Genomic DNA, 230,686 nt, shown 5'->3' on the forward strand with positions numbered 1-230,686 from the left:
TTCTACCGGCGCCTCGGCCATGTATCTGGGGCTTGAGTCGGAAGAGAAATTCAAAGGCCAGGGCGTGTCAGCCTGTGCAACCTGTGACGGCTTTTTTTATCGCAACCAGAAGGTAGCGGTTATCGGCGGCGGCAACACCGCCGTGGAAGAAGCCCTGTACCTGTCCAACATTGCGGCCGAAGTGACGCTGGTGCACCGCCGCGACAGCCTGCGTGCAGAGAAAATTCTGCAGGACAAATTGTTTGAAAAAGCCGCCAACGGCAATGTGCGAATCATTTGGGATCACACCCTGGACGAAGTGCTGGGTGACGGCACCGGCGTAACCGGTATGCGCATCCGCAGCATGAAAGACGACTCCAAGCAGGACATGGAGCTTTCCGGTGTGTTTATCGCCATTGGCCATAAACCCAACACCAGCCTGTTCGAAGGCCAGCTTGAAATGACAAACGGCTACCTGCACATCCGCTCCGGATTGGACGGAATGGCAACCCAAACAACCGTGCCAGGCGTGTTTGCCGCCGGTGATGTTGCTGATCACGTGTATCGCCAAGCAGTGACGTCGTCCGGTTTTGGTTGTATGGCGGCGCTGGACGCCGAGCGCTATCTGGACCAACAAAGCTAAACTGAAGCCACAACGTTGAGCTGAAAAGCGAACACACTATGACGTCTTTGCCCTGGTTACCTGAACATGCGCTGTGGTTCCCCTCGCCCGAGAGCGCGCTGGCGGAACCCGACGGCCTGTTGGCTGCCGGCGGCGATTTGAGCAGCAAGCGCCTGGTGCTGGCCTATGAAAACGGTATTTTTCCCTGGTACAGCGACGACCAGCCAATACTTTGGTGGTCACCCGATCCGCGCTGCGTCATTTTTCCGGAAAATATCCACATTTCCCGCAGCCTGCGCCGCAGCCTCAACAAAGACTATTTCTCGGTAACCGCAGACCAAGCCTTCAGCCGGATTATGCACCTGTGTGGATCTACCCGTGCTGAGGGAACCTGGATTACCGAAAACATGCTTCAGGCCTACATCAAGCTGCACAGGGAGGGCATTGCCCACTCTATTGAAGCCTGGAACCCGCACGGCGAATTGGCGGGCGGCATGTACGGCGTAGCGCTGGGCAGCTGTTTTTTTGGCGAGTCTATGTTCTCGCTGGAAACCAACGCGTCCAAGGTATTAATGGTGCACCTTGCTAACCAGCTGCGGCAGTGGGGATACCGGATTATTGACTGTCAGGTAGCCAGCGATCATCTGTTGAGCATGGGCGCACAAACCATACCGCGAACGGAGTTTCTGGCCATGCTCGGCCGCTATACAAAACAATCACCGGCAGTGGCGGACTGGCAGTTTCAATGGCGCTGGCCAAGCCCGGAGGGTGAATGAGCAATTTGAGAGCACTGGTGTTCTTCGCAACACCCGCTCACGACTGCAGCTATCTGCCAGGTCGCCAGTCCACCACCATGTTTGTAGATCCTAAAACAGAAATTAATCGCACGCTTTACAGCGAGCTGACAGCGCTTGGCTTTCGCCGCAGCGGCTCGCATTATTATCGCCCCCACTGTGAAAACTGCCAGGCCTGCATTCCAGTCAGGGTACCCGTCGCAGAGTTTAGCCCCGACCGTAACCAGCGCCGGGTGTGGAAGAAGAATGCTGATCTGGCCTGCGCGCTGGTGCCGGCTGCCTATTCGGAACAATGGTACCGACTTTACGCCCGCTACATTGAACTGCGCCACAAAGACGGCGACATGTACCCGCCATCACGAGAGCAGTTCATGGCGTTTCTGGTGGAGGGCCAGACTGATTCCTGGTTTCTGGAAATGACCCTGCACGGTGAGCTTATCGGGTTGGCGGTGGTTGACCGTCTGGACGACGGCCTGTCGGCCATCTATACCGTGTTCGAACCAGACCTGGTTCATCGCAGCCTGGGCACCTTCGCGGTACTCTGGCAAATTGAAGAGGCCCGGCGCGAGCAGCTCAGCCATGTGTATCTGGGGTACTGGATTCTAAAATGTCGCAAAATGAATTACAAAAGCAACTTTAAACCCATCGAGCAGTTCACGGATAACCGCTGGCAAGCACTCGATAGCAACTGACTTTTGCTAAACGGCTCAAAATCAGGCAGAATTGCGCAATTTAAAATTACGGAAAGTATTCCAAAACGAGGTTTTTACTGAATGGCGAAGACAGATGTCATTGAAATGGAAGGCGTTATTATTGATACGCTACCAAACACCATGTTCCGTGTAGAGCTTAGCAACGGCCACGTTGTGACCGCACACATCTCCGGAAAGATGCGCAAGAACTACATTCGCATCCTGACCGGCGATAAAGTCAAAGTGGAACTGACGCCATACGACCTAAGCAAAGGCCGGATCGTTTACCGCGCGCGTTAATGTCTAGCGAACAAGCTGCCAGCTTTTTGTAAATAGTATCGTCGTAACCCGCGTATCTTTAAACGTTATAAAAGAAGAGTTCGCCTTAGCGAGCTCTTCTTTTTACACTTTTCGAAGATAGCGTATAGCCATGTTCTATTATTCTACCAAGGACCATCTCCTTGGGTGGGTCTTATATGTCTGCTGTTCTGTTTCATAGACACAGCGTGTCTCTGCATACTATGTCTATAATTCAGTTTGTTCTGGAAATTCGCTGATTGTCGTAGCCGGCTAGCGCCGTTTGTAGCCTGTAAGCATTGAGCGGATAAGGTTTTCCTGGTGGTGAAAGCTCTCATAAATCGCCGCACTCACGTGCAGTGCAATTGCGATAAGAGTCATGTTTACCGATATCTCGTGCACTTCTTCGAGCACCCCGCTGCCCCAACCCCAATCGGTGGTAAGCAGCAAGCCGCTAATGCCAATCACACCGTTCGCCAACAACAAAAACAGGATCATTATCGCCGCTGCCGGATTATGACCGAGGTGACTCGGCTCCTGCCCCTTTAGCGCAAGACGTACATAATCGGTCAGACGCCCAGGCCTCGGTACAAAATCACTAAAGCGCGCATAACGACTGCCGATCACGCCCCAAACCAAACGGCAAGCTATCAACCCCACCACCACACAGCCCGACCACTCGTGGATATTCCGGTAGTCGTCGGCGGTGAAATAAGCCACACAAAACGCTGCCACCAGACCCCAATGAAAGATTCGCACCGCCGGGTCCCATACCTTGACGCGGCCACCCTGGCTCACAGTGCTTGCTTTCAGAGTATCAGTCATCGCGTTCTTCCTTGATAACATCACCGCTAACCGGGTTGAAATAGATCTCGACCTTAACGCCGCCCTTATCCATGCCGTAGATCTCGTAGCAGTTACCACTGGTCACCTTGAACTTTTTGATCGTGTAACCTTGATCGTCGAGGTTCTGCTTCAGGGTGTCCTGAGACATCCATTCGGACTGCGGGGCGTCGGTGCATTGCGGGCCGGCGACAGCGGCCCCGGTGAACAACAGAGCGGCGGTTGCGACGGCAATATAACGAATCTTCATGCAGATTTCCTTGTCGTGTTCAGGTGCTATGCCGGCTTGGCATAACATGCATCAAAACACGCCAACCTGACAGGAACCTTAACGCTCGAAATCGAAGACCAATTAATGCAGTAAGAAAGGGAAGAGGGGAATTATCAAAATGACTTCTGCTCAGCCTGATCCAACCGGACCAGGCTGAGCAGACAGGTTAAACCGCTTCTGCGGGTTCCGATTCGTATTCGAACACCAGTTCGTCGTTTTCGAGACGCACAAACACTTCACCACCCTTCTCGGCCAATCGACCAAACAGAATCTGCTCAGCCAGTGGCCGCTTGATCTTGTCCTGAATCAGCCTCGACATCGGCCTTGCACCCATGGACACGTCGTAGCCTTTGTCGGCTAACCACAGCTTTGAAGGCTCGTCTACGTGCAATACCACGTGCTTGTCGTCCAACTGCGCCTGCAGTTCGGTGAGGAACTTATCCACCACGTGAGTAATAGTCTGGCGCTCCAGATCCGCGAACTGAATGATGCCATCCAAACGGTTGCGGAATTCTGGCGTGAAAGTCTTGCTGATAATTTCCATGCCATCGCTGCGGTGGTTTTGCTCACTGAAGCCCATGGAACGTCGGGCCATACTTTCGGCACCGGCGTTGGTAGTCATCACTAGGATTACATGGCGGAAGTCGGCTTTACGACCGTTGTTGTCCGTCAGCGTGCCGTGGTCCATTACCTGCAGCAGCAGGTTAAACACCTCTGGATGAGCCTTCTCAATCTCATCCAGCAGCAGAACGCAGTGGGGATGCTTGTTCACCGATTCGGTTAGCAGACCACCTTGGTCAAAACCGACATAGCCCGGCGGTGCACCAATCAGACGCGACACAGTATGCCGCTCCATGTACTCAGACATATCAAAGCGCACCAGCTCGATACCCAACACCTTGGCCAACTGCTTGGTGACTTCGGTTTTACCCACACCGGTGGGGCCGGCAAACAGGAATGCACCTTCCGGTTTTTCCGGTGATTTCAGCCCGGCGCGGGCCAGCTTAATAGCCGTAGACAGGGATTCGATGGCCGGGTCTTGCCCGAACACCACCATTTTAAGATCCCGCTCCATCGTCCGCAGCAGGTCTTTGTCACTGGTGGACACGCTCTTGGGTGGAATACGTGCAATATTGGCCACGACTTCCTCAATTTCTGCGACATCGATCACTTTCTTGCGTTTGTCTTCACTCATCAAGCGCTGATGGGCACCCGCTTCGTCGATCACGTCTATGGCCTTGTCAGGCAGATGCCTGTCATTGATGTAGCGTTCAGACAGTTCAGCCGCCACCCGCAGGGCCTGATCGGTGTAGGTTAAATCGTGATGTTTCTCAAAATTCGGCTTCAGACCTTTCAGGATCAGATACGTGTCTTCGACACTGGGTTCGTTGACATCAATTTTCTGGAACCTGCGAGCCAGAGCCGCATCTTTCTCGAATATACCGCGAAATTCTTGATAGGTGGTCGAGCCAATGCAACGCAGCTCACCCGAGCCGAGCATCGGTTTGAGTAGATTCGACGCGTCCATCACGCCACCGGATGCCGAACCGGCGCCAATAATGGTGTGAATTTCATCGATAAATAAAATAGCGTGTTCCTGCTTTTTCAGATCCGACAGCAAACCTTTCAGACGCTTTTCAAAATCACCGCGGTACTTGGTACCCGCCAGCAGCGCTCCCAAGTCGAGCGAATAGACCACTGCGTTGGCGATCACTTGCGGCACTTGAGAATCGACAATGCGCTTGGCCAGACCTTCAGCGATGGCGGTTTTACCAACGCCGGCTTCACCGACCAACAATGGATTGTTTTTGCGGCGACGCACCAGAATCTGCACCACACGCTCCACTTCGTGCTCACGCCCGATCAGCGGGTCAATACGGCCTTGGCGCGCTTGCTCGTTCAAGTTGGTGGTGTAATTGTCCAACGGTGTCGATTGCGCGGCTTCTTCGCCGTTCTCTTCCTGAGCAGCCTCGCGGCCTTCTTGATCCTCGGCACCCTGCACTCGAGAAATGCCGTGAGACACAAAATTGACCACATCAATACGCGCGACATTCTGCTTTTTCAACAGATAAACCGCTTGGCTTTCCTGCTCACTAAAGATCGCCACTAGCACGTTAGCGCCAGTTACTTCTTTTTTGCCGGAAGACTGTACATGGAAAACCGCACGCTGCAGCACGCGCTGAAAGCCCAGGGTTGGCTGGGTTTCGCGATCGCCGTCAGAATCCGGAATGAGTGGCGTTGTGGAATCAACAAATTCACGCAGTTCCTGTTCCAGCGGGCCCAACTCTGCGCCACACGCTTTCAGAACTCCCACCGCCGAATCGTTGTCCAAAAGGGCCAACAGTAAATGCTCAACTGTCATGAATTCGTGACGCTTGTCACGGGCATTCTTGAAGGCCGAATTCAATGTAAGTTCAAGATCTTTGCTCAGCATGGGCTACTCCAACAGCTATCAATCTGCACGTTCAATTTCGCACAACAGCGGGTGATCACATTCTGACGAATGGTGATTCACCTGGGCCGCTTTGGTTTCTGCGATATCCCGGGAATACACACCACATACGGCTTTGCCTTGCGTATGGACGAGAAGCATTACCTGTGTTGCCCTTTCTTCATTCATTCCGAAGAAAGTCGTTAACACTTCCACCACAAAATCCATAGGAGTGTAGTCGTCGTTTAAAAGAATCACCCTGAACTGCGCAGGCCGCTCCAGGGCTGGCTTTTCCGGCGCAACGCTGACCTGATCATGACGACCTGGTTCACGTTCGTCTCCCTGATTCCATATTAGTCGAGAATTTTCAATCATTCGCATCATTCTTTACCGAAGTTACCGGTGCCTTACTAGTAATGTGGGTGTGGGTCACCGCTTTTTCAAGCAGGCCTTCTTTAGTATGAATACGCACATGATACCGGTTCCGGACTGCCCTCAACCACTCAAAACCTCTACGACGAGCAGTTGACTGCAACACAGTATTGAACCAGAGTTCATAACGATGTAAAAAAATGTTGCTCAGCTCCAGAATTCAACAATAATAATTACTGACAGCAAAGGTACAGGGGAGTTCAACATGCCCAGCGGCAAAGTAAAATGGTTCAACAACGCTAAGGGTTACGGTTTTATCATTGAAGACGGCTACAATGACGACCTTTTTGCTCATTTTTCAGCCATTCAAATGGATGGCTATAAAACTCTGAAAGCCGGACAGGCAGTCAGTTTCGAGAAAAAACCGGTGGATGACGGTGTTCACGCCATCAACATCATGCCGCTGCTGCAACCAAATCACAGTGTCCCGTCTGGCTGAACGATAAACCAGCCAAATTTCTATACATCCACGGCTACTGGCGGTTGCGAAATCCTGTATCTGGGGTAGTCTCTGCGGCTAGCCCTAACAGCAACACAGACTACCTATGGCCGAATTAATCCTGTTCAACAAGCCGTTTCAGGTACTCAGCCAGTTTACGGATGAACGGCAACCTGGCGACAAGCCCCGGAGAGCGACCCTGGCCGACTGGATCAACCAGCCCGGCATATACCCTGCCGGCCGCCTTGATTACGATTCCGAAGGCCTGCTATTACTGACCTCAGACGGCCCGCTACAGCATCGCATAGCCTCGCCCCAGGGTAAGATGGAAAAAACCTATTGGGTTCAGGTTGAAGGCACAATGAACCCTCAATCTCTGCGCCAGCTGGAGCAAGGTGTACCGCTAAAAGACGGACTGACGCGCCCAGCCCTTGCTCGGGCAATGGAAGAACCTGTCATTTGGCTACGCAACCCCCCTGTGCGCTTCCGCCAGAACATTCCCACTAGCTGGCTGGAGCTAACCATCTGTGAAGGCCGTAATCGCCAGGTAAGGCGGATGACCGCGGCGCTGGGCTTTCCAACACTTCGGCTGATCCGCTATCGCATTGGTGACTGGAGCCTTGGCTTACTTGAACCCGGTCAGTATAGCTCAACAACCCTGAACATGACCGCGACCCCAGCGCCGCGTCGCAAACCCACTGGCAGCCGTCAATCACCAAAAGCAAACCGCGGCCACCGCCCTCACCGGAGTCAAACATTGTCATGACTTGGACGCCCCACGCAACCGTCGCCGCCATTGTTGAAGATGACCAAGGCCGTCTGTTAATGGTTGAAGAGTCCAGCGACGGCAAAATTGTGTTCAACCAGCCGGCCGGGCACATTGAAGAAAACGAAACCTTACTCGATGCGGTGCGCCGGGAGACCCTGGAAGAAACTGGCTGGGAGGTAGAACCAGAGCATCTACTGGGCATTTACGTTTACAAAGCGCCGACCAACGGCGTTACCTACTACCGCTTCTGCTACAGCGCCCGCGCAGTGCGCAAAGTGTCAGAGCAACTTGATAGCGACATTATTGCCGCTCACTGGCTCACACCGGAACACATAGCCGGCCTGGGTGACAAGCTGCGCAGCCCGCTGGTACTTCAGTGTATAGAAGATTTTCAAAGTGGCCGGCGTCTGCCGCTGGATCTGATTCACGACCCACAGACGTGACGACCGCAAGCTGATAAGATGCTCCGCTTTTACTGACACAGAGCCGTTATGACCGAGTTCCATACAGCCGCAAATACCATCCCAGGTACCGTCCCTGGCACTAGCTCAAACATGAGCCGCGTTATCGTCGGCATGTCCGGCGGTGTCGATTCCTCCGTTGCCGCCTGGCTGCTAAAAGAACAGGGTTATCAGGTAGAAGGCCTGTTCATGAAGAACTGGGATGAAGACGACGGCACCGAATATTGCACCGCCATGACCGACCTGGCCGACGCCCAGGCGGTGGCCGACCACATCGGTATAAAGCTGCATACCGCCAGCTTTGCGGCGGAATACTGGGACCGGGTATTCGAGCATTTTCTCAGCGAATACAAAGCTGGTCGCACCCCAAATCCAGACATTCTGTGCAACAAGGAAGTAAAATTCCGCGCTTTTCTGGATTACGCGATAACACTGGGCGCCGATTACATTGCCACCGGGCACTACACTCGCCAATGCCCGCTTGATGACGGTTCCGGCAAGGCTCAGCTACTCAAAGGTCTCGACGGCAACAAAGATCAAAGCTATTTCCTGCACGCGGTATCCGGCGATCGCATCGCCCGCACTCTGTTCCCGGTTGGCGAACTTGAGAAGCCAGAGGTACGCCGCATTGCCGAAGCGCAAGGGTTCGTTACCCACGATAAAAAAGATTCTACCGGCATCTGCTTTATTGGCGAGCGCAAGTTCACTGACTTCCTGAAGCAGTACCTGCCGGCTCAGCCCGGCACCATTGAAACGCCGGAAGGCGACATTGTTGGCCGCCATCAGGGCCTGATGTACCACACCATTGGCCAGCGCCAAGGCCTTGGTATTGGCGGATTGAACGGTTACAGCGATGAACCCTGGTACGTAGCGGAAAAAGACCTGGCACGTAACGTGTTGATTGCAGCTCAGGGTAAAAGCCACCCACTGCTGTTTTCCCGCGGCCTGGTCTCTGGCCCTGTCGATTGGGTTGCCGCTGAGGCTCCGAGCGCAAAGTTCCGCTGCATGGCCAAAACCCGCTATCGCCAGCCTGATCAACTGTGCGAGGTAACAGCCATCGACGGTGGCGTAAAAGTGGTGTTCGATGACCCCCAGCGCGCAGTGACGCCTGGTCAATCAGTGGTATTTTACGACGGCGAGATTTGCTTGGGCGGCGGCGTCATTGAACACACTTGGCGCGATGGCGAACCACTGCCAGTGCGCCTGACAGCTGAACCAACTGACGGAGTGCCGTCATGAGCCGCACACTTCACGACCAAACCCTGGCCCTGGCCGGCGTTTTTCAGGCTGCGAATCTGGTTACCCAGATTGCCCATGACGGTGTTTGCGACGCAACCGACCTGGAAACCTGCCTACGTTCACTGTTCGCCACTGACCCGGCCACCACGCTGGACGTATACGGCGGAGAACTGCGCGACTTGAGCCTGGGGCTAAATACGATGGTTCGCGTGCTCGGCGAGCAACGCAAGCTTACCGACATCGAAACACTGCGCTACGTGCTCAACCTGCTCCAATTGGAGTCCAAACTCAATAGCAACAAAGACATGATGTCGGTGCTGGGCAGCCGAATTGAGCAGGCACGGCACACTGCCAGTCATTTCGGTTATATACACAGCAATCTGATTGGCAATCTGTCGTCAGTGTATGCCGACACCATCAGCACCTACCGCCAGCGCATTCAAGTCAGCGGCACGCCGGCTATTCTGCAGCAGGAAGAAAACGCCGCTAAAATACGGGCGTTGCTGTTGGCCGGCATTCGCTCGGCAGTGCTCTGGAGGCAGACCGGCGGGCGCCGCTGGCAACTTATCTTTACCCGCAAAAACGTGATTGCCCACGCCCGCGAATTGCTGAAAAACGGATAGTGCCCGGTTTGCCTAATTCGCCAGCCGGCTGAGCTGATTCCGACCAGCCGCTGGTGTATTATATCGTCCGGACTTTTACCGCCCCCCGCTACAAACATTTTTGAGAGGTTTTCGATGGAACTCACCGCCCTGACCGCCATTTCCCCGGTGGACGGACGCTACGGCAGCAAAGTTAGCGTTTTCCGCAATATTTTCAGTGAATATGGCCTGATCAGAAACCGCGTAACCGTCGAAATCCGCTGGTTGCAAAAACTGGCTGCTCATCCGCAAGTTTTGGAAGTTCCGGTATTTTCTACTGAAGCAGACGCTGCCCTGAACACCTTGGTTAGTGAATTCAGTGTGGCCGATGCCCAGCGCATAAAAGATATTGAACGCACCACCAATCACGATGTAAAAGCGGTGGAATACTTTATTAAAGAAAAAATCGCTGACAACGCCGAACTTCACGCGGTCACCGAATTTGTTCACTTTGCCTGCACCTCGGAAGACATCAACAACCTTTCCCACGCGTTGATGCTGCGCGAAGGCCTCGACATCGGCATGCTGCCGGTGATGACAAAAGTCATAGACCAGATCGCCAAGCTGGCACACGACCACGCTTCCCAGCCCATGCTGTCGCGCACACACGGCCAAACCGCGTCGCCCACTACCGTTGGTAAAGAGCTGGCCAACGCGGTACACCGCCTGCGGCGCCAGCTGGCGCAGATCCAAAACGTGGAGTTGCTGGGTAAAATCAACGGCGCCGTGGGCAATTATAACGCTCACCTATCCGCTTATCCGGACATCGACTGGGCCGCAACCGCCGAAACGTTTATTGAAGGCCTGGGGCTGAATTTCAACCCCTACACCACCCAGATTGAACCTCACGATTACATCGCCGAACTGTACGACGCGGTTGCCCGCTTCAACACCATTTTGATCGATTTGGACCGCGATATCTGGGGTTATATTTCGCTGGGCTATTTCACGCAGAAAACAGTCGAAGGCGAAGTCGGTTCTTCCACCATGCCGCACAAAGTTAACCCCATTGACTTCGAAAACTCCGAAGGCAACCTGGGCATTGCCAACGCCTTGCTAAACCATTTGTCAGCCAAGCTGCCAATCTCGCGCTGGCAGCGTGATCTGACCGACTCTACCGTGCTGCGCAACCTGGGAGTGGGGTTTGCCCACAGCCTTATCGCCTATGAATCTACCCTCAAAGGCCTGAGCAAGTTGGAACTGAACGCAGCGCGCCTAGACGCCGACCTAAACCAGGCCTGGGAAGTTTTAGCGGAACCGATTCAGACCGTGATGCGCCGTTACAATATTGAAAAGCCTTACGAAAAGCTAAAAGCCTTAACCCGCGGCAAAGCCATGAGCGCCGAGGTTATCCAAAGCTTTGTCAGCAGCCTGGACATTCCCGATCAGGCTAAGGCCGAACTCATGGCGATGACACCCGGCAGCTACATTGGCAACGCCATAAACCAAGCCCGCAACATCTAAACACCGGAGTAACACCATGGACATGCTTGGCGGAATAACCTCTGCAGAGTTTTTACGAGACTACTGGCAGAAAAAGCCTCTGGTTATCCGCCAGGCGCTTCCCGGCTTTGAAAGCCCCGTAACGGCCGACGAGCTGGCAGGATTGGCCTGCGAAGAAACAGTAGAGTCGCGCATCGTGATTGAAGATGATGCAGGGAAACCCTGGCAAGTACATAACGGCCCGTTCACCGAAGAGCGTTTCAGCAAGCTTCCAGAGCAAAACTGGACCTTGCTAGTTCAGGGCCTTGACCACTGGGTGCCGGAAGTCGCCGATTTACTGGAGCACTTCCGCTTTGTACCCAACTGGCGGTTGGACGACATTATGGCCAGCTACGCGCCTAAAGGCGGCAGCGTAGGTCCCCATTACGATCAGTATGACGTGTTCCTGCTGCAGGCCCGGGGCAACCGGCGCTGGACGTTTGGCGGTGAATGCAGCTCTAAGTCGCCGCGTTTGGAAGGCACACCTCTGCGTATTCTAAGTGACTGGCAGGGCGAGGAAACCGTGGTTTTAGAGCCGGGCGACATGCTGTACCTGCCGCCTGCCATCGGCCATCACGGAGTAGCCGAAGGCGACTGTATTACTCTGTCAGTGGGCTTTCGCGCGCCCACAGTCGACGATTTGCTCACCGGCTTTACCGACTTCCTGTGCAACCAGCCCAATGCGGCTGAACACATGAACGACCCGGATCTGGCGGTGCAGGACAATCCCGGCACCATCGCACCGGTGGTCATTGACCGCCTGGAAGCTCTGATACAGGAAAAAATAGGCGACCGGCGCAATCTCTCACTGTGGTTTGGCCAATTTGCCACCGCTCCAAAGAGCGCTGAAACGGTGGTACCCGCCGATGAGCCTGCCGCCAGCGAAGACCTTCAAGCCGCAATACAGGCCGGTGAACAGGTTCGCTGGAACGAAGGGTCTCGCTTTGCCTTTCATGAACTGGACAACGAAACCGCACTGTTTGTAGACGGCGAGCAATACCTGTTGCGCGGCGATGCTCGCCCGTTTGCGCCGCTGTTGTGCGCTGGCGTGCGAGTTGACACAAAGGCTTTGGCAGAATTTGCCGAAGACGACGCGATACTTGGGCTGCTCACCAATCTGTACAATCAGGGCTCGGTCTATTTCGAATAAACGGCCGCACGGGGCTTTGATGAATTTGCGCATTCGGAAATACAACTGGAACAGCGCGCCGCCGCAAATCCGAGGCATACGCCAGCGGGTATTTGTTGAGGAGCAGAACGTGCCACCGGAGCTGGAGTGGGACGCCACCGACCAAAGCGGCGAACACTTTCTGGTGGTGGTGGATGGCAATAAAGCCGCAGCCACGGCGCGCCTGTATGGCATTCCGGGTGCCACTGGCTTCATCGGACGTATGGCGGTGCTGCCGCCATACCGCGGCAAACGGATTGGCCAGGCACTGTTGCATCATCTGATCTGCCAAGGCGCGGCACACTACTCTCAGCTGCAACTGTCGGCGCAGCTGCACGCTGTCGAATTTTATCGGCGTGCCGGTTTTCACCTCTGTTCAGACCAATATGACGATGCCGGCATAGCGCATTTTGATATGCGCTGCCTGGCGCCTTCGGTGCTGGCCGAAGACCTGGCGGCGGAACCGGCCGAGAAACGGCCTGGAATTCGCAAATACCCAATGAACCTTGGCGACGATTCGCGCAGCTGGCTGTTCGAGCAGCCGCGGCAACTGGTAGAGCTGATGCACAGCTTAGCGGGACAGGCGCGGCAGCGATTATGGCTGTACGACAACTCGTTGGACTTTGACCTTTACGGCCAGCCGCGCTTTTGCGAGTTGGTGTCGCAAATAGCCAGGCGCCATAGGCTTAGCGATGTGCGCCTACTGATTGAAGATGACAAAGCCCTGACTCAACGCCAGCACGGGCTGGTTGAGTTAATGCGACGGTTGCCCAGCCACATCGAACTTCGGCTGGTAAGCGATGCAAACCCATCCGAAAAAGAACCCTTTTTGCTGGCCGACCGCCAAGGTGTGCTTTATCGACATGGAGTTGGCGGCAGCCAGGGTTTCGCCAACTTTTCCGACCGCGGGCGGGTAAAACGCCTGGAAGAGCGCTTCTTACAAATGTGGAACACCAGCCAGCAGTCGACGGAATTACGGGTGCTTTCTCTCTAGCATTTAACGCAACCGCCGGCGCTCTAGCATTTAACGTGACCGCAGGTGCGCCATCTTTTGAATCAGCCGCGTTCGAAGGGTGTGCCGAACTCGGCAAACTCTGCGTCTACTTCTTCGGCAACCTCGGCGATCAGCCGGCGCAACCATTGGTGGTCAGCGTTGTGTTGCAGCAGCGGGCTCCAGGCCATTTTCAAATCGAACGGCGGAATATCGAAGGGCGGCACTTTGAACACCAGTTGCGGGTTGTCGCGCTGGAGCCAGGCCGCCCGTGATGGCAGCGTGGCAATCAGATCGTGTTGCTCGGCCAAGAGCATGGCCACTTGATAGTGGCGGGTGAACACTGAAATCTGCCGTTTATGGCCAATCTTGGCCAGGGCTTCATCAACCCAGCCCAGGCGCTGCACGTCTTTGGGGTTCACCCCCACCCCCACGCCAAACCCGGTCTTACTGACCCAGATGTGACTGGCCTGAAGATAACTTTCCAGGACAAACGATTGTTTCAAAATCGGGTTTTCAGCATTCATCAAACAAGCAAAATATTCGCTCCACAGGGTTTTCTGGTGAAACGACTGGGGAATCTTGTCGAAGCGGTTGATGGCCATATCTAGCCGGCCCTGCTCCACATCCAGAAAACTGACGTCGCTGGGGGTTAGTACATCCAGAGTTACCTGCGGAGCTTCCTGACGTATCCGCCGCAGTACTCGCGGCATCAGGCAGGACTCAGCGTAGTCACTGGCCATAATACGAAACACACGCTGGCTGTTAATCGCGGAAAACGGGGTTTTATCCTGCATCACCTGCTCGATGCTGGACACAATCGAACGCACCACTGGCTGCAACTCCCGGGCTCTTTCAGTGGCGGTCATGCCTTCGCTGGTGCGCACCAGCAGTGGGTCACCAAACAACTGGCGCAACCGTCTCAAGCCGTTACTCATGGCGGGCTGGGTAATGCCCAGATGATTGGCTGCCTTGGTTACATTGCACTCTCGCAGCAGCACGTCCAGGTATACCAGCAGATTCAGGTCTACGCGGGAAATATCCAAGGCCTGCTCTCCTTCACATTTAAAAACATTCTTAGGACGCTATTTCTGATACCCTTTTTTTACTATTAAACCTGCGCTAGCTTGCCTACGGAGTCGCGTCGTACGTCATGAAACCTTCAACACTTGTTCTGCTATTAATAGCCGTGGTTGCCATTGCGATTACGGTGGTTACCATCAGCCACCTGCGTGAAAAAGCCCGCATTCAGCGCGTTCGCCACATTGCCATGCTGGAAAAGAACTACAAGCTCGCCAATCAGCTGCTATCGGAACTGCCAGGCCAGTATCTGACCAGTGATTTGAAGCTGATCCTTATCAAACAAATGGAACACAGTTGCAATAGCCTGGCAACCCTGAACACCGCCCTACCCATTGATCAACGGCGCGATGAGCTGGTCCTGCTGAAGCAGCAAATACGCGACGGTGCAGACAAAACAGTGCAGATACTTATAGATTTACCGCAAAAAGCGACCGCCGTCAAAGACCTACTGCAAGGCCTGTTCGCCCTGTTAGAGGCGATGCACAAGGCCGGCCGGCTAGACGCCGCCACAGCGCAGAAGAACCTGAAATACGTGCTGTTCTTGGTACACAAAACCCAGACTGATCTGCTTGTTTTTCAGGCTCGGGATTGTATGCGCCAGAACGAAATACGTAAAGCCATTCACGCATACCATCTGGCCAGCACCGAAATGGGCAAATCTGCGGATAATCCCGTGGCCATAGAAGCCGTGAAAAACTTCCGCACCCGCATCAAAGAACTGGAAGCGCTGACCGGCACAGAGACCGACAGCGCAAGCCTTGAGGCGCACCGCAAGAAGGATGAAGAGTGGGATACCCTTTTGGAAAACGACAACTGGAAGAAAAAAACCAACTACGACGATTAACAGGGGCTAACCCAGCGCCTTTACGATGTCAGCACGAATATCGGCAGGCTTAGTGGTGGGAGGGTAGCGCTTGAGCACCGTGCCGTCGCGATTCACCAGAAACTTGGTAAAATTCCACTTTACTTGCTCAGACCCCAGCAGCCCTGAGGCCTCATGCTTCAGATAGCGGTAGAGCGGATGTGTGTTATCGCCGTTTACCTCAACTTTCGCAAACATCGGAAAGCTGACTCCGTAGTTCAGTGAACAAAACTGTCCGATGCTGTCGTTGCTGCCCGGATCCTGATTCATGAACTGATTGCAGGGAAAACCCAGCACTTCCAGGCCCCGATCAGCCAGGTCGCTGTAAAGCGTCTGCAGACCCTCGAACTGTGGCGTGAAACCGCATTTGCTGGCGGTGTTCACAATCAGCAAGACTTTGCCCTGGTAAACCGCCATGCTCTGGGCGTTATCGCGAATGTCTGCTACTTCAAAATCGTATATGCCGGCCATCGCGTTGTTCCTTCTAACTGAAATACGGTGAAACACTGGGACACCGAGTTTAACACTCGTTGCCAGCCTACGGGCAGATTACTATTTCACAAGCAACCGCGGAATCTACCGTAACCCAGCGTCCCGTCTGGCGAATAGCCAGACGGGACGCTGGCACTATTCATCATAATTCAACTGTTGTTCAGGACTCCCGCTCCATTAGAATAGACCGCAACTTCCTAATTTTTTATTCGCCGTAACACACGCTAAAGAAAGGATAGACTGGGCATGCAGAATTATCACAAATCCGCCAAACTGAACAATGTGTGCTACGACATACGCGGCGTGGTTCTGCGTGAAGCGCGGCGCCTGGAAGAAGAAGGCCATCGCGTACTTAAGCTGAATATCGGCAACCCAGCCAGCTTTGAGCTTGATGTACCTGAAGAAATTCAGCAAGACGTCATCTACAACATGCACCTGGCCCAAGGCTATGTGGAATCCAAAGGCCTGTTTTCCGCACGCAAAGCGGTCATGCACTATTGCCAGCAGCGCGGCATCGACAAAGTCGACATTGATGACATTTACCTGGGTAACGGAGTCAGCGAACTGATCGTGATGTCTATGCAGGCCATGCTCAATACCGGCGACGAAGTGTTGATTCCGGCCCCTGACTACCCCCTGTGGACCGCCGCGGTAGCGCTTTCCAGCGGCAAGCCAGTGCACTATCACTGCGATGAGCAGCAAGGCTGGTTTCCAGACATTGATGACATCCGCCGCAAAATCACCAAACGCACCCGGGCGATTGTGCTGATTAACCCCAACAACCCTACCGGCGCAGTCTATTCCACCGAGCTGTTACACCAGGTGATTGAACTGGCGCGGGCCCACAACCTAATCGTTTTGTCTGACGAGATTTACGACAAAATTCTCTACGATGACGTGAAGCACGTTTCTACCGCGTCCCTCGCCGATGACGTGCTATTTTTCACCTACAACGGCCTGTCGAAAAATTATCGTGCTGCAGGCTATCGATCCGGCTGGATGATCATCAGCGGCGCCAAACACAAAGCCACCGACCTTGTTGAAGGCATCGAAATGCTCTCGAACATGCGCCTGTGCGCCAACGTGCCAGCCCAGCTGGCCATCCAGACGGCTTTGGGTGGCTACCAATCCATCAACGATCTGGTGATTCCCGGCGGCCGCCTGTTCGAGCAGCGCCAGGCGGCGTGGGAATTGCTAAACGACATTCCTGGCGTCAGTTGCGTAAAGCCCCAGGGTGCACTCTACTTGTTCCCCAGACTGGATCCCAAGCGCTACCCCATCGTCAACGATGAGAAACTGGTATTGGACTTGCTGATTCAGGAAAAGATACTGCTGGTGCAGGGTTCTGCTTTTAACGTAAAAGACAGACAGCATCTGCGTGTTGTTTTCCTTCCTCGCAAAGACACTCTGGCCGATGCCGTGGGCCGCCTGGGGCGATTCCTGGAACAATACAAGCAATAAGGCTGTCACCTCTTTTGGCCGGCCTGATTTACAGGCTTTTTTATAGGCACATTCGCAGGCGCGGGTTCATTTACAAGAGAAGGAAGCTATGAGAATACTGCTGTTTCTGGCCACCAACCTAGCGGTAATCCTGGTAGCCAGTTTCACTTTGAGATTACTGGGAGTAGACAACTATCTGGCCCAGAACGGTATTGATTACGGCTCTCTGCTGGTGTTTGCAGCCATATTTGGCTTTGCCGGCTCTCTTATATCGCTATTGATTTCAAAACCCATGGCGAAATGGAGCACCAAAGCCCGGGTGATCGACACACCGCGCACACCGGTGGAGCGATGGTTACTCGAAACCGTGGCGGAGCTGGCTAAAAACGCCGGTATTGGCATGCCTGAGGTGGCCATTTTTCCCGCCAGTCAATCTAACGCTTTTGCCACCGGCTGGAACAAAAACAAAGCGTTGGTGGCGGTCAGTGAGGGCCTGCTCAGCCGGTTCAGCAAAGACGAGGTTCGCGCTGTGATGGGCCATGAAATCGGCCACGTAGCCAATGGCGACATGGTGACCCTGGCGTTGATTCAAGGCGTGGTAAACACCTTTGTTATTTTCGCAGCGCGGGTTATTGGTTCCTTTGTCGACCGAGTGGTGTTCAAGAATCAAAGCGGCCACGGTATGGGCTTCTTTATTGTCAGCATGGTGGCAGAACTTGTTTTAGGCATTCTGGCCAGCACCATTGTGTTCTGGTTCTCTCGCCGCCGGGAATTTCGCGCCGACATCGCCGGCGCCCAACTGGCCGGCCGCGCAGCCATGATCAGTGCTCTGGGACGACTAAAACAAGAAAGCCAAGTACCAGACCAGATGCCCGATACGCTGCAAGCGTTTGCCATCAACCGGGGCCATCGGAGTGGCCTGAGTGCTTTGTTCATGACACACCCGCCACTAGAACGGCGCATCGAGGCGTTACAGCAGGCCAAGCTTTAAAAAAGTATTGTGTACTGGCAATGCTGATAGACGTGGAAGACATTCTCAGGCGTTTGGTGCGTACCAAAACCTGACCCTTACCGCGGAGGCAACTCTGAACAATCTGAATCTGCGCCATCTGCATTATTTTTGGGTGATTTCCCGCCTGGGCTCTGTGGTAGCCGCAGCCGATCATCTTGAGCTGACACCGCAAACGCTCAGCGGCCAACTGGCAAGCCTGGAGGCCCAGCTAGGCGGTGCTCTGTTCCACCGCGCCAACCGGGCTTTGCAACTCACCGATTTTGGACATACCGTGTTCAGCTACGCCGACGAAATGTTCAAGACTGCACAGGCGCTGTCTGATCTGGTGATCAAGCCTGCCGAGGGTCGCCCGCTGCGGCTGGCCGTGGGTATCTGCGCCTCGATTCATAAGTTGATCGCCTACCGTTTGCTGAAACCGGCGCTGGAATTGCCGCGTACTGTAAAGCTGCGTTGCCAGACCGGTGACCTCTCACAACTTTTGAAATGTCTGCACCAGCGCTCTCTTAACGTCATACTCAGCGACCGCCCGCCTGCGGATAAAGACGCGCCCCAGGTACGCTGCTACGCATTAGGCCGCTCCTCCATGTCGCTGTTTGCGGTACCCGAGCTGGCCCAACGTCTGGCCAGTGATTTCCCCCAAAGCCTGAATCATCAGCCATTTTTGGCCACCGCTCTGGATGCACCTTACATCACTGAGCTGAAAAACTGGTTTGCCAGTCGCAACATCGCGGTCAATGTCGTAGCAGAAGTTGACGACAGCGCCCTGATCAAAGTCTTCGGCCACCAGGGTGTAGGCTATTTCGCTGCACCTACGGTGATCTGCGACGAAGTATGCCGGCAATATCGGGTTGCCCACATTGCCATCATTAACGAGGTTCAAGACACGCTGTTCGCCATCACCCGCGATCACGGCAGCCACGATGCTGCGGTGCAGGCTATTATTGAAGGACCTATGGCCATCGTGAAAAGCATCGAAAATTCCGATGTATAAGGCCGAAGAAACTTTATTTTTTTCGAGCCGTAATTAATGGATGATCAAGTCTTACACCATGCAACGTGCACCACACCAGGAGTGGCGATCATGAAAACGATCCATAAGTTTCGGCTTGAAGGCGGTAAGGTTATCAACACCCTGAAATTGCGAGAGGGCTACAGAGCGGTGCGCTGCGAATACGTAGTGCCCGACAAGTGCGTATACCTGTGGGTTGAACAGCCGTTGAGTGTTGACATTGCAACGGTGGTGCGGCAATTCGTTGTGACGTTTTCAGGAGAACCGGTACCCATTCACTACAACTATGTAGACACCGCCATCGACACGCTGGGCGCCGAGGCTTATCACGTGTTCGAAGTGTCAGGGGCGGCTACCGGCGAGATGCTGGCCAAGGGAGAAGTGCACGCCGAACCTTTGGTTGCTGCGCGCTAAGGCGCCGTTTTTAAACAGCGGCCGTCGGGATTGGCCTGCAGGATTCGACTTTCACAAAACCATAACAGGCCTTAATGGGCCTGTTTTGGTTGTGAGCGGTAAAGCGGACATCAGATATTGACTTTGAATCCCAGCGAGCGGAACTGCTCTCCCATAGATTTACTGCTGCCTTTAAGCTGGATTTTCAGACTGGAACATTCACGGCGCACCGGATATTCCTTACGAAGCCGATCAAAGGCTTGAGCGCGCTGCTGCTCGTCGCCCGCCATGCTCAGCCGTAAACGGGCGTCGTCACGGCGCGGATCGTAGCAGTTATGCAAAGCCTGCTGTATCGCATCATCGCCGGCGTTGCTGGTGAATGCCAGCTTACTTAAGGGAGGCTGGGGCAGATACTGGCCTGCCTGTTTGCGCACGGGCAGGCCGAGAAAGCGAGACAGCGCCCGGTATATGGTTTCGGTGCCATGCACTTTGCCTTCAAGGCTGTAACCGGCAATATGCGGCGTGCCCAACCAAACCTGCTGCAGCAGCTGCGGGTCTATGTTGGGTTCATTTTCCCACACATCCAGCACCACCGTGGGCGCATCGGGTTGCTGCAGCCGTGCAAGCAAATCGGCGTTGTTGATCACTTCACCACGCCCGCTGTTGATCAATAGCTGATCGGGCCTGAGTGTCGCAAGCTCTTGCGCCCCCAACAGGTGATAGGTTCGGTGCTCTCCCTCGCGGGTTAGCGGAGTGTGCAGCGTTACCAGGTCACACTCAAGCGCCTGTTCAAGGCTGGAAAATTCGGTCGCGCTTGGCTCGTCCAGCCCGTCGAACTGGGCCTGCTGCCTGGGCGGATCGCACAGAACAACGGTAAAGCCCAAGCGTTCCAGCCTTTGCGCCAGTAACCCGCCAACGTTGCCAGCCCCCACAATACCAACACTCTGGCGCGCCCAGTTGCTGAGCCCGCGCCTAGAGGCGTGCAACGAAGCCACAGCCAGAACGTACTCCACCACGCTGTTGGCATTGCAGCCGGGGGCGGCGCAAAAATGGATACCCTGAGATTCTAACCAGAACTGGTCAACATGGTCGGTACCAATGGTGGTGGTACCCACAAAACGCACCCGGCTGCCTTCCAGCAAGCCGCGATTTACCTGGGTAACCGAACGCACCAGCAACACATCGGCGTCGCGCACTTGGTCTGGGCTGAGCTCTCGGCCGCTGACCCGGCGGATGTCACCAAAATCGGAAAAAAACGAGTCCAGTAACGGAATGTTTTCGTCTGCAACAATCAACATGCCGGTCGTCCGCCTTTTTATCTAAACTGGTATGGGTCTAAACCGCTGTATCTCAAACCTTGTGCCTTAAACGTTATCTCTGAGCTTTTGTACCCAGTGTCTCTATCAGAGCTGTAGTCAGGTCTTTCTAGAAGTGCACCTGAATCAGCTTCTGCGCGGCCGGCTATTGCCACTGCGGTTACCACTGCTTCGGTTGCCGGTCGGGCGCGTGCCCTGTGGCCGACGACCGCGTTTACGGGCGATCGGAGCGTTGTCCATCGGCACCATCAACGCTTCGCCTGGAACCTCGTTAGCAAGCTTCTGGCCGATGTACTTTTCAATCGCCGGCAGGGCGAAAGAGTCGTCTTCGCCGGCAAAGCTGATAGACACGCCGGTGCTGCCGGCACGACCGGTGCGGCCGATACGGTGTACGTAATCTTCGGCGTTGTCTGGCAGATTATAGTTAAACACATGGGTTACACCATTAACGTGGATACCACGGCCTGCGACGTCTGTAGCCACCAGCACCTGAATGCTGCCGGCCTTGAACTGCTCAAGGGTTTTCAGGCGTTTGGCTTGGGCAATCTCGCCAGACATCAGCGAAACAGAGACCCCCTGATTGCGCAGGTCTTCTTCTAAATCACGGCACTGGTCACGGCGATTGGCGAACACCAGCGCCTTGTCCACTTCCGGGCGCTTCAGATAATTCACCAGCACCCTCAGTTTTTCATCATCGCCGACCAGGTACACGGTCTGTTCAACCCGCTCGGCGGTTTTCTGTTCCGGCTCAATTTCCACAAACTCGGCGCTTTGAGTCCACATAGAGGCAAGGTTCAGCACATCTTGGTTAAACGTCGCGCTAAACAGCAGCGTTTGACGATCTTCCTTTGGCGTACACTTGCGAATGATGCGCTTAACATCCGGGATAAAGCCCATATCGAGCATACGGTCGGCTTCGTCAAGAATCAGAATATCGATTTGGTCGAGAAACACGTCCTGAGACCCCAGAAAATCGATCAGCCGGCCCGGCGTTGCTACCAGAATATCCACGACTTCGTTCTGTAACTGATCACGCTGCTTGTCGTAGTGCATACCACCCACCACAGTCACGACTTTATGGCCGGTATGGGCACACAACTGCTCGGCGTCTTTGGCGATTTGCATCGCCAACTCGCGGGTGGGCGCCAGCGCCAGAACTCGCGGCTCCGAGGCAAAACGCTTACTATCTTCAATCGGGGTTTCCAGCATGGTCTGGATCGCGGTAATCAGAAACGCGGCGGTTTTGCCGGTGCCGGTCTGAGCCTGGCCGATCAGGTCTTGGCAGGCCAGGGTCCAAGGCAGGGTTTCGGCTTGTATCGGAGTGCAGTATTCAAAGCCTATGGCGGCAATGGCCTGCTGCAGGCGATGATCCAGATTCAGATCGCTAAAACGCAAATCAGAGGTGTGGCTGCGATCAACAGTAGGACTGTCAATAACGGGACTGTCACTAGCACTGGAGATGTTGTTGTCAGCAGCAGACGTCGGGTTGCTGTCAATAGAATTATTATCAATGGTCATACGGTTTCGGTGTCCTTGGTATTCCGGGAGTCAGAACCGACAGCCGCCCATAATGGCGCAACTCGCCGTGCATCTTTTTGCAAGGCCTCTGTAAGCGTGCCCTCGGTTCCATAAAAACGCATTAGCGCGTGTAAAAAATTCGCTGCACGGCAGGGTATGCTGCTGTTAAAGCCGCTCAGGGGTCTATTCTCAAATCCGCTTGCACCGGCATTAACAGCGTCCGGTGCAAGATACGCTATCGCTTGGCAAGCAACCCGACTGGCAAACAGTTGCGGGTCAGCCGCGCCCTGCCCCGCCAGATTGTCAACGCTGATATGAAAGCGCCCGTCACAGGCCAAAGCAAACAGCCATTCCAAAGCTTGGGGTTTTACCTCAACCTGTTCGAAAGCGAACTGCTGCTCACGGCTACGACCGTCAGGGCAATACCAGTAGCCGTAATCTTGCAGTGTACGGCGGTATTCACCGGCAATGCACCAATGACTGATTTCGTGCAAGGCGCTGGAAAAATAGCCATGGGCAAAAATCACCTGTGCCGGGCCTGGGCCAGCAGGCAAATATTCCGGTTCGTTGTCGCCACGCACCAGAACGGTCTGGCAAGGTTGATCGAACAAACCATTAAATAGCATGATAATATCGTTTGCACAGTGCATCATTAGGCCACTATTGTGCGGCTTTAACAGCCCCAATGCCAGCGTGATCTTGAGCCTGCGTCAAGGTACAAAATGCTGCACCGGCAAACACCCGGGGAACTTGGCCCAACATTTACCCTCTACACCGCTGTTGGTTTTCACTCATTCGTTTGCAATAAAGGCTCAACATGATTGTTACTGCCACAGCCCGGCAACGCCCTCGGGATTTCTGCCAGCTAAGCGCACTTGTTGCATTGATGATTTTTTTGCTGGCGCACAACACCGCGTCCGCGCAACAGGATGCCACCTTCTCAAGCTTTTTTGGCGGCAGTTCCGCTGGCCAAGGTGACTTTCTTCCTGTCGATCAGGCGTTGCCTTTTAATTACCGCACCGACGGTGACGCGCTCATACTAGAATGGGACATTGCCCCGGAACACTATCTATATAAGAGCCGAATTGCCGTAACCCCGGTCAGCGCGGGCATTAACCTCGGCGAGCTTGAGTTTGAACGCCCGGGCGTTATCACCAACGACGAGTTTTTTGGTGAAATGGCGGTGTTTTACGACCCTATCCAGGCTCGGCAACCCATTCGGCTGCCCGCCGGGGTCACCGAAGCCGAGCTTCAGGTCAGCTATCAAGGTTGCGCCAGTGCCGGCTTGTGCTACCCGCCGCAAACCCGCGACCTGCTGTTTTACGCCAACAGTAATGGCTTAAGCACTGCTGCGCCCGGTGAAGCAATCAATTCCAATGCCACCCCTGACGCCAGCAACAGCCGCCCCAACCCGGCGGACGCTGTGTCTGACACTCGCAGTGCCAGTGGGCTTGCCGGCTTCATGAGCCAGCAGCCAAGCTGGCTGATCGTTGGCGTATTTTTCCTGTTGGGCCTGGGGCTGACGTTTACTCCCTGCGTGCTGCCCATGATACCCATTATTGCCTCACTGGTGTCTGGCCAGAATACCCGCTCCAGCGCCCATGCTCTGGTGCTTGCCTCTAGTTACGTGTTGGGCATGGCGCTGACCTACGCCGCAGCCGGCGTGCTGACCGGTTTACTGGGGGCCAGCTTTAACCTGCAAGCACAACTCCAGTCGCCCGTGGTGCTAAGCGTTTTTGCCGCGCTGTTTATTGTGTTTGCGCTGGCCATGTTTGACGTTTTTGAATTACAGCTACCTGCGTTTATTCGCAATCCGCTCAGCAATGCCAGCCAAAACCTGTCCGGCGGGCGCATTGCCAGCCTGTTTGGCATAGGCGCACTGTCGGCGCTGGTGGTATCGCCTTGCGTGTCGGCTCCGCTGGCGGGCGGCCTTTTGTACATTTCTGCAACCCAAGACGCGGTCATCGGCGGCCTGGCGCTGCTGGCCTTGGGCCTGGGCATGGGCGTGCCGTTGATCGCTGTGGCGGTGGGTGGGCGCAAAATTCTGCCGACATCGGGCGTATGGATGAAAACGGTCAAACACGGTTACGGCATTATGCTGCTAGCCGTTGCTATCTGGCTGCTGGAACGGATGCTTGCGCCCTGGCTTACTCTGACTCTGTGGGGCTTGCTGATTGCCTTGGTGGGCGTTCAACTGGGCGCCTTCGACGCCGCCAAAGCAGGCTGGCAGCGCACCCGAAAAGGGCTTGGGCTGGTTGCCTTTGCCTGGGGTATGGCTCTGTTGGCAGGTGCGCTGGCAGGTGCCAACGATCCGCTGCAGCCGCTGGCGCCGTTCACGGCAGGCAACTCCGGCAGCGGTGCCGGCAGTGCGGACAGCCACGCCAACTTTCAGCGCACCAGCGAACCGCAACAGATACGCCAGCTTTTGCAACAAGCACAAGCCGCTGGCAAACCCGCACTGCTGGATTTCTACGCCGACTGGTGCATTGCCTGCAAGGTGATGGAACGCAACGTGTTCAGCGACGCCGAGGTTGTTCAAGCTCTGGTGCCTTACAGTCTAATACAGCTTGATATGACGGCTAACACTTCGCAACAGCAGGCTCTACTGGACGAGCTAGGCCTGTTCGGACCGCCGGGCATCCTGTTTTACAACATCGGTGGTCAGGAAATCGGTCACCAACGTATTTTAGGTGAGATGAACCGTGGCGAATTTCTGCAACACCTAAACGGCGTTGATACTCGCGGCTAACCGTCTTAAACCTCAGCCGCCGCGGCGAATCATAAAATGGAACTCACCATCAGGTTGGTCCTGAGCCAGAAGTTCGTGGCCGAGAAACTGACAAAACCGGGGAATATCCCGCACAGTGGACGGGTCGGTTGCCGTTACCCGAAGAATGCCGCCAGCCGGCACGTCTAAAATACGACTGTGCAGCATCATGACCGGTTCCGGGCAGTACAGGCCCCGAGCATCGAGTTCTGCGTCAAATTCTGGGTTTTCCACGGTTTAGCTCCTGAGAATGGGTCGATTCAACCTTTAAATCTGTTAACTTACGGGGTATTGGACACCAGAATTCGAACCACAACAACCGAGGCTCGCCATGATCCGAGTATTAATTGAACGGCACATTGCCGAATCCCTGGAAGTCGCTTACGAAACACGCTCGCGCAAGGTTTTGCAAAATGCGGTTGCTGCCCCGGGCTTTATATCTGGTGAAGCCCTAAGCAATCGAAACGATCCAAACAACCGCTTTATACTTTCGAATTGGCGCTCGGTCAGTCACTGGGACCGGTGGTACCGATCTAAAGAGCGCAAAGAACTGATGGCAGAACTGATACCGATGATGGATCGAGAGGAGATAATCACCATACTCGAACAGAGCGGATCCTGATTACCCGATAAGAGTCAGCGATCAGCGATGATTCTGTCTACGAATTGCCGAGTCAGTTGCGCCGCCTGGCGAATTAAATCGTTCTGGATTTCTGGCTGGCGCGCCAAGGGTTGAAAGTCGTGATTGCCACCCTCCAGCCAACGCAATTCCCCGTTAGCCAAAGCGGCGCTTTGAGCCTCAAGCTCTGCCGGTTTGCCAAACGGGTCACGGGTGCCCTGAATAATCAGCAGCGGGCAGCTGATGTGCGCCAAGTGCTCAGTGCGCCAGCGATCAAGCTTACCCGGCGGATGAAACGGGTAGCCGTAACAGACCACCGCGTCTATTGGACTGTTTTTTAGCAGGTTGCTATTAAAACTCGGGGCAGAACCTTTCCTTATATTGGCCGGTTGAGCCAGTAAGCTGGCCATACGCCCGCCCATGGATTTTCCGCCAGCCATCACAAAGCAATCCGGCGGCAACTCCTCTTTTGCTCGCTCAAGAGCCAAAGCGAAGCTGTCCAGTAAGCCTGGTTGCCGGTCGGGCAGGCGTTTGCGTCCGTCAAAGCGGCGTTGTTGCATGTAGGGGAACTCGAACCTGACGCTAGAAATACCTACGTCATTCAACGCCATTACCAATTGTTCCATATAGTCAGAATCCGCTGGTGCCCCAGCACCGTGAGCAATCACCATAGCGATCTTGGGACCACCATAGAAACCAACGCTGGGCAACCATGTATTTTTGTTCATATTTATCTCCGAAGAGTCACGTTAAGTGGTGTAGGTACAATGGGAAAATAGTCAATCCAGATTACCACTCAATTACTTAACTCCTTGCCGCACATCTATTTCCGCCACTTTTAAAGCGTGCCAGGAGTTGACCTGAATCATTGCAAAGGCCTAATGCTTTCCTCATAATTGCGTCCGCATAAACCCCTTTCAAACCCAATGGTAAGGCTATGAGCACATTGAATCCGAACCTGACATACAACTACAAGGTGGTACGACAGTTCGCCATCATGACGGTCGTGTGGGGAATTGTTGGCATGGCTCTGGGTGTGCTAATTGCAGCACAGCTGGTTTGGCCGGCCCTCAATTTCGATCTACCGTTTACCCACTTCGGCCGTCTGCGGCCGCTGCATACCAACTCCGTTATTTTCGGCTTTGGTGGAAGTGCGTTGTTTGCAACGTCGTATTACGTTGTGCAGCGTACCTGTCAGGCGCGCTTAATTTCCGACAAGCTTGCGGCTTTTACCTTTTGGGGTTGGACTGCCATTATCGTCTCAGCGGCTATCACTCTGCCAATGGGCTTTACGTCCTCTAAAGAGTACGCCGAACTGGAATGGCCGATCGACATCGCTATTGCAGTGGTATGGATCACGTATGCCGTCGTCTTTTTTGGCACCATTACCAAGCGCAGCATGTCGCACATTTATGTGGCTAACTGGTTTTACGGTGCTTTCATTATCACCGTCGCGGTTCTGCATATTGGCAATAACCTGGCGTTGCCGGTGAGTGCGTTCAAGTCTTACTCTGCCTATGCCGGTGTTACCGACGCGATGATGCAGTGGTGGTATGGCCACAACGCCGTAGGTTTCTTCCTGACTGCAGGCTTCCTGGGCATGATGTACTACTTCGTTCCCAAACAGGCTGGTCGTCCGGTTTATTCCTATCGCTTGTCAATCGTTCACTTCTGGGCGCTGATTGGTACCTACGTATGGGCCGGTGGCCACCACCTGCACTACTCTGCTCTGCCAGACTGGGCCCAAACCGCCAGTATGGTTATGTCTCTGATTCTGCTTGCGCCGTCCTGGGGAGGCATGATTAACGGCATGATGACGCTGTCCGGCGCATGGCACAAGCTGCGTACTGACCCTATCCTGCGCTTTTTGGTGGTATCCCTGTCGTTCTACGGCATGTCCACTTTTGAAGGCCCGATGATGTCCATCAAGACCGTTAACGCTCTGTCGCATAACACTGATTGGACCATTGGCCATGTTCACTCCGGTGCTCTGGGTTGGGTTGCTATGATAAGTTTTGGTGCTATTTACCACCTGATTCCGAAACTTTGGGGCTTGAAGGAAATGCACAGCACTAATCTGATCAATGTGCACTTTTGGCTGGCAACCGCGGGCACCGTGCTGTACATCGTTTCAATGTGGGTTAACGGCATCACGCAGGGCTTGATGTGGCGTGCCGTTAACGAAGACGGAAGCCTGACCTACAGCTTTGTAGAGGCTCTGGAAGCTTCTCACGGGGGTTATCTCGTGCGCTTCCTGGGCGGTGTGCTTTTCCTGAGCGGTATGCTGGTTATGGCCTACAACGTCTTCAGGACTGTTCGTCAGAAAGCCGCTGTGGCCGAAAATAGCGCCGCAGTCCCGGCATTGTAACGGAGAGAACTCAGATGAATCATGAAACAGTAGAAAAGAACCTTGGCTTGATGATCGTACTGATCATCCTGACCATCAGTGGCGGTTTTTTGGTAGAGGTTGTTCCGTTATTCTTTCTGAAGAGCGTCAACGAACCCATCGAAGGCCTTGAACCTTTGGCAGCGTTGGAATTGGAAGGGCGTGATATCTACATTCGCGAAGGTTGCCATGTATGTCACACGCAACAGATCCGCCCGTTCCGTTCGGAAACAGAGCGTTATGGCCATTACTCCGTTGCGGGCGAGTTCGTTTACGACCGTCCTTTCCTGTGGGGCTCCAAGCGTACCGGCCCGGACCTGGCCCGCGTTGGCGGTCGCTATTCCGACGCCTGGCAGCGCCAGCACCTGTATGACCCTCGCAGCCTGGTTCCAGAATCTATCATGCCGGCATTTCCATGGCTGTTTGAAGATCTCGTCAATCATAACGGTACCGCAGCCAAGCTGGAGGGATTGCAAACCCTCGGTGTTCCTTACACCGACGAGCAAATCGCAAACGCCGCCACCTCAGTAGAGGGCAAGTTTGAGATCGAAGCTCTTGTTGCATACCTGCAGCAGCTGGGCACTATCATTCCGAACAAACGGTGATTTAATGGATGTTAACGACTTACGCGGCGTTCATACCCTTATCATAATGGCAATGTTTATCGGCATTATCTGGTGGGCGTTCAGTGCCCACCGTAAGAAGGCGAACGAAGAAGCATCGCACCTGCCGTTTGACGACGAAGAGGTCGCACAGCGTACCCTAGAACGAGAAAAAACAGGGAAAAAACAATGACTACTTTTTGGAGCATCTGGGTCACTGTGATCGTGCTCGGTACGATTTTCGGGTGCGCCTGGTTGCTGATTTCGACTCGCAAAAGCCAGACCTCCGATGTAGAAACCGACCGTACTATGGGTCATTCCTTCGATGGCATCGAAGAATATGACAATCCGCTGCCGAAGTGGTGGTTCTATCTGTTCCTGTCCACCATTGTGTTCGCGCTGGGCTATCTGGCGCTCTATCCGGGCCTTGGTAACTACAAGGGCCTGCTGGGCTGGACTTCTGTCAACCAGTGGGAAGCAGAAGTTGCCGAAGCAGACGCGCTTTACGGCCCGATTTACGCACAGTATGGCCAAACAGCGGTACCCGAGCTGGCCAAAGTAGACGACGCCATGAAGCTCGGCCAACGTCTGTTCGCCAACAACTGCGCAGTGTGCCACGGTTCTGCGGCGCGCGGCCAAGTAGGCTTCCCTAACCTGACCGACACTGATTGGTTGTACGGTGGTTCACCGGAAGCCATTCTGCATACTCTGAACAACGGTCGCATGGGCGCTATGCCGGCCAAAGGCGTGATGCCCAACATGACTGACACTCAAGTCGATCAGGTGGTCAACTACGTGTTGAGCTTTAGTGGCCGAGCCAAAGATCCAGCATCTGTTGAAGCTGGTAAGGCCGTGTTCATGCAAGCCTGTACAGCGTGTCACGGTGTCGACGGTAAGGGTATGCACGCCCTGGGCTCGCCCAACCTGACTGACAACGTGTGGTTGTACGGCTCTACCTTCGACTGGATCCGTCAAACGGTGGTCTATGGTCGGCAAAACCAAATGCCCTCGCAGAGTGGTCGTTTATCACAAGATCAGATTCAGATACTCGCCGCCTACGTTTACAGCATGTCCGACTGAAAAGATCAGGCCGGAGCTCGCTCCGGCCTGATCTTTTCAACTCTGTGTCTGCCGCTGTCGGACACAGACTTGAAATGATCAAACAGGTAATCCACCTGAGACAAATCAAACATCCACTTCCAGGACCCGCCGCGCCCTGCCCCCCGCTTACCTTCATCGGAGAAATCGATGAGCACCAAGATTCCGGTACAACAAATTGACCCGGCGAACGAGTCTTCCAGCAAGAAGGGGTCTGAATCTGTTGACCTTTACGCAAGCCGCAACAAAATTTATGTCAAAGAAATAAAGGGCTTCTTCCAGCGTATCCGCACATTCAGCCTTCTAGCGTTGATGGGTATGTATTTTTTGTTCGCCTGGCTAACGCTGAACGGCGATCCGTTGATTCACTTTGATCTGCCAGCCCGCGAATTCCACCTGTACGGTGCTACCTTCTTCCCAAAAGACTTCTTTTTACTGTCAGGCATGCTGATCATCAGTGCTTTTGGTCTATTTTTTATCACCACCCTTTTAGGTCGCGTATGGTGTGGTTACACCTGCCCGCAAACGGTATGGACCTTTATCTTCATGTGGGTGGAAGAACGCATCGAAGGTGGGCGCAACAAGCGTATGAAGCTCGACAAAGCGCCCAACTCCCCCTCAAAAGTCGCAAAGAAAACCGCCAAACACGTCATTTGGCTGCTCATTGCGCTGGCAACGGGTTTGACCTTCGTTGGCTATTTTTATCCAATTCGTGAGCTGGTTGTCGATCTTTTTACCCTGCAAGCCAATGGCTGGGCTTACTTTTGGGTGGCGTTTTTCACCATCGCCACTTACTTGAATGCCGGCTGGATGCGCGAGCAGGTGTGCCTGTATATGTGCCCGTACGCCCGCTTCCAATCGGTTATGTTTGACCCGAATACCCGTATTGTGTCTTACGACCCCAGTCGTGGCGAACCTCGCGGCGGCCGCCGGAAAGAAGTCAAACCTGATGAAGTCGGCTTGGGTGACTGCATCGACTGCGGCCAGTGCGTGGAGGTATGTCCGACCGGTATCGACATTCGTGACGGCCTGCAGTACGAGTGTATCGGCTGTGCCCTGTGCATCGATGCCTGCGACGACATCATGGACAAGATGAACTATCCGCGAGGTTTAATTCGCTACACCACCGAAAACGAGCTGGAGGGAAAACCCTCCAAGCTACTACGCCCGCGCACCTTCGGTTACGGTTTTATGCTAGCGCTAATGATTTTCGCTGTAGGATACACAGTAGCCACCCGGGTTCCAGCGCAATTAGACGTGCTGCGCGATCGCGGCGCACTGTTCAAATTTAACGGCGAGGGTCGGATCGAAAATTCCTACACCCTGAAGCTGGCTAATATGTCAGAAGCAACGCAAATCTACACACTCAGCGTAAGCGGCATGGACGACATCCAGATTCTGACACCGACCCAGTTCACCGTTACAAGCGGCGAAAAATACGCATTGCCGACCGTAGTGGATGTTCCGCCAGAATCCATTACCCAGAGCAACAACGATATTGTCTTTAAGGCCGTTTCTGATGACAAAATTGCTCTGACGCTTGAAACTGAAAGCCGATTTGTCGGTCCAACGCGCTAGCGGCGGTTGAGCCGCAACGCACCGCGTTTGAATTTAACACCGAGACATAACTATATGACCGCTGAAACACCCGTTGCACCCTGGTACCGCCAGCCCTGGTTCTGGTTTTTGACCATCGCTCCACTGGCCGCCATTACGTGGAGTATGACCATGCTGGTCGTTGCCGTTAACATGGAAGACAGCATGGTGTCAGACGACTATTCGAAGGAAGGTCGGGGTATCAACCTTGAATTAGCCCGTGACGACAAAGCCACCGAACTGAAACTGGCCGCCGACATCCAGTTTAATGGTCGCCAATTGTCCCTGGACCTGACCTCCACCGAGGATTTTCCGTATCTGGTTTTAAACCTGTTCCACCCTACCCTGGACAAGTACGATCGGGTGCTACAGTTCCGCCGCGAGAGCTTGGGACACTATACGGCGCAGATGAATGAAAACATCGAAGGGCGCTGGTACTACGATTTGCGCGGGCCTACCAACGAATGGCGACTGAAAGGCGAAGCTTGGCTGCCAGCAGAGAAGGGACTCAGGCTGAAAGCGGGCCTGATCAAAGAGTGACTCCCTTGAATTGCTTCCACTGCGGCGAGCCGGCAAACGGTGAGCCGCCTATTACCCTGCTATTGGATGACCAACAAAGGCTCTTTTGCTGCCAGGGCTGTAAAGCCGTTTGTGAAACCATCCATCGGGAAGGCCTGACCGGGTTCTACGATTTTCGTACAGAACCCGCTATTACTCCGCGACAACTGACCAACGCCGAACTTGGGCGCCTGCGCGAACTTGACCATCCTTTAGTTCAACAATCGTTTGTCAGCCCGGTAAAAGCCGGTCAGGAAGCCCAGATCTTAATTGGCGGCATTACGTGCGCAGCCTGCATCTGGCTGCTTGAAAACCACCTGCAGAGACAGGCCGGAGTGCTGTCGTTTACCGTCAACTACACCACCCAGCGCGCGCGACTGGTATGGGCCTCAGATCAGGTTCAGCTCAGCGACCTGTTGGTAGCGGTGCACCAGTTGGGCTATACCGCCCGGCCCTACCACGCAGACGAAGTAGAAAGTGCACTAAAAGTAGAACATCGCTCTATGCTGATCCGCCTGGCCGTGGCGGGCATTGGCTCGTTCCAGAGCATGATGCTGGCGTTTCCCATGTATTTTGAGATGGTCAGCGGCTTATCGTCGGATTTTATCAGCTTCTTCCGCTGGTTCAGCATGCTGGTCGCCACCCCGGTGGTGTTTTACAGTGCCAAACCGTTTTTCCAGAACGCCAGCCGCGACCTTCGGAGCCGCCACCTGACCATGGACGTGCCGGTCGCTATTGCCATTGGCCTGGCCTACGGCGCCAGCGCCTGGGTAACGGTAATGGGCGGCGACGAAGTCTATTTTGAATCGGTATGCATGTTCACCTTTTTCCTGTTGCTGGGCCGTTATATTGAAGTTCAGGCGCGTTATCGTGCCGGCCTGTCCGGTAACGCTCTGGTAGGCTTTCAGCCCAGAGTAGCTACGCTTGTTAGCAGTCAAGACAGTGAAACCAGCATTGTTGCCACCCATAGCCTGAAAGCCGGCGACGTGGTGCGCATTCGCCCGGGCGAAACGCTACCCGTCGATGGCGAAATACTTCGCGGCCAGTCTACCCTCAACGAAGCCGCGTTAACCGGTGAGTATCTTCCGGAAACCCGAATACCCGGGGATACCGTGCACGCAGGCAGCGTTAATGGCGAAAACCCGCTGGATATCAAAGTGGTGAGTGCCGGCGCGCAAACCCGCCTGTCGAGTATTCTGCGGGTGCTTGACAGAGTGCAGTCGGAAAAACCCAAGGCAGTCCGCATGGCCGACCAGATGGCTGGCAAATTTGTCGGCCGAGTGCTGATTCTGGCGCCGCTAGTGTGGCTGGGCTGGTGGTGGTACGGCGCCGATAACGCGTTTGATATTACTCTGTCAGTGCTGGTGGTTACCTGCCCCTGCGCGTTGTCGTTGGCAACGCCCACGGCCATTACAGCGGCCACCGTAAAGCTACGCAAACTGGGCCTGCTGCCCACCCGCGGCCATACCCTTGAATCCATGAACGATGTCGATACTGTGGTGTTTGATAAAACCGGCACTCTGACCCGTGGTGAGCTCAGTCTGTTGAGCCAGCACAACGCTGGCACTCTGAATGCTGACCAGTGCCTACGCCTGGCCGCCGGCCTGGAAGCGTTTTCTGAGCACCCCATTGCCAGGGTTTTTCACGATTTGCCAAAAGCCCAGGTCAGCAACGTCAAAAATTACCTGGGCGGCGGTTTGTCTGGCCACTGGGGCGACCAAACTTTGTACATCGGCCATCCACAATTTGTTGCCGAGCACAGCGGCCTGGCCTTGCCAGAAGCGCCTGAATGCACAGGTATCGCCATTTGGCTGGCCTCAGACCAGCAATGGCTGGCCCGCTTCCAACTTGACGACCAACCCCGTGCCGATGCGGCCAACGCCATTGCGGCCCTGCACGAGCTCGGCATTCGCACCCTGTTGCTCAGCGGTGATCGCTCCGGACACGTGCAGCAGATTGCGCGGCAGCTGGGTATTGGTGAAGCCATTGGCCAGGCCTCACCAGAAGACAAACTGGCGGTGTTACAAAAACTCAATGCCGAAGGCTGCAAGATTATGATGGTGGGCGACGGCCTGAACGATTTGCCGTCTATGGCCGGTGCCAGGGTATCTGTGGCCATGGGCTCGGCGGCAGATCTGACCCAGCTTAAAGCCGACGCCGTTCTGCTCAATGGCCAACTGATGCAACTGGTGGAAGGTCTGGCCACAAGTCGCCAGACCCGCAAGGTTATTCGCCAGAACTTGTGGTGGGCACTGATTTACAATCTTGCCGCGCTGCCTTTGGCGGCGGCAGGCTTAGTGCCACCTTGGTTGGCGGCCATCGGTATGTCCGCCAGCTCTCTGGTGGTGGTATTAAACGCGCTGCGACTGGGCAAAATGCCAACGCCCGCGCGCGCGTCACGGCCATTAGTGAGTAGCATGGCGTTACCCTGACAGCCTGATTTTTTAACCCCAAACTCCGGGAGTGCATTGTGGAAATTGTTGTGGTGCTTGTGCCAATAATGTTGATGCTGGTCACTGGTGGCATTGTTTTGTTCAACTGGGCGGTCAAAAACGGCCAGTATGACGACCTCGAAGGGCCCGCCCACCGCATTCTGTATGACGACGACAAAGACCTGATTCCGGACGACGCCATCACCGGGCTGGAAAAAACCCGGCGCAGCGCCAGTGATGCGCAAGACAAGCCGAAAACCAACACCGAAACTGACGCAGACGCAGATCCATCGAAAGCCGATGAAGCGGCCAGCAATCGCGGCAATAGCAGCACCTGATGGCGGGCGAACTTTACCTTAGCTATCCCAGCGCGTTTCTGATTGGCATTCTCGGCAGCACTCATTGCCTGGCCATGTGTGGTGGAATAAGTGCGTCGCTGTCCATGGCCATGCCAGTAGGCCAGGGGTTTCGCCTGCGCCAGACACTAACGCTGCTGGCGTTCAACGGCGGGCGCATTGGCAGCTATGCGCTAATTGCCGCCTTGGTGGCATTATTGAGCACCTCGGCGGCAAGCCAATGGGCGTCTATGGGGTTAGTATTACGCACTCTGGCAGGGCTGCTACTGATTTTTATGGGGCTGTCCATGGCGCAGTGGTGGCAGGGCATTCGCTACGTGGAAAAACTGGGGGCGCCGGTGTGGAAAAAACTGTCGCCGCTAACCCACAAACTGCTGCCGGTGCATAACCCCTTGCAGGCACTGGCGTTGGGCGCGCTTTGGGGCTGGCTGCCCTGCGGCCTGGTGTACAGCACTCTTGGCTGGGCAGCACTGCAGCCAACCGTGCACTCAGCGGCACTGACCATGTTTTTCTTTGGCCTTGGCACTTTGCCCTCTATGCTGGCCACCGGTTATGCCGCGCGCTGGGTGCGCGGACTGCAAAGCCACCGGTTGTTCCGTAAGTTCAGCGGCGTGATGCTGATTGTGTTCGGGTTCTGGACCCTGCCGCTGATGGCATTGCTGGGCACCGGTGGCGGACACTAGCCAGAACCTGCAGCGTCACAGATTCAGGACGTCAAGGCGCCCGAACTCTTCCGCAGCCTTGCCTGAAACCGACGTAACGCCCTTCTTTGCGGCGCCATTCGGAGCAACAGAGCGCGGCGCCGCCTTTCTAGAATTGTCAGCAAAATTGTATAACTGCGGGTCTGCCAGATGTGACGGTTCTACGTTACACAAAGCGCTGAACATGGTTTCCAGACGCCCCGGGTGCTCTTCATCCCAAACCTTGAACATGTCTTTTATCACTTGGCGTTGCAGATTTTTCTGAGAGCCGCACAAGTTGCAGGGAATGACGGGATAGTCTCGCAGCTCGGCGAACCGCTCGAGGTCCTTCTCGCGGCAGTAAGCCAGCGGTCGGATAACCGTATTTCGGCCGTCGTCACTGCGTAGCAGCGGCGCCATCGACTTGAGTTTGCCACCGTAGAACATATTTAGAAACAAGGTTTCCAGCAGATCGTCACGGTGATGGCCAAGAGCAATTTTGGTGACCCCATTGGCCTCGGCAAACGCATATAAAATTCCCCGCCGCAGGCGTGAGCACAAACCACAAGTGGTTTTTCCGGCGGGAATTTTGTCTTTAACGACGCTATACGTATCGCGCTCGATAATATGGCATTCGATGCCCAGGTCCTGCAGGTATTGCGGTAGAACATGCTGCGGGAAACCTGGCTGTTTCTGGTCCAGATTGACCGCAATCACTTCAAAGCGCACCGGTGCCTTTTTCTGCAGGCTCAGCAGAATGTCCAGCATCGCATAGGAATCCTTCCCGCCGCTGAGGCAACACATAATTTTGTCGCCGGCCTCGATCATCGCGAAATCCGCAATCGCTTGCCCGGCTTCCCGTTGCAGACGCTTCTGCAGTTTTTGTCGCTCGTGCCGCGCGTCGGGCTTTTGCGCATCGGTTACTGGGTGCATAGCAGCTTCAACGTTGGAAAATGATAAGCCGGATTATACCCCTCACCTTCCGCTGTTAACACTGACACAGGCCCACATAGGTGCCATCAGACTGGCAGGCGGACCCTTGTTTGCTCTACCATAAAGTCATGACCAACACCTCAACACCCAAACAGCCCGGCGCCATTACCCACCCTGGTGATCCTCGGCCTCATGAGGCTCTGCAAAGCCACATAGCTCACCTGCAAGTTGCTCTGGAGCATGAGCTGCGCCAAGCATCTGGCGGGCTGAGTGAATATACCCTGATCAAAAAACTGCAGCAGCCACCCTGGCAACTTCTGGGTGAGGTGCGCTTCGATCAACCCGAGCCGTTATACCAGGTTCACTTCTTGCTGTTCCACACCCTCTATAAGCTGCGCGATCAATTGGCAGAAGACGGCGAAACCCTGGCGATATCACCCATGCTGACCCGCCTTGAAAACCGCCCCGAAGAGCCTCGGCACGAGCTGTCTGACCAGAGCCCGCTAGCTCAGGTAGATTCTTTGCGGGCATTCTATCTGGATCTGAATCAATACCGGCTATCCACAGAGCAGATTCACGCCATACTTGACAACTTCTACGCCGGTCATCGGGGTGCAAATCATTATCACGACACATCGGAGGTTGCCGCAGCCGCGAACTGTCTGGGCTATGGCGACAGGCCTATGCCAGACTGTTTTCACGAGGTAAAACAGCGTTTTCGCCGTGCTGTCATGCAGGCGCACCCCGACAGAGGCGGCAGCACCGAGCAAATCCAGAAACTTAACGCAGCCTTTGCCGTTATCAGACAGCACTATCGCGGGCGCGACTAAGTCGCTGCGGTAAGCAGCGTAAGGGCCACCCTTTAAAATGAAGGTATTTAACATGCGCCGACAGGATTTTGTAGCCACCACGCTGGCTATCGCACTGGCATTGCCTGCGGGCGCCAGCGCAGATCTGGCCATATTGCAGTACCACCACATCAGCAATAACACGCCGGGCGCCACCAGTACGTCGCCGGCACTGTTTCAAGCCCAACTGCAAATGATCGAACAACTCGGGCTGGCGGTTGAACCACTGTTCGAGGCAACACAAAAAGCCTTGGCGGGTGATGGCGGCGACGCCGTTGCCCTGAGCTTTGATGACGCCTACAGTTCTGTATATTCCAACGCAGTACCCATATTGACGCGACTGAACTATCCCTACACCCTGTTTGTGAACACCGACACCATCGGCAACAACGGTTTTATGACGTTACAGCAGCTTCAGGAGCTGGCGTCTACGGGCCTGGCGACCATTGCCAACCACAGCGCTGGCCACGGGCACCTGGCCAGAGCACCTAACGAGAAAGTGGAGCAGTGGCGAGAGCGTGTTCGTCAAAGCCTTGATGGTGCACAAACGTTGCTTGAAAGAGAATTTGGCAGTGCCCCGCCAATGTTTGCCTACCCCTATGGCGAATTTGATGCAGCACTGGAACAGCAAGTGAACCAGCGCGGCTGGCTGGCCTTCGGGCAGCAATCCGGCCCCGTCGGCGCAACCTCAAGCCGCACCCGACTGCCACGATTCCCCATGGCCAACGCCTATGGGCAGCTACAAGGCCTGGAGAACAAGTTGCTGAGTAAGGCTTTACCCGTGTCGGCCAAGGATCTACCAGACGGTATTGTCAGCGCTAACCCGCCGCACCTTCGGATGACTCTGCCGAGTGGATTCACGCCAGATAAACTGACCTGCTTTGGCTCCGGCCAGGGCCGAATCAAGGTTACCGCCGACGCACAGCGGGCGAAGGTTCAGGCGCCCGCTGCATTCAGCAGCCGCCGCTTTCGCTATAACTGCACCTACCCCGCAGGCGACGGACGCTTTTATTGGCTGTCCCAACCCTGGCTGGATTTATCCCGGCCAGAAGATTGAACGCCTGAGCGCCCAGCAAAGGCAAAAAAGGCAGCAGCGGTGGCCGTGTTGCTGGTGACTTCGGTCAGGAAAATAATCACCAGGGTTACCAACGCGACCATCAACAACGCCGGCAACAGGGTTGCTGCACCCACGGCTTCGGCTATCCAACTCGTCAAGCCAGAGCTGCTAATAGCGCCAGCCATGGCCAGGCCACCACCAAACTAGCAATAGCATCACCACAGCAACCGGCAGCCCCAGCAGCATCCATTGTGCAAAACCCACTTCAATACCGTGGGTATCTAACAAATAAGCCGCCAACAAGGCGTTGGGAGGCGTACCAATCAAGGTGGCAATACCGCCAATACTGGCGGAGTAGGCAATCGCCAGCAGTAACGCTGTGCCGAAGCGGCGCAGGCCGCCTTCATTATCGCTCTGAGTCATGGCGATGATAGACAAGCCGATGGGCAACATCATTACCGACGTTGCCGTGTTGCTCACCCACATGCTCAGAAACGCAGTAGCCATCATGAAACCGGCAATCTGATTTTTTGGTTTAGCACCCATGGGCCGCAGCGTTAGCAACGCAATACGCCGGTGCAAATTCCAGCGCTGCATCGCCAAGCCCAGGGTAAAGCCGCCCAAAAACAAATAGATGATGGGATTGCGTAAGGTGCTGTAGCCTTGCCAATACTGCTCAGGCCCAATGCCGACACCGATGTAAAACCAAACACTGTATACACTACACAAAAGCGACAAGTGCTATTGGTAGATCAACCCGTTTAAGGCATAGTTAATTAAGTTTATCTGTGAAATTTTGCCTTCACCATGGCACCGCAAACAGGGTTTTATTCGTATGGTACCGCAACTTCTTGTCTCCCGACTGATGCACAGCGGTGCCCTTCTGCATTGCGATCCTGATACTACTATAGCCACGGCCGCCGCAATGATGGCGGAGCGAAGTGTCAGTTCCATTCTGGTTATTCGCAATGACGACGTGTTGGGCATCTGGACAGAGCGCGATGCCCTGGCCATTGATTTTACATCATCTTCTATCTTTGCCCAGCCGGTCAGTTCGGTAATGAGCTCGCCGGTTATCTCCGTGCCCACCTACATGCCCATGCAGGAGGCCGCGATTAAATTCCGCGAAACCGGTAAACGTCACTTTCTGGTGGTCGACCCCGACGGCAAAGCGGCCGGTATTCTCTCGCAAACCGACATGGCGACAAACCAAGGTATTGAACCCTATCTGCGTTTGCGTGATGTGCGCTCCGCCACCGCCACAATGCCGCTCTCTATAGAAGGTGATAAGACCCTGGCGGAAGCAGCGGCTAGCATGTATAAAAACCGCGCTCATGCGGCAATTATTGATTGTGAAAAACTGGGATTTGGGATTCTTACCGAGCGCGACATAGTCCGTCTTATCAGCCGCAATACCGGTAATAAAGTGGTCGGCCCCCTAGCTAGCCGCCCATTGATAACCGTGCACGAGGACGAGCCACTTATTCACGCCCGTGATCGCCTTATGAACCTGCGCATCCGTAACTTGGCGGTGGTCAATGACGATAACCAAATAATCGGCCTGGTGGGCTACGGTCAGATGCTTGCCGGTGTAGACCAACTGTATACGCAGGATTTGCGCGCCGCACTGGAGCAGCGTGACTCGGCCTTGGCCCAGTCACGGCAAACCCTGCAACTGGCGGAGCGGGTGATTGCCTCGTCACTGGAAGGCATCATGATTACCGATGCTAAGTCGCGCATAGAATTCACCAACCCCATGTTTACCCAACTGACCGGTTACAGTGCGGACGATGTAATCGGTAAAACGCCGGCGCTGCTTTCATCTGGTCGCCACGACAAAGCCTTTTACGACCAGATGTGGCAAGCCCTAGCACGTGAAGGCGTATGGCGCGGCGAAATCTGGAACCGTCGCAAAACCGGCGAGCTGTACCTGGAATTACTAACTATTACTGCAGTAACCGATGATGATGACATCATTACCCACTACGCTGCCCTGTTTACCGACATCACCCAGAACCGCCACAACGAGGAGCGCATCCGCCATTTGGCCTATTACGATGCACTCACCGGCATTCCCAACCGCCGGCTGATGGAAGACCGTCTGGAACACGCCATTCGCCAGACCCATCGCAACCGAATGGTGCTAGCCGTGCTGTTCATTGACCTGGATCATTTCAAACAGATTAACGACACTCTCGGGCATCACGTAGGCGATTCTTTGCTGCTCCAGTTCACTGAAAGAGCGCAGACCTGCCTTCGAGAGGGCGACACATTAGCTCGCCTTGGCGGCGATGAATTTGTGGTGATACTGCCAGAATTGAACGGTCCTGAAGCGGCAAAAACGGTTGCGCAGCGCTTGCTGGACAAGCACCGCGAAGACTATCAAATTGATGGCCATACCCTGAGCGCCAGCGCCAGCGTAGGCATAAGCCTGTATTCAAGCGAAGTCGACACCGCCCGGCGGCTGCTGAAGCAGGCCGATGCGGCCATGTACACGGCCAAACGCGCCGGCCGTAACGCCATTTGCATATTTACAGACGCCGAAAACGAAAAACCGAAATTAGCGGGCAGATAGCGTCTGCTCATGTGCCAGCAGCGCTTTTTTGATGGCAACACCACCGTTATAGCCGCCCAAGTCGCCATTGCTGCGCAATACCCGATGGCAAGGCACCAGCACGGCCACCGGGTTAGCTCCGCAAGCGCTGGCGGCGGCGCGCACAGCTTTTGGGCACCCTGCCCGCCGCGCCAGCTCGGCGTAGCTGATGACTTCACCACTGGGAATACTTTGTAGCGCTTGCCAGACTTGCTGCTGAAACTTCGTACCGCGCAAATCCAGAGCCAGGGGTTCCGCGCTGCGGCCGTCTGTCAGCTGGGCTTTCACTTTGCCCAGCCAACTCGGGCAAGCACTCTCGGCCTGGCATAATTGAGCGCGGGGGAAGCGACTGCGCAATCGTTCCATTAGCGGTGGCAGTGTCTGCCCGGTCAGCAAAGCGCACACACCCGTGTCACTGCAGGCCACAAGCACCTGGCCGAGATAGCATTGCGCTGATTGCCAGGTGATGTGCTCTGCGTCTTGAGATGATGACATAGCGACCTCCTCTTTTTTACGCCAGCGTAAGGACGCATTATGGCGCAAATTTCGGCCTCCGCGTAATCAGAACCGAGCCAGCCAAATTAATTAACGCGGAATCGCCCCGCCAATGCTTCGATATTGCCAACAGATACCTCAAGGCGCTCGCAGGTTGCAACGAGTTCATCAATTTCATCAAGGCTGGCGTTAGCGGAGCTGCTGATTTCGTTTACCTGACGGGCAACCGACTTACTGACGCTTTCCTGTTCATCCATCCCCAAACGGGTTTGATCGGCTCCCTGATGAATTCGCGCCATGGCACTGCGGATCTTTTCTGCGCCTTCGGAGACACTGGCCATCAGCGTTCTGACCGCCGCCAATTGCGAAAAGTTATGGTTCATTGAACGCACGGATTCCGATGCCTCATCCTGAAGACGCTTTACCAACGTGCGGATGGTCTCAGTGCTTTCTGTGGTTTTCTTGGCCAGGCCCCTAACCTCGTCTGCGACGACCGCAAAGCCGCGCCCGGCTTCTCCAGCCCGGGCAGATTCAATCGCGGCATTCAATGCCAGTAGGTTCGTTTGATTGGCGATACCATTGATCACTTCGGTAATTCGCCCTATGTCCTGAGACGCCTTTTCAAGTTCATGGAGCTTGGCCGCAGTGTGCTCGGATTGGGTCTCGAGCTCTGCCACACAGAGGCTTCCACGTTCTGCATCGGACAGGGTCTCTGCAACCTGCTGATTTACCTCACCCACCAGATCGTGAGTTCCCCGGACTGAACCCGCCACCTCGCGAGCAGATGCCTCCATTTGGGTCATAGCCGCCGCTATTGCAACGAGTTCTTCAGACTGTCCGCGTACCCGTTCATTGAAGTCCCGGGCAAAACGGGCATTGCCTGTTGCAATAACGCCAATGTCGCCACCCGCCTGCTGCAGGCTTCCCAAAACAGTCGCCATAGCGTCTGACAACTGGTTCACGGAAGCTTTAAGATCAATAAACTCACCCTTGGCGTTGAACTCCAGTCGGCGCGAATAATCACCCTTTGCCATGCTGGCCAAGTGCGAAAGTGTGGCCCTAAGGGGCAGGCTGATCATTCTGGCAAGCCACACCGAGGTGCCCAAAGCGAACAAAACAACCAGCGATAACAACCCGTAAACCAGCTGTTCCGACCGTCGGGCAGACTCGTCAAGCGCCACGACCGTTTGGGTAATCCGGTCTGAAACCGCCACTCTCATCCCGTCGAGATTTTCCGCAAGATCGCCCAGGTGCCGATCCACTTCCTGCCCGGCCTGCGCCAGATTCAGGCGATTCTGACGATACCCCAAGTATTGGTTAATAATGCCATCATCTTGATTCACTGCCGCCACAAAATGACTGATCAAAACGGGAAGCCCTTCCAATCGCGGAACTTCTGACACTAACGCATTGATATCCGGCTCAATGATCTGAGTGTTCATCCGCAGATTCTCGATGACACTTGCGAGTTTATCTGCATCGTCGGTACTGACCATTTGCATAATGAGCAGTTCAATGTTCGCCAGGTTTTCCATAATCGTAGTAAACAAGTCCCGGATATAAATATCGTCACCGGCGGGTTCCGTGCCCTCTCTCACTAAGAGCCGTTTCATTTCTGCGTTATTAGCCAGAAATGCCGACAAACCTTCGTTAACTATTTCGGAAACTTCCAACACCGAACGATTGTATTCGTCCAGCTGTTCAACGGACAATTTCAACGCGATAACATTCTGTGCGACACGTTGGTTTCGAGTTTGCACCACAGGAAATTTTTCTATGTTGTCTAACGAAGAAATACCATTCGCTAACAGGTTTAATGTACTAATGGTTGTTTCAAGCGCAGACAGCCTGACAGACAACATATCGGGGTCGTCTGCCGCCATCATAGAAAGCGCCTGCTTTCCGGCTTCAGCCCGGTGAGTGTCAACTTGCTGAATTTGCGCGGCGAGGGGAAAATAGTCTGATGTCAGCTCATGGGTGGTGTCCGAAAAGGAAGACATAATGCGACTGTTAAACGCACCCCAACAGACAATGATCAAACAGAGCATCGCAAAACCAGCGTAGAGCCGGTGAATGACCGAGATTTTATTCATGTTTTTTACTCTCACCACTAGCCCAAAATGAACTGAGCAAAAGAGCAGAAAAGGCCGACAAAAAACACGTGGGCCAGGACAGATAATGTGACTTAATATAATCGGGGGGGAAATGAGAAATTCACCAGACCCACCATGGTAACGGTGAATTGCAGGTCGCAATCGAGAGTTTCGATTGCGACCTGCATCGGTCTTCGGGAGTTAGCTCTTGCGAGCGTCTGCCCAACTTTTCAAAAGTTCATTATAAGGTACGGTTACGCCTTGTACCTTTTCGTTGGCCAGCTTGGGCTTGGGTGCGCCCGGCTGATCCAACCAGTACTGCGGGTCACGCGGCTCGTTCAGCTTAGGACCGCAGGTTTCCAGTACGTTGGCACGTTCCAGACGCTCCATTACGCGATCTTGAGCATCTGCCAAACCATCCAAAGCTTCCTGAGGAGTCGCTTCGCCACTGGCAGCCTGGGCAATGTACTGCCACCACAGCTGGGCCAACTTCGGGTAATCAGGAACGTTGGTGCCAGTCGGCGTCCATTGAACCCGTGCCGGACTGCGATAGAACTCAACCAGACCACCGAGCTTCGGCGCCATTTCTGACATCACGTCAGAGTTGAGGTCAGATTCGCGAATCGGCGTCAGGCCAGCGACGGTTTTTTCCAGAGACACAGTCTTGGAAACCGTAAACTGGGCATACAACCAAGCCGCCAGGCGACGCTTCTCAGGAGTTGATTCCAGGAAGGTCCAGGAACCTACGTCCTGATAGCCCAGCTTCATGCCTTCTTCCCAGTAAGGGCCACGGGGCGAAGGCGCCATACGCCATTTCGGAGTACCGTCTTCATTTACAACCGGCAGCCCTTCTTCGATCATGCTGGCGGTAAAGGCCGTGTACCAGAAAATCTGCTGGGCGATGGCACCCTGGGCAGGTACTGGGCCAGACTCAGAGAAGGTCATACCCGTTGCTTCGGGCGGCGCATACTTTTGCATCCATTCCACGTACTTGGCGGTCGCGTAAACCGCTGCCGGGCCGTTGGTGGCACCGCCACGGGACACGTTGGAACCGACCGGACGACAATCTTCAACCCGAATACCCCACTCGTCTACCGGCAAGCCGTTAGGCAGGCCTTTGTCGCCGGCACCCGCCATAGAAAACCAGGCATCGGTGAACCGCCAGCCAAGAGACGGGTCTTTCTTGCCATAGTCCATGTGGCCGTATACTTTCTTGCCATCAATTTCTTTCACGTGAACCGAGAAGAACTCGGCAATATCTTCGTAGGCAGACCAGTTTACCGGAACGCCCAAGTCATAACCGTAGATGTCTGAAAACTGCTTTTTCAAGTCTTCACGTTCAAACCAGTCAGCTCGAAACCAGTACAGATTGGCGAATTGCTGAGTAGGCAACTGATACAGTTTGCCATCAGGCCCAGTGGTAAACTCCAACCCGATAAAATCTTCAAGATCCAGCGTTGGCAGAGTTAGATCTTTGCCAGAGCCAGCCATGATGTCGTCAATTGCTACAACCTTACCGTACCGGAAGTGAGTACCGATCAGGTCGGAGTCATTCACATAGCCGTCGTAAATGTTTCGGCCTGACTGCATTTGAGTCTGCAGCTTTTCGATAACGTCGCCTTCCTGGATCAGGTTATGGGTCAGTTTGATGCCGGTAATTTCGGAGAATGCTTTAGCCAGAACGTTGGATTCATACTCGTGAGTGGCAATGGTTTCTGAAACCACGTTAATTTCCATTCCACGGAACTCTTCCGCAGCCTGAGTAAACCACGCCATCTCCGCCAGCTGTTGTTCCTTGCTGAGAGTCGACTTTTTAAATGACTCACTCACCCACTTTTCAGCCGCGTCCGAGTACTGATCGGCGTAAGCTTGCAGGCTCAGGCTCATACTGGCAGCGGCAATCGCGGCACTGAGTATAAGAGTTTTAGGATGTTTGTTATTTTTGAACATACCCGACCTCATTTACTTTTTATGGATGGAGCGGGACCAGACCGCACTCCGTTTTTACATCTACATCACTTATAGCACTAGAGTCCTTAAAACGTGGTACACATTGCACTTTATACGCACTAAACGTTGTGCTCGAGAATTGGTTAATGATCGCTTTCGATCATAGATTTAAAAATAGTTCGATTCCGAATCCTTTACAACCACTTTTAACCGAATATTGTCCATTGTTTCAAGACACGCTGTGCTTTTCAATGCACCGCTTTGGTTTAACCCCAGCGCAGCAACACGCCCATCCAGGCTACAGAGACCGCCAGCGCTACCCACAAGCTCACATCGCTGACTGCAAGAAAGGTCAGATGAATGTAAGCGGTCGACAGCAAGCCAATAAACAGCCGGTCGCCACGGGTGGTTTCGATAGGCAAAAATCCTTTGCGTTCGCGACAAGGCGAAACAACTTCGTAGACAGTCATAACCGCAAGAATCGAAGCGATCACCACAAAAAAGATTACGACCGTGGGGGTCCAGTTCATCCAGTCAATCATCAGTATTCTCCTTATACGCGCCCGAGAGCGAAGCCTTTGGCCACATGGTTACGAACGAACCAAATCACCAATATGCCGGGAATAATCGTCAGAACGCCGGCTGCAGACAGCACTCCCCAATCAATACCGCTTGCCCCTATGGTCCGCGTCATGATGGCGCCAATCGGCTGGGCGTCTACAGATGTCAGAGTGCGGGCAAGCAACAGTTCTACCCATGAAAACATAAAGGTAAAAAACGCGGTTACGCCAATGCCAGAGCGGATCATTGGCAGGAATACTTTGATAAAGAACCTTGGAAAGCTGTAACCGTCAATAAAGGCCATCTCGTCGTACTCACGGGGTACACCTTTCATAAAACCTTCCAGAATCCACACTGCCAGAGGTACGGTGAACAAACAGTGCGCAAGTGCAACGGCAATGTGTGTATCAAACAGACCAATCGACGAGTACAGCTGAAAGAATGGCAACAGGAATACCGCCGGCGGCGCCATTCGGTTGCTCAGCAGCCAGAAAAACAGATGCTTGTCGCCCAGGAATTTGTAGCGGCTGAATGCGTAAGCCGCCGGCAACGCCACCAGAAGCGTGATAACCACGTTCATGGACACATACGTCATCGAGTTTAAGTAGCCATTGTACCAACTGGGATCACTAAAAATGACCGCATAGTTATCAAGGGTGAAGATTTTTGGAAAAAACGTAAGGCCCCCCAGGATTTCCTGGTTTGTTTTGAACGACATGTTCAATAACCAGTAAACCGGGGTTAGCAAAAGCGCTATAAAAAGGGTGATCGCGACGCTTTTTAAACGGGTTTGTTTCATCACACTCTCCTTATTTTTCTTTGTCATCTTGAGTGATGGCGGTAAAGAACAGCCACGAAATCAACAGCACAATCATGAAGTAGATCAGCGAGAAGGCAGCTGCACGACCCAGGTCAAACTGTCCGATGGCCATGGTGGTTAATGTTTGGCTCAAAAAGGTGGTCGAACTGCCAGGCCCACCGCCGGTCAATACAAACGGCTCGGTATAAATCATAAAGCTGTCCATAAAGCGCAACAGCACCGCAATGATCAACACGCTTTTCAGCCGTGGGAGCTGGATATAACGGAACACTGCCCATTTAGAGGCGCGGTCAATTTCAGCTGCTTGATAAAAGGCTTCCGGGATGGCGCGCAGGCCCGAGTAGCAAAGCAGCGCTACCAGCGGAGTCCAGTGCCATACGTCCATTAGCAAAACCGTTAACCACGCGTCGACGGTGTCGCCGGTGTAGTTGTAGTCAAAGCCAAGCTCGTTAAGGCCCCAGCCAAACAGGCCAATGTCGCCCCTAGCGAAAACCTGCCAGATGGTGCCTACCACGTTCCAGGGAATCAGCAGCGGAATAGCGATCAGAATCAGACACACAGACCCTTTAATGCCAGACTTCGGCATCATCAGCGCAACACTGATGCCCAACGGGATCTGAATAAGCAGCACAGCGCCAGAGAACATGAACTGGCGAATCAGGGAATCCTGCAAACGCTCGTCACCCAGGACCTCTTTGAACCACTCGGTACCGACGAAAAACGCCTGCCCCGGGCCAAAAATATCCTGTACCGAATAGTTCACAACGGTCATCAGCGGGATCAACGCTGAAAAAGCAACCAGCAAAAATACCGGCAACACCAGCCACCACGCGCGGTTATTCTGGATTTTTTGCATCACTGCGGCTCCTGTACCAGGAATTCATCGACATACAGCTTCAGCCACTGTTGCGGGAACGAAAGGTTCGTGCGGCTGCCAATGGCACCCTCAAACTCTTCGTTCATCCGCACTTTCATCTCCTGCTGATCCAGCTGCACGGTGATAATTTTGTAGGTACCGAGGTCTTCCATATCCAGAATCTCGGCCTCGTAGGTGTCGTCCGAAGCAGTCGGAGACAGCTGGATAAACTCCGGACGGATCCCGATTTTGATGTTTTTGGATGTGAGGCGTTTCAACAGTTCGACCTGCCACGGCGCCAAGTCTACCTGAGTAGACCTGAAACGAACCCCTGCGGCGCTGCGCTCTACTTCAACCAGGTTCATACCTGGGCTGCCAATAAAGTAGCCAACAAAGGTATGGTTAGGCTGCTCGAACAACTCGGTGGGCGTGCCGAACTGAACGATCTGGCCGCCATACATCACCGCAATCTTGTCAGCAAATGTAGACGCTTCCAGCTGATCGTGGGTCACGTACACCATGGTGATATCAAACTGCTCGTGAATCTGCTTCAGTTTGCGCCGCAGTTTCCACTTCAACTGGGGGTCAATCACCGTAAGCGGTTCATCAAACAGAATGGCCGACACGTCTTCCCGCACCAAACCGCGCCCCATGGACACTTTCTGCTTTTCGTCGGCGGTCAGATTTTTAGCCTTTTTGTAGAGCTTGTCTTCAATTTCCAGCACTTCGGCAATTTCTTGCACCCGCGCCTTGATGCGTGACTTCGGTATTTTGTTGTTCTTTAACGGAAATGCCAGGTTATCAAACACGGTCATGGAGTCGTAAACGACCGGAAACTGGAACACTTGGGCGATGTTACGATCCCGCGGCGACAGCTCGTTGACCCGCTTACCGTCAAACAGCACTTCACCTTCAGAGGGCTGAACCAGGCCGGAAATAATATTCAGCATGGTGCTTTTGCCACAACCAGATGGCCCTAGCAGAGCGTAGGCGCCGCCTTCATGCCAAACGTGGTCGAGCTGGCGAATCGCATAGTCTTCTGGTCCGCCAGGCTTATCGCTGTAGCTGTGAGCCAGTGATTTCAATTGAATTTCAGCCATTAGACAGCCCCTCCTAGTATCCGCGATGGTGTTTGCACCAACTTTTCGGCGCTGTCGAAAACAAACAGCTTGTTGATGGGCAGGTAGACCTTAACCGGGGCACCGGTGTGGTATTGGTGAACACCCATCAGCTGCATCACCATTTCAAAATGGCTGTTTTCGATGTGTATAAACGTTTCCGAACCGCTGATTTCGCTCAGCGCGACTTCCATCGAAATTTCAAGATCGTCGTCGTTGGCCGGCACCAGAGCAATGTGGCTCGGGCGAACCCCGAACCAGTAATCTCCTGGCATCAGTTTGGACAATTCTTGAGTCAAAGCATGATGGGAGTATTCATCAAACGTTACTTCGGTGTCTGTCACGCGTCCGCGGATCATATTCATCGGCGGTTCACTGAACAGCTGCGCAGCCAGGGTATTTACCGGTGACCGGTACACATCCATAACCGGACCGTTCTGAATCACACTCCCTTCATGCAACAGCGTGGTTGTGCCGCCCAACGCCAAGGCTTCGTTGGCTTCCGTGGTGGCGTATACCGCAATACACTGGCGTTCACGGAACAAGTCGCGCAGTTCGGCCCGCAGTTCTTCCCGCAATTTATAATCAAGGTTGACCAAGGGTTCATCGAACAGCACCAATGTGGCATCTTTAACCAATGCTCGCGCCATCGCCGTACGCTGTTGCTGGCCACCGGAAAGTTCAAGAGGATAGCGCTTCAGGAGGGGGCTAATCTGCAGCATGGCCGCGGTTTCTTTCACCCGGCGGTCAATCTCAGACTCAGTCATTTTCGCCAGGCGCAAAGGCGACGCAATGTTTTCATACACCGTTATGCCTGGGTAATTGATGAATTGCTGGTAGATCATCGAGACGTTCCGGGCTTGTACGCTCTGTCCGGTTACATCCTGGCCGTTGAAGATCAAGCGACCTTCGTTGGGTTTATCAAGCCCGGCCATCAAGCGCATCATCGAGGTCTTGCCCGAGAGCGTTCGACCTAGCAGCACATTGAAAGAGCCAGCCTGAAAGGTGAGATTGGCATTCCGGATATAGTCGACACCGTCGACCCTGTGGGAGAGGTTCTCCAGAGTTAAGGACATATCTGTTCCTTGTTGTTCTTGTGGAAACACATCTGAGCAAATGATCGCGCCCGATCTTTTGATCGCGAGTCAGGCAACGCAAAGGCCATACCAGCTTTTCACAATTCTACGTAAAAATACTTATATTTATGATTTATATAGACTTTTTTATTTCCGTTCTTTCTAAATAGAAATTAAAGATGTTCGCTTAACACTACTTTGTTCAACTTGAACATTGACCTCAACACAAATTACACAGATTATTGAACAGTATTTAGCGCAATAATGACCAACCCGCTTCGCAAATCGGCACCGAATAACTCGAAAACGAACACAGAGATGCGGCTTAATGAAAAACACCAAATACGAAATTGAACGCAGTCTGGTCGAACAATCCTGGGATCGCTGCATCGCCTGGGGCCTTGATCACGACTTCGAACCCACTCCACCGGCACCCGGCGCGGCACAGGTAGAAGAGCTGGAACGCCAATATCACGAGCTACTGGCCAGTACCGAAGCCGAAGTGCTGCCGTACTATCGCAACGTGCTTTCCAGTAGCCGCTGCCTGATTCTGCTAGCAAACCGGCACGCAACGGTGCTTAAAAGCTGGGGGGACGAGCGCGTTACTGAGGCACAGTTGAAACCCTGGTTTCAGCAAGGCGCAAACTGGCAGGAGGAGCGCTGTGGTACAAACGCCATAGGCACTGCGATTGCCACCAACAAAGCGGTGCAGATTCAGCGCAACGAACACTTTCTAAAACTCAATCGCAGCATGATTGGCTCAGCCGCGCCTATTTTTGACGCACACAAGCAGTTGGTCGGCGTACTCAGCGTATTCAGTGACGCCTACCTACCCCAGGCTCACACTCTGGGTGTGGTTCGGTTGCTAGCGCAGTCGGTAGACAATCGCCTGCTAAGGCGGCAATTTGAGCGCGACCATTTTATGCTGACACTCAGTACCACCGCAGACAACTTCGACAGCCCCTGGTCTGGCATACTGATTTGCGATGATTTGGGGCGTGTCGTGGCCAGCAATCAACGGGCCGACCAACTGTTAAGTAAAACGACCGTTGGGGTTCGGCTGGACGACCTGTTTACGACCCATCGCAATCACATTCTTGGGCACCCAGCGCAATCTGCATTACAGCTCAGCACTAAAAATCGGGTGCGCCTGAGTGCGAAAGTCCAACGACCCACGATTGCTCAGGTACGGCCGCCCGCCCGAGCCCCTTCAGCAGTAGCACCTCAAAGCAAGGCGACAAATACGAACAGCGCCGACTTTTCAACACTCGAATACGGCGACGCAACCGTTCGCCGCTGCGCCGAGCAAAGCCTGAAAGTGTTGGAGCGCGGCGTGCCAGTGCTGATTACCGGGGAAACCGGGGTTGGCAAAGAAGTGCTGGTTAAAGCACTGCATCAGGCCACACAGCGCAAAGAGCAGGCGTTGGTTGCGGTTAATTGCGCGGCTATTCCGCTGGAACTGGTGGAGTCGGAACTGTTTGGCTACGAAGCCGGCGCCTTTACCGGAGCACGGGCGCAAGGTTCATTGGGGTTCATTCGTAAAGCTCACAAAGGCATTTTGTTTCTGGATGAAATTGGCGAAATGCCTTTATCGGCACAGTCAAGGTTATTGCGGGTACTTCAGGAACGGGTGGTAACACCGGTTGGGGCCACCGACAGTATTGCGGTAGATATTCTACTGATAACAGCCACGAACCGTGCACCGGCCTTACACGTTGAATCGGGACAATTACGCGCAGACCTTTACTATCGCATCAACGGGCTGTGTGTCGAGCTGCCAGCACTTCGTGATCGCACTGACAAACACAACCTGGTGCAACATATTTACAGCCAATACCGCGATCCAGAGCAAAGCGAGGCACTGTCGCCGCGAATTCTGGCAGCCCTGACCCATCACCCGTGGCCCGGAAATATTCGCCAACTGGTCAATGTGATCAGGGTAGCTGTTGCCATTGCCGACGGCGAAGATCTCCAGATATGGCATCTGCCCACCGATTTTTTGGCCCAGCTTGAGACTACCGCTGCCGGAAACCTGTTAGACGCCGTTACCTCCAGTACTGGCGAAAGCGGCTCGGAGACCGCGCTTGGCGAACTGAAAAAAGCCGCGCCCGAACCCCTTGTTCACACCTTGCAGGTCTATCAAAAATGCATGGGCAACATTTCCAGCGCAGCGCGAGAGCTATCAATCAGCCGTAACACACTCTACAAACGCCTGCGGGAACTGGGGGTGCGTTAGCGCGCGCAACCGACGTTTATAATTCCCGCTTCGCTTAAAGTTTGTGTACCGCCTGAATCCAGCCTGCGTACAATCGATCGCGATCTGATTTCGACATCATCGGTTCAAAGCGGCGTTCGCAGCGCCATAACTCGGCGAGCTCTTCCAGCGATCCGTATACACCGGCTTTTAAACCCGCCAAATAAGCGACGCCCAGAGCCGTGGTCTCTACCAACGAAGGCCGATCAACGGTTGCGCCCAGAATGTCTGCCAAGAACTGCATGACCCAATTGTTTTTGACCATGCCGCCATCTACCCGCAAGGTGATTGGACGAATACCGTCTTTCTCCATGGCTTTCTGCAGATCTTTGGTCTGATAACACACCGACTGCAATCCAGCGGTTACAATTTCCTTGATACCAGTATCACGGGTCAGGCCAAAAATTGCACCGCGGGCATTAGGGTCCCAGTAAGGTGCACCCAGCCCGGTGAACGCCGGCACTAAATAAACGCCGTGATCTACCGGCGTGCCTTCCGCCAGCGGCTCGGCCTCGGATGCATTACTGATCAGTTGCAAACCATCGCGCAGCCACTGAATCGTTGCCCCGGCAATAAAGATACTGCCCTCTATTGCATAGGTCGGTTTTCCATTCAGGCGGTAGGCGACCGTTGTCAGCAATCGATGCTCGGACTGCAGCGCTTTATCACCGGTATTGAGCATAAGAAAACAACCGGTGCCGTAGGTGCTCTTTGCCATACCAACCTCGAAACAGGTCTGGCCGAACAACGCCGCCTGCTGATCGCCGGCAACCCCTAAAACAGACACACCGTTCAGGGCACCACCTTCCGTGATTTTGCCAAAATCGTCTGACGAATCCATCACCTCGGGCAGCAAGGACGCGGGAATATCGAATAATTCCAGTAGCTCTTCATCCCACTGCTGGGTATGAATATTAAACAGCAACGTGCGGCTGGCGTTGGTCGCGTCGGTGCGGTGCACCTGCCCCCCTGTGAGCTTCCATAACAGGAAACTGTCAACGGTTCCAAAAACCAATTCCCCACGTTCCGCCCGTTCCCGCGTGCCTGGAACATTTTCCAGAATCCAACGAATTTTTGTGGCGGAAAAATAAGGGTCAATTAACAGTCCGGTTTTACTATGCACTAAGGGTTCATGGTTGGACGACTTCATTGTTTTGCAGTAAGCGGCGGTTCGCCGATCTTGCCAGACAATCGCGTTATAAACCGGCTCGCCGGTTTTCCGATCCCATATTATGGTGGTCTCACGCTGATTGGTAATACCCACCGCGACCACTTCGTCATTAACACCAAACTCTTCTGCCATCACCTCGTCGCAGGTACTTTTCACCGTTGACCAGATGTCTGCCGGCTTATGCTCGACCCAGCCACTGTCAGGAAAATGCTGGGGAAACTCCTGCTGCCGTACCGCATGAATATTACCGTGCAAGTCAAAAAGAATGGCACGGGAACTGGTAGTTCCCTGATCTATGGCAAGTATATATTGACTCATTTTTTGTAGACCTCGCTTTCTTATTTGTTCGTATTTTTACTTTTTTGAACATGAATGCCAAGAAGTTTTACCTATGTCCGCACTCAACTCCCCTCTGTTGGACCCGAACGGCTGCATACAGCATAGAAAACGATTAAGCTTTTGTAGTATTTCCAATCAAACAGACAATCGTATAATAAGAACCCCAAGTGGAGGATGTTGAATGGCTCAGCGGCGCCGACAGGATTTGATTATGGAACTGATCCAGCACAACGGGTTTGTCACCACCGAGCAGCTGGTAGAACAGTTCAAAGTAACGCCGCAAACCATTCGCCGAGACTTGAACGAGCTAGCAAAACATAAAAAGCTAAGGCGCCATCACGGTGGTGCGGGCATAGACTCAAGCACCGTCAACACCGACTATCAAGCCCGCAAGATTATGGACCTGGAGGCCAAAGAACGCATTGCCGAAGCCATGATCAAGCTGATCCCCGACAACTCCTCGATGTTCATCAACATTGGCACCACCACTGAGACCATTGCTAAAGCGTTGCTTGAAAAGAAAAACTTACAGATTGTAACCAACAATTTGCACGTAGCCTCTATTCTATCCGCTAAAGACGACTTTCACGTTATTATCGCTGGTGGCGAAGTTCGCAGTCGCGATGGAGGCATTGTAGGCGAAGCCACCCGAGATTTTATCAATCAATTCAAAATGGATTTTGGCATTATCGGCATCAGCGGCATTCACAACGACGGCTCGCTACTTGATTTTGACTACCGCGAAGTACGGGTAGCCCAGTCAATCATTGCCAATTCCGGTCAGGTTCTGCTGGCGGCGGACCATTCAAAGTTTGGCCGCAACGCCATGGTTCGGTTAGGCAACATCACCCAAGCTGATCACGTCTTCACTGACCAGCTACCCCCCCCGGAAATCTCGCAACTGCTCATCGAGCACGATGTTACTCTTCATTTAGTCTGATTTTTGTGCAACTAATTGGCTTGGTGTTTTATATGTTCTTTTATTTTCGCTTTTTTTCTATTTTTTCCTTTACGAATATATCCAGCTTCCGCATAATGGATTTTTAGCTCATATGAACTCTGAAAAGCGCGCATAACCAGAAAGCGTCCTTTCGAATGGCATCAGGAGATGACCGACTATGACTGCAGATCACCAACGTTATGACGTCGTTATCGTTGGCGGCGGCGTAAATGGTACCGGCATCGCAATGGACGCTGCAGGCCGAGGCTTAAAAGTACTGCTTTGTGAAATGAATGATTTGGCTTCGGCGACGTCATCCAGCAGCAGCAAGCTTATTCACGGCGGACTGCGTTACCTGGAACACTATGAATTTCGCCTAGTGCAAAAAGCACTGGCAGAGCGCGAGTCGCTTTTGCGCAATTCTCCTCACATCATGTGGCCCATGCGCTTTCGTTTGCCACACCGGTCGCACTTGCGCCCGGCGTGGATGATTCGTGCAGGTTTATTTCTATATGATCATTTGGCCAAGCGGGAAATTTTGCCCGGTTCCAAATCCATTCGTTTTGATGGGTCCGGTCCGTTAAAACCGGATATCACCCGCGGCTTTGAATATTCCGATGGTTGGGTAGACGACGCACGACTGGTGGTACTGACCGCTAAAAAAGCCCAGCAATCTGGCGCCACCATTTTAACCCGCACCAAGTGCGTAGATGCGGTACGCGGTCGCGACGAATGGCAAATTACCCTTCGTGACACCGACACAAACGCAGATCAAATGATTTCTGCCAAGTGCATTGTGAACGCTTCGGGCCCTTGGGTAAGTTCATTGTTTGGTGAGAGCCTGTCGATGCCGGCGCCGAAAATGATCCGCATGGTAAAAGGCAGCCACATTGTGGTGCCCCGCCTGAACCAAGAAGAAGAGGCCTATATTCTTCAAAACGAAGACGACCGCATTGTGTTCGTCATTCCTTACGAAGATAACTTCTCGCTGATTGGCACCACCGACGTTGAATACGAAGGCAACCCGAAAGATGCCAAAATCTCGCCGGAAGAAACCACCTATTTGCTGAAAATTGTGAACTCGCACTTTAAGCGACAGCTGCAACCGTCTGACGTGGTCTGGTCTTATTCGGGCGTGCGCCCGCTGATGGACGGTGAAGAAGAGAACGCACAGAAAGCCTCCCGCGACTACACCTTTGAAGTAAGCGAAGAGAAAGACAAAGCGCCTTTGGTTTCGGTGTTTGGTGGCAAAATCACTACGTATCGCAAACTGGCGGAAGCGGCTACCGATAAAGTGTGCCACTTCTTCAAAAACACCCAGGGCCATTGGACCAAAACGGCCGTGCTTCCGGGTGGCGACTTTGACAACCAGATTAATCTGGCCGCTTCACTCAATCAGGCCTATCCCTGGTTGCCGGAAAAACTGGTCAGCCGCTACGTGCGCACCTACGGCACAACGTCACGGGATATTCTGAACAATTGCGCTAGCGTAGACGATCTTGGCAAGCACTTCGTGGGCACGCTGTATGAGAGAGAAGTAGAGCACTTGGTCAGAAACGAATGGGCCATGACCACTGAAGACATCCTTTGGCGCCGCACCAAGCAAGGACTTTACGCCTCAGACATCGACGTTGCGGCATTGGACAGCTACCTGGCAGACAAGGAAGCAGCGTAACGCGACAAATCCTGTCCACGCTCTATTTTCTTTTCTCCATTCTCCAGCGCAGCGCCTGATACTTTCTCAGACACTTTTCTCCGGCCGGACTGTTCCGTCCGGAGATTTTTTCCCTGATATTAAGGAGAAAGTCAGACCTGACGTTGTTTTGTACAAACGCAAAATTGCAGTCCTATATGTCAGTTTCATTGTCGTAATTCCAGAACACACTGGCGCCCTGTTCCGGACTGCTGGTGCTGCGGCGCATCCAACCAAACAGTTCACGGCCATGGCCGTGATGGGATGCCGCCAAGTTAGGTTTTACCGGTTCGCGACTAGCAAGAACCTGTTCGTCTAACAAAAGCTCCAGCGAACCGGTACCTGCATTCAGGGATATAACGTCACCATCGCGCACTTTGGCTAGGGCACCACCGGTAAGTGCTTCCGGATAAACGTGTATGGCCGCTGGCACTTTGCCCGAGGCGCCAGACATACGCCCATCGGTCACCAGCGCCACCTGAAAACCGCGATCCTGCAGAACACCCAGGTAGGGCGTCAGCTTATGCAGCTCCGGCATACCGTTGGCTTTTGGCCCCTGAAAACGCACAACCACTACGCAATCCCGATTCAGCTCACCGGCATCAAACGCGGCTTTCAGTTCGTTCTGGTCGTTGAATACCACTGCTGGCGCCTGCACTTTGTGATGCTGAGGTGCTACCGCCGACACTTTTATAACTCCACGGCCAAGGTTGCCGTTAAGCACCTTCAGGCCTCCGCCTTCGGAAAACGGTTTGGCAGCACTGCTCAGCACGCTCGGGTCAAGGCTCTTTGCCGGTGCCGGCTGCCAGGTCAGTTCGCCGTTTTTCAGCGCAGGCCCCCGGGTATAACGCTCAAGACCAAAACCCATCACGGTTTGTACATCGTTGTGCAAATAGCCGTGGCTGAGCAGTTCGCGAATCAAAAAAGGTGTGCCACCGGCGTCGTGGAAGGCATTGATATCCGCTTCGCCATTGGGATAAATGCGGGTCATGGAAGGCACCACCGACGACAGCTCAGCGTAGTCGTTCCAGTCAATAATAACGCCGGCAGCGCGAGCAATGGCCACCCAGTGCAAAGTGTGGTTGGTGGACCCACCAGTGACCAGCAATGCTACCAGCGCATTTACAATGGACTTTTCATCCACCATGTCACCCAACCCTAGAGTGCCGCCCTGGGGTTTCGAAAGGCGAATAACCTGCTCTGTAGAGACACGAGTCAGCTGCTCACGCAAGGGCGTGCCAGGATTCACAAACGCACTGCCCGGCAGGTGCAGACCCATCACCTCAACCAACAACTGGTTGCTGTTGGCAGTACCGTAAAAGGTGCAGGTGCCAGGACTGTGGTAGGACTTACTTTCGGCTTCCAGCAGTTCTTCTTTACCAATTTTGCCCTCGGCGTGCAGTTGCCGAATGCGCTGCTTCTCTTTGTTAGGAAGCCCGGACGGCATGGGGCCGGCCGGCACCAGAATGGTTGGCAAGTAGCCGAAGCTGAGTGCGCCTATCAACAGTCCCGGAACAATCTTGTCGCAAATGCCCAGCAGCAGTGTTGCATCGAACATGTTGTGGCTGAGCGAAACCGCCGTACTCATGGCGATGGTGTCTCGCGAAAACAGGCTAAGCTCCATACCCGGCTGGCCCTGGGTAACGCCATCACACATGGCCGGTGTACCACCCGCGAACTGGGCCATAGACCCCATGCCACGGGCAGCCTTACGAATAACATCGGGAAACGACGCGTAAGGCTGGTGCGCCGACAACATATCGTTGTACGCAGACACAATCGCCACATTGGCCCGGTTCATCAGCTTAAGAGTGTCTTTATCGCCCTGCTCGCAAGCGGCAAAACCGTGGGCCAGATTACCGCAAGACAAGGTGCCGCGCTGGGGCGAACTGTTCTTCAACGCCTGCATACGCGTCAGATAATCCAGACGCCATGCTCGGCTGCGCTCAATAATTCTTTGGGTTACGCGATCAACGGTCGGGTTCATGGCAAGCTCCACTGGCAGCAGGTTTGTTTGATTATTTTGACTAACAACGTATTTTTACGTTTTATTTCTTACATTTTACCGGTTTTAGTGTTCATTTGTTTGCGTTTTGTTGATACATTTACTACATCAATCGTATTTCCGAAAAAAGATCATCCGTCTAGGAGTAACATCATGACCATCCGAATCGCAATTAACGGGTTTGGCCGCATTGGCCGCAACACGCTTCGCGCTCTTTACGAGAACAATTATCGTGAGCAGATGCAGGTGGTCGCTATTAATGACCTGGGCGATGCCGAAACCAACGCTCACCTGCTCAAGTATGACAGTGTTCACGGGCGTTTTACTGCCGACGTAAGCCACGATGCCGACTCCCTCAGCGTGAACGGCGACCGCATTGCCATCAGCGCGATCCGCAACCCCGTCGACCTGCCGTGGAAAGATCTGGGCGTAGACGTGGTTCTGGAGTGCACGGGTTTGTTCACAACACGTGAAAAAGCCGCGGGCCATTTACAGGCGGGGGCCCGCAAAGTGATTATTTCTGCACCCAGCCCGGACGCAGACGCCATGGTGGTTTTCGGTGTAAACGACCAGATTCTGAGCGCCGACCATCACATTATTTCCAACGCCTCCTGCACCACTAACTGCCTGGCGCCGATTGCAGAAGCGTTGAACAATGCGGTCGGAATTGAAAGCGGATTAATGACCACCATTCACTCCTATACCAACGACCAGAATTTAAGCGATGTTTACCATTCAGACCTTTACCGCGCGCGCTCAGCCACCCAGTCGATGATCCCCACCAAAACCGGTGCCGCCGCCGCGATTGGTAAAATCATTCCGGCACTGAACGGCAAGTTGGACGGCCTGGCGATTCGTGTACCGACCATTAATGTGTCGCTGGTCGACTTTGGCTTTATTGCGAACCGCGACACCTCCGTAGAGGAAGTTAACGCGGCGGTGAAAGCCGCGGCTGAAAAAAGCAGCGTACTGGGATACAACCAGGAAAAACTGGTAAGCGTTGACTTTAACCATGACGCTCGTTCGAGTATTTTTGATGCCAACCACACGCGCGTGATCGGGCGTCATGTAAAAGTCATGGCTTGGTATGATAATGAATGGGGGTTCTCGAACCGAATGCTGGATAATGCTGCTGCACTTATAAAAGCCAGCCAATGAAGGCAAAAGCCGACAGCCAGCCAAACCGCATAAGCGAAACACCTTCCCATTCTGAAAGGACACCCACCATGCTCCGGCGTACGAAGATTGTTGCCACCCTTGGTCCCGCTACTGATAGCCCCGAATCTCTGGGCGCTATTATTGCTGCGGGTGTCGACGTTACCCGTCTGAATTTTTCCCACGGCACTGCGGAAGATCACGAAAAGCGCGCGCGCCTGGTCCGCGACACCGCCAAGGCACAGGGCCGTTTTGTCGCTATTATGGCCGACCTGCAAGGACCAAAATTGCGCATTGCCCGCTTTTGCGACAATAAAGTCACCCTTACCGCCGGCCAAACCTTTGTGCTGGACGCCACCATGGACAAAGAAAGTGGCACCTCCGATTGCGTAGGCATCGATTACGAACAGCTTATCCGTGATGTAAAACCCGGTGACATTCTGGTGCTGGACGACGGCCGTATCGAAATGCAGATAGACGCAGTAGACGATCACAGCATCACCTCTACGGTTTTGATCGGTGGGCCCTTGTCTAACAACAAAGGCCTGAACAAGCGCGGCGGTGGCCTGTCAGCTGAGGCGCTGACCGAGAAAGACAAGCAAGACATTGTTACTGCCGCCAGATTGGGCGCAGATTATGTTGCCGTTTCTTTCGTTCGCAACGCCGAAGACATGCACACCGCCCGTCGTTTGCTGAAAGAGGCCGGCTCTGAAGCAGGGCTGGTCGCAAAAATTGAACGCGCCGAGCTGGCCCACGATGACGCCGCACTGGATGCGGTTATCGAAGCGTCTGACGTGGTCATGGTTGCCCGCGGCGATCTGGCAGTGGAGATCGGCGATGCCGAACTGGTCGGTGTGCAGAAGCACATTATTCAGCGCGCTCGGATTCTCAATCGCGCGGTAATTACGGCCACCCAGATGATGGAATCGATGATCACCAACCCCATGCCCACCCGCGCCGAAGTGTCGGATGTGGCTAACGCGGTGATGGATTACACTGACGCCGTGATGCTGTCGGCAGAAACTGCTGTGGGGGATTATCCGGTGGAAGCGGTAGCCGCCATGGTGCGAATTTGCATTGGTGCGGAGAAACACCCCTCCATGCACCAGTCCAAACATCGGATGCACGAATCCATGGGACAAGTAGACGAAGCCATTGCTCTGTCTGCCATGTACGCGGCCAATCACTTGAACGGCATAGCCGCTATCATCTGCCTGACCGAAACCGGTGCAACCCCGCGGCTAATGTCTCGTATCAAGTCCAGCCTGCCGATTTATGCGTTTTCACGCCATCACACCACCCAGCACCGAGTCGTGATGTACCGTGGTGTACAAACCGTACCCTTTGATGCTGCAAACTTTGCAGCCGAAGAGACCAATACCCAGGCGGTTGAGCAACTGGTAAAACAAGGCGTGGTGAAAGACGGCGACTTGGTTGTTGTTACCAAAGGCAACTTTACCAATGCCCAAGGCGGCACGAACTCCATGCAGATTCTACGTGTTGGTGAACATCTGCACTAAACCGCGGGTTATTCAGACACAAAAAACGCCGGCTTGCTGGCGTTTTTTTGTGTCTGTTCACGGCCTATTCGTGTGAACTTTACGTCTCAGTTACGCTGCTCCACGCGCCTAGTTCGGCCAGGCTTGCCCTGGCCAGTTCGCGGACTCTCGCCCAATCGCCGGTGGCCACTGCGTCTTCCGGCGCCAGCCAGGTTCCGCCCACGGTCATCACGTTGTCCAAAGCCAGGTAATCCGCTGCGGTGTTTTGGCGAATACCGCCGGTAGGGCAAAACCGAACTCCGGCAAACGGTCCACTCAGCGCTCGCAAGCCCGCCGTACCACCGGCCACTTCTGCTGGGAAGAATTTGAAACGGCGGTATCCCAACTGGTAACCACTCATTAATTCTGACGCCGTAGCAATGCCTGGCAGCAGCGGCACCTGAGCTTGCAACCCGTATTCCAGCAACGGCAGTGTGATTCCCGGTGTTACGACAAAATGCGCACCCGCCGCCTCTGCCTGCTTATATTGCTCTACCGTTAACACCGTACCGGCGCCTACAAAGGCGTCAGGAAGCGCCTTACGCAGAGCACGAATGGCATCCAGACCGTATTCAGTGCGCAAAGTGATCTCGAACACTTTAAGCCCGCCCTGCATCAACGCCTCGCACAGAGGCACTGCGGTGTCTGGGTGATTAATAGTGATCACCGGCAGCAGCGGCGACAGGCTGACGATGTCGTCTAACCGCTGGCATTGGGCTTGCGCTTGAACATTCATCGATAAGGTCACTTTGCGGGGCTCCAAAAAATGTGCAAACCCGACCGCAGAAACGCGCGGATTGGCATTTGCGCCCAGTTATCAGGTTCAGTCAATGCCTTGCTCAAAGTGGCCAGTTTGTCGTCGCCCTGAATGTGCAGAATACAATTACGGGCGCCGGCAATGGCGCTGCGGGTCAGAGTGATTCGCGCCTGGGCGTGTTGTGGTGGGGTTATCACCGCCAATTTACGGCCGTTGTGTTCCGCCATGGCCGTGACCAGTTCCGGCGCATCCGGAAATAACGATGCGGTATGACCGTCGTTGCCCATACCCAACACCACCACGTCCAGCGGCCAGTTCAGAGATTCAAGCCGCTGGCCAACCGCACCTAGGCCAGCTGAAGGACTTGCGACGTTTTCGTACAGTGGATGAAAACGTGCCACTGCAGCCCCTCCCTGCAACAGATGCGCGCGTATCTGGGCGCTGTTGCTGTCTGGGTGCGACGGATCTACCCAGCGTTCGTCTACCTGCACAACGTCTATCCGCTGCCAGTCCAGAACTTGCTGGGTCAAAGCCTTAAACAGCAAAATCGGTGTACTGCCGCCAGACAACGCAACGCTAGCCCGCGGCGCTACTTCAAGACGTTGGCGCAGAATCAACGCAATTTGCTCTGCCAATTTCCGGGCAAGGTCGGCCGGTGTTGCAGCCCGATACCAAAATACGCCATCAGGCAATAAGGGCTTAAACATCTTCATACCAGTTTCGTCCGTCACGGGTTATTAAAGCCACCGATGCCACCGGCCCCCAACCACCTGCGGCGTAACGTTTTGGTGGCTCGCCGCTGTCTTGCCAATTGGTGATGATCTGGTCTATCCAGCGCCAGGCATGTTCAACTTCGTCGCGGCGCACAAACAGGTATTGTTGGCCTTTCATGACTTCCCACAGCAGCCGTTCATAAGCTTCGGGGATACGAACCTTGGCAAAAGTTTCGGCGAAGCTCAGTTCCAACGGCCCCTGGCGCAGGCGCATGCCTTTATCCAGGCCTTGGTCTTTGGTGAGTATTTTCAGCGCCATACCTTCGTCTGGCTGCAGGCGGATAATCAATTTATTGTTGGCCAGATGTTTCTGGTCCGGGTCAAAGATATAGTGCGGTGCCGGTTTGAAATGAATGACGATTTGGGAAAACTTTTCAGGCAGCCGTTTGCCTGTGCGGATGTAAAATGGCACACCGGACCAGCGCCAGTTATCGATTTCTACTTTCAGGGCGACAAAGGTTTCGGTATCACTGGATTTATCAGCACCTTTTTCATCAAGGTATCCGGGCACCGCCTTGCCCTCGCTGGAACCTGCAGTGTACTGCCCGCGCACCGCGTAATGTTCCATCATGGCGGGCGTAATTTTGCGCAGAGCCTTCAGCACTTTCACTTTTTCATCGCGAATGCTGTCTGCCGACAAATCAGATGGTGGATCCATGGCAATCAGGCACAGCAGTTGCAACAGGTGATTCTGAATCATGTCACGCAATTGCCCGGCCTTGTCGAAATAGCCCCAACGCCCTTCAATACCCAAACTTTCTGCCACAGTGATTTCCACGTGGGAAATGTGGTTCTGATCCCACTGGGAGGCAAAAAGATTGTTGGCGAAACGCAGGGCAATCAGATTTTGTACGGTCTCTTTGCCCAGATAATGGTCAATACGGAACAGCTCACTTTCAGCGTATACCTCACCCAGTGCATCATTGATGACCCGCGACGATTGCAGATCATGGCCGATGGGTTTCTCAACCACCACCCGAATGTTCTCGCTGCAACAGTCGGAATCTCGTAGATTGCGCGCAATCACCCCGTACAACGACGGTGGTGTAGCCATGTACACAATCAGATTATTATTGACGCTGTCGCGCCAACCGTTCAATTCCGGGTAACTCTCGCAGCAGCTGAAATCAAGGCTGCGGTATTCCACCCGCTGCACCAGACGCTCTACAACCGATTGGTCAAATTCTTCAGCCGGAACCCGCTGGCGCAAATTATCGACAATCTGCTGGCGCACATCGTCAGTACTGTGCTCGTGCCGGGCCAGTGCCAGAACACGGCTTCCTTCAGCAAGCAATTCCGCGCGTTCAAGCTGGTAAAGCGCCGGAAACAGTTTGCGGTTGGCCAGGTCGCCCAAGGCGCCAAAAATCATCAAGTCGCAGCGAGTATGGTCTGATTTGGTCATTGTAGTAATTTTATCCAATAATCGTCGCTAAAATGTGAGAACCTCATCATTTAACCCCACTTCCGACACTTTTACTACACCCCAAACTAGTCAAACAGGGTATAATTTTTAAAGTTTCGCATCAAACATTTCGTATCAACCAAAGTAATCAGGGAACTTCAGGCATGGCTGCAATTACCCTCACCCATTCCCGCCGGGATGACAATCTGCTTGAGGATATTCAGCAGAGGCTGGAGCAGCTCAACAAATCCGAGCGCAAGGTGGCAGAGGCCATCATGCGCGACCCCAGCGCCGCAACGCGTTACAGTATTGCTGCGTTGGCGCGGGCGTCTGACGTTAGCGAGCCGACGGTTAACCGTTTTTGCCGCGGGTTCTCCGCCACCGGTTTTCCCGACTTCAAGATTCGCCTGGCACAAAGCATTGCCACCGGCACTCCCTATGTCGGTCAGAACGTTGAGCCCGACGACACGGTGGCAGAGTTTTCCGACAAAATCATACTCAGCACCATGGCGAGCCTGGATAAGGCGCGCCAGACGCTGGATGCCAAAGCACTGACGCAGGCCATCGATTCGCTGATTCAAGCCAAGCAGATCAGCTTCTTTGGCATGGGTGCCTCGGCGTCGGTAGCGATGGACGCCCAACACAAATTTTTCCGCTTCAACATACCCGTTACGACTTACGACGACGCCTTGATTCAGCGAATGGTGGCTGCGGGCTCCCACGTGGGCGATGTGATTGTGGCTATCTCTTACACCGGCCGCACCAGAGAAACCGTGGAAATAGCACAAATTGCCCGCGATAACGGCGCCACAGTCATTGGCATTACCAACCCGCAATCGCCCCTGGCTGCAGTGTCCAGCGTGGTGTTACCGGTGATTTCGCCGGAAGATACCGAAGTTTATATGCCCATGTCGTCGCGTATTATCCAGCTTACCGTCATCGACATTCTGGCTACTGGGGTGACGTTAAAACGCGGTCCGGATTTTCTCAGCCACTTAAAAAAGATTAAAGAAAGCCTGCGCCCTACCCGCCTGCCACTGACGCAACCCTGACAGCACATGCGCTAAAAGAACGTTGACGTTAGAAACAAAAAAACCCGAACCGGATAGCCGGTTCGGGTTTTTTTTACTCGCCTTGGGCGTCATCCTGCCCTGGCGTCTCCCTAGCTTGATTCTAGCTGCGTACTAAAACTGTACTACGGACGCTCCACCTCGGCGTTATTCCGCAGCCACTGCTGGTAAGCCGTGTATTCGCGCTGGCCGTCCAGTGAAGCCAGAAACTCCTGCAACTGTACGTATTCGGTGCTGTCAGTGTTGACCTCGCCTTCATTAACCTTATCCAGAGCGATTACAACGGCACCGTTGCCAGTAACAGTGTGGCCATAGCTGACGCCACCTGCTTGTGGGCGCGGCAACGCGTAAACCGTCTGCATGACCCCACCGCCTAATTCCGGCGCACTGCGCGGCTGTTCGATGTACGTCGTCCAGCTGTCGTCGGTAATATCCTGCAACGATTCGCCGGCCTGTAACTGCGCGGCCATTTCGCTGGCACGGGCCACCAGAGCGGTACGGGTTTTTTCGGCCTCCAAATTGCTGCGAATAGCGTCCTCTACGCCGGCTAGCGGCAACATCTCGGCCCCGCGATAAACCCGCACGCGGGCGACCACAGCGCGATTGTCGGCAACGTCAATCAACTCGGTGTTATAGCCACCGTTCAATACGTCTTCCGAAAACAGCTGGCGCACCAGTCCGGCATGGTCAAACGGCTCACCGCCGCCGTTACGGGTAATACTGTCAGCCTGGCGAAGTTCAAGATTCAGGTCTTTCGCTGGCCCTTCCAGATTGTCGGCCGCGTAAGCCGAGTCCGCCAGTGTTGTACGTGCCTGGGCATAAGCTTCACGCGCTTGCTCGCGGGCCAGATCGTCACGCAACTGCGCAGCAACGTCAGCCAGGGCGGGCACATCTGAACGGCGAACGTCGTTCACTTTAATCAAGTGTACGCCAAAGCTGGTGCGTACCGGGTCTGAAACAACGCCGGGTTCAAGGCTGAACAAAGCCTCATCGAAGGCCGGGTCGTAAACGCCACGGCCGGCAAAGCCCAGATCGCCGCCCTGCTCGCCAGAAACCGTATCAATCGACAGTTCCTGCGCCAGCGCTGCGAAGTCTTCACCGTCAGCCAGGCGCTGTTGGATACTCTCAACCAAGGCGTCTGCATCGGCGGTGTCTTCAATCAGGATATGCGCCGCTCGGCGCTCTTCGCGAGCCAGGTCGGCCTCGCGGCTTTGGTAATAAGTCAGCAACTCTTCGTCGCTGATGACGATGGCGTCAGCCAGCGCTGTTAGCGATAGCACAACATAGCTGACATCGACTTGTTCGGGCTGCTGGAACAAGTTTGGGTTGCTGTCGTAAAACGCTTGTATGTCATCGACGCTGACGTTCACCTGATCAGCCACGGCATTGGCCGAAATACTCAGCAGGCGGAAGTCGCGGGTTTGATTTTGAATCTTCATCAACCGCGTAATGCTATCGCTGGTGACAACGCCGCTGGCGACGATACCGGCGCGAATCTGGTTGACAACGGTTTGCTTGCGCATGGCACTGCGGAATTCGCCAACACCCATACCCGCATTGCGGACGACAGCAACAAATTGATCGCGATTGAACTGGCCGTTTACCTGAAACTGCGGCATCTGGGTGATCAGCGCATCAACATCGGCTTCCGACAACGCCAGACCCTGCTCGTCTGCATCCTGCGCCAACACCTGCTCTTCAATCAGTGCCTGCAGTACGTCAACTCGAATCTGATCTTCATTCAACAGAGAAGGATCCGGCCGTTCCATACGGGACAGGCGATTCTGGCTTTCCAGCTGCACCACCCGCAAAAATTCGCGCTCGGTAATGTCTTGGCCATTCACCGTAGCCACTTCCGGTTCGCCACCGAAGCCGCCAATAATGGCGTCCATTCCCCAAACGGAAAGCGATAAAATCAGCAAGCCGATAATAACCTTGGCAATGGTGCCCTGGGCGTTTTCCCGCATATCTTGAAGCATGTGTCTCCCGAATCCCTGTTCAAGGTCGTGCTGTGCCAGCGAATGCCGGCGGATTTTTCGTCTTCATCAACGCCATTCTGGCGTTGATGACGTAAATCTGTCGCTTTTAACGTGAAAAGGCGCATTCAGTGTGGAATGCGCCTTTAATATCTCTGGCGCAGCTCCAAAACTCGGAGCTGCCGTCAAAAAACCCGTTACTTAACGGCGTCTTTCAGGGCTTTACCTGCTTTAAAACCAGGCACTTTAGAAGCTTTAATCTGAATCTCGGCGCCTGTCTGCGGGTTACGGCCAGTACGGGCAGCTCGTTCTTTCACGGAGAAAGTACCAAAACCAATCAACGTTACCTGGTCATCCTTTTTCAAGGCGCTGGTAATGGAGGTGGTCATGGCATCCAGAGCGCGGCCAGCGGCGGCTTTGGAAATATCAGCAGACTCTGCAATTGAATCAATAAGTTCGGACTTGTTCACACTAAACCCCTTCGATTTCAGGTTGAAGATGTTATAGGTCGGTGGATCTCAAACGCAGAGACTATTGCACATGCGTTTACAGAATTCCATTCGGCAATTACTTTTATTCCTTGCGGCAACAATCCGGTAGTCGGAGCGGTAAACCGTTAGTCGGAATAACATTATGAAACGCGGGAGCCCTTGGTACAGGCTGCTTCACGGCGAAACAGTTATACCAATGGGCTCTTCCGTGTGTCAACAAGTCATGTCGGGTTTAATGCGTATTTGGGCGTTCGTTCGATTCTGCGTCGTCACCACAACCTGCCTTGGCGGCTGATTTTGCAGCGATTTCGCCTGCCATTACCTCCGGCGAATACACCAACGCAATGTCCAACACTTCGTCAATCCACTTAACCGGACGAATCTCCAGAGACTCTTTTATATTCTCAGGTATCTCTTTGAGATCTCTGACATTTTCATCAGGAATTATAATCGTTTTGATGCCTCCCCGGTGCGCTGCCAACAGCTTTTCCTTAAGCCCGCCAATGGGCAGAACGCGACCCCGCAGGGTTATTTCACCGGTCATGGCGACGTCGCTGCGCACCGGGTTGCGGGTTAACGCCGACACCAGTGCTGTACACATACCGATACCAGCGCTGGGGCCGTCTTTTGGCGTCGCGCCCTCGGGCACATGCACGTGCAAATCGTGTTTTTCATGGAAATCATCCGCAATACCCAGCGCTTTAGCGCGACTGCGCACAACGGTTAATGCCGTCTGGATAGACTCCTGCATAACGTCGCCTAGCGAACCGGTTTTCACCACCCGACCTTTGCCCGGCGTAAGCGCACACTCAATGGTCAGCAATTCGCCGCCCACCTGGGTCCAGGCCAGACCAGTCACTTGGCCAATTTCGTTATTTTCTTCTGCTAGACCGTATTTGAATTTCTGCACGCCAGAATAGTCTTCCAGCATCGCCGGCGTTATCACTACCTGGCTCTTATCGCCGCTTGAGACGTGCTCACGCACCACCTTACGGCAGATCTTGGCAATCTCGCGTTCCAGTCCACGCACTCCAGCCTCGCGGGTGTAGTAACGCACCAGGTCGCGCAGGGTTTCTTCCGGAAGATCCAGTTCTTTGTCGCGCAGACCGTTGGCTTTTGTCTGCTTAGGCACCAAATAACGCAAAGCAATATTCACTTTTTCATCTTCGGTATAACCTGGAATGCGGATAATTTCCATCCGGTCCAGCAGCGCCGACGGAATATTCATCGAGTTCGAGGTGCACACGAACATCACATCCGACAGATCGTAATCCACTTCCAGATAGTGATCGTTGAAGGTGTGATTCTGTTCCGGGTCTAGCACTTCCAGCAGGGCAGAGCCGGGGTCTCCGCGCTGATCCATGCCCATCTTGTCAATTTCATCAAACAGGAAAAGCGGATTTTTCACCCCAACTTTGGCCAGTTTCTGCAGCAGCTTGCCAGGCAAGGCGCCGATGTACGTTTTACGATGGCCGCGAATTTCAGCTTCGTCACGCACGCCACCCAAGGCCATACGGGTGTACTTGCGATTAGTGGCGCGGGCAATAGACTGCCCCAAAGAGGTTTTACCCACTCCAGGAGGCCCTACCAGGCACAACACCGGCCCTTTGATCTTCTTCACCCGGGTTTGTACTGCCAGGTATTCCAGAATCCGGGTTTTTACCTCGTCCAGACCATAATGATCTTCATCGAGTATTTCACGGGCCCTATCGATATCGTGGCGCACGCGGCTGCGCTTTTTCCAGGGCACCGCCAACATCCAGTCGATATAGCCACGAACCACCGTGGCTTCCGCCGACATCGGCGACATCATTTTCAGCTTGTTCAGCTCACTTTCCGTTTTTTTACGGGCTTCTTCCGGCAGACCGGCGTCTTCCAGTTTCTGTTCCAGTTCCTCAAAATCGTTATTACCGTCGCCCATCTGGCCTATTTCTTTCTGGATGGCCTTCATCTGCTCATTCAGGTAATACTCGCGCTGGCTGCGCTCCATCTGTTTTTTGACCCGGCCACGGATGCGTTTTTCTACTTCAATCAGGTCAATTTCACCGTCCAGCTTGCCCAACAGCAGTTCAATTCGCTCACGGGTATCCAGCGCTTCGAGCAGTTCCTGCTTTTGCGGGATCTGCAGGTCCAGATGGGCAGCAATGGTATCCACCAGGCGCTCTACGCCGGTAATCCCGTTGAGCGCACCAGAGACCTCGGCCGGCACCTTTTTGGAAAGCTTCACAAACTTCTCGAACTCTTCCATCAAGGTCTTACTGAGCACTTCTTCTTCGCGCTCCGGCAAGGGTTCTTCGTGCAGAATTCGGGCGTGTGCTATCAGGTAGTCGCCATCTTCGATCTGTTCTAGCGCGGTACGTTCGTTACCCTCTACCAGAACTTTCACGGTGCCGTCTGGCAATCGCAGCATCTGCAGAATAGTGGCCAAGGTGCCAATGTTGAAAACGTCGCTTACACCGGGGTCGTCTGTGGCCGCATCACGCTGGGCAACCAGCAGAATTTCCTTACCGCGCTCCATCGCCGCTTCCAGCGCTTGAATAGACTTCTCTCGGCCCACAAACAGGGGCACAACCATGTGCGGGAACACCACCACGTCGCGTAGCGGGAGCAGTGGGTATACTTTCACAGTTTCTTCGGGTGTCCGGGTCATAGGGGATCCTCTGACGGGATATCAATAGAGAGTTTTAATAAGCATTACATCAATCATTGGGGCATCTGCGGCATAAAAAAAGGGGCTAATCAGCCCCTTTTTCAGTCATTACGCGGATTTAGCAAATCAATCGTCCGGCGCAACTTTGGCCAAGTCGTTGTTGGCGTAAATCTTGAACGGTTCAGAATCACCGCTGATCACGCTTTCATCAACCACTACCTTGCACACATCCTGTTCCGACGGGATCTGATACATGGTGTCTAGCAGCGTTGCTTCCATAATCGAGCGCAAACCACGAGCACCCGTATTGCGTTCTTTCGCTTTACGAGCCACCGCGCGCAAGGCTTCCTCACGGAAATCCAGTTCTACACCTTCCATTTCGAACAGCTTCTGGTACTGCTTGGTCAAAGCGTTCTTGGGCTCGGTCAGAATCTGAATCAGGGCGTCTTCGTCCAGCTCGGTCAGGGTCGCCACAACCGGCAAGCGGCCGACAAACTCCGGAATCAAGCCAAACTTCACCAGATCTTCGGTTTGAACATCTTTGATGATCTCACCGGGGGATTTGATGTTGTCCTTACTCGCCACTTCTGCTGAAAAACCGATGGATGAACGCGCAGAACGTTGCTGTATCACCTTATCCAAACCGGCAAACGCACCACCGCAAATAAACAGAATATTGCTTGTGTTCACCTGCAGAAATTCCTGCTGCGGATGCTTGCGGCCACCTTGGGGTGGTACCGAAGCCACGGTGCCTTCAATTAGCTTCAACAGCGCCTGCTGCACACCTTCACCAGACACATCCCGGGTGATGGAGGGGTTGTCAGACTTGCGGGAAATCTTATCAATTTCGTCAATGTAGACAATGCCACGCTGGGCTTTCTCGACATCATAATCGCATTTCTGCAACAGTTTCTGAATGATGTTTTCAACGTCTTCCCCCACATAACCGGCTTCGGTCAGGGTGGTAGCGTCGGCGATGGTAAAGGGTACATTCAGCACCCGCGCCAAAGTTTCAGCCAGCAGAGTCTTGCCGCTGCCAGTAGGGCCAATCAGCAGGATATTGCTTTTACCCAGCTCGACTTCGGCTTTACCCTCACCGTAGCGCAAACGCTTGTAGTGATTGTATACAGCAACTGCCAGAACCACTTTAGCCCGATCCTGGCCGATCACATACTCGTTCAGTGTTTCACGAATTTCGGCCGGTGTCGGCAGACGATCGCTAGCCTCTTCCTGAGCATTTTCCTGAATTTCTTCACGGATAATGTCGTTGCAAAGGTCAACGCACTCGTCGCAGACGAACACCGAAGGCCCTGCTATGAGCTTCCGGACTTCGTGCTGGCTTTTTCCACAAAACGAGCAGTACAGCAACTTGCTGCTATCGTCACCTCTGCCGTTTCTTTCGTCTGCCATTGAAATACCTCTGATCTCTGTTTGCCGGCGGCGATTAAGAACTGAACGCCACGCCGGCCACGGATGGAGCGTGTTACCCAAGTATTATTTATTCGGTACGCGCTTATCAAGTACTGAATCGATCAGGCCATAGGCCTTAGCCTGGGTCGGATCCATAAAATTGTCGCGATCGGTATCGCGTGAAATGGTTTCCAGATCTTGGCCGGTATGGTGCGCCAAAATGGAATTCAGGGTGTGGCGAATCTTGAGAATCTCACGGGTGTGAATCTCGATATCCGTTGCCTGGCCCTGATAGCCACCCAGCGGCTGATGAATCATCACCCGCGAGTTGGGCAGGCAAGCACGTTTGCCCGCAGCGCCGCCAGCCAACAAGAATGCACCCATGCTGGCCGCCTGGCCCACGCATAAAGTCGCAACGTCGGGTTTGATAAACTGCATGGTGTCGTAAATCGACATACCCGCACTGACCGAACCACCCGGGCTATTGATATAAAGATGGATGTCTTTGTCCGGATTTTCTGATTCCAGAAACAGCAACTGTGCCACCACCAGGTTGGCCATTTGATCTTCCACCGGGCCTACCATAAATATAACCCGCTCTTTCAACAGGCGGGAAAAAATGTCAAACGAACGCTCGCCGCGCGCCGTTTGTTCAATAACCATAGGCACCAGAGCGGCACTGGTAGACATTGCGGGACCGCCAATCGGTTTTTGCATCATGATGCGCCTGAACTCCTTATGAACAATGGGCGTGGACCGTTGTCACCACTTCACGCGGCCTGTAGCCACAACAGCCTATGGGCCTTTATAAAGCGGGCAACGACCACTTGGGCCAACCTAAAAAAGTCAGCCGGACATGCCGACTGCTTGCAATGATCGTTTGCGCCGGCTGCTAACATTCGCAACCGGCCAACCATCAACGCTGGGTTTGACCCGCCTGAATGGCCTCTTCGTACTTCATGGCCTTTTCAGTTACTTGGGCCTGACCCAGCACATATTCAACCACTGCGTCTTCCAGAACGGTAGATTCTATCTGGGACTTCTGCTCCGGGCTGCTGTTGAAGTGTGCAATTACTTCCTCAGGTTGTTCATACGTAGACGCAATTTCCTGGATCTTTTCTTCTACTTTTTCCGCGTCGGCGGTCAATTCGTTCTTTTTGACCACTTCCTGAAATAACAACCCGGTCTTCACACGACGCGTGGCCTGCTCTTCAAAGATTTCCTTGGGCAACTGCTTGAAGTCCATCTGGCCGCCGAAACGCTGAACCGCGTCCTGACGCAGACGATCAATTTCCTGATCAACCAAGGACGCCGGAACGTCAAACTCTGTGCTGCTCAACAGCGCGTCAACCACGTCATTTTTGACCTTGTTGGAAACCGCCTGTTTGAGCTCACGCTCCATGTTCTTTTTCACTTCGACGCGGAACGCAGCTTCGTCTTCGGCTTCAATACCGAACTTCTTAAAGAACTCGGCATTCAGCTCTGGCAACTGCGGCTCTTCCACTTCGTGGATCGTGATCTGGAATTTGACCGGCTTACCTTTCAACTCTTCGTTGTGGTAATCCTCGGGGAACGTCAAGTCAATTTCCAATTCCTCGCCGGCCTTACTGCCCACGATGGCTTTCTCGAAGCCTGGGATCATCTGATCAGAGCCCAGAGTCAAACGGTGTTTTTCAGCCGTGCCGCCTTCGAATTCTTCACCGTCGATTGTGCCTTTAAAATCAATAACGGCGATGTCTTTGTTCTTGCACTTGCGTTTGACAGACTTCATGGTGGCCTGCTGGGTGCGCAGGTTGTCAATCATAGTGTCGATGTCTGCGTCGGCTACATCAGCCTGGGGCTTCTCGATGGTAACTGCAGACAGGTCTCCCAGCTCGATTTCCGGCAGCACTTCGAAGATGGCCACAAACTCAAGGTCTTTGCCTTCTTCCATGGTCTTGGGTTCGAAGCGTGGCCAGCCAGCGGGATTAAGATCCTGCTCCTTCAACGCCTTTACGTAATTGTCGCGCATGATTTCGCCAACAATTTCCTGACGCACGCTCTCACCAAAACGACGCTTTACCACGCTCATAGGCACTTTGCCCGGGCGGAAACCATTCAGGCGTACGGTGCGCGCAGTTTCCTGCAGGCGCTTCTGAACCGCCTGGTCAATTTCTTGGGCGGGCACACCAATCGTCATATGACGTTCGATGTTGGAAGTCGTTTCAACAGACACTTGCATGGAGAATCCTCAAAATCAGGTTCGGACAATGGATGAATTTAACGCTTAAAAGCTCTCGGCGACACGCAGCCGCAGAAGCACTGAAAAATTAAAGCCGGCAGTTTATCACGGTTTGCTGTGCCGAGAGAATCACCTGTTTGCAACAAGCAACTGTTGACCGCACAAACGCCCATCAGACGTCACCGGGAATACCGAGGTCTGCAATCATTTTTCGGGCCTGAGCCCGCAGTTTGTCGGCCTGCACACGCACAAACACGGAGTCGCCACGGCAGGTCATAATGTCACCGGCCCAGACTTCACAAATCACCCGCGACTTGCGAGCGACTTCACCTTCTACCCAGGCCTTTAGAATCAGTTCAACGCCCATAGGTGTAGGTTTTTTATAGCTAATACCCAGATGCCCGGTGACGCATTCAATGGGCTCTTCGCCGTCGCCGGCGGTACGGCCATCCTGGCGGTAATGATAGGCGATCGCGGTGTGGTTGGAGTGACAATCAACCAGCATCGCAATCAGGCCACCGTAAACCAGCCCAGGCCAACCGATATAGCGCGTGTCGGGTGTAAACCGGCAGATGACCGATTCGCTATCGTCGCTCCAGTGGCTTTTAATCTGCAAGCCCTCTGGGTGAAGCGGCCCACAACCGAAGCACTGACCGTTTGGCGTGGATGAATCTTGTAATGCAACGCTAGAATTCGTCATAAAAGGCTACTTATATAGTATATTCAGCAATGAGCCGAGAATTACGCCGGCTATTTCAAGAATGCTTACTATACGAAAAAACCGGTTCTTTTATATCCGATGCGTTTGTCTATATAACCTTTTTTTCAGAAATGACAAAAAAAACCCCGCAGGCACAAACCTGCAGGGCTTTCAAATAATGGTGCGGGTGGAGGGACTTGAACCCCCACATCTCTCGATACCAGAACCTAAATCTGGCGTGTCTACCAATTCCACCACACCCGCGTAATTCTTTCGCACCCGCCTGATTTTGGCTGCTGCTGATCCAACACTTCTACTAAAACAAAAAACCGGAAACCCGCTGTTGCAAGGTCCGGATCTGGCTCAAAGCGGTAAAATGGGGTGGACGAAGGGGATCGAACCCTCGACCGCAGGAGTCACAATCCTGAGCTCTACCAACTGAGCTACGCCCACCATATACACACGCGAAAGCGTGAAACACCATCAAAACCACTTGGAAGACTTTGCTGCCCCTGACCGAAGCTAAATGGTGCGCCCGGCAGGACTCGAACCTGCGACCACCGGCTTAGAAGGCTGGTGCTCTATCCAGCTGAGCTACAGGCGCATTAACCGCTTGCCCACCTGAACAGTCAGAAAAGTGGTCGGGGTAGAGAGATTCGAACTCCCGACATCCTGCTCCCAAAGCAGGCGCGCTACCAGGCTGCGCTATACCCCGTCTGAACTGCACAACAACGTGTGTCAGCAAAGTTGGCGCAGATATTAGCGACGACGAGGGCCTTCGTCAACCATCATTTGAAAAGTTTGTTAAAAAAACACCCAGTGAACGCGCCCAAGCCTTTAGAATCCGGACGTTAATTGGCCTGAACCCGGAAGCATGCGACAATAAGAGGCCTTTTTAATCAACCAATTCATGCCCAACCCACAAAGACGAACCATGAGCGCCGAACTGATAAATGGAAAAAAGATTGCCACCCAGGTTCGCCATCAGGTGGCTGAAGGTGTACAAGCCCGCCTCGACAAAGGTCTTAGGGCGCCTGGCCTAGCGGTGGTTCTGGTGGGCAGCGATTCTGCATCACAGGTTTACGTGGGCAACAAGCGCAAAGCCTGCGAAGCGGCAGGCATTGTGTCGCTGTCTTACGATTTAGCGACAGACACCTCGCAACAAGCTCTGGAAAGCCTGATCGACGAGTTGAACGACAACCCGCTGGTAGACGGAATATTAGTGCAACTGCCCTTGCCCACACAGTTGGACGCCGACCCCATCTTGCTGAAGATTCGACCGGATAAAGACGTTGACGGTTTTCATCCGTTCAACGTCGGCCGCCTAAGCCAGCGCAGACCCGTCATACGCCCGTGTACACCGGCCGGTATCATCACCCTGCTAGACAGCATAGGCACTCCCTACAAAGGCCAGCACGCGGTCATTGTGGGCGCTTCTAACATCGTTGGCCGCCCGATGAGCATGGAACTGCTACTGAAAGGCGCAACCATTACCGTATGCCACCGTTTTACAGCGGATCTGGAGCGTTTTGTGCGTGACGCCGATATATTGATTGCCGCGGTGGGCAAACCCGGGCTGATCAAAGGCGAATGGGTAAAACAGGGTGCGACAGTGATTGATGTGGGCATTAACCGGATGGAAGACGGCACTCTGCAGGGCGACGTGGATTTCGCCGCTGCATCGGAGCGCGCCGCCTACATTACTCCGGTACCAGGTGGTGTCGGCCCTATGACCATTGCCACTTTGCTGCAGAACACATTGCACGCGGCCAATGCCCTAGACCCCAAGCCAAAGATGGGACAGACTTCAAGCCTGTCCCCGGAATCTAAAAACGAGGCGGATTTTATGTCTTCCTCCAGAAGCAAAAAGGGGGACAGACCTTAGGCCTGCCCCCTCCCCTCTTCTGACAAAAAAAGAGGACAGACTTCAAGTCTGTCCTCTCTGGCAACACAGCAGCGAATTATTGCCCGTATTTCGCTTTTGCTTTCAACCGGTATGCGTGCAGTAACGGTTCTGTGTAGCCATTAGGCTGCTCGGCACCTTTCAGAACCAAATCCATAGCCGCCTGAAACGCAATGCTGTCGGCAAAGTTATCAGCCATTGGGCGATAACTTGCGTCACCGGCGTTCTGCTTGTCCACGATCAGTGCCATGCGCTTCATGGTTTCTTCAATCTGGTGATTGTTGCAGATACCGTGATACAGCCAGTTCGCCAGCAACTGCGACGAAATTCGCAGGGTAGCGCGGTCTTCCATCAGGCCCACGTTATTGATGTCAGGCACTTTAGAGCAACCTACGCCGCTGTCGATCCAGCGCACTACGTAGCCCAAAATACTTTGGGCGTTGTTATCCAATTCCTCTTGAATTTCCGCAGCGGTCAGATCTTTTGAATTCAAATTGATGGGCACCGTGAGAATATCATCCACACTTGCACGCTTGCGGCTTTCCAGCTTCTGCTGGATATCAGCCACATTTACCTGATGATAATGCGTGGCGTGCAGGGTGGCAGCAGTCGGTGATGGAACCCAAGCTGTGTTGGCACCGGCTTTTAGATGCCCGATTTTCTGTTCCAGCATATCAGCCATCAAATCCGGCATGGCCCACATGCCCTTGCCAATTTGCGCCACACCGCGAAACCCGGTTTCCAGACCGATGTCTACGTTCGACTGTTCGTAAGCGCCAATCCACGTGGCCTGCTTCATTTTCCCTTTGCGAATAAATGGCGCAAGCTTCATGGAGGTGTGAATCTCGTCACCGGTACGATCCAAAAAGCCGGTGTTAATAAACGCCACGCGATCTTTAGCGGCGTGAATGCAGGCCTTCAAGTTCACCGTTGTGCGGCGTTCTTCATCCATAATGCCCACTTTCAAAGTAAAGCGCGGCAAGCCCAAAACATCTTCCACCCGACCGAAAAACTCGTTGGTAAACGCAACTTCTTCCGGGCCGTGCATCTTCGGCTTAACAATATACATCGAGCCTTGAGCGCTGTTCTGAAACCGGCTGTTGCCTTTCAGGTCGTGCATGGCCATCAGCGATGTCATCACTCCATCCAGCAGGCCTTCCGGCACTTCGCTGCCATCTGCCAGCAGAATCGCCGGGTTGGTCATCAGGTGGCCCACGTTACGGATGAACATCACGCTGCGGCCCTTCAGTTGCAGCTCGCTACCGTCGGCGGCGGTGTAAACGCGATCCGCGTTCATCTTGCGGGTTAACGGCTTACCACCTTTATCAAAGGTCTCTTCCAAGCTGCCATTCATCAGGCCCAGCCAGTTGCGGTAAGCTAGGACTTTGTCGTCTGCATCTACTGCGGCTACCGAGTCTTCGCAATCCATAATGGTGGTCAGCGCCGATTCCATCAACACGTCTTTAACGTGAGCACCATCGGTTTTGCCAATGGAATGAGTAGCGTCAATCTGGATTTCAAAGTGCATGCCGTTCTTAACCAGCAGAATGCCCGTAGGAGCGTCTGCCGAACCGGTGTAACCCACAAAACCGGTTTCATCTTTCAAACCGATGCTGTCACCGTTTTGCAGGTCCACAACCAGTTTGCCACCGGCAACATGATAGAGCGCTGCGTCTTTGTGACTGCCAGAGGCTAAAGGTGCTGAACTGTCCAGAAGGTCACGGGCAAACTCGATCACGAGCTCGCCGCGCTTCGGGTTGTAGCCTGCAGTCTTTTCGGCGCCGCCTGTTTCAGGGATCGCGTCGGTGCCGTAAAGCGCATCGTACAAACTGCCCCAACGGCTGTTGACTGCGTTCAGGGCAAAGCGCGCGTTCATGATTGGCACAACAAGCTGCGGCCCCGCCATGATGGCTACTTCAGGGTCTACGTTAACAGTGGAAATGCTGAAATTAGCGGGCTCGTCGACCAAATAGCCGATTTCTTTCAAAAAATCTTTATAGACGTGCATATCCGGAGTCTGGTGCTGGTGATTATGGTTCCAGGCGTCCAGTTTTTCCTGCAGGGAATCGCGTTTGGCTAGCAGCTCACGATTGCGAGGCGCAAGATCGTTGACGATTTTGGCGAAATCTGCCCAGAATTTGTCTGCATCCAGACCCGTTCCAGGAATCGCTTCGCTGTTGATGAAGTCGTATAAATTCCCGGCAACCTGAAGACCGTCAAGCTGTACGCGTGATGTCATCGCATTTCCCTCACTAAGTTAAAAAATTCCCGAACGCAGCATTCTACGTGATATCGCGTATCGGATCATCCCCCAAATGAATCCGTCGCTCGGGGTACGATCTTAATAAAGCAAGGCTTATACAGCGTTTTAGGCGGCTTAACCGCGCCGCCAGCTGGTACCCTCGCGAGAATCGTCCAGAATAACTCCCCGTGTTAACAGCTCGTCACGAATCTGATCTGCGCCGGCGAAGTCGCGGGCTTTGCGGGCATCTGCACGGGCCTGAATCATCGTTTCGATTTGCTCGGCACTCAACTCATTGCCCTGCCCGCTGCCGCTGTCACTCTGAAAAAACAGCTCCGGGTCTTGCTGTAACAAACCCAGCACCGAGCCCAGGCGTACCAGCACCGATGCGCTGGCAGCGGCGGCTTGTTCATCACCGTCACGGCGTTGCTGATTTATTTCGCCGGCGATGGCGTGCAAAATTGCCATAGCGCCCGCACAGTTGAAATCGTCATCCATGCGTTTGGCGAACAGAGTGTCGTGTGCAGTCTGCGCCACCGCATCGCTGGCTAGCGGAGTGATACCGCGCAGCGCATTGTAAAGTTTGGTCAGGCTACGACCGGATTCAATCAGATTGTCTTCTGAGTAATCCACTTGGCTGCGGTAATGGCTGGACACTAAAAAGTAGCGCACCACTTCCGCCGGATAGGTTTCCATAATCTCGCGAATGGTAAAAAAATTGCCCAGTGATTTCGACATCTTTTCTTTGTTCACCCGAATGGCGCCGGCGTGCATCCAGGTATTCGCAAACGTGTGGCCGGTAGCACATTCTGACTGGGCAATTTCGTTTTCGTGGTGGGGAAACAGCAGGTCTGGCCCACCACCGTGAATATCAAAGGTGTCACCCAGGCAGTGATTGGCCATGGCCGAGCATTCAATGTGCCAACCCGGGCGACCGTTGCCCCATGGCGATGGCCAGAATACTTCGTCAGGCTTTGCTGCTTTCCACAAGGCAAAATCCGCCGAGCTGCGTTTTGCCTGTTCTACGTCTACCCGCGCGCCCGCCAGAAGGTCTTCCAGCTTTTTCCTGCTGAGTTTGCCGTAATCCGCGAACGACGATACCGAAAAATACACATCGCCGTTGTCTGCCGCGTAGGCGTGGTCGCCGGCAATCAGAGTTTTAATCATCGCGATCATGTCACTAATGAATGCGGTAGCACGGGGTTCAGCGTTAGGCAACAGCACACCCAGACGGGCTTCGTCTTCGTGCATGGCGGCAATCATGCGCTCAGTCAGGTCGGTGTACACCTCGCCGTTTTCAGCGGCGCGGCGCAGAATTTTGTCGTCTATGTCGGTAATGTTGCGCACGTAGTTCACATCAAAACCACTGTGACGCAAATATCGGGTGATAACATCAAACGCTACCAATATCCGAGCGTGGCCCAGATGACAGTAGTCGTACACGGTCATGCCGCACACGTACAGGCCTACTTTACCCGGCTCGATGGGTTTGAACTGTTCTTTTTTCTGGCTCAGGGTGTTATAGATTCTAATCACAAAATACTCTCGTTTACTGTTCTATTGCAGGCCTGAACGCAACGAGCCGACCTTTCAAAAGGCCAGCTCGTTGTCGATTATTTACCCCAGGAATCGCGGAGGGTGACGGTGCGATTGAACACCGGCTTGCCAGCATTTTCCGTCAGCTTCTGGTCGAAGAAAAAATACCCTTCGCGCTCGAACTGATACGGTAGATCGCTTGCCGGCAACGCCAGATTGCGTTCGACGCGGGCGCCTTTCAAAACCACCAAAGATTGCGAGTTCAGGTGATCCAGCATATCGCCTTCTTTATCGCTGTCTGGCGTTTCCGCGTTGAACAGGCGGTCGTACATGTTGATGTCGCACTCCACGCTGTCCGTTGCAGATACCCAGTGAATTACACCATTGGGCTTGTAGCCTTCAGGGTTCACACCCAGAGTGTTTTCGTCGTATTCGCACTTCAGCTCGACAATCTCGCCACTCTGGTCGCGGATAATTTCGCGGCAAGTCATCACATAACCACCGCGCATGCGCACAGCCTGATCCGGGGCCAGTCGCTTCCATTTGCGTGGTGCTTCCAGGACGAAATCTTCGCGATCAATAAACAGGGTTTGGCTCCAAGTCACTTCGCGACTGCCCATGTCCGGATTTTGCGGATGCACCGGCAGCACCAGGGTTTCGGTTTTGTCAGCTGGGTAGTTGGTCAGAGTTACCTTTAACGGACGCATCACGCACATAGCGCGGGGCGAACGTATGTTCAAATCTTCGCGAATGGCGAACTCCAGCATGCCCACGTCTACGGTACCGCCAGCTTTGTTCACGCCGATCATGTCGCAGAAGGTGCGCAAAGACTCAGGCGTGTAACCGCGGCGGCGCAACCCTGAAATGGTGGGCATTCGCGGGTCGTCCCAACCGTCAACGATGTGCTCGTCCACTAAACGTTTGAGTTTGCGTTTGCTGGTAATAGTGTAGTTCAGGTTCAACCGCGCAAATTCAATCTGGCGCGGGTGACAAGGTACGCTAATGTTATCCAGCACCCAGTCATACAGTGGACGATGGTCTTCGAATTCCAGCGTGCACAGGGAATGGGTAATGCCTTCCAGCGCGTCTGAAATCGGATGGGTGAAGTCGTACATCGGGTAGATGCACCATTTATTGCCGGTCTGGTGGTGCTCAGCGTAGCGGATACGATACAGAATCGGGTCACGCATGTTGATGTTGGGCGACGCCATATCAATCTTTGCCCGCAGCACCATCTCGCCGTTTTGGAAATCGCCGTCGCGCATCTGGCCGAACAGTTTCAGGTTTTCTTCCACCGCGCGTTCGCGATATGGGCTGTTGCGGCCAGGCTCTTTAAGGCTGCCGCGGAAGTCCGCCATCTCGTCGGCGCTGAGAGCACACACGTAAGCATGGCCGCGCTCAATCAGCTCTTCCGCAAAGTTGTACAGGGCATCAAAGTAGTCAGAGGCAAAGTGCACTTTTCCTTGCCATTGATAACCAAGCCACTCCACATCCGCTTTTATCGCGTTGATGTATTCCTGGCTTTCTTTTTCCGGGTTGGTGTCGTCAAAGCGCAGATTGCATTCGCCGCCAAAGGTATTGGCAATGCCAAAATTCAGGCAAATGGCTTTGGCGTGCCCAACGTGCAGATAACCGTTGGGCTCCGGCGGGAAACGGGTCACTACCGTGCCTGTGTGCGCGCCTTTGACGACAGCGTCTTCGATCAGGCTTTGAATAAAGTTATGGGCTTTCTTGGGCTCGGCGCTCATACAATCTCTGCAAAAAGGAGGTGGATCTGAGCGGGCTATTATACGCATAAAAACACAGCAGACTCATGCGCCATACCAAAGTCTTGCGTACAATGGCAGACAACGCGCGCAGTGCGCGCAAACTTACCCCAAAAAACAGGAAAACCCGATGATTCTACTGACAACCAACCACGGCCCTATCAAGCTGGAACTGGATTATGACAAAGCACCGGAAACCGCTAAAAACTTCGAAAAGTATGTGCGCGAGGGCTTTTTTGACGGCCTGATATTTCACCGGATAATCAGCAACTTCATGGTTCAGGGCGGCGGCTTCGAGCCGGACATGAGCCCGCGCAAAACCCACGCGCCTATCCAGAACGAAGCGGATAACGGCTTAAACAACATGGCCGGCACCGTTGCAATGGCCCGCACCATGGACCCGCACTCCGCAACCGCGCAGTTTTTCATCAACGTTGAAAATAACGGTTTTCTGGACCATTCCGCCAAAACTGCGGAAGGCTGGGGCTATTGCGTTTTTGCTAAGGTGGCCGAAGGCATGGACGTAGTCGACAAAATTCGCGCAGTGCGGACCACGATGAAAGCCGGCCACCAGGATGTTCCTGCTGACGACGTGATCATCGAAAAAGCCGAAGTGCTTGAGGACGGAGACGCAGCGTGACCACGCTGTTCATTTCCGATCTGCATTTGGAAGAGTCACGCCCGGACATTACCCGGGCGTTTCTTGCCTTCTTACACGATCGCGCGGTGAGTGCTCACACGCTGTACATTCTGGGCGATTTCTTTGAAGCCTGGATTGGCGACGATGAGCACACGCCGTTGCAGGAAGAGATTGCTGCCGCATTGAAGCAGGTCAGCGACGGCGGCACCGCTGTGTATGTGATGCACGGCAACCGAGACTTTTTGCTGGGCCAGGATTATTGCCAGCGGCTTGGGGCAACCCTGCTGGACGACCCGACCGTGATTGATCTTTACGGCACCCCCACGCTGCTGATGCACGGCGACAGCCTGTGCACCGCCGATGTGGAATATCAGAAATTCCGCGCCAACATGCGTAACCCGAAAACCCAGAAAATGCTGCTGGCTCGCCCGCTGAAAGACCGCCAGCTGATGGCTCGCCAACTGCGCGAACTGAGTATGGCCAAGAACAAGGGCAAGACCCAAGCCATTATGGATGTGACACCAGAAGAAGCGGTGCGGGTGATGGAACAGCATCATGTGCCGCAGTTGATTCACGGCCACACCCATCGCCCGGCCCGGCATCCGTTGCAGGTGAATGATCACCCCGCTGAGCGGATTGTCCTAGGGGATTGGGATAGCCACGTTTGGTGGCTGGAAGCCGCAACGGACCAGCCGCTGCAACTGAACAAACAGGCACTTTAACTCAGACCGGGCGGCTATCGACCATATTGGTGGCGTAACCCTCGGCAACCACTTTGCCATCGACCGTACACACTGTTTTTAGCTTGACCCGGCGCCGTCTCAAATCAATTTCCTGTACTTCCGCACTCGCCACAACGGCGTCACCAATAAACACCGGCGCCTTAAAGCGCAGCCGCTGGTCAATGTAGATCGCACCCGGCCCAGGTAACCTCGTGCCAAGCACCGCCGAGATCAGCGCTGCGCTGAACATACCGTGAACAACGCGGGCTTTGAACGGAGTGGTTTTGGCGTAATCGTCGTTCAGGTGAACCGGGTTGTTATCGCCGCTTAACTCGGCAAACTGCACAACGTCTGCGTCGGTGATAATTTTGGTTACGCTGGCTGTCATGCCTACTTCCAAATCTTCCAGATAATAACCGTGTAACTCGTCCATCGTGATCTCTTTTTTGGTCAGAAAAATCCGGGGAAACCGCACACCGGCGCAAACACACACGTAAAGCGTTCCAACAACAGAACAGGTATGCAACTAAAGCCCAACAGCACTTTTATATTGCCCTGCTACACTGAAAATGTAACCTGATTTTCATCGCTGAAACAGACTACTAAAAAATACCAACCGGCAGACACACAAATTATTGCTAGGCTGAATTAACGGAATATGAAATAAAACCCAAGGGAGAGTTATATGCCAAATCGTGTCGCCATTGTGACGGGTGCAATCGGAGCCCTGGGCACTGCAATGTGCAAACAGCTAACCGATCAGGATCGTACCGTGATCGCCACTCACCGCCCAGGCGACGAGCCACGCAAAAAAGCTGAACAGTGGCAAAAAATTATGGCCGAAGCAGGCTACACCGTTAACATTATGCCGGTGGACGTTGCCGACTATGACAGCTGCAAAGTCTTTATGGAAAGCGTGGAAAAAGAGTTTGGCCCGGTCGATGTACTGGTCAATAATGCCGGCATCACCAACGATGCACCGCTAAAAAGAATGGGGGCAGATCAGTGGACCCAAGTCATCAACGTTAACCTGAACTCCATGTTTAACATGTGCCGCCACGCGTTCGAGGGCATGTGCAACCGTGGCTTTGGCCGCATTGTCAACATCTCCTCTATCAACGGTGGCAAAGGCCAGTTTGGGCAGAGCAACTACGCTGCTGCCAAGGCCGGCGTTTACGGCTTCACCAAATCGATCGCACTGGAAGGCGCACGTAAAGGCGTGACCGTAAACTCGATTTCACCGGGCTATATCGATTCCCCGATGGTGCGCGCAGTGCCTGACAAAGTGCTGGAAAGTATTGTTGCGGACATTCCGGTAGGCCGCCTTGGGCAGCCAGACGACATCGCCCGCGCAGTGGCCTTTTTGACCGCCGACGACGCTGGCTTTGTCACTGGCGCAGACCTGGTGGTCAACGGCGGCCAGTTCATGGGCTAACGCCAAACCCTGAAAAACCTAAAGTGAAAAAAAGCCGGAGTGAATGAACTCCGGCTTTTTTAATGACTAGATTATAAAAGTGCATCCAGCTGGCGGTCGATCATGATTCCGGCAATGCCATTACGTCCGGCTCGCGATAGGTGTTCAGTCGCTTGCGCCAGCCGGGCAACCACTGCTCACGTTCGCGCGCCTGAGTTGCCAGCTCAGCGCGGCGGGTTAACACTTTATCGGCCGCTTCGCGGAACTGTTGCAACACCGAATCGGCAGATTGCTCCGGCATAGTTTGAAGAACTTGCAGCAAGCCCCAGCCCTCACCTTGATAACGCTCAGACACTGCTAACCCTTCGCCCTTAAAGTTCACATAATCCACCAACGCATAAACTCCGCCCGGTGTTTGGCTCAGCTGCGCCAGGTTATTGCTTACCGCAAGCTGCCGGGCCAATGGTGCCGCCTCAACAACGGTCTTCATGGATGCTTGCGCACGGCGAAATATAAACTCGGTCTGAACACCCTGAGTGCCCGCCAAAAACTCTCGCAGTTCTGCGACCTGGGGTGAATTCTCCACCGCATCAAAGGCAGCCTGGTCTGCCCAAGGTGCATCAAACGGCTTTAGGCCCCGCAGCCAGTCCGGAATGGACCGCTGGCGCTGGGCCATGTAATCGATCAGTGTGGGAAAACTCTCGACAAATCCAGCTTCAACGTCTTTTGGGTACCAGATAAAATGGCCGATACCAAGTGACGGAAACGCCTCGCCGTCGTTCCAGTGCACCAGGCAGGGGAACTGTCCTGCACATTCGTTTTGGAAAATCTGCTGACCAATCCAATCAAGCTGCGCGGGCTTCAACACCAGAGAAATGTCGCTAACGCCCCCGCCGTCTGTCTGCGGCTGATTCGCACTCAGGGTCTCGGGCGCTGGATTTGCGCTCTGCCCGACCAGCCCGATATCAGTGTATTTTCCGCAGCCATAGAGCAGTGCCGCCAGAGCACCCACCAGCATCAAGGCTAAAGGTGCAGACGCTCGACTGCGAACCGTGTACCACCTGCGAAGACTATTTTGGCCCAACGTTCAGGCGCCCCCGCCAGGGTTTGTTTTGTCTTCTGTGCGCAGTTCGAAATCGCTGGCGTGGTGGCGCTCGCGGAGCTGTTTGTGAGGCTCGCCGGTGACTTTATTCACCATACGGCCACGCTGTACCGCCGGGCGCTTTGCCACTTCTGCGGCCCAGCGCAGCACGTGGATATAGCTTTGCGCGTCCAGAAATTCTGCTGCTTCGTAAACCAGATTGTTTACCAGTGCTCCGTACCAGGGCCAAATCGCAATGTCTGCGATGGTGTAGGTGTCACCCGCGATGTAGCGATTGTGCGCCAGCTGCTTATCCAGCACATCCAGTTGGCGCTTTACTTCCATCGCGTAGCGGTCAATCGGGTACTCGTATTTTTCGGGTGCGTAGGCGTAGAAGTGGCCGAAACCTCCGCCCAACATCGGCGTACTGGCCATCTGCCAAAATAGCCAGTTCAGGGTTTCGGTGCGGCCAGCGGCGTCTTCAGGCAACAGTGCGCCAAATTTTTCGGCCAAGTACAACAGCATGGAGCCTGACTCAAACAGCCGCTGCGGCGGTTGCGCAGAGTGGTCCAGCAGCGCCGGAATTTTGGAGTTTGGATTTATCTCGACAAAACCACTGCCAAACTGATCACCCTCGCCAATGTTGATCAGCCAGGCGTCGTATTCGGCATCCACAAAACCCAGTTCCAGCAGTTCCTCCAGCATCACGGTTACTTTTACGCCGTTGGGCGTCGCCAGTGAATACAGTTGGAACGGATGTTTGCCTATCGGCAGCGTCTTATCGTGGGTAGCACCGGCAACCGGCCTGTTAATGTTGGCGAAAGCACCGCCGTTGGCTTTATCCCAAGTCCATACCTTTGGCGGTGTGTAAATGTTGTCTGACATTATTTACCCTCCGAATTGCAAAGTGAATGTGTGGAGCTGGCCGACGCAATCGGCAGCCATAAAACCTTAAGAGAACCTTACTGCTCCACAAACGCCCGCTCGACAACGTAATGCCCCATATCTCCCCCACGAGCTTCTTTGAAGCCCATACTGTTGAGTATGGCGCAGGTGTCTTTGAGCATACTGGGGCTGCCGCAAATCATGAAGCGATCATTCTCGACATTAAGCTCTGACAAGCCCAAATCCTGGGTGATTTTGCCGCTTTCCATAGCGTGTGTCAGCCGCCCGGTGTGGCGAAAAGGTTCGCGGGTTACCGTCGGGTAATACATCAGTTTGCCTTCCACCATTTCACCAAAGAACTCGTTCTGTGGCAGGGCTTCGATTTCATGCTGGTATGCCAATTCGGTAACGTAGCGAACACCGTGAGTTACAATCACTTTATCAAAAGCTTCGTACACGTCCGGATCTTTTACGATGCTCATAAAGGGTGCAAGACCGGTGCCGGTGGCAATCAACCACAGATTTTTTCCTGGCAGCAGGTTATCTAGAATTAGCGTACCGGTAGGCTTACGACTAATAAGAATTTCATCGCCTACTTTTATTTTCTGTAGTCTGGACGTTAGCGGGCCGTCTTGCACTTTGATGGAGAAAAACTCGAGCTCTTCTTCATAATTTGCGCTGGCGATACTGTAGGCGCGCATCAGCGGTTTTCCTTCCGTTTCCAGCCCAATCATCACAAAATGGCCGTTCTTAAAACGGAAGCTGGGATCGCGACTGGTTTTGAAGCTGAACAGAGTATCGTTCCAATGATGCACACTGGTGACGGTTTCTTTAATCAAATTGCTCATTTCACCCTCTTGTGTCAATTCGAGTTAGATAGGAATAGCGTGTTTGTTAGCGAGCGGCTACCTCAGCGGACCGCTGTGAAAACGAAACTCAGAATCTGGCTGTTCAATCAACTCTTGTTCGATGGCCAAAAATACCGCAACTCTGTCGTCAACCGCGCCGCCATTGGCCTGTTCGGCCAAAGCCAGGTAATCGCGATAGTGGCGGGCTTCAGATTTCAGAAGTCCGTTATAAAAATTTGAAAGCTCGATATCAAGATACGGTGCAAGGGTCGCAAAGCGCTCACAGGAACGTGCTTCAATGATGGCGCCTATCACCAGCAAATCGACCAGACGCCCAGGGTCACTGGTGCGCACTGCGGTTCGCAGACCTGCGGCATAACGCGCAGGGGTTAAATGACGATAGCTAACTCCGCGCGCCGTCATCAGAGCCAGAACCTGCTCAAAGTGCCTTAACTCTTCCCGTGCCAATCGCGACATTTTGTGCAGCAGATCGGCGTTATCCACATAACGGTACATCAGGCTGAGCGCTGTGGAAGCTGCTTTTTTCTCGCAGTGGGCGTGGTCAATCAGCAACAAGTCCTGATTCGCCAAAGCATTATCAATCCAGGCCTGAGGCGTCCGACACAACAAAAAGTCGTTAATACTATCATGAGCACCCCTGTGGATACGTTCGTTAGTGCTGTCGATATTAGTCTCGATAGTACTATCGATATTGCTGTCCATAGTGCTGTAAATAGTGCTCTGCAGGGCGTCGTTCATGGCATCCCGAATATTGGATTAAAATTGATGCATCAGTATAGCGCAGCTGACAATTCTCTCCGACCTCTGTTCAATTTAACTTTATAAGGGCTTTCCTATACACTGCAACGCCAGTTTAAAGCCTTTTTACCATAACATTTCCGCCAGGCGCCTTGCGCCAACCAAGCGGAATACTTCAACCGATGAGGGTCAAACCGTGTTAGAAGCCTACCGTGAACACGTTGCCGAGCGTGCAGCTCTGGGTATTCCACCCAAGCCTCTGAACGCCGAACAAACCGCCGCACTGGTGGAACTGCTGAAAAAGCCGTCCGCCCCTGAAAACGAAGACGAAAACGTACTGATTGACCTGTTGGAAAACCGTGTTCCGCCCGGGGTGGATGAAGCCGCCTATGTAAAAGCCGCGTTCCTGACCGCCCTTGTGAAAGGCGAAGCCAATTCCCCAGCGATTAACAACGGCAAAGCAATTCAGTTGCTTGGAATGATGCAGGGCGGCTATAACATTACCACCCTGGTAGACCTGTTAGACGATCCCGAACTGGCCGAACCCGCCGGCATTCAGCTCAAACACACTCTGTTGATGTTCGACGCTTTCAACGACGTGAAAGTAAAAATGGACGCTGGCAACGCCGTCGCCAAAGACGTGATTGAATCGTGGGCTAACGCTGAATGGTTCACCAAGCGTAACAAAGTTGCCGACAGCATCAAAATGGTGGTGTTTAAAGTCACCGGCGAGACCAACACCGACGACCTGTCACCAGCACCCGATGCCTGGTCACGTCCTGACATTCCGTTGCATTCCCGCGCTGCTTATAAAATGACCCGCGATGGCCTGAGCCCCGAAGAACACGGTGTTACCGGCCCCATGAGCCAGATTGCCGACATCAGCGCCAAAGGCCTGCCCGTTGCTTTCGTAGGCGACGTTGTAGGTACCGGCTCTTCCCGTAAATCCGCCACCAACTCGGTGCTGTGGTTCTTCGGTGACGACATCCCAGGCGTGCCGAACAAGCGCGGCGGCGGTGTGTGTATCGGCAACAAAGTTGCCCCTATCTTCTTCAACACCATGGAAGACGCTGGCGCGCTGGTATTCGAAGCGCCGGTTGACGACATGAACATGGGCGACGTAATTGATATCCGCCCGTACGAAGGCAAAATTCTGAACGAAAACGGCGATGTAATCGCTGAATTCGGTTTCAAGTCTGACGTGATTCTGGACGAAGTTCAGGCTGGCGGCCGTATTCCGCTGATCATCGGCCGCGGCCTGACCACCAAGGCCCGTGAAACACTGGGCCTGGGCGCTACCGACATCTTCCGCCTGCCAGACGACCCTGAAGTTGGCACCAAGGGTTTCACCCTCGCGCAAAAAATGGTCGGCAAAGCCTGCGGACTGGAAGAAGGCCAAGGCGTTCGCCCCGGCACCTACTGCGAGCCGAAAATGACCACCGTGGGTTCCCAAGACACCACCGGCCCGATGACCCGTGACGAATTGAAAGATCTGGCGTGCCTGGGCTTCCAGGCCGACCTGGTCATGCAGTCATTCTGCCACACAGCCGCTTACCCCAAGCCGATTGACGTGGAAATGCAGCACACCATGCCAGACTTCATGCGTACCCGCGGCGGTGTTTCTCTGCGCCCGGGCGACGGCATCATCCACTCGTGGCTGAACCGCATGCTGCTGCCCGACACTGTAGGCACCGGTGGTGATTCCCACACCCGTTTTCCTATGGGCATTTCCTTCCCGGCCGGTTCTGGCTTGGTCGCGTTTGCCGCTGCCACCGGCGTTATGCCGCTGGACATGCCGGAATCAATACTGGTGCGTTTCAAAGGCGAACTGCAGCCCGGCATTACCCTGCGTGACCTGGTGCACGCCATTCCCCTTTATGGCATCAAGCAAGGCATGCTGACCGTAGAGAAGAAAGGCAAGATCAACGAATTCTCTGGCCGCGTGCTGGAAATCGAGGGTCTAGAGCACCTGACTGCAGAGCAGGCGTTCGAGCTGTCTGACGCGTCTGCCGAGCGCTCCGCTGCTGGCTGCACCATCAACTTGTCAGAAGAGTCGGTGGCCGAGTATCTGCGTTCCAACATCACCATGCTGCGCTGGATGATTGCCGAAGGTTATGGCGACGCGCGAACTCTGGAGCGTCGTGCCCAGGGTATGGAAGCCTGGCTGGCCAAGCCTGGCCTGATGCGCGCCGATTCCGACGCCGAGTACGCTCACATCATCGAAATTGATCTGGCCGATATCAAAGAGCCGATCGTGTGCTGCCCGAACGATCCGGACGACGCCCGCATTCTGTCCGATGTCGCCGGCGACAAGGTCGACGAAGTGTTCATCGGTTCGTGCATGACCAACATCGGTCACTTCCGCGCCGCCGGCAAACTGCTGGAGCAGAACAAAGAACCCCTGAAAGTCCGCCTCTGGATGTCTCCGCCCACCAAGATGGACGAGTCCCAGCTGATGGAAGAAGGCTACTTCAAAATCTACGGCGACGCCGGTGTGCGTACCGAGATGCCGGGCTGTTCGCTGTGCATGGGTAACCAGGCGCGGGTAGGCGCTGGCACCACCGTATTGTCTACTTCCACCCGTAACTTCCCCAACCGTTTGGGCGATGGTGCAAACGTGTACCTGACTTCAGCGGAACTGGCGTCAGTAGGTGCGATTCTGGGCAAACTGCCAACACCGGCAGAGTACATGGAGTACGCCAAAAACCTGAACAGTATGTCGAAAGAGATCTACAACTACCTGAGCTTTGACAAGATGGACAACTACACCAGCAAAGCTGCAGAAGCCGATATCGCTTAAGCCTTTGTAAGGAACAAACCGGGTATCAAGCCGGAGACCAAGCCAAACAGGGGACAGATTTGAAATCTGTCCCCTATTCTGGGAACGCCAGCCTGAGAGCTGGCGTTTTTTATGCCCAAACACAAAAAAAAGAGGCTCCCGAAGGAGCCCCTTTTATCACCAATCGGGGACAGATTTGAAATCAGCCCCTGATCCTCTTCGTTTACCGCTCGATGTGCTGATATTCACCGGTATCAGCCGTCATGCTACTAACAGCCATGATCGCAATCCAGGAAGCGACAAAGCCAGGAATGATCGCGTAAACACCCGGACCACCCATGAACTCACCGCCCCAGCCCAGTGAAATCCAGACCATAACAGTAACCGCACCCACAACCAGACCAGCAATGGCACCGGTACCGTTAGTGCGCGGCCACATCAGCGACAGCAGAATCAGCGGGCCGAACGCTGCACCAAAGCCTGCCCAGGCGTTACTGACCAGTCCCAAAACCTGAGAGTCGGGATCAGATGCAATAAACGCAGCAATCAGTCCAACCAGAACCACACAAACACGACCAATGTTCACACACTCGCGATCAGTTGCTTCTTTGCGCAGGAACAGGCGATAGAAGTCTTCAGTCAAAGAAGACGAGGACACCAGAAGCTGGCTGGAAATGGTGCTCATAACCGCAGCCAACAGCGCAGCATAAAGGAAACCCGTAATCAGCGGGTGGAACAGCAGGTCAGACAAGATGATAAAGAGCGTTTCCGGATCATCGATCTCTATACCATTGCGCACGGCATAAGCCCGGCCAAAGACACCCAGAGAAATGGCACCAATCAGCGAAATAGCCATCCAGCCCATACCAATGTTACGGGCAATCGGAACATCTTTAAGGGTACGAATAGCCATAAAGCGCACGATGATATGAGGCTGACCAAAATAACCCAAGCCCCAGGTAACCGCAGAAAGCCATCCAACAAAGGTCAGCCCTTCTGTCCAGGACAAGAGCGTGGGGTCGATTTCATTCAAGGTCTGAGCCGCTTGCGTATAACCGCCACCGCCTTCACCAAAGAGCACAACCGCCGGCATAAGAACCAGCGCCAGCATCATGATGACGCCCTGAACAAAGTCAGTCATGCTCACTGCCAGGAATCCACCGATAACCGTGTACACCAGCACCACGCCCAGTGTAATGATAATACCCACGGCGTAGTCGTTCAGGCCACCGAAGTTGAAAATGCCGGAAAACGCACTTTCGAACAGCTTACCGCCAGCAACCAGGCCAGACGCGGTGTAAACGGCGAAGAAGATAACGATGACGATTGCCGACACCGTGCGCAATGACAGCGCCTGAGTCGGGAACCGATTTGCCAGAAAGGATGGAATGGTAATGGCATTACCATAATGAACCGTTTGTTCGCGCAATCGGGGCGCAACAAGCGTCCAGTTTACGAACGCGCCCACAAACAGGCCAATACCGATCCAGGCTGAGGCCAAACCAGATACGTACAACGCACCCGGAAGACCCAGAAGTAACCATCCGCTCATGTCCGAAGCGCCAGCCGAAAGGGCCGCCACCTTTGGACTGAGCGATCGCCCGCCCAACATGTAATCTTCGGATGAGGACGTAGATGTGCGCATCGCATAAATGCCGATAGCAATCATGAGCGCAAAATAACCAATTAGACTGATCCAAACGCCAATAGCCATGAAACTCCTCCAGTTCAAATAGGACGGAATTAACTCCGACCGTTCGGCGCACTCACCCGGTAAATTCAGATGGTCGCACCGTTTGTTTTTTTACTTTCTTTGTTTTCGCCTGATAAAGCTCGACTACCTACAACGTATGCCTCGACATCACAACACTTACTGCCTCCCTAGGGTTTTTTTTCATTTTTCCGTTTCGTGCTGTTTCCATTCCCTATTGATTTAAGAGCATCTCACCCCTCAAACCTGTTCAATACCCAGCGACAACAACGATGCGTTACCGCCTACCGCTGTGGTGTTAATCGTGCGAGTACGTTCGATAGCGAAACGTAACACGTAGTGTGGGCCACCCGCTTTCGGGCCAGTGCCAGACAACCCGCGCCCACCAAATGGTTGCACCCCAACCACCGCACCAATTTGGTTACGGTTGACGTAGCAATTGCCCACTTTTACCCGGCGTTCGATGTAGGCGGCGGTGGATTCGCTACGGCTGTGAATGCCCAGGGTAAGGCCGTAACCGGTGGCGTTGATTTCGTCAATAACGTTGTCGAGCTGTTCTGCCTCGTAACGTACTACGTGCAAAATGGGACCGAAATGCTCGCCGTTCAGATCGTTAATGCTGTTAATACCGTAGGCAGACGGAACTACAAAATAGCCAGCGGAACAATCACTTGGCAACTCTTTGCGCCCAATCAACCGAGCGTTGGCGTCAAGATTGACCAAGTGTTTCTCAAGATTCTCTTTGGCTTTCTGGTCGATCACCGGGCCCACGTCAGTGCTGTGGCTTTGCGGATTACCGACCACCAGCTCACTCATAGCGCCCGCCAAAAGGGTTTCCATGCGATCGGCTACGTCTTGCTGAACGTAAAGAACCCGCAGTGCTGAACAGCGTTGACCTGCACTAGCGAACGCAGACTGCACTACGTCGCGAACAACCTGTTCGGGTAAGGCGCTGCTGTCAACAATCATCGCGTTCTGGCCGCCGGTTTCGGCAATCAGAGGCACAATAGCACCGCTGCGCTGCGCCAGCGTGCAGTTCAAAAAATGTGCAACCTGGGTCGAACCGGTAAAGCAGACGCCGGCAATGCGTGAATCTGGCGTCAGCACCTTACCGAGTTTGGCGCCGTCGCCCGGCAAGAACTGCAGCACATTGGCCGGGAAACCGGCTTCCAGCATCAGCTCCATTCCACGCATGGCCACTAGACTGGTCCGCTCTGCGGGTTTTGCAATCACGGTATTGCCCGCTACCAGAGCCGCCATAATTTGGCCCGTGTAAATAGCCAGCGGAAAGTTCCAGGGACTGATGCACAGGAAAACGCCGCGGCCTTCCATGTACAGCTCGTTACTTTCCCCGGTGGGCCCTGGCAGTGCGATGGCCTTGGCAAAGCGGGCACGGCCATCGCTGGCGTAGTAGCGGCAGAAATCGACGGCTTCACGCACTTCGTCAATACCGTCCTGCATGGTTTTTCCAGCTTCTTGGCAGCACAGAGCCATCAGCTCTTCCATGTGCTTTTCCATCAGGTTCGCGAACGTTTCAAGACACAGGGCGCGCTCTTCAACCGGGCGTTCATTCCATTTTCGGAAGCCGGCAAAGGCCACTTTTAGTGCGTCTTCCGCGTGTTTTTCATTAGCCCAAACGACGTCGCCTACCCGTTTGCTTCGGTCATAAGGCGCGCGCACTTCGGTTTTATCGCCGTCGCTGCGGCGCTCGCCGTTAATGACCGGGCAAGCATGCCAACGGGTGCTGTTCCACTTCTGCAGATTGTTTATTAACGGCTCTAGCTGGGATGCCACGTGAATATTAATGCCGCGCGAATTACGGCGCTGCTCGCCAAAAATATCCATAGGCCGAGGAATGCGACTGTTCGCCAGCGAGTCGTATTTCTGCAGTTCCTGCACCGGGTTTTGCACCAGGTGTTCAATCGGTGTACTGGCATCTACCAAGCGATGTACAAATGAGGAGTTGGCGCCATTTTCCAGCAACCGGCGAACCAGATACGGCAGTAGATCTTTATGGGCACCCACCGGGGCATAGATACGAACCGGAATGTCGTGTTCTTGGAGAATGCTGTTGTACAGAGCGTCACCCATACCGTGCAGGCGCTGGAACTCAATTTTGCGATTGCGCTTCTTGGCCATAGCCAGAACCGCCGCAACGGTGTGTGCGTTATGACTCGCAAGCTGCGGGTACAGAGCACCCTGAGTGTAATCACTCAACAAAAACCGCAGGCACGCCAGATAGGACGTGTCGGTGGCTTCTTTGCGAGTGAATACCGGATAGCTTTCAATGCCCATTTGCTGGCACATCTTGATTTCAGTGTCCCAGTAGGCGCCTTTCACCAAGCGAATGGGAATTTCGTCACCGGTTTCCTTCGCCAGCTTGGTCAGCCAACACAGCGCCGGCAGAGCGCGCTTTGAGTAGGCCTGAATAACCAAGCCGAAACCGCCCCAGCCGGATGCAGCCGGTGACGTCAGGATTTTCTCAAACAGCTTCAGTGACAACTCCAGCCGGTCCATTTCTTCGGCGTCTATGGTGATAGACACGTCTTTGTCACGGGCAAACTGCACAAGGTCGCACACGGTACGGTATAGCTCGGTGAGCACCCGGTGTTCCTGGGAAACTTCATAACGTGGATGCAGGGCTGACAGCTTGATGGAAATCGACGGCCGCGGAGCGTTATCTTGCGGATCAGGATCGTTGCCCACCGCCTCAATCGCCTGTAAGTACTCTTTAAGGTAGAGATTAGCATCGTCTTGCGCCATCGCGGCTTCGCCGAGCATGTCGAAGGAATAGCTGTAACCCAGCTTGCGGTCATCACGGGCCTGTTTCAGAGCTTCGTTGATGTCACGGCCCAATACAAACTGCTTGCCCATAATGGCCATGGCTTGGTTCATAGCGCCGCGAATCACTGGCTCGCCGCTGCGTTTAACCAAGCGGTTCCAGACGTTCGACGGTGAACCATCAAGGCGCTTGTCCATCTTGACCACACGACCGGTCAGCATCAAACCCCAAGTGGAGGCGTTAACCAGCGTCGATTCACTGCGCCCAACGTGTTTTTTCCAGTCAGCGCTCAACATTTTGTCTTTGATCAGCGCATCGGCCGTGTGCTTGTCCGGAATACGCATCAATGCTTCCGCCAAACACATCAACAGGATACCTTCCTCGGTATCTAGGCTGTATTCCTGAAGCAGCGCGTCAATCATGTGAACGGCGCCGTCTTGCGCGCGCACTTTCTCAATCAGCGACCTGGCTGTATCGGTTATCGCCTTGTGCTCGGAGGCGTCACTCTGTGCAAGCGGTATCAGCTCTTTCAGATAGGCGGCTTCGTCTACCTGATAGTTTTCCGTTAATCCCTGCCAGAAGAAGGAACGCGGCTGCTCTTGAAACGCCGGCTCCAGAACCTTACTCGCACGAAACATAAAGACACCTCTGCCAAAAATGGATACCCCGGGAGCAAGTTTGTCTCCAATTCAGGCACACCAAAAAAATCGATAGGCTGTTTATCAATACCAATAGTCATACATTAGTATTACTACGGATCTCGATCTTGCAAATTTCTACTGTTTATTTACAAAATCCTGCGGAAATAGACTTCGCTCACTAAAAACCCGAAAAATAAGACGCCATTGGGGGAAATTAAAGGAAAACGGAAGGAAAACAGAAGGGAATCGGAGCTTAACGCCGCGCACGCAGAGCACTCGCGGTCGTTCCGCGGTACTTTTTCAACGCGTTAGCCAATGCGCTTTGAGAAGAAAATCCGGTGCGGTGGCTAATTTCAGACACAGACAGTGGCGTTCTCTCAAGCAGTTTCGAGGCTTGATCGAGTCGGATTTGCAACAGAAATTGGTGCGGTGTGGTGCCGGTACTCTGACGGAACAGATCGTGAAAGCGGCTGGCACTCAGGCAAGAAACAGCAGCCATGTCTCGAACGCCGATGTCACGATGCAGATTTTCAAGCAAAAAACGGCGCACCATGTCTGGGTTCACAGCGTTGCGCAGCGGCGCAGGTTGGCGCGGCGTTTCTGCCAGGCGCTGAGCCAGGCAATGCAGAATCGTCCCCGCGAAGTGCTGGTGCAGTGAGCTGTTTTCCGGAGCCCGGTCAAGCTCGTCTGCGGCAAACTGCACCAGGCCCTGAAGGCGGTTGTCCAAGCTCAGAGTGCTGGGTTGCCGGAACAGAGGCTTCAGGCGTTGATAGTGGCGGTGAGCATTACTGCCAACGCTTGGCATATAAGGATCAACATCGATCACCAGTACATGATTACGCTGGTCGCCGCTGTAATCATGGCGCACATCCGTGGGAACCAGGCACGCTCGCCAGGCATCAATGTGGGACGCATTGCCGTCAACGAACAGATCAGCTTCCCCCTGCACACCCACAACCACCTGATGATGTTCGTGGCGATGCTGGTGCGAAGCGGTAGGCAGTTTCAACAGCGTTGCGTTCAGCATAAGTTCCGCTCTTAGACGCGGATTAGCGCCTTTCGGGATTCACTCGTGTGCACGGAGTATTCGCGTACCCCTAAAGTAAAGCAGTCATCGCGCCAATATTCAAAGAATGGCTATGTCTTGACACAAGCGTTTCACATCGGCACTGACCCGCGCCAGCGGTTGGCCGGCGTCAACAATGTGATAACGCTGAGGTTCGCGACGGGCACGCTGCAAATAGGTCGCACGAATGCGGTCGAAGAATTCAACGGTTTCCTGTTCAAACCGGTCCAATTCTCCACGCTTGCGGGCGCGAGCCATACCAGTTTCCACTGGCGCATCGAGCAGCACAATATGGTCAGGGCGAAGCTCGCCCTGCACTAGGGTTTCCAGCAATCCGATACGCTCGGCAGGCGTGCCGCGGCCACCGCCCTGGTAAGCGAAGGTTGCATCGGTAAAACGGTCACACAGCACCCACTGTCCGGCGGTGAGCGCCGGCAGTATACGTGTATGCAGGTGCTGGGCACGAGCGGCGAACATCAGTAGCAGCTCGGTCAGCTCATGCACCGGTTCATCCCGCGGCGCCAGAAGCAGCTCACGAATCGCCTCGGCCATCGGTGTACCGCCGGGCTCGCGAGTGACCAGGACATTTATACCCGCAGCGCGCAAGCTGGCCGCAGCAATGGCCAACTGGGTGGACTTCCCCATCCCTTCAGTGCCTTCAAAAGTTATAAAACGGCCCCGCTGACTCATGGCTGTTTTTCCTGTACTTCCTGATGTGCGGAACTGCTCTCGGTGGCGTCCTCCTCGGGCGCAACGGGCGCCGGAGACGACCGGTAATCACTACGCCGGTTCAGCTGGAACTGCCGAACTGCACGCTGGTGTTGAGCCAGAGTATGGGAAAACGTGTGCGTGCCATCACCGCGAGCCACGAAAAACAGCGCTTTACCATCAGCGGGATGCAGAGCTGCGTGAATAGCTTCGCGACCGGCCAGGGCAATGGGCGTGGGCGGCAGGCCGTCAATTCGGTAAGTGTTGTAAGGCGTGTGCGTCTGCAGATCTTTACGAGTAATACGGCCTTTATACTGGTCACCCATGCCATAAATTACCGTTGGGTCGGTTTGCAGGCGCATGCCCTTATGCATGCGCCGCACAAACACGCCAGCTACCTGCTTACGCTCGTGCGCTGCGCCGGTTTCACGCTCGACAATAGACGCCATAATCAGAGCTTCATAAGGCGTTTTGTAGGGCAAATCCGCGGCCCGCGCAGCCCACTCCTCCGCCAGCACGCTCTGCATACGGTCGAACGAGCGCTGCAGCACATCAAGGTCAGAGTTGCTGCTGATAAACAAATAGGTATCGGGGAAAAACCAACCTTCGGGATGCTCGCCTTCGGCACCTACAGCCGTCATGATTTCAGCGTTGCTCCAGTCTGCTGTTTTTTGTTGCAGGCGCGGAGCCGCGGCCAGCGCCTTGCGCGCATCGGCAAAGGTCCAACCTTCGATAAATTGCAGCGCCCAGTGCTTGGTGTCGCCGTCAATCATCATTTGCAGCATGTTTTTCGGGCTTTGGCCGTCTATAAATTCATACTCACCGGCCTTAACCAAGGTTTGCTGCGGATGCAACTTGCCGTATACCCGCAACCACAGGCTATCGGGCACCAGGTTCTGTTGCTCCAATTGCCGCGCCACCTGACTAAAAGCGGTACCTTGGGGTACGGCGAACAATTGCGGCTGTTCCAGCTGGCTTGGCAGATCCAGAGTTTCCAGGCCTTGGGACACCCACAGCGCCGTCCCGGAAGCTGTCAGCATCGCCGCTCCCAGCATCATTAGAATTAATTTATTCAACAAGGACAGTTTTTTAAACAAGGAATCTATTCCAAAGTGGTCAGCAGGTCACAGATTGTCGCAAGTCCGCCGGTGACAGGCAAATGAGCATCAGCCAATTGATAAACCGGCACCACACCCAGCACGCTACTGAGCAAATACAGACCTTCGCAGGCGGGCACCCTAAGGTCAGCCAGCCCGAGCGAACGCTCCAATACCGGTTCACCGCGGCGGCGCAGGCAATCCAGCACCCACTGGCGCATCACACCGTCTACCGCCAGAGCCGTTGCCGGCGGCGTTATCCATCCGGCAGTGGTCTTTGCCAGTAGATTGGTTCTTGTGCCCTCTACCAAACAATCGTTGTGATCACGCATGATCAACTCGAAAACCCCATCGGTCAGTTCACGAGCCGCCATCACCTGCTCCAGGCGATTCAGGGTTTTCATACCAGCCAACTGTGGATTAACCGTTAATCTTTGCCGTGCAATATCCGCGACCACGCCCGTTGCGGGCGGCAGTGGTGGCAACAGCCCGGCGCTGATCAGTAACTGCGGGCGGCTGTTACTGTCTGGGCGATAGCCGCGCCCGCCCGGGCCACGGCTAAGAATCAACTTCAGCACCCAGCCACCTTGCCCGGGCCAACCGTCTTCCCCAGAATGGGCGTCAGATTTTTCACCAAAACCCGGAGCATAGCGTTCCGCCGCCAATTGGCAGGCGCGGCTCAGGGCATCGTGGGTAACCGTAATACCCAGGCGTTCGGCATCTGCTAGCAGTCGGCGCTGATGGCGGCCCAGCAGTGCACCACGCTGGCCCTGCATGCGAATGGTTTCGAACAGTCCATCACCGTAGGTCAGCCCGCGGTCATTTGCCGCCAGCCCGCCCTCTTCCGCCCAAACAACATTCACCACCTGCCAGCTCCCACTTTCGATTCTTTCTCTTTTTCCGCTTCCGCCTACGAGCCGATTTTGGCTAATAAAAAAGCCGCACCTCGAATTACCAAGAGCGGCTTTTTTACTGCCTATCGAACGTCAGCGTATCAGGTGTGCGATACGATGTAGTCGATGGCATTCTGAACGCTGGCCAGCTTTTCGGCTTCTTCGTCAGGAATTTCAGTTTCGAATTCCTCTTCCAACGCCATAACCAGCTCAACGGTGTCCAGTGAGTCAGCGCCCAGATCTTCAACAAAAGAAGATGAGTTTTGAACTTCGGACTCTTTAACGCCCAACTGCTCACAAACAATCTTCTTAACGCGCTCTTCAACTGTACTCATAATGTCCTCACTTTGTGTGTCAACCAAGCAACCAATTGCTGCCAGTTTAGTGTAAAGCCTAACTGCAAACAAGCAGCGGCTGTTGGTAACCAATTGTGCGCCAAGGGTTTACCGCACATGCCCGACTGCGGGCTTAACCCATGTACATACCGCCATTTACGTGAATGGTTTCACCCGTCACATAGGCAGCTGCATTTGATGCCAGAAACGCGACGACTGCCGCGACTTCTTCCGGCTCACCCAAACGACCCGCAGGAATAACGTTCAGCATAGCGTCACGCTGACTGTCGTCCAGTTTACGGGTCATATCAGTATCAATAAACCCGGGAGCCACACAGTTGGCCGTAATTCCACGGGCAGACATTTCTTTTGCCAGGCTTCTGGTAAACCCCTCAACACCGGCCTTGGCCGCGCAGTAGTTACCTTGACCCGCATTGCCCATACTGGCAACGACCGAGCTGATATTAATCACTCGGCCCCAGCGCGCTTTTGCCATGCCACGCAGTACCGCTTTACTGGTGCGGTATACGCTGGTCAAGTTGGTTTCCAGCACATCGGCCCAGTCATCATCTTTTAAACGTAATAAAAGATTATCACGGGTAATACCGGCGTTATTGACCAGAATCAGCGGAGTGCCAGATTTTTCGGCGATTATTTTCAAACCGTCTTCAATACTCTTCAAGTCGGCAACGTTCATCACCAAACCGTAGCCTTTGAAGCCCCCGGCCTGCAATTCAGCGCTGATCGATTCAGCACCTGCGGTGGTTGTGGCGGTACCGATTACTTCGGCACCCTGCTCTGCCAAAGCCCGGGCCACGGCCTTACCAATTCCCCGGGTAGCACCGGTAACCAGTGCAACTTTGCCTTCCAGAGACATGCAATGCTTCCTTATTCAGAACGAATTTAGAGTTGAATAATCAACAGATTCAGCCTGCTATCCGGCTTTAGGAAACGCCGCCAGTGCTTTTTTCAAGTTGGCTTCGTCTTCAATATGATATACCGCCAAATCACGATCTATGCGTTTGATCAGCCCTGCCAGTACTTTTCCGCTACCGCATTCAACGGCCACTTCTACACCATTATCAACCAGAGTGCGCACCGAATCGGTCCAGAGTACTGGCGAATAGAGCTGTTGCAAAAGGTTTGACTTAAGCTTGGCGGAATCAGTCTCGGCCGCGGCGTTAACATTTTGTATAACAGGTACACGGGCGTCACTGAACCTTACGGCGTCTAAGGCTTCTGCCAGTTCTTCAGCCGCGCCTTTCATAAGCGCGCAATGTGATGGCACACTGACCGGAAGTACCATCGCCTTACGCGCACCTTTTTCTTTACAGGCTTCAATCGCGCGATCGACAGCGGCGGTATTACCGGCAATAACCACTTGGCCCGGAGCGTTAAAATTCACCGCCGATACCACATGCCCTTGAGCCGCACTGGCACAAGCCGCAATTACGTCGGCGGGTTCCAGGCCAAGAATAGCCGCCATTTTACCTTCACCGGCGGGCACCGCTTCTTGCATAAGTTCGCCGCGCAGCCGCACCAGCTTAACGGCCTCCACAAAATCCAGGCTCTCGGCTGCGACCAATGCGCTGTATTCACCCAGGCTGTGACCGGCGAAAAAATCCGGCACAACACCACCTTCAACACACCACTGACGCCACAGAGCCACGCTCGCGGTTAGTAATGCAGGCTGCGTAATCATGGTCTGATTCAGCTCTTCAACCGGACCTTTCTGGCACAGCTGCCATAAGTCATAACCCAACACGTTCGACGCATCGTCAAAGGTTTTGTTAATAATGGGCCAAGTCTCGGCGACTGCAGACAACATGCCGATAGACTGAGAACCCTGGCCGGGGAAAATAAAGGCTGATTTCATAGGGCGAATCTTATCGTCTTTAGAGGTTTGCGGAAGTTAGCCATTAGTGCAAGCCAAGTCGTACATGCCGGAGTGGCTATGAGTGCTTGGCCAGTACCGGGCAAAATCAATTTAGCCGCAGTTTAGCCTATGCGCCAGGCCAACGCAGATTCTGCGACTTGATTATAACAGGATTTCATCAAGCCGTTCGTTAATGCGCCGGGGTACCTCGCACTCAACCTCACGCACTGCCAGGCGAACCGCTGCCAGCACAGCACGCTCATTGGCATTACCGTGGCTTTTAACCACTACCCCCTGCAAGCCAAGCAAACTGGCTCCGTTGTGACGCGACGGATCAATTAGCCGCAACAGTTTCCGCAGCAGCGGCTTAGCCAGCAAGCCCACGAAACGCCCATACAACGAGCGCGTGAACGCCTGCTCTAACAGCTCAATTAACAGCCCGGCCACACCTTCGCCGGTTTTCAGGGCGATATTACCGACAAAACCGTCGCACACCACGACATCGGCAACATCACGGAACAGGTCGCTGCCCTCCACGTAGCCAATGTAGTTAATGGTATCGCTCTGGGCCAGTAAGTGGGATGCAAGGCGCACCTGTTCATTGCCTTTGATCTCTTCTTCACCCACGTTCAAAAGTGCCACACGGGGTTCAGACTTGCCGGCTACAGCGGAGGCCAACAAAGACCCCATAAGCGCGTGCTGGTAAAGATTTTCAGCGCTGGCGTCTACGTTGGCGCCGAGGTCTAGCACGTAGCAGCGACCCCTTAACGACGGTATCAGTTTCGCGATCGCGGGGCGCTCGATACCCGGATACATGCCAATGATACTGCGCCCAAAACCCATCAGAGCTCCGGTGTTGCCGGCACTAACGCAACCGCCGGCTTTACCCTCGGCAACCAGGCGCACAGCCACTGCCATCGATGAGTTTCGCCTGTGGCGCAGGGCGAACGATGGGCGGTCATTCATTCGCACTACGTCAGCCGCTTCCTCAACACGGATGCGACTGTGACCCTGTGGCGCACTCTTTAACAACAAAGCCTCGAGCTCGCTCTGGATTCCCACCAGAATGATGCTCAAGGCTTTATTTTCGTGCACTGCCTGAACCGCCGCCGAAACAGTCACCGCAGGCCCGCGATCACCGCTCATGGCGTCAATCGCAATTGTGACAGGCTTTACCGTGTGTGTTTCAAGCATAGATCAAAGCCATTCCGTAACGGAATTACTCGTCGCGCGCTTCAATTACCTGCTTACCACGGTAGAAGCCGTCAGGCGACACGTGGTGGCGGCGATGTACTTCACCAGTAGTAACGTCGGTAGACAGCGCAGTGGCGCTCAACGCGTCGTGTGAACGACGCATGCCACGCCTGGAACGGGTTTTACGACTCTTCTGTACAGCCATGATTCAACTCCTGACCTGTAAACGCAATCCTGAGCTAAAACGCTGCAAGTCATGCGTATGGTTAATAATGAAAATGAAATGCACTGAAAACCGATTTTAAAACAATGATTCAGAAATATCGTTCAAAAAAAGTTTTCAATGCTTCGTGTTCTTCAGACCCGCCAGCACACTGAACGGATTCTCGGCGGATTTTCTGGCCGGCTTTTCTGCATTGCCGCCAGGCTCCAAGGCTTCAAGATCTTCCCGCGCCGGGCACTCTTCGCGCTCATGGAGCGGGAACGGCGGCAGCACCAACAACAGTTCGTCTTCAACCATCAACCAGAGGTTCGCGTTGAAGTCGTTTGTCAAAAACGGTTCGAGGCTCTGCGGTAGCCGTTGCGCCTGCTCGTCGCTGGTTACTAGCCCCAACTCAAAGTGTGAACGCAACGTTACCTGCATTGGCCCCATGCAACGCTGACACTGCAGCTGTACCGGAGCCGCCAGCTCTCCACTTACGACACGGCGACGTTCAGGGTCCATCCGAAAGGACAGACGAACGCTGCAAACAGCGTTGTCATCCAGGCCCATAACGGCCTCGCGGAAACGCAATAGGGCCCCGGTAGGCACTTCGCCTTCCAGAACCGTATGCTGTTCCGCCAACTTGTATGGATCGACGGATTTGGGTAGCTTGGGATTTATCGCATTTGACATAGGCGCGCAATTCTAGGGGCGACATGGCCCCGTGTCAAAGACTTCGTCGGCTTTTGGCCGGGTTTTACAGATAGCCCAACAAGGATACACCATGGTAAACGCATCTTCACCCCGCAGCGACCACGCCAAGCAAACCGACAATGACGCTATGCCCACCCTGATACTGGCGTCGTCTTCGCCTTGGCGGCGGGAGCTGCTTCAGCGCCTGGGCCTGAATTTCGACTGTGAAAGCCCGAATATTGATGAAAGCCCGGCCAACGGCGAAGTACCGCAAGAACTGGCTTTACGCCTGGCCCGGCAAAAGGCCGAAGCCCTGGCTGAACGCTACCCGCACCACTGGATTATCGGCTCGGACCAGGTCGCCTGTCTGGCCAATGGCGAACTGCTCGACAAACCCGGAACACACAGCAACGCTGTGAGCCAGCTCATCCGCAGCAGCGGGCAACAGGTCTCTTTTTATACCAGCCTGTATTTATTAGACAGCTCTAACGGCGCCAGCCAGCAGCATTGCGAGCCATTCAGCGTGCAGTTCCGCTCCCTGAGCCTGGCGGAAATAGAAGCCTACTTGCGCCGCGAGCAACCCTACCAGTGCGCTGGCGCCTTTATGATGGAAGGCCTCGGAATCACTTTGTTCGATAGTCTGAAGGGGCAAGACCCAAACGCGCTGATTGGCTTGCCCCTGATTGCTCTCAACCGAATGCTCATTAACTGGCACTGCAACCCGCTGCTGCAAAACGCCCGCTAACGCGTGAGTGCCAGCGTATTAACGCAGGCTTTCAAACTCAACATTTATTAACGCAACTCTTTACCGCAACTCTTTACCGCAACTCTTACCGCAACTCTTACCGCAACTCCAGGCGCTGCTCGCTAACGTATTGCGCCACACCATGGCCCACCGACACGCCAAGCTGATCCACCAGATTCCGAAGCGGCGAGCGCGTACGACTGTAATCAACGAGACTCTCATGGCCGACAATCTGCCGTGCCACATAGGAGGCACTGCCAAGGCCATCAATCAAACCAAGTTCCAACGCCTGCTCACCACTCCAGATCAGGCCACTGAACACTCTTGGGTCGTCTGCCAGGCGATCACCTCGGCCTTCCTGCACGGCCGCAATAAACTGCCCGTGCGTGTTTTCCAGAACGCTTTGCCAGAACGCCACCTCTTCTGGCTTCTCGGCAGAAAACGGATCTAGAAAACCCTTACTCTCGCCGGCGGTGTACAGCCTGCGCTCTACCCCCAGTTTCCCCATCACTTCGGTAAAACCAAACCCGCCAGCAACCACGCCAATGGAACCTACCAAACTGGCGCGATTGGCGTAAATTTCATCGGCCGCGGACGCAATGTAGTAAGCACCCGAGGCACCGATGTCGGAAATGACCGCGTACACTTTTTTATCGGGATGCTCAGCCCGCAAGCGCTTGATTTCGTCATACACGTACCCGGATTGCACCGGGCTGCCACCTGGGCTATTGATGCGCAAAATCACCGCAGCGGCGTCAGGCTCTTTAAACGCCGCGCGCAACGAACTGACAATATTATCGGCGCTGGCCAACTCATCGGCAGCAATGGGCCCATCTACGCCTATCACTGCGGTGTGCATGCCACCGGTCGCACTTTCGAGCCCTTGCCCCAGCGGAAACTTGAACAGCAATACGATTCCGAACAAATACGCAAAAGTCAAAAACTTGAAGAAGATTCCCCAACGCCGGCTTCGGCGCTGCTCCACCTGCATCGACATGACCAGTTTATCAATCAGTTTGCGGTCCTGACGGCTCTGCTTTCCTTCGCTTGCGTCGGCTACTGCCGCTGGCTGATCATTCCAGCCTGGTTTGCCGTCGTTTTTGCCTGAATCCCATTCGCTCATTACATACCCTCTATGATGACTGCCTTATTTTCACAAACCCAAAACCTGACGCAAATCCGTGACCGTTTCAACAATGGCGTAAGGCGAATACTGGCCCAGCACATCACGCTTGTGCACTCCCCACTCCACGCCGATGGATGGCATACCAATGCGTTGCGCCATGTCCAGATCGTAGCGAGTATCGCCGATCATCACCGCCTGTTCAGGCTTGACACCATAAAACTCCAAAATTCGTGCCAACATCGCTGGATCTGGCTTTGAGCGGGTTTCATCGGCGCACTGGGTGATGCCAAAATGTGGGCCCAAACCGCTGGTGCTAAGCGCGGAATCCAGCCCACTCCGATTTTTACCGGTGGCTACGGCACAATGACGCCCGGCACCGCGCAAATCCGTCAGGGTATCGGCAATACCGGCAAACACATTTTGCGGAGTTGTGGTTTTTTTGAAAAAATATTCACGATAGCTCTCACGCATACCCGCGATGCTTGTAGCGCTAATGCCGGGGTATAACTTCTGCAGTGCTTCTTCAATGCCAAGCCCGATAATGTCCCGGTAAGCCTCGCGCTCCAGCGCCGGAAAGCCCAAGGCGGTCGAGGCCAAGTGCAAACTCTCGGCAATGTGCTCTACCGAGTCCACTAAGGTCCCGTCCCAATCGAAAATAACCACTTTCACGTTCATGAATTGCGTCCTGTACGGGCTGCAAGTTTCTTTAAGGCCGCCGCGAAGGCGTTGTCATAAGGCGCCTCCAACTTCAGCGCAGGGCTTTTGCCTTCGCTGTCGGGTGGCAAGCTCAACTCCAACGCCCGTGCGTGCAGCATCAGACGCGCCCCCCCAAATGCGCGAAATGCCTTCAAACTGGCATCGTCCATATATTTGTCGTCACCAGCAATAGGATGGCCGGCAAAGGCGGCGTGCACACGAATCTGATGAGTACGGCCGGTGACCGGTGACGCCTCCACCAGGCTGTAACCGGAATAACGCTCGATGCAGCGAAACAACGTCAGCGATTCTTTGCCGGAACTATCCACTTTTACCCGGCGTTCGCCGTTAGGCATCTCATAACGCAGCAACGGTTGAGCCACTTTGCCAACCCCTGCTGGCCAATCGCCAGAGACAAGGGCGTGGTAGTGCTTACGAATGTGCCTGTGCCGCAGTTCATCTTGCAGGTAACGCAGCGCCGAGCGTTTCTTCGCCACCATCACCAATCCCGAGGTATCCCGGTCAAGCCTGTGCACCAATTCCAGAAATCGCGCCTGTGGTCGCCCGGCCCTCAGCACCTCTATCAGCCCGAAGCTCAAGCCACTGCCGCCATGAACCGCAATGCCCGACGGTTTATTCACCACCAGCAGCTGTTCATTCTCAAACACGACAGCCGCTTCTATCACCGCCTGTACCCTATCGCCGGGCGCGACCTGAGGCACCTTTTCTTTGCGTACCACCGGAGGAATGCGCACTTGATCGCCAGTTTTTACCCGAGTATCAGGCTTTACGCGGCCCTTGTTAATTCGAACTTCGCCCTTGCGAACGATGCGGTAGATGATACTTTTAGGAACACCCCGCAGTTGCGCCATCAGGAAATTATCCAGACGCTGGCCGTCATTGTCTTCATCTACGGTTACCCACAACACAGCTGGGCGTGGAGTCTCCAGAGACGGATTTTTCTGCGACATGAAATTCCTTTAAAATGAAGCGGGCAGCGTTGCTTAGCCCGGGAAATACTGCTATATTCCGATGTGCTACGCCGTTTGTTTACGGCCTGACAGGTTTTAGTCAGAAGCCGGAGCGGTTGTAGTATACCGACACTACTTGCGAGTTTGAATTGCAGTGGCTTGCAAGTTTGAGATGAAGTAGCTCTTTAGATTGAAGTGCGATAGCAATGCCGGGCTCTCAAATCGTTACAGCCCAGGCAACGAAAGACTCCCCACACCCCGGTGCAGATCCAACATTGGCTGCCAACTGGCACGGGAGCCGAAACAAACCTTGCGGAACACCGCCGGGAACGACATCACGAAGATTCATTGCCATGCAAGGCCGGGCCGTCCAATTTACGAATACGACGTAAGACCAAGCACTTGTGTGAACCTGAAAACGGATAACATGCGCCTACAGACAATCACCTTAACCGATCCTTTCCTGCCTGCGGGCACCGGAGTCATCGGTGGTGATCTAGAACCAACAGAGTTGAGCCCCGTAAGGGCTTGATTCGTCTGGCAGCCTCCACTTCGTTAATGCCTTTCTCGATGGTTTTCTGTTTAAATCAAACGACAGGAATTCATCCTTTCCATGAAAAGAATGCTTATAAATGCAACTCATCCCGAAGAGTTGCGCGTCGCCCTGGTTGACGGCCAGCGTCTGTTTGACCTCGATATCGAATCCAGCTCGCGCGAGCAAAAAAAGGCGAATATCTACAAGGGTAAAATTACCCGCGTAGAGCCCAGCCTGGAAGCCGCATTTGTGGATTTTGGTGCTGATCGTCACGGTTTTCTACCATTAAAAGAAATTTCCAAGGAATACTTCAAAAAGTCTCCCGGCCAGATCGAAGGCAAGGTCAACATCAAAGAGGTGATCGCCGAAGGCCAGGAAGTGATTGTTCAAGTAGATAAAGAAGAACGCGGCAACAAAGGCGCAGCGCTGACCACCTATATTTCGCTGGCTGGCCGTTACCTGGTGCTGATGCCCAACAACGCCCGTGCCGGTGGCATTTCCCGCCGAATTGAAGGCGAAGAACGGGCCCAGCTCAAAGAAGCCATGAACCAGGTTCAGGTACCCAAGGCTATGGGTATCATTGTTCGCACCGCGGGCATTGGCCGCAACAGCGAAGAGCTGCAATGGGACTTGGATTACCTGGTTCAGTTTTGGGAAGCCATCACACAGGCCGCAGGCGAGCGTAAAGCACCTTTTCTGATTCATCAGGAAAGCAACGTAATTATCCGCGCCGTGCGGGATTACCTGCGCCAAGACATCGGCGAAGTGCTGATTGACGCCCCCGCCGTGCACGAAGACGTGTTGAATTTTGTGCGCGCTGTTATGCCTACCTTTGAAAACAAAATCAAACTGTACAGCGACGAAATCCCGCTGTTCAGCCGCTACCAGATCGAAGGCCAAATCGAAACCGCCTTCCAGCGTGAAGTAAAACTGCCGTCTGGCGGCTCTATCGTGATTGACCCGACTGAAGCGCTGGTGTCTATCGACATTAACTCCTCGCGGGCCACAAAAGGTCACGACATCGAAGAAACGGCGCTGCAAACCAACCTGGAAGCCGCTGAAGAAATTGGCCGCCAGCTACGTCTGCGGGATATGGGCGGCTTGATTGTTATCGACTTCATCGATATGACGCCGGCCCGTAACCAGCGCGAAGTAGAAAACAAAATGCGCGAAGCCCTGGAAATCGACCGCGCCCGTGTTCAAGTCGGCAAGATTTCCCGCTTTGGCTTGCTGGAAATGTCGCGCCAGCGTCTGCGCCCGTCACTGGGTGAAACCCGCAGCGAGGTTTGCCCGCGCTGTGAAGGCCAGGGCACCATTCGTGGTATCGAATCCTTGGCGCTGAGCATCATGCGCCTGATTTACGAAGAGTCTTCCAAAGACAAAACCGGCGAAGTACGTGCCGTTGTGCCGGTATCCGTGGCTACCTTCCTGCTGAACGAAAAGCGCAAGCAGCTGGCGACAATTGAAGCCAATCAGGAAGTATCGATTGTTATCGTGCCGGTTCCGCAAATGGAAACCCCGCACTTTGAAATCATCCGCATGCGCGACGACGAAGCCGGCTCCGAGCACGTATCCAGCCACCAAGTGGCTCATGAATACAGCGAGCGCGAAGAGGAAGTCGCTGACGTGACCGTGCAAGAAAAACCCGTGCGCGAACAGGCCGCCGTAAAATCTGTGCGCCCGGCCTCGCCAGCGCCTGCGACAACACCGGCAGCAAAACCCGTTAAAGCAGCCGCAGAGAAAACCCGTGACGAAGGCATGTTCAGCCGTTTAGGGCGTAAAATTGCGATCTTCTTCAACGGTGAAGAAGAAATCCAGCCTGCTGTTGCTAGCAGCAGTAACCGCAATGCCAAACAGGCAGGCGGCGACGACCGCTCCAGGCAGCGCCCCGCGTCAAGCCGCAATGATCGCCCGGAACGTCGCAAAACACGCGTCGCCCGTGACGACCAGCAAGACAACCGAAGCCGTGGCGAACGCAGCAGTAGCTCCGGGTCCAGCAATCTTGGCGACGATAACCGAAGCAATCGCACCGACGACAGCCGCAGCCGCAACAACCGCGGACGAACTCGCAGTGAAGGTCGCAGCGAAGACAAAACCAACGCTGGCAGCCAGAACAGCAATGCTCAAAGCAGCAGCGGCCAGAGCAGCAACTCACAGAACGGCAGCGCCCAGAACAATAATGCACAGAACGGCAACACCCAAAGCAGCGGCAACGACACCCGCCGCGATGGTCGCCGCGACAACCAGAATCGTAGCCGCTCCAATCGCGATTCAAGTCGTGACACAAGTCGCGATGGCAATAAGCCAAATGCTGAACAGGCAGATCAGAAGCCGGCTATAGAGCAGAAATCTGCAGAACTCCGCAGTGCAAGCCCGAGCCCGAGCCCAAGCCCAAGCTATAACGACCAGAACGATACGCAAAGCCCCGCAGTCGCAGGCAAAGCCGGCGGTGACGAAAAACGCCGCAGCAAGCCTCGCCGCAGCCGTGGCCGTGATGGTTCACCGGCGGAGGAACCGGTATCAAACCCGGCTGAGCGTAAGGCAGCTCGCAGTGAGATTCATCAGCAAGACACGCAGCCGGAAACCCGTGACGCAGAAGACCGCGCCAAAGCGAAGGCCAAGACCGCTGAGAAGCCCGCAGATACGCAAGTACAGCCTTCAGTCATGGCAGTACCTGCCGAGCAAGCAGCGCCGCAGGATGCACAAGCCCCGGCCGATGCATCGCCTGAAACAACCAGCGAGCAGCCCGTTTCAGTCAAGCCAGTAGAACAATCGCCAGAACCAGAGGTAAGCAAACCCGCTGCGCCTGCATCCGAAGTGCCTGTTGAGGCAGCCGAGGAAAGCGCAGATGTTTCTGCTGCCGAAGAAGCCGCACCTTCCCGGATAGATGCCTACAATGGTGGCACCCGAAAGGCTGCAGAAAAGGCCGAAAAAGCCGACGCACCTGAAGTAGACAGCTCGGACACAGATAGCGCACCTGTCGACGCTGTCGAGGCTGAAGCCCCCAACGCCGAGACTCATACCTCTGAGGCTGCGCCAGCCGACGCAGAGGACGAAAGCGCGGATAGGCCAACCAAGCCAACCCGCAAGCGCACCCCGGCTCGCAAAGCCAAAACGGCGAAAACAGAACCCGCTGACGAGCAACAGGTGCAGCCCGCAAACACTGGCGTCAGCGACAACGATGCAACTGCAGCCGACGTTGCCGTAGCGCCGCCAGCAGCAGCACCGGTAGCCGACGCAGCATCCGAAACTCCGGCAGCACCACTAGCGCCAGTAGCGCCAGGCCGCGCTTATAACGACCCACGTGAAGTACGTAAGCGCCAGCGCGCAGCGGACGCTGCCAAAAATGGCGGGAGCGAGTAATTATGCTGAACGACGCTGACATTGAAGCCCTGGAAGAAATTCTGTTTGCAGAGCCCTGGGGTGAAGACGCAGTAGACTTCTTCGGCTTCCACGGTTTGGTGTGTGCCAGCGTTGTAGGACCGGTGGACTTCTCGGTAGACGAGTTGTTTCTGCTGGCCACAGGCGTTGACGCTCTTCCTGACGGCAAGGTGCCAGACGTGTTCAGTCGCTGTGTGCAGAAACTGAGCGGTGCCATGGCCAACGCGCTGGATATGGGCCTGGCTCTGGAGCTGCCCGAGCCCGAGGACGATGACCCCATGAACGCACTGGAAAACTGGTGCGCCGGATTCATTGAAACCTTTATGGAACGGGAAGACGCCTGGATGGAAGCCGCCAGCGAAGAAGAAGTGGGCGATTTGATTCTGCCCATGCTGGCGCTGTCGGGTTTATTCGAAGATGAAGACTTTCAGAACGTGCGTGACAGCGAAACCCTGTCGACACAGATGGCAGAGGCAATCCCCGATTCGCTTACCGACCTGTACTTGCTGTTCCACGCGCCGGACTGATTTGGCGCGTTAATCGGCCAGAATTAAAGCGCGATGGGTTGATTGAAATGATGCCAGACGGGTGAAAGCCCTTCTGGCATTTTTTGTATGCGCCCCAGCTCTGCCCAAGGCGCCTTTGGCGTGTGAAAGTCACTGCCCTGAGATGCCCACAATCCCTCGCTTTGGCAAAGCTGCGCCAGAAAGTTCACATCAGACGCCGTTTGGCCCGGGCTACACACCTCCATTCCACGGCCAGCTGCACGGCGAAAATCCGCCACCAAGGCCCGCAGCTTGGTCGCGCTCAAGTCGTACTTACGCGGGTGCGCCAGCACTGCTATACCGCCAGCGTCGTTTACCCAGCGCACCACTTCTTCCAACTCCGGCCAATACGCTTTTACATCTCCCGGCTTGCCTGCGCCCAAGTGACGTTTGAAAGCTTGTGCAATATTATTTACCACACCGGCATCTACTAACGCCTGGGCAAAATGTGGGCGCCCTGGCACATCGCCACCGGCGTGTTTGGTCGCGTGTTCGAGCAGATTATCAACCTTCAACCTGGTCAAACGTTCGACAATCAAGCCGGCACGGGCGTGACGATTGGCATTTTGCTGCTGCAATCGCGCAAGAAACTGCGGATCATCTTCGGTAAAGTCCAAACCTACAATGTGAATGGTATGGCTTCTCCAGACGCAAGACAGTTCAACGCCGGAAATCAGCTCAATGTTGTAATCCTGAGCGGCAAGGCGCGCCGACCCCAAGCCGTTAAGGGTATCGTGATCGGTTAATGCTAGATGGCTAACGCCCTTCTCATGCGCTCGGGCCAGCAAATCAGCGGGGCTTAGAGCGCCGTCTGAGGCAGTACTGTGGCAATGCAGGTCGATGCACAACGGTGATTGTTGCGGTATAGTCGCGTCATGCTGCTGAGTTGGCTGTTGCTGCATAATAGTCACAAGCATTCCTGATTACGGGGAAGGGTAAAAAACGAACAGTAACCCACTATAACAGCCATCACCGGTACGACCGAGCTTAAACACCGAACCTAAACGCCGAATCTAAACGAAGAGCGCTCCCTTATGTACTACGCTATTATCAGTGAAGACATCAATGACAGCCTGGCACTTCGCCAAAGCGCCCGCTCGGCTCACCTGGAGCGCTTGCAGGCCTTGGCCAATGAAGGCCGCTTATTGGTCGCTGGCCCGCACCCGGCCATAGACACCAATGACCCGGGCAATGCCGGCTTCAGTGGCAGCTTGGTCATCGCCGAATTTGAATCACTTGAACACGCACAAAGCTGGGCGGACGCAGACCCTTACGTCAGCGCCGGGGTTTACCAGCAGGTAAAGGTCAAACCGTTCAAACGGGTATTGCCCTAGTGCTCTGCAACAAATGCCGAGTAATAGTCACCATGAGCGTTTGGTAATGAATACACATTTGATCGACAAAGCCAGTGTGCCAAAATTACGTTCTTATCCATTTATTGTTCAAACAGAAACTTTCAGGAACCCCGCCCAGTGACCCCTTTTCGTCTGCTTGTTGTCCTCTTTTTTGTATTCTCGTCCATTGCCACGGCCCAAGCCAGAACTGTGTGGGTAGACGACAAAATCTACCTGCCGGTGCGCTCTGGCGCAGGCAGCCAGTTCCGGATTATTGAAAACGCCGTTCCCAGTGGCACCGCTATGGAGCTGTTGGAAGCCGACCAAAATGGCTACAGCAAAGTACGCACCACCAAAGGCACCGAGGGCTGGGTTTCCAGCCAGTATCTGAGTTCGACACCGATTGCCGCAACACAGCTCAAAAAAGCGCGACAGGATCTGGAAGCCGCACAGGCGGAAGTACGCCAGGTACAGGACATACTGACAAGCGTGACCGGTGAACGCGACAGCCTGCAAAATTCTGAAAGCAGCCTGGCTGACCGCTCGTCCGAACTGATGGCTGAACTCAAACGTATCAAGGATGTTGCCGCTAATTCGATTAATCTTGAGCGCCGCAATGGCGAGTTGCTGGAAGAAAATCAAAAAATCCACAATGAACTGGAAATACTGACAGCTGAAAACGAACGCATGGAAGCCGGTAAAGAATCGGATTTCATGCTGCTCGGTGCCGGCTTGGTGCTAGGCGGTGTGTTGTTGGCACTGCTGATACCGATGCTAAAACCCACTCGTAAAAGCGACAATTGGGCCTGACTGCTATGAGGGAATATTCAGAAAAGCGTGACTTTCATCGAATGCAGGTGAACACGGATATTGAGATTATAGACAGTAACGGGAATACCTTTGCCGGCGTGTGCCGTGACCTGAGCGCTTCGGGAATGCAGATTCTGGTCGCTCAGCGAATGGCTGTAGGCTCTGAGCTGCGCACAACCCTTCATCCCACAAGCGACAAGTTTCCGCCACTGGAAACCCTGTGCGAGGTTCTGCGCTGCGAACCCGAAGGTGATGGTTTTTTGTTAGGTGTGAACATTGCCGAAGTGACTGACTAGCGAGATAAGGAACCAAGATAGGGGACAAATTTGAAATCTGTCCCTGATTCGTGTATCCCCAATTCGTAGTTTGCCAATCAGAACAGCGCTTTTTCCGACACTATAATGCCGTTGTTATCGGCGTACAAAAAATGCCCCGGGTGGAAGGTAACACCACCGAAAGTCACGGCAATGTTCAAATCGCCAACGTCACGCTTTTCAGTTTTGCGCGGGTGGGTGCCCAAAGCTTGCACGCCAAGAGGGGTTTTAGCGATTACATCGGCATCACGGATACAGCCATAAATAATCAGCCCGGCCCAACCGTTACTGGCCGCTTTTTCCGCCAGCATATCCCCCAGCAGCGCGTTACGCTTTGACCCACCACCGTCGACGACCATCACCCGGCCAAGGCCCGGTAAGCCTACCTGCTGCTTCACCACTGAGTTATCTTCAAAACACTTCACGGTAACAATCTCGCCGCCAAAGTTGTCGATGGCGCCAAAATTACGAAACCCCGGTTCAACCACCTGTACTTCAGGAAATTCGTCGCACAGATCGGGGGTTATAACGGCTATAACCGTTGCAGTGGCCACGAGGCCAACATCAGACACATTCTCAGACACGATTTGTTCACTCCTTTTATCAGTGTGGGGCCGCTCTAACGTATCGTGATAGAACCAAACACGCCGCCTGCATCGATTGCGGGTGCAATGAATGCGGTGTAGGCGGCGCCTGCTCATAAGTCTGGTTTCTGATCTGCTAGAAAGAACCAGGTATCCAGCACCGAATCCGGGTTCAAAGACACGCTATCGATGCCCTGTTCCATCAGCCACTTGGCCAAGTCCGGATGGTCAGACGGGCCCTGTCCACAAATGCCAATGTACTTACCGGCTTTCCGGCAAGCCTGAATGGCGCTCGACAGGAGCACTTTTACCGCGTCGTTACGCTCGTCAAAGAGGTGGGCAATAATGCCGGAATCCCGGTCCAGGCCCAAAGTAAGCTGGGTAAGATCGTTAGAACCAATAGAAAAGCCGTCGAAGTGCTCGAGGAACTGATCCGCCAGCAGAGCGTTACTGGGCAGCTCGCACATCATGATTACCCGCAGGCCATTCTCGCCCCGCTTCAGACCGTTCTCCGCCAACAAGTCCATAACCTGGGCCGCTTCGCCTACGGTGCGTACAAACGGAATCATCACCTCTACGTTGGTGAAGCCCATGTCGTTACGCACCCGCTTCATGGCACGGCATTCCAGCTCGAAACAGTCGCGGAATGTTTCAGAGATGTAGCGCGATGCACCGCGGAACCCCAACATCGGGTTTTCTTCATCCGGCTCGTAAAGCGCGCCGCCAATCAGGTTGGCGTACTCGTTAGACTTAAAGTCTGACATGCGCACAATCACTTTCTTGGGTGCGAACGCCCCTGCCAGGGTCGAAATACCCTCCACCAGCTTGTCAACGTAAAAATCCACCGGCGAGGCGTAACCGGAAATACGTTTGTCGACCGTCTGCTGAATATCCCGCGGCAGAGTGTCGTAGTTCAACAGCGCTTTAGGGTGAACACCAATCATCCGGTTAATGATAAATTCCAGACGGGCCAGGCCAACGCCTTCGTTTGGCAGCGCCTGGAAATCGAAGGCGCGATCCGGGTTGCCCACGTTCATCATAATCTTGAACGGAATATTGGGCATGGATTCTATGGTGTTTTCGCGCAGCTCAAAGTCCAGCGCACCCTCATAAATAAAACCGGTGTCGCCTTCAGCGCAGGAAACCGTCACTTCCTGGCCATTTTTCAGTAAGTCGGTGGCATCGCCACAGCCAACCACTGCAGGAATACCCAGTTCACGGGCAATAATGGCCGCGTGGCAGGTACGGCCGCCACGGTCGGTAACGATGGCGGAAGCGCGCTTCATCACCGGTTCCCAATCTGGGTCGGTCATGTCGGTAACCAACACATCGCCGTCTTGCACCTTGTCCATTTCATTGATGCTGGTAATGATTTTCACCGGGCCGGCACCAATCTTGTGGCCAATGCTGCGACCTTCCACCAGCACCTTGCCGGTCTCTTTCAGCAAGTAGCGCTCCATCACGTTGGCAGAAGCACGGCTTTTTACGGTTTCAGGGCGCGCTTGAACAATGTAAATACGGCCATCGTCGCCGTCTTTGGCCCATTCGATGTCCATCGGACGCTGGTAGTGGTTTTCAATAATCATCGCCTGCTTGGCCAGCTCTTCCACTTCCGCATCGGTAATGCAGAAGCGGCCACGTTCGGCGGCATCTACCTTCACGGTTTCCACAAACTCACCTTCAGTCGGGTTTGTGTGATAAATCATTTTGATGGCTTTGCTGCCCAGGTTGCGGCGCAACACCGCAGGGCGGCCAGCGGTCAGCGTGGACTTGTGCACGTAGAATTCGTCAGGGTTCACTGCGCCCTGCACTACGGTTTCGCCCAGCCCATAAGAGCCGGTGATAAACACCACACCGCGGAAACCCGATTCGGTGTCCAGAGTAAACATAACGCCGCTGGAGGCGGTCTCACTGCGCACCATTTTCTGGATGCCTGCCGACAGGGCGACCAGTTTGTGGTCGAAGCCATGGTGAACACGGTAGGAAATCGCGCGGTCGTTAAACAAAGAGGCAAAGACTTCTTTCACCGACGTGCGAATATTGTCCAGACCCACCACGTTCAGGAAGGTTTCCTGCTGACCCGCAAAAGAGGCGTCTGGCAGGTCTTCCGCGGTGGCGGAGGAGCGCACCGCCACCGCCATTTTAGAGTTGCCGTTCTGCAGTTGGGCATAGGCTTCAGCCAGTGCATTATCCAGCACTGCGGGGAAAGGCGTATCAATCACCCATTGGCGGATCTTCGCGCCAACGCGGGCCAGTTCGTTAACGTCGTTAACGTCCAGCGCGTCCAGGGTTTCATCAATTTTGTCTTTCAGACCATTGGTCGCCAGAAACTCACGGTAGGCATGAGAGGTAGTCGCGAACCCACCCGGCACAGTCACGCCAGCATTAGCGAGATTACTGATCATTTCACCGAGGGAAGCGTTCTTTCCGCCTACCCGGTCCACATCAGACATTCCCAGGTGTTCAAACCAAATGATGTAATCGTGCAAAATGCATCTCCCTTGAGTCGGTTTTGCGGAGTGTCGAATTTGGGGTGTCGAATTTGGAGCGTACAATGTGGTGCGTTTAATTTGGAGTGTATAATACTGGAAATCGTGGCAATTACCTAGGGAACCGCTCCAACATGAAACGCACCGCATTCTTTCTGTCAGACGGAACAGGCCTGACTGCCGAAGGGCTAGGACACGCGCTGCTGGCTCAGTTCGAGAAAATCGACTTTGAACGCATCACCGTTCCTTATATTGATGACGAAAACAAAGCCCACGAAATTGTGGAGCGCATCAATCTTGCCGCTGAAAACGACGATGCCCGCCCACTGGTATTCGACACCATAGTAAAAAGCGATATCCGCAGAATTGTATCTACCGCAAACGGCTTTATGGTGGATATATTCGGAACGTTTTTAAACCCGCTGGAACAGGAACTGCAGTCTGCATCGTCCTACACCGTGGGCAAATCACACTCCATTGTGAACGGCGACAATTACGAACGCCGTATAAACGCAGTGAACTTTGCACTGGATAACGACGATGGCGCGCGCATTCGCCATTACGACGAAGCCGACTTGATTCTGGTGGGCGCATCCCGCAGCGGTAAAACACCCACGTGTTTGTATCTGGCCCTGCAATACGGCGTGAAAGCGGCCAATTACCCGATTACCGAAGAAGACCTGACAGACCAACAGCTACCAAAAGCACTGCGACCCCACAAACAGAAAGTGTTCGGCCTGACCATCGATCCAGAACGGCTAGCCACCATTCGCAACGAACGCAAGCCAAACTCCCGCTACGCGTCCATCAGCCAATGCATGCATGAAATTGAGGAAATAGAGCTAATCTACCGCCGCGAGCGCGTGCCGTATCTGAACACCACGGCTTACTCGGTGGAAGAAATATCGACCCGCATTATGGTATCGACCGGGCTCAAACGAAATCGCTGAGCCCGGACTACTTGTTTGCCAAAGCCCGCCTTACAGCTCCTGAACAGCCAGCCCTAACTGTTCTACCAGCGCGCGATTGTCGGCGCTAGTGACCACCGCAGTGCTGGCTTTTTCTGGCGCCAACCAAGCTGCAGCCACCCGTTTCAGGTCGTCAATTGTGGTCGCAAGAACGCGCTCGCGGAAACGCCCACGCTGCTCGGCGCTGCGGCCAAACAACGCACTGTGAAACGCATGGCGCGCTGCGCCGGCCGGCGAGTGGGGTTTGTCCAGCTGGCCGATCACGCCCAGAATAGACTCTTCCAAATCCTGATAGCTGTGATCGGTTTCAACCAACCACTCCAGAGCCTTGTCAAAGTCCGCCAGGGTATCGGCCAGGCGCGGGTCGCGGTAAGAGAAAAACTTGAACGTACCGTTCACGCTGTCCTGCGCTGCACCGCCGCCGTAAGCACCGCCTTTTTCGCGAATGGCACGGTGTAAATAACCGTTACGCAAGAATCCGCCCAGCACCGTCAACGCGGCCGCATCCGGGTGATCAATCGCCACCGTGGGATAGGCCTTGGCGCAGAAGTTCACCTGGGTTGACGTCAGCCAGGCTTCATTGGTGATGTAATTCACCGGCTCCATGCGCCACGGGGTGTCTGGCGCAGACTCCGCGTTTTGCCACAGGCTTTTCACGTCGTCCAACATCGTCTGCAGTTGCTCGTCTTCACCAATCAACAGGAACTGGCGGCTTTGCTTACCCACCTTCTGATGCAAATCCGCCAGCTTTTGGCAAAACGCCTTCAGTTCGGACGGCTCTTTCAGAGATTTATCCAATGATTTGGTGCGGCGAATGGCTTCCAGCCCGCCCAGACGGAAACTCAACCAAGCGCCCGAGCTCATGCCCTGGGCCGCAGCGCTCATGGCCAAAGCATGACCACTGCCAGTAACGGCTTGCTCACGACGGGCGCGAATCTGGGCAATAATTTCCGCAATACGGCCGGTTTCATCAAAACGGGCGTTGCTGTAAACGTCTTTCAGCAAACGCGCCAATGCGTCACTGTTGCGCGCCAGAGCCTTGCCGCTGAACACCAGATAGCCAGACATATCCTGCACATCGTCAATCTTGCCCTTGCTGACAAAGCTGGCCGAAATGCCACCGGTCTCTGCGGAGATGCGGTCCTGCATCTGCAGGTAATCCAGCTCACCACAGCCCACTTCTGAAATCAGCGTGGTGTAATAAGGCATCAGCGCCAGCTCTTCTTCATTCAACGACGGCAGTGGCAATACCACCTGTTGATAAACCAATCCGTTGGTACCGCGGGCATAGACCGTGGCCGACAGGTCGCCATCAAAACGACCTTCTGGCTCCGGCATCTGCAGGGGCACATCGGTCAAATCCACTTTTGGCAGAATGGAATCGTCGTCTTTGCGGGTTTGGCGGCTTTCAAGGGCTTGGGCGCGCTCAACGATCTGTGCTGTTTCTTCGTCGCTCAGCTTGGCCTTACGCTGCGCCAGGGCCGCACGAATAGACTCGGTACGCAGGCCTTCCAGCTTGTCGTCCGGGCGCAGGGTCAAGGTTACCCTATGCGGGTTGTCCAGCAACTTGCGACGAATCAGGTTCGGCACAAACTGTGGGTCCTGAATTTTCTCCCGCAGACGAGCCAGAACCGGCTCCAGATCAAGCAGATCCACCGGGTCACCGCCGTGCACCATTGGCGAAATGGCGGACATAATCAGCTGCAGACCGTAGGGGAAACCGTCACCGGAAATTTCGCGCTGGTGCAATTCCAACTGGTGCAAAATCGCTTCCAATCGTTCACTGCTAACGCCGTCTTCAACAACCTTCTTCAAGGTATCTTCAATCAGCTGCTCAAGCGCATGTTGCTGCTCGGGCTCGCTGCCTTCTATACCGCACACGAACGTCATTTCACGGTTGGAGTCTTCCAGCCCGCACAAAGGCGAAGGCGCCTGGCCCAGATCGGTGGTTTCCAAAGCGCGCATTAGCGGTGACGCGCTGTTATCCAGTAACACCGAAGACAACAACTGGCCTTCCAAGTTTTCTTCCAAGTCAAAACTGTGGCCTAACAGCCAGCCCATCACAATGTGGGTCTTAGCCTCTGTTGGTTCGCCCTCGTTCACCGCATAAGCCTGCTCAACCCGCAGCGGCGCGAACATGCGTTTTTCATCGTAAACCGGCAGTTTTACATCCAGCTTGTCAAAACGCTTGAGCACCAGCTCTTCGAAACGCTCCTGATGCTCAACGGCCGGAATATTGCCGTAGGTCGCAAAAATCGCGTTGCTGGGGTGGTAATGGTGTTTGTAGAACGCTAACAGGTCGTCATAGGACAAATCGGTAATGTGATCCGGCTCGCCACCGCTGTTGTAATGGTAGGTCGTGGTGGGAAACAGATGACTGGACAGATTCTGCCATAGTTGAGACGTGGCCGAACTCATAGCGCCCTTCATCTCGTTGTAAACCACACCGCGATAGACCAGATCGCTGGTTGGATCCTCCGGCTTGTCGAACTCCAAGCGGTGGCCTTCCTGGGCAAAATCCAGTTTATCCAGCTTGGAAAAAAACACCGAGTCCAGATACACGTCCAGCAGGTTGTCAAAATCCTTGCGGTTCATGCTGGCAAACGGGTATGCGGTCCAGTCGCTGCTGGTGAAGGCGTTCATAAAGGTATTCAGCGATCGGCGAATCATCATAAAGAACGGATCGCGGACCGGATAACGCTCGCTGCCGCACAGTGCGGTATGCTCGAGGATGTGAGCCACGCCGGATGAGTCCATCGGGAACGTACGCAAAGCCACAAAGAACACGTTTTCGTCGTTATCTGCAGCCATGTGCAGGTGGCGCGCGCCCGTCTTGATATGGCGATACTCTTCAACATCCAGATTCAGGGTGCCGATGTGGTGGGAACGGATTTTTTCAAACGCCGGGTGCATTGCGTTATCAGATGTTGCAGCCATTCAAACTGTCCTGTTGTTGACTCTTTAGTTGACTCGAGAGACGAATCGAGAGATGAACCAATTATGGGTTGCGCGGTAAAATCGTTACACGCTGACGCTGTTCCAAGGTGGTACGTTATCAACAGATACGATGTAAGAAGCGCAAAGGTACAGCGTAACACGGGTTATCCGTTATCATGCAGCACACCCGGTGCAACAAGGTTATTGCTATCACTATGAGCCCAATAGAAAATACCCTCGGCAACCCCGCAGACTCACAAACACCAAAACCGTCCCTGGCATTAAGCACCAGCCAGGCGCCTGGCGACCCGGTTCCGGCCCGTGAAGTCGCCGCTTACTGGGATGAACGCAGGCGCTACCTGAAAAGCATCCGCAAAACACCGGCTGTGCGCCATCACTACTGGCGAGCCATGGCGCTTTATCTGTTGCGGCGGGTATTGTGGTCATTCGGTTTTTTCCGGTGTTTTTCGCCTTCTGGATTCCGCTGGTGCTGGCCCAATTTAATCCGGTTGTACTGGCTAATGATATGATTACGCTACTGCAGGACTTCACCGGCAGCAATCCGGAACTTCAAGCCAACACCCTCAGTACCTTGGTGATTGCCTGGGCGTCTATTGGCTGCTTCTTTTTGATCTTTGATTTTGTACTGTCGCCGTTCCAATCGCCTTATGAATACGAAGCCGACGTTTACATGCGCGCCTGGGAGCACCAATACAGCACAACCGACGCGGCACTCAGCACGTCGCCAAACACATCACCAAACACACTTTCCAATAGCACGGCATCGAATAGCCTATTATCTAAAACACCCTCCAACACTGCGGAAGCTCCATGAATCACCTGTTTGTAGACAACCTCACCGTCATCGACTTCGCCTACCTGGACGCAACCCGCGGCTTAGTGGGTGAAAGCTGGATTGCCGATATTGTTCTGGGCGGCGAGCTGGACGAACAGGGCATGGTGTTCGATTTTTCACACGTTAAACGGGTGATCAAGCAGGTGATCGACGCCCAGGTAGACCACCGCCTGGTCGTACCAAAAGGCCACCCGGGATTGCTGCGGAATGACCAAACACCCCAGCACTTTGTATGGCCGCTTACCAACGGTGAACAGATCGCCCACACTGGCCCGGATGAAGCCGTGCTCTGGCTGGCAGGCGATACCGTCACCAAAGCGGCTGTTGCCACGCTGCTGGAACACGAATTGAAAGCCGTACTGCCAAAAAACGTGATCTCCGTAGACGTACACCTGCGCGAAGAAGTTCTTGAAGGGCCTTACTACCATTACGTGCACGGCCTGAAAAAGCACCTGGGCAACTGCCAGCGCATCGCCCACGGCCATCGCTCGCCCATTTGCATCCATCGCAACGAACAGCGAGACACAGCTCTGGAAGCGCTCTGGGCCAAACTCTGGAAAGACACCTACGTGGGCACCGAAGAAGACGTCAGCCGCCGCTTTGTAGACGACCATGGCACCGAATACATCCACTTCGAATACGAAGCCAACCAGGGCGAGTTCGCCTTAACCCTACCCGCCAGCCGCGTATACATGATGGACACAGACACCACGGTGGAACTGATCGCCGGGCACATCGCCGATCAGCTGAAGCAGGAGTTTCCTGAAGATTCGATTCGGGTGAAGGCCTATGAGGGTGTTGGGAAAGGGGGCATGGCGTCGCGATGAGCCAGTCAGGGACGGATTTGAAATCCGTCCCTTTGACCATATATTACAGGCACAAAAAAACCACCGAAGGTGGTTTTTTTGATGGCTTGCCGGTGGACTAAACCTGCAAGCCGTATTGGCGTCCCCTAGGGGGTTCGAACCCCTGTTGCCGCCGTGAAAGGGCGGAGTCCTAGGCCGCTAGACGAAGGGGACTAGAAAAAAATTGGTGGAGCCAGACGGGATCGAACCGTCGACCTCAACACTGCCAGTGTTGCGCTCTCCCAGCTGAGCTATGGCCCCCAACGGATGCGTATATTAAGGATCGACCCCTGAACCGTCAACCCTTTTCTGTCACTTTTTTCAGGTCTGTCAAAATCCACCGGCATCCCTGCCGCTCGCGTTTAATAATTAACCAGATAGCGCTTACCGATTGAACAGATTGATTATTCCACAATCAACGCAGCGTATTCTTTCTCTACCTTTTTGGTTTCCTTCTTGGAAAAACCACCCAAAACTTCCAACCCATGGCGCAAACGCGCACGGGTCATGTCTGGCCCCAACTGTTCCATAGAGTCCATCACCGACCAGGAATTCGGCGTACCGGCAATCGCCACGAACACAGCAAACATGAAATCGCCCATTTTCAGGTCCATCGCCTTAGCCAGAAACTTCACATCGGCAAATATGTTGTCTTTACTCCAGTGGCGCTGAGCCTCCAGTTGCCACAACGTAAACTGCAGTACCCGCTTAACCTGCCCTTCTTCCAATTTATTGTGAGCGAAGCTCTCTGGCGTCAACGGCAACATGCCGCTGAACATAAACTGGGCCATGGGTGCCACATCCGAGAACACGTCGGCACGGCCCTTCACAAACGGCACCAGCGCCGCCAAATCGTTCTGATTGAACCACCATTGACTCATACGCTGCAGAAACTGCTCATCGCTGAGCTCTTCCCGCAGCCACAGGCCGTTCAGCCAGCGCAGTTTCTCAACATCAAACACCGGGCCACCCAGCGACACTCGCTGAATATCAAAATCACTGATCATCTCGTCCAGAGTGAACTTCTCGCGCTCATCCGGCATCGACCAGCCCATGCGTCCCAGGTAATTGGTCACCGCTTCCGGCAGAAAGCCCATACGCTCATAAAAATTGATGCTGGTAGGATTCTTGCGCTTCGACAGTTTGCTCTTGTCCGGGTTACGCAGCAGCGGCAAGTGACACAGCACCGGCATGTCCCAGCCGAAATACTCATACAGCAGCTTGTGCTTGGGCGCCGAGTTAATCCATTCCTCACCGCGCAGCACGTGAGTGATTTCCATCAGGTGGTCGTCCACCACGTTCGCCAAGTGGTACGTGGGCATGCCGTCAGACTTCAGCAAAATCTGGCAGTCTACCTGGGCCCAGTCGATCTCGATGATACCGCGCAGCATGTCGGCAATTTCGCACACGCCTTCGTTGGGCACTTTCATGCGAATGACGAAGGAATCGCCCGCTTCCCGGCGACGATGCACCTCTTCCTGTGACAGCTCCAGATTGCCCTTAATGCCCGGGTTCAGCCCCGCGGCCTTGCGCTCTTCACGAATCACATCCAGCTCTTCCGGCGTGCGGAAGCAATAGAACGCATGGCCGGCCGTAACCAGGTCTTCAGCGTACTGGGCGTAAGAATCCTTGCGCTCCGATTGGCGATAAGGGCCGTGGGGGCCGCCCACATCGGGGCCTTCATCCCAGTTCAAACCAAGCCAGCGCAGCGCAGTCAAAATTTCCTGTTCGGATTCCGGTGTACTGCGGGCCTGGTCGGTGTCTTCAATGCGCAAAATAAACTGGCCCCCGTGCTGGCGTGCGAAACACAGGTTGAACAAGGCTACATAAGCGGTGCCAACGTGCGGATCGCCAGTGGGCGACGGGGCAATTCGGGTACGGACTAAAGTCATGGATGGTTCCTGAAATAAATTCCCGAGAATAGCCTGGGAATAAGAGCATTAGAGAATAAAATGAGAGCCTGAAAGACTGGAAAGTGGCCGTTAATCGTCAATTAGTCTTCCATTATAACGACCAAACCGGTAAACCGCATTGCCACCAACGCTTTCGCTTAAGACTGCATTTGCGCCGCACCTCATTAAAGTAATATTATAACATTCTCAAAGCACTCGGCGGCCACCGCCGCCTACCCTGATAAATCTGAATGGAACACCAAGCCATGAACACCCAACTACGCCTGCCCCACGCCGTTTTTGTGACCGGCCTGATAACACTCGCCGCTGCCCTACCCGCAGCCGCCGACACACAGATAGTCACATCCATCAAACCGCTGGAACTACTGGTACGCGCCGTGGCCACCGATGACGTCACTGTTACCAGCCTCGTCGCCCCGGGCGGCAGCCCGCACAACTACACCCTGCGCCCGTCCCAGCGCCGCGCACTGGAGCAGGCCGACGCCATCTTCTGGGTAGGGCCAGAGGTGGAAAGCTTTCTTATTGGCCTGCTGGCCAATAACGAATTCAGCGGCAGAACCCATCAACTGATGGGCCAAACCGACAACCGTAACGAAGAAGCCCCCCACGCCGACGATGATGAAAGCCGTGAGCACAATGACCATCAACAACACCAGGCTGACGAAGAAAAACACGATGGTCATAGTGACGAAGACAAACACAACGATCACGCTGACAAAGAAAAACACAGCGAACACAGCGAACACAGCGAACACAGCGAACACAGCGAACACAGCGAACACAGCGACGAGCATGCCCAGGCTGATGATGAACACAATCACGACCACGGCACGGGTGACGACCCACACATTTGGGTAGATCCACAACAAGCGCTTGAGATGGCCCACTCCATCGCCCAAACGCTGTCAAAACTGGACAGCACCAACGCCCAGGCCATTCAGCAAAATCTGGAAGCGTTTGAACAACGCCTGAATGCCCGCGAAGCCAGCATCCGCGAGCAACTCGAACCGCTGCAAAACCGGACACTGTTCTCCTACCACAGCGCCTTCACCCGCTTCGCCGAACACTACGGCCTGCAACTGCAAGGCGTACTCACACTGAACCCGGCACTCAGCCCCGGCGCCAAACACATCGCCGAAGTACAAAACCAGCTAAAACAAGCCGGCAGCGCCTGCCTGCTCACCGAACCCCAGTTCAACACTCAATGGTGGAAAAGCATCACAGAGGGCCTAGACATCACCTTCAGCACCTGGGACCCACTGGCCACAGACATACCCGCCACGCCCGAAGGCTATGAGCAGTTCCAACAAAGCATCGCCGATGCCGTGCTGAACTGCCGCTAGGGAGAGGGCCAGGGGAAGGATTTCAAATCCGTCCCCGCTTTGGCTTTGGCTTCGTCCTTCGAGACAGATTTCAAATCTGTCCCGAAGGTAAGCTTTATGAGAAACTGCTCCCCCAAAAAGGAGCCTCAGCCATGCCCGACCACAGCCCGTCACCCAATCACCACCCCGCCACCCGCATCATTCACAACCGGCGCCATCGGGACCAGCAAGGCAGCCCTTACTCGCCGGTATACAACACCACCACCTACCGCTTCGACACAACCGCCGAGCAGCTGGCCGTGGTAAAAGGTGAAAACGACGGCAACCTCTACACCCGCTGGGGCACCAACCCCACCATCAAAGAGCTGGAACAGGGGCTGGCGCAGCTGGAATCAGCACAGGCCGGACTGGCGTTTGCCTCCGGCATGGCGGCCATCTCCGCCACCCTATTTGCCCATGGCCGCAACGGCATAGTGTGCGCAGGCGATCTGTACGGCGGCACCCAGGAACTGCTGATGAATCATTTCGAGCCCCTGGGCATTCCCTTTACCTTCCTTCTGAACCAACAGCTGGATGAGCTGGAACAGCACCTGACCAAACCCGGTATGCTGGTGTACTGCGAAACCCCGGCCAACCCAACCATGGCTATACTCGACATCGCCGACCTGGCCCGCCGTGCTCACGCTAAGGGCGCCTTATTAGCCGTTGATAACACCTTCGCCAGCCCCATCAACCAGCGTCCGCTGGAACTGGGCGCGGACCTGGTCATGCACAGCGCCACAAAATACCTGGCCGGCCACAGCGACTTAACCGCCGGCGCCTTCATGTCCAGCGCAGAACTCGCCAAACCCGTCGCCGCCTGGCGTAAAAGCCTGGGCCAGATACTGGCACCGGAAATGGCCGCGCTTCTGTCGCGCAGCCTACGAACCCTGCACGTACGAGTCCGCCAGCACAACGAAAACGCCATGGCCGTCGCCATTGCCATGGAAAAACACCCGAAAGTCAGCCGCGTACTCTACCCCGGTCTGCCAGATTTCCCCGGCCACCAACTCGCCAGGCAACAAATGCACGGCTTCGGCGGTATGCTCAGTATTGACGTGATCGGTGGCGGCAAAGCGGCAGAAACGGTAGAAGACCACCTGCAAGTGTTTCTGTTGGCCACCAGCCTGGGCGGTGTAGAAAGCCTGGTCAGCCAGCCAATCGCCACCAGCCACTACCGCCTGACACCCGAAGACCGGGCACAAAGGGGCATCAGTGATGGCTTACTGAGGTTGTCGGTGGGGCTTGAAGATGCGGGGGATTTGATTGCAGATTTGGAGCAGGCGCTGGACAGTTTGGGGGAGTGACTGCTCGCCCGGGGACGGGTTTCAAATCCGGCCCCTCTAGATTTTCCCGGGAACAGACTTGAAATCTGTTCCCGGACGCACTGCTAAGCCGCTCTTTTCTTGTTGCGGCGGGTTTGGTCACCAAGGCCAGCCAGGAGCCCCTTTAACGCTGAAGTCCTCATCCAGTGCGTCCCAATGAATACCATGCACACTCAACTCAAAATCTTGACGGCTCACTGGGTCCGCGTGAAGTAATCTGGAAACCATGCCAGTGTTGCGCCTATAACGGGTTGACGAAACTATTCGCGTTTCACGCGTCCCCGCTACTTCGCTATTCCGCTATAACAACCTGAGATTTCACCTCAGCCTCAAACAGCTTCTTCAACGCCGCCTTAGCACCATCATCACCGTGCACCAGCCGAATTTCCCTGGGCGCATTTGGAATACCCAACACAAAATTCAGCAAGTCACTCTGCCCCGCGTGGGCGGAGTAACCGCCTACTTGGTGAATGCGCGCGCAGATGGGGTAACGTTTATCATCAAGCTCCACCCAGCCAGCCTGATCCGGTGTTCCCACGCCGGCGTTGCTGCCGTATTTTAAAATATCCCGACTTGGTGTGCCCGAGGCTTGATAGCCCACGAACAACACATCATTACGAGCGTCGCCGAGCATCGCTTTCAGGTAATTCACCACCCGGCCACCCGCGCACATACCTGAACCCGCCAACACCACCGCCGGGCGCTTGAAACTGGCCAGGTACTCAACCGCCTCAAGATGACTCGCATGACTGTTAATCAGCGTAAGCTGGTCGAAACCCAACGAATGCCGTCCCTGGCTCAGCACTTCCTGGGCTTCCGCGTCCCACATGGGTTTTAACTTGCGATAAATACGAGTGAACTCTGCCGCCAAAGGCGAATCCACCACAATCTCCAGATTCTGCCATGGCACACCCAGCGCCACCGGCTCAGCGCCAAACTCATGAATCAGGCTTTCAATTTCATACAGCAAATCCTGTGTTCGGCCAATACTGAACGCCGGCACAATGACTGTACCGCCGTCAGCCAGGGCGCTCTGTAACACCTGCTTTAAACGCAAACGTCGTGTAGTGCGGTCTTCGTGGTCCTTATCACCATAGGTGCTTTCAATCACCAACCGATCAGCACGTTTTGGCGACACCGGTGCCGTCAGCAGCGGCGCGTGGGCAGCACCTAAATCACCACTGAAGACTATGCGCTCATTAACCAGCTCGCCCTGTTCCCCGACATGCTCGCCTTCGCCTTCTGCACCGTGCGCTCCCTCTTGCCCTACTGCGGTAACATCACATTCCACATACGCCGACCCCAGAATGTGACCTGCCGGTTGAAAATGAACATCCAAAGAACCACCGGTTTCGTCATCCGCCACAAACACCGAATGCCACTGCCCATAAGGCACCGACACCAAGCGCTGGCGAATAAGCCCCAGCACCCGTTCAATCAACGCCCTATCCCGCGTGAAGCCAATTTTCAGGGCGTCTTCCAGAATCTCTGGCAACATAATGGCTGAAGGCTCAGTGCAGATAATCGGCCCGCTGAAACCCGCCGCCAGCAAATAAGGTATGCGGCCAACGTGGTCTATGTGCACGTGGGTAAGCACCAGGGCACGAATGTGAGCAAGGGGGAAATCAATAGAAAGGTCAGCAACCGATGACTTGCCGGCGGCGTCTGCGCCCTGGAACAGGCCGCAGTCAATCAGAATACCGGCGGAAGGATGCGATCGGTCAGAAGGGGTAATGCTCAGCTCGTGGCAAGAGCCGGTAACGCCAGAAACAGCGCCGTGATGGGAAATATTGATCATAACAACCTCCTTGTTGCTAAAAAGTGAACCAACTCCTGAACGTTAGACGTCAACCTGCAGGGGACAACTCACTTTTCATTTCCAGCCATCGACACAGCTTCGAAATCTGTGTCGATGGTTCTGGGTATGACCGGCTGCGGATTCAGATTCCACACCAAATCCCCAACGCCCCCATTAGGCGCAAAACCCGTCGGCGCGGCTTTAAGAATAGACAGCACTTCCTCACAATCAAACGCCTGACTGGCGTGTTGCAGTTGTTTCACCGTATCCGCTACCTTTGGCCAGGTCATACACACTTCACGGGCCATCATAATACGTGGGTGGGCAGTGCCTTGCGGATCATCACCAATCAACAGCTCTTCAAATAACTTTTCACCTGGGCGCAGCCCGCTGAACACCAGCTCTATCTCGCCATCTGGCTGCTCGGCGGTTCTTTCGCGGCGGCCCATCAAATGCATCATCTTACGGGCCAGGTCCGCAATTTTCACCGGCTCGCCCATGTCCAGCACAAACACCTCGCCACCCTGGCCCATACTACCGGCCTGCAGCACCAGTTGGCTGGCTTCGGGAATGGTCATGAAATAGCGAATAATGTCCGGATGGGTAACCGTCACCGGGCCACCGCTGCTAATCTGATCCCGGAACAAAGGCACCACAGACCCAGACGAGCCCAGCACGTTACCAAAACGCACCATAGAGAAAACCGTGTCGCTCTGGCGCTGAGCCAGCCCCTGCAACACCAACTCCGCCATGCGCTTACTGGCGCCCATCACGTTGGTGGGCCTTACCGCTTTATCAGTAGAAATCAGCACAAACAACTCAACACCCGCCGCTACTGCCGCCTCGGCTGTGTGCAACGTGCCAAACACGTTGTTCTGCACACCTTCAATCACATTGTGCTCTACCAGCGGCACATGCTTGTAAGCCGCCGCGTGATACACCGTTTGCACCCCAAACGAGCGCATCACCGTTTCACAGCGGCGACGATGCACCACACTGCCCAACAGCGGGTGCACACACACATTCAAACCTTCCGCAGCGTTAATTTGCTGAAGCTCGCGCTCGATGGCGTATAACGCAAATTCGGACTGCTCAAACAGCACCAGACATTTTGGCTGGTGGCTGATAATCTGCCGGCACAATTCGGAACCAATCGAACCACCGGCACCGGTCACCATCACCGAACGCCCAAACAGCGACGACGCTACCTGGGCGTTGTCTGACCGCACCGGATCGCGCCCCAGCAAGTCTTCAATTTCAAGATCGCGAATATCGTTAATGCGCGCCTGGCCGGCAATCACTTCACAGAACGACGGAACGGTTTGTACCGGCAAATTCAATTTTTCCAGCTGCGTTAACAATTCACGACGATTTACCTCTATATCCGCATCCACCGCCAACAACAGGCGCTGAACACCGTGGCTGCTCACAGCCTCTTTCAAGTGGCTCAACGCAAACGCCGGCAAACCCACAACCAGGGTTTTATGATTGGCAGGTATCAAACTGATGAACATAACGGGATGATATTCGTCACCCTGCTGAAGCGCTTTAGCCAGCTGAACACCGGTTTTACCGGCCCCCACAATGGCTACGCGCTCCTTGTCGCGCCCAGACGAATATTGAACCAGCATGCGCATGCTCATGCGGCTACCGCCAACAAAGATAAACGCCAGCGCAGCATAAATCAGCGGAACGGAACGAGGGACAAACACATGCAAACCGTAGCTAAGCACCACCAGCAACAAAGCAGAAGCGGCAACGCCGGTGATGATGGTTATGAAGGCCCGGTCGCTCATATAACGAATAACCGCGCGGTATAAGCCAAGGCGAACAAAAACGCCCAGCGTAAACACCACCGTAAGCAGCGAAATCAGCGCTTGGCCCCTGTTTGGTTCCCACAAGCCCACGTCCAGGCGCAGCGCAAAAGAGGCCCAAAGCGCGAAAGACAGCGCGATAAAGTCCACCGTTAAGGAAATGACACGCTTTTTGAAACGGGACAATTTAAGGAATGCGTTAAACATAGTAACCCTTGGTTTTCCTGGCCGATGAACCAAAATTACTCTCGACCCGGAACACGGTCGCCAGTGCCTTTGCCCGATACTGTCATCAAAATATATTTGAAGTAAGCTGCCACCGTCAGATTCGTCAGCATTTTGGCATCCGTTTCTGCAAGTAGCCCAGGCGTAGACATATCAATATTATTGACCTGCGCCAAACCAGTCACGCCCGGCCGAGCGGCTAACACCCCACGCTGTTCCCGCTCCTGAATCAATTTTTCCTGGTTAAAAAGGCAAGGCCGTGGGCCAACGAGGCTCATCTCACCTTTCAACACATTCCAAAGCTGCGGCAACTCATCCAGCTTAGTACGGCGCAAAAAATGCCCAAATTTGGTGATGGACGAACTGCTCGCCAGGTGACTGGCAACCGACGCTGTGTTGACAGACATAGTGCGAAATTTCACCAACGTAAACGGCTTTTTATGCTGCCCTACCCGCTCCTGACGAAAAACCGGTAAGCCGGTGTCAAACAAACCAATAACGTAAAGAACCAGTAACACCGGAAAACCAAACACCAAGCCCAATAATGAAAACAAAAAGTCCAAAGTACGAATCACAAAATCAATCCTGTTGATTGGGAAAACAACGCTGAAGACCCTGCTTTACAGTCAGCGGCGGAGTCCAGTTTAAACACTTTCGGGTGTGGCTGATATCAACCTGAAGGGAACCGAGTAAACGCTGAGCCACAGCTTTTTTTCCCAGCAAGGCGGCACCAAATTGTAGCAAGCCCACAGGAACAGAAATAAGCCGCGAAGGCTTACCCATAGCCCCCGCAACACCTTGAAGCAATTGAGTTGTCGACAGGTCCTCACCGTCACTCACCAGAAACGTCTCGTTTGCTGCACCGGGGTGATCGATGCAGGTAATGATCAAGTCCACTAGATTATCCAGAGCGACAAGCGAGCGCTTGTTATGCACCGCACCAAGTGGCAACGGCAGGCCTTTGCCGACCAACTTGATCATACCGGCAAAATTGCCTTTTACCCTTGGGCCATACACCAAAGGCGGGCGAATAATAACAACCTCCATACCCGTTTCGGCAGCCAGCTCGCGCAAGCCCACTTCTGCCTCGTGCTTAGACGTACCGTAAAAGTCTTCGGGTAACGGCGCATCGTATGAAAAAAACGGCTTGCCTAGCGGGGTTTGCTCTCCGTTCACCTTAATAGAACTGATAAAAACAAACCGCTTTACACCTGCAGTGGCAGCTCGGCGAGCAAGATTGAGCGTGCCCTCTACGTTCACTTTGCGGAACTCCGCCAGTGGATTCAGCATCTCATCGTTCATGATATGAGCACGCGCGGCAGCATGAATAACGGCGTCTTTCCCCGCTAGCGCAGTGGCCCATTGTTGGTTGGACTGGAGACTATCCATTAAAACGTCCATACCAGCGCCCGTTGACCTCGGCCGCCTGACCAAACACGTCAAGTCAAACCGAGCATCTGTATTTAAAACGTTTGCCAAACATAACCCAAGAAAACCGGTGGCCCCCGTTAGTAAAATATTCACTGGCAATTCTCCGAAGAAATCTTGAATTGCGTTTTTTTACTCTCGTTTACAAGCGTAACTAGGTCCTTAGCCATCTCATCCATAATCTCTACACGGGAAAACTGATTAACAAACTCTTGCCTGGGCTTATCTTCAATAAGAAGACTCTCAAAAACCGAAACAGCACCGGCGACATCGCATGGAGAAAAAACCGCCGCGTTACTAAGGTTCTCGTTTATGAACCTGGCAGCGTAGCCCGCAACGCCAGCCCATATCGGTTTGCCCATAGCGCCATACTCAAAAAGCTTGGATGGAAGCACCTTGCGGAAGGCGTCATAATCATTAAGATGTAAGAACAGCACGTCCGCCTGTTGGTAAATCTGTATCAATTCTGTTCGTTCAACAGGGGACTCTATCGTCACGTTGCTGCAGCCTGCATGGGCAATAGCTTCTTCTAAACGCCGTAAACGCCCGCCACCACCGATCAGTCGAAATCTAGCCCGGCCTTCTAGCGCCTTCGCTAAGTCAGGAATGATGTTATGCAGCCCCTGCCCTTCGCCCATATTGCCGGCGTAGACCACTTTAATCAGCGCACCATTCAGTCCCTCAGTACTATTGCCCACACTACTTTTATCAGAGCTAACCTTAGGCGCTACACGCAGAAATTCGTCATCAATGCCGTTGGTGAAAACGACCTTTGGCACGTTAGGGTACCTAGACTCGAAGTACGGCAAAAATCCAGCCGATACCACATTCAAACGACCTGCCCGCAATATTGCCCATCGTTCTACCACGCTGAACACAGGTTTCATTAGCCAAGAAAGCTTGCGAGGCAGAACATCTTTAATCGTATCAACAAAAATATCCCGAATGTCTAAATACAGCGGCACCCGGAGCTTGCGAGCAACCCATGCGCCCAATACGGCCGTCATTAGGCGCGAGGAACTGGCAAAAACCAGGTCGTATTCTTTACCTTTAAGAAACGCACTCACTTGCTTCGCGTATGCCAAAAAAGCCCGGGATTGATCCACCATGCCGCTCGCATGAGCAGGCAACTTCACACGTTTTACCGTTAATCCATCACTTGATTCATTTTCCAGAGCACCCACATTGAAGCCCAAATAGCGATTAGGCAGAGTGGTCACCACGTGAATCTGACTGTTTATGGGCAGGGTCTTCTGCAACGACTCCACAAATGCTGTGTTACGAAAAGAACCCGCACACAAATCCGGCTGAAAATAAAAACTTAGCAGTAAAACCTTCAATCAGAGCTCCAAGAAATTTGGGTGGTGAGTTTACACTCCCTTAACGTTATCAATAACTTTTGGGAGTTTTTTGATATGCCAAATAACTGGGGGAGAAAGATCATTCCAATTGCCTTTAAAACGGGCTGTTTTCCCAAAAAGGATAAAACAGTTGCCATCAATCGTCGCAGGGCAGTAGCGATTTCATTGTTGCTTTAAAAACTCAACAATGCGATTGCATGCCTTGCCATCGCCATAAGGATTATGCGCCTGGGACATACGCTGATGCACCGCCACATCATCTAGAAGTTCCTGAACAGCATCACGGATCACGCTGCTATCGGTACCCACTAAGCGCACGGTACCAGCTTCTATGGCCTCTGGGCGTTCGGTGCTGCCTCGCATCACCAGCACAGGCTTGCCCAAGCCCGGTGCCTCCTCCTGTACGCCACCGCTGTCAGTCAGCACTAAGTACGCCCTCTGCATCAGAAAAACGAAAGGTTCATAACCGAGTGGTTCAATCAAGTGGACGTTACACAGACCATCGAGCAGGCGTTGAACCGGCTCCCAAACGTTTGGGTTCAAATGCACTGGGTAAATAAAATGGGTTTCGGGATTTTTTTCTGCCAAGTCGCGCAATGCTTTACAAATGTTCTCAAAACCAATGCCGAAATTTTCCCGGCGGTGGCCGGTAACAAGCACATATCGCTGGTCAACCACATTAAAATGCAGACCAGCTGATATCAATGCGGAGTTAATTTGCGCCTGAAGCGCCGGCGTATCCGCTATCTTCTGCACCACCCACTGCAACGCATCAATAACCGTATTACCCGTAACCAAGATCTTTTCTTCAGCAACGCCCTCAGCAAGCAGCGCATTCTGATTTCGTTCGGTTGGCGCAAAATGCCAGTGAGCCAACCTTCCTGTTAACTGTCTGTTCGCCTCCTCCGGCCACGGGGAATACAAATCGCCAGTGCGCAGTCCAGCTTCTACATGACCCACAGGGATCTGCTGATAAAACGCCGCCAAAGTACCCGCGAATGTGGTGGCTGTATCGCCATGCACCAGCACCAACTCCGGCTTGAAATCCAAGAGTACATCTCGCAGCCCAAGCAGCACTTTGCTGGTTACATCGTAAAGATCTTGCCCGGGCTGCATCACGTTCAAGTCGTAATCCGGTTTCAGGGCAAACAACTCCAGAACCTGATCCAACATTTCCCGATGCTGGGCCGTTACCGCCACCCTCGCATCAAAATAGGAGTCAGCCTGAAGCGCTTTGACCAGAGGCGCCATTTTTATGGCTTCAGGGCGGGTACCAAAAACGAGTAAAACCTTCACGCCTGGACCACTCCGCAGAAGTCCATTACATCGCCCTTCACTTTCAGCTTTTGAAACTCTCTGTGGGCAACCATATATACGACGATGTCTGCACTAGCCGCAGCATCTTGCCAGGCGGTCAAGCTAATGCTCGCATGCTTCTCCAGATTCGGCTCTACCGCCAAAGGCTGGATATCGCCGGCAACCAACTGTTGAAACACCCAAAGCGCAGGTGATTCACGAAGGTCGTCAATATTCGGCTTGAACGCCAACCCCATACAGGCCACTACCGGGACACGCCCATGTTCTTCGCGGAAATCAGCAACTCTCGCCTTGATCTTTTCAACCACCCACTCGGTTTTACGGGTATTCACCTCTCGCGCGGTGCGAATCAAGCGCGCATCGTCGCCACCTTCATGCACGATGAACCACGGATCAACGGCGATACAGTGACCGCCAACCCCGGTGCTCGGCTGAAGAATATTCACTCGCGGATGACGATTGGCCAGACGAATCAGTTCCCAAACATCAATACCAAACTTATCACTCAGCAACGACAGCTCATTGGCAAAGGCAATGTTCACATCGCGGAAACTGTTTTCTGTTAACTTTGCCATTTCAGCCGTACGAGCGTCAGCCACTAGCACCTCGCCGGTTACAAAGGTGCGGTAAAACGCTGCCACTTTTTCACTGGCTTCGGAGGTAATACCGCCAACGATGCGATCATTCTCCACCAGCTCCCGCATGATGTGGCCCGGCAGCACTCGCTCCGGACAATGGGCGATATGAATCGCATCAGTTTCAACGCCACACTCACGTAAGGTTTCTGCGACCTTCTCCGTAGTGCCAACAGGGCTGGTAGATTCCAGAATCACTAGATCACCGGCTTTTATAACGGAGGCAATTGAACGGGTTGCATTCAGTACATAGTCAATATTTGGCACAAACCCTTCATGGAACGGAGTGGGAACCGCAACGATAAAAATATCAGCAGCTTCGGGTTCAAGCGATGCTTTTAAACGTCCCGAGTTGACTGCTGAGTGGACGAAGGAATCAAGATCTGGTTCAACAATATGAATGTTACCTTGATTAATTGTTTCCACAACTTCTGGTGCTACGTCTACACCTTGAACCTGATAACCACGATTAGCCAATAATGCTGCCGATGGTAAACCAATATATCCCAAGCCAAGCACGCAAATCTTGATATCTAAAAGCATTTAAGTCGTCCAAAAATTAAAGGAATCAAGTGGCGGCCACCCTATTACTAATTAAGCGAAAATAACTTTTTCAAATGCGATAAAGTGGCTAAAATCCTTGTTGCCAAAAACTTTTTCTCATAGCGCTGATCCCCTAATAGTCGTGAATATTGTTTCAACACATAAAAAATACGCTTTATCTCAGAAATTTTAGAAATCTTACTACGTGTGGCTGACCCAAGACGCAAGTAAACATAGTAACAGGCCTCAGGCTCTGCCTTACGAACATGATGAACACGAGGAGAAAGTTGTGTCATGAAAAGTGCATCCTCACCTTTCGAAAGATTAATATCAAACCTCGTGTTGCCAATCATTTTTCGACTAATCATTTTGGCACATGGCGATGAGAAATATTTCCTAGCTTTGAACTTTGAGGACTCCACACTACTCAAATTACTATAGGAATTGCCAATATAGTTTTTCTGGCTATGGTTGGCATTATTTTTAAAAAATTGAACGTCTGTTATTCCGATCACACTTTCACTGGAGACAGACAACAACGACTCAATAAAATTTGAACTCAAAACATCGTCATCGTCAACAAAACAAATATACGACTCTGAAGAATTTTCAATAAGAAAGTTTCTAGCGTTAGAAACGCCAGGCATATCCAAGTAAAAAAAACATAATTAAAAAAAAAGTCTTGAAGCAAATTTTCAACATACTCTCTATATGGACTTTCTTCTCCATTTAAAGCGACATACACAAGAAACTTACTTTTATCTAAACTTTGTTCATTTATCGACTTCAGGCATTTCTCAAGGTAGCTTCCAGGAGCATGAGTCGGAATTAAAACGGCAACCTCAGATACCCTACCCTCTATCATAAATAACACTCAAATTATGCTCACAAATAGTCTATCGGAAACGAATCAAAGTCATAAATTTCGTTTTAAATCATCATACAAACTCATCCAGCTAAGCTGACACTTTGAAAAATTGGGGCCTGGTGAATCTGAATTAATCTCAATTAGCTGAGCCAAAGCAATTGGATCATAAGTTTCACAGAGAAGTATTGGAGCGTTCAACCGCTCGGCAATTTCACTAGTTGCAGTTTTGATACTATCAGTTGACTTGGGAGCCACAACGTTTATACCTGATGCTAATGCTTCTAATATAACCTGACCTAGAGGCTCATAAGTAGAGGTCATCAGAAAATAATCTGATGCTTGATAGTAATCCTCGGGTTTTTTTGTAAAACGCTCAAACTGGACCTTATAGTCGACATTCATGTCTGTTGCCAGATTCTTCAAATAGGACTTTTGACTTCCTTCGCCGACTATGACCAAGTGATATTCGTCCGACAGGCAACCTATCGTTTTAATCGCCAAATCAAAACCTTTTATTTTTTCTAGACGCCCTATACACAGCATAACTTTTTTTTGACTTGGCATACCAAGAATTTTTCTTAGCTCTTCCTTTTGATTTTTTCCCACTGGAAAAAATCGATTCGTATCAACACCAGGAAAGACTTTAATGATCTTCAAAGAAGGCTTTATAGAGTTAATTTGCTCAGCCATTGTCGTACTAAAAACAAAAACTTTTTTTAAAGAAAGTAGCGAGGCAGTTTCAAGAAAGCAATTAATAGAATACTTCAAAAAATAGAGACCACTCTTCCCTTTATTTTGTGGAGAATCTTGAAAGCGATATACCGCTGGAGCCAAATAAACTATATTTTTAAAACCCGCCAATTTAGAACAGAGTGTTGTCAAATTACTTCGTGATATGACTAATTCATAATCTTTTTATTTTTCAATTCTCTACAAAGTTGGTAACAGGAAATCATTCGCCGAAAAAACCCGTTGGACTGAAACCTTAGAACGTTTGCACCAAAGATTAACTCATGTCTCGCTAAATGCCCACTTACAGAATTTGATTGATTTCCAGTTACAATAGTTACGTCATAACCGGACATAATCAACGATTCAGCGATGCCTCTCAAAGAGTTTTCTACACCACCAATGGAGGGATAGAATGATGTATTTATTAAAAGAACACTTTTACTCAAACCCAGCCCCCTCAACGCGCAAAATTAAAACTCATCAGACGATCATTAGAAACTTGAAAAACACATTATCAAACTTCTTTCAGAAACTTAAAAATTTATTCGGTTATTTTTACGAAAATAGAATATCGTGATGATCAGTAAAACTATTAGATGAAATCTCACTGAACTATAGTCGGCTCGATATACAGATGACACGATTAAGTGCAAGGCAAGAAGACTTGAAACCCAATCTAGTTGAGTCATTTTGATTCTCAATGATCGAAAAAGTAAAAAGCTAAAGAGAAAAGTTATTGAGAGGAGCCCTACTAAACCAAGCTCCCAAACATAATCAGAAAATATATTATTCGACGTAATATGAACATGTTCGCCATTCGGCAAATTATAACGCCCACCTAATATAGAGAAACTCTTTGGGCCAAACCCAAAAAAACATTAATTATTGAGTAGGTCGTCAACCAGACAAAAGGCATTACCCACATATACAAGCGAGCTCCTTTGCTTATATCGAAAGCACCAGAAAATCTTCCAAAAATTAAGTCAGCCCCACCAAGGCTAATCAACTTCGCAGTAAAGAAAACAAGTCCTAAAAAAATACAGAGGATAGATAGTAGCGCATAAGAATTAATCTTAAGGCTCAGTATCGAGATAATTGTGTAGAATGATATCGCTGAAAACAAAATAATAAAGAGATTAAAATACCCTCCCAGTGAGAATGTTAAAAGTAACGGTATAAGGGCGTAAAAAAAGCACACTAATATTTTTTTAAAGCCTTCAATCACAAAAAGACTTATCAAAATAAAATCTATCAGCAACGGTGTTAAATAACTAGGCTCCCTAGCAATACCAGTAACTCGAAAACCAAAAAATGAATCAGGGCTAATTGATAAAGAATGAATATGGCTTCTGGTCTCGAAAGGAAAATTAACCAAACCAAAATATTCAGAAGCAATTTGCCAATAACAAAAAGATATAAATAGAAAAAGACCTAACCAGTAGTAAAACAACAAATTTTTAGTTTTTTCTATCTCGTGTCCGCGTGAAGAGCCACAAAAAACAGTCTCTGAGAAAATCAAACAAAAAAACAAAATTAATATATAACTTGAAAGTCTTCCGATAATTTCATAGAAATAAGTAGTATAATCGAAAAAATTAAAGTTATAAAAAGTGCCTACTGGCAATCCAAAAGCTAATGACAAAATTATCGGAGTAAAAAATAAGAAAATGTATATTTTGAAGTAATATGACAAGTAGATAAAAGGCTGAACCAACCTTGAAATTACCCACAAAAAAATTGAAAGGATCAAAAATAAATAGTGCCACTTTGCACCAAAAACCGACACAGATAATGGAACAAAAAATAGGCAAATTTTTAGAAAAAAATCGTAGTAGTGTTTCATTCAACTAAAACCATATATATTCTTCGTATTTAAGGAGGGCGGTCTCCAACCCCAAGTGCAACACTCGGTTTAATGAACGCCTGATGGCACTTCCTGGGTACGGTTGATCAGATCCATAAACACTTCCAGCGGTGGTTTGAAGCCTAGCCGCTTTCGAGGACGAGTGTTGAGCTTCGTCGTCTGTCAAGGTAGTTGGCACCTGATTTATTTAGGCTCTAATGAGCCACGCATTGCTCTTTAACATGTTGCTCTTCTGGTAGTGGATTCAGCCACACGGGTCCGATTGGTTCACAGTTACGGACATCGGTTGACCAACGGCCAGGGTTCTTTGCTTTGGCCCTGAGTAGCGTCATTTTGCGCCCTGCCAGTATGTCAGCATCCTTACCTTCATGACGGTCTGCCGGCGTCACATAGCGGATCGCGCTGTGACGGTGCTCTTCGTTATACCAGGTTATGAACTTCATCACCCAGTCACGCGCCAGCTCAAGGCTCTCAAAGCCTTCTGGCGGGTATTCCGGGCACTGTTTAGTGGTGCCGAACAGCGATTCGATGTAGGCGTTGTCGTTAGACACACGTGACCGACTGAAGGGCGGTGTCACGCTCAGCTGCTCGAACGTGGCCGGTAACGTGCCGCCTTTCATGGCGCTGCCGTTGTCAGAATGCACCACCGGGGACTTGTTCACGCAGCCTTGCCGGAGTAGCGCTTTGCGCAGCACAATTTCACTGTTGCCCGCGTTTTCCGCATCGGACACTCCAGCTCCCACGATTTTGCGACTGTAGATGCCAAGCATGAAGTACAAATAAAAAAATCGACCCCGGACGGTCGTTTTGAGATAGCGGTGATTTGCAACCTAGTTGTTCAAATAGCTGCACTTAGGCAGCCTGCTTATTGCGCTCAATTTCCTGCAATTTTCCAGGGTTGAGCGATACGGCTCCGGCGACGTCCCAGTTTCGAGTATCACCAGACCAACGCCTGGGATTCAGACTCTTTGCTCGTTCATACACCGCTTCACGTTTGGCTAGCAGCTCCGCATCAACACCTTGGTGCCGTTGTGCTGGCGTCACAAAGTTGATGCCGCTGTGCAGATGCTCCTCGTTATAGGCCTGCTCGAACAACAGCATCCATTCACGCACCGCTGTTAGTGATCTAAAGCCTTTGGCAGGCCACTTCGGGCAGTACTTCAGCGTTTTGAACAACGACTCTGAGTACGGATTATCGTTGCTCACTCTGGGTCGGCTGTGAGACATCAACATACCCAGTTCTGACAGCCGCGCTTTCAGCGTGTAGGACGTTATCGGCGCGCTATTATCTGAATGCAGCACCGGTGGGTTTTGCCAACATCTCTCGCGCAACAGAGCTCGATCTATGAGCTTTTTGGCAAGCTCGCCGGACTCTGCTTCGTGGATTTCCCAAGCCACGATTTTGCAGCTGTAGATGTCCATGATCAGGTACAGATACCAGTGCTGGCCGCGCACCTCTGAGGGGCAATAACTGATGTCCCAGCTCCACACCTGGTTCGGGCCAGTGGCCGTAAAGCTGGTATGCTCAGGGACTTTGCGCGGTGGTTTCATGCGGCCCCGATGATTTAATTGCTGGTGCTTTTTGAGCACTCGGTAGAACGAGGACTCAGACGCAAAGTAAAGTCCTTTGTCAGCCAGTCGAGGCACGATCTGGGACGGTGGCAAGCTCTGATACTCCCGTTCATTGCAGGTGTCCAGGATGGCCGCTTCTTCAGCGTGAGTGAGCTGGTGTGGCTGTACAACGCGCTCCGCTTGCGGGCGCTGGTCCTCTGCCACAGTGCCGTTAGCGCATCGCCAGCGCTTCAACGTGCGCTGGCTCAGCTCCATCAAATCGGCTGCCTTGTACCGCGCCGCGCCACTGGCAACAGCTTCGTCATAGTCGTTTAAAAGCCTTGTACGTTCGGTCAGCGGTGTCAGTTGTCCTCGCTGTCCGGGTCCTCGCCGTACAAGGCTTCGAGCTTTTTTGACAGCACCAACAACGAGGTCGTTTCTGCCAGAACCCGGTCTTTACGGCGAACTTCCGCCTTCAACTTCTTGATGGTTTTACGGGCATCGCGCTGCTGTTTCTGAGCGGTTTTCTCTTGCCCTTCTTGAAGACCAGTACCGTGGAGGCCGGCCCCTTTCCAGCGCTGCACCTGCTCTGGATACAGGCCTTTCTGGCGGCAATACGCACCCAGTTCAGCTTCGGACATAGACGCCGTTTCGATCACGACGGCCAACTTGGCTTCGGGAGACCCATCGTCTCCAGCATTACGATAACCCGGCACAGGCCTTCCTTGTTGTCGACACTGTTTTAACCAACTATACAGAGTCACATCCGATATCCCTTCCTCTGCCGCCACCTGCAACACACTGCGGTTCTACAGAGGTAATAACTTCTTCAACACGGCCGCTTTACGTTCCTCGGAATAACGGCTTCCTTAAACTGGCGGATTACCTTAATACTCCTGTACTTACAGGTATCGTAGAAGCGGATCAAACAATGTTCCGCGAATCATTCAAAGGCCAGCGTAAAATTGCTAAACGGCCTGTTCGCAAACGTGGCAACGACAACAAAAAAGGCGCCAAGTCGGTGCCTGTTCTGGTGGCTCGCGACCGCAGCGCAGGTGAGGCCGACTTTGTTCTCAAGCACTTCACCCTGAAAAATGTCGAGCAGCACCTGCTACCCCTATTAAGCCGAGATATCGTTCTCTATATAGATGCTCATCTGACCTTTGAAACGTTGACCCGAAAGCACCATCTCAAGCACAAGGTGCTCAATGCCAGCGCTGGCGAAAGAGTCAAAGCGTCAGTCTTCCACATTCAAGGAGTGAACAACTACCATCTGCGGCTCAAGGGCTGGATTCAACGTTTTCACGGTGTCGCCACCGAATATCTACCTCACTATCTTGGCTGGTTCCGATGGTTCGATAAGCATTCATCAAAAATAAGTCAACCTGCTAATTTTATGGCGGATTTTGTGAAGGCAGACAGTTTTCAACATTTAATACGAACATAGCCGTGCCCACCGATAAGCTTTTGCACGGTAAAGAGCAACGAGTCTTCGGGGACGCCGGTTACCTTGGCATTCAAAAGCGGGATGAGTATAAGCACCGCGAGAACGTCTCCTGGTTCATTGCCAAACGGCCAGGTACCCGGAAGAAGCTGGATGCCGACAAGCTGAAAGCCGAGAAAATCAAAGCCAGTGTTCGCGCCAAGGTCGAGCATCCGTTCCGGTACATCAAGCAGGTCTTCGGCTGCAACAAAGTGCGCTATCGCGGCTTGGCCAAAAACAACAACCGGCTGCATTTGCTGGCAGTGTTCAGCAACCTGCTTATTGGTGAAAAATACATGCTGGCGTAGGGCCAGTGCGCCTGTTTTCCGCCAAAATGGCGGGAAACAGGCAAAAAACACACAAATAACGGGAAAATAATGTCTGAATCTTCGATTTTTTGCCGGCTAAAACCAAGATCGACAAAAATCAGCGGTTATTCAGACCTTCCCTAACCTTCACTGGATCATCTTCCCACAAATCAATCACATCAAAACCAATCCGATTATAAAAATCGTAAACATCAATTACTTGATCTATCTTATTACGTGAAACATCAGATATCGGAAGCTTAAAAAAAACAACGAACTCGGAATTAAATATCAACTTTATATTTATTACAGCCGTAGAAAAGGCTCCGCCGATATATTTAGGTGCAGAACCTTTTCGAAAAAAATGGAGTTCGGCGGGACAATCAAACCGTTGAACTTCTACCCCTACAGATTCTATTAAATCTAATTTATTTTTAGCATCATCACGATGTGCGACGTAAACAATTTTAAAGCCTTTTTTTCGTAGATAGTCAAAGACGCGATTTAAAAAGAGAATCTCAACTTCCATTGAAAAATAGCCGGCTTCACTATATTTTGTTCCAAAGTAATAAAATACGCTATCATCATCCTTGAATTCACCAGAAAAAAGGCTACTAGTGTAGTCATTCTTGATAAACAGCTGCTCAGAGCACCCAAGCTTCTCAAAAGGAAACGCAGTACACATAGTTAATCTATATGGCACGCCCTTTGCACTGCCTGTCGCAAAACAAAGGAAACCATACAATAAGTTAAGAACATTATATCTAGAAATTTTAAAATTTGGCTTATAAATGCCCTTTGACAGATATTGATTAAAGATATCCACTATGATGATCCCATCATCAAGAAGATATGCATGTTTTGAGTTTAAGATCTCTAAACAGCGATGCATCCACACTGAGCGAAATTCGCCAATAAAAATATTAGGCACACCTCGAATGCTCAACATTCTAATGTACAGAAACATTTCTTTTAAGCTCGTTAAGACTCTATTCTTAGAAGAATATAACCTAATTATTTTTACGTCACTAAATAATTTCTCAACTTGTCGTAAATGTTGATTATTTACAGATCTACTAGAATCACCATATTTTATTACTAGAACATCATCACAGCTCTCCCCAAATCTTTTTCGGGCTGCAGCTGCAGAAATTAGTTGTAATGGCGACTCAGCAAGAAACAAACTTTTCATAAATTAGCAACTTAGACATAAGCCGAATTTTTATAAACAACAGCCAAGAGATCTTTTTCCAGATTTTCTCGGCATTTTTTAGCCATAATTAAAAAATTATCCAACTTCTCAATTTCTTCCTTGGTAAAATCTGGGATAAAAGGAAGTTCTTTAGCATCTTCCTTTATCTCAATAATACGAGAATTATCAAAACCTACATCGTTAAGAAGGAACGTAATCTTAGGTGTATTTGATTCAATTGCCAGAAACTTCTTTTTGAGTAAAATTGCATAGGCAACAGCATGGTAGCGACCAGTTACCAGAGCTTCGGACCTTTCCAACGCCTTCGGAAAAATGTGGCTTTTTAACTTTATACGTGAAAAAAGATACCAGAAAAATCTATATATGAATCTAATAACACTTTTCGTATCATGAACGTTTGGTTTTCTTGTTAGTCCAATTTTAATATAGCCTACATTTTGAGAACGGACGCATAGCTGCTGAATACTTTTACTTAAACTAGGGTTTACACTATCAGTTAACAATATTTTTTTCTAAACATTTTATTGTGACAGGGCTTGAGCTCGTAAATCATGGTTAAATCTGGACAATATTTTGAATTTACCCCTTTTGATCGGAGGAGGTCTTGGCTATAAGTGTCGCGACACCAAATACTATCGAAGCATTTAATGTTTTCGTAAAAGCTATCGCTATTTTTATAAATAGTCGCGTTTATGAGAACCGCCGGGCAATTTCTCTTCTTTGCCAGCATTGGGACTTCTAATAACCAACCAACCCTTTCGCGATCAGCATCGTGGTGTAGCGTTCCTTCGCCGTTAACGATAATCAAATCTAACGAAGTGGGAAGGTCATTATCCGTTAGCTTTTCCCCAACTGGCCATAAAAAACTTACGTCCATTCCGATGCTAGTGAGCAGTTTTCTGAGGTTTTTCATGACTCTTTCACAACCATAATGCATGGTTACGCTAGTATCGTTTATTACCGCCACTTTAAAACTCATACTAAACTCTTCCACTTGTCATACCACTAATTTAAAGTGACTACCGCAGGTCACAACCGCTATTTTATAATGCAGCAGGCTCAATATGAAAAATATAACGCTAAGCTTCAAAACCAAAAAATAATATTGTGTTATGCTTTTGAACGACATCGCAGGCTTTACTTTAGGCACTATTTAGGCCATTCAAATAATATTTATAAAATAAAACTAATTAAAACAATAGTTTTTTTTAAAAAATTCTGCGATCTTCAGAAAACTTATAAAAGATTTTCTGAAAGATATTCATACCTATTGACTTCAGTATTTTTTTATAATAAAGAATGTCCTCAAGTTTTCTAGAGTCCATGTATTCACAATCAGCCTGACTCAGCTAGTGGTAGGATGGAACTCCATTGTTAATTAGAGAAAACCGCTGAATTTTCTTCCGGTAAATCTTGGGAAATGGAACATGCATAACAATAGGTGTGTAAGGAAAAACTCGTCGAAACCCAAAACTCTTTAATTGAATTTTATTCTCTTTTTCTGAACTCAAGAATTTCCAATTTATTTATTTCAGAAAATCAACCTTTATAATTCCAACGTCAGCATGTGAACCGCGATAATCATTTCTTGAGAATTCATAGACGCTTACTAGATTAACTTCTGGTCTAACCTCTTTCCTAATAAATCTGGGATCAATTTGTAAAATTTTATCATCACGTTCAAATATACGCCCATACTCCGATAATACGTTATAACTTAGTGGCCTGACTATCTGCATATCGTCCTGCACAAAGAACATGTATCTGTAGCCATTTTTAATGCAGTAATCGAAAGAACTGCATATTGCTATATAAATTTCCGTGAAATTGGCTATTTCCTTTTATCGAAAGAGAACTGGAAAAAAAATATCTTTCACAACATGTTTATTTTTTTGTAGAACTTTAATAGTTTCTTCATCAGAGCTATCGTCATCAAAAATATATAAATTACAATTTGGAGCCATATTAACGAATGAGTCGATGCACTTGCCCAAACGGTTGCCTTGATTATAAGAAAATATACATATCGCAAGCTCACTATTGGCCATTCGAGAAACTCACTAGATTTCTAGTAAATTTAACTAAGGAGACTCTTGATAAGTCTCGAATCGTCAACTCTTTGGATCTTTTCCACCATGGATCAGATCATCTTCTCCACAACTGATTAACAGACCAAAAAGCGCAAAACACTCCGCGAGATCTTGGTAGAACTGATGAACAAACTAAGCCCGCGAGAGCAGCTGGGTAAAAAGGTGTTTTTTCAAGATAATTGGTACGGATTTTCGCAATACAGAAAATACAGGAAAAACAGCACCGGTATAGAACGAACAATTACGGAATTTTTCACTTTTTGCGGATGTTAACTTGTGCCGACAAAAATTTGCGATTCCTCTAATTTTTCATAGAAGTTAAGCTGGCTACTTTTTTATCCTAGATCAATTAGCCATGTTCGGCCATTCGTCGGAAAATCGTGTTTCTTGAGTCTAGCTCGTTGTATGTGCCCTGATCGGTAATTCGACCGTGACCCATTAGGTAGATGGCGTCACATTGGCGAACGGTTGCAAGGCGGTGGGCAATCATGATGATGGTTTTCTTGCCTGAGAAGTCGTGGATCGCGTCCATTATTAGCTTTTCGGTAATACCGTCCAGGGCGCTGGTGGCTTCATCCAACACCAGTACGTCTGCATCGTGGTAGAGAGCCCGGGCAATGCCTATGCGCTGCTTTTGTCCGCCAGAGAGCTGCACGCCCCGCTCGCCCACCCTTGTATCTAGCCCGTGGGGCAGCTCAGCCAGCAGTTCGTCCAGATGCGCCATAGTGGCGGCACGGTTTACTTTCTCCTCGTCTACGGCTTCCGGTGGCAAGCCGAAGGCGATGTTTTCACGGATGGAGCTGTCTGCCAGGAAAATGGACTGGGGCACAAAGCCCACAGAGTTTTGCCAAGCTCTTACGTTGTCTTTGGTCAGCGGCTGGCCATCAATCAGGAGGTTACCTTGTTGCGGTTCTATAAGGCCGAGCAGCAAATCGATTGCGGTGGATTTGCCGGAGCCGGACGCCCCTACCAGGCCAATAACGCCATTGGCCGGTATGGTGATGTCCAGGTTTCTCAGTGCGGGTTCTTCTTTGCCCGGGTAGCTGAAGACTATGTTGTTTAGTCGGACGCTCTTTTTGGGGGTTAGGCGTTTGGTTGTGGGGGTTGCGGTTTTCGCTGTTTCGAAGATGCTGGCTCTTAGGTCGTCCCTTACCGAGTCAAAGGCGGAGAGGTTTCCCCTGATATTTGAAAGCCCTGTGTAAATCTGTTGGAAGGCCGGCAGTAGCTTGAAACCAGCCAGGGCATAGACTGAAAGCACGGGAAGTATGGCGCCAAGGTTGCCTTCAAGAGCCGCCAGTAAATACAGCACTAGAAAGATAACACTGCCGAAGGCGATAAGCTCCATTGCGTATCGTGGCGCTTGGGCCAAAACCATGTTGGTGCCTTGTGCGGTGGCGAACTTTTCGCAAGCAGTTTGGAAGCGGTCTGTGAAGTCTTTTTGCCGGCCCAAAAGCAGGGCGTCTTTGATACCCCCGAAACCTTCGCCCATGAGTTTGAAACGCATTTGTTGGGCTTCACTGATGTGGCGGCTATTTCGCATTAGGCGGCGACGTACTGTTTTGTAAAGCAGTGCATAAGCGCCTGCGAATATCACCAGGCCGGAGATTGCCACCACAGGGTTGTACAAAAAGATCGCCAGTGCCATGAACAAGGCCATTACCAGCTTGGCATTCATTTGCATCAGCGGGTTGATTATTTGGCCGGTAATTCGTTGGGTTTCCTGTGCAATGCGGTTAGTCAGCTGGCTGCTGCTGCCACTGGCGTGAAAAAGCCACGGCTGGTGCATGTAGTGTTTGAACAGGCGATTGCCCAGTTCGGCCCCCACTCTGGCACCGTACATGGAGAGGCGCCAGATGGTGAACATGGAGATGCAGGCGGCTACCGTGAGTACGACCAAAACGCCAATGCCCAGCCAGAACAGGAAGTCGCGCGGGTTTTCCAGGCCGGTGGCGCGGTATACGCCTGCAAGGAAGCTTTCGCCTTCAAGTTGTGAGATGTCCCCTACCAGTGCCATGAATGGGCCAATGGAGACCACGCCGGCGATCTCGGCGAAGGACATCAGCACCACCAGGAATTGCAGGCGCAGGAGTTTTTTGCGCTGCTCTTTGGTGAGTAGGGAGTAGAGTTCTTTTAGTTGGCTGAACATTTTGGCCTTTTGTGTTCGGGGACTTGGTCTAGCTCAGGAGCTTGGCTTTTCAAACTTGGAAAAAGCCATTTGTAAGCTGGAAACCCACGATTGGTCGCAATCGGTCACTTTCCGTGGAAAACGCTTTTGCAATGTTGGAAATAGGCCCTATTGGGTTTCCAAAGCTGGAAACAGATTCTACCCGCAAACAACTGAGAAATTTTGGAAATGGATTTTACAAAGACGGAAATATGAAAACCTAAAACACTGTTTTTTAAAGGTTTTCTAAAACCGATAAGAGCCTCTTATCATTTAATCATTCGTAGCCTAAGACTTTGCTTTTATTTGACTGAATGTATATGAAGCTTCACCGGCCGTCAGTAACCGCCAACTGTTTTTTCAAACTCGCACCAAACTCGGCCATAAACGCGGCAAAAATACCCAGCATCAGACCCAAAACCACGGCCAATGCGACAATAAGGCTTCGCTTCGGTCCGGTTTCTTGAATACTTTGACGGGCGCTAACAATGACTTCTAAGTTACCCAGGCTTTGCAATGCACTCTCAAGTTCTGATTTTTCCTGAATTGCGGTAGGAAGTGCTGTTCCGTCACCGCTTGCCTGCGCCATCATAGAGGCAATGACGGCGTTTAATGATTCGATTTGCCGATTGATGCTGGCTTGCTCACTTTTCACCAGCTTTTCCTGATGCTGGCTCAGCTTGTCAATCAATGCAGCGTGAACCTTTTCAACGAGCTGTTTCTGCCTGGCAGTAGTACCGGTTGTAAAACGAATCAGCGCGGTGTCTTTCGTATTTTGAAACGACACGCCAAATGGTAGTTTGCTTTCGTTTTCGGCGTAATACAGCACTTGCTGTTCGGGCAGCCAGCGCGCTTCAAGGGTCGCGATAACAGTTTCCGGTGTCTGAATTAACGTTTTGCTGTCTTTTTCCGCTAGCTGCACAAGGCTGACGTAATCGAACTTTTCGGGTGTGAGCAAAGCATAAGCCAGGCCGCCTAGCGTACATAACAGAAACACCGCATAAAACACCCTGCGCCTGCGGATAAACGTTGCGGCCAAATCAACCAAGCTGATTTCGTCTGAATAATCAGGTTGATACGTGTTTATCGGTTGATTACGTCTCTCTTCCATTCCACTATTCCCTGTAGCTGCTTTTCGCGCTTGGGCACGCTACCGCCCTGCCGATGGTGATCAGCATAGAGGTAAAAGATGCCTATACTACAGGGTTTGGCTTGCCGTTTCTGCTACAAGAAATTAGCGTTTTTCAATCTTTCTTTATAAAGGCGCGTACAAACACAACGAACACGCCCAGCATGCCACCTAGCATCACCGCCAAAACAGCGATTAATGCCCGTTTTGGTTCACTTTTCTCTTGCGGGGCAACGGCTGGGTCTACGGTTTTAAACACGTATTCCGGTTGGGCGTTGGCCAGCATGACGGTGCGGGTTTCGCTTTCGATCAGTTGATAAAACACTTGCTGCATACCGGCGATGTTGGTTTCGCTGAGTTTGCTTTCCAGGTAGGTTATGCGAGCCTCTGAAGTGCCCACATCTTCCCGGCGCATGTGCTCGTTGATGTCGGCGATGAGTTGGGTTGCCCACTCTTTTGCCGCAGTCGGCGACAGGCTTTTGATACTGAGGGTGAGCATTCCTGTGTCTTTACTTTCGCTCACGCTCAAATGGTTTTCTCTGAATGCTTTTACCAAGTCCCAGTCGGTAGGCGCTTTGCTTTCGCCATCGTCATTTAGCTGCCATTCGCCAGTGTCTGGGTTATAGAGTTCGCGGTCGTAACGCCACTGCTGGCTTTTCATGTCCCAGCCAATCGCCGCTTTAAGCGGAACTGCTAATTCGTGTTTGCGGATAAAGTTGCTCAGAAAAGCCCGGGATTGCAGCACTTCCTTGGCGATGGCGGTTTGATTGGAGCCGCCCGAACCCAAGTTGATACCTGCAAGGCTGGCAAGGCCACCGAGTTGACCGCTCAGACCTTTTGCTCCGCCCCCTTCGTTGGCGGGCGCCACTAAAACATTAGCTTGGTAAATGTCTGGCTTCGATAACGCAAAAGCTACACCACCAGCTGCAAACACTATGGTAAAGGCGATGATCAGCCATTTTCCGGCCCACAGCGTTGCGAACAACTGGCGCAGGTCTATTTCGTCATCGGCGTACTGAGCGGGTTGCTCAATGTGTGCATATTGATTCATTACAGATTCCCCACTGCAGCAGCGCCCAGAGCCATCTGATACACAACCTGGCTGACGTTGGTCCACAGCTCCAGCTGGTTCAGGCGGTCTACATCAATAGGCATGATAACGGTATCACCCGGGTGCAACTGCTGACTGCGACCACCAAACCAGGCGCTTTTTTCAGGCAGCATGACCGAACCATCGGCTTTGACCACGTAAACACGGTTTTCGTCCGCTTGGCGGGTTGGGCCGCCGGAACGTTCCAGATAGTCGTCTACTGTTAATCCGGCTAGGTGCAGATGGCTGGTGGGAAACTGAACTTCGCCGAATACGCTGACGGCTTGCGGAATGGTGGGTACAGTTAGCGAGTCGCCGTCTTGCAGGCGGATAGACTGGTAATCGCTGTTTGACAATACGGCCTGCAAATCGATGACCATGCGGCCAACGGGGCGACTGCTTTGTACATCGTCAAGAAGGCCTTTTACTTCATCCACGCGTTGAGCGTTCTGGCCGCCAAAGCTATCTCCCTCTAGCTGCACACCCAGAAGGTCGCCCTGCAGGCGCTGTTCTGCCTCGCGCAGGCGCTGTGCTTCTAATTGGCGTAATTTTTCACGTGTGAATACAGAACCACGGGGAAAGGCGTTGTTGGTAAGCCCGCCGGCACGCTGAAGCACCGCGCTTAAAGTCTCGCCGTCGCTGAAGGTGTATTCGCCCGGGTAGACCACTTCGCCTTCAAGCGAGATGGTGTGCGTAGCACCAAACAGCGGTATGGATTTGACCATCAGGCGGTCACGGCTTTGCAGAGCCACGTTTCCCTGGCCGTTCATGGCGTCAGCCAGATCTACGGTTTGAAGGCGGGTTTGCTCCACGCCATCTGCATTGAGTATGCGGCGGGCCAGTTCTGCTCCCAGCATTAGGGCAGAATCTTTTAAACCACCGGCCATTACGATGGCGTCTTTTACTTTTCCGGTGGCAGGTAGCGGGTACTCGCCGGGGTATCGTACCGGGCCGCTAATGATCATTGTTTGCTGCGGCGCTTGCGGTGTGGCTTGGGCTTTTAAGAGTTTTACCACGGGATTGAATAACGCATCGCGACTAAAACGCTGTGGGTCTGTTTGTTCATCAGTTCGGTTTCGTGCCAATTCACCAGATCTGTTTCGCGCCACATCGCTTCCATTGCCCATTTCAGGCTTTTCTAGAAAGCTCTGCTCGAAGTCCCCCTTACTTTCGTCCGCAAACAGCAGTAACTGATCCTTTTCATGCATGACCAGATCGGCTGGTCCACCGAGATTGCTTACTGCATTTTTGAGCTGCAGGCTTAGTACGGAAATTTGCTGAGTATCCGGGTTGGTTCTGACTATGGCAGCGAAGTTGATGTCTGCCATCGGCAATAGGTCTGCGTCCAAATTGCGTATTACGGAGCTCACACGCATGCCCGGAACCCAGGCAAACTTGCCTGTGCGCGTTGCTGCGCCGGAGATCTCAATGTATTGGCCGGTTACGTTTGCAATGGATGCCACAGACACCCTGTCACCGGCTTTCACTCGCGCCTGTTTACCCGTCGCTTTGGTCAGGTCTGCTTCCGCGATGATTCGCAAGAACTCCGGATTTGTTCGTTCTATGCGCGTAATTTGCGGGTAGGCCTGAGCCGTTAAGCCTCCGGCGAGATTAACCAGATCTTGCAAGCTGGTGGCGCCATCAAGTTCATACAGTGCTGGCCGGTATACTTCACCGTCTATACCCACTCGCGGCCCGACGGCGGGGATGAAAATAGCGTCGCCCGCTTGCAGGCGTGCATCGCCGCTAGTGTCGCCTTTCAACAGAAGCTCGTAAAGATCGAGGGTGTGAACAACTTTGCCATTGCGCTTCAGCTGAATATTACGCAGCGAACCGGTATGACGAATGCCGCCCGACACATACAGAGCGGTTATAATGGTAGACAACGAGCTGACACTGAACGAACCAGGCGTGCGGGCTTCACCTAACACAAACACGCGTACGCTACGCAACTCGCCCAGCGACACGACGGCTTTTACGCCGATGTACTGTTCAGACACCAGCCTGCTAATTTCATCACGCGCCTGCTGAAAGCTCAGCCCTGCCACGTTAATAGGCCCATGCTCTGGTATGTCAATGGTGCCATCGCGAGAAACCGTGAGAGACCACTGGCGGTTATCCTGGCCCCAAAGCTGCACTTTTAGTTCATCGCCAGGCCCTAGTGTGTAGTTGGTGGGCACGGGCACTTCCGTAATCGGCGCAAAGGTGCTGGGCTTGCCTTCGAACAGTTCGTAGCCAAAGGGCTGTAGGCCGTTGTTCTTTTCGGCGAACGCCTGCTCTTCTTTTGTTGGTTTACGATCGCCTCCGTTTTCCGTGTTATCGCTTTGGAGCGGTTCAACAACCGATATCGCTTGGCGAACTGTCGATCCATTGGAGCCCGAAGGGCCTTGAACCTGATCGAGATCCACACCGTATTGCCGCGCGAGAGCTTCTTGCTGCGCTTTTGGCAATGACTTGAATTGCTGCATTTGCGCAGCTGATATGGATTGCGCGGAAACACACAATGGTGCTAATAGCGACACCAGGGATAACGAGAGTAAAAGACGCTTTAGGTTCACAAAGGGTATCCGGTGAGTGTTAAAAAAACTTGACGTTTTATGTGCTAGAAAAGACGTTAGAACCGGTAGCGCCAGCTTGCGCCAACAGACCATTGCCCGCTTTCATTTTCAGCAGGGTTGACCAGCTGGAGTTTTTTATCGGCGAACTGGGCGCTTAGGTCTAGCCAGCCATTGAGCAATTCGGTGCCATAGCCAACTTTTGCGATCACTTGTTTGGCGTTTTCTGCGGGAACCATCAGCTTGATATTTTCATTAATGACCGGCGTTCGGCTTATTCCATCTTTGTTAAATTCGACAAAGCTCAAGCTGGCCGACAGGTTGCGGCCGTCGTCGAAGAAGTGGAAGCCACCTAATGTGATCGCTTCGGCATCGCCGCTGAAGCTGGCGCCTAGGGTGCGGCCATAGTAGCGATAGCCACTGTTATAACGGGAATGATCGTAGGTGATGTTAGGTCGGGCGTCGCCCAGAAAGTCATCGGCCAGGGTGTTGGCATACTCGACAAACCACTGCTGGTCGCCGTTGAATAATTGTGTGGTCCAGTCGCTACCCAATAGCCAGGATTTGCGCGCCGGGAAGGCGCCAGCTTCGTCTTCGCCCATCATCTGGCCGTACAGGCCCATAGCCTGACGGCCCAGGGCAAAGCCATAACGAGCGTCTATGCCGGCAAGTTGATTACCCGGGTCGTTCTCTTCCAGCTGGCCGTTGTCTTTACCGATCAGCGAATTCCAGACGGTAGAGGGGCCTTCGGGCCGGCCTTCGCCACCAAACATGATGGCGCGGGAAAAGCCGACTTCCAGGCCGTCCAGCGGGCGCAGGTTCAAGCGCATACCAATCAGCTTGGCTTCAGGTACGGCGCGTTGTTTTTCGTATTGACCGGCCAGAACCGTGAGCTGCCACGGGCCAATCCAGCTTAGCCAAGAGGTTTCAGGCGCGGACGGGTTTTTACGATTGAACCACACTGAGGGCGTGGGCCGGGCGTTGTTAGAGAAAATCAGGCTGGACTGCCAGCCCGGCCCCCACCATCTGTCGATGGCGCCTGCACCAAACACCCAGTTACCGGCGGTTGCGGCTAAATAGGACCCATCGAAACGAGCGTTTTCGTCATCGTCTGGATTGAGCGCATACGTAGGGCTTAAGCCCAGCGCGAATCGCTCCCCTTGCCACTGCACATTCAGCGTCGCTGCCCCTTGCGCCATAGGACCGCGTTCAAACCCCTGCACCATGGCCACTTCGTTGGTTGCCGATAGTTCAAACTGTGTGCGAATTCCTGTGGATGCTTGCTGTTCCTGCTCAAACTCAAGATATGCGCGAGCCAGGCCCGTTGCCTCGGAGCTTTTACCAGTAGATTCGGCCAAGGCGCTGTCTACAGATGCCCACATGATGGGCCAGCTGGTCACCGGGCGATTAAATTGCCCTTGATCTGCCAGTTTTTGTATTGCGAATCGGGCCCGGGCATCACCTGGCTCTATCCACGGCGCCGCCGCTGCAGAAATCGTGTTCAGGCACGCTACCGCCCCACATACCAGGGCTAAGTGTTTTAAGGTCATGAGCTTCATGTTTTTCAATGCAGGGATACAACTGGCTTTATAAGGAGAGAAACCGAGCCATCCCTGACCGATTTTGGCGCAAGCGCCGGAGAGCGAAGGATGATACGCGTCAAAGAAATATACGCAAGTGGTTAGCAAGCTTGTCAACGTAAAAAAGCGTTAAGAATTGTAATGTTACGTGAAATACCTTGGGGTCAGACCCCAACTCAGACCCCAATTCAGCTGAGAAATCGCCGGCACCATGGGAGTTCGGCGTCTACCGGAAAGAGCTCCGCTTCTTTGTGTCTGACCCCAGCTTGAATTTTTTGATCAGCTGAGGCAGATTATCAGGACTAAAAATAACTTCACAAGGAATGTGAAATGCCCCGCCGACTACGGATTTGTCCGACCGGGATGCCCCAGCATGTGATTCAGCAGGGCAATAACCAGCAGATTTGTTTTCAGGATTTGGCCGATCGAGCCACTTACGCCATGTATCTTTCGCGCTACCAGCGCAAGTTCGAGGTAGATGTTCACGCCTGGGTGCTGATGAACAATCACACACACCTACTGGTTACGCCGAACTCTGACACCGCACTCTCTGACCTCATGAAGGCCGTGGGCCAGAACTATGCCCATTATTACAACCACAAGCATGAGCGCTCCAGGACTCTGTGGGACGGTCGATTCAAATCTTGCCTGGTGGATACCAAGCAGTATTTTTTGCAGCGCCAGCGCTATATCGAGCTGAATCCGGTGAAGGCAGGGCTGGTGGCTTATGCCGGCGACTATCAATGGTCCAGTTACAACTGCCACGCTTATGGCATGCACTCCAAACTGCACACACCGCACGAGTGTTACCTGAATTTTCAGCCAGATCCCGACAAGCGCTTCATGAGTTACCGGTCGTTTGTTGCCAGCCCTGCGCCTGAGGGCATGGCGGATCAGATTCACTATGCGGCGATGTCCGGGAAGGCGCTGGGGTCGGAGGAGTTCCAAGCGCGTATGGCCGCCCGGTTTCGCTGAGCTGGGGTCTGACCCCACTTTCACTAAGGAGAATACGCCATGACTTCTAACGGTATGCGCCCCATCCACCCCGGGGAAATACTTCGGGAAGAGTATCTAGAGCCACTGGAAATGAGCGTGAATGCACTTTCCAAGGCACTGCATGTTCCGACAACCCGGATGAATGAAATTGTCCGAGAAAACCGAGGTATCACAGCAGACACGGCGATGCGTCTTGCCCGTTACTTCGGAACCAGTGAGCGCTTCTGGCTAAATTTGCAAACTGAGTATGAGCTTCGCAAGGCACAGATCAACAAGGCGGAGCAAGTGGCGCGGGAGGTTCAGCCTCATGCGGCGTGATCATTTTGGGGTCTGACCCCAATTTATAAAACAGCCAGCACCTCTTCCAGCTCCCGAATCATCTGCCGTATCAATTGCTTATACTGGGAAATATCGTCTTTCGCTTCCACGCTGGACAGTTGCTGCTTCGCGCCGCCGATGGTGTAGCCCTGATCGTACAATAAGCTACGGATCTGGCGGATGGTGATGACGTCGGCGCGTTGATAGTAGCGGCGATTGCCGCGGCGCTTTACCGGGGACAATTGGGGGAATTCCTGTTCCCAGTAGCGCAATACGTGAGCTTTTACAGCGCACAGCTCTGCTACCTCGCCAATGGCGAAATAGCGTTTGCCCGGAATGACCGGCAGTTCGTTGTTATTGCTGGGTTCCAACATACTTATTGCCCGATTCCAATCTGGCTGTACTAGGGATGGACTTCAAGTCTGTCCCCACTTGAAGTCCATCCCCATCTGTAAAGTCCGGTTATTGCTTAGGTTCAACGTAGGCTTCGACTTTTGCCTTGAGTTTCTGGCCGGGGCGGAAGGTGACCACACGGCGGGCGCAGATGGGAATTTCTTCACCGGTTTTTGGATTGCGGCCGGGGCGCTCTTTTTTGTCGCGCAGGTCAAAATTGCCGAATCCTGACAATTTCACCTGTTCGTTATGGCTGAGTGCGCCGCGAACTTCGTCGAAAAAGGCCTCTACCATTTCCTTGGCTTCACGTTTGTTCAGGCCAAGTTCGTCGTATAGGCGCTCGGCCATTTCCGCTTTTGTCAAAGCCGCCATCCGTTAACTCCTTAGTGTTGCCCCCAGTTCAGCTTTCAGGGCTTCTATTACGCCGTTAAACAGCCCGTGCACTTCGTCTTCGGTCAGTGTGCGTTGCGGGTGTTGCCAGAACAAGCTGAGTGCCAAGCTAAGATTGCCTTCGCTCTCACCTTTACCGAGGCTTTCGCCCTGGTATACATCGAATGCACGCAGTGCGTTTAGGTGCTCGCCGGCGTGGGATGTTGCCACACGCTCGACGTCCGCAAATTTCACGTCGCTTCCGATAATAATAGCCAAATCTCGACGAACTTCTGGGAATTTTGAAACATCTTTGAAATTAGGCACATAACCGGTAACGATTGGGTTCAAGAATAGCTCAAACATTATAACTGTGCCATTAAGTTCCATATTTTTCTGCACCTGCGGGTGCAAGGTGCCCAACCACCCTACTGGCTGCCCGTCACGCAGCAATTCGGCGGTCTGACCGGGGTGCAACGCCGGGTGTTTTCCAGCGCGAAACTCAACTGTAATGCCTAGCAAGCGGAACAGACTTTCCAATTCTCCTTTTACATCAAAGAAGTCGGTATTTCTGCGACCGTTTACCCAGTTTTCAGGATTTTGGTTGCCGGTGACGACGCCTGCCAGCATGGGCTGCTGAAGAATGCGTTCGCCATCTTTCACAAACCGCAGGCCACTTTCAAACAGGCGAATGCGTGGCTGCTGCCGGTTCTGGTTGTGGACCACGGTTTTTAGCAGGCCGCTCCACAGGGTAGTGCGCATGACGGACAGCTCTGCAGAGATCGGATTGGCCAAAGCGATGCCTTCGTTCTGCGGATCTAACTGTTCCTGCACTTTCGGGTCCACGAAGCTATAGGTAATGGCTTCCTGGTAACCATTGGCGACAAAATAGTTACAGATGGCGCTCAGCGGGCGGGTGTCTTCGGCCTTGGGACGCAAGCCCAGTGAACCTGTGGGTTCGGTGACCGGCAAGTTATTATAGCCGTAGATGCGCCCTACTTCTTCGATCAGGTCTTCTTCGATGGTAATGTCCGGGCGGAAGCTGGGAGCGCTGACTTTCCAGCCGTTGTCTAACCGCTCTTCTACCGCCAGGCCCAGGCGGGTAAGGATATCTTCCACTTTGGCGTTTGCGATGGCCAAGCCCAGTACGTCGGCCAGGCGCTTTTCGCGCAATACGATGGAGATCGGCGTTGGCAGATGTTCGGTGCTGGTGACGTCTACAATCTCACCGGGCTCACCGCCGACGATACTGATCAACAGCCCGGTGGCGCGTTCCATGGCGTCGCGGGCCAGGTTGTAGTCTACGCCACGCTCAAAACGGTGACTGGCATCTGTGTGCAATCCGTAATGACGAGCTTTTCCAGCCAGGGTGATCGGGTCGAAATAGGCCGATTCCAGCACCAGGTCACGGGTTTTCGGGCTAACACCGGAGTGTTCGCCACCCATTACGCCGGCAATGGCGATGGGTTTGCTGTGGTCTGCTATTACCAGAGTCTGTTCGGTGAGAGTGACTTCCTGACCGTCCAGAAGTACCAGCTTTTCTTCAGGCTTGGCCATGCGCACCACAATGCCACCGTCGATTTCGGCGCGATCAAAAGCGTGCATGGGCTGGCCTTGCTCCAGCAGAATGTAGTTGGTGACGTCTACTGCAGCGTCTATCGAACGGATGCCGGAGCGACGCAGTTTTTCCTTCAACCACAGTGGGCTTTTCGCGGTTAAGTCCACATTGCGCAGAATGCGGCCCAAGTAGCGCGGGCAGCCGGAGGGGGCTTCTACGCGCACATCGGGCACTTCGCTGTGGGTGGCGGCTACCTTCCGGATAGAAGGCGCGTTCAGCGGCAGGCTGTTAAGTACGCCTACTTCCCGGGCCAGGCCTTTGATGGAGAGGCAGTCAGCGCGGTTTGGGGTTAGATCTACATCGATAGCAATGTCGTTCAATTGCAGGTAATCGGCAAAAGACGTGCCCACAGGGGCGTCGGCCGGCAACTCCAAGATGCCATCGTGGTCATCAGACAGACCCAGTTCGGCGCCCGAACACAGCATGCCGACAGAGGACTGACCGCGGAGTTTGGCTTTTTTAATTTTGAAATCGCCGGGCAATACAGCGCCCAGTTCGGCGAAGGGTACTTTGATGCCGGCACGCACATTAGGAGCGCCGCAGACCACTTGCACCTGGGTGCTGCCGTTGCTGACCTGGCACACTCGCAGTTTGTCTGCATCTGGGTGAGCGTCTACGCTGAGGACTTCGCCAACGATTATGCCGGTAAATTTGCCCGCCACCGATTCGAAGCCGTCGACTTCCAGGCCAGCCATGGTGATTTGGTCCATCAACTGCTGGGAGTCCAGAGCCGGGTTAACCCATTCGCGCAGCCACTGTTCACTGAATTTCATGGTAATCGCCTTAATCTGTTGCGGTATCGCCTGTTGACTGAAATGCCGTGCCGTTTTTGGCTGGCGTGCCGTCCCGGTTCAAGAGGGTATTTAGCGGAACTGGCGCAGAAAGCGAAGATCGTTCTCGAAGAACATGCGCAGGTCGTTGACGCCATAGCGCAGCATGGCTAGGCGTTCCACGCCCATGCCAAAGGCGAAGCCACGGTATTCTTCGGCGTCTATGCCGCAGTGCTCGAACACTTTCGGGTGCACCATGCCGCAGCCCATGACTTCCAGCCACTTGATGCTGCCGTCGGCTTCACGGCCCCACTCGATGTCTACTTCCGCCGAGGGCTCGGTAAACGGGAAGTAAGACGGGCGGAAACGTACTTTCAGGTCGCGCTCGAAGAACACCCGCAAAAACGCTTCCACGGTGCTTTTCAGGTCGGCGAAGCTGACGTTCTTTTCAATCAACAGCCCTTCCACCTGATGGAACATGGGGGTGTGGGTCATGTCGGAATCGCAGCGGTACACGCGGCCTGGGCAGATCATGCGGAACGGCGGATTACCGGCTTCCATGGTGCGGATCTGTACTGGCGAGGTGTGAGTGCGCAGCAGGGTTCCAGGATCAAAATAAAAGGTGTCGTGCATGGCACGGGCCGGGTGGTGGCCGGGAATGTTTAGGGCTTCGAAGTTATGGTAGTCGTCTTCGATTTCCGGGCCTTGTTCCACGCTGTAACCGGCGCTGGCAAAAAAGTCTTCAATGCGCTGCAGGGTGCGGGTAACCGGGTGTAAACCACCGAGTTCCTGGCCGCGGCCTGGTAGGGTTACGTCTATGGATTCGCTGGCCAGTTTGGCTTCAATGGCGATGCGCTCAAGGTCGCTGCGCCGGGCGTTGATGGCCTGCTCTACCTGGCTTTTGGCGTCATTGATTTTCTGACCCGCAGCGGGGCGTTCCTCGCTAGAGAGCTTGCCCAGTGTTTTAGCCTGCTGGGTAATCGCCCCTTTTTTGCCCAGGTATTCCACACGAATGTAATCAAGCGCCTGCAGGTTGTCGGCGTTCGCAACCCCCGCTAACCCGTCCTGAACCAGCTGCTTCAGGTTTTCCATTGACCCTGCTCCAAACCAGAAATGAAGACGTCACCCTTTACGTTTATAAACGGGTGAAATCTATAAAAAGTGAAGTCTATAAACAAACGAAATCCGGAAACAAAAATAGGGGAAGAGCGTGCCCTTCCCCTATTAAACGCTGCCAGGCCGTTAATGCTTGGCAGCGGATCGATTCGTGATCGATGATAGAGCTTACGCGATCACAAGGATGCTTTGGCTTTCTCAACAACCGCAGCAAACGTTTGCTGCTCGTTCATGGCCAGGTCGGCCAGAACTTTACGGTCGATTTCCACGTTGGCCTTTTTCAGGCCAGCGATCAAACGGCTGTAAGACAAGCCATTGGCACGGGCACCGGCGTTAATACGCGCAATCCACAGTGCGCGGAAGGCGCGCTTGCGGTTACGACGGTCACGGTACGCATACTGACCTGCTTTAATAACCGCTTGCTTGGCAACGCGGTACACACGACTACGGGCACCGTAGTAACCTTTAGCCTGCTTTAGAATCTTCTTGTGACGACGGCGTGCAACCACACCACGTTTAACACGAGCCATACTATAATCCTTCTACCTTAAAAACCGTTGAGGTGCGTGTGCTCTAAACTCCGAGCATGCGCTTTACGGAAGCCACGTCCGACTTTGAGATAAGCTTGGTTCCACGCAGCTGACGCTTACGCTTCGGGCTTTTCTTGGTCAGGATGTGACTGGTGAAGGACGACTTGTGTTTGAAGCCGGTGGCAGTTTTCTTAAACCGCTTGGCTGCTCCACTTTTCGTTTTCATTTTCGGCATTTTTTAAAACTCCGCATTCTGTTTTTTTGATACATCGAGTGTAAACCTGAAACGCAAACCCCCCACCTTTGGCAGGGGATGAGCAACAACGAAAGGCTTACTTCTTTTTGCGGGGGGCGATAATCATGGTCATCTGGCGGCCTTCCATTTTCGGACGCATCTCTACAGTTGCCATTTCTTCCATGTCTACTTCAATGCGCTCCATGAGCTTCATACCAATTTCTTGGTGTGCCATCTCACGGCCACGGAAGCGAACAGTGATTTTGCCGCGGTCCCCGGCTTCAAGGAAACGTATCAGGTTGCGTAGTTTTACCTGATAATCCCCTTCTTCAGTTCCTGGACGGAACTTAAGCTCTTTGACTTGAGTCTGTCTTTGTTTCTTCTTGGCAACGGCCTTCGCTTTTTTCTCGTCGAAGATCTTCTTGCCATAATCCATTATTTTACAGACGATCGGATCGGAATCTGTCACTTGCACCAGATCCAGAGTCGCCTCTTCTGCCATCCTGAGGGCTTCTGCGATTGAAACCACACCCACTTGCTCGCCTTCGGCGTCAATCAGACGGACTTCAGTTGCATCAATGTTCTCATTGATTGGCGCCTTTGGTGTACGCGCACCCCGATTCGTTCTCTGTTTAATAATTAATTCTCCAACTTGGTTCTGCTCTTGCGCCCAACATCTTCTTGCAGAAGTTGTTCGAACGCTTCGAGCGATAGTGTTCCCAAATCTTCACCCTTGCGGGTTCTCACCGCAACGGTGTTGTTCTCGACTTCTTTGTCGCCGACAACCACAAGAAAGGGAACCTTGTTAATTGTGTGCTCGCGGATTTTAAAGCCGATCTTCTCGTTTCTCAAGTCAGCATTCACCCTAAAGCCCAAAGAATCCCACTTTTTTGCAAGATTCTCGCAATATTCCCGCTGATTATCGGTGATATTGAGAATGGCAACCTGTGTTGGGGCTAGCCAACTGGGAAATGCGCCTTCGTATTCTTCAATCAGAATACCGATGAAACGCTCAAACGACCCAAGTACCGCACGGTGCAGCATAACCGGCGTTTTGCGTTCGGAGTTATCCGACACATATTGTGCGCCTAAACGGCCCGGCATGCTGAAGTCTACCTGAATGGTCCCGCATTGCCATACCCGGCCGATGCAGTCTTTCAGGGAAAACTCGATTTTCGGGCCATAAAACGCGCCTTCGCCTGGCAACAGTTCCCATTTCACGCCTTCGCGGTTCAAAGCCTGTTCCAGAGCGGCTTCGGATTTGTCCCAGACTTCGTCAGAACCCACGCGCTTTTCCGGGCGGGTCGACAATTTATATAAAATCTCGGTGAAGCCGAAGTCTTTGTAAACTTCGTGCAACAGGTCGATGAATTTCGACACTTCGTTCTGGATGTCGCTTTCTTCACAGAAGATGTGGGCATCGTCTTGGGTAAAGCCGCGCACGCGCATCAGACCGTGCAATGCACCGGACGCTTCGTTGCGGTGGCAAGAGCCGAATTCCGCCAGGCGCAGGGGCAAATCTTTGTGGCTTTTCAGGCCTTGGTTGAACACCTGGATGTGGCATGGGCAGTTCATAGGCTTGATGGCAAAGTCGTGTTTTTCCGACTCGGTGGTAAACATGCCCTCTTTAAACTTGTCCCAGTGGCCGGACTTTTCCCACAGCGAACGGGACACAATCTGAGGCGTCTTGATTTCCTGGTAGCCGTGGCGATGCAGGATATCGCGCATGTACTGTTCTATTTTCTGATAAATGGTCCAGCCGTCCGGATGCCAGAACACCATACCCGGGGCTTCTTCTTGCATATGGAACAGGTTCAGCTTTTTGCCAACTTTGCGGTGGTCGCGCTTTTCGGCTTCTTCGATGCGATGCACATAAGCTTTCAGGTCTTTCTTATTGGCCCAGGCGGTGCCGTAGACACGCTGCAACTGTTCGTTGTTAGTATCACCACGCCAGAACGCACCGGATACCTTGGTCAGCTTGAAGGCTTTCATTTTGCCGGTGCTGGGCACGTGGGGACCGCGGCACAGGTCGATGAAATCACCCTGGCGATAAAATGACAGGTCCTCTGCGCCGGGAATGTCTTCAATGATGCGAACCTTGTACTCTTCACCCATGCTGCTGAACAGCTCTACAGCTTCGCTGCGGGACATAACCGAGCGGGAAACCGGCAAGTCCTGCTTGGCCAGTTCTGCCATGCGTTTTTCAATACCGGCCAGGTCTTCGTTGGTGAAGGGGCGATCGTATTTGAAATCGTAGTAAAAACCGTCGTCAATCACCGGGCCGATGGTCACCTGGGCTTCCGGGAACAGCTCCTTAACCGCCATAGCCAGCAGGTGGGCGGTGGAGTGGCGGATAACCTCAAGGCCGTCTTCATCACGCTCGGTGATTATAGCCAGCTGTGCGTCGTTTTCGATCAGGTAGCTGGTGTCGACAAGCGTTCCGTCGACTTTACCGGCCAGTGCGGCCTTGGCTAGGCCGGCGCCAATGTCGGCGGCCACGTCGTGCACAGTGACAGCTTCGGAAAAACTTCGGTGACTGCCGTCAGGCAGGGTTACTACGGGCATGGTGTGCTCCTGAGAGTGCTCAGCGGTGATCTATACCAGAGATCACTTGTTTGGATGGCCGCCACGATACAAACCGCGGTGCCGAGATTGGTGCGGATTCTAACAGAAAAGAACCCGGCGGGTTAATGGCGGGTTCTGCTTAGGTCGCAGAAAGGGGACGGATTTTAAATCCGCCCCCTACTTGAAGGATTGTGCTTACTGCATCAGGCCGGCTTCTTTGTAGTATCTGACGGCACCCGGATGCAGGGGGGCACTTAAGGCATCTGACACCATTTCTTCTTTGTTCAGATTATGAAAGGCAGGATGCAGGCGTTTGAAGCTGTCAAAGTTTTCAAACACAGCGCGTACCACTTGGTAAACCACATCGTCTGGCACGTCTGTAGACGATACAAAAGTGGCTGCAACGCCGAAGGTGGTGACGTCTGCATCGCTACCGCGGTACATGCCACCGGGAATGATGGCTTTGCGGTAGTAAGGATAGTTGTTGATAAGTTTTTTGGTGGCGCTGTTGTCAACGCTGACTATAACGCTATCGCAGGAAGTGGTGGCTTCCTTTACCGCGCCTGATGGATGGCCGACGGTGTAGAAGAAGGCGTCGATGTTGCCATCGCACAAAGCCTGGGACTGATCGGCCGCTTTCAGCTCGGCAGCCAAAGCGAATTTGTCCATTTTCCAGCCCATTTCTTTCATCAGCGTTTCGGCGGTGGCACGCTGCCCGGACTCCGAGTCACCAACTGCGACTCTCTTGCCTTTCAGACCTTCAAAGGTGGTGATTCCCGAGCTTTTGCTGGCAACAACGGTGAACGGCTCCGGGTGCATGGAGAAAACCGCGCGCAGTTTTTTGTTGGCGCCGTCGCCCTCAAACTGGCTGCTGCCGTTGTAAGCGTGAAACTGCCAGTCTGATTGAACGACGGCCAGGTCCAGCTCACCTTGGGCTATGGCGTTCAAGTTGTAGACAGAACCACCGGTGCTTTTAACTGAGCAGCGAATGCCGTGGTCTTTACGGTCCATGTTGACCAGGCGGCAAATAGCTCCACCGGCCGGGTAATACACACCGGTAACGCCACCAGTGCCGATTGTAATGAACCGCTGCTCTTGAGCAGAAACCGTGGCAGAGGCTCCGCCAAGGCTCAGTGCCGCGGTAATCGCCAACACGGAGACTTTCAGTTTCACCGTCATCTTAGTTGTCCTTTTTACTGTCATGACCCTTAGAGCCCCGCAAACGAGAACATCCAGCTTTTGGCGAGCTATTAAAACATAGTCCCACCAGCCGGATAAAAGAATCTAACCACTTTAACCAGAAGGGACACCACGCGCCTGAGTAAAAAGAAAAAACCGCCCTGTCATGACCTGCCAGGGCGGTTTACACAGCTAGCTTTTAGCGCTTGCAAAGCGGGCTTTCTCGCGCATCTGTTCCGGCTTCAGAAGGAAGTGCGCCAGCGCCGGCAACAGCCAGATAGAGCCAATCATGTTCCAGATGAACATAAAGAACAGTAGCAAGCCCATATCGGCCTGGAATTTGATGGGTGAGAAAATCCAGGTAACCACACCAAGGCCCAGGGTAATGCCGGTGAATATCACCGCCTTACCGGTGGAACGCAGGGTTTCAAAGTAAGCTTCCTGCAAGGATTTACCTTCCAGCAGAAATTTCTCCAGCTTGCTGTAAATGTAGATACCGTAGTCCACACCTATACCCACACCTAATGCTATCACCGGCAAGGTGGCCACTTTGATGCCGATGCCGCTCAGGGCCATGATGGCTTCCGCCAGCACAGAGGTAAGCCCCAGCGGAACCACGATGCAAAGCACTGCCCGCCAAGAACGGAAGGTGGCAAAGCACAGCAGGCTGACCACACCATAAACGAACACCAGCATCCAGTCTTTGGCTTTCGCGATGACGTCGTTGGTGGCCGCTTCTACCCCGGCGTTACCCGCCGCCAGCAGGAAGGTATGGTCTTCGTTACTGTTGTTGGCAGCGAAAACTTCCACCGCGTTCACCACGGTTTTCAGGGTTTCGGCTTTGTGATCTTCCAGAAACACCAACGTGGGCGTAAGGCTGCAATCGGTGTTGATCAAGCCGGATGGCGCGTCACGAATCGAAGCGTTGATGATGGTTTGGTTGCGGGAAATGGCGTACCAGTTCCAGTTACCTTCGTTCAGCGCTTTGGTGACGACCTTCGACACGTCCGCTAACGAGACGGTGGATTGCACACCTGGGGTGTTTTGTAACTCCCACTGCAAGGTGTCCATGGCTCGCAACACGGTGTACTGGGTGCACTGTTCGACCGGGGTTTTCACCATAACCACCAGCACGTCAGCACTGGTGGAATAGTTATCGATAATGAAAGCGTTGTCTGTGTTGTAGCGGGAATCGGCGCGCAGTTCCGGGGCGCCTTGGTCTAAATCCCCTACTTTCAGGTCTTGCTTGAGGTAGACACCAACGCCCAGGCCCAACAGTGCGATCAGCACAGATATAGGCGCGGCTTTTGGGCTGGCAAACGCTGACAGGCGACGCCATTTTCGATCGGTTTCTTCACCCTGTTTTTGCACTTGGCGAATACCACCGGCGGTAATGCCGATGTACGACATAAGCAGCGGGTGCAGAACCAGGTTGGTGATGATCACGATAGCCACGCCCAAGCCTGCGGCTATGGCCAGGTCTTTGATGACGTCGATATCGATAAACAGCAGCGTTAAGAAGCCGAAGGCATCGGAAATCAGCGCCAGCATGCCGGGAATGTAAAGGCCCCGAAACGCCAGGCGAGCGGCGTTGAGCGGATCAAAACCGCGAGCAGCTTCTACCGCCATGGCGTTCACCAGCTGCACCCCGTGGCTTATGCCAATGGCAAACACCAGAAACGGCACCAGCACCGAATACGGGTCTAACCCGTAACCCAGTATTTTTAGCGCCCCTAACTGCCAGAATACCGCCACAATGGACGTCAGCACCGGCACCAGAGTGCCGGCGATGCAGCGGGAGTACCAGAACAGTAACAGCGTGGTCAAGGCAATGGTGATGCCGGCAAACCAGGCAATCGCACCAATACCTTCAATCAGGTCGCCGACTTTTTTGGCGAAGCCGACGATGTGAATACTAACGTTCGGATTCTGAGCCTGATACTTGTCCCGAATCTTCTCTTCCAGCTCGCGGGAAAAAGCAGCGTAGTTCAGCGGTTCACCGGTTTGCGGGTCGTTTTCGTAAAGCGGCGCGTACACGATGGTAGAGCGGAAGTTGTCGGATATCAGGCGCCCCACTTCACTTGAACGCAATACGTTCTGGCGCAACTGCTCCAGGCTTTCAGCAGAGCTGCCGTCGTAATTATCCGGAATTATGGTGCCGCCCTGGAAGCCCTGCTCGGTGACTTCTACCCAGCGCACGTTGGGGGTCCATAGGGATTTCAGACCGCTGCGATCAACACCGCTGAGATAGAACACTTCGTCGGTGATCTGGCGCAGAGTTTCCATGTACTCTTCGGTAAAAATATCACTGCCGTCTTTTGTAGCCACGGCAATGCGCACGAAGTTACCCAGGTTCTCTAAATCATCCCGGTATTCCAACATGTTCACAATGTACGGATGCTCTAGGGGAATCATCCGCTCGAAGCTGGCATCGGGCTGAATTTTAACCGCGTTGTAGCCCAGAAATGCGGTCAGCACCGCGAACAGAACCAGTATAGTGACGCGGTTGTTGAAAATCAGCCGTTCCAGAAAGGGCTCGGCTTTGGGTGTAGTGAGGTAGTGTTCGCCTCTTGCATGCTTTGGATTTGTCATTCAACCGCCCCTTGTTCTTCCATACCTGCGTCGCCTTCCACCAGAACTACTCCGCCCTCACCCACCAGCAGCAGACTCTGCGGGCCGTTCACCACAACACCCATCAAGCCCAGGCGATCGGCTCGTAGGGTTTCCCTGAACTCGGCATTGGCGCTGTCGCGAATCACCAAGGTGCCGTTGTTCCCCACCAACACCAGGCGTTCGCCAGCGCTGGCGCCATCATTCAAGGTGGCGCTAGAGCCCGTTTTTAAGCGTTCCCAACTTAAGCCGTTATCGGTTGTGTGCATCACTGTGCCACGCAGGCCAAAAGCTAGAGCTTCGCCGCTGTTGCCAGTGCCGGTCACGCCAAACAGCGAGCCTTCGTAACCGCTGTCGCGGCGATCCCAGGTGATGCCGTTATCTTCAGACACGTGAATTTGCCCGGCTTCGCCAGCAATCACCAGCGCTCCACCACCAATTTTGGTGATGGCATTGAGGTGATATTTATCGGCATTGTCCAGTTTTCGCGCCCAGTCCTGCCATTCATTGCCACCATCATCGGTGTGAAAAATCATGCCGTAGGCGCCAATCACAAAGCCGTGGTCTGCATCTTCAAACCACACGTCCAGAAACGGGTTCACCGGCCCTACCGACAAATCTGCCTGCATGTTTTCGAGGCCAAACACCAAGTCGTCCAGTGCCCATTCCAGATCGCCGACATCGTCTTCGGCTGCGGTTTCAAGGCGCTGTTCTGTCGCCTCAATTTCCTGCTGTATACCGGCAATCGCCAGATTGGCGGCCTGAATACCTGTCATCTGCAGGGCCCAGTTAGACCCGCTATCGCTGCTGTGCAGCACCGCACCACTGTGCCCCACGGCCCAGCCGTGACTGGCCGAGCCAAAATCAACCCCGGTAAGGGTGACCGACACCGGCACGCTGGCTTGGGTCCACTTTTCGCCGCCGTCATCAGAGTAAATGATGTGGCCGCGTTCGCCGACGGCTACCAAACGCTCGCTGTCGCCTGCGCGCGCAACATCGTTGAGCAAACTGACCGTGGCCAGTTCGGTGCTGCGAGCGGGTGTTTCCAGTAAGTCAGCGACGGCGAATGCCGTTGAGGGGGTTAAAACACAAAGCGCGGCCAAGCTGATGGCTGCAGCAAATCCCGGGCAGGCGCAGATGGGACGCCTGTTGCGTATGGCCATTCGATTTCCTATTGCTGATGTTGTTGTATTTGGTGTGCGCAAAGCGCCGCAATAGGTTGAGTGTAGTGTATTTCTAGCGAGTTGCTATCGCCCGAAAGTGCGATTTTTATGGTGAAGCGGGGGATTTGAGGGAAACAGTGGAGACGGACTTGTAAAGCGGGGACGGATTTGAAATCCGTCCCCTGGGTGAAATCCGTCCCCTTGTGCTAAAACGACTAGTCCGCCAGGCTCTTGTACACTACTTCGTACAGATCCCCGGACAGGTTTTCTTTGTCGCGAATTTGCATTAGCGCTGCTTGCATCTGCTGGCTGTACTCGGGGGCGAATTTGCGCCAGCGGGTCAGCGGGCTCACGAGCCGCGCGGCAATTTGCGGGTTGCTGTCGTCTAGTTTGCAGACTTGGTCGGCTAGGAACTGGTAGCCAGAACCGTCCGGATTGTGGAAGTTCACCAGGTTCTGGCCGGCGAAGGCGCCGATCACCGCGCGGATTTTGTTGGGGTTTTTCCAATCAAACGCCGGGTGTTCCAGCAACGCGTGAATGTGTGACAGTTGCCCGGTGCGACGGCTGGCCGCCTGAACCGAGAACCACTGTTCCACTACTTGGGGGTCGTGCTGAAAGGTCTGGTAAAAATCGTTCAAGGTAGCCGCACGATCGTCGTCGTAACCGGAGTTCACAAACGCCTTCAGGGCGCCCATGCGGTCGGTCATGTTGTCGGCGTCGCGATACTGACCTAAACCGAGGGAGCGGCCTTCTTCGTCATTAATAAGCAGCAGCCAGGCCAGCGCGGTGTTTCGCAGGCTGCGACGGGCAACGGCTTCGGGGCCAAGTTGGTAAGGGCCGCTGTCGATGTTGCGGCGGTAGCAGGCCACCAGTTCGTCGCGCAAGGCAATCGCCAGATGCTTCAACACCCGGCGGCGGGCACGGTGAATAGCAGGCACGTCGGCGCCATCCGTCAGTTCGGCCAGATAAGCCACCGTCGGCAGCACCAGCATTTTGGCTACCAGCGCCTGATCCAGATCGGCATCGCTGATCAAGTGGCGAAAAGCGCCTACCAGGCGAGCATCTACGGTGACGTCTTTTGGCGCGCCAATCATCTGCTGGATAACGTCTATGGCCAGGCGCTGGCCCGCGTCCCAGCGGTTGAAGCCGTCTGAGTCGTGGTTCATCAGGAACAGCAGCTGTTCGCGGGTCCACGAATAACTCACCCGCACCGGTGCTGAAAAGTGCCGCAGCAGGGATGACACCGGGCGTTCGCTGAGGCCGTGAAATTCAAAACTGTGGCTGGCTTCAGTGAGCTCCAGCACGCGCTCTTGCGGTGCGTCGCCGCTGGCCAACTCATCGGCACTTAATGCCAGCGCCAAAGCCTCACCGCGGCTGCCCAACAGGCCCAGGGCAAAAGGAATGTGCTGAGGCTGTTTGTCGGTTTGGCCAGGGGTGTCCGGCAGGGTTTGTTTGACGTGCAGGTGATAAACGCCGGCGCTTTCATCGTACTCGTCACTGATCGCCAACTGCGGCGTACCGGCTTGCTCGTACCATAAGCGGAACTGGCCAAGATCGCGACCTGAAGCGTCTTCCATGGCTTTTACAAAGTCATCTGTGGTGACGGCCTGGCCGTCGTGGCGTTCAAAGTACAGATCACTGCCTTTGCGGAACAGATCCGGCCCTAGCAGCGTGTGAATCATACGCACCACCTCGGCGCCCTTCACATAAATGGTTAAGGTGTAGAAGTTGGTGATTTCCATGTAAGACGCCGGGCGCACCGAGTGGGCCATGGGGCCTGCGTCTTCGGCAAACTGGGCGGTACGCAGCACAGTGGCACTTTCAATACGTTTGACCGTGGCCGAGCCCATGTCCCCAGAGAACTGGGTGTCGCGGAACACAGTAAAGCCTTCTTTAAGGCTGAGCTGGAACCAGTCACGGCAGGTAACCCGGTTGCCGGACCAGTTGTGAAAATATTCATGGGCGACAATGGATTCAATGCGTTCGAAAGCCATATCCGTCGCTGTTTCCTGGCTGGCCAGTACGCACGAGGAGTTGAATATGTTCAAGCCCTTGTTTTCCATAGCGCCCATGTTGAAATCATCAACTGCAACGATCATGAAAATGTCGAGGTCGTACTCGCGGCCGTAAGTTTGTTCGTCCCAGGCCATGGCGCGTTTCAGGGAGTCCAGCGCGTACTCGCATTTTTCAGAGTTGCGCGGCTCTACGTACATGCGCAGGTCTACCTTACGGCCGCTCATAGTGGTGAAGCTGTCCTGCTTTTCCAACAGGTCACCGGCAACCAGAGCAAACAAATAGGCCGGTTTCGGAAACGGATCTTCCCAAGTCACGAAGTGGCGGCCATCGCTCAGGTCGCCCTGCTCGACGGGGTTGCCGTTCGACAACAGCACCGGATAGGCGGTTTTATCCGCTTCGATGCGGGTACTGAAGCGGGCCATCACGTCTGGACGGTCCGGGAAATAAGTGATGCAGCGGAAACCTTCAGCTTCGCACTGGGTACAGAACATGGCAGCGGATTTGTACAGGCCTTCCAGACGGGTGTTGTTCTGCGGTTCTATCCAGGTGACTACTTGCAGAGTGAAGTGTTGCGGCACCTGGTTAACAGTCAACAGCTCGTCGCTGACGTTGTAGTTGCTCGGGGCCACAGCCTCACCGTTCAATACCAGACTTTCCAATTTCAGGCTGTCGCCGTGAAGTTGTAGTGGCGCGCCAGTTTCCTGGTTTTCCTGGCAGTCGGGGTTACGGCGAAAAGCCAAGGTGCTGTGCACCCGTGCGCCGTCTTCGAACAGTTCAAACCGCAGGTCGGCGGTGTCTACCAGATAGGCGGGCACCTTGTAATCGCTTAGGTAAATGGTTTGCGGCTGATTGCTAGGCATTGCTGTCTCCCGTGTTCGCCGGTGCGCAGAAGCGGACTTGATAACCGGTGTATTTGCGAATGTTGATCACGCCCGTGTCCAGAATCAGGTACTGGCCTTTTACGCCTTGCAGTACGCCAGACACGCGGGGTGTTTTGTCCAAATTGTGCGATGTTACTTTTTGTGGCCAAACGTCTACCGGGTAGCTTAAACCCAGAGACGGTTCCTGCACCGCGCGGATGCTGTCTGCGCCGTGTTCTGCGCGTAGGGCATCCAGTTCTTCGGCCACCAGGGCCAGCAGTTTGTCGCGTTCTTCAGCCAGGTTCAGCTCGGTGGTTTCGCCTTTCAACATGGTACGCCAATTGGTGCGATCTGCCACGTGGGCTTTGCAGGCTACTTCCACGAAACCGGACAATTGACGGGTGGCAACACGCAACATGGGAATGGCGCCTACTGCGCCTTGGTCAATCCAGCGAGTAGGAACTTGGGTGCCGCGGGTGATACCGACTTTTAAACCCGACGAATTGGCCAGGTAAACTACATGCTCAACCATGCAGTTGGCCTGCCCCCACTCGGGTTCGCGGCAAGTGCCCAGGTGAAAATGACACTTTTCCGGGCTCATGATGCAGCTGTCACAAGATGCCAGTTTGCGCATGCAGGGAAAACAGAAACCTTGGCTGAAGCTTTTTTTGGTGACGCGGTCGCAGTTCATGCAGCGAATAATGCCGTTAAATTCAATACTAATGGGCTGGCCGATCAGTTCGTTCAGTGCAACATGATTATCACCCAGGCGCAGTTCGTATTGCACCGGATTGCCGATAGAATGGCCGGCACTGGCGGGCATTTTGCGCAGGCGGCCACTAACGTCCACCGGATTTACGGGTGCCTGGTTCAAACCTTTACCTCAGTGTATTGCTCGGAGCCGTCGTCATCGCTGTTGTCATTTAAAGAGCCATTTGCAGCGTCATTTTTTGCAGCGTTTTTGGCGACTTTTTTCTGCATCCGCACAGTGGGGTCGCAATCGGTACCGGCTTTGGCGCCGCGGTCTATGTAACCCGTGCGATCTTCTTCCGGCATGTTGTGGGTATTTTCGTAGTGAATCACCGCTTCCAGACTGATGGAGCGTTGCTCACGGCTAACTTTGCGGCCATCGGGCCATTTACCCAGTTCAATAGACTGACGCAGGCTGCGGTAGACGTTCGGATCTAACCGTTCAATCAATTCTTCGTAAGTCATGACACAGACCTCCTGAAACAAGCTTTAAAAAAGACTATCAATAACCTTTGACATATGAGAACGATAACGATTATCATTGCTTCACCAAATGGCATCAAGCAACACGGTCGTTCATTTGGCGTCTCTCTCATCAGAGCTATTACGCTCTCTTAATGCCCCACCTTTTGGTGGGGTTTTTTTATGCTTTTCGCCTGCCCGGCGGTGACAAAACTACAGCGACTATTAAACCCGCCACAAAACCACCCAGGTGGGCTTCGTTGGCCATATTGCCCATGCCCAACATGTTGGGCAGCGGGGTAAAGCCCAGAACCATCCACGCCAGGGCGAAAGTGATCAGCGCCGGCGGAAACTGGAATCTGGGCAACCGCCGCTGACTTAGCCAGCAATAGCCCATAATGGCGTAGACCACGCCCGACAGGCCGCCAAACAGCGGGCCGGTAACCAGGTACTGCAGGCTATTGGACAGCAGGCTGGCCACCAACGCCAACACCAGCAGCCGGGTACGGCCGTCTATAAACTCGATCTGACTGCCCAGAAACCACAACATCACCGAATTGAAGATGATGTGGGGCCAGCTAAAGTGCAGGAAGTCTGGCGTAATCAGGCGCCACACCTGCCCTTTCGACAGGGTATCCAGCAACGCATTCAGACGGTCAGCCAGGCTGAACCATTCGTACTGGCGCGGGTCGATGACCATTAAGCCGGCAGCCAGTTCGTTGCTGCTCATGGAGGTGAGCCACACCGTAACCACCGCAATCACAATGAGGCTGATTACCACCGGTGCATGACCGGGGGACGGTTGCCAGCGGCCGTTGACGATGGGAGAACGACGGCCGGGTTTCATCTGTTGATCGTCCATTAGCGTGCCAAACTGTCTTCACTGGTGGGGTAATTACGTTGATCAATGTCGTTAGGCCACTGTACATCTACCCATACGAATTTATCCGCCGACAAGACTCTTTCGCCGTCCATACGATAGGCCGCAAGCTTGCCGTATTTTACTGCACTGAAGTCAACACAGGCCACATTGGATTTTAGTTGTGACGGTTTGCCGTCCATCCAGTAATGGCCCACAAACACCGGGGGTGCATCCAGCGGATAGCTCAATAGTTGGCGATGTTCATCCGCCGTTAGCACATGCGCTGCCACGTCTGCGGGCAAGGGGTCGGGTTGGAATACCACGTCGGCGTATGTATGTGGGTTGTCTGCCCAGAACTTGGTGCGAAAAAACTTGCGTACAAATCCGTCACTGCCGGTAATTGCGACACCTTCCGGCAAACGCAAATCGGTGCCGCGCAACAGGGTGTCCATCACTTCGCCGGGGAAGGAATCATTCACCGACGAGGCGTGCAGAAAATCTTCAGTGATGCAGCCGTCAGGGTGTTCCTGGCGGAATCGACTAATCAGGCCATTGTCCCAGCAGGCGTGCACGGCGCGAAAGTGTTCGTCCTCTATAAACAGCGGGATGGTGTAAAACCACGCCAGGAAGTCTTTCCACTCGCCGGGGTGGGCTTCAAACTGCTGCAGGGTTTCTTTGATCAGGCGGTTGTGGCGGGGTATGTGCTCTCGCAGGAAAGTACGGCCGCTGCCTGGGCGGGCACGGGTACAATAACCCAGAGCATTGTACTCGTGGTTGCCCATCACAATGCGGGCTGAGCCACGCTCGACCATGTCGCGCACCAGGTGCAGCGCTTCGCGGATACGCGGGCCACGGTCGATAATATCGCCGATAAAGATGGCCTGTCGGCGCTTGTGCTCGTACACGCCTTTCACCTTGGCATAACCCATCCGTTGCAAAAGGCTTTCCAAGGTAAGCGAACAGCCGTGAATATCGCCAATAATGTCGTAGCCGCGGCAGGGATTGCTGGACGGTGTGGCCATGTTCAACTCGCTGTTGTGTTGCTAGCCCAGCCAAGTTTATCTCGGCAGGTGGCGTAAAAGTTGTGATCAGTTGGGTGAATTAGACGGATTTTGAACGGTTTCTTACTGATGCGAATAATGTCACCCGGCGCGCAGGCAATGTTCATCTGGCCGTCAAAACTGACCTGCGGGTAAGCTTCGTTTGTTTCGCCAATCACCAGTTTTATTTCGCTGCGACCGTCCACCACGATAGGGCGGCTGCTGAGCGTGTGCGGGAACATCGGCACCAACACAATGGCATCCAGCTTGGGGTGCATAATGGGGCCACCGGCGGACAAGGAATAAGCTGTGGAGCCGGTAGGCGTAGCGACAATAAGGCCATCGGAGCGCTGGGAATACACGAAGTGGCCATCAATAAATAGGTCAAAGGCGATCATGCGGGTGGATTTGCCCGGGTGCAGTACCACATCGTTCAGCGCCGTGCCAAAGCCCAAAGGTTTGCCGTTCCGCTCTACGTGGCCGTCCAACAGAAAGCGGTGCTCTACAATGTATTCGCCCTTCAGCACTTTGCTCAGGCGCTCTTCCAGATCGCTGGGGGAGATATCGGTCAAAAAACCCAGACGGCCGCGATTAACGCCCAACAAGGGTATTTTGGACTTGGCCAGTTCACGGGCAGCACCTAATATGCTGCCGTCGCCACCGACAACAATCACCAAATCACAAATTTCACCTAGCAGCCTTTTACTGGCGACCTGCTGGCCGTGGCCAGGAAGTATGCTGGCCGTGTCTTCTTCCAGAATTACCTGATAATTGTTGGCGACCAGATATTGTTTGAGCTGGCGCAGGGTTTCAACCACCTTAACGCTGCCCATGCGGCCAATAACACCAATGTTGCGGAATTGCTCCATGGAATTTCCTGTTGTTCTGCCGGGTCGCCATTCTAAAGCTGGCAACCCGCTAGTACCAGCTTGCAAACTGGCGTCTCGGTATTGGCAGTTTGAGCGTGCCAGTTTGAGAATGCCAGTTTGAGAATGAACAGCAATAAAGAACGGGCGTCGAGCGCCCGTAAAAACGTCTGATACTGAAGCTGGGGCTTTACAGCTCGGCGGCTAAGTAGCAGCCCTGGTTGATGGCGCGTTTGGCGTCTAGCTCCGCTGCCACGTCGGCACCACCAATCAGATGCGTCGAAACATTGGCCGCTTCCAGTTCTGCCTGAAGCTCGCGCATTGGGTCCTGACCTGTGCAGATGATGATGGTGTCCACCGGCAACAACTTGTCTACGCCCTGCTCCGCATGCTTGGCAGTAACGGTAATGTGTAGACCTTCGTCGTCAATCTTGCGATAGATAACGCCCGGAATCATCTGTACTTCACGATGTCTGAGTGATGTACGATGAATCCAGCCCGTTGTCTTGCCCAGGTTCTTACCAATTTTCGAGGTTTTGCGTTGTAGCAAATACACCTGGCGCGCCGGCTCTGGCAGCTGGGCTTTTACGCCCTTCACACCACCACGATGCTGGCCACTGAAATCTACGCCCCACTCTTTCATAAATTCGTCAGTATCCAGCGCGGCGGAAGCGCCCTGATGGGTAATGAACTCGGACACGTCAAAACCGATTCCGCCGGCGCCGACCACCGCAACCCGCTTGCCCACGGGCTTGCGATTTTTCAACGCATCCAAATAGCTGATAACACTGGGGTGTTCAATGCCCTCGATGTCTGGCATGCGCGGCTGCACGCCGGTGGCCAGTATGACTTCATCATAACCGCCAGCAATCAGATCCTTGGCGCTAACGCGGGTGTTCAGGCGCACGTCTGCATTGTGTTTTTTCAACATGACGCCGTAATAGCGCAAGGTTTCGTAGAACTCTTCCTTGCCGGGAATCAGTTTGGCAATATTGAACTGACCGCCAATTTCCTCAGCCGAGTCAAACAAGGTGACCCTATGGCCACGCTCGGCAGCCACTGACGCGGCCGCCATACCTGCCGGGCCCGCGCCTACCACCGCGATGTTTTTTGGGTTGGCAGTTTTCACGTAATTCAGTTCAGTTTCGTGACAAGCCCTTGGGTTAACCAGGCAACTGGTTAGCTTGTTGCTGAAAGTATGATCCAGACAGGCCTGATTGCAGCCGATGCAGGTGTTGATTTCCTGAGAGCGATCTTCGGCGGCTTTTTGTATCAGTTCGGCATCGGCCAGAAAGGGCCGCGCCATGGACACCATGTCGGCGTCGCCTTCAGCCAGAATTTTTTCAGCCACTTCCGGCATGTTGATGCGGTTGGTGGTAATCAGTGGAATGCTGACTTCGCTCTTCAGTCGCGCAGTGACTTTCGAAAAGGCGCCACGGGGCACAGACGTCGCAATCGTGGGTATGCGCGCTTCGTGCCAGCCAATGCCAGTGTTAATAAGGGTAGCGCCGGCTTTTTCGATCTCTTTCGCCAACTGCACCACTTCTTCCCAGGTGCTGCCGTCTTCAATCAGATCCAACATCGACAGGCGATAAATCAAAATGAAGTTCGGCCCTACCCGTTCGCGCACACGGCGCACAATTTCGACAGGCAGGCGAATGCGGTTTTCGTAACTACCGCCCCATTGATCCGTGCGCTGGTTGGTGTGAGCCACAATAAACTGATTGATGAAGTAGCCTTCAGAACCCATGATTTCGACGCCGTCGTAGCCGGCTTTTTGGGCCAGCTGCGCGCACACGGCGTAGTCTTCGATCTGTTTTTCAATACCGGCTTCGTCCAGCTCTTTGGGAGTAAACGGATTAATAGGCGCCTGAATGGCAGACGGCCCCACCAACGCCGGTGAGTATGCGTAGCGACCGGCGTGCAGGATCTGCATGCAGATTTTACCATCGGCCTGGTGCACGGCATCGGTGATAACCTGGTGTTGCTTAACTTCGTCGTCGGTGGTCATTTTTGCAGCGTGCTGGAATACGCCGCCTTCTTCGTTGGGCGCAATACCGCCGGTGACAATCAGAGCCACGCCGCCACGGGCGCGCTCAGAGTAAAACACGGCCAGGCGTTCAAAGCCGTTTTTGGCCTCTTCGAGGCCGGTATGCATAGAGCCCATCAACGCGCGGTTGCGCAGCTTGGTAAAACCCAGGTCCAATGGTTCTAACAAGTGGGGGTATTTGCTCAGCCCCGGCGTAGCCGCTGCGTTAGGATTGGTGGCGGTCGTCATAGTCATGCATCTTCCTCGTCATCAGGCTTATGTTTTTTGTATAAGCTACCCTTGTGTTCGCAGTTCAACAATATCCTAAGGGTACAATTTGCTATCCTTGAATGACTTTTAGACGACCACTGTGTGGCTCTTTGAAAAGCGCGCTAAGCGACACTCTACAAAATCGGTTAAGTAGATCTCTAAACACTCTCTTTTTAATAGCTTGAACCAATGTTGACAACAAAGACTACCAAGCCCAAACCAGCTTACGCTCTAGGTGACATAAGCGTGCTCTACGCTGCGGTGCTGTTGCGTGCCGCCGCTGCAGAAGGCGCAGACGCCGCGGGGCTGGCGCATCGGTTTCGGCTAGACGCACAAACCCTGGAGTCGGCCGAGGCACGCATCAGCATTCCCCACTACATGCGCTTGGGCCATGCCACCATTACCGAAACCGGCAACCGCGCTCTGGGTTTACGTATGGGGGCGCTGTCACGACCTGTCGATGCGGGTTTGGCCGGGCTGGCTGGCGAGTGCGCAGCCAGCGCCGGTGTTGGTCTGAGCACACTGATTCGCTATGCACTGCTCACCAGCCAAAACAGCCGCGGTTTACCCGAGGTACAAAGTGCAGCTCGCAAGGCGGTGTTCTATTCAATCCGCCCCTATAACGACTACAACTGCTTTGTTGTGGATTCGGTTCTGGCGGCCTGGACCCAGTTTTTACGAACCCTGACCGGCGATTATGGCGTGCTGGAAAAAGTGCAGATTGAGTACCCGTCTCAGGGAATGGACGAGCTGTATGAAAGCTGGTTCCGCTGCCCGGTGCAGTTCGACGCCGCTGAAAACAGCTTGGTGGTAAAAGCCGACACATGGCAACAAGCCCCGCGCCAAACCCAACCGGCCATGCACGGCGCAATGGTTCGGCAATGTGAGCAGCAATTACAGCAAGTGCAACGGGGCTGGACGCTCCAACAACAAGTGCAATACTGCTTAACACCGCTGTTTCAGGGCGAAACCCCGGCTTTGGGCACCGTCGCCGCAAAACTGGGCCTGACACCATGGACCCTGCAAAGGCGACTGGCCGCCGAAGGCATAAAGTATAAAGATTTAGTCGACAACACCCGCCAGCAACTGGCCGCGGACTACCTGCGCGAAACCCGCCTGTCGCTGGCTGAGGTGTCGTGGCTGTTGGGCTTTGCGAATCCAGCGGCTTTTCATAAGGCTTACAAGCGCTGGTTTTCGGTAAGTCCCGGAGAACACCGTAAGTGGCTGGCTGGCCGGGGGCAAGGAAGTCGGGGGCCAGACCGGGAACAGATTTGAAATCTGTCCCCATTAAATCCGCCCCTGTGCTTCCCCGTTCGTTATCAGTCTGGATTGGTCGCCAGAATCTTTTTTAGAAAGTCCTGTGTGCGGGGGTCTTGCGGGTTCGAGAAGATCTCGCTGGGTGGCCCCTGTTCCACAATTCTGCCGCCATCGATAAAAATCACCCGGTCAGCGACATCTCGGGCAAAGGACATTTCGTGGGTGACCACCATCATGGTCTGGCGTTCCGAAGCCAGTTGTTTCATTAGCCCCAACACTTCTTCCACCCATTCTGGATCAAGAGATGAGGTGGGCTCATCAAACAGGATGACGTCAGCTCCGGTGGCCATGGCGCGGCCAATACCGACCCGTTGCTGCTGGCCACCGGACATCGAGGCAGGGTAGGCATCTGCTTTGTCCGCAAGGCCGATACGTTCGAGAATCTCCCGCGCGCGCTGGTAAGCCTTTTCTTTTGGCCACTTGTCGACCACCACCAACCGTTCAGCAACGTTTTCCAGTGCGGTTTTGTTAGCAAACAAAGCGTAATTTTGAAACACAAAGGCCGTTCGCCGTCGTAGTAAGAGGATTTCCGCCCGGCTTGCCCGGTTCACATCCACCGTAAGGTCGCCGACGGTGATTTCCCCCGCCGTGGGGTGTTCCAGAAAATTAATACAGCGCAGCAGCGTGGATTTGCCCGTTCCCGATGGGCCAATAATGACAATAATCTCGCCCTTTTTGATGGTCAGATCAATACCGTCGAGAACAACACTCTTGCCGAAGTGTTTACTGAGAGATTTAAGTTCAATCATCGGCTATAGGCCTTATTCAGGCGAATTTCCAGGTACTTTTGCAATTGTGAGAGTATCTCGACCACGACCCAATACATGACAGCGGCGACGATGAATGCCTCAAAATACAGAAAACTGCCAGAGGCTTCTTTCTGGGTCGCCCCCATCAGTTCGGTTACCCCGAGGGTAAACGCCAGCGAAGTAGCCTTGATCATGTCGATGAAGTAGTTCATCAGTGTGGGCAAGGCAACCCGGGTGGCTTGAGGCAGGATAATGCGCCGCATCAGTTGGCTATTGGTCATACCAATCGAGAGTGCGGCCTCGGTCTGGCTGCGATCCACCCCGATGATGGCGGCGCGGATCGATTCCGCCATGTACGCTGAAAAGTGCAGGGTCAGGCCCATGATGGTCGCGGTGACGCCGTCTATCACGGTTAACACACTGAACAATTGTGGCAGCCCGTAGTAAAACAAAAACAACTGAACCAGCAGCGGCGTACCCCGGAAAAACGAGATGAACACGATGGTCAGTTGATTGAGTACCGGGATGCCCAGCACCCGCACGACTGCGAACACGCAGGCAAGAATCAATGCCATTACCATGGCAGCCCCCGCCAGTTGCAGGGTAAGGGGCAGATAGCCAAGCAGAACAGGTACCAGTCCGAGCATGTACTCTACGTTCAGAACGTCCATAGGGTGTCCGGCCTTGTGGTGCCTATCATGGCTGGGTGATATCAGTGCCGAACCATTTTTCGGAAATGGATGCCAGGGTGCCGTTTTCCCGCAGCGCTTTCAGGGCCTGATTGACCTCGTCTCGCAGAGCTCGCCCTGTTTCTGTGTCTTGGAATGGATAGGCGTTGGTAATTTTTGAGAAGGGTTTACCAGCCAGTGCCAGCGGCAGGGGTTTGTCTTTGATGATCTGGCTGGCGCTGACCCGATCCATCACAAAGGCATCCACGCGTCCCAAGGCTGTGTCGCGTTCAATATTGCTCTCATAGGTTTTGATGTTGATCTGATCGGCATAAGGCAGTTCACGCAACAGTGTTTCGAAATTAGAGCCTAGGTTCACTGCAACCGTTTTGCCTTTCAGGTCTTCGACATCTTGAACCTCGGTGTTGCCTTGCTTGACCACCACTTGGGCACCGTCGTAAACGTAGGGTTCACTGAAAACATAGGCCTGCTGCCGTTCTTCGGTGATGGTGATCTGATTGGCAACAGTGTCGATACGCCCGGTTCCCAACAGACCAAACAGCCCCGAAAAGCTTGCAGTCTGGAAGATGATCTCGCGCCCCATCTCTTTGCCCAAGGCGTTCATGATATCTACCTCAAAGCCTTTGAGTTCGTCTTGTTCCACGAAGGTAAACGGGAAGTATTGCCCAGACATGCCAACTTTTATTGGGTTCTCCTGGGCCAGCAACTGAGGGCTGACGGTGAGCGATAAAACCATGAGCGTGTTGATTAGCGAAAATTTCATAGTGTCTCCTGAGCGTTTATGGGCTTTTAAGCCAATGACCACCCAGGCCTGAGCTGAATTTGAGTGCCTGGGATCATTTGTCTGTATTTCTGATCACTCATTTCAGAATATTGGGTGAATTATGAAGGTCCGCCAAATCCAAGAGCCAGGAAGAGTGAACTTGATACCTGGATTAAAAGACGTTTTACGGGACAAACTATACGTTGAATGATCGCTCAAAAATAGACGCAGTTAGGTTGCTGAGCAATCAAGACCTCTTCTTAATGGTCTAATCAAGACTTTCGGCATGATGACAGGGCCACAAGCGGTTACGGCTGAATCCCAGCAGGTGCATGAAGCTTTTGAAAAATTACAGGAACTGGTGCTGGCTAGCAGTTTCGATAACGATGAGACTGCGGTGGTGTGGCAAGGGATAGATATGGAAAGGTCAACCCGGGACAGATTTGAAATCTATCCCCTGATGCCCCGCTCGATCGGTAACTAAAGAATTAGGGAGTCTTTGTGAATATCATCAACAATGTGTTTGGGAGGTTCGATGAGGAGACACCTTCCGCGGCCTCAGCTGAGCAGTCAAAACCTGGTGCCACATCGACACTCAAGAGCGCCAACACAGGTTGGTTTTGACAACGGCAATTACAACTCTTCCGCATCATTCACGCCGTCATCGTCGTCGTATTCTTCCGCGCGGATTTCAAGCAGTTCTTCTTGGTAGTCGTTCACTTTTATGCTCCATTCTCTGTTTTTTACAGCATGGGGCGTGATTATTACCGGCTGATGACAGCAAACGGGAGTCAGATTATTGATATGGCTCAGAGCGCAGCAGGCTCACCGCCTCGCGCTTTTCGGTGAATCCATGCAAGGCCCAATAACGACAATCCCAGCCCCATAAACACTGCTACCCGCCAGAAACCTTCAAGACCTGACATGTCTATGAGGAAAATTTGTCCCGATCACCACACCCAGCAACGCCATACCGGTTTTATAAACCAGCGCCTGATGACTCTGCGCCGAACTGAGTGGGGAATAGATAATAGCGGCGATGGCGAATAGTATGCCGACCACCGAATAAGTGTACAGCTCGCCCTCCCTGATTCCAGACCACAGGACCATATCGCTGCCGTGACAGTAGCGGTAGTGCCAACCTTCTTCCGCCGCCAGGCGTTGGATAAAGGCCAGATCACTCTCCCTGTGCTGAACGCAGTATTCCCGGGTGTCGCCGCGGCACGTCAGTTGGAACGCTGCGGCAGGTATTCCGCGTTCCTGCAAAAGCGCGCTGGCAATGGACTCTGTGGTCTGGCCCTGAAAAATACGACTGTTGTACATCAACTCAAGGCGCCACAGAGGCGACTGCAGCACGATTTCATAACGGGTTCGGTGATGGCCGTTGTCACCAATGACAAAATCGCTGACTACGCCGGTAAAGCGCCGCAAAGGCTCGTTATGCTGCCATATCACCAGGTCAACCGATCGTTCCAGAACACTGCCGGGGTCAATGTCAGAATCGGTGCTGGCCAACTGCAGACGACCAAAAAATAGCTGCGACAAACTTTCTGTTAACTCAAAGCCAACAACCGAGAACACGTCTGAGGGAAGCTCACCAACTTGTGCGGTGAACTGCAGTCCATTTGCCTTGGACATATCTTCAATCCTTGGAGATATGTGTTTAGGTGAGGCTAGTCTATTTTGGTTAGGCTGCGCTGACGAGCGTGTCGCAAATCATGCATATGGGGACAGACTTCAAGTCTGTCCCCGGGAACCAGGTTGGATTTGGGGACGGATTTGAAATCCGTCCCTGGGAAACGACGTCTGTCCCCTAACGAAAAAATCCCAGATTGTTTCCAATCTGGGATTTTTAAATTTGGCGGAGCGGACGGGACTCGAACCCGCGACCCCCGGCGTGACAGGCCGGTATTCTAACCAACTGAACTACCGCTCCAAGCTGAAACCGTGTGTGCAATCTTTTCGGATTGCTCGGTGACAACGAGGGCGAATTATAGAGACACCCCACTTTATGTCAACGGTTTTTATGAATATTTTTTATTTTTTGGCATATAAGCTTCTGGCAACGCTGCCACAAAGCCTGCTCAATCAGCTTCGGGCCGGGCAACGACCGCCACCGGCAGCGTGAAGTAAAAACGGGTGCCACCGTCTATCGGGCGCTCAAAACCAATTTCACCACCTTGGGCGTGAATCAGCGATTGACAGGTGGTCAAGCCGATGCCCATGCCTTCGCTTTTGGTGGTGTAGAACGGCAGGAACAGCTTTTCCTCGGCGTCGTCTTGCAGACCAATGCCATGATCACGCACCTCGATGCGCACGAAGCCCTGTGCGGTGAGTGTTGCGCTCACCTCCACCGGTACCGCCGAATCAACACTGCGGGTAGCCTCCAGGCCGTTACGGATTAGATTAAGGGCTACCTGCTGAACCTGAATCGGATCTGCCAGCACGTCGGGCAGGTTTGGGGCCAGAGTCAGCTCTATTCCGCCCTCGTTATTACGCATATCGACTTCCGCGAACTGGCGGGTATCTTCGAGCAAAGCGGCGATAGCAACAATTTCTTTGCCGGTGGCTGGCTTTTTCATAAACCGGCGGATACGACGAATGATCTCACTGGCTCGGTGCGACTGTGCCTCTACTTTGTCCATGGTCTGCTGCAGCAGCACTAAATCCGGCTCTGCTTTGCTCACCAGGCGTTTGACCACGCGGGCGTAATTGGTAATAGCGGTCAGCGGCTGGTTCACTTCGTGGGCAAAACCTGCGGCCATTTCGCCCATGGTGGTCATGCGCGAGGTATGAGCAAGCTGGTCGCGCTGGTCCTGCACCGTGGCACGGGCTTCTTCCAGCGCCTGTTCGTTAGCCAATTCTTCGGTAATGTCGCGGAACACTACAACAGCGCCGTGCAACTCGTCAGCATCCTGCTTGGGCGAGGACCGATATTTTGCGCGAAATGCCGACCGGTCTACGCGCAACATTTGAATATCGCGCTGTGCTTCTGCAATGCCGTGGCGACAGGTGGCTTGAACCGGCAGGGGGTCCTCGCTATCGCCCATCGCTGCAAAATGCAGATCAAAAAAACATTGGCCAATCAGCTCTGCCACTGGAGCGTTCATAATCTGGCCGGCGGCAGGATTAGCAAATTCAATAATGCCGTTTTCGTCGAGGCCGTAAATGCCCTCGCTGATGGCATTAAGAATACGAGACTGATCACTTTGTAATTCACGGTTGCGCGCCTGAAGTTCGCGCTCGAGGCGAATAACCCGGGCGTGGGTTTTTACCCTCGCAATCACTTCTTGTGACTGAAACGGCTTGGAAATGTAGTCGGCGCCACCCAGCGAAAAACCTCTTACCTTAGCGCTCAGGTCATCAAGGGCTGACAAGAAAACCACCGCACAGTCGGCGGTGGCCGGGTCAGTTTTCAAGCGACGGCAAACTTCATAGCCATCCATTTCCGGCATCATAATGTCCAGCAGAATAACTTCTGGCTGATGACAATAGGCCAGTTCCAGCGCTTTCCCGCCTCCGTTGGCGATCAGCAGCCGATAGCCTTTGTCTTTCAAAGTCTCATACAGCACTTTCAGGTTCTGGGGATTGTCATCCACTAGCAGAACCGTTACCTCACGGTTGTCGATGACGGTATCAGTCATATGCAAGAAGCCGGTTACCAAAGTAACCGTATGATGCCGTTCGGATCATCGTGGGTCGATAAGGTTCTTTACTGACAGCACCATGCGGACCAAATGTGCCAGCGAGTGGGTGCCCATCTTGTGCATCACTCGGGAGCGGTGAATCTCTACCGTGCGTTGACTGATCTCCAGCTCTATGGCAATCACCTTGTTAGCCTGGCCAGCAATCATGCGATCCATAATTTCGTGTTCGCGAGGGGTCAAGCTTTTTACACGGCGCACAATTTCCTGCTTTTCACCCAGGCTTTTACGCTGCTGGCGGTCTTGAACCAGGGCGGCTTCGATCTTTTCCAACAGGGCTTCTTCGCGGTAGGGCTTCTGAATGAAGTCTATGGCGCCCTCTTTCATGGCATCTACCGCCATGGGAACGTCGCCGTGCCCTGTTACAAAGATAATTGGCAGAATCGAGTGTTTGTCGTTAAGTTTTTTCTGTAGCTCCATGCCATCCATACCCGGCATGCGGATATCCAGCACTATGCAGCCCGCCATGGCGTCAGAATAGCTTTTCAGAAACGCAGTAGCGCTGTCGTAGGTTTTTACCGGTTTGTCGTCTGACTGCAGCAGCAACTCCAGTGAATCGCGCACCGCTTCGTCGTCTTCAACCACGTATACCGTTTGTTGGATGTCCGTCATGGCGCTTTAATCTCCTGTCCGTTTTATAGTGCTGGTCAGTGAATGGACGGATCTTTGTTTTCATCCCGACTATGTTCCTGACGCTCGTGTTCACGCATTTTTTCAAACCGTTGCTGGATAATGCCAAAAACGGTGCCTTTAGGGTACCTGCCTTTGCTATCGGGTGTACCCGCTGGCGTACCCATCAGCATGGCTACAGCTTCCTCCACGTGGCTGACAGCGTAAACATGGAAGTCACCGGCTTTCACCGCAGCAACCACTTCGCTGTCTAGCATCAGGTTTTGTACGTTGCTGGCCGGCATAATGATTCCCTGGTTGCCGCTAAGGCCACCCTTAAGCTGGCATGTCGTGAAAAAGCCCTCTATTTTCTCGTTCACTCCACCAATCGGCTGCACTTCGCCAAACTGGTTAATAGAACCGGTAATGGCCAAATCCTGCCTGACCGGCAGCTGAGATATAGACGACACCAAAGCACACAACTCTGCTAAGGAGGCACTGTCGCCGTCTACTTCGCCATAATTTTGCTCAAATGTAAGGCTGGCCGACAGGTGCATCGGGTCGTCTACGGCAAACCGTGACGCCAGCCAGGACGTCAGAATCATCACACCTTTCGAGTGAATGCTGCCACCCAATTTTACGTCACGCTCAATATCAATGACGTCACCATCACCATAATAACTGCTAGCGGTAATGCGGTTCGACAAACCAAATTCGAAACCGCCGGTAGAAAGCACTGAAAGCGCATTAACCTGGCCAACGCAGCTGCCGCTCGTAGTCACCAAGGTGGTGCCATCGCGAATGGAGTCGTAAAAATGATCGCGAATACGGCTGTTGCGGTAACGGGCGCTCACCAAAGCACGCTCTACGTGCACATCCTGAATCTGTTTGGCCTCGGCTTGGCGCGCCCAGTAGTCTGACTCGCGCAGCAGGTTTGCGATGTCTGCGGCGTGCAACGACAGGCGATTCTGGTGCTCAGCCATGCGGGCACTTTGTTCAATCACTCGCGCCACGGCTTTATGGGTGCAGTGCAGCAGTTTTTTCTCGACCACCAGGCTGGCAATAAACTTGGCGTACGCCAGTTGGCTGTCGTCGTTACGATACATTTCGTCTTCGAAATCTGCGGTCACGCGGAACAGTTCTGAAAACTCGGGATCGTATTCCTGCAGCAGCATCCAGGTTTCACGGTCGCCGAACAGTACGATTTTCACGTCCAGTGGCACCGGCTCGGGCTCAATGGAGATGGTGCCAGACAGGGTCAGCTCGCGCTCCAGGGAGTTAATCTGGATACAATGAGACTGCAACGCACGCTTGAGGGCGTCCCAAGCGAACGGCTGCTCCAATACTTTTGTGGCGTCCATCAACAGATAACCGCCGTTGGCGCGATGCAAGCTGCCCGGGCGAATCAGCGAAAAGTCGGTAAACACCGTGCCTTTATAGGTAACGTTTTCAACGTAACCGAACAAGTTGTGATAAGTCGGGTTGTCTTCCACCTCTACTGGAATCTCTTTGGTTTTCTGATGTACCAGCAGATTCACCAAATAGCGCCGCGGCATTTTCTTATCCAGTGACGCGTAGGCAATCATGGCCTGCTCATCATCGTCATCCAGAAAAATCTCCAGATTCTCGGACAAATCTTTACGCACGGCTTCAATAAAACCGGCCACTTCTGGCAGGTCTTTGTAACGTTCTTTTAACTCATCAATCTGGTGACCGGTAACGCCTTCCAGAGTTTCCTGGTTTAGCGCTTGCAGTTTGTCAGCGTATTCCTGCTCCCAGTCGGCCAGTTTGCGCAGGGCGCGGCGCAGGCGTTTTTCGAGATTATTGACAATTTCTTCGAACTTTTCGCGTTGAGCGTCCGTCAGGGCCTTAAACGACTCGGCGGTATGAGCCTCATCACCACTCATAGCCACTAGCCGATAACCGCCCGGGGTGCTTATGGTCAAGCTGACTTTTTGACGCTTGGCCTGCTTCGCGACTTTTTCCAGCTCACCATCCTGAAGCGCGGTGTAATCGCTTTTCAACTTTTCAGCACGTTCCAAAAAACCATCGCTATCGAAGGTTTGCGGAATCACCTTCACCAGCCGGCTCATCAGTTTTTCCATATCGCGTTTTAGCTGCGTGCCCTGACCGGCCGGCAGTTTCAGCAGCTTTGGCACCCGCGGCTCTTCAAAGTCGGCCACGTAGCACCAATCGTGGGATTTCAGATTGGTGTCTTTATGGTGTTCCAGGTACCGCAGCATCATGGTGCGCTTACCCAGGCCATTGATACCGACCGCATACACGTTGTAACCACCGTGCGGCATAGCCAGCGCAAATCGCACCGCTTCCTGAGCACGATTCTGACCCACAATTTCAGCCAGGGGCTCTAGCTGGCGGGTGCTTTTAAATGGCAAATCTTTCAGAACACAGGCTTTATAGAGCTGATGCGAAGGCAATGACTTCAAGGTTTAATCCTGTAACAGTCGGAATACAAAGATGACTTACTGCACACGGCGGCAAGTCTGATTAAATAGTAGAGCTATTGTACATTTTTTAGAGGCGAGGGGCTGTTGCAAGCCGTTTAGATCAGACCGTTATCGAGACTGGCCGCAATGTACAATCCCAACTCTTCGCACTGCTGTTCAAACTCATCGGCGTAATTGCCGCGGCACAGCAGAGGCTCTTGCACCAGTTTCCAGCGCAGGCCGATGGTAATGCTGTCAATCGCACGGCGGGTGCCAGTACCATCATGGCCGGCCCTTATATAAAAGGTAAATGGCAAGCCTTGGGTTTTTTCCAAGCACGGATAATAACAGCGATCGAAAAAATCTTTCAACGCGCCGCTCATGTAACCCAGATTTTCGGTGGTGCCGAGAATAATAGCGTCGCAAGCCAGAACATCTTCGGGGCCAGCATCCAGCGGAGCAAGAACCGTTACATTAACGTTTTCAATATCGTTATGGTTAGCACCAGCGGCGACTGCGTTGCGCAATTTGAGGGTATTTGGCGAGGGAGCGTGGGCAACAATCAATAGCTGTTTGGCGCAGGGCTGTCCGACTTCTGACGTTTCAGAGTCTGAACCTTTAGAGTCTGACTTTTTAGAGCCTGGCATAGCCGGCCTCACATTTAGTGCTTGCCAGCGCACTGCATCAACAGTGCGCTGGCAAACTAACGGTCTTACAGTAGTTCGTCGCTAGCTGCTGCAGGCGCCACTGCAGCAGCCTTTCCTGCATTTTTCCCTGCATTCTTTCCTGCGTCTTTCCCCGCATCTTTCCCCGCGTCTTTTGCCGCGTCTTTTTTCTCTGGCTTGGGCATCAGCTTGTCGCGCACTTTGGTTTCAATTTCTTTCGCCATTTCCAGGTTTTCTTCTAGAAATTTGCAAGCATTGGCTTTGCCTTGGCCAATTTTATCACCGTTGTAGGCGTACCAGGCGCCAGCCTTATCTACAAAGCCTTCCTTTACACCCATGTCCACCACTTCGGCCATGCGGTAAATGCCCTTGCCGTACAAAATCTGGAATTCGGCCTGGCGGAACGGCGGTGCCACTTTGTTTTTAACCACTTTCACCCGGGTTTCGTTACCGGTGACTTCGTCGCCGTCTTTCACTGCGCCAATGCGACGGATATCCAGACGCACAGAGGCATAGAATTTCAACGCGTTGCCGCCGGTAGTAGTTTCGGGACTGCCGAACATCACACCTATTTTCATGCGAATCTGGTTGATAAAAATCAGCAGGACGTTGGCATTCTTGACGTTGCCATTCAGTTTGCGCAGAGCCTGTGACATCAGGCGGGCCTGAAGACCAACATGAGAGTCACCCATTTCGCCTTCAATTTCAGCTTTTGGCGTCAATGCGGCAACGGAGTCCACAATGATGACATCCACCGCGTTGGAGCGCACCAGCATGTCGCAGATTTCTAACGCCTGCTCACCGGTGTCGGGCTGGGAGACCAGCAGCTCATCAACGTTCACGCCCAGCTTTTCAGCATATTGAGGATCAAGGGCGTGCTCAGCATCAACAAAAGCACACGTTTTGCCCTGCTTCTGGGCTTCGGCAATAACCTGCAAAGTCAGCGTAGTTTTACCAGAGCTTTCAGGGCCGTAGATTTCACAAACCCGGCCATAAGGCAGGCCACCAATGCCAAGAGCAACGTCCAGACCAAGAGAACCGGTAGAAACGGACGGGATTGCCTCGCGGGGGTGGTCGCCCATCTTCATGATGGCGCCTTTACCAAACTGGCGTTCAATCTGGGTCAGAGCGGCGGATAAAGCTTTCTTGCGGTTGTCATCCATAGGTACGAACCTTCTTCAAAATGGTACGTTAGAATAATAGGCTGATAAGGTGCGCCGGTAATATGATGCGCCAAACTAAACTTGGGAACTGGTTGCCCCGGAAAATCACTGTATATTTAACCAGCATTAAACCACATTAGACAAAGCAGACCAACCCTTGTGTGGGGGATTTTTTAACCATTGCGGGTCAGATATCACTCGATAAGAAACGGCGCACACTTTCAATCGCAAAGATCACAGCCTGGCGCCGCACCTGGTCGCGATCGCCGTCAAAATACTTCAAACCGGTGCTGATATTTTCAGCGCTGCCCCAGGCGAACCACACCGCTCCTACCGGCTTGGCGTCGCTGCCACCGCCCGGCCCGGCAACGCCGCTTATTGAAATGGCGACGCTTGCACCCGACGCTCGCAGCGCTCCGGCGACCATCTGCCGCACCACCGGCTCGCTCACCGCGCCGTGTTCCGCCAGCGTCTGCTCACTGACACCCAGCAACGCGTGTTTAGCGTGGTTGCTGTAGGTAACCAGCCCACCCGTGACGTAAGCCGAAGATCCAGCTTGGTCGGTCATGGCCTTTGCCACCCAGCCGCCGGTGCAGCTTTCTGCAGTCACCAGCATGGCGCCGGCGCGGGTTAATACGCTTCCCAGCTCTATCGCCTGCTGGCGGATGTCTTCATCAGTGATCTCAGGCATGGTGACCTCATTTATAATCCACGTTTCATCCTGCGGTGTAATTTTCTACAATCCACCGCCCGTTCCTCAAAACAGCCATCGCGGATGTCCCATGTCAGCAGCACACACCGAAAGCTCAAAAATCACGCCCATGATGCAGCAATACCTGAAAATAAAGGGCCAACATCCCAACGAGCTGGTGTTCTACCGCATGGGAGATTTTTACGAGCTGTTTTATGACGACGCTAAAAAAGCCTCGGAACTGATGGATATCACCCTGACCGCCCGCGGCCAATCGGGGGGAAATCCGATCCCCATGGCGGGCATTCCGTACCATGCGGCTGAGGGTTACATTGCCCGCCTGGTGCGTGCAGGTCAATCTATTGCAATTTGTGAACAGATGGGTGATCCGGCCACCAGCAAAGGCCCTGTCGATCGCCAAGTGGTGCGCATTGTCACCCCCGGCACCCTGAGCGACGACGCTTACTTGGAAGACCGCCGTGACAACCTGCTGGTGGCGATTTATCACCATAAGCAGCACTTCGGTTTTTCCTCTCTGGATATTTCCAGTGGCCGCTTCGCAGTGTCAGAGCTGGACAGCCCTGAGGCCTTGCAAGGCGAACTGCAACGGCTGCGTCCGGCGGAGATTTTGATCAGCGAAGACTTTCCTTTTACCGATTTACTGGAAGGCTTTACCGGCATTCGTCGCCAGGGGCCCTGGCTGTTCGAACCCGACACCGCGCGACGGGTGATTACCCAGCAATTGCAGGTGCGCGACCTGACCGGTTTTGGCTGTGAAGATATGCACTTAGCCGTGTGCGCCGCCGGTTGCCTGCTGCAATACGCACGGGAAACCCAGCGCACCGCCCTGCCCCACATTCGCAAACTCAGCCGCGAACGCCGCGAAGACGCTGTCATTATGGACGCTGCCAGCCGTCGCAACCTGGAAATTGACACCAACCTTATGGGAGGCACCCAGTACACTTTGGCCTGGGTAATGGACCGCACTGCCACAGCCATGGGTGGGCGGCAGCTGAGGCGTTGGTTGAACCGTCCGCTACGCGATGTGGCGATGGTCCGTCAGCGCCAGCAGGCGGTCAGCGCACTATTGAAAGATTTTGACTATGAACCGATTCACAACCAGCTGAAATCCATCGGCGATATAGAACGCATTCTGGCGCGCGTGGCGCTGCGTTCGGCACGGCCCCGTGACCTGGCGCGGCTGCGGGATGCGTTTGCCGTGTTACCCGATTTGCAAAAATCTATGGCTGCGGTTGATTCCACCCACGTCAGCGAGCTTGCCACGGCTGTTGGCGAATATCCGCAGTTAGCGGATTTGCTGGGCCGGGCAATCATCGATAACCCACCGGTAGTGATTCGTGAAGGCGGGGTAATTGCAGACGGGTTTGACGCCGAACTGGACGACTTGCGCAACATCAGCGAAAACGCTGGCCAGTATCTGTTGGACGTAGAAACACGCGAAAAACAGCGTACTGGCATCAGCACCCTAAAAGTGGGCTACAACAGGGTACATGGCTATTACATTGAAATCAGCCGCTTACAATCGGCCCAGGCGCCTGCGGATTATATTCGCCGGCAAACCCTGAAAAACGCCGAGCGTTTTATTACCCCGGAACTAAAAGAGTTTGAAGACAAGGCTCTAAGCGCCAAAAGTCGTGCCTTGGCTCGGGAAAAAGCCCTGTGGGATGGGGTTCTGGAGACGGTCGCGGCAGAACTTGCACCGCTGCAAGATGCCGCTCAAGCGCTGGCCGAGCTGGACGTGCTAAGCAACTTTGCCGAGCGCGCCTCCAGTTTGCGCCTTTGTGCACCGCAGTTCAGCGATGAACCCGGCCTGCAGATTGAGGAAGGCCGGCACCCGGTGGTCGAGCAGCTATTAGACGATCCGTTCGTGCCTAACAATCTGCTGATAGACGCCAAACGCCGCATGCTGGTGATTACCGGCCCCAACATGGGCGGTAAATCCACCTATATGCGCCAGGTAGCACTGATCGCTTTACTGGCTTACACCGGCAGCTTTGTGCCTGCCGACAGCGCGGTGCTTGGGCCGGTAGACCGAATATTCACCCGCATGGGGTCGTCTGACGACATTGCCGGCGGGCGCTCCACGTTTATGGTGGAGATGACCGAAACCGCCAATATTCTGCACAACGCCACCAAACACAGCTTGGTGCTGATGGATGAGGTAGGCCGCGGCACCAGCACCTTTGATGGTTTGTCATTGGCCTGGGCCACGGCCGAATACTTAGCGCGGGACATTCTGTGCTACACGCTATTTGCCACCCACTATTTTGAGCTTACCCAGCTCGCGGATGAACTGGAGCACGCCGTTAACGTTCACCTGACAGCGACCGAGCACGATGACAGTATTGTGTTTCTGCACAACGTTCACGAAGGCCCCGCCAGCCAGAGCTACGGTTTGCAGGTGGCCAAACTGGCCGGCGTGCCGCTAGAGGTTATCCGCAATGCCAAAGCTCAGTTGGCGAATCTGGAAGGCGCCAGTGCAACGCTCGATGCAAAACGCCCAACCAACGGGTTACCGCACAAGGTGACGCGACGGGCGACGGCTATTGCGGAGTCAACTGCGTTTCAGGGGGATATGTTCGCCAGGCTAGAGCCCAGCGCGTTAGAGCTGGCGGTGAGCGCGCTCAACCTGGATGACATGACTCCGCGCCAGGCGCTCGAGCATCTGTATCAGCTGAAACAGCAACTTAAAACGTAGTGGCAGAAAAAGTGCGAATAAATTGATCTAAGTATAACGTTATAGAATACGGGTGCTTGCGACCGGAGTAGTGGCTCCCTACAATATCGCGCATCAAACTATAATCTTAGGAGCCCGCGTTCGAAGCTCCTGATGAGACAGACCTGCCAACCAGGAATATGAACATGACGTTTATCGTTACTGATAACTGCATCAAGTGCAAACACACCGACTGTGTGGAAGTTTGCCCGGTAGATTGCTTCTACGAGGGCCCGAACTTTTTGGTTATTGACCCTGACGAGTGCATCGACTGCGCCCTGTGCGAGCCTGAATGCCCGGTTGAGGCTATTTTCTCGGAAGACGAGCTGCCTGAAAACCAGAAAGTGTTTATCGAACTGAACGCAGATCTGGCCGGAAAATGGCCTAACATCACAGAGAAAAAAGAGGCAATGGTTGACGCTGAAAAATGGGACGGAGTACCAGACAAGCTGCAGTATCTGGAAAAGTAACTATTCATAAATAGTAAAACCGTTAACGTGTGCGAGATAGCAAACAGCCGGCTGACTGCCGGCTTTTTTGTGTCTGGTGATCGTGTTTTTTCAGACACAAAAAAGGGAGGCACCAAGGCCTCCCAAGGACACACATCGTTTTGCCGCAAGGGCCTTGTGACCCCGGTCGGCAGAATTCTTTAGCTTTTTGGTATGATTTCCGCCTGAACGATCACATCATCGGCACCCGGGGAGTCCGGATCCGGCGTGAAGCCCAGCAGCTTTGTGCGCTCAATCAGGAAGTAGAGCACCGCACCCGTGGCCAATCCCCAGCCCGCGCCATATACCGCAAGCACCACACCCATGGTGCCGGCAATGCCGCGTTCGGTGTTGTTCTCCAGTTGCTCCAGGCCCACCATCAAACAGATGTAACCGGTCAGCAGCAGGGTCAGCGACAGCGCGATGGGCAGCACCGGCTGAAAGAAGCTCACCAGCGGCAATACAAACAGCGCAATGAAACCGGTGATCCAGAAGGTACCGCCGCCGCTGTAGATAGAATCCATCGCATTGCGGCCATACTTGTAACGCTCGGCCATGGTGGCAGTAACAGCGGTCCAGATCGGGCCGGCCAAACCGGGGTAAGGGGCGAAGAAAGCGTGACCACCGTTACGGATAGCGGTGACCAGATGGACGCGGTCGATGCTGTTGTCAATGTCTTCGTCACGACGCAGGTGATCGACACGATTCATCAGTGACTGACCCACAACAATGTCACCAAAGGCAATTACGTAGGCAATCACCGCGGTCGGTATGGCGTACATAAATACGCTGGCATCCGGGAAACCGACGCTGAATGGCAGGTAGTTCCACAGCTCACCAAAATTGGGGGTGGTAATGCCCCACTTTACGTCCGGAACAGCATATTCGCCGGTGGCAAAGCCCACCAGAATCGCCACAATCATGCCCGGCACCATGCCGTAGTTGGCAATTTTGCGCGCAAACGAGTTGGTTTCAACAAAGCCTTTAAACGACACCGAGAACATCAGGTACAGACACACCAGCCCGCCTACAATCAGCGAAATAGGTGTGGTTGCCAAACGGCCACCGGCTTCGATCTCGCCCATCAGAGCAGCAATACCCGCACCGATAATAATGCCGCCTTTCATGGAGCGCGGTATGAAGTCGACGAGTTTGCTGCCAAGACGTGTCACGCCCAGAAACAGGAAGATGATAAACACCAGGAACTGCAGGGCGAACAACGCCTGAATGGCTTCAGGGCCGGGCTCATAATCGCTCAAGAACAGCAGCACCACGGGAATACCTGGTGTAATCCAGCCTGGAATCAGCGGCACACCCAACAGCGCCGGCAACATAAAACCAATGCCGCAGATAACCACATACGCCAGGGCAACGTCATACGGCACGCCCAAGTAGTTCTCAAGCAGTGGAATCATGGCCAAGCTGACCACGAACATAATCAGCGCTTGCGCCATTTCCGCAAATTCCCAGCGGTAATGCACAAACGGCAGGCGAATCTTGAAGGGGCCCGCCGGCCAGTAGGGTTGTTCTTCGCCATTCTTGCGATGGAACATTTGCATCTAACGTTTTCTCCAAATACCCGGCGAACCGGGTGTTAATGTTGTTTTTGTGTAAGCTCTTCTGTGAGCTCTTGTATAAGTCCTCGCAAGGCGCTTTCCAGCTACTCGATTTCCTTAGCCTGGTCGCGCAGCAGGAATTTCTGGACTTTACCGGTCGAGGTTTTTGGCAGGTCCGAAAACACCACGGTTTTCGGAACCTTAAAGCGAGCCATGTGCTTGCGGCAAAAGTCGATCATTTCTGCTTCGGTCACGTTGCCGGCGTCGGGCTTTAGGGTCACAAAGGCGCAGGGCGTTTCGCCCCACTTTTCATCCGGGCGGGCGACAACAGCCGCTTCCATAACCGCTGGGTGACGGTAAAGAACGTTTTCAATTTCAATGGTGGAAATGTTCTCGCCGCCGGAAATAATGATGTCTTTCAGGCGATCCTTGATTTCCATGTAACCGTCTTCGTGCCAAACAGCCAGGTCGCCGGTATGGAACCAGCCGCCGCGGAAGGCTTCTTCGGTCGCTTTCGGGTTTTTCAGGTAGCCCTTCATCACGGTGTTACCGCGCAGAAAGATTTCACCAATGGTTTTGCCGTCTTTCGGCGTCGGCTTCATGGTGCCCGAATCTGCGATCATGGTGCCGCCCAGAGTGTGGTAGCGAACGCCCTGGCGGGATTTGATGGCAGCGCGCTCTTCCAGTGGCAGATCGTTCCAACGATCTTTCCAGGCACAGACGGTCACCGGGCCGTATACTTCGGTCAGGCCGTAGGTGTGGGTCAACGCGATGCCCATTTCTTCAACTGCACCAATAACCTGGGCCGGAGGCGGAGCACCGGCAACCATAGCCTTCACAACGTGATCAATACCTGCCTTGGATGCAGGTGGCACGTTCAACAACGCGTTCAGCACAATCGGGGCGCCGCACATGTGGGTAACACGATGCTCGCGAATCAGCTGCAGAATTTTTTCCGGATCAACCCGGCGCAGGCACACGTGGGTGCCGGCCATGGCGGTAACGGTCCAGGGGAAACACCAGCCGTTACAATGGAACATCGGCAGGGTCCACAGGTACACCGGATGCATGGCCATAGACCATACCGCGGTATTACCCAATGAATTCAAGTAAGCCCCACGGTGGTGATACACCACACCTTTGGGGTTGCCGGTGGTGCCAGAGGTGTAGTTCAGGGAAATGGCGTCCCATTCATCCGTCGGCATATCCCATTGGTATTCGGGGTCGCCTTCTTGCAAAAAGGCTTCATAATCCAGATCGCTGACCTTGACGCCTTCACCGTATTCGGGGTCGTCTACATCAATTATCAGCGGCTTTTTATCCAGGCGGCTGACGGCGTCCAGAATGACTTCGCCAAATTCGCGATCAACGAGGATGACTTTGGCTTCTGCGTGTTCAAGCATGAAAGCAATCACTTCGGCATCGAGCCGAACGTTCAGGGCGTTCATTACCGCGCCGGTCATGGGCACACCAAAATGACACTCGACCATGGCTGGAATATTGGGCAGCATGACGGCGACGGTATCGCCTTTTTTGATGCCGCGGCCGACCAGCGCCGACGCCAGGCGCAAACAGCGCTCGTGGGTCTCGGCCCAGGTTCGGCGAATGGCACCGTGAATAATCGCAGGATAATCCGGATAAACACTGGCGGTGCGAGTAATAAAATCGATAGGTGTTTGAACGGCGTAATTGGCATCAACGGGCGTAAGGCCCTGATCGTAGATTGAAGTCATACTGTGTGGTCCTATAGGTAGGCATAAACGCTGTTTTTTTTGGTATATTCTGACGAATCACCAAATTATTTATAATTTACAGCTGAACAAATAGTATTGAATAGAAGTCTTACTATAAATTGCACCAATGTATTATAGTACAAATACTATAAAATTGACCGAATATCGAAGATCTCCTTGCCATGAACGCGAATTGCTTTGACTTATCAATGGGCTTTGCCGCCACCGATCCGCAACCACTGCTGATTGTTGACCACAAAAGTCGCACGCTGAGTATGAATCCGGCCATGAAAAACCTGGCCGAAGCGGATGACGAGTCGCCCAATACAGCTGACCATTCCGGCCCGATAGCCGATCCTCGACGTTTTTTGCCGGTGAACGTAGAAGAACTGGTGCGAGCCTGCCTGAATCAACAACGCCCTGTGGACAACGCAGAGGCGCGTTATAAGGGCCAAATTTACCTTTGGGCGCTGGTTCCTGACGTTGCTCAAAATCAGGTGTTGTTAAAATGTCGGGATGCAACCCGAGAGCTGGAACTGCAAGAACAGGCAGTGCGTTCCAACCGTTTGTACCGGCTGATCACCGAGAACACCACCGACCTGATTTCCCGCCACGCGCCGGATGGCCGTTTTATTGACGCTACGCCGGCGTCGTGGCGGCTGCTGGGCTACTGGCCGGAAGACCTACGCGGGCGCCTGCTGGAAGACCTGTTTCCCAGTGGCCAGCCACAAAAACACCTGATAGAAGCCCGCAACCGGCTCAGCGAAGATGGCTACGCTATTGTGACCGCGCAAATTGTGCACCGTGACGGCACCCCACGCTGGTTTGAAATTGCCAGCCGCGCCATTCGTGAAACCTACACAGGTGCAGTGGTAGAGGTGATCAGTGTATCCCGAGACATAAGCGCGCGGGTGGCGTCGGAAGAAAATAATCGCCGCCTGGCGAACGAACTGGCCCACACCGCACGGCTGGCCACTCTGGGTGAACTGGCCAGCAGCATTGCCCACGAAATGAATCAGCCGCTGGCGTCTATTGTAAATTTTGCCAGCGCCAGCCAGCGCTTTCTGAAAACCGCAGACACCCAGCCCTCTAACTTGACCCGGGTAGGCGACGGCCTGACGAAAGTGATTCACCACGCCAATCGCGCCTCGGAAGTCATTCGCCGGCTGCGGGCGTTTTTGCGCAAGGGCCGCAAACGTTCAGAACTGCTGGTGCTGAATCAGTTGGCCAGCAACGTTGCCCTTCTGTGCCAGTGGGAAGCCGACAAGCATCGAGTATCGGTCGTGTGCCGGCTGCCAGAAAGCAGCCCTAACCTGACCGCAGACCCGGTCCTGCTAGAACAGGTACTCATCAACCTGGTGCGTAACGCCATCGAAGCCAATGTGGAGGCCCGCGTTGATGCCAGCTCCGCATCGGCCATTACCCTCACCATTCGAGTGAACGATCTGGGCGAGACCCTGGTCGAAGTGACGGATCAAGGGCCGGGCTTGAACGCCGATGGCATCCGCCAGATGTTTCAACCATTTTACACCAGCAAGCCTGAAGGCCTGGGGCTGGGACTGTCCATGAGCCGTTCTATTGTTGAAGGTTTCGGCGGTTTTCTGGATGCTTACCCGGCGCCAACCGGCGGTTTAACGCTGGTTTGCCGGTTTCCACCACCGGCCTGTCAAAAATCTATTATGAGTCCACGGGAGGCACCCAATTGCCAATGACTGACCAGCCCACAGCCCAAACAACCTTGGTGTATGTCGTGGACGACGACGCAGGCATGCTGGAGTCCACGCAATGGCTACTGGAATCGGTGGGCCTGGCCGTGGAAGCCTACAGCGACGGCCGTAAATTTCTGGATTCCATGACCGCACAAAGCAACGGCTGCGTTGTGCTTGATATCCGCATGCCCGGGCTCGGAGGCCTGAACGTGCAGGAAGAGCTGCAAAAGCGTGGGTTAGCGCTGCCCATTATCTTTGTATCTGGCCACGCCGATGTGCCCATTGTGGTGCGCGCGTTCAAATCCGGCGCCTTTGATTTTATTGAGAAGCCCTTTAACGAACAGCTACTGCTAGACAGCGTGCAACAGGCACTGCAGGAGCGGCAACAGACCAGCCATCAACAGCAGGACAGCAGCCAGACCGCTGCGCTACTAGACACCCTCACCCGTCGCGAGCGGGATGTATTTTTGCCTTTAGCAAAAGGCTACACCAGCCGTGAAATTGCCGAACAGTTGGGGGTAGGCGTAAAAACCATCGACCTTTATCGTGCGCGGGTGATGAAACGGCTAGGGGCAGACAGGCTGCCAGACGTCACGGGCATCGCTCTTGCCGCAGGTTTGGTTGACGCGCTGGATTTGCGCAACAAACGCTAACTGGCAATATAATCGCTAAATCGACCGCGCCTGTACTTCGTGGGCAAGCGCGCCAAGCCTTACAACAGCGTGGTCGATTCGGTCACTCCATGGGTTGCCACAGTTTATTCGCAGGCAAGATTCAAACTTGTTTGAAATAGAGAACATCAAGCCCGGTGCAACATTGATGTTCTCTACCCTGGCAAGCTGATAGACCAGTGTGCCGGAAACTCCAGGCGGCAGTTGAACCCAAAGCACAAAGCCGCCTTGGGGCCGGCTTATGGCTGTACCTTCGGGAAATGATCGAGCAACCGCTGTACGCATTCGTTCCGTAGCTTGGCGATAATTCTGTCGCGCAAAACGCAGATAACGATCATAACCGCCCTGTTCAAGAAAATGCGCAACGGCCATTTGTGGGATAGAAGACGTCGCCAGATTCGAGAAATATTTGTGTTGCCTGGCGTTCGCCATATAGCGCCCGGGCAACATCCAGCCCACTCTCAATCCTGGCGAAATGGTTTTTGATACGGAGCTGCAGTAAATTACATTACCTGTGTGGTCAAAGGCCCTCGCGGGTTTCGGTCTTTCACCGGAATGGTACAAGTCGCCATAAATGTCATCTTCAATCAATGGTACGCCCGCAACGGCAAGCATTGAAACCAGCTGTTGTTTGCGCTCATCCGACATTCTGGCGCCCATTGGATTGCTGTGATTACACACCACCACACAAGCTTTGACAGGCCACTGTTCCAGGGCCAACTCCAAACCCTCAAGACTGAGGCCTTCCGCGGTATGAGTGGGGATCTCCAGCGCTCTCAGCCCAACAACTTCTAGCGCTTGAAGAATTCCGGGAAACGACGGTGACTCAACCGCGACGATGTCTCCGGGTTGGGTCACCGCCCTAAGACCAAGAATGATTGCTTCCTGCGCTCCGTTGGTGACGAGCACGTCCTCAGGAGTGATCGGCACGCCTATCGTCGCCATACGCTGAGCGATTTGTCGGCGTAATGGTTCCTTGCCGGGAAAAGCATATTCCAGTGTTTCAATGCCACGTCGTGCCGCCCAGAGTGCGCTTTGCTGAATCTGGCGAAAGGGCAGAAAATCCGCATGAGGAATGGCTCCAGAAAGGGGCACCATGCGTTTTTGCTCGTCAGCGCACAATTCCACGGTCATTTCCCGTGCATTAACAGGAACGGGACGGCTCCGATCGGTTTGCATGACGGGTTCCGGAGCATCCCGCAGCGGCAAGCGTGCAAAGTAGCCGCTGCGCTCGCGAGCCTGAACATAACCGCGGGCCTCAAGCGTCTGGTGCGCGTGCAATATCGTCGAAACGCTGACGCCAAACTGCCGGCTTAGTGCCCTGACACCGGGCAGCCGATCGCCATCCCGAAAGACCCCATCCTGAACCTGAGCCTGAAGCCTGTCTGCTACCTCGTTATAAAGAGCGCCCATCCTGTTTGCCTCGTTAAACCAAAAAGATTATAGCCTTTAAGCAGACGTTGACTTTATTTCAACAGACCGGCGGCAAAACGGAACATCACAGATGCCACTGAAAATTGCAGTACAGAAAACCGAAAATACAATCTGTACCGGTTCAAAACCAGGTTATCTGATTCTGTTTTGGAATTTGGTATGGGCGGAAAATAGCAATACCGTAACGAGAAGAAGGAATTTGATCATGGGTATAACCAACAATCCCGCGTTCAGCGCAAGTCAAAATAACCTTTTTGGTTTCAGGCCGCCATCTGTGAAACTTGCTGCAAAACATCCTGATCAAACCCGTAAGGATTTGGCAATACTAGGTCTATCTGTTTGCCAGTGCGAGTCAAAACACTGGATGGTAACGCATCGCGCTACCCTGCCCGAGCTGCACTTTTACAGTGAGTGGGAATTAACGCAGTTTGCCAACCACAAGGCATACCAATACGCCAATCAACCATCAACGGAGAACACATGACACGCTATCCCATTTATCAGGTAGACGCGTTTACCAGCGAAATTTTCAAAGGTAACCCGGCCGCGGTCATGCCCTTAAAGGCGTGGCTTCCCGACGAGGTTCTTCAGGCTCTTGCCGCCGAGAACAACTTGTCAGAAACGGCCTTTTTTATTCCTGAGCCAGAGGCTAGTGAAGCAGACTTCCATATTCGCTGGTTCACGCCAGAAATCGAAGTTCCGCTGTGCGGTCACGCTACGCTGGCGAGCGCCTGGGTTATTTTCAACAAACTGGGTTGGACTTCGGACCGGATTCGCCTGCGCTCTAAAAGCGGTCCGCTTGGCGTGCACAAGCAATCCGACGGTTGGCTGGTTTTGGACTTCCCAAACCTTGCGGTTACCGAACAATCTACACCCAGCATCATTCTTGAAGCTTTGGCGGGTGCGCCGACTACAATTTTTTACGTCGCCAAAGACACCAACTACATGCTGGTGTTAGAAAATGAAGCTGCGGTAAAAGCAACACAACCCGACATGCAGAAAATTAAACAGCTTAAGAGCTTGGGGTTGATAGTCACCGCGCCCGGAACTGATTCGGACTTTGTTAGTCGTTACTTTGTGCCGTGCGCCGGTATTAACGAAGACCCTGTGACGGGCTCTATACACAGTGCGCTGGTACCGTATTGGGCAGAAAAATTGGGCAAGAAAGTTCTGGAAGCGCGTCAGCTGTCTGCACGTGGTGGTCTGCTGCGCTGTGAATTGAAGGGAGAACGGGTAGCCATTGCCGGCCAAGCAGCGTTTTACATGGAAGGCACCGTATACCTTCAATAGGGCTGGTATACTCTGTGCCCACATTTTTAGCGGCAGACGGTAATGACAACGCTTTCCAGTAACCAGAACGCCAGCAATCAGCACGCTAATGACCATCGCGGCAGCCATTACGATGTCATCATCGTCGGCGCCGGCGCGGCCGGGCTGATGTGCGCCGCTACCGCTGGTTATCGCGGCCGTAAGGTGCTGGTGCTGGACCATGCTAATAAGGCCGGCAAGAAAATTCTGATGAGCGGCGGCGGGCGTTGTAATTTCACTAACCTGAACAGCACCACCGCGAACTTTCTGTCGGACAACCCGCATTACTGCATTTCGGCGTTGAAACGCTACACTCCTCGGCATTTTCTGGAGCTGGTGGAACGGCACGGTGTGGAATACGAGGAAAAGACACCGGGCCAGTTATTCTGCCAACACAGCGCTAAAGACATTCTGAACATGCTGCTAACCGAATGTGAATGGGCCGGCGCTGAAGTGCGCCTGAAAACCGGCGTAACGCAGGTGGCCAGAACGCCCAATGGTTATTGCCTGACGGCGGGTGGCCAGGCATTAACCTGTGAGTCTTTGGTCGTTGCCTGTGGCGGGCTGTCTATCCCCACCCTGGGGGCTTCCGGCTTCGGCTACGACCTGGCCCGCCAATTCGGGCTGGAAATACTTCCCACCCGCGCCGGGCTGGTGCCCTTTACCCTCCACCCCGAGCTGAAGATGACACTGGCGCCGTTGGCCGGCATCAGCTGCCCGGTCAGCGCGGAGTGCAATCATGAACAGTTCCAGGAACCGATGCTGGTTACCCATCGCGGTTTAAGTGGCCCCAGCATGCTGCAAATTTCCAGCTTCTGGCAGCCCGGTGACGAACTGCACATCAACCTGCTACCGCAGCAGCAGGTTGAGCAAGATCTGCTAAGCCTGCGCAAGCTCAAACCACAAAGCACGCTCGAACACTATCTGAATGCGCACCTGCCAAAACGCTTCGCGCAAGCCTTCAATGAGCTGCAGCGCTGGGCCGGTCCGCTTCAAAGCTACCGCAACCCGGATATCGAACACATCAGCCGCACGCTGCAGCAGTGGACCATAAAGCCCGCAGGCACCGAAGGCTACCGCACTGCGGAAGTGACCCTGGGCGGCGTAGATACCCGCCAGCTGTCCTCAAAAACCATGGCGGTTCTGGAACAGCCGGATTTGTACTTTATCGGTGAAGTGGTAGACGTAACTGGCCACCTGGGTGGCCATAACTTTCAGTGGGCCTGGGCATCGGGGGTGGCGGCCGGGCAGGCGGCGTAAGTTTGCAAAAGCGGGGACGGATTTGAAATCTATCCCCTAGTCGGTAAAACCTCAGCGCAAAATAACCAATGGTTTTTTCGCTGTTTTCAACATGTTGGTGGTGGTACTACCGAGCAGAAACCTGCGGATTTTTGAGTGGCCGTAGGCGCCCATCACCAGCAAGTCGATGTTGTGCTCATCTTGATACCGGTGCAGCACTGGCTCTACCTCACCACTGCGAATGGCCAGGGTTATTTCGGCTTCCAGCGGCGCCAGCATGGCCTCGGCTTTGCGCAACTGCACCATGGCATCCGGGCTTTCCTCGCCCACCATCACCAAGTGCAGCGGCATGCCTCTCAAAACCTGGCTGGCGGCTAAGTGCTCTACTCCACGGAACGCGGTAGCACTGCCGTCAAAAGCCAACATCGAGCTTTGCGGAGCAGAAAAGTTGTCAGGCACTAGCAGAATTGGGCGACTCATGCTGCGAATGACCGTCTCCAGCTGACTGCCAATGTTCACATTGCGGTCGGAGCTGCTTTCGCCATAAAGGCCTATCACCAGCAAGCGCGTCTGTTCCTGAAGCGCCAGTAGGGATTCGGTCAGGTCGCCGTGGCGCTGACGCTTTTTGACATCACTAATGCCCGCCTGCTTCACTCGCTGCTCGGCGTTTTCCAGCATGTGATTGCCGTGCTCCAACGCGAGTTTAGAGCGTTTTCGATCCAGTTCGGCCAGTTCGTCCAGCAAATGCTCCCGGCTGCCAAGACCAATGTTGCCGGCTAGGTCCGGCTCTGACGGGTAGCGCTCTTCGTCCAGCACGTGCAGCAGGGTCAGCGGCGAGTCCATGTATTTGCTCGCCCAGGCAGCGTAGTCACACACCGCCGGCGCAGCGCGTGAACCGTCAATGCAGGCCACCACGTGCAAGGTGTCTTGCGGCGCGTTTTGCGGCATCTCTTGTGACGTTTTTTGCGACGTTTGTTGTAAAGAGTGCTTGGCGTTCGGTGTGGTATTTTGCATATTAATGGCCTATCAGCTGGTCAACGCCTTCCGGCTTGTCGTGCACACCAAAGCGGTCAACGATGGTGGCACTGGCTTCGTTCATACCAATAACTTCTACCTCGGCGCCTTCGCGGCGGAACTTGATAACAACCTTGTCTAGCGCTCCCACAGCGGTAATGTCCCAGAAGTGGGCGCGACTCACATCTACGACTACCTTATCGACCACTTCACGGAAGTCAAAGGCGGCTATGAACTTTTCCGACGAACTGAAAAATACTTGCCCGGTAACCCTGTAGGTACGGGTACTGTCGGCCTCGTTCAAAACGCTGTCCACGCCCATGTAATGGCCAATTTTGTTGGCAAAGAACAGCGCAGCCAACAGCACACCGGCAAATACGCCCAGTGCCAGGTTGTGAGTGAACACCACCACAACCACCGTCACCAGCATCACGATGTTGGACGACAACGGATGGGTTTTCAGGTTGCGGATAGACTCCCAGGAGAAGGTGCCGATGGACACCATGATCATCACCGCTACCAACGCGGCCATGGGAATGCGCACTAGAAAGTCGTCCAGCACCAGAATCAACACCATCAGGAAAACACCTGCGGTAAGCGTTGACAGGCGGCCACGGCCACCGGATTTGATATTGATGATCGACTGGCCAATCATCGCACAGCCGGCCATACCACCAAGTAAGCCAGAACCAATATTGGCAATACCCTGCCCCTTACATTCGCGGTTGCGGTCGCTTTCGGTATCGGTCAGGTCGTCCACGATGGTGGCGGTCATCATCGATTCCAGCAGGCCCACCGCCGCCAACGGTATGGCGTAAGGTAAAATAATCATCAGGGTTTCAAGATTCAACGGCACATCTGGCCATAGGAAAATCGGCAGTGTATCCGGCAGGTCGCCCATATCGCCGACGGTGCGTACGTCGATATCAAACAGGAACGCAACAACCGTCAGCCCCACAATGCAAACCAACGGCGACGGCAGCACCTTGCCCAGTTTCGGTATATAAGGAAACAGATAGATGATGCCCAGCCCAGCCGCCGTCAGCGCGTATACGTGCCAGGTAACGTTGGTTAGTTCCGGCAGCTGAGCCATGAAGATCAGGATAGCCAGGGCGTTGACGAAGCCGGTCACCACCGAGCGCGACACAAAACGCATTAAGCTACCCAGCTTTAAGTAGCCGGCTACAAGCTGAATCAGACCGGTTAGCAAGGTAGCTGCCATCAGGTATTCCAGGCCGTGTTCTTTTACCAGGGTAACCATGAGCAGCGCCATGGCGCCAGTGGCTGCGGAGATCATGCCTGGCCGGCCGCCGACAAAGGCGATGATCACGGCGATGCAGAATGACGCATACAGCCCTACTTTCGGGTCTACGCCGGCAATAATGGAAAAGGCAATGGCTTCGGGAATCAGCGCCAGCGCCACCACCACGCCAGCGAGTAAATCGCCGCGCACATTCGACAGCCATTGATGTTTAAGGGTGTTCACCATATCGGGTTCCGTTTTTACTTAAGAGTTACTTAAGAGTTTTTCAAGGGGTACTCAGGTCGAGTCATTGCGACAGCCGCTACGTCTACAACCGTCTGCGGTTGTGGTCATGGGTTGTAAGCGTAAAAATAGCTGTAAAAAGGCGATAGAGTTTAGCAGATTGTGTTGCCTGGCAAAAACCGCTGTGCAGGACCGTTATTACCATGGGCGACGTAACCGCTGATTTTTAGCCAGTAATCAACCCACTATCTTTTTAGCCATTGCTTTGTGGCTGGTGGCCAGTTTACTGACGGCATTATTAAAGGCGCCTTAAACCTGAATCAGAGGCCAAAAATTGTGCAAAAATATCGTTATAACGCGCTATTCATGTATTAAGTGGCAAAAACCCGTATATTTCCACGGTCTAAATCTTTTACAAAGGATACCTTAATGCTGTTTGCAATCATTCTGGGTGGCCTGATTGGCTCAGCCTTTGGCGGCTTCGTCGGCTTCATTATTGGCGGCGCGATTGGTGGATTTTTACTGAACCGAATAAAAAGCCGGTTAATTGGGAAGCTGCAAAATATTCAAAGCGGTTTTGTTGAGTCTGTGTTTGCGGTCATGGGCGCGGTGTGCAAAGCCGACGGCGTGGTTTCACAAAATGAAATCGCCGTGGCGGAAGCTATGTTTACCCGCTTTCGCCTGAACGAGAACCAGAAAACCAACGCCCGCGCCGCGTTCAACCGCGGCAAAGCACGGGAATTTGATCTGGACGCCGAACTGCAACGCTTTATGCGCGTCAGCGGCGGCCAGCCGGCTTTGTTGCAGATGTTTCTGCAAGTACAGGTATCTGCGGTAGCCGCTGATGGTGTGGTGCACCCGGCCGAGCACGACATGCTGGTTAAAATTGCCCGCGGCCTGGGGTTGCCAGAAAGCCAGGTTGACCAGCTGGAAGCCATGCTGCGTGGTGCTCATTATAGCCAGACGGGCGGCGGCCAGCGCTCCAGCAGCCAACAGACTGACGACGCTTACAAAGTGCTGGGCGTATCGCCGCAAGACAGCGATGACGACATCAAAAAGGTGTACCGCAAGCTGATGAGCGAAAACCATCCGGACAAACTGGCCGGCCGCGGCTTACCGGAAAGCATGCGCGAGATGGCCGAAGAGCGCACCGGCGAAATCACCCATGCTTACGATGTAATCAAAGACGCCCGCAGTGCAAATGGGTAGTGAAATAGATAGTGCAAACAAAGAGTGCAAACAAAAAGTGCAAACGGATGGCTCTAATGGTCACCTCGACTCCCGAGGACAGATTTCAAATCCGTTTCCTAACTCCGAGCTTGTCCCTTAGCTCCGAGCAACTGTTTCACTTTCTGCCCGGTTTGTTCGCCCAATACCAGCAGCGCCGGTGTTAGCAGCAGCGTAAGCAGGGTTGCGAACGTCAGTCCACCAGCAATGGCGCTGGACATCTGGGTCCACCATTGGGTAGATGGCGCGTTTAACCCTAGCGACGGCGTAATCAAATCCACGTTTATGCCCAGTACCATCGGCATCAGGCCCAGCACTGTGGTAATGGCGGTTAGCAACACCGGGCGCAGGCGCAAACAGCCGGTTTCCAGTGCCGCTGCCGCCGGTTCCATGCCGTCGGCCCGCATCTGGTTGTAAGTATCGATCAGAATGATGTTGTTGTTCACCACAATACCGGCCAACGCAATGGTGCCCATTCCCACCATCACAATGCCAAACGGCTGACTGTTCAGTAACAGGCCCAGCAGCACGCCGGCGGTGGACAGCACAATGGCCGACAAAATCAAAAAGCTTTGGTACAGCGAGTTGAACTGGGTCACCAGAATCAGCAGCATCAGCCCTATAGCCACCATAAATGCGTTAATCAGGAAGTTGGCCGCTTGTTGCTGATCTTCACTTTCGCCACCTTCAAGCACGGTTGTGCCGTCCGGCAACTCGGGCATGGTGGCGCGCAGCTCTCGCAGCGCCTCTTCCACCTGCCGGCCGGGTTGCAGATCGGCTTTGATGGTGATGGTACGGCGGCCATCCACCCGCACGATGTTGCCGGTTTTATCACCGGGTTCTAAACTGACAAACTGCGACAGCGGTACCTGGCCCCGTGAGGTGTTCAGGGTTTGCCGTTCCAGCTGATCCAGTTCACGCCAGTTGTTAGGAACGCGTACCACAATGTCCACTTCGTCACGCACGTCTTCAGGGCGGTAACTGGCCAGTACCAAGCCGTTGGTAACCAGCCGCACGGCGTTGCCGATGCTGGCGACGTCGGTACCGAAACGGGCAGCCGCTTCGCGGTTCACCTTCAGGCGCCATTCAATACCGTCAAGGCTGCGGTCGTCTTCGGTGTCGACATACGCGTCCTGCGCTAGCATTTGCGCACGAATCGCGCTGACCGCGGCTTCCAGCTCGTCGGGATTACCGCTGCTAACCAGTAACTCAATCGGTTTGCCACCGGCCGGGCCATCTTCCTGCTTACGAAACTCTAACTCCACACCCGGAATGTCTGCGGTGCGCTGGCGAAAATCCTCCAGAATAATATCGGCGGCACGCCGGGTGTACCAATCGTTGAACTGAAACTGCAATACACCAATAACGTCCGGCGCCATCTGCTGGCTGCCGCCGATCATCGAACGGCTGTACAAGGCACGTACTTCGGGCATGCCCTGTAAACGGCTGGCCACGGTCTGCACAATGGCGTCGCGCTCCCAGATGGACAAATCGCCGCGGGCGCGCACCTGAACCTGGGCCGACTCCGGTTCTACGCTGGGGAAAAATTCCACGCCGTGGTTTAAACGGCCATAAATCGCGTAAACCACGCCAATCACCAGAATCACCGCTAGTAGCGTCAGTCCGGGGCGACGCAATATGGCGGCCAGGGTGGAGCGGTAGACGCCCATCAGCTGATTGTCTGTTTGCACCGCCCGCGCCCGGCGACCGCCGCCAATACCACCAAGCACCGGCAAAAACACCAGTGCCATCGCTAAAGACGCCAGCAGGCAGATAATCACCGTGATAGGCAAAAACTTCATGAATTCGCCGACCAAACCGGGCCAGAACAGCAAAGGCACAAACACTGCCAAGGTGGTCGCAGTGGATGCAATAATGGGCCAGGCCATGCGGCTGGCGGCTTCGCCCCAGGCATTGTTAACGTTCAGGCCGTCCGACAGATTCCGGTCTGCCAGCTCCGATACCACAATGGCGCCGTCTACCAGCATACCGGTGACCAGAATCAGGGAAAACAGCACAATAATGTTAAGGGTCATACCCATAGACCAGATCACCAGAATTGCCGTCAGGAAGGCGCCCGGAATGGTCAGGCCGACTAAGATTGCCGCACGGGGCCCCATGGTCGCGATGATCACGATGGTGACCAGCACAATGGCGGTCAGCACGTTGTTCAGCAGGTCGATCAGCATGTCCTGCACCTCGCCCGACTGGTCCATGATGTAACGGATATCCAGCTCGTCGGGCAGACGTTCTTGCGCCGCCACGATCAATGCGCGCACCTGAGTACTGGTCGCGATGATATTGGCGCCGGAACGCTTGGACACTTCCAGCACCAGTGCCGGTTCACCGTTAATACGGGCAAAGCCCTGGGGGTCTTTGTAACTGCGCTGCAACATGGCCACATCACCAAAGGTGATCACCGTGTCGCCATCTACCTTGACCGGTATCGACATCACATCTTCGACGTTTTCAATCACGCCTGGCACTTTCAACGTCATCCGTCCGTTGCCGGTGTCAATAGAGCCAGCCGCCACCAGCTGATTGTTACGCGACACCAGTGTGCCTAACTGGTTGAAGTCCAAGCCGTAGCTTTCCAGCACCTGGGGATCGACCACAATTTCCAGCAGATCTTCGCGGTCGCCGGCAATGTCAACTTCAAGAATTTCCGGAATGGCTTCGATGGCGTCTTTCAAGCCGCGGGCGATAAAGATCAGTTCACGCTCGGCCAGCGGTCCGGAGAGGCCAATAGACATCACAGGAAACAGTGCAATATTTACTTCATTCACCCGCGGCTCGTCGGCTTCCTCTGGCAGATTGCTGCGTGCCGTATCCACCTGTTCGCGCACGTCTTGCAGGGCTTTGTCGGCGTCGAAACCGGCGTCAAATTCCAGCATGACGGAAGCGTGGCCTTCGGAGGCGTTGCCGCGCATTTCCTTAACGCCTTCCAGCGAGCGCAACTCCTGCTCCATCGGCCGCACTAACAAACGCTCGGCGTCTTCCGGACTGACGCCTTCGAGGCTCATGGATACATAAATCATCGGAATGGCGATGTCAGGATTGGCTTCTTTGGGAATGGCCATGTAGGCGGCGTAACCGCCAACCACCAGAAATAGAAGTAACAGCAGCGTGGTGCGGCTGCGGTCCATGGCTGCAAATATAAGAGAGCGCATGGATTAGTCCTCGCCGCTGTTTGCGGCAACAGCGGTGACTTCCTCACCCACGCTGACAAATCCAGCGCCGCGGGTAATCAAGCGCAGGTTGTCCGGCAAGCCATCGACCCAGGCGCCATCGGTTTTCACGCTGAGCAGGCGAACCCGGGAAAACACCACTTTGTTGTCGTCGCTGACGTGTTTTACGCCAGGCTTACCGTTGTTATCCAACGCCAAAAATGCAGGCGACAGGTGATGGGCGCTGACCTCTGGCAAGGCAATGACCAGGTTGGCGCTGCCACCGGCGATGCGCCTTTGCTGCGGGTTTTCTACCTCTACTTCAATCGCAAAGCTGCGGGTACCGGTGTCGGCGGCGCTGGCGACAAACCGGATGCGTCCGCTTAATTCATCTCCATCCAGCAACCGCACACTAACCAACTGACCCTCGGCAACTTGGTGCACCGCCTGTTGGGGTATCTGGGCCGTGGCTTTTAGCCGGTCTACCTGAACCACGCGCATTAATGCCGAGCCTGGCTGTACCAGATCGCCTGCGTCGATGGACTTCTGATTGACCACGCCATCAAAGGGCGCTTGGGGCGCTAAATCGGCAATTGCCTGATTGGCCATTTCCAGTTCGGCTTTGGCCTCCGCCAGTTCGCTTTCCAGGCCCAGCAACTCCGACTCAGACGCCAGATTGCGACTGCGCAAACTCTGGGCCGCGTTCAAATCCGCGTTCAGTTTGCGCACCCGTGCCTGCCAGCGACTGCGTTCGGCGCTGCGGCCGTCGTCGGTGAGGGTGAGTAATGTTTGCCCCTGGCTGACGGTGTCACCCAGTTCCACTGCCAGTGATTTCACCGTTGAGGACACCCGTGCCGACACCATAACGGATCGCCACGGTAAGACCTGCCCCTGTACCAACAATTCGGGCTGATAATTAAGAGCGTTCAGGGTTGTGACCTCTACCCGGCTCAACTCAGTGTTCTGCTTTACCGATAGTTCCGGCGCTTTGGTTTCTGTCTGTTTGATTTCGCCGCTGGCCATCCAGACTAGCAACGCCAAAATTAACAATACAGACAGGCCGACAGAACTCCATTTGAATTTGTTCATACTGCTCTCATTGAAAAAACCGGTTGTTGCGAACACGACTGAAAAAACGGGTTGCCAAGCGCATAAAAATCAGGTTAGATTCTACACAAGTTGGATAGATGAATTTTAAAGAGACACATATTAAATGAACTTTAACGTTGTGGTTGTCCTAGTGAAGCTAGTCCTGGTGGTGATGGTATCCCCCGGGGGCTTTTGCGTGGATACACAGTTGAGGCGAGATTTCTAAACCGACACTGCAAACACCAAAGCCCCCGGCACCGAAAGGTTCTGGGGGCTTTTTTTTGGCCTTTTTGGAAACACTTGAAACGGTACACCAACACTCAGAAGGACTCAGACCATGAACGGCGCGCAACACATACTTCAGGCTTTCCAACAGCACAGTATTACCACGGTATTTGGCTACCCTGGCGGTTGCATCATGCCGCTATACGATGCTCTGGTGGGTGATGTGAGTGTGGAACATGTGCTGTGTCGCCATGAGCAAGGCTGCGCCCTGGCCGCTGACGGCTACGCCCGCGCAAGCGGCAACTTGGGCGTGTGCATTGCCACGTCCGGCCCGGGCGCTACCAACCTGATCACCGGAGTGGCTAATGCGTTTCAGGATTCGGTGCCGCTGCTGGTGATCACCGGCCAGGTGCCCGCCGCGCTGATTGGCACCGATGCGTTTCAAGAGACCGATGTACTGGGCATGACTTTGGGCATTGTTAAGCACAGCTATCTGGTGGATGACGCCGACAGCCTGCCCGGCATTCTTATTGAAGCGATTGCATTGGCGCAAAGCGGTCGGCCAGGACCGGTATGGATCGATATTCCCAAGGATATTCTGCTGACTCAGGTAAACCTGGAAGCAGCTGATCAGAAGGAACGCGAGGGTTGTGAAAGCGCAGAGCCACGAACTGATTCGGCCACACATAACGGCGCTATTGATAAAGGCATCAACGAGACTCTGCAGCTGCTGCGCGCGGCCCATAAGCCATTGTTGTACAGCGGCGGGGGCATCACGTTAGCCGGCGCTGAGGACAGCTATCGCGAGTTTGCTGAACACTCTGCTCTGCCCGGTGTTGTCACTCTGAAGGGCATTGGCAACCCAGGGCGGCACAACCCGAATCACTTGGGCATGCTAGGCATGCACGGCTGCCGTGCAGCCAATCGCGCGGTAGACGAGTGTGATTTACTTCTGGTGTTCGGCGCCCGCCTGGACGACCGCGCGACCGGCAAGCCGGAAACCTTTGCTCCCAACGCAAAGATTATTCACATCGATGCCGACAGCGCCGAGTTTCATAAGATCAAAGCGGCGGTATTAACCATCAGTGCCGATCTTAATGACGTATTGCACGCTCTTACCTGCGGGGTGAAAGCGCAGCCGCTGAATATCGAAGCCTGGCAGAAGCAATGCCGCACCTGGCTCACTACCGGTGGATTTCAGGCGGCAGATAACGAGGAAGCCCTGGCCCCCATCACCGGCCCGGCGTTTGTGCGCCAGCTTTCCCGTATTGCCAGTGATGACACCATTATTTCCTGCGACGTAGGCCAGCACCAGATGTGGGTAGCGCAGCATTATCAGTTCAATCATCCGCGCCAGCACCTGACCAGCGGTGGTCTGGGCACCATGGGTTTTGGCCTGCCGGCGGCCATAGGTGCGCAGTTTGCCAAGCCGGGCACCAAGGTTATCAACGTAGCCGGAGATGGTTCGTTCATGATGAACGCCCAGGAGCTGGCGACTATTCGCCGTTATCGCCTGCCGCTGAAAATAATCATTCTGGATAACCAGTGCCTGGGCATGGTGCGCCAGCAGCAGGAGCTGTTTTACGACAACCGCGAAAGCCATATCAATCTGGACGACAACCCGGATTTTGTGGCTATGGCAAGGGCTTTTGATATTCCAGCCTTGCACATCAACCGCACAGATCAGATTCGCCGGGGCATCGAGACGATTCTGGCCTTCAAGGGCCCGATGCTGTTGCACGTAACCATTGCCCGTGAGGAGAACGTGTGGCCAACCGTAAGGCCCGGCGGCAGCAATCGCGACATGATGGAAAAAACCAAACCTGCCAAGGAGAACGCAGCATGAGCCCAACCACCTCACCCGGTATCGCCCAACCCGACAGCCATATTTTGCGTTGCCGCATGGAGGCGGAAGCGGCTGGTCTTGAGCGTTTGTGCCGCGTGGTACGAGTGCGAGGATTCAGGATTGCCTCTATGGCGGTGGAAAGCAGCGGAGGGCATTTTGATATCGCTCTGACTCTGGAGGGTGCCCGGCCGATTGCTATGTTGCAGTCGCAGCTGTTGAAGCTGCATACGGTGACGGAGGTTGTTCTGGGTGTTCAGCAGGCTCGTTCTGTGGCTTGAGTGTCTGTAATCGGTAGCCTGCTTGTTTAATGGCAGCTACCCCCGCCTTGCTGCGCGCCCCAATGTCAAAATACAGGAGGAAGAACCGCTAATACAATGGCCACTGCAGTGGCCTCCTGCTGGTGCTCTCACCCGCTTCAACGAACCAAAACTGTGCATACACTATTAGAGGAAAACGCTCTTTATTGCATACAACAATAATAAAAAAAGCTAACTCCTTGTTTTAATTTAATTGTATCTACACTGTAAGAAGTTGGCTCAATATCTGCTCACGATTCTGGCAAAACTGGAAAATGGAGCATACAAGATGAATCGTCGTAATTTTCTAAAAGGTGCAACCACTCTTTCTGTAGGCGCCAGCCTTCTTCCTCTGACCCAGCTCCTCCCTCGCGTAGCCCAGGCCGCCACCAATGAGACAGCCGTTGTTGTTTTTGGGGGCACCATCAACAGCCTGGATATCCATCGCAGCGGCACCAACCGGGACAGCTACCAGGTTGCCATTAACTGCTACGACAGACTGGTCAGCTTTGGCACCAAAAAAATGCCCGACGGCTCTTTGAGCTACGACTATGATAACGTCCAACCGGAGATGGCTGAATCCTGGAAAATTAGTGAAAACGGTACGGTGATGACCTTCAAAATCCGCGAAGGCGCCTCCTTCTGGGATGGCAAGCCTGTTACCGCGCACGACGTAAAATGGTCTCTGGATCGCGCCGTCTCCGTGGGTGGTTTCCCGACCGTTCAAATGAGAGCTGGTCGTCTTGAGTCGCCAGATCAGTTCAAGGCACTGGATGATCGCACCATTCAAATTACCCTGCCGTTTCCCTCCAAGCTGGCATTGCCAGATCTGGCTACTCCAATCCCTATCATTATCAACTCGGAAGTTGCCAAGGCCAACGCAACCCCTGACGACCCCTGGGCGACGGAATACCTGCACCGCAACCCTGCAGGATCCGGTGCCTTTAAAGTATCCCAATGGAATGCCGGTGAGCAGCTGGTTTACGAACGCAATGACGATTGGGCTTGCGGGCCACAGCCAGGCTATCAGCGCGTCATCCTTCGCGAAGTACCTGCCCAGTCGACTCGGCGCGCTTTAATCGAGCGGGGCAGCGTGACCGCATCGCAGAACATCCCCAACAAAGACGCCAAAGAATTAGCAGAAAAAGACGGCGTAAAAGTAATCACAACGCCTATTGAGAACTGTATTTACTCACTCTGCACAAACCTGGATTTTGAGCCGTTTAAAGATAAGCGGGTTCGACAGGCCATTGCCTGGTCTATTCCCTACGAGGAGATTTTTGAGCAGGCAGCCTATGGTCAGGGCATGCCCATGTGGGGAGGTAGTAACGAGGTCACCAGTATCGCCTGGCCGCAGAAATCACCGTACGAACAGAACTTGGATAAAGCCAGAGAACTGCTGGCGCAGACAGACTACAAAGACGGCTTCGAAGTTCCACTGTCCTTTAATCTCTCGGTCGCCGACTGGGCAGAACCCACCGCATTGCTGATTCAGCAGGGTCTGGCGCAAATCGGCATCACCGCAACTATTGAAAAGATTCCGGGCGCCAACTGGCGGACCGTCGCTCTTGTTGAAAAGAAGCTACCGCTGCACTTGGAGAACTTTGGCGGTTGGCTGAACACCCCGGATTACTACTTTTTCTGGGCCTACATCAAAGGAAACCTCTTCAATTCCTACAACTACGACAACCCAGAAATGACCGGGCTGATCGAAAAGACACTCGATATGCCGGTCGATGACCCGGCCTACGCACCCAATGTGACGCGGATGATTGAGCTTGCATTCGACGATATTCCCCGTATTCCACTTTGGCAACCAACTCTGAACGTGGCCTTTAAAGAAGGCGTTGAAGGCTACGAATACTGGTTCCATCGCCAGATGGACATCCGTCCGTTAAAGCCGGCCTGAATCGCTCACTTAGGAGTAACACGTGTCTCTCGGAGTCAAAACTAGGCGGGTATTGAACCGCTTGCTGCAAGCCGTGCCCACGATCTTCGGCATTCTGGTCGTTTGCTTTTTGCTGACCCGGGCGTTACCCGGGGATCCAGCCGCCTATTTTGCGGGCGATATGGCCGATGAGGCGTCCATTGAACAGGTGCGTGAAAACCTGGGGCTGAACCAATCCACGCCGATACAGTTCATCAACTATGTGAGCGACTTGGCGCATGGCGACCTGGGTGTCGCCATATCAACCGGGCAAACCGTTACCCAAGAGCTCGCAAAGCGGTTACCCGCGTCTCTGGAACTGACTCTGGCAGCACTCTTGCTATCACTGGTGATCGCCATTCCACTGGGGGTTCTGGCGGCGACCCGGCCCAACACCTGGGTTGATCACCTGTGTCGTTTTCTGGTTACGGCCGGTGTTTCATTACCGACATTCTTCACCGGGCTAGCCCTGCTGTATGTTTTCTACTACCTACTCGGCTGGGCGCCACCGCCCATAGGGCGACTGGACATGATGTTTCTGCCGCCGGAAACGGTCACTGGTTTTTACACCATCGATTCATTGATTGCTGGTGACTGGACTCTATTCAAAGCATCTCTTGCGCAAATGACACTTCCGGTTATTACCCTTGCCCTATTTACCCTTGCGCCCATTGCCCGAATGACCCGGGCAGCAATGCTGCAAACCCTTTCAAGCGACTACGTTCGCACAGCACGCGCAGCTGGTCTGAGCGGCCGCCGGGTCTTGGTCACCTACGCATTCAGAAACGCCCTGTTGCCGGTTGTGACCACCCTCGGAATGGTGTTCTCGTTCGTGCTTGGCGCTAACGTGCTGGTCGAAAAGGTTTTTGCATGGCCGGGCATCGGTTCATTCGCCGTCGAAGCGCTTGTGGTATCCGACTACGCCGCGGTTCAGGGATTCGTCCTGTCCATGGCACTTTTGTTTGTGTCTCTTAACCTGCTGATCGATTTGGCGTATACCCTGATCGATCCGCGGGTGGCTGAAGAGGAATGATATGACGTCATCACCAGCCAAACCAACCACCTCCCCGGCCGCTCCAGCTCGCGAGAGACACTGGCATCACTTTAGATACATCATGGCGGAAAACCCGCTCACTGGCATTTCGTTCGCTATGTTCATTGGCCTGATCGTTATGGCCATTTTCGGCCCTTACCTTGTGCCTTTTGACCCGGTTGCAACAGGTGCTGGCCCGGCGTTGAAGCCGCCTAGCCTGACGCACTGGTTTGGCACGGACCACCTCGGACGGGATGTCTTCTCCAGAGTAGTCGTCGCAACCCGTCTGGATTTGCTGATTTCGGTATCCGCAGTCACTCTGTCGTTTGTCTTCGGTTCCATCATCGGTTCGCTGTCCGGATATTTCGGCGGCTGGACCGACCGGATTGCAGGGCGGTTTATGGACACCATCATGGCCTTCCCACTGTTCGTTCTTGCCATGGGCATTGTAGCCGCGGCTGGCAACTCCGTTGAAAACATTGTTTACGCCACCGCTATAATCAACCTGCCGTTTTATGCACGCATGGCCCGAGCCGAAGTCAGCATCCGGCGCAACGCTGGATTTGTGCAGGCGGCCAGGCTATCGGGCAATTCAGAACTACGGGTTCTTTTTGGACACATTTTCCCGAATACCCTGCCCCCGATGATGGTTCAAATTTCGCTCAATATGGGATGGGCCATTCTCAACGCAGCCGGCCTGTCGTTTATTGGTTTGGGTGTGCAACCACCAACGCCGGAGTGGGGAATCATGGTTGCTGAAGGTGCCAATTTCATTATTTCCGGCGAGTGGTGGCTGGTAGTCTTTCCCGGTATGGCGCTGATGCTGGCCGTGTTCACCTTTAATCTTATCGGCGACGGGCTGCGTGATCTTGTCGATCCTCAGCGACGGACGTAGGGAGTTACCATGGCCATACCTTTACTTGATGTGCAACGGCTGACTGTCGACTTCACCACCCGCAAAGGAATTGTTCGTGCCATTGACGCCGTATCACTGTTCGTCGCCAAAGGTGAAACCCTGGGCATTGTTGGCGAATCCGGCTCCGGCAAATCCGTCACCTCCTACGCGGTGATGAAAATACTGGACCGGGCGGGCAAGATTACCAACGGCAAGATCACCTACAACGGTATGTCTCTGCATAAAATCGCTGAATCAGACATGCGCGATGTCAGGGGTCGGGAGATCTCCATGATCTTCCAAAATCCGCGAGCTGCTCTGAACCCAATTCGAAAAATCGGTAAACAAGTAGCTGATGTGTTGATTCAGCACAATCAGGCAACAAGAGCGAATGCTCGAGAAAAAGCCATTGAAATGCTCAAAGCGGTCAAAATCGCGGATGCCGAGCAACGCTTCCATGCCTACCCGTTCGAACTCTCCGGCGGCATGTGCCAGCGGGTTATTATCGCCATTGCTCTTGCGTGCCGCCCTCAGTTATTAATCGCCGACGAGCCCACAACCGGTCTGGACGTTACCACCCAGAAGGCGGTAATGGATCTGATTGTGGAGCTCACGGCACGCTTCAGCATGTCCACCATACTGATAACCCACGATCTTGGCCTGGCGGCCGCCTACTGTGACCGCCTGATGGTGATGGAAAAAGGCCGTGTCGTTGAGCAAAATGCGTCCACAGTCTTGTTCCAGTCACCCCAGAAGGATTACACCAAAAAACTGCTTAGGGCCACACCACGTCGCGACTCAAACGTTCGGGATCTGCTGCCGGATGCGATGCGCGACAAGGCAGATTCACTGCCACAGTCGATTCCTCCCGGGCCACCGGTGTTAACCGTCAGCCACCTCAAGAAGGGATTTGGAAAGCCAGAGTCGAAAAGCTATCACCTCGCAGTTCGGGATTTGTCATTCACGATTCGCCAAGGCGAGAGTTTGGGTCTAGTGGGCGAAAGCGGGTGCGGAAAATCCACCACATCGGCGATGGTCATGCGGTTATTGGATGCTACCGACGGGCACATCGAGTTTCTAGGTCAAGACATTTCCAGCATCCCGGCAAGTCAATTCGCATCTCACCCTCTGCGAGGCAAGCTGCAAATGGTGTTTCAAGACCCAACCGACAGCCTGAACCCGCGCTGGAGCGCTGAGCGTTCTATCGAAGATCCGCTGAAGCAGCTATCGAAGGGATTGGGAAAAGCTGAACGTAAAGCGCGTGTGGTGGAACTTGCCGGTCTCGTGGGTTTACCAACGCATCTTCTCGACCGTTTTCCTCACCAACTATCAGGCGGCCAAAAAGCGCGGGTTGGCATCGCTCGGGCCGTTGCGCTTGACCCGCAGCTTCTGATTCTGGACGAACCGACGGCGGCGCTGGACGTCTCGGTGCAAGCCGTGATTTTGAACTTGCTGGAGGACCTGAAACATCGGCTCGGCATGAGCTATCTGTTCATCAGCCACGACCTGAACGTGGTTCGCCTGCTGTGTGATCGCATTATTGTTATGCAACAGGGAGAAGTCGTAGAGGAAGGCGACGCCCGAACCATCATGGATTACCCTGAGACAGACTACACCCGCAGCCTTTTAGCCGCGATTCCGCATCCGCCAGCCAGCGAGACGAACACTCATTCAGGCGCTCCAGCATGACAGTGACACCCGTTGGCAGTCCGCGAAAGGGAACGACCGTCGATACCATCGTTCATACGCTGGCTGATGACATTGTTAGCGGGAAGCTGGTGCCCGGCACCAAACTTGATGCCAAAGCCGCAGCAGAACGTTTTAGCGTCTCCCGTACGCCGATTCGCGAAACCTTTGGTCATCTTGCGGCTATGGGACTGGTTACCCATCGTCCAAATCGGGGGGTGATTGTTTCAACCCTTTCTGCGGATGCCTTAAGCTACCTCTACGAGGCCATGGCAGAACTAGAGGCATCGCTGACGAGGCTGGCGACGTTGAGAATGAACAGTTGCCAGAGGCAGGCCTTGCAAAAGCTGCATAACGATTCGATTCACCTAGTGAGGGACGGCACCTCGGATCAGTACAACCAGTTCAACCACAACTTTCACTCGCTGATTTTCGACGCGGCTCAAAGCCCTCAACTCAGACAACTTGCGGAGGCCACCCGCACTCGGCTTGCACCCTTCCGGCGCGCACAGTTCCGTATGAAGAACCGTATGAGCAAATCCTGGGAGGAACATGACGCGATTGTGTGTGCCATTGTCGCGGGCGATGCCGATGGCGTCGCCAGGCTGATGCGTGGCCATGTGCAGAATGTGAGCGCCGTGTCTGCAGAATTTGTGGCGGCGCACCGGCCGCGCAATAAGCCCGATGACACAGAACCATCTTGCTCCGAAGGCCGCCCATGAAGGCGGTATCCCGATACGGAACCATCTGCACGCCTCATCGGCTGGCTTCCGAGGCCGGTGTGGAGATTCTTCGGGACGGCGGCAACGCTATTGATGCGATTCTCACCGCAGCTGCCGCGCTCTCCGTTTGCTACCCACATATGACAGGTATTGGTGGTGACGCGCTGTTGATGGTCAACGATGGCAAACAACTAAAAGTCATTATGGGCCTGGGGCAATCAGGGCAGAGTCTCCCCGACACTGGCCGAATTACCACGCGCGGCCCGGCATCGGCCGCAACCACCGCCGGTGCTCTCAAAGCCTGGCATCTTGCCAAGCAGGTAAGTGACCAACAATGGTCGTCAAAGCTAAAGTGGCCTACCCTGCTCAAGCCAGCTATTGATCTTGCGCAGCAAGGTACACCGGTGTCGAAGTCCCAAGCATTCTGGCAACATCAACGTCGCGATATGCTGTTAGACCTCCCGGATATGCAGCGGCTCTGCAACGATTCAGACGGCAATCAACTGCCCGAAGGCCACCGGATCGTCCAACCCCAACTGGCGGATACAATGGAACAGTTGGCGCACGCCGGGATCGAGGATTTTTATCATGGCGAGGTCGCCGAGGCTTTGGCCAAAGGGTTTGACCGACTCGGCAACGGCTTGACCCGTTCAGACCTGGAAAACACCCAGGCGACACTGACTGACCCTTTGAAGATCCGTTACCGGAACGGCTACCTCTACAACTTTCCGCCGCCAACCCAAGGCCTGTACACATTGAGCGCCCTGTCGGCACTGGGCCAGATGCCCTTGTCCGATATCCGCAACGGCAGTGCCGATTACTACCACTACCTAGTAGAGGCAATCAAAGCCCAACTTGTGTTGCGCAACAAAGAATTGGCAGATCCGTCGCAGCACCCTTTACCCCTGCAACAGCGATTATCAGTAAACGCCGCTGTCGGCAGGCTTCTGGCCATCAGCCCGGACACAGCTGGCCCCTGGCACGAAACAGGACGGCCGGCGGATACCATCTGGATGTCAGCCTCTGACAACCAAGGGCGAACCGTGTGTCTGATGCAAAGCCTGTTTCACGATTTTGGTTCCGGTTGTTTTGTCGGTGATACCGGCGTGCTCTGGTCAAATCGCGCCGCCAGCTTTCATTCAGATCCTGAGCACCCAAATTGCTGGGCACCGGGAAAAATCCCGGCGCATACCCTGAATCCGTCCTGCCACATAGGCGATGATGGCCAGCAGTGGTATTTCGGTAGCCAGGGTGGCGACGGCCAGCCTCAAACCCAGATGGTGCTGGCCACCCAGTTGATTGACTACCAGCAAACCATCGAGGCTGCATTGAGCGCGCCTCGATTTTTACTTGGCCGGAGTTTTTTTGGCGGAAGCGAAAGTCTTAAGCTCGAAAAATCCATTCCAAGTTCTGTTGCGCGGACGCTAGCCGCCCGCGGACACCTGACCGAATGGGTTCCGGAGTTGAGCCCGCTTACCGGTCAGGCTGGCGTTCTTCATATTCATGCCGATGGCCTGAAAGAGACCATGCACGACCCCAGGGGTGAAGGCATTGCGCTGGGTCTGGGATCAAATCCGAACACCTAAAACGCTCTCATTTACCAATCAGGATTCTTACATGGACATACTTGTCGCCTTTTCGGCGCTGGGCATAATTTCCGGCATCCTAGCGGGAATGCTGGGTATTGGCGGTGGGGTTGTCATCGTTCCCGCACTGATCTTTATTCTCGATCTGCAAGGTTTCCCAGCGGAATACATTGTTATAACGGCGGTCGCCACATCGCTGTGCACCATCATCTTTACTTCCGTCTCCGCTGCCAGGGCTCAAATTCGGCGATCCGCGGTGGATTGGGGCATCTTCAAACGTTGGTCACTGACGGTTGTGCTGGGAAGTTTTTTATCCGGATTCATCGCTGCTCGCTTGCCACCTGAGGCACTCGAAATTGGCATTGCCGGCTTTCTGTTTGTCGTCGCCGTGATCATGTTGAGCCGCTGGGCACCTGACCCATCTCGAAAAATGCCGGGGACGGCGGGCACCTCAGGCCTGGGCCTTTTCAGTGGAACCGTATCAGGAATGGCCGGTATTGGTGGCGGCAACGTGATGGTTCCGCTGATGGTCTTTTTTAACGTGCCTATGCAACGAGCCGTCGCCACATCAAGCACCTTGGGCTTTCCTTTGGCACTGGTTGGTACCATCGGTTACGCAATATCCGGCTGGGGTGCCGGCATTACGGAAGGATCGGTAGGTTATGTTTATCTGCCGGCGGCCGCCTGTATCGCTCTATTTACCGTCATCATGGCTCCCATCGGCGTATCGCTAAGCCACAAAATTCCAGCGGCTACCCTTAAGCAAGGTTTTGGCGCCTTCCTTTTGGTCGTTGCCGGTCGAATGCTGTTTCATGCATTTTAAGCGAGAAATTATCCTGAAAGGCACAACAACCCGCCATCTTTTCCACTTAGAGGTTTTTTGTCTCTACTGGCATCAGACCAGTTCGATGGCCACAGCCGTTGCCTCACCACCGCCGATGCAAAGTGCAGCAACGCCGCGCTTCAGGCCTTTTTGCTTCAATGCGTTAATCAGAGTGACCAAAATTCTTGAGCCGGAGGAGCCAATGGGGTGGCCGAGGGCGCAGGCGCCGCCGTACACGTTTACTTTATTGGCATCCAGGCCCAGTTCGTTGATGGCCAAAAGGGAGACCACCGCGAAGGCTTCGTTTATTTCGTAAAGGTCTACGTCGTCTTTGCCCCAGCCGGCTTTTTTCAGGACTTTGTCGATGGCGCCGATGGGGGCCAGGGTGAACTCAGCGGGTAACTGGGCGTGGGTGGCGTGGGCAATGATTTTTGCCTGTGGGTGCAAGCCACGAGCTTTGGCTTCTTTTGCAGAAGCCAGTACCAGTGCTGAGGCGCCGTCGCTGATGGAGCTGGCATTGGCAGCGGTTACCGTTCCGTCTTTCTTGAACGCAGGTTTCAGCGTGGGGATCTTGTCCGGGCGAGCATTGCCGGGCTGCTCGTCGGTATCTACCACTGTATCGCCACCACGACCGGCGATGCTGACCGCGCAGATTTCGGGCGCGAACCAGCCGTTATCGATAGCTGCATTAGCACGGTTAAGGGACTCGATGGCAAAGTTATCCATTTGCTCACGGGTGATCTTATAGTCATCCGCGCTCTTTTGTGCAAAAACGCCCATCAGACTGCCTTCATAGGCGTCTTCCAGGCCGTCGAGGAACATGCTGTCCATGACTTGGCCATGGCCCATGCGCATTCCGCCGCGAGCCTTGGGTAGCAGATACGGCGCCTGGCTCATGTTTTCCATACCACCGGCAACCATAATGTTGTTGGTGCCGGCTTTGATCTGATCGTGGGCGATCATGACCGCCTGCATGCCCGATCCGCACATTTTGTTAACGGTGGTGCAGCCGGAGCTGTCTGGTATGCCGGCACCGCGGGAGGCTTGGCGTGCGGGTGCCTGACCCAAGCCGGCCGGCAATACGCAACCCATGATGACTTCATCAATGTCAGCAGGCTTCAGGCCCGAACGCTCGATGGCGGCTTTTATCGCAACCGCGCCCAACTGTGGCGAAGGCACGCTGCTCAGCGAGCCCATCATGCCGCCCATGGGCGTGCGGGCGGCGCCGGCTATTACTATGAAATTATCATTGGAGGTGTCAGTCATCGTTGCTTGTCCCCGTTTTATTGAAAGGTTTGATCGTTATTAGTCATCGTTAATCAGGCGCGCCCAAAAATTGAGCGAGCAATAATTTCCTTCATAATTTCCGACGTACCGCCGTAAATGCGCTGCACGCGGGCATCCGCAAAGGCCCGTGAAATCGGGTACTCACTGGTATAGCCGTAACCGCCAAACAGTTGCAGGCAGCCATCCGTCACCCGGCACTGCATTTCAGTCGCGCTGTATTTGGCCATAGAGGCCGTCGCAGCATCCAGAGTGCCGGCGACGTATTCGTTGATGCACTGATCTACAAAAGCCTTGTTGATGCGGTATTCGGTTTCCATGCGGGCCATTTCAAAACGGGTGTTCTGCAACTGGGCCAACTTCTGGCCAAACAACACCCGCTCCTGACAGTAAGCAACGGTCAGGTCTAGGGCACCGCGGGCAGCCGCAACGCCCAACGCACCAATCACCAAGCGTTCACGCGCCAGTTCCTGCATCAAATAAACAAAGCCTTTGCCGGCCTCGCCTAATAACGCCGACGCTGGCACCCGCATATCCGCAAAGAACAACTCGGAGGTATCACCGGCATGCTGGCCAATTTTGTCCAGATTGCGACCAACGCCATAACCTTCCAGAGTGGTGTCCACCAGAAACAGGCTGACGCCCTTGGCACCGGCGGAAGGATCGGTTTTGGCGGCCACGATCACCATATCCGCGTGCTGGCCATTGGTAATAAAGGTCTTGGAGCCGTTCAGAATGTAGTCGTCGCCATTTTTTACGGCACTGGTGCGCATCGCCTGCAAATCACTGCCAGCGCCGGGTTCGGTCATGGCAATGGCGCCCACGGCTTCACCGGAAACCATTTTTGGTAGCCACTGCTTTTTTTGCTCGTCGTTGCCCAAGTGGCTCAGGTAAGGCGCGACAATATCGGAGTGCACCATCACATTGGTGGACAACGCACCAAAACCCATCCGCGCCAGCTCCTCACCCACCACCACCGAATACTGAAAGGGTGCGCCGCAACCGCCACAGTCCTCGGGCACGTCTACGCACAGCATGCCGGCATCGCCCAGAGTGTTCCAAAGCTTGCGCGGGGCAATGCCGTCTTTTTCCCACTGCTCATAGTGAGGTTTGATTTCTTTTTCCAGTGCCTTGATTACCGACTCACGGAATAACGTCAATTCTTCTTGATCGACAGTCGCAGTCATACAAACTCCTGCTTATGATAAATTGCTGAAGGGCCGCTTATCTCGGGGCCATACGCAAAGCGCTATCAAGACGGATGACTTCGCCATTCAGCACCGGGTTACGCACCATCTGGTCTACCATCATGCCAAACTCTTCCGGCTTACCCAGGCGTTTGGGAAACAGCAAAGTTGCCGCCAGGCTGTCTTGTACTTCCTGCGGCATGCCGGCAATCATCGGCGTCATAAACAGCCCAGGGGCAATGGTATTCACTCGAATACCCTCACGCGCCAGCTCACGAGCAGCCTGCAGAGTTAAGGCAACAACGCCGCCCTTGGACGCACTGTAGGCCGCCTGACCAACCTGCCCTTCATAGGCCGCGATAGACGCAGTGTTGATGATAACGCCCCGTTCACCGTCAGCATTGGGTTCACGCTGAGCCATTTCCGCCGCTGCCAGTCGCAGTATGTTAAAGGTTCCGATCAGATTGACTTGCACCACCTTACTGAAGTTTTCCAGTGGCAGCGCACCCTCGCGCCCTAGAATTTTACCTGCGGTGGCGACGCCTGCGCAGTTTACGGCAACGCCACAAAAACCATGCGCTTCGTTGGCTTTGGTAAAAGCTGCTTCGGCACTTGCGGCGGAACTGACGTCACACTCAACAAAGATCCCCCCCAACTCTTTTGCAACAGCTTCACCGCGTTCCTTCTGCAAATCGAAGATCGCTACCTTGCAACCCGCTGCCGCCAGCGCCCGCGCTGCGCCTTCGCCAAGGCCAGATGCGCCGCCTGTTACAATGGCTGCTACGTTCTTAAATTCCATCGGATACTCCCGTTGCTGTAGATAACAATACAATCAAATGCTTTACGTTTACGTAAACTTTAACTAACCTGACAAAAAAAGGAAACACTCAATGGCTGCAAAGAAAACATACAGCATCAGCGAACTGGCTCAGGAGTTTGACGTAACGACCCGTAGCGTTCGCTTTTACGAAGATCAGGGCTTGCTAAAACCCAGCCGTAAAGGCCAAACCCGCATCTTTAGTTCCAAAGACCGGGTGCGGCTGAAATTAATCCTGCGCGGTAAACGAATGGGACTGTCGCTGGCCGAGACCAAAGAGTTGTTTGACCTGTGGGACGAAACCACCAGTGGTAATGAAAAACAGCTGTTGCTGATGCTGCAAACTATAAAACGCCGCCGTGAGGCGCTCGCTCAGCAAAAGGAAGACATCGCGATCGTTGAGATGGAGATGGAAAACGCCGAGGCCCGCTGTCTCGAAGCATTGAGCGAACTGCAAATAAAAAAGCAGACGGCAACACAGCACTAACGACCCAATAACAAGGTGACCATCATGAAATCGCAATACTCGGAACTGAACTTCGGCCTTGGCGAAACCCTGGACATGCTGCGCGAGCAAATCAACGGTTTCGCCACCCGCGAAATTGCACCGCGTGCGGCAGACATTGACCGGTCCAACGAATTCCCCATGGATTTGTGGAAGAAGTTTGGCGACATGGGCCTGCTCGGCATCACTGTCGACGAGGCCTACGGCGGTTCCGGCATGGGCTACCTGGCCCACGTAATTGCGATGGAAGAAATCAGCCGCGCCTCCGCATCGGTAGGTTTGTCGTACGGCGCTCACTCTAATTTGTGTGTGAACCAGATTCACAGCAACGGCACCGAAGAGCAGAAACAGCAATATCTGCCCAAGCTGCTCAGCGGCGAACACATAGGCGCTTTGGCCATGTCTGAACCCAACTCTGGTTCCGACGTCATCTCCATGAAACTGAGCGCCAAAGACGCCGGTGACCACTACGTGCTGAACGGCAATAAAATGTGGATCACCAACGGCCCTGACGCCCACGTTTACGTGATCTACGCCAAAACTGACGTGAAAGCCGGCTCGAAAGGCATCACCGCCTTCATCGTAGAACGCGACGCGCCTGGCTTCAGTCGCCACCAGAAACTCGACAAGCTGGGCATGCGCGGCTCCAACACCTGCGAACTGGTGTTTCAAGATTGCCAAGTACCCAAGGAAAACATCCTTGGCCAACTCGGTGGCGGTGCCCGAGTACTGATGAGCGGCCTCGACTACGAACGCTTGGTACTCGCAGGTGGCCCGTTGGGTATTATGCAAGCCGCCATGGACGTGGTTGTGCCCTACATCCGCGAACGCAAACAGTTCGGCCAGGCGATCGGCGAATTCGAACTGGTACAAGGCAAAGTGGCCGACATGTACACCTACATGAACACCGCCAAATCCTATGTTTACATGGTCGCCCAGTCTGCCGACCGCGGTGAAACCACCCGCAAAGACGCCGCCGGTGCAATCCTCTACTCCGCCGAAATGGGGACAAAACTGGCCCTGGACGCGATCCAGCTGCTGGGCGGCAACGGCTACGTCAACGACTACCCCACCGGCCGCCTGCTGCGCGACGCCAAGCTGTACGAAATCGGGGCCGGCACCTCGGAAATTCGCCGCATGCTGATTGGACGAGAGCTGTTTCTAAACAAGTAAGACACCAGGGACAGATTTAAAATCTGTCCCCTTTTAAACGCACACTCAAATTATGACGAGGGGCTGGCGGGGTGTCTTTCCGGGAATGTCTGTGGCCATGAATGGCCACAGCGAAGCGCACATGGATGTGCTCGTAGCGGTTCCCGGAAAGACGCCCCGCCAGCCCCGCCGCCCCGAAACTCGAGGCCAGGAAACATGACAATACTCCAAAGCAAAATCAACTCCAGATCTGAAGAATTTCAGGCCAAACACCAATCCATGACAGACGCCGTAGCCGACCTGCGAGAAAAAGTTGCCACTATTCAGCAAGGCGGCGGCCCCAGCTACCAGGAACGCCACATTGCCCGTGGCAAATTGCTGCCCCGGGAACGTATTAACCGCTTGTTGGACGACGGCTCGCCGTTCCTCGAAATCGGCCAGCTCGCTGCATATGACGTCTATGAAGACAACATACCCGCCGCCGGTCTGGTTGCCGGTATAGGCCGCGTTAACGGCACCGAATGCATGATCATCGCGAACGACGCCACCGTAAAAGGCGGCTCCTACTACCCGCTGACCGTTAAGAAACACCTGCGGGCCCAGGAAATCGCCCTTGCCAACCGCCTGCCCTGTATCTACCTGGTAGACTCCGGCGGCGCCTACCTGCCGCGCCAGGATGAAGTGTTCCCTGATCGTGATCACTTCGGCCGCATATTTTATAATCAGGCCCGCATGTCTGCCGAAGACATCCCCCAAATTGCCGTGGTGATGGGTTTGTGCACCGCCGGCGGCGCTTACGTTCCGGCCATGGCCGACGAATCCATCATCGTGCGCAACCAGGGCACCATCTTTCTGGCCGGCCCGCCACTGGTCAAAGCCGCCACCGGTGAAGTGGTCAGCGCCGAAGATCTGGGCGGTGCCGACGTACACTGCAAAGTGTCCGGTGTGGCCGACCATTACGCCGAAAATGACGCCCACGCCTTAGACATCGCGCGCCGCTGCGTGTCTAACCTGAACCGCCGTAAACCCGCAGACGTGCAAATTCGCAAACCCAAGGCGCCCCTGTTCGACGCCAGCGAAATTTACGGCATTGTCGGCACCGACCTGCGCAAACAGTTTGACGTGCGCGACGTCATCGCCCGCGTTGTCGACGGCTCAGAATTCGACGAATTCAAACGCTATTACGGTCAGACCCTGGTCACCGGCTTTGCCCATGTGCACGGCTATCCGGTAGGCATTATTGCCAACAACGGCATACTGTTCAGCGAATCCGCCCAAAAAGGCGCCCACTTCATAGAGCTTTGCTGCCAGCGCAATATTCCACTGCTGTTCCTGCAAAATGTGACCGGCTTTATGGTGGGCCAGAAGCACGAAGCCGAAGGCATTGCCAAACACGGCGCCAAAATGGTGATGGCCGTCGCTTGCGCCAACGTGCCAAAAATTACCGTACTGATCGGCGGCAGTTTCGGCGCAGGAAACTACGGCATGTGCGGCCGCGCCTACAGCCCCGATTTCCTGTGGATGTGGCCTAACGCCCGCATTTCCGTAATGGGTGGCGAACAAGCTGCCGGTGTACTCGCACAGGTTCGCCGCGACGGCATGGAACGCAATGGCGAAACCTGGAGCCAGGACGACGAAGCCGCGTTTAAACGACCGATTATTGACACCTACGAACACCAGGGCCACCCCTACTTCGCCAGTGCCCGCCTGTGGGACGACGGCGTGATAGACCCAGCCCAAACCCGTGAAGTAGTGGCTCTGAGTCTGTCGGCCACACTTAACCGCCCCGCCCAGCCAACACGCTTCGGCGTGTTCCGCATGTAACGGGGGAATGACCATGACCGAACCAAATTCTGTCCCGAACCCGGCGCCTAACTCTGCCCAAAATCGAGCTGTTGTGATCCACACCCGCAGCCCCGGTGTGACCGAGGTGGTGTTAAACCGCCCTGAAAAACGCAACGCCTTTGATGACGTGATCATCAGCCAGTTGATTGCCGCGTTCGAACAGATCGGGCAAGACAGCAGCACAAACGTGGTGGTACTGCGTTCCGAAGGCAAA

At 53.7% G+C, this 230,686-nt stretch carries 199 protein-coding genes, 7 tRNA genes and 4 pseudogenes (2 of these 210 cut by a window edge); 80 read left to right on the forward strand and 130 right to left on the reverse strand.

Features of this window, described 5'->3' with window-relative positions:
- The 4 genes from trxB to infA all read left to right on the forward strand — a co-directional run.
- A protein-coding gene (gene trxB / locus ABA45_RS11110; protein ID WP_014871653.1) for a thioredoxin-disulfide reductase crosses the window boundary here: on the forward strand, nt 1-622 show its 3' portion. Its footprint begins 332 nt before the window's first position; 622 of the gene's 954 nt are visible here — the last part of the coding sequence; its start codon lies off the left edge, out of view; it ends in the stop codon at nt 620-622.
- Nucleotides 623-660: 38 nt separating this feature from the next.
- Nucleotides 661-1,377: a leucyl/phenylalanyl-tRNA--protein transferase gene (aat, locus tag ABA45_RS11115; RefSeq protein ID WP_048386127.1), complete on the forward strand. Its 717-nt coding sequence runs from the start codon at nt 661-663 to the stop codon at nt 1,375-1,377.
- On the forward strand, nt 1,374-2,087 hold the full coding sequence (locus ABA45_RS11120) for an arginyltransferase (protein WP_048386129.1): 714 nt from the start codon (nt 1,374-1,376) through the stop codon (nt 2,085-2,087). The genes aat and ABA45_RS11120 overlap by 4 nt, the downstream gene beginning before the upstream one ends.
- A gap of 81 nt (nt 2,088-2,168) precedes the next feature.
- Nucleotides 2,169-2,387, forward strand: a complete 219-nt coding sequence (gene infA, locus ABA45_RS11125; RefSeq protein ID WP_007350942.1) for a translation initiation factor IF-1 — start codon at nt 2,169-2,171, stop codon at nt 2,385-2,387.
- Nucleotides 2,388-2,657: 270 nt separating this feature from the next.
- Here the strand turns inward: infA and ABA45_RS11130 are convergent, their stop codons facing one another.
- The 4 genes from ABA45_RS11130 to clpS form a co-directional block, all read right to left on the reverse strand.
- Nucleotides 2,658-3,209, reverse strand: a complete 552-nt coding sequence (locus ABA45_RS11130; RefSeq protein WP_048386131.1) for a cytochrome b/b6 domain-containing protein — start codon at nt 3,207-3,209, stop codon at nt 2,658-2,660.
- Nucleotides 3,202-3,477, reverse strand: a complete 276-nt coding sequence (locus ABA45_RS11135; protein ID WP_048386133.1) for a PepSY domain-containing protein — start codon at nt 3,475-3,477, stop codon at nt 3,202-3,204. Before ABA45_RS11135 ends, ABA45_RS11130 begins: the two co-directional genes overlap by 8 nt.
- 187 nt (nt 3,478-3,664) lie before the next feature.
- Nucleotides 3,665-5,932 carry an ATP-dependent Clp protease ATP-binding subunit ClpA gene (gene clpA / locus ABA45_RS11140; protein ID WP_014871658.1) on the reverse strand — a complete coding sequence of 756 codons (2,268 nt, stop codon included), beginning with the start codon at nt 5,930-5,932 and terminating at the stop codon, nt 3,665-3,667.
- An 18-nt stretch (nt 5,933-5,950) separates the two neighbouring features.
- Nucleotides 5,951-6,310, reverse strand: a complete 360-nt coding sequence (gene clpS, locus ABA45_RS11145; protein ID WP_048389009.1) for an ATP-dependent Clp protease adapter ClpS — start codon at nt 6,308-6,310, stop codon at nt 5,951-5,953.
- Nucleotides 6,311-6,566: 256 nt separating this feature from the next.
- Here clpS and ABA45_RS11150 point away from each other — a divergent pair, with 256 nt between their 5' ends.
- The 8 genes from ABA45_RS11150 (at nt 6,567) to ABA45_RS11185 (ending at nt 13,554) form a co-directional block, all read left to right on the forward strand.
- Complete coding sequence (locus tag ABA45_RS11150; protein WP_014871660.1) at nt 6,567-6,800, forward strand: cold shock domain-containing protein; 234 nt, start codon at nt 6,567-6,569, stop codon at nt 6,798-6,800.
- 106 nt (nt 6,801-6,906) lie between these two features.
- A complete protein-coding gene (locus ABA45_RS11155; protein ID WP_048386135.1) occupies nt 6,907-7,566 on the forward strand; it encodes a pseudouridine synthase in 660 nt (219 codons plus the stop codon).
- Nucleotides 7,563-8,012 carry an NUDIX hydrolase gene (locus ABA45_RS11160; protein WP_048386138.1) on the forward strand — a complete coding sequence of 150 codons (450 nt, stop codon included), beginning with the start codon at nt 7,563-7,565 and terminating at the stop codon, nt 8,010-8,012. Before ABA45_RS11155 ends, ABA45_RS11160 begins: the two co-directional genes overlap by 4 nt.
- Before the next feature lie 111 nt (nt 8,013-8,123).
- A complete protein-coding gene (gene mnmA / locus ABA45_RS11165) occupies nt 8,124-9,269 on the forward strand; it encodes a tRNA 2-thiouridine(34) synthase MnmA (RefSeq protein WP_048386140.1) in 1,146 nt (381 codons plus the stop codon).
- On the forward strand, nt 9,266-9,892 hold the full coding sequence (hflD, locus tag ABA45_RS11170; protein ID WP_048386142.1) for a high frequency lysogenization protein HflD: 627 nt from the start codon (nt 9,266-9,268) through the stop codon (nt 9,890-9,892). The genes mnmA and hflD overlap by 4 nt, the downstream gene beginning before the upstream one ends.
- Before the next feature lie 114 nt (nt 9,893-10,006).
- Nucleotides 10,007-11,374: an adenylosuccinate lyase gene (purB, locus tag ABA45_RS11175; RefSeq protein WP_048386144.1), complete on the forward strand. Its 1,368-nt coding sequence runs from the start codon at nt 10,007-10,009 to the stop codon at nt 11,372-11,374.
- 16 nt (nt 11,375-11,390) lie between these two features.
- Nucleotides 11,391-12,542 carry a cupin domain-containing protein gene (locus ABA45_RS11180; RefSeq protein WP_048386146.1) on the forward strand — a complete coding sequence of 384 codons (1,152 nt, stop codon included), beginning with the start codon at nt 11,391-11,393 and terminating at the stop codon, nt 12,540-12,542.
- 19 nt (nt 12,543-12,561) lie between these two features.
- Nucleotides 12,562-13,554 (forward strand): GNAT family N-acetyltransferase, encoded by a 993-nt coding sequence (locus ABA45_RS11185; protein WP_048386148.1) that lies wholly within the window; start codon nt 12,562-12,564, stop codon nt 13,552-13,554.
- 62 nt (nt 13,555-13,616) lie between these two features.
- Here ABA45_RS11185 and ABA45_RS11190 read toward each other — a convergent pair whose 3' ends face one another.
- Nucleotides 13,617-14,597, reverse strand: coding sequence for a LysR family transcriptional regulator (locus ABA45_RS11190; protein ID WP_048386150.1), 981 nt, complete (start codon nt 14,595-14,597; stop codon nt 13,617-13,619).
- Between the two features lie 107 nt (nt 14,598-14,704).
- Between ABA45_RS11190 and ABA45_RS11195 the strand changes: the two genes are divergently transcribed.
- Nucleotides 14,705-15,478: a hypothetical protein gene (locus ABA45_RS11195; protein ID WP_048386152.1), complete on the forward strand. Its 774-nt coding sequence runs from the start codon at nt 14,705-14,707 to the stop codon at nt 15,476-15,478.
- Nucleotides 15,479-15,484: 6 nt separating this feature from the next.
- Here ABA45_RS11195 and ABA45_RS11200 read toward each other — a convergent pair whose 3' ends face one another.
- The gene (locus ABA45_RS11200; RefSeq protein ID WP_048386154.1) at nt 15,485-15,967 is read right to left on the reverse strand and encodes a glutathione peroxidase; all 483 of its coding nucleotides are present in this window, start codon (nt 15,965-15,967) and stop codon (nt 15,485-15,487) included.
- Between the two features lie 267 nt (nt 15,968-16,234).
- Here ABA45_RS11200 and ABA45_RS11205 point away from each other — a divergent pair, with 267 nt between their 5' ends.
- From ABA45_RS11205 to ABA45_RS11220, 4 genes are all read left to right on the forward strand, one after another.
- Complete coding sequence (locus ABA45_RS11205; RefSeq protein ID WP_048386156.1) at nt 16,235-17,449, forward strand: pyridoxal phosphate-dependent aminotransferase; 1,215 nt, start codon at nt 16,235-16,237, stop codon at nt 17,447-17,449.
- Nucleotides 17,450-17,537: 88 nt separating this feature from the next.
- Nucleotides 17,538-18,419, forward strand: a complete 882-nt coding sequence (htpX, locus tag ABA45_RS11210; protein WP_048386158.1) for a protease HtpX — start codon at nt 17,538-17,540, stop codon at nt 18,417-18,419.
- Between the two features lie 7 nt (nt 18,420-18,426).
- Nucleotides 18,427-19,431, forward strand: coding sequence for a LysR family transcriptional regulator (locus ABA45_RS11215; RefSeq protein ID WP_227506015.1), 1,005 nt, complete (start codon nt 18,427-18,429; stop codon nt 19,429-19,431).
- A gap of 90 nt (nt 19,432-19,521) precedes the next feature.
- On the forward strand, nt 19,522-19,863 hold the full coding sequence (locus ABA45_RS11220; RefSeq protein WP_048386159.1) for a DUF7352 domain-containing protein: 342 nt from the start codon (nt 19,522-19,524) through the stop codon (nt 19,861-19,863).
- Between the two features lie 110 nt (nt 19,864-19,973).
- Here ABA45_RS11220 and pdxB read toward each other — a convergent pair whose 3' ends face one another.
- From pdxB to ABA45_RS11235, 3 genes are all read right to left on the reverse strand, one after another.
- Entirely contained in the window at nt 19,974-21,140 is a 1,167-nt protein-coding gene (gene pdxB / locus ABA45_RS11225; protein ID WP_048386161.1) for a 4-phosphoerythronate dehydrogenase PdxB, read from the reverse strand.
- Nucleotides 21,141-21,284: 144 nt separating this feature from the next.
- Entirely contained in the window at nt 21,285-22,676 is a 1,392-nt protein-coding gene (locus ABA45_RS11230) for a DEAD/DEAH box helicase (protein WP_048386163.1), read from the reverse strand.
- On the reverse strand, nt 22,673-23,302 hold the full coding sequence (locus tag ABA45_RS11235; protein WP_227506016.1) for an elongation factor P hydroxylase: 630 nt from the start codon (nt 23,300-23,302) through the stop codon (nt 22,673-22,675). Before ABA45_RS11235 ends, ABA45_RS11230 begins: the two co-directional genes overlap by 4 nt.
- A 191-nt stretch (nt 23,303-23,493) precedes the next feature.
- Here ABA45_RS11235 and dsbD point away from each other — a divergent pair, with 191 nt between their 5' ends.
- Entirely contained in the window at nt 23,494-25,425 is a 1,932-nt protein-coding gene (gene dsbD, locus ABA45_RS11240; protein ID WP_048386166.1) for a protein-disulfide reductase DsbD, read from the forward strand.
- A gap of 12 nt (nt 25,426-25,437) precedes the next feature.
- On the opposite strand, the gene tusA is transcribed toward dsbD, so the two are convergent.
- The gene (gene tusA / locus ABA45_RS11245; RefSeq protein ID WP_014871679.1) at nt 25,438-25,677 is read right to left on the reverse strand and encodes a sulfurtransferase TusA; all 240 of its coding nucleotides are present in this window, start codon (nt 25,675-25,677) and stop codon (nt 25,438-25,440) included.
- Between the two features lie 97 nt (nt 25,678-25,774).
- Here tusA and ABA45_RS11250 point away from each other — a divergent pair, with 97 nt between their 5' ends.
- Complete coding sequence (locus ABA45_RS11250; protein WP_048386167.1) at nt 25,775-26,065, forward strand: antibiotic biosynthesis monooxygenase family protein; 291 nt, start codon at nt 25,775-25,777, stop codon at nt 26,063-26,065.
- A gap of 14 nt (nt 26,066-26,079) precedes the next feature.
- Here the strand turns inward: ABA45_RS11250 and ABA45_RS11255 are convergent, their stop codons facing one another.
- Nucleotides 26,080-26,790, reverse strand: coding sequence for an alpha/beta family hydrolase (locus tag ABA45_RS11255; RefSeq protein ID WP_048386169.1), 711 nt, complete (start codon nt 26,788-26,790; stop codon nt 26,080-26,082).
- A gap of 209 nt (nt 26,791-26,999) precedes the next feature.
- Between ABA45_RS11255 and ccoN the strand changes: the two genes are divergently transcribed.
- The 9 genes from ccoN to ABA45_RS11300 all read left to right on the forward strand — a co-directional run bounded on the left by ccoN (nt 27,000) and on the right by ABA45_RS11300 (nt 35,773).
- Nucleotides 27,000-28,430, forward strand: coding sequence for a cytochrome-c oxidase, cbb3-type subunit I (gene ccoN, locus ABA45_RS11260; RefSeq protein WP_048386171.1), 1,431 nt, complete (start codon nt 27,000-27,002; stop codon nt 28,428-28,430).
- Between the two features lie 14 nt (nt 28,431-28,444).
- Complete coding sequence (gene ccoO, locus ABA45_RS11265) at nt 28,445-29,053, forward strand: cytochrome-c oxidase, cbb3-type subunit II (RefSeq protein ID WP_048386173.1); 609 nt, start codon at nt 28,445-28,447, stop codon at nt 29,051-29,053.
- A 4-nt stretch (nt 29,054-29,057) separates the two neighbouring features.
- Complete coding sequence (locus ABA45_RS11270) at nt 29,058-29,243, forward strand: cbb3-type cytochrome oxidase subunit 3 (protein ID WP_048386175.1); 186 nt, start codon at nt 29,058-29,060, stop codon at nt 29,241-29,243.
- Nucleotides 29,240-30,130, forward strand: a complete 891-nt coding sequence (ccoP, locus tag ABA45_RS11275; RefSeq protein WP_048386177.1) for a cytochrome-c oxidase, cbb3-type subunit III — start codon at nt 29,240-29,242, stop codon at nt 30,128-30,130. Before ABA45_RS11270 ends, ccoP begins: the two co-directional genes overlap by 4 nt.
- A gap of 168 nt (nt 30,131-30,298) precedes the next feature.
- Complete coding sequence (gene ccoG / locus ABA45_RS11280; protein ID WP_048386179.1) at nt 30,299-31,726, forward strand: cytochrome c oxidase accessory protein CcoG; 1,428 nt, start codon at nt 30,299-30,301, stop codon at nt 31,724-31,726.
- Nucleotides 31,727-31,780: 54 nt separating this feature from the next.
- The gene (locus tag ABA45_RS11285; RefSeq protein ID WP_048386181.1) at nt 31,781-32,284 is read left to right on the forward strand and encodes a FixH family protein; all 504 of its coding nucleotides are present in this window, start codon (nt 31,781-31,783) and stop codon (nt 32,282-32,284) included.
- A complete protein-coding gene (locus ABA45_RS11290) occupies nt 32,281-34,734 on the forward strand; it encodes a heavy metal translocating P-type ATPase (protein ID WP_048386183.1) in 2,454 nt (817 codons plus the stop codon). Before ABA45_RS11285 ends, ABA45_RS11290 begins: the two co-directional genes overlap by 4 nt.
- Nucleotides 34,735-34,772: 38 nt before the next feature.
- Entirely contained in the window at nt 34,773-35,072 is a 300-nt protein-coding gene (gene ccoS / locus ABA45_RS11295; protein ID WP_048386185.1) for a cbb3-type cytochrome oxidase assembly protein CcoS, read from the forward strand.
- Nucleotides 35,072-35,773, forward strand: coding sequence for a sulfite exporter TauE/SafE family protein (locus ABA45_RS11300; protein ID WP_048386188.1), 702 nt, complete (start codon nt 35,072-35,074; stop codon nt 35,771-35,773). Before ccoS ends, ABA45_RS11300 begins: the two co-directional genes overlap by 1 nt.
- 15 nt (nt 35,774-35,788) lie before the next feature.
- Here ABA45_RS11300 and ttcA read toward each other — a convergent pair whose 3' ends face one another.
- Nucleotides 35,789-36,703, reverse strand: coding sequence for a tRNA 2-thiocytidine(32) synthetase TtcA (gene ttcA / locus ABA45_RS11305; protein ID WP_048386190.1), 915 nt, complete (start codon nt 36,701-36,703; stop codon nt 35,789-35,791).
- 110 nt (nt 36,704-36,813) lie between these two features.
- Here ttcA and ABA45_RS11310 point away from each other — a divergent pair, with 110 nt between their 5' ends.
- Together ABA45_RS11310 and ABA45_RS11315 are read left to right on the forward strand one after the other, a co-directional pair.
- Nucleotides 36,814-37,533 carry a DNA-J related domain-containing protein gene (locus tag ABA45_RS11310; protein WP_227506018.1) on the forward strand — a complete coding sequence of 240 codons (720 nt, stop codon included), beginning with the start codon at nt 36,814-36,816 and terminating at the stop codon, nt 37,531-37,533.
- Between the two features lie 52 nt (nt 37,534-37,585).
- Nucleotides 37,586-38,608, forward strand: coding sequence for a polysaccharide deacetylase family protein (locus ABA45_RS11315; protein ID WP_048386194.1), 1,023 nt, complete (start codon nt 37,586-37,588; stop codon nt 38,606-38,608).
- 1 nt (nt 38,609) lies between these two features.
- On the opposite strand, the pseudogene ABA45_RS11320 reads toward ABA45_RS11315, so the two are convergent.
- Nucleotides 38,610-39,303, reverse strand: a pseudogene (locus ABA45_RS11320) (SLC13 family permease); the annotation flags it as partial.
- Between the two features lie 140 nt (nt 39,304-39,443).
- Here ABA45_RS11320 and ABA45_RS11325 point away from each other — a divergent pair.
- A complete protein-coding gene (locus tag ABA45_RS11325) occupies nt 39,444-41,183 on the forward strand; it encodes a GGDEF domain-containing protein (RefSeq protein WP_048386196.1) in 1,740 nt (579 codons plus the stop codon).
- Here ABA45_RS11325 and ABA45_RS11330 read toward each other — a convergent pair.
- The 8 genes from ABA45_RS11330 to ABA45_RS11365 all read right to left on the reverse strand — a co-directional run bounded on the left by ABA45_RS11330 (nt 41,169) and on the right by ABA45_RS11365 (nt 50,170).
- Nucleotides 41,169-41,696, reverse strand: coding sequence for a methylated-DNA--[protein]-cysteine S-methyltransferase (locus ABA45_RS11330; RefSeq protein ID WP_048386198.1), 528 nt, complete (start codon nt 41,694-41,696; stop codon nt 41,169-41,171). The genes ABA45_RS11325 and ABA45_RS11330 overlap by 15 nt on opposite strands.
- Before the next feature lie 86 nt (nt 41,697-41,782).
- Complete coding sequence (locus tag ABA45_RS11335; RefSeq protein ID WP_048386200.1) at nt 41,783-43,789, reverse strand: methyl-accepting chemotaxis protein; 2,007 nt, start codon at nt 43,787-43,789, stop codon at nt 41,783-41,785.
- A gap of 201 nt (nt 43,790-43,990) precedes the next feature.
- Complete coding sequence (locus ABA45_RS11340; protein ID WP_048386202.1) at nt 43,991-45,739, reverse strand: ABC transporter substrate-binding protein; 1,749 nt, start codon at nt 45,737-45,739, stop codon at nt 43,991-43,993.
- A 266-nt stretch (nt 45,740-46,005) separates the two neighbouring features.
- Complete coding sequence (locus ABA45_RS11345) at nt 46,006-46,281, reverse strand: DUF2160 domain-containing protein (protein WP_014871701.1); 276 nt, start codon at nt 46,279-46,281, stop codon at nt 46,006-46,008.
- A gap of 11 nt (nt 46,282-46,292) precedes the next feature.
- Nucleotides 46,293-47,099, reverse strand: coding sequence for a carbohydrate ABC transporter permease (locus ABA45_RS11350; protein ID WP_041635271.1), 807 nt, complete (start codon nt 47,097-47,099; stop codon nt 46,293-46,295).
- A 10-nt stretch (nt 47,100-47,109) separates the two neighbouring features.
- Nucleotides 47,110-47,976: a carbohydrate ABC transporter permease gene (locus tag ABA45_RS11355; protein WP_048386204.1), complete on the reverse strand. Its 867-nt coding sequence runs from the start codon at nt 47,974-47,976 to the stop codon at nt 47,110-47,112.
- Nucleotides 47,976-49,076, reverse strand: a complete 1,101-nt coding sequence (locus ABA45_RS11360) for an ABC transporter ATP-binding protein (protein WP_048386206.1) — start codon at nt 49,074-49,076, stop codon at nt 47,976-47,978. Before ABA45_RS11360 ends, ABA45_RS11355 begins: the two co-directional genes overlap by 1 nt.
- Entirely contained in the window at nt 49,076-50,170 is a 1,095-nt protein-coding gene (locus tag ABA45_RS11365) for an ABC transporter ATP-binding protein (RefSeq protein WP_048386208.1), read from the reverse strand. The genes ABA45_RS11360 and ABA45_RS11365 overlap by 1 nt, the downstream gene beginning before the upstream one ends.
- A gap of 328 nt (nt 50,171-50,498) precedes the next feature.
- Between ABA45_RS11365 and ABA45_RS11370 the strand changes: the two genes are divergently transcribed.
- Nucleotides 50,499-52,406: a sigma-54-dependent Fis family transcriptional regulator gene (locus tag ABA45_RS11370; RefSeq protein ID WP_048386210.1), complete on the forward strand. Its 1,908-nt coding sequence runs from the start codon at nt 50,499-50,501 to the stop codon at nt 52,404-52,406.
- A 34-nt stretch (nt 52,407-52,440) separates the two neighbouring features.
- Here the strand turns inward: ABA45_RS11370 and glpK are convergent, their stop codons facing one another.
- Entirely contained in the window at nt 52,441-53,913 is a 1,473-nt protein-coding gene (glpK, locus tag ABA45_RS11375) for a glycerol kinase GlpK (protein WP_048386212.1), read from the reverse strand.
- 202 nt (nt 53,914-54,115) lie between these two features.
- Here glpK and ABA45_RS11380 point away from each other — a divergent pair, with 202 nt between their 5' ends.
- Both ABA45_RS11380 and glpD read left to right on the forward strand, forming a co-directional pair.
- Nucleotides 54,116-54,874 carry a DeoR/GlpR family transcriptional regulator gene (locus ABA45_RS11380; RefSeq protein WP_048386214.1) on the forward strand — a complete coding sequence of 253 codons (759 nt, stop codon included), beginning with the start codon at nt 54,116-54,118 and terminating at the stop codon, nt 54,872-54,874.
- Between the two features lie 178 nt (nt 54,875-55,052).
- On the forward strand, nt 55,053-56,549 hold the full coding sequence (glpD, locus tag ABA45_RS11385; protein WP_048386216.1) for a glycerol-3-phosphate dehydrogenase: 1,497 nt from the start codon (nt 55,053-55,055) through the stop codon (nt 56,547-56,549).
- 172 nt (nt 56,550-56,721) lie between these two features.
- Here glpD and edd read toward each other — a convergent pair whose 3' ends face one another.
- Nucleotides 56,722-58,554 carry a phosphogluconate dehydratase gene (edd, locus tag ABA45_RS11390; protein WP_048386218.1) on the reverse strand — a complete coding sequence of 611 codons (1,833 nt, stop codon included), beginning with the start codon at nt 58,552-58,554 and terminating at the stop codon, nt 56,722-56,724.
- Nucleotides 58,555-58,725: 171 nt separating this feature from the next.
- Between edd and gap the strand changes: the two genes are divergently transcribed.
- Together gap and pyk are read left to right on the forward strand one after the other, a co-directional pair.
- Nucleotides 58,726-59,730: a type I glyceraldehyde-3-phosphate dehydrogenase gene (gap, locus tag ABA45_RS11395; protein WP_048386220.1), complete on the forward strand. Its 1,005-nt coding sequence runs from the start codon at nt 58,726-58,728 to the stop codon at nt 59,728-59,730.
- A gap of 68 nt (nt 59,731-59,798) precedes the next feature.
- Nucleotides 59,799-61,247: a pyruvate kinase gene (gene pyk / locus ABA45_RS11400; RefSeq protein WP_048386222.1), complete on the forward strand. Its 1,449-nt coding sequence runs from the start codon at nt 59,799-59,801 to the stop codon at nt 61,245-61,247.
- 79 nt (nt 61,248-61,326) lie between these two features.
- Here the strand turns inward: pyk and ABA45_RS11405 are convergent, their stop codons facing one another.
- Genes ABA45_RS11405 through zwf form a run of 3 tightly spaced genes read right to left on the reverse strand, consistent with a single transcriptional unit; the run spans nt 61,327 to nt 64,197 of the window.
- Nucleotides 61,327-62,001 carry a bifunctional 4-hydroxy-2-oxoglutarate aldolase/2-dehydro-3-deoxy-phosphogluconate aldolase gene (locus ABA45_RS11405; RefSeq protein ID WP_048386224.1) on the reverse strand — a complete coding sequence of 225 codons (675 nt, stop codon included), beginning with the start codon at nt 61,999-62,001 and terminating at the stop codon, nt 61,327-61,329.
- Nucleotides 62,002-62,009: 8 nt separating this feature from the next.
- The gene (pgl, locus tag ABA45_RS11410) at nt 62,010-62,735 is read right to left on the reverse strand and encodes a 6-phosphogluconolactonase (protein WP_048386226.1); all 726 of its coding nucleotides are present in this window, start codon (nt 62,733-62,735) and stop codon (nt 62,010-62,012) included.
- The gene (zwf, locus tag ABA45_RS11415; RefSeq protein WP_048386227.1) at nt 62,722-64,197 is read right to left on the reverse strand and encodes a glucose-6-phosphate dehydrogenase; all 1,476 of its coding nucleotides are present in this window, start codon (nt 64,195-64,197) and stop codon (nt 62,722-62,724) included. Before zwf ends, pgl begins: the two co-directional genes overlap by 14 nt.
- A 164-nt stretch (nt 64,198-64,361) precedes the next feature.
- On the opposite strand from zwf, the gene ABA45_RS11420 reads away from it, so the two are divergent.
- Complete coding sequence (locus tag ABA45_RS11420; RefSeq protein ID WP_048386229.1) at nt 64,362-65,249, forward strand: MurR/RpiR family transcriptional regulator; 888 nt, start codon at nt 64,362-64,364, stop codon at nt 65,247-65,249.
- Nucleotides 65,250-65,392: 143 nt separating this feature from the next.
- Here ABA45_RS11420 and ABA45_RS11425 read toward each other — a convergent pair whose 3' ends face one another.
- The 11 genes from ABA45_RS11425 to ABA45_RS11475 form a co-directional block, all read right to left on the reverse strand.
- Nucleotides 65,393-67,246: a SurA N-terminal domain-containing protein gene (locus tag ABA45_RS11425; protein WP_048386230.1), complete on the reverse strand. Its 1,854-nt coding sequence runs from the start codon at nt 67,244-67,246 to the stop codon at nt 65,393-65,395.
- Between the two features lie 194 nt (nt 67,247-67,440).
- Nucleotides 67,441-67,713, reverse strand: coding sequence for an HU family DNA-binding protein (locus ABA45_RS11430; protein WP_048386231.1), 273 nt, complete (start codon nt 67,711-67,713; stop codon nt 67,441-67,443).
- A gap of 253 nt (nt 67,714-67,966) precedes the next feature.
- Nucleotides 67,967-70,384, reverse strand: coding sequence for an endopeptidase La (lon, locus tag ABA45_RS11435; protein ID WP_048386233.1), 2,418 nt, complete (start codon nt 70,382-70,384; stop codon nt 67,967-67,969).
- 126 nt (nt 70,385-70,510) lie between these two features.
- On the reverse strand, nt 70,511-71,794 hold the full coding sequence (gene clpX, locus ABA45_RS11440) for an ATP-dependent Clp protease ATP-binding subunit ClpX (protein ID WP_014871719.1): 1,284 nt from the start codon (nt 71,792-71,794) through the stop codon (nt 70,511-70,513).
- 84 nt (nt 71,795-71,878) lie between these two features.
- A complete protein-coding gene (gene clpP / locus ABA45_RS11445) occupies nt 71,879-72,514 on the reverse strand; it encodes an ATP-dependent Clp endopeptidase proteolytic subunit ClpP (protein ID WP_048386235.1) in 636 nt (211 codons plus the stop codon).
- A 196-nt stretch (nt 72,515-72,710) separates the two neighbouring features.
- Nucleotides 72,711-74,015: a trigger factor gene (gene tig / locus ABA45_RS11450; RefSeq protein ID WP_048386237.1), complete on the reverse strand. Its 1,305-nt coding sequence runs from the start codon at nt 74,013-74,015 to the stop codon at nt 72,711-72,713.
- A gap of 172 nt (nt 74,016-74,187) precedes the next feature.
- On the reverse strand, nt 74,188-74,715 hold the full coding sequence (locus tag ABA45_RS11455; protein WP_048386239.1) for a PaaI family thioesterase: 528 nt from the start codon (nt 74,713-74,715) through the stop codon (nt 74,188-74,190).
- Between the two features lie 179 nt (nt 74,716-74,894).
- Nucleotides 74,895-74,979: transfer RNA gene (locus tag ABA45_RS11460), tRNA-Leu, on the reverse strand.
- A 113-nt stretch (nt 74,980-75,092) separates the two neighbouring features.
- A tRNA-His gene (locus ABA45_RS11465) sits at nt 75,093-75,168 on the reverse strand.
- Between the two features lie 74 nt (nt 75,169-75,242).
- A tRNA-Arg gene (locus ABA45_RS11470) sits at nt 75,243-75,319 on the reverse strand.
- A 34-nt stretch (nt 75,320-75,353) separates the two neighbouring features.
- Nucleotides 75,354-75,430 (reverse strand) — tRNA-Pro (locus tag ABA45_RS11475).
- A 219-nt stretch (nt 75,431-75,649) separates the two neighbouring features.
- On the opposite strand from ABA45_RS11475, the gene folD reads away from it, so the two are divergent.
- The gene (gene folD / locus ABA45_RS11480; RefSeq protein WP_264753016.1) at nt 75,650-76,600 is read left to right on the forward strand and encodes a bifunctional methylenetetrahydrofolate dehydrogenase/methenyltetrahydrofolate cyclohydrolase FolD; all 951 of its coding nucleotides are present in this window, start codon (nt 75,650-75,652) and stop codon (nt 76,598-76,600) included.
- A 76-nt stretch (nt 76,601-76,676) separates the two neighbouring features.
- Here folD and ABA45_RS11485 read toward each other — a convergent pair whose 3' ends face one another.
- The 3 genes from ABA45_RS11485 to ABA45_RS11495 form a co-directional block, all read right to left on the reverse strand.
- Entirely contained in the window at nt 76,677-78,857 is a 2,181-nt protein-coding gene (locus ABA45_RS11485; RefSeq protein WP_048386241.1) for a malate synthase G, read from the reverse strand.
- A gap of 138 nt (nt 78,858-78,995) precedes the next feature.
- Complete coding sequence (gene cysS / locus ABA45_RS11490; protein ID WP_048386243.1) at nt 78,996-80,396, reverse strand: cysteine--tRNA ligase; 1,401 nt, start codon at nt 80,394-80,396, stop codon at nt 78,996-78,998.
- 77 nt (nt 80,397-80,473) lie between these two features.
- Nucleotides 80,474-82,144: a glutamine--tRNA ligase/YqeY domain fusion protein gene (locus tag ABA45_RS11495; protein WP_048386245.1), complete on the reverse strand. Its 1,671-nt coding sequence runs from the start codon at nt 82,142-82,144 to the stop codon at nt 80,474-80,476.
- Between the two features lie 148 nt (nt 82,145-82,292).
- Here ABA45_RS11495 and ABA45_RS11500 point away from each other — a divergent pair, with 148 nt between their 5' ends.
- Together ABA45_RS11500 and lpxH are read left to right on the forward strand one after the other, a co-directional pair.
- Nucleotides 82,293-82,802: a peptidylprolyl isomerase gene (locus ABA45_RS11500; RefSeq protein ID WP_014871734.1), complete on the forward strand. Its 510-nt coding sequence runs from the start codon at nt 82,293-82,295 to the stop codon at nt 82,800-82,802.
- Nucleotides 82,799-83,524 (forward strand): UDP-2,3-diacylglucosamine diphosphatase, encoded by a 726-nt coding sequence (gene lpxH, locus ABA45_RS11505; protein ID WP_048386248.1) that lies wholly within the window; start codon nt 82,799-82,801, stop codon nt 83,522-83,524. Before ABA45_RS11500 ends, lpxH begins: the two co-directional genes overlap by 4 nt.
- Before the next feature lies 1 nt (nt 83,525).
- On the opposite strand, the gene ABA45_RS11510 is transcribed toward lpxH, so the two are convergent.
- On the reverse strand, nt 83,526-83,957 hold the full coding sequence (locus ABA45_RS11510; protein ID WP_048386249.1) for a MaoC family dehydratase: 432 nt from the start codon (nt 83,955-83,957) through the stop codon (nt 83,526-83,528).
- 252 nt (nt 83,958-84,209) lie between these two features.
- Here ABA45_RS11510 and phbB point away from each other — a divergent pair, with 252 nt between their 5' ends.
- The gene (phbB, locus tag ABA45_RS11515) at nt 84,210-84,959 is read left to right on the forward strand and encodes an acetoacetyl-CoA reductase (protein ID WP_014871737.1); all 750 of its coding nucleotides are present in this window, start codon (nt 84,210-84,212) and stop codon (nt 84,957-84,959) included.
- Nucleotides 84,960-85,059: 100 nt separating this feature from the next.
- On the opposite strand, the gene ABA45_RS11520 is transcribed toward phbB, so the two are convergent.
- The 4 genes from ABA45_RS11520 to miaE form a co-directional block, all read right to left on the reverse strand.
- Nucleotides 85,060-86,022, reverse strand: coding sequence for a hypothetical protein (locus tag ABA45_RS11520; RefSeq protein WP_227506020.1), 963 nt, complete (start codon nt 86,020-86,022; stop codon nt 85,060-85,062).
- 3 nt (nt 86,023-86,025) lie between these two features.
- Nucleotides 86,026-86,904 carry a glutathione-dependent disulfide-bond oxidoreductase gene (gene yghU / locus ABA45_RS11525; RefSeq protein WP_048386253.1) on the reverse strand — a complete coding sequence of 293 codons (879 nt, stop codon included), beginning with the start codon at nt 86,902-86,904 and terminating at the stop codon, nt 86,026-86,028.
- A gap of 77 nt (nt 86,905-86,981) precedes the next feature.
- A complete protein-coding gene (locus ABA45_RS11530; protein ID WP_048386255.1) occupies nt 86,982-87,752 on the reverse strand; it encodes a ferredoxin--NADP reductase in 771 nt (256 codons plus the stop codon).
- A gap of 57 nt (nt 87,753-87,809) precedes the next feature.
- Nucleotides 87,810-88,511, reverse strand: a complete 702-nt coding sequence (gene miaE / locus ABA45_RS11535; protein WP_198146962.1) for a tRNA-(ms[2]io[6]A)-hydroxylase — start codon at nt 88,509-88,511, stop codon at nt 87,810-87,812.
- A gap of 196 nt (nt 88,512-88,707) precedes the next feature.
- On the opposite strand from miaE, the gene acnB reads away from it, so the two are divergent.
- Nucleotides 88,708-91,311, forward strand: coding sequence for a bifunctional aconitate hydratase 2/2-methylisocitrate dehydratase (gene acnB / locus ABA45_RS11540; protein WP_048386257.1), 2,604 nt, complete (start codon nt 88,708-88,710; stop codon nt 91,309-91,311).
- A 202-nt stretch (nt 91,312-91,513) separates the two neighbouring features.
- On the opposite strand, the gene putP is transcribed toward acnB, so the two are convergent.
- The 12 genes from putP to ABA45_RS11600 all read right to left on the reverse strand — a co-directional run bounded on the left by putP (nt 91,514) and on the right by ABA45_RS11600 (nt 104,488).
- On the reverse strand, nt 91,514-93,004 hold the full coding sequence (putP, locus tag ABA45_RS11545; protein ID WP_048386258.1) for a sodium/proline symporter PutP: 1,491 nt from the start codon (nt 93,002-93,004) through the stop codon (nt 91,514-91,516).
- A 237-nt stretch (nt 93,005-93,241) separates the two neighbouring features.
- Nucleotides 93,242-96,421: a bifunctional proline dehydrogenase/L-glutamate gamma-semialdehyde dehydrogenase PutA gene (putA, locus tag ABA45_RS11550; protein WP_048386260.1), complete on the reverse strand. Its 3,180-nt coding sequence runs from the start codon at nt 96,419-96,421 to the stop codon at nt 93,242-93,244.
- 256 nt (nt 96,422-96,677) lie between these two features.
- The gene (locus tag ABA45_RS11555; protein WP_048386262.1) at nt 96,678-97,451 is read right to left on the reverse strand and encodes an AraC family transcriptional regulator; all 774 of its coding nucleotides are present in this window, start codon (nt 97,449-97,451) and stop codon (nt 96,678-96,680) included.
- Between the two features lie 99 nt (nt 97,452-97,550).
- A complete protein-coding gene (gene tmk, locus ABA45_RS11560) occupies nt 97,551-98,180 on the reverse strand; it encodes a dTMP kinase (RefSeq protein WP_048386264.1) in 630 nt (209 codons plus the stop codon).
- Nucleotides 98,177-99,295: an endolytic transglycosylase MltG gene (mltG, locus tag ABA45_RS11565; RefSeq protein ID WP_084708332.1), complete on the reverse strand. Its 1,119-nt coding sequence runs from the start codon at nt 99,293-99,295 to the stop codon at nt 98,177-98,179. The genes tmk and mltG overlap by 4 nt, the downstream gene beginning before the upstream one ends.
- Nucleotides 99,296-99,300: 5 nt before the next feature.
- The gene (locus tag ABA45_RS11570) at nt 99,301-100,161 is read right to left on the reverse strand and encodes an aminotransferase class IV (protein WP_048386266.1); all 861 of its coding nucleotides are present in this window, start codon (nt 100,159-100,161) and stop codon (nt 99,301-99,303) included.
- A gap of 128 nt (nt 100,162-100,289) precedes the next feature.
- Complete coding sequence (gene acpP, locus ABA45_RS11575) at nt 100,290-100,523, reverse strand: acyl carrier protein (protein ID WP_014871749.1); 234 nt, start codon at nt 100,521-100,523, stop codon at nt 100,290-100,292.
- A gap of 133 nt (nt 100,524-100,656) precedes the next feature.
- A complete protein-coding gene (fabG, locus tag ABA45_RS11580; RefSeq protein WP_048386268.1) occupies nt 100,657-101,400 on the reverse strand; it encodes a 3-oxoacyl-ACP reductase FabG in 744 nt (247 codons plus the stop codon).
- A 57-nt stretch (nt 101,401-101,457) separates the two neighbouring features.
- Nucleotides 101,458-102,399, reverse strand: coding sequence for an ACP S-malonyltransferase (fabD, locus tag ABA45_RS11585; protein ID WP_048386269.1), 942 nt, complete (start codon nt 102,397-102,399; stop codon nt 101,458-101,460).
- Between the two features lie 162 nt (nt 102,400-102,561).
- On the reverse strand, nt 102,562-103,593 hold the full coding sequence (gene plsX, locus ABA45_RS11590) for a phosphate acyltransferase PlsX (protein WP_048386271.1): 1,032 nt from the start codon (nt 103,591-103,593) through the stop codon (nt 102,562-102,564).
- Between the two features lie 25 nt (nt 103,594-103,618).
- Nucleotides 103,619-103,798, reverse strand: a complete 180-nt coding sequence (gene rpmF, locus ABA45_RS11595) for a 50S ribosomal protein L32 (protein WP_007351786.1) — start codon at nt 103,796-103,798, stop codon at nt 103,619-103,621.
- A gap of 135 nt (nt 103,799-103,933) precedes the next feature.
- Nucleotides 103,934-104,488: a YceD family protein gene (locus tag ABA45_RS11600; RefSeq protein WP_048386273.1), complete on the reverse strand. Its 555-nt coding sequence runs from the start codon at nt 104,486-104,488 to the stop codon at nt 103,934-103,936.
- 91 nt (nt 104,489-104,579) lie between these two features.
- On the opposite strand from ABA45_RS11600, the gene ABA45_RS11605 reads away from it, so the two are divergent.
- Nucleotides 104,580-105,233 (forward strand): Maf family protein, encoded by a 654-nt coding sequence (locus tag ABA45_RS11605; RefSeq protein WP_319803521.1) that lies wholly within the window; start codon nt 104,580-104,582, stop codon nt 105,231-105,233.
- Between the two features lie 97 nt (nt 105,234-105,330).
- On the opposite strand, the gene ABA45_RS11610 is transcribed toward ABA45_RS11605, so the two are convergent.
- From ABA45_RS11610 to rluC, 3 genes are read right to left on the reverse strand one after another with little or no spacing between them, the layout of a single operon-like run.
- A complete protein-coding gene (locus tag ABA45_RS11610) occupies nt 105,331-106,356 on the reverse strand; it encodes a S49 family peptidase (RefSeq protein ID WP_048386275.1) in 1,026 nt (341 codons plus the stop codon).
- A gap of 30 nt (nt 106,357-106,386) precedes the next feature.
- On the reverse strand, nt 106,387-107,034 hold the full coding sequence (locus tag ABA45_RS11615) for an HAD family hydrolase (protein ID WP_048386278.1): 648 nt from the start codon (nt 107,032-107,034) through the stop codon (nt 106,387-106,389).
- Nucleotides 107,031-108,026, reverse strand: coding sequence for a 23S rRNA pseudouridine(955/2504/2580) synthase RluC (rluC, locus tag ABA45_RS11620; protein WP_048386280.1), 996 nt, complete (start codon nt 108,024-108,026; stop codon nt 107,031-107,033). Before rluC ends, ABA45_RS11615 begins: the two co-directional genes overlap by 4 nt.
- Nucleotides 108,027-108,639: 613 nt before the next feature.
- On the opposite strand from rluC, the gene rne reads away from it, so the two are divergent.
- Together rne and ABA45_RS11630 are read left to right on the forward strand one after the other, a co-directional pair.
- Entirely contained in the window at nt 108,640-111,924 is a 3,285-nt protein-coding gene (gene rne, locus ABA45_RS11625) for a ribonuclease E (RefSeq protein WP_048386282.1), read from the forward strand.
- A gap of 2 nt (nt 111,925-111,926) precedes the next feature.
- Entirely contained in the window at nt 111,927-112,469 is a 543-nt protein-coding gene (locus ABA45_RS11630) for a YecA/YgfB family protein (protein ID WP_014871759.1), read from the forward strand.
- A gap of 23 nt (nt 112,470-112,492) precedes the next feature.
- On the opposite strand, the gene ABA45_RS11635 is transcribed toward ABA45_RS11630, so the two are convergent.
- Nucleotides 112,493-113,404, reverse strand: coding sequence for a PHP domain-containing protein (locus ABA45_RS11635; protein WP_198146964.1), 912 nt, complete (start codon nt 113,402-113,404; stop codon nt 112,493-112,495).
- Nucleotides 113,405-113,521: 117 nt separating this feature from the next.
- Between ABA45_RS11635 and ABA45_RS11640 the strand changes: the two genes are divergently transcribed.
- The 3 genes from ABA45_RS11640 (at nt 113,522) to ABA45_RS11650 (ending at nt 114,927) form a co-directional block, all read left to right on the forward strand.
- Nucleotides 113,522-113,821: a YciI family protein gene (locus tag ABA45_RS11640; protein WP_014871761.1), complete on the forward strand. Its 300-nt coding sequence runs from the start codon at nt 113,522-113,524 to the stop codon at nt 113,819-113,821.
- A gap of 138 nt (nt 113,822-113,959) precedes the next feature.
- Nucleotides 113,960-114,631, forward strand: a complete 672-nt coding sequence (locus ABA45_RS11645; RefSeq protein WP_048386289.1) for a TIGR04211 family SH3 domain-containing protein — start codon at nt 113,960-113,962, stop codon at nt 114,629-114,631.
- A 5-nt stretch (nt 114,632-114,636) separates the two neighbouring features.
- Nucleotides 114,637-114,927, forward strand: coding sequence for a PilZ domain-containing protein (locus ABA45_RS11650; RefSeq protein ID WP_048389022.1), 291 nt, complete (start codon nt 114,637-114,639; stop codon nt 114,925-114,927).
- 77 nt (nt 114,928-115,004) lie between these two features.
- On the opposite strand, the gene rraA is transcribed toward ABA45_RS11650, so the two are convergent.
- Nucleotides 115,005-115,481 (reverse strand): ribonuclease E activity regulator RraA, encoded by a 477-nt coding sequence (rraA, locus tag ABA45_RS11655; RefSeq protein ID WP_227506225.1) that lies wholly within the window; start codon nt 115,479-115,481, stop codon nt 115,005-115,007.
- Nucleotides 115,482-115,642: 161 nt separating this feature from the next.
- Nucleotides 115,643-118,018, reverse strand: a complete 2,376-nt coding sequence (gene ppsA / locus ABA45_RS11660; protein WP_048386294.1) for a phosphoenolpyruvate synthase — start codon at nt 118,016-118,018, stop codon at nt 115,643-115,645.
- A 134-nt stretch (nt 118,019-118,152) separates the two neighbouring features.
- Between ppsA and ppsR the strand changes: the two genes are divergently transcribed.
- Nucleotides 118,153-118,968, forward strand: coding sequence for a posphoenolpyruvate synthetase regulatory kinase/phosphorylase PpsR (gene ppsR / locus ABA45_RS11665; protein ID WP_048386296.1), 816 nt, complete (start codon nt 118,153-118,155; stop codon nt 118,966-118,968).
- A 30-nt stretch (nt 118,969-118,998) separates the two neighbouring features.
- Here ppsR and ABA45_RS11670 read toward each other — a convergent pair whose 3' ends face one another.
- Nucleotides 118,999-121,923: an insulinase family protein gene (locus tag ABA45_RS11670; protein WP_048386298.1), complete on the reverse strand. Its 2,925-nt coding sequence runs from the start codon at nt 121,921-121,923 to the stop codon at nt 118,999-119,001.
- 439 nt (nt 121,924-122,362) lie between these two features.
- On the opposite strand from ABA45_RS11670, the gene ABA45_RS19410 reads away from it, so the two are divergent.
- On the forward strand, nt 122,363-122,758 hold the full coding sequence (locus tag ABA45_RS19410; protein ID WP_227506021.1) for a hypothetical protein: 396 nt from the start codon (nt 122,363-122,365) through the stop codon (nt 122,756-122,758).
- Nucleotides 122,755-123,606 (forward strand): 6-carboxytetrahydropterin synthase, encoded by an 852-nt coding sequence (locus tag ABA45_RS11680; protein ID WP_048386300.1) that lies wholly within the window; start codon nt 122,755-122,757, stop codon nt 123,604-123,606. The genes ABA45_RS19410 and ABA45_RS11680 overlap by 4 nt, the downstream gene beginning before the upstream one ends.
- A gap of 116 nt (nt 123,607-123,722) precedes the next feature.
- On the opposite strand, the gene ABA45_RS11685 is transcribed toward ABA45_RS11680, so the two are convergent.
- The 3 genes from ABA45_RS11685 to gltX form a co-directional block, all read right to left on the reverse strand.
- Nucleotides 123,723-123,798: transfer RNA gene (locus ABA45_RS11685), tRNA-Glu, on the reverse strand.
- A gap of 11 nt (nt 123,799-123,809) precedes the next feature.
- Nucleotides 123,810-123,885 (reverse strand) — tRNA-Ala (locus tag ABA45_RS11690).
- Between the two features lie 143 nt (nt 123,886-124,028).
- On the reverse strand, nt 124,029-125,516 hold the full coding sequence (gene gltX, locus ABA45_RS11695; protein ID WP_048386302.1) for a glutamate--tRNA ligase: 1,488 nt from the start codon (nt 125,514-125,516) through the stop codon (nt 124,029-124,031).
- A gap of 266 nt (nt 125,517-125,782) precedes the next feature.
- Between gltX and ABA45_RS11700 the strand changes: the two genes are divergently transcribed.
- On the forward strand, nt 125,783-126,880 hold the full coding sequence (locus ABA45_RS11700; RefSeq protein WP_053076181.1) for a zinc ABC transporter substrate-binding protein: 1,098 nt from the start codon (nt 125,783-125,785) through the stop codon (nt 126,878-126,880).
- A 131-nt stretch (nt 126,881-127,011) separates the two neighbouring features.
- A complete protein-coding gene (locus tag ABA45_RS11705) occupies nt 127,012-128,205 on the forward strand; it encodes a trans-sulfuration enzyme family protein (protein ID WP_048386305.1) in 1,194 nt (397 codons plus the stop codon).
- A gap of 117 nt (nt 128,206-128,322) precedes the next feature.
- On the opposite strand, the gene ABA45_RS19790 is transcribed toward ABA45_RS11705, so the two are convergent.
- The 14 genes and pseudogenes from ABA45_RS19790 to ABA45_RS18610 form a co-directional block, all read right to left on the reverse strand.
- Nucleotides 128,323-128,451: a DUF2442 domain-containing protein gene (locus ABA45_RS19790; protein WP_406564633.1), complete on the reverse strand. Its 129-nt coding sequence runs from the start codon at nt 128,449-128,451 to the stop codon at nt 128,323-128,325.
- A 64-nt stretch (nt 128,452-128,515) separates the two neighbouring features.
- Nucleotides 128,516-130,021 carry an MBL fold metallo-hydrolase RNA specificity domain-containing protein gene (locus ABA45_RS11710; RefSeq protein WP_048386307.1) on the reverse strand — a complete coding sequence of 502 codons (1,506 nt, stop codon included), beginning with the start codon at nt 130,019-130,021 and terminating at the stop codon, nt 128,516-128,518.
- A gap of 68 nt (nt 130,022-130,089) precedes the next feature.
- Nucleotides 130,090-132,042, reverse strand: coding sequence for a polysaccharide biosynthesis protein (locus tag ABA45_RS11715; protein ID WP_048386309.1), 1,953 nt, complete (start codon nt 132,040-132,042; stop codon nt 130,090-130,092).
- Nucleotides 132,043-132,077: 35 nt separating this feature from the next.
- Complete coding sequence (locus ABA45_RS11720) at nt 132,078-132,635, reverse strand: sugar transferase (protein WP_048386311.1); 558 nt, start codon at nt 132,633-132,635, stop codon at nt 132,078-132,080.
- 4 nt (nt 132,636-132,639) lie between these two features.
- Nucleotides 132,640-133,590: a UDP-glucose 4-epimerase family protein gene (locus ABA45_RS11725; RefSeq protein ID WP_227506022.1), complete on the reverse strand. Its 951-nt coding sequence runs from the start codon at nt 133,588-133,590 to the stop codon at nt 132,640-132,642.
- Complete coding sequence (locus tag ABA45_RS11730) at nt 133,581-134,828, reverse strand: glycosyltransferase family 4 protein (protein ID WP_048386315.1); 1,248 nt, start codon at nt 134,826-134,828, stop codon at nt 133,581-133,583. The genes ABA45_RS11725 and ABA45_RS11730 overlap by 10 nt, the downstream gene beginning before the upstream one ends.
- Before the next feature lie 183 nt (nt 134,829-135,011).
- Nucleotides 135,012-136,100: a non-hydrolyzing UDP-N-acetylglucosamine 2-epimerase gene (gene wecB / locus ABA45_RS11735; protein ID WP_264753040.1), complete on the reverse strand. Its 1,089-nt coding sequence runs from the start codon at nt 136,098-136,100 to the stop codon at nt 135,012-135,014.
- 41 nt (nt 136,101-136,141) lie between these two features.
- Nucleotides 136,142-137,344, reverse strand: coding sequence for a UDP-N-acetyl-D-mannosamine dehydrogenase (gene wecC, locus ABA45_RS11740; RefSeq protein WP_048386320.1), 1,203 nt, complete (start codon nt 137,342-137,344; stop codon nt 136,142-136,144).
- Between the two features lie 47 nt (nt 137,345-137,391).
- Nucleotides 137,392-137,991: a glycosyltransferase family A protein gene (locus ABA45_RS18600; protein WP_084708333.1), complete on the reverse strand. Its 600-nt coding sequence runs from the start codon at nt 137,989-137,991 to the stop codon at nt 137,392-137,394.
- A gap of 269 nt (nt 137,992-138,260) precedes the next feature.
- The gene (locus tag ABA45_RS11750) at nt 138,261-139,094 is read right to left on the reverse strand and encodes a glycosyltransferase (protein WP_157035547.1); all 834 of its coding nucleotides are present in this window, start codon (nt 139,092-139,094) and stop codon (nt 138,261-138,263) included.
- A 688-nt stretch (nt 139,095-139,782) separates the two neighbouring features.
- Nucleotides 139,783-140,787 carry a hypothetical protein gene (locus ABA45_RS11755; protein ID WP_048386325.1) on the reverse strand — a complete coding sequence of 335 codons (1,005 nt, stop codon included), beginning with the start codon at nt 140,785-140,787 and terminating at the stop codon, nt 139,783-139,785.
- A 69-nt stretch (nt 140,788-140,856) separates the two neighbouring features.
- Nucleotides 140,857-140,961: pseudogene (locus tag ABA45_RS19870) on the reverse strand (IS30 family transposase); the annotation flags it as partial.
- 41 nt (nt 140,962-141,002) lie between these two features.
- Nucleotides 141,003-141,539: an integrase core domain-containing protein gene (locus ABA45_RS18605; RefSeq protein ID WP_227506023.1), complete on the reverse strand. Its 537-nt coding sequence runs from the start codon at nt 141,537-141,539 to the stop codon at nt 141,003-141,005.
- Between the two features lie 121 nt (nt 141,540-141,660).
- A pseudogene (locus tag ABA45_RS18610) lies at nt 141,661-143,159 on the reverse strand (IS3 family transposase).
- Nucleotides 143,160-143,233: 74 nt separating this feature from the next.
- Between ABA45_RS18610 and ABA45_RS11775 the strand changes: the two are divergent.
- Nucleotides 143,234-143,806, forward strand: a complete 573-nt coding sequence (locus ABA45_RS11775) for an IS1595 family transposase (protein WP_048386331.1) — start codon at nt 143,234-143,236, stop codon at nt 143,804-143,806.
- A gap of 2 nt (nt 143,807-143,808) precedes the next feature.
- Nucleotides 143,809-144,150, forward strand: a complete 342-nt coding sequence (locus ABA45_RS11780) for a transposase (RefSeq protein WP_406564634.1) — start codon at nt 143,809-143,811, stop codon at nt 144,148-144,150.
- A gap of 118 nt (nt 144,151-144,268) precedes the next feature.
- Here the strand turns inward: ABA45_RS11780 and ABA45_RS11785 are convergent, their stop codons facing one another.
- The 9 genes from ABA45_RS11785 to ABA45_RS11830 all read right to left on the reverse strand — a co-directional run bounded on the left by ABA45_RS11785 (nt 144,269) and on the right by ABA45_RS11830 (nt 155,941).
- Nucleotides 144,269-145,342: a polysialyltransferase family glycosyltransferase gene (locus tag ABA45_RS11785; RefSeq protein WP_157035548.1), complete on the reverse strand. Its 1,074-nt coding sequence runs from the start codon at nt 145,340-145,342 to the stop codon at nt 144,269-144,271.
- Between the two features lie 11 nt (nt 145,343-145,353).
- The gene (locus ABA45_RS19085; RefSeq protein ID WP_198146965.1) at nt 145,354-145,866 is read right to left on the reverse strand and encodes a hypothetical protein; all 513 of its coding nucleotides are present in this window, start codon (nt 145,864-145,866) and stop codon (nt 145,354-145,356) included.
- The gene (locus ABA45_RS11795; RefSeq protein WP_048386337.1) at nt 145,860-146,342 is read right to left on the reverse strand and encodes a polysaccharide pyruvyl transferase family protein; all 483 of its coding nucleotides are present in this window, start codon (nt 146,340-146,342) and stop codon (nt 145,860-145,862) included. Before ABA45_RS11795 ends, ABA45_RS19085 begins: the two co-directional genes overlap by 7 nt.
- A gap of 862 nt (nt 146,343-147,204) precedes the next feature.
- Nucleotides 147,205-147,411: a glycosyltransferase gene (locus ABA45_RS19795; RefSeq protein WP_157035549.1), complete on the reverse strand. Its 207-nt coding sequence runs from the start codon at nt 147,409-147,411 to the stop codon at nt 147,205-147,207.
- A gap of 391 nt (nt 147,412-147,802) precedes the next feature.
- Complete coding sequence (locus ABA45_RS11805; RefSeq protein ID WP_048386341.1) at nt 147,803-149,599, reverse strand: ABC transporter ATP-binding protein; 1,797 nt, start codon at nt 149,597-149,599, stop codon at nt 147,803-147,805.
- Between the two features lie 346 nt (nt 149,600-149,945).
- The gene (locus tag ABA45_RS11815; protein WP_048386345.1) at nt 149,946-150,728 is read right to left on the reverse strand and encodes a Wzz/FepE/Etk N-terminal domain-containing protein; all 783 of its coding nucleotides are present in this window, start codon (nt 150,726-150,728) and stop codon (nt 149,946-149,948) included.
- 133 nt (nt 150,729-150,861) lie between these two features.
- Complete coding sequence (locus tag ABA45_RS11820; RefSeq protein ID WP_048386347.1) at nt 150,862-151,797, reverse strand: Wzz/FepE/Etk N-terminal domain-containing protein; 936 nt, start codon at nt 151,795-151,797, stop codon at nt 150,862-150,864.
- A complete protein-coding gene (locus ABA45_RS11825; RefSeq protein ID WP_048386349.1) occupies nt 151,797-154,394 on the reverse strand; it encodes an SLBB domain-containing protein in 2,598 nt (865 codons plus the stop codon). The genes ABA45_RS11820 and ABA45_RS11825 overlap by 1 nt, the downstream gene beginning before the upstream one ends.
- A gap of 56 nt (nt 154,395-154,450) precedes the next feature.
- A complete protein-coding gene (locus tag ABA45_RS11830) occupies nt 154,451-155,941 on the reverse strand; it encodes a capsule assembly Wzi family protein (RefSeq protein ID WP_048386351.1) in 1,491 nt (496 codons plus the stop codon).
- Between the two features lie 360 nt (nt 155,942-156,301).
- On the opposite strand from ABA45_RS11830, the gene ABA45_RS11835 reads away from it, so the two are divergent.
- Both ABA45_RS11835 and ABA45_RS11840 read left to right on the forward strand, forming a co-directional pair.
- Nucleotides 156,302-156,946 carry a transposase gene (locus tag ABA45_RS11835; RefSeq protein ID WP_048386353.1) on the forward strand — a complete coding sequence of 215 codons (645 nt, stop codon included), beginning with the start codon at nt 156,302-156,304 and terminating at the stop codon, nt 156,944-156,946.
- A gap of 39 nt (nt 156,947-156,985) precedes the next feature.
- Nucleotides 156,986-157,285 (forward strand): HigA family addiction module antitoxin, encoded by a 300-nt coding sequence (locus ABA45_RS11840; protein ID WP_198146967.1) that lies wholly within the window; start codon nt 156,986-156,988, stop codon nt 157,283-157,285.
- 23 nt (nt 157,286-157,308) lie between these two features.
- On the opposite strand, the gene ABA45_RS11845 is transcribed toward ABA45_RS11840, so the two are convergent.
- The 18 genes from ABA45_RS11845 to ABA45_RS11930 all read right to left on the reverse strand — a co-directional run bounded on the left by ABA45_RS11845 (nt 157,309) and on the right by ABA45_RS11930 (nt 178,973).
- Nucleotides 157,309-157,659, reverse strand: coding sequence for a MerR family transcriptional regulator (locus ABA45_RS11845; protein WP_048386355.1), 351 nt, complete (start codon nt 157,657-157,659; stop codon nt 157,309-157,311).
- A gap of 88 nt (nt 157,660-157,747) precedes the next feature.
- Nucleotides 157,748-158,050, reverse strand: a complete 303-nt coding sequence (gene ihfA / locus ABA45_RS11850) for an integration host factor subunit alpha (RefSeq protein ID WP_048386357.1) — start codon at nt 158,048-158,050, stop codon at nt 157,748-157,750.
- Between the two features lie 3 nt (nt 158,051-158,053).
- Nucleotides 158,054-160,438 carry a phenylalanine--tRNA ligase subunit beta gene (gene pheT, locus ABA45_RS11855; protein ID WP_048386359.1) on the reverse strand — a complete coding sequence of 795 codons (2,385 nt, stop codon included), beginning with the start codon at nt 160,436-160,438 and terminating at the stop codon, nt 158,054-158,056.
- 90 nt (nt 160,439-160,528) lie between these two features.
- Nucleotides 160,529-161,527, reverse strand: a complete 999-nt coding sequence (gene pheS, locus ABA45_RS11860) for a phenylalanine--tRNA ligase subunit alpha (protein WP_048386360.1) — start codon at nt 161,525-161,527, stop codon at nt 160,529-160,531.
- Nucleotides 161,528-161,727: 200 nt separating this feature from the next.
- The gene (gene rplT, locus ABA45_RS11865; RefSeq protein WP_007351562.1) at nt 161,728-162,081 is read right to left on the reverse strand and encodes a 50S ribosomal protein L20; all 354 of its coding nucleotides are present in this window, start codon (nt 162,079-162,081) and stop codon (nt 161,728-161,730) included.
- Between the two features lie 43 nt (nt 162,082-162,124).
- Nucleotides 162,125-162,316: a 50S ribosomal protein L35 gene (rpmI, locus tag ABA45_RS11870; RefSeq protein ID WP_048386363.1), complete on the reverse strand. Its 192-nt coding sequence runs from the start codon at nt 162,314-162,316 to the stop codon at nt 162,125-162,127.
- A 97-nt stretch (nt 162,317-162,413) separates the two neighbouring features.
- Complete coding sequence (gene infC, locus ABA45_RS11875) at nt 162,414-162,953, reverse strand: translation initiation factor IF-3 (RefSeq protein WP_084708336.1); 540 nt, start codon at nt 162,951-162,953, stop codon at nt 162,414-162,416.
- A 2-nt stretch (nt 162,954-162,955) separates the two neighbouring features.
- Nucleotides 162,956-164,881, reverse strand: a complete 1,926-nt coding sequence (gene thrS / locus ABA45_RS11880; protein WP_048386366.1) for a threonine--tRNA ligase — start codon at nt 164,879-164,881, stop codon at nt 162,956-162,958.
- A 195-nt stretch (nt 164,882-165,076) separates the two neighbouring features.
- On the reverse strand, nt 165,077-166,060 hold the full coding sequence (locus tag ABA45_RS11885) for a TAXI family TRAP transporter solute-binding subunit (protein ID WP_048386368.1): 984 nt from the start codon (nt 166,058-166,060) through the stop codon (nt 165,077-165,079).
- Nucleotides 166,061-166,252: 192 nt separating this feature from the next.
- A complete protein-coding gene (locus ABA45_RS11890; protein WP_048386370.1) occupies nt 166,253-168,652 on the reverse strand; it encodes an efflux RND transporter permease subunit in 2,400 nt (799 codons plus the stop codon).
- The gene (locus tag ABA45_RS11895) at nt 168,649-169,833 is read right to left on the reverse strand and encodes a WD40/YVTN/BNR-like repeat-containing protein (RefSeq protein WP_048386373.1); all 1,185 of its coding nucleotides are present in this window, start codon (nt 169,831-169,833) and stop codon (nt 168,649-168,651) included. Before ABA45_RS11895 ends, ABA45_RS11890 begins: the two co-directional genes overlap by 4 nt.
- A gap of 215 nt (nt 169,834-170,048) precedes the next feature.
- Complete coding sequence (gene pepN, locus ABA45_RS11900; protein WP_048386375.1) at nt 170,049-172,709, reverse strand: aminopeptidase N; 2,661 nt, start codon at nt 172,707-172,709, stop codon at nt 170,049-170,051.
- Nucleotides 172,702-173,583 carry a DUF2797 domain-containing protein gene (locus tag ABA45_RS11905; RefSeq protein ID WP_084708337.1) on the reverse strand — a complete coding sequence of 294 codons (882 nt, stop codon included), beginning with the start codon at nt 173,581-173,583 and terminating at the stop codon, nt 172,702-172,704. The genes pepN and ABA45_RS11905 overlap by 8 nt, the downstream gene beginning before the upstream one ends.
- Nucleotides 173,580-173,924: a YeaC family protein gene (locus ABA45_RS11910; protein WP_048386377.1), complete on the reverse strand. Its 345-nt coding sequence runs from the start codon at nt 173,922-173,924 to the stop codon at nt 173,580-173,582. The genes ABA45_RS11905 and ABA45_RS11910 overlap by 4 nt, the downstream gene beginning before the upstream one ends.
- 178 nt (nt 173,925-174,102) lie before the next feature.
- On the reverse strand, nt 174,103-174,783 hold the full coding sequence (locus ABA45_RS11915; protein ID WP_048386380.1) for a rhomboid family intramembrane serine protease: 681 nt from the start codon (nt 174,781-174,783) through the stop codon (nt 174,103-174,105).
- The gene (locus ABA45_RS11920; protein ID WP_048386382.1) at nt 174,783-175,805 is read right to left on the reverse strand and encodes a metallophosphoesterase; all 1,023 of its coding nucleotides are present in this window, start codon (nt 175,803-175,805) and stop codon (nt 174,783-174,785) included. The genes ABA45_RS11915 and ABA45_RS11920 overlap by 1 nt, the downstream gene beginning before the upstream one ends.
- A 2-nt stretch (nt 175,806-175,807) precedes the next feature.
- Nucleotides 175,808-176,692, reverse strand: a complete 885-nt coding sequence (locus ABA45_RS11925) for an NAD(+) kinase (protein ID WP_048386384.1) — start codon at nt 176,690-176,692, stop codon at nt 175,808-175,810.
- Nucleotides 176,693-176,879: 187 nt separating this feature from the next.
- Entirely contained in the window at nt 176,880-178,973 is a 2,094-nt protein-coding gene (locus ABA45_RS11930) for an NADPH-dependent 2,4-dienoyl-CoA reductase (RefSeq protein ID WP_157035550.1), read from the reverse strand.
- 204 nt (nt 178,974-179,177) lie between these two features.
- Here ABA45_RS11930 and ABA45_RS11935 point away from each other — a divergent pair, with 204 nt between their 5' ends.
- Entirely contained in the window at nt 179,178-180,263 is a 1,086-nt protein-coding gene (locus ABA45_RS11935) for an AraC family transcriptional regulator (RefSeq protein WP_048386386.1), read from the forward strand.
- A 44-nt stretch (nt 180,264-180,307) separates the two neighbouring features.
- On the opposite strand, the gene ABA45_RS11940 is transcribed toward ABA45_RS11935, so the two are convergent.
- From ABA45_RS11940 to ABA45_RS11950, 3 genes are read right to left on the reverse strand one after another with little or no spacing between them, the layout of a single operon-like run.
- Nucleotides 180,308-181,054, reverse strand: a complete 747-nt coding sequence (locus ABA45_RS11940) for an amino acid ABC transporter ATP-binding protein (protein WP_048386388.1) — start codon at nt 181,052-181,054, stop codon at nt 180,308-180,310.
- A complete protein-coding gene (locus tag ABA45_RS11945; protein WP_048386390.1) occupies nt 181,051-181,725 on the reverse strand; it encodes an amino acid ABC transporter permease in 675 nt (224 codons plus the stop codon). Before ABA45_RS11945 ends, ABA45_RS11940 begins: the two co-directional genes overlap by 4 nt.
- Nucleotides 181,726-181,750: 25 nt before the next feature.
- The gene (locus ABA45_RS11950; RefSeq protein ID WP_048386392.1) at nt 181,751-182,506 is read right to left on the reverse strand and encodes an amino acid ABC transporter substrate-binding protein; all 756 of its coding nucleotides are present in this window, start codon (nt 182,504-182,506) and stop codon (nt 181,751-181,753) included.
- Between the two features lie 286 nt (nt 182,507-182,792).
- Here ABA45_RS11950 and ABA45_RS11955 point away from each other — a divergent pair, with 286 nt between their 5' ends.
- Nucleotides 182,793-182,990 carry a hypothetical protein gene (locus ABA45_RS11955; RefSeq protein WP_048386394.1) on the forward strand — a complete coding sequence of 66 codons (198 nt, stop codon included), beginning with the start codon at nt 182,793-182,795 and terminating at the stop codon, nt 182,988-182,990.
- Between the two features lie 325 nt (nt 182,991-183,315).
- Here ABA45_RS11955 and ABA45_RS19415 read toward each other — a convergent pair whose 3' ends face one another.
- The 9 genes and pseudogenes from ABA45_RS19415 to ABA45_RS11995 form a co-directional block, all read right to left on the reverse strand.
- Nucleotides 183,316-183,432: a hypothetical protein gene (locus tag ABA45_RS19415; RefSeq protein WP_227506024.1), complete on the reverse strand. Its 117-nt coding sequence runs from the start codon at nt 183,430-183,432 to the stop codon at nt 183,316-183,318.
- 187 nt (nt 183,433-183,619) lie between these two features.
- Nucleotides 183,620-184,144 (reverse strand): annotated as a pseudogene (locus ABA45_RS19420) (contractile injection system protein, VgrG/Pvc8 family); the annotation flags it as partial.
- 221 nt (nt 184,145-184,365) lie between these two features.
- Nucleotides 184,366-184,442 (reverse strand) — tRNA-Asp (locus tag ABA45_RS11965).
- Nucleotides 184,443-184,590: 148 nt separating this feature from the next.
- Nucleotides 184,591-186,150, reverse strand: a complete 1,560-nt coding sequence (locus tag ABA45_RS11970) for an ATP-binding response regulator (RefSeq protein WP_048386398.1) — start codon at nt 186,148-186,150, stop codon at nt 184,591-184,593.
- Nucleotides 186,151-186,195: 45 nt separating this feature from the next.
- Nucleotides 186,196-186,822, reverse strand: a complete 627-nt coding sequence (gene fixJ, locus ABA45_RS11975; protein WP_014871838.1) for a response regulator FixJ — start codon at nt 186,820-186,822, stop codon at nt 186,196-186,198.
- A 35-nt stretch (nt 186,823-186,857) separates the two neighbouring features.
- Nucleotides 186,858-189,266 carry a Lon protease family protein gene (locus ABA45_RS11980; RefSeq protein WP_048386400.1) on the reverse strand — a complete coding sequence of 803 codons (2,409 nt, stop codon included), beginning with the start codon at nt 189,264-189,266 and terminating at the stop codon, nt 186,858-186,860.
- A gap of 116 nt (nt 189,267-189,382) precedes the next feature.
- Nucleotides 189,383-189,913, reverse strand: coding sequence for a flavodoxin family protein (locus ABA45_RS11985; RefSeq protein WP_048386402.1), 531 nt, complete (start codon nt 189,911-189,913; stop codon nt 189,383-189,385).
- Between the two features lie 65 nt (nt 189,914-189,978).
- Nucleotides 189,979-191,094: a recombinase RecA gene (recA, locus tag ABA45_RS11990; protein WP_048386404.1), complete on the reverse strand. Its 1,116-nt coding sequence runs from the start codon at nt 191,092-191,094 to the stop codon at nt 189,979-189,981.
- Between the two features lie 187 nt (nt 191,095-191,281).
- Nucleotides 191,282-191,785 carry a nicotinamide-nucleotide amidohydrolase family protein gene (locus tag ABA45_RS11995; protein ID WP_048386406.1) on the reverse strand — a complete coding sequence of 168 codons (504 nt, stop codon included), beginning with the start codon at nt 191,783-191,785 and terminating at the stop codon, nt 191,282-191,284.
- A 91-nt stretch (nt 191,786-191,876) separates the two neighbouring features.
- Between ABA45_RS11995 and mutS the strand changes: the two genes are divergently transcribed.
- Complete coding sequence (gene mutS / locus ABA45_RS12000) at nt 191,877-194,504, forward strand: DNA mismatch repair protein MutS (protein WP_048386408.1); 2,628 nt, start codon at nt 191,877-191,879, stop codon at nt 194,502-194,504.
- 164 nt (nt 194,505-194,668) lie between these two features.
- Nucleotides 194,669-194,992: a ferredoxin FdxA gene (gene fdxA / locus ABA45_RS12005; RefSeq protein WP_048386410.1), complete on the forward strand. Its 324-nt coding sequence runs from the start codon at nt 194,669-194,671 to the stop codon at nt 194,990-194,992.
- A gap of 179 nt (nt 194,993-195,171) precedes the next feature.
- Here the strand turns inward: fdxA and ABA45_RS12010 are convergent, their stop codons facing one another.
- Nucleotides 195,172-196,569, reverse strand: a complete 1,398-nt coding sequence (locus ABA45_RS12010) for a solute carrier family 23 protein (protein ID WP_048386412.1) — start codon at nt 196,567-196,569, stop codon at nt 195,172-195,174.
- A 101-nt stretch (nt 196,570-196,670) separates the two neighbouring features.
- Nucleotides 196,671-198,299, reverse strand: coding sequence for an acyl-CoA synthetase (locus ABA45_RS12015; RefSeq protein ID WP_048386414.1), 1,629 nt, complete (start codon nt 198,297-198,299; stop codon nt 196,671-196,673).
- A 182-nt stretch (nt 198,300-198,481) separates the two neighbouring features.
- On the opposite strand from ABA45_RS12015, the gene ABA45_RS12020 reads away from it, so the two are divergent.
- Both ABA45_RS12020 and ABA45_RS12025 read left to right on the forward strand, forming a co-directional pair.
- The gene (locus tag ABA45_RS12020) at nt 198,482-200,011 is read left to right on the forward strand and encodes a sensor histidine kinase (RefSeq protein ID WP_048386418.1); all 1,530 of its coding nucleotides are present in this window, start codon (nt 198,482-198,484) and stop codon (nt 200,009-200,011) included.
- Nucleotides 200,008-200,661 carry a response regulator transcription factor gene (locus tag ABA45_RS12025; protein ID WP_048386420.1) on the forward strand — a complete coding sequence of 218 codons (654 nt, stop codon included), beginning with the start codon at nt 200,008-200,010 and terminating at the stop codon, nt 200,659-200,661. Before ABA45_RS12020 ends, ABA45_RS12025 begins: the two co-directional genes overlap by 4 nt.
- Nucleotides 200,662-200,676: 15 nt before the next feature.
- Here the strand turns inward: ABA45_RS12025 and ABA45_RS12030 are convergent, their stop codons facing one another.
- Entirely contained in the window at nt 200,677-202,092 is a 1,416-nt protein-coding gene (locus ABA45_RS12030; protein ID WP_048386422.1) for an aminotransferase-like domain-containing protein, read from the reverse strand.
- Nucleotides 202,093-202,183: 91 nt separating this feature from the next.
- Between ABA45_RS12030 and ABA45_RS12035 the strand changes: the two genes are divergently transcribed.
- From ABA45_RS12035 to ABA45_RS12045, 3 genes are read left to right on the forward strand one after another with little or no spacing between them, the layout of a single operon-like run.
- Nucleotides 202,184-202,597, forward strand: coding sequence for a hypothetical protein (locus ABA45_RS12035; RefSeq protein ID WP_048386424.1), 414 nt, complete (start codon nt 202,184-202,186; stop codon nt 202,595-202,597).
- The gene (locus ABA45_RS12040) at nt 202,594-203,403 is read left to right on the forward strand and encodes a PhzF family phenazine biosynthesis protein (protein ID WP_048386426.1); all 810 of its coding nucleotides are present in this window, start codon (nt 202,594-202,596) and stop codon (nt 203,401-203,403) included. Before ABA45_RS12035 ends, ABA45_RS12040 begins: the two co-directional genes overlap by 4 nt.
- A 42-nt stretch (nt 203,404-203,445) precedes the next feature.
- Nucleotides 203,446-204,681: a BaiN/RdsA family NAD(P)/FAD-dependent oxidoreductase gene (locus tag ABA45_RS12045; RefSeq protein WP_048386428.1), complete on the forward strand. Its 1,236-nt coding sequence runs from the start codon at nt 203,446-203,448 to the stop codon at nt 204,679-204,681.
- A gap of 51 nt (nt 204,682-204,732) precedes the next feature.
- Here ABA45_RS12045 and ABA45_RS12050 read toward each other — a convergent pair whose 3' ends face one another.
- The gene (locus ABA45_RS12050; RefSeq protein ID WP_048386430.1) at nt 204,733-205,674 is read right to left on the reverse strand and encodes a universal stress protein; all 942 of its coding nucleotides are present in this window, start codon (nt 205,672-205,674) and stop codon (nt 204,733-204,735) included.
- Nucleotide 205,675: 1 nt separating this feature from the next.
- Nucleotides 205,676-207,163 (reverse strand): SulP family inorganic anion transporter, encoded by a 1,488-nt coding sequence (locus ABA45_RS12055; protein ID WP_048386432.1) that lies wholly within the window; start codon nt 207,161-207,163, stop codon nt 205,676-205,678.
- Nucleotides 207,164-207,589: 426 nt separating this feature from the next.
- Here ABA45_RS12055 and djlA point away from each other — a divergent pair, with 426 nt between their 5' ends.
- Nucleotides 207,590-208,369, forward strand: a complete 780-nt coding sequence (gene djlA, locus ABA45_RS12060) for a co-chaperone DjlA (protein WP_048386434.1) — start codon at nt 207,590-207,592, stop codon at nt 208,367-208,369.
- A 98-nt stretch (nt 208,370-208,467) separates the two neighbouring features.
- Here the strand turns inward: djlA and ABA45_RS12065 are convergent, their stop codons facing one another.
- Nucleotides 208,468-211,557, reverse strand: coding sequence for an efflux RND transporter permease subunit (locus ABA45_RS12065; RefSeq protein WP_048386436.1), 3,090 nt, complete (start codon nt 211,555-211,557; stop codon nt 208,468-208,470).
- Nucleotides 211,558-211,560: 3 nt separating this feature from the next.
- The gene (locus ABA45_RS12070) at nt 211,561-212,643 is read right to left on the reverse strand and encodes an efflux RND transporter periplasmic adaptor subunit (protein WP_048386438.1); all 1,083 of its coding nucleotides are present in this window, start codon (nt 212,641-212,643) and stop codon (nt 211,561-211,563) included.
- Nucleotides 212,644-212,980: 337 nt separating this feature from the next.
- Here ABA45_RS12070 and ilvG point away from each other — a divergent pair, with 337 nt between their 5' ends.
- The 9 genes from ilvG (at nt 212,981) to ABA45_RS12115 (ending at nt 223,682) form a co-directional block, all read left to right on the forward strand.
- Nucleotides 212,981-214,714, forward strand: a complete 1,734-nt coding sequence (gene ilvG / locus ABA45_RS12075; protein ID WP_048386440.1) for an acetolactate synthase 2 catalytic subunit — start codon at nt 212,981-212,983, stop codon at nt 214,712-214,714.
- Nucleotides 214,711-214,992 (forward strand): ACT domain-containing protein, encoded by a 282-nt coding sequence (locus tag ABA45_RS12080; RefSeq protein WP_048386442.1) that lies wholly within the window; start codon nt 214,711-214,713, stop codon nt 214,990-214,992. The genes ilvG and ABA45_RS12080 overlap by 4 nt, the downstream gene beginning before the upstream one ends.
- Nucleotides 214,993-215,299: 307 nt before the next feature.
- A complete protein-coding gene (locus tag ABA45_RS12085) occupies nt 215,300-216,919 on the forward strand; it encodes an ABC transporter substrate-binding protein (protein ID WP_048386444.1) in 1,620 nt (539 codons plus the stop codon).
- A gap of 22 nt (nt 216,920-216,941) precedes the next feature.
- Complete coding sequence (locus ABA45_RS12090) at nt 216,942-217,970, forward strand: ABC transporter permease (protein ID WP_048386446.1); 1,029 nt, start codon at nt 216,942-216,944, stop codon at nt 217,968-217,970.
- Between the two features lies 1 nt (nt 217,971).
- On the forward strand, nt 217,972-218,865 hold the full coding sequence (locus ABA45_RS12095) for an ABC transporter permease (protein ID WP_048386448.1): 894 nt from the start codon (nt 217,972-217,974) through the stop codon (nt 218,863-218,865).
- A 9-nt stretch (nt 218,866-218,874) separates the two neighbouring features.
- On the forward strand, nt 218,875-220,554 hold the full coding sequence (locus ABA45_RS12100) for a dipeptide ABC transporter ATP-binding protein (protein WP_048386450.1): 1,680 nt from the start codon (nt 218,875-218,877) through the stop codon (nt 220,552-220,554).
- Nucleotides 220,551-221,273 carry a GntR family transcriptional regulator gene (locus tag ABA45_RS12105; RefSeq protein WP_048386452.1) on the forward strand — a complete coding sequence of 241 codons (723 nt, stop codon included), beginning with the start codon at nt 220,551-220,553 and terminating at the stop codon, nt 221,271-221,273. Before ABA45_RS12100 ends, ABA45_RS12105 begins: the two co-directional genes overlap by 4 nt.
- Nucleotides 221,270-222,859 (forward strand): gamma-glutamyltransferase family protein, encoded by a 1,590-nt coding sequence (locus tag ABA45_RS12110; RefSeq protein WP_048386454.1) that lies wholly within the window; start codon nt 221,270-221,272, stop codon nt 222,857-222,859. The genes ABA45_RS12105 and ABA45_RS12110 overlap by 4 nt, the downstream gene beginning before the upstream one ends.
- Nucleotides 222,860-222,890: 31 nt before the next feature.
- Nucleotides 222,891-223,682: a sulfite exporter TauE/SafE family protein gene (locus ABA45_RS12115; protein WP_048386456.1), complete on the forward strand. Its 792-nt coding sequence runs from the start codon at nt 222,891-222,893 to the stop codon at nt 223,680-223,682.
- 72 nt (nt 223,683-223,754) lie between these two features.
- Here the strand turns inward: ABA45_RS12115 and ABA45_RS12120 are convergent, their stop codons facing one another.
- Genes ABA45_RS12120 through ABA45_RS12130 form a run of 3 tightly spaced genes read right to left on the reverse strand, consistent with a single transcriptional unit; the run spans nt 223,755 to nt 226,952 of the window.
- Complete coding sequence (locus tag ABA45_RS12120) at nt 223,755-224,948, reverse strand: acetyl-CoA C-acyltransferase (protein WP_048386458.1); 1,194 nt, start codon at nt 224,946-224,948, stop codon at nt 223,755-223,757.
- 53 nt (nt 224,949-225,001) lie between these two features.
- Entirely contained in the window at nt 225,002-226,153 is a 1,152-nt protein-coding gene (locus tag ABA45_RS12125) for an acyl-CoA dehydrogenase family protein (protein WP_048386460.1), read from the reverse strand.
- A 37-nt stretch (nt 226,154-226,190) separates the two neighbouring features.
- A complete protein-coding gene (locus tag ABA45_RS12130; RefSeq protein WP_048386462.1) occupies nt 226,191-226,952 on the reverse strand; it encodes an SDR family NAD(P)-dependent oxidoreductase in 762 nt (253 codons plus the stop codon).
- 91 nt (nt 226,953-227,043) lie between these two features.
- On the opposite strand from ABA45_RS12130, the gene ABA45_RS12135 reads away from it, so the two are divergent.
- The 4 genes from ABA45_RS12135 to ABA45_RS12150 all read left to right on the forward strand — a co-directional run.
- On the forward strand, nt 227,044-227,457 hold the full coding sequence (locus ABA45_RS12135) for a MerR family transcriptional regulator (protein WP_048386464.1): 414 nt from the start codon (nt 227,044-227,046) through the stop codon (nt 227,455-227,457).
- Nucleotides 227,458-227,481: 24 nt separating this feature from the next.
- Nucleotides 227,482-228,648: an isovaleryl-CoA dehydrogenase gene (locus tag ABA45_RS12140; RefSeq protein WP_014871864.1), complete on the forward strand. Its 1,167-nt coding sequence runs from the start codon at nt 227,482-227,484 to the stop codon at nt 228,646-228,648.
- A gap of 195 nt (nt 228,649-228,843) precedes the next feature.
- Nucleotides 228,844-230,451: a carboxyl transferase domain-containing protein gene (locus ABA45_RS12145; RefSeq protein ID WP_048386466.1), complete on the forward strand. Its 1,608-nt coding sequence runs from the start codon at nt 228,844-228,846 to the stop codon at nt 230,449-230,451.
- A 13-nt stretch (nt 230,452-230,464) separates the two neighbouring features.
- Nucleotides 230,465-230,686, forward strand: the 5' portion of a protein-coding gene (locus ABA45_RS12150) for an enoyl-CoA hydratase/isomerase family protein (RefSeq protein WP_048386468.1). Its footprint extends 624 nt past the window's final position; 222 of the gene's 846 nt are visible here — the first part of the coding sequence; its start codon is at nt 230,465-230,467; its stop codon lies off the right edge, out of view.

Source organism: Marinobacter psychrophilus (assembly GCF_001043175.1).
In the GTDB taxonomy this organism is placed as follows: Bacteria; Pseudomonadota; Gammaproteobacteria; order Pseudomonadales; family Oleiphilaceae; genus Marinobacter; species Marinobacter psychrophilus.

What these genes read in the sequence shown, in the direction of transcription:
- ABA45_RS11300 (WP_048386188.1), top strand. Translation starts at nt 35,072, where the DNA reads ATGGCGGGCGAACTTTACCTTAGCTATCCCAGCGCGTTTCTGATTGGC.
- ABA45_RS11985 (WP_048386402.1), bottom strand. Translation starts at nt 189,913, where the DNA reads ATGCCAGGCTCTAAAAAGTCAGACTCTAAAGGTTCAGACTCTGAAACG.
- ABA45_RS11605 (WP_319803521.1), top strand. Translation starts at nt 104,580, where the DNA reads ATGGTAAACGCATCTTCACCCCGCAGCGACCACGCCAAGCAAACCGAC.
- ABA45_RS11180 (WP_048386146.1), top strand. Translation starts at nt 11,391, where the DNA reads ATGGACATGCTTGGCGGAATAACCTCTGCAGAGTTTTTACGAGACTAC.
- ABA45_RS11230 (WP_048386163.1), bottom strand. Translation starts at nt 22,676, where the DNA reads ATGACCATTGATAATAATTCTATTGACAGCAACCCGACGTCTGCTGCT.
- ABA45_RS11840 (WP_198146967.1), top strand. Translation starts at nt 156,986, where the DNA reads ATGACTTCTAACGGTATGCGCCCCATCCACCCCGGGGAAATACTTCGG.
- infA (WP_007350942.1), top strand. Translation starts at nt 2,169, where the DNA reads ATGGCGAAGACAGATGTCATTGAAATGGAAGGCGTTATTATTGATACG.
- rluC (WP_048386280.1), bottom strand. Translation starts at nt 108,026, where the DNA reads ATGTCGCAGAAAAATCCGTCTCTGGAGACTCCACGCCCAGCTGTGTTG.
- ABA45_RS12065 (WP_048386436.1), bottom strand. Translation starts at nt 211,557, where the DNA reads ATGCGCTCTCTTATATTTGCAGCCATGGACCGCAGCCGCACCACGCTG.
- ABA45_RS12100 (WP_048386450.1), top strand. Translation starts at nt 218,875, where the DNA reads ATGGCCATACCTTTACTTGATGTGCAACGGCTGACTGTCGACTTCACC.
- pyk (WP_048386222.1), top strand. Translation starts at nt 59,799, where the DNA reads ATGCTCCGGCGTACGAAGATTGTTGCCACCCTTGGTCCCGCTACTGAT.
- ABA45_RS11360 (WP_048386206.1), bottom strand. Translation starts at nt 49,076, where the DNA reads ATGGCTGAAATTCAATTGAAATCACTGGCTCACAGCTACAGCGATAAG.
- ABA45_RS11200 (WP_048386154.1), bottom strand. Translation starts at nt 15,967, where the DNA reads ATGGCCGGCATATACGATTTTGAAGTAGCAGACATTCGCGATAACGCC.
- purB (WP_048386144.1), top strand. Translation starts at nt 10,007, where the DNA reads ATGGAACTCACCGCCCTGACCGCCATTTCCCCGGTGGACGGACGCTAC.
- ABA45_RS11895 (WP_048386373.1), bottom strand. Translation starts at nt 169,833, where the DNA reads ATGGCCATACGCAACAGGCGTCCCATCTGCGCCTGCCCGGGATTTGCT.
- gltX (WP_048386302.1), bottom strand. Translation starts at nt 125,516, where the DNA reads ATGACTTTAGTCCGTACCCGAATTGCCCCGTCGCCCACTGGCGATCCG.
- ABA45_RS11330 (WP_048386198.1), bottom strand. Translation starts at nt 41,696, where the DNA reads ATGTCATCATCTCAAGACGCAGAGCACATCACCTGGCAATCAGCGCAA.
- ABA45_RS11930 (WP_157035550.1), bottom strand. Translation starts at nt 178,973, where the DNA reads ATGACTATGACGACCGCCACCAATCCTAACGCAGCGGCTACGCCGGGG.
- ABA45_RS11135 (WP_048386133.1), bottom strand. Translation starts at nt 3,477, where the DNA reads ATGAAGATTCGTTATATTGCCGTCGCAACCGCCGCTCTGTTGTTCACC.
- ABA45_RS11755 (WP_048386325.1), bottom strand. Translation starts at nt 140,787, where the DNA reads ATGAAACACTACTACGATTTTTTTCTAAAAATTTGCCTATTTTTTGTT.
- ABA45_RS11610 (WP_048386275.1), bottom strand. Translation starts at nt 106,356, where the DNA reads ATGAGCGAATGGGATTCAGGCAAAAACGACGGCAAACCAGGCTGGAAT.
- ABA45_RS11235 (WP_227506016.1), bottom strand. Translation starts at nt 23,302, where the DNA reads ATGCTATTTAATGGTTTGTTCGATCAACCTTGCCAGACCGTTCTGGTG.
- ABA45_RS19790 (WP_406564633.1), bottom strand. Translation starts at nt 128,451, where the DNA reads ATGGTTTCCAGATTACTTCACGCGGACCCAGTGAGCCGTCAAGATTTT.
- ABA45_RS12010 (WP_048386412.1), bottom strand. Translation starts at nt 196,569, where the DNA reads ATGCAAATGTTCCATCGCAAGAATGGCGAAGAACAACCCTACTGGCCG.
- ABA45_RS11555 (WP_048386262.1), bottom strand. Translation starts at nt 97,451, where the DNA reads ATGCTGAACGCAACGCTGTTGAAACTGCCTACCGCTTCGCACCAGCAT.
- ABA45_RS11270 (WP_048386175.1), top strand. Translation starts at nt 29,058, where the DNA reads ATGGATGTTAACGACTTACGCGGCGTTCATACCCTTATCATAATGGCA.
- ABA45_RS11420 (WP_048386229.1), top strand. Translation starts at nt 64,362, where the DNA reads ATGGCTGCAATTACCCTCACCCATTCCCGCCGGGATGACAATCTGCTT.
- ABA45_RS11945 (WP_048386390.1), bottom strand. Translation starts at nt 181,725, where the DNA reads ATGGACGTTCTGAACGTAGAGTACATGCTCGGACTGGTACCTGTTCTG.
- recA (WP_048386404.1), bottom strand. Translation starts at nt 191,094, where the DNA reads ATGGATGACAACCGCAAGAAAGCTTTATCCGCCGCTCTGACCCAGATT.
- rne (WP_048386282.1), top strand. Translation starts at nt 108,640, where the DNA reads ATGAAAAGAATGCTTATAAATGCAACTCATCCCGAAGAGTTGCGCGTC.
- fabG (WP_048386268.1), bottom strand. Translation starts at nt 101,400, where the DNA reads ATGTCTCTGGAAGGCAAAGTTGCACTGGTTACCGGTGCTACCCGGGGA.
- ABA45_RS11425 (WP_048386230.1), bottom strand. Translation starts at nt 67,246, where the DNA reads ATGCTTCAAGATATGCGGGAAAACGCCCAGGGCACCATTGCCAAGGTT.
- ABA45_RS11615 (WP_048386278.1), bottom strand. Translation starts at nt 107,034, where the DNA reads ATGAACGTGAAAGTGGTTATTTTCGATTGGGACGGGACCTTAGTGGAC.
- ABA45_RS11455 (WP_048386239.1), bottom strand. Translation starts at nt 74,715, where the DNA reads ATGACGAATTCTAGCGTTGCATTACAAGATTCATCCACGCCAAACGGT.
- hflD (WP_048386142.1), top strand. Translation starts at nt 9,266, where the DNA reads ATGAGCCGCACACTTCACGACCAAACCCTGGCCCTGGCCGGCGTTTTT.
- clpX (WP_014871719.1), bottom strand. Translation starts at nt 71,794, where the DNA reads ATGGCAGACGAAAGAAACGGCAGAGGTGACGATAGCAGCAAGTTGCTG.
- mnmA (WP_048386140.1), top strand. Translation starts at nt 8,124, where the DNA reads ATGAGCCGCGTTATCGTCGGCATGTCCGGCGGTGTCGATTCCTCCGTT.
- ABA45_RS11365 (WP_048386208.1), bottom strand. Translation starts at nt 50,170, where the DNA reads ATGTCCTTAACTCTGGAGAACCTCTCCCACAGGGTCGACGGTGTCGAC.
- ABA45_RS12025 (WP_048386420.1), top strand. Translation starts at nt 200,008, where the DNA reads ATGACTGACCAGCCCACAGCCCAAACAACCTTGGTGTATGTCGTGGAC.
- pheS (WP_048386360.1), bottom strand. Translation starts at nt 161,527, where the DNA reads ATGGAAAACCTGAAGCAGCTGGTTCAGGACGGGTTAGCGGGGGTTGCG.
- miaE (WP_198146962.1), bottom strand. Translation starts at nt 88,511, where the DNA reads ATGAACGACGCCCTGCAGAGCACTATTTACAGCACTATGGACAGCAAT.
- ABA45_RS12050 (WP_048386430.1), bottom strand. Translation starts at nt 205,674, where the DNA reads ATGCAAAATACCACACCGAACGCCAAGCACTCTTTACAACAAACGTCG.
- djlA (WP_048386434.1), top strand. Translation starts at nt 207,590, where the DNA reads ATGCTGTTTGCAATCATTCTGGGTGGCCTGATTGGCTCAGCCTTTGGC.
- ABA45_RS12135 (WP_048386464.1), top strand. Translation starts at nt 227,044, where the DNA reads ATGGCTGCAAAGAAAACATACAGCATCAGCGAACTGGCTCAGGAGTTT.
- ABA45_RS11255 (WP_048386169.1), bottom strand. Translation starts at nt 26,790, where the DNA reads ATGAACAAAAATACATGGTTGCCCAGCGTTGGTTTCTATGGTGGTCCC.
- ABA45_RS12110 (WP_048386454.1), top strand. Translation starts at nt 221,270, where the DNA reads ATGAAGGCGGTATCCCGATACGGAACCATCTGCACGCCTCATCGGCTG.
- ABA45_RS11370 (WP_048386210.1), top strand. Translation starts at nt 50,499, where the DNA reads ATGAAAAACACCAAATACGAAATTGAACGCAGTCTGGTCGAACAATCC.
- ABA45_RS11785 (WP_157035548.1), bottom strand. Translation starts at nt 145,342, where the DNA reads ATGAAAAGTTTGTTTCTTGCTGAGTCGCCATTACAACTAATTTCTGCA.
- ABA45_RS12085 (WP_048386444.1), top strand. Translation starts at nt 215,300, where the DNA reads ATGAATCGTCGTAATTTTCTAAAAGGTGCAACCACTCTTTCTGTAGGC.
- ABA45_RS12055 (WP_048386432.1), bottom strand. Translation starts at nt 207,163, where the DNA reads ATGGTGAACACCCTTAAACATCAATGGCTGTCGAATGTGCGCGGCGAT.
- ABA45_RS12105 (WP_048386452.1), top strand. Translation starts at nt 220,551, where the DNA reads ATGACAGTGACACCCGTTGGCAGTCCGCGAAAGGGAACGACCGTCGAT.
- clpS (WP_048389009.1), bottom strand. Translation starts at nt 6,310, where the DNA reads ATGCGAATGATTGAAAATTCTCGACTAATATGGAATCAGGGAGACGAA.
- ABA45_RS11510 (WP_048386249.1), bottom strand. Translation starts at nt 83,957, where the DNA reads ATGGACGAGTTACACGGTTATTATCTGGAAGATTTGGAAGTAGGCATG.
- pheT (WP_048386359.1), bottom strand. Translation starts at nt 160,438, where the DNA reads ATGAAATTCAGTGAACAGTGGCTGCGCGAATGGGTTAACCCGGCTCTG.
- ABA45_RS11820 (WP_048386347.1), bottom strand. Translation starts at nt 151,797, where the DNA reads ATGAATCAATATGCACACATTGAGCAACCCGCTCAGTACGCCGATGAC.
- rpmF (WP_007351786.1), bottom strand. Translation starts at nt 103,798, where the DNA reads ATGGCTGTACAGAAGAGTCGTAAAACCCGTTCCAGGCGTGGCATGCGT.
- ABA45_RS18600 (WP_084708333.1), bottom strand. Translation starts at nt 137,991, where the DNA reads ATGCCTGGCGTTTCTAACGCTAGAAACTTTCTTATTGAAAATTCTTCA.
- plsX (WP_048386271.1), bottom strand. Translation starts at nt 103,593, where the DNA reads ATGCTTGAAACACACACGGTAAAGCCTGTCACAATTGCGATTGACGCC.
- ABA45_RS12070 (WP_048386438.1), bottom strand. Translation starts at nt 212,643, where the DNA reads ATGAACAAATTCAAATGGAGTTCTGTCGGCCTGTCTGTATTGTTAATT.
- ABA45_RS12015 (WP_048386414.1), bottom strand. Translation starts at nt 198,299, where the DNA reads ATGACTTCAATCTACGATCAGGGCCTTACGCCCGTTGATGCCAATTAC.
- glpD (WP_048386216.1), top strand. Translation starts at nt 55,053, where the DNA reads ATGACTGCAGATCACCAACGTTATGACGTCGTTATCGTTGGCGGCGGC.
- ABA45_RS11795 (WP_048386337.1), bottom strand. Translation starts at nt 146,342, where the DNA reads ATGAGTTTTAAAGTGGCGGTAATAAACGATACTAGCGTAACCATGCAT.
- ABA45_RS11885 (WP_048386368.1), bottom strand. Translation starts at nt 166,060, where the DNA reads ATGACGGTGAAACTGAAAGTCTCCGTGTTGGCGATTACCGCGGCACTG.
- ABA45_RS12125 (WP_048386460.1), bottom strand. Translation starts at nt 226,153, where the DNA reads ATGACTGCGACTGTCGATCAAGAAGAATTGACGTTATTCCGTGAGTCG.
- ABA45_RS11835 (WP_048386353.1), top strand. Translation starts at nt 156,302, where the DNA reads ATGCCCCGCCGACTACGGATTTGTCCGACCGGGATGCCCCAGCATGTG.
- mutS (WP_048386408.1), top strand. Translation starts at nt 191,877, where the DNA reads ATGTCAGCAGCACACACCGAAAGCTCAAAAATCACGCCCATGATGCAG.
- ccoP (WP_048386177.1), top strand. Translation starts at nt 29,240, where the DNA reads ATGACTACTTTTTGGAGCATCTGGGTCACTGTGATCGTGCTCGGTACG.
- ccoN (WP_048386171.1), top strand. Translation starts at nt 27,000, where the DNA reads ATGAGCACATTGAATCCGAACCTGACATACAACTACAAGGTGGTACGA.
- ABA45_RS11630 (WP_014871759.1), top strand. Translation starts at nt 111,927, where the DNA reads ATGCTGAACGACGCTGACATTGAAGCCCTGGAAGAAATTCTGTTTGCA.
- thrS (WP_048386366.1), bottom strand. Translation starts at nt 164,881, where the DNA reads ATGCCCGTAGTAACCCTGCCTGACGGCAGTCACCGAAGTTTTTCCGAA.
- ABA45_RS12045 (WP_048386428.1), top strand. Translation starts at nt 203,446, where the DNA reads ATGACAACGCTTTCCAGTAACCAGAACGCCAGCAATCAGCACGCTAAT.
- ABA45_RS19795 (WP_157035549.1), bottom strand. Translation starts at nt 147,411, where the DNA reads ATGGCCAATAGTGAGCTTGCGATATGTATATTTTCTTATAATCAAGGC.
- glpK (WP_048386212.1), bottom strand. Translation starts at nt 53,913, where the DNA reads ATGAGTCAATATATACTTGCCATAGATCAGGGAACTACCAGTTCCCGT.
- ABA45_RS11485 (WP_048386241.1), bottom strand. Translation starts at nt 78,857, where the DNA reads ATGACATCACGCGTACAGCTTGACGGTCTTCAGGTTGCCGGGAATTTA.
- ABA45_RS11805 (WP_048386341.1), bottom strand. Translation starts at nt 149,599, where the DNA reads ATGTTCAGCCAACTAAAAGAACTCTACTCCCTACTCACCAAAGAGCAG.
- ABA45_RS12095 (WP_048386448.1), top strand. Translation starts at nt 217,972, where the DNA reads ATGACGTCATCACCAGCCAAACCAACCACCTCCCCGGCCGCTCCAGCT.
- ccoG (WP_048386179.1), top strand. Translation starts at nt 30,299, where the DNA reads ATGAGCACCAAGATTCCGGTACAACAAATTGACCCGGCGAACGAGTCT.
- lon (WP_048386233.1), bottom strand. Translation starts at nt 70,384, where the DNA reads ATGACCCGGACACCCGAAGAAACTGTGAAAGTATACCCACTGCTCCCG.
- ABA45_RS12120 (WP_048386458.1), bottom strand. Translation starts at nt 224,948, where the DNA reads ATGACTGACACCTCCAATGATAATTTCATAGTAATAGCCGGCGCCGCC.
- ABA45_RS12080 (WP_048386442.1), top strand. Translation starts at nt 214,711, where the DNA reads ATGAGCCCAACCACCTCACCCGGTATCGCCCAACCCGACAGCCATATT.
- ABA45_RS11890 (WP_048386370.1), bottom strand. Translation starts at nt 168,652, where the DNA reads ATGACAAATCCAAAGCATGCAAGAGGCGAACACTACCTCACTACACCC.
- ABA45_RS11635 (WP_198146964.1), bottom strand. Translation starts at nt 113,404, where the DNA reads ATGCTTGTGACTATTATGCAGCAACAGCCAACTCAGCAGCATGACGCG.
- ABA45_RS11955 (WP_048386394.1), top strand. Translation starts at nt 182,793, where the DNA reads ATGATGACAGGGCCACAAGCGGTTACGGCTGAATCCCAGCAGGTGCAT.
- putP (WP_048386258.1), bottom strand. Translation starts at nt 93,004, where the DNA reads ATGGCTATTGGCGTTTGGATCAGTCTAATTGGTTATTTTGCGCTCATG.
- ABA45_RS11315 (WP_048386194.1), top strand. Translation starts at nt 37,586, where the DNA reads ATGCGCCGACAGGATTTTGTAGCCACCACGCTGGCTATCGCACTGGCA.
- wecB (WP_264753040.1), bottom strand. Translation starts at nt 136,100, where the DNA reads ATGGCGCCTCTGGTCAAAGCGCTTCAGGCTGACTCCTATTTTGATGCG.
- ABA45_RS11710 (WP_048386307.1), bottom strand. Translation starts at nt 130,021, where the DNA reads ATGATCAATATTTCCCATCACGGCGCTGTTTCTGGCGTTACCGGCTCT.
- folD (WP_264753016.1), top strand. Translation starts at nt 75,650, where the DNA reads ATGAGCGCCGAACTGATAAATGGAAAAAAGATTGCCACCCAGGTTCGC.
- ABA45_RS11670 (WP_048386298.1), bottom strand. Translation starts at nt 121,923, where the DNA reads ATGGCTGCAACATCTGATAACGCAATGCACCCGGCGTTTGAAAAAATC.
- ABA45_RS11815 (WP_048386345.1), bottom strand. Translation starts at nt 150,728, where the DNA reads ATGGAAGAGAGACGTAATCAACCGATAAACACGTATCAACCTGATTAT.
- ABA45_RS11335 (WP_048386200.1), bottom strand. Translation starts at nt 43,789, where the DNA reads ATGAATAAAATCTCGGTCATTCACCGGCTCTACGCTGGTTTTGCGATG.
- ABA45_RS11970 (WP_048386398.1), bottom strand. Translation starts at nt 186,150, where the DNA reads ATGACTGATACCGTCATCGACAACCGTGAGGTAACGGTTCTGCTAGTG.
- ABA45_RS11915 (WP_048386380.1), bottom strand. Translation starts at nt 174,783, where the DNA reads ATGGACGATCAACAGATGAAACCCGGCCGTCGTTCTCCCATCGTCAAC.
- ABA45_RS11220 (WP_048386159.1), top strand. Translation starts at nt 19,522, where the DNA reads ATGAAAACGATCCATAAGTTTCGGCTTGAAGGCGGTAAGGTTATCAAC.
- gap (WP_048386220.1), top strand. Translation starts at nt 58,726, where the DNA reads ATGACCATCCGAATCGCAATTAACGGGTTTGGCCGCATTGGCCGCAAC.
- pgl (WP_048386226.1), bottom strand. Translation starts at nt 62,735, where the DNA reads ATGAAGATGTTTAAGCCCTTATTGCCTGATGGCGTATTTTGGTATCGG.
- fabD (WP_048386269.1), bottom strand. Translation starts at nt 102,399, where the DNA reads ATGAAATCAGCCTTTATTTTCCCCGGCCAGGGTTCTCAGTCTATCGGC.
- ABA45_RS11160 (WP_048386138.1), top strand. Translation starts at nt 7,563, where the DNA reads ATGACTTGGACGCCCCACGCAACCGTCGCCGCCATTGTTGAAGATGAC.
- ABA45_RS11285 (WP_048386181.1), top strand. Translation starts at nt 31,781, where the DNA reads ATGACCGCTGAAACACCCGTTGCACCCTGGTACCGCCAGCCCTGGTTC.
- ABA45_RS12030 (WP_048386422.1), bottom strand. Translation starts at nt 202,092, where the DNA reads ATGGGCGCTCTTTATAACGAGGTAGCAGACAGGCTTCAGGCTCAGGTT.
- ABA45_RS11935 (WP_048386386.1), top strand. Translation starts at nt 179,178, where the DNA reads ATGTTGACAACAAAGACTACCAAGCCCAAACCAGCTTACGCTCTAGGT.
- tig (WP_048386237.1), bottom strand. Translation starts at nt 74,015, where the DNA reads ATGCAAGTGTCTGTTGAAACGACTTCCAACATCGAACGTCATATGACG.
- phbB (WP_014871737.1), top strand. Translation starts at nt 84,210, where the DNA reads ATGCCAAATCGTGTCGCCATTGTGACGGGTGCAATCGGAGCCCTGGGC.
- ABA45_RS11600 (WP_048386273.1), bottom strand. Translation starts at nt 104,488, where the DNA reads ATGTCAAATGCGATAAATCCCAAGCTACCCAAATCCGTCGATCCATAC.
- ABA45_RS11530 (WP_048386255.1), bottom strand. Translation starts at nt 87,752, where the DNA reads ATGAGCAATTTGATTAAAGAAACCGTCACCAGTGTGCATCATTGGAAC.
- htpX (WP_048386158.1), top strand. Translation starts at nt 17,538, where the DNA reads ATGAGAATACTGCTGTTTCTGGCCACCAACCTAGCGGTAATCCTGGTA.
- ABA45_RS11995 (WP_048386406.1), bottom strand. Translation starts at nt 191,785, where the DNA reads ATGCCTGAGATCACTGATGAAGACATCCGCCAGCAGGCGATAGAGCTG.
- ABA45_RS11680 (WP_048386300.1), top strand. Translation starts at nt 122,755, where the DNA reads ATGAATCACCTGTTTGTAGACAACCTCACCGTCATCGACTTCGCCTAC.
- rpmI (WP_048386363.1), bottom strand. Translation starts at nt 162,316, where the DNA reads ATGCCGAAAATGAAAACGAAAAGTGGAGCAGCCAAGCGGTTTAAGAAA.
- fdxA (WP_048386410.1), top strand. Translation starts at nt 194,669, where the DNA reads ATGACGTTTATCGTTACTGATAACTGCATCAAGTGCAAACACACCGAC.
- ABA45_RS11380 (WP_048386214.1), top strand. Translation starts at nt 54,116, where the DNA reads ATGGCTCAGCGGCGCCGACAGGATTTGATTATGGAACTGATCCAGCAC.
- ABA45_RS11500 (WP_014871734.1), top strand. Translation starts at nt 82,293, where the DNA reads ATGATTCTACTGACAACCAACCACGGCCCTATCAAGCTGGAACTGGAT.
- ABA45_RS11250 (WP_048386167.1), top strand. Translation starts at nt 25,775, where the DNA reads ATGATCCGAGTATTAATTGAACGGCACATTGCCGAATCCCTGGAAGTC.
- ABA45_RS12115 (WP_048386456.1), top strand. Translation starts at nt 222,891, where the DNA reads ATGGACATACTTGTCGCCTTTTCGGCGCTGGGCATAATTTCCGGCATC.
- ABA45_RS11925 (WP_048386384.1), bottom strand. Translation starts at nt 176,692, where the DNA reads ATGGAGCAATTCCGCAACATTGGTGTTATTGGCCGCATGGGCAGCGTT.
- ABA45_RS12140 (WP_014871864.1), top strand. Translation starts at nt 227,482, where the DNA reads ATGAAATCGCAATACTCGGAACTGAACTTCGGCCTTGGCGAAACCCTG.
- ABA45_RS11185 (WP_048386148.1), top strand. Translation starts at nt 12,562, where the DNA reads ATGAATTTGCGCATTCGGAAATACAACTGGAACAGCGCGCCGCCGCAA.
- ABA45_RS12035 (WP_048386424.1), top strand. Translation starts at nt 202,184, where the DNA reads ATGCCACTGAAAATTGCAGTACAGAAAACCGAAAATACAATCTGTACC.
- ABA45_RS11495 (WP_048386245.1), bottom strand. Translation starts at nt 82,144, where the DNA reads ATGAGCGCCGAGCCCAAGAAAGCCCATAACTTTATTCAAAGCCTGATC.
- ABA45_RS11920 (WP_048386382.1), bottom strand. Translation starts at nt 175,805, where the DNA reads ATGGCCACACCGTCCAGCAATCCCTGCCGCGGCTACGACATTATTGGC.
- ABA45_RS12145 (WP_048386466.1), top strand. Translation starts at nt 228,844, where the DNA reads ATGACAATACTCCAAAGCAAAATCAACTCCAGATCTGAAGAATTTCAG.
- ABA45_RS11650 (WP_048389022.1), top strand. Translation starts at nt 114,637, where the DNA reads ATGAGGGAATATTCAGAAAAGCGTGACTTTCATCGAATGCAGGTGAAC.
- ABA45_RS11640 (WP_014871761.1), top strand. Translation starts at nt 113,522, where the DNA reads ATGTACTACGCTATTATCAGTGAAGACATCAATGACAGCCTGGCACTT.
- ABA45_RS11355 (WP_048386204.1), bottom strand. Translation starts at nt 47,976, where the DNA reads ATGCAAAAAATCCAGAATAACCGCGCGTGGTGGCTGGTGTTGCCGGTA.
- fixJ (WP_014871838.1), bottom strand. Translation starts at nt 186,822, where the DNA reads ATGACGGACATCCAACAAACGGTATACGTGGTTGAAGACGACGAAGCG.
- ppsR (WP_048386296.1), top strand. Translation starts at nt 118,153, where the DNA reads ATGAAACGCACCGCATTCTTTCTGTCAGACGGAACAGGCCTGACTGCC.
- edd (WP_048386218.1), bottom strand. Translation starts at nt 58,554, where the DNA reads ATGAACCCGACCGTTGATCGCGTAACCCAAAGAATTATTGAGCGCAGC.
- ABA45_RS12130 (WP_048386462.1), bottom strand. Translation starts at nt 226,952, where the DNA reads ATGGAATTTAAGAACGTAGCAGCCATTGTAACAGGCGGCGCATCTGGC.
- tmk (WP_048386264.1), bottom strand. Translation starts at nt 98,180, where the DNA reads ATGAGTCAGCGGGGCCGTTTTATAACTTTTGAAGGCACTGAAGGGATG.
- pepN (WP_048386375.1), bottom strand. Translation starts at nt 172,709, where the DNA reads ATGCCTAGCAATCAGCCGCAAACCATTTACCTAAGCGATTACAAGGTG.
- ABA45_RS11325 (WP_048386196.1), top strand. Translation starts at nt 39,444, where the DNA reads ATGGTACCGCAACTTCTTGTCTCCCGACTGATGCACAGCGGTGCCCTT.
- yghU (WP_048386253.1), bottom strand. Translation starts at nt 86,904, where the DNA reads ATGTCAGACAACATTTACACACCGCCAAAGGTATGGACTTGGGATAAA.
- ABA45_RS12020 (WP_048386418.1), top strand. Translation starts at nt 198,482, where the DNA reads ATGAACGCGAATTGCTTTGACTTATCAATGGGCTTTGCCGCCACCGAT.
- ABA45_RS11405 (WP_048386224.1), bottom strand. Translation starts at nt 62,001, where the DNA reads ATGAATGTTCAAGCGCAAGCCCAATGCCAGCGGTTAGACGACATCGTC.
- ABA45_RS11120 (WP_048386129.1), top strand. Translation starts at nt 1,374, where the DNA reads ATGAGCAATTTGAGAGCACTGGTGTTCTTCGCAACACCCGCTCACGAC.
- ABA45_RS11950 (WP_048386392.1), bottom strand. Translation starts at nt 182,506, where the DNA reads ATGAAATTTTCGCTAATCAACACGCTCATGGTTTTATCGCTCACCGTC.
- ABA45_RS11350 (WP_041635271.1), bottom strand. Translation starts at nt 47,099, where the DNA reads ATGAAACAAACCCGTTTAAAAAGCGTCGCGATCACCCTTTTTATAGCG.
- ihfA (WP_048386357.1), bottom strand. Translation starts at nt 158,050, where the DNA reads ATGGCGGCTTTGACAAAAGCGGAAATGGCCGAGCGCCTATACGACGAA.
- ABA45_RS11345 (WP_014871701.1), bottom strand. Translation starts at nt 46,281, where the DNA reads ATGATTGACTGGATGAACTGGACCCCCACGGTCGTAATCTTTTTTGTG.
- ABA45_RS11150 (WP_014871660.1), top strand. Translation starts at nt 6,567, where the DNA reads ATGCCCAGCGGCAAAGTAAAATGGTTCAACAACGCTAAGGGTTACGGT.
- putA (WP_048386260.1), bottom strand. Translation starts at nt 96,421, where the DNA reads ATGTTTCGTGCGAGTAAGGTTCTGGAGCCGGCGTTTCAAGAGCAGCCG.
- ABA45_RS11195 (WP_048386152.1), top strand. Translation starts at nt 14,705, where the DNA reads ATGAAACCTTCAACACTTGTTCTGCTATTAATAGCCGTGGTTGCCATT.
- ABA45_RS11130 (WP_048386131.1), bottom strand. Translation starts at nt 3,209, where the DNA reads ATGACTGATACTCTGAAAGCAAGCACTGTGAGCCAGGGTGGCCGCGTC.
- ilvG (WP_048386440.1), top strand. Translation starts at nt 212,981, where the DNA reads ATGAACGGCGCGCAACACATACTTCAGGCTTTCCAACAGCACAGTATT.
- ABA45_RS19415 (WP_227506024.1), bottom strand. Translation starts at nt 183,432, where the DNA reads ATGTCAGGTCTTGAAGGTTTCTGGCGGGTAGCAGTGTTTATGGGGCTG.
- ABA45_RS11715 (WP_048386309.1), bottom strand. Translation starts at nt 132,042, where the DNA reads ATGTTTAACGCATTCCTTAAATTGTCCCGTTTCAAAAAGCGTGTCATT.
- acpP (WP_014871749.1), bottom strand. Translation starts at nt 100,523, where the DNA reads ATGAGTACAGTTGAAGAGCGCGTTAAGAAGATTGTTTGTGAGCAGTTG.
- aat (WP_048386127.1), top strand. Translation starts at nt 661, where the DNA reads ATGACGTCTTTGCCCTGGTTACCTGAACATGCGCTGTGGTTCCCCTCG.
- ABA45_RS11830 (WP_048386351.1), bottom strand. Translation starts at nt 155,941, where the DNA reads ATGACCTTAAAACACTTAGCCCTGGTATGTGGGGCGGTAGCGTGCCTG.
- wecC (WP_048386320.1), bottom strand. Translation starts at nt 137,344, where the DNA reads ATGCTTTTAGATATCAAGATTTGCGTGCTTGGCTTGGGATATATTGGT.
- ABA45_RS11700 (WP_053076181.1), top strand. Translation starts at nt 125,783, where the DNA reads ATGAACACCCAACTACGCCTGCCCCACGCCGTTTTTGTGACCGGCCTG.
- dsbD (WP_048386166.1), top strand. Translation starts at nt 23,494, where the DNA reads ATGATTGTTACTGCCACAGCCCGGCAACGCCCTCGGGATTTCTGCCAG.
- ABA45_RS11705 (WP_048386305.1), top strand. Translation starts at nt 127,012, where the DNA reads ATGCCCGACCACAGCCCGTCACCCAATCACCACCCCGCCACCCGCATC.
- ABA45_RS11155 (WP_048386135.1), top strand. Translation starts at nt 6,907, where the DNA reads ATGGCCGAATTAATCCTGTTCAACAAGCCGTTTCAGGTACTCAGCCAG.
- ABA45_RS11845 (WP_048386355.1), bottom strand. Translation starts at nt 157,659, where the DNA reads ATGTTGGAACCCAGCAATAACAACGAACTGCCGGTCATTCCGGGCAAA.
- ABA45_RS11340 (WP_048386202.1), bottom strand. Translation starts at nt 45,739, where the DNA reads ATGTTCAAAAATAACAAACATCCTAAAACTCTTATACTCAGTGCCGCG.
- rplT (WP_007351562.1), bottom strand. Translation starts at nt 162,081, where the DNA reads ATGGCTCGTGTTAAACGTGGTGTGGTTGCACGCCGTCGTCACAAGAAG.
- clpP (WP_048386235.1), bottom strand. Translation starts at nt 72,514, where the DNA reads ATGATGCAAAAACCGATTGGCGGTCCCGCAATGTCTACCAGTGCCGCT.
- ABA45_RS11205 (WP_048386156.1), top strand. Translation starts at nt 16,235, where the DNA reads ATGCAGAATTATCACAAATCCGCCAAACTGAACAATGTGTGCTACGAC.
- ABA45_RS11940 (WP_048386388.1), bottom strand. Translation starts at nt 181,054, where the DNA reads ATGATTGAACTTAAATCTCTCAGTAAACACTTCGGCAAGAGTGTTGTT.
- clpA (WP_014871658.1), bottom strand. Translation starts at nt 5,932, where the DNA reads ATGCTGAGCAAAGATCTTGAACTTACATTGAATTCGGCCTTCAAGAAT.
- ccoO (WP_048386173.1), top strand. Translation starts at nt 28,445, where the DNA reads ATGAATCATGAAACAGTAGAAAAGAACCTTGGCTTGATGATCGTACTG.
- ABA45_RS11910 (WP_048386377.1), bottom strand. Translation starts at nt 173,924, where the DNA reads ATGACTTACGAAGAATTGATTGAACGGTTAGATCCGAACGTCTACCGC.
- zwf (WP_048386227.1), bottom strand. Translation starts at nt 64,197, where the DNA reads ATGACCAAATCAGACCATACTCGCTGCGACTTGATGATTTTTGGCGCC.
- pdxB (WP_048386161.1), bottom strand. Translation starts at nt 21,140, where the DNA reads ATGTTGATTGTTGCAGACGAAAACATTCCGTTACTGGACTCGTTTTTT.
- ttcA (WP_048386190.1), bottom strand. Translation starts at nt 36,703, where the DNA reads ATGCACCCAGTAACCGATGCGCAAAAGCCCGACGCGCGGCACGAGCGA.
- ABA45_RS12040 (WP_048386426.1), top strand. Translation starts at nt 202,594, where the DNA reads ATGACACGCTATCCCATTTATCAGGTAGACGCGTTTACCAGCGAAATT.